Source organism: Marinobacter sp. 1-3A (genome assembly GCF_016597775.1).
Taxonomy (GTDB): domain Bacteria; phylum Pseudomonadota; class Gammaproteobacteria; order Pseudomonadales; family Oleiphilaceae; genus Marinobacter; species Marinobacter xiaoshiensis.
Map to the genome: position 1 here is coordinate 1 of NZ_VCGZ01000005.1, position 230,686 is coordinate 230,686.

Here is a 230,686-nt window from a genome sequence, read left to right on the forward strand (position 1 = left end):
CTTGGCCAGCTCGGCGGCCATAGCTTTGAGTTTTTCTTGGTCCAATTGCGTACCCACGATGGTATCCTTTTGAAAAGGTTACTCAGTCGTGGGCAGTTACACAATTTGGTTTACAGCCTCGCCGATATTTCAGATGGGGCAGGTTGTGGGTTAATTGGCCCCTCTCCCCCGGCCCCTCTCCCGCGAGGGGAGAGGGGAGTTAAAACAACACACTAGAGTTTTGAATGGCTACACTTGATATATTTCTCTCAACGCCCTGGTTTCTGTACCTCTCCGTTACACTCGTTTCCCTCTGCATCGGCAGCTTCCTGAATGTAGTAATCCTTCGCCTGCCAAAAATGATGCATCAGGAATGGCGCTGTCAGTGCGAGGCATTTCTTGAGGTTCCAGAAGGCGAGCGCAAGCAGGAAGAGCCGGTAACGCTCTCCCGCCCTGCCTCCACCTGCCCTTCCTGCGGGCACAGGATTCGTGCCTGGGAGAACATCCCCGTTATCAGCTACCTGCTTCTTGGCGGCAAGTGCAGTGGGTGTAAGACGCACATTTCGGCCCGTTACCCGATCATAGAAGCGGTCACTGCCTTGTTTTCGGTGATCACTGTAGTGATCGGTGGCCCTTCGGAATCAACCTTGTTGGCGCTCCTGCTGGTTTGGGCGCTGATTGCGCTTACCGTAATCGATTTCGACACTCAGCTATTGCCAGACAGCATTACCCTGCCCTTGATGTGGCTCGGGTTGATGTTGAGTTATTTCGGGTATCTGGGGGATTTTAACAGTGCGTTTCTTGGGGCGGTTGTTGGTTATCTTTCTTTGTGGTCTGTGTATTGGTTGTTCAAGCTGGCTACGGGCAAGGAAGGCATGGGCCACGGGGATTTCAAGCTGCTAGCAGCTCTAGGTGCTTGGCTGGGGTGGGAGCTGCTACCGGCAGTCATTCTGCTATCGTCAGCTGTTGGTGCTGTAGTAGGCATCAGTTTGATGGTCTTTAAAAAACACGGGCGCGAAGTACCGATTCCGTTTGGCCCATACCTTGCCGCGGCAGGCCTGTTGTGTTTGTGGTTTGGCACTGAGATTCAGCAATTCTGGTATCAATTGCTGGGGGTTTAACGAGCTTGACTGATCGCATGGTTATTTTAGGGTTAACAGGTGGTATTGGCTCCGGCAAATCCACAGTTGCGCGGCAGTTTGGAAACCTGGGCGTACACTGGGTGGATGCAGATGATGTGGCACGGGAAGTGGTTGAACCGGGAACCCCCGCGCTGGCGGCAATCGCCGATCACTTCGGGGAAGATATTCTCACCGATGATGGGGCTTTGGACCGGGCACGCCTTCGGCACATTGTGTTCGAGCAGCCCGAGCAGCGCATCTGGCTGGAAAACCTGCTACACCCGATTATTCGTGAAGAGCTGATTCACCAACTCAACAACCCGCAGAACTACAGTCTGCCCTATGTTCTGCTGGTGTCGCCCTTACTGCTGGAAACCGACCAACATCAACTGGTGGAGCAGGTACTGGTAGTGGATGTACCGGTAGAGGTTCAGATAGAGCGCACCATGGGGCGGGACACCAACTCCCGACAGCAGGTGGAGCGCATTATTGCCGCTCAGATGCCACGTGAACAGCGGCTTGCCCGCGCAGATGCAGTAATTGATAATAACCAGCCTTTAAACAGCATTGCAGCCGAGGTTCGGGCATTACATGAGTCGTTCATGGTGGACTTTGGTTGAATGCCGCGGCTTGGTATTTACTTGGTTATTCGCCACGCATACCGTCCTGTACAGCACAAGCGCGAGTGGTATCGAAGATACGCTTGAAGCGCACGAGCACGCCATTACAGATATCCTGTCGTCGGAAAAGCTACCTCTGTCTTTTTACACATTTAACTCGGATGAGCGTTGGGCTGAACCGCTGGATTCCTACTGGCTGGATTTCAGCAACTTTATTTTACGCCAGGAGCGCCTTCAGAGCCCCAAAGTTCAGGCTTTTGGGCAGTGGGCAGACCGAACCCTTTCCGGTGAACCCAGCAGGTTGCCTTTAAACGACAGCTACTTGCGCATTGGCATTGCCACCGAATCTGAATATGGCAATGTGTTTCAGTTTGAGCCAGAAGTTAGGTTCCGGTTGGATGTTCCGACCACCAAGCGCAAACTGCGCCTTGTCATCGAAAGCGAAAGCGATGAACTGATTCCACTCGAAGAGCGCCAGCGCGACCGCCAGCTCACAGCAACAGAACGCACCTCAGGCACCAGCACAGGGGCCCTTCGGTATTTGTCCCAGATTGGGGAATCCATCAACCTGTCAAACGATGTGGGTGTGCGGCTACGCTTCCCGCCTGATGCTTTCTGGCGAGCAACGGCAGAGAAATATTGGCAGGCGGGTGACGATTGGGGGCTAAGGGCCCAGCAGCGGTTTTACTATTACCACCAGGATGGCTGGGGCGCTCGCTCCTGGCTTGGTGCAAGTCGGAATTTAGGCATGGGGTGGCGGTTCTGGTCATCCTCTGAGCTGGAGTGGGTTCACAGCGACCGTAAATTTGTAGCCGGCCAAACATTCAGTACCAGCAAACGGATCAACAGCCGCTCAATACTCACTCCGCGGGTAGGCGTACTTGGCGAGAGCCAGCCAAACTGGCGCACGACCTCCGCCTTTGCCGATCTCACCTGGCGCTACCGACTCCACAGCGACTGGCTGTTTGCAGATCTCATCCCCGCGCTAACCTTTCCGCGGGAGAAGAACTTTAAAGATCAAGGCTCCATTCTTTTCCGGGTGGAAATGTACTTTACCGGCAGCATCAATCCAGACTTCATGAACTAGGCCCTATGCCCAGACACCACGCCATACCCGCCCAAGATGCACTGGCACTCACCCCTGTTGCCATCACTCGCTCCTGCTTCAAAGACAAATTCGGTGTCCCCCGTCAGCCGGGGCTGACGCGATACGCCAGAGCTGACCTGATTATCCAGGCGCCCTATGACCGAGAAGATGCCTTCCGGGGCCTGGAGACCGCCAGCCATCTTTGGCTTATCTTTCAGTTTCACGAAGCCGTGCGTGCAGAGTGGCGACCCGTAGTTCGACCCCCTCGCCTGGGTGGTAACCGAAAGGTGGGGGTATTTGCCAGTCGCTCGCCTTTCCGGCCAAACAGTCTGGGGCTCTCGGTAGTGCGTAACGAGGGGTTAGTGCACAAGGATGGCCGATTGGCGCTGCAGATAAGTGACCACGACCTGATTGAAGGCACGCCAATTCTGGATATAAAGCCATACCTGCCCTTTGCCGACTCGGTTCCGGAAGCCGGCCTCGGCTGGGCTGAAACAGCACCCACTGAGCAACTGGACGTTATATTCCTGCCAGAAGCTGAAAAACAGTTGGCGAACCTGTCGGCAGAGCAGTATCCGGATCTGAAACTGCTGATTAACGATGTGGTTAGCTACGACCCTCGTCCCTCTTTTCGCAGAGGCCGCGATGAGGAGCGTATTTACGGTGCGCACCTCTATGATCTGAACGTTCGATTCCGGTTTGTGAATGCCAATTCATGGAAGCGTGTTGAAGTGCTGACTGTCTGTTAAACTTCTGCACATAATTTTGTAGTCGACACAGGGAATTTGTGCCTTGCCTTCAAAACGGTTTTTCACGCGCGTGGGTATTCGGCCGCTCGCAATGCGGCTGCTCGTGTATGTGTTGCTGTTCAGCTTTGTTATTTCTCTGGTTGCTACCGGCGCACAAATGATTGGTGAGTTTGAGCGCCGAAAATCAGACCTGCAAGAAACGCAAAAGCGGGCCGCAGGTCTGGTCTCCGGGGGCATGAGCAACAATATCTGGCTGATGAATTTCAGCGAGGTTGCCAACAGCCTGGACGATATGCGGGCGGTGGAAGCAATTCACTACGCCAGGGTTGTGACCTCTACCGGAGAGCAGTTCACCACCGGCAGCTATCCTGAGGGCCGGGTAATTTCACAAACTTTCCCTCTGGTCTTTAACCGCTCTACCTACCGGGGTTCGGAAGACATGGGCACCCTGACCATCACTTCGTCCGTCGAACAGGTCTATTCAGAGCTTCGAAACAGCGCCCTGATAAATCTGCTGTTTCAATCGATCGTGGTGATGCTGGGCACCCTTGGACTGATGGTGATCGTTCGTTTTACGCTTTCCCGCCATTTGGAAACCATGGCGGACTACGCAGCGCGGCTTAATCTGGATGCATTAGTAGACCCCCTGCACCTCAAACGCAAAGCACGCAGGAACCCGGATGAACTGTCGGAGCTCGAATTCGCATTGAACAAGATGCGTCTGCAAATTCTGGAAGATACCCGCTCACTCCGGCAATCCACCATCCAGTCTCAGAGTGAGCGAGATGAAGCAATTCGGGCCAACCGGGCAAAAAACCAGTTTCTGGCCAATGTAAGCCATGAACTGCGAACGCCTCTGCAGTCGGTGCTTGGCTACGCCAACCTGCTTACCGACACACCATTGGATCAGGAGCAGCGGGAATACGTGCAAACGCTGCTCAGCGCTTCAGAAGGCCTCTCATCCATCATCAATGACCTTCTGGATATCTCCAGCATGGAGGCTCAGAAGCTGGAGCTTGAAGACATTCCCTTTGATCTGCGGGAAACTCTGAACGACCTGGTGCACATGCTTGGCGAACGCGCCCGGGAGAAAGGGCTGGCCCTGGAATTGCGCATTGATGAAGAGCTGCCCTGGGCTCTGCGCGGCGACCCGGCGCGCATTCGGCAAGTGCTGTTAAATCTGGTATCCAACGCCATCAAGTTTACAGATTCAGGCCATGTGCTGATCAGCATTGAGGTTCTTGGTCGTCGAGAAGACAAGGTTCGCTTGCGTCTGGCAGTGGAAGATACCGGCATTGGCATCAACCCGGAAGATCTTCCACTGGTCTACGAACCCTATGTTCAGCTTGGCCAGCGATTCCAGCGCCAACTGCCAGGTGCCGGGTTGGGACTGACAATTTGCCGCCAACTTGTCACTTTAATGGAAGGCTCTCTGGATGTGGAAAGCCGGCCTGGTGAAGGCTCTACTTTCTGGGTTGAACTGTCCCTTCCTGCCGCTCCCGAAAGCACGTCCAGGGTGCGCCCGGATGCACGCATGGTTAAGGGAAAGCGGGTGCTGGTGGCGGACTCCTATGAGCTGTCCCGCAAGATCACGCTTGAGATGCTATCGCGCCACGAGGTCCACATCGAGGCTGTAAAATCTGCTGGGGAAGCCCTGACTTCATTGCGTTTGGCATTCGATAGCCAGGAGCCTTTTGATGCCATTATTCTGGATGGCTTTTTGCCAGACATGGACAGCGATTTGTTATGCCGGCAAATTCGAGGCAATGCGCTCTGGTCTGACATGCGTCTTCTCATTCTGTCCTCAAACCCTCAACGGGGCGATGCCGAACACTTCCGGCAGGCCGGGGCAGATGCTTTTCTCAGTAAATCCTTAAGAGAGTCCTGCCTCACACCAATTCTTAACCAGATTTTTGAGGATTCTGCCAAGGATGAGCGGCCCTTCCTCACCCGTTTTTCCCTGCAGGCTAGCGGCGACACTGAAAAACGCCGTGAGCTTTGGTCCCGCAGCATGAAGGTTCTGCTCGTAGAGGATAACCCGGTCAACCGCACGCTGACCCGCAGGCTTCTGGAGAAATTAGGCTGCGATGTAATGACAGCCAACGACGGCGAAGCAGCATCCAGCCTTTGGCAGTGGCATCCATTCGATCTCATTTTCATGGATTGCATAATGCCTAATGTCGACGGTTTTGAAGCCACCCGGCGCCTGCGAGTATGGGAGACGACCCATAAACGCAGTCGTGTACCAGTAGTGGCACTCACTGCCAGCGCAATGGAAGAAGATGAAGAGCGTTGCCGCCGTGCAGGCATGGATTCTTTTGTTGCAAAGCCTGTCAACATTGAAATGTTGCGGGCAGTACTGGAACAATATGCCCATGGAGGTCCAAAAACATGAACGTAAACTGCCCCACCTGTAAAAAATCCGTTGAATGGACAGAAGCCAGCCCCTGGCGCCCATTCTGCTCAGAGCGCTGCAAGTTGATCGATTTTGGTGCTTGGGCCAATGAGGAATACCGGGTGCCGGCAGAAACGGCGTCACCCGACGATCTTGACCAGGGCGGCGAAACAACACGCCACTGATTCGCTCAGATAAGCTATCGCGTTTCTATCTACCCTCTTACATGCTTGTAAGTTGTGGTACGGCAGGTAGCCCGTTACCATTCGCACCTATTACTCGCACCGCAATCCAGAAGGTAAAAGAATGAAAGTATCCCGTATTTCCATGTTGGCTCTGTCTCTGTTCGCTGCTCCAGTGCTGGCAGCCGATATGGATCTGAGCCTGACTAACGATTCCGTGAAAGGGCAGGTTAACTTTTTCGGAAATAATAACGATATTCAGCTGGGTGCCGGTTATACCTACCACGAAGGCAGCCGCCATATTGGCAACGTGGATTTTCACGCCCAGGGCCGCACTGCACTGGGTAACCTGCCTACAACCGCGGGTATCGGATTACGCGCAATCGGCTGGGATGACGACCGCCTTGACGGTGGCGCAGTAGGCCTGGGTGGTTTTGCCACCGTGAACATTCCTGATGCTCCTGGCCTGTCGTTCACCGGTGGTTTGCACTACGCTCCGCGAATTCTTTCATTTGGTGACTCGGAAGAGATGACCAGTCTGGAGCTGCGTGCCAACTATCGTGTTATCCGCAACGCGGAGCTGTTTGCTGGTTACCGCTACCTCAACACCGAGCTGGACGCGCCATACCGAGGCGACATCAACCTGGACGAAGGCGTTCTGGTTGGCATGAAGATCTTCTTCTAAAACTATCCCGCTATCTGCAACAGGCGCCTGTCTCCGGGCGCCTGTTTCGTGCCCCCCCTCACGCTTTCCCTTCCACTGCACTGCTACACTGATTATCGGCGTTTTCGATGTCACAGATATCGCCAACAACTCCAATACAGCTATAGCATGGGCAGCCAGATATGCGACTGACACTGGGAATTCTTCTTGTTTCTGCGGTGACGCTAATAGCCGCCTGCGGCGGTGAGTCTGCAATAGATGGAGCCCGTAACAAGCCAAATTCCTTTGCTGCTGTGAAAAACCCGGCAAATGATTTCAGCCCGGGCAGTACCGGTGACTCCAATAACAGCAGCGGGCTCGGTTACGGGGAAGTTCGTATCACCATGGAGCTTCCCGGAAGCCTCGCGCCAGACGGCGAGCCAACACGGCGCAACCTGCGGATTGTTCAGCCGGATAGCGTTCGCGCGTACCAGATCGACAGAAACCTCACGGATATTCGCTCCGCAGCGTATAGTACCCGTAAGGATGATGAAGGCTATACCATTATCAAGTTCGAGAACGGGCAGCCTCTCTCGCCAGACGTCGTTATTGAAGCGCAGTATGGCAACACCAGACTGCGATCACTGGCCGCTGATGACGATCGTGATATCAAGATTAATCCCTTCTCCGAGTACCTGTTGCTCAACACGCTTCCAAATTATTCTTCCGGGGAATTTCAGCACCTTCTGGACTGTGCCGATGACGCCAGCAACACTCTGTGCCTCAACAAACTCGTTTGGCCAGCTCTGGCCGACCAGGTTCACGACTTCGAAATAGATATTCCCACCGGGGCCAACATCGCAAGCGCGTTGGATCTTCTCTCCCAACGGGCAGACTTCGTAAGTTATATTGCCTCAGCGGCGAAGTACCCGCTTCTGGATGATCAATCCGTAGGTGAGATTTCAGCAAGCTCAGCGGATTACAACTCGGTTTTCATGGGTCTGGAGCTGGGGCAAACATTCCTGGAAAGCAGCTTGGCTGGCTCTGGCCAGTGGGGCATTCGCATGGGAAGGGAAGAGCCTACCAGTCCTGCAACCTATAGTTACCCGGGGTCAACGCTCGCAAGCCTCGATTTCATTGGCATCAAGATCACCTCTCTTGCAGCGCAAATTCCCTATGACAGGAAAACGCTGATCCATCAGCAAGGCAATTCTTTCTTTGAGCGGGGCTCTGAAACCTGGGACTTGAACACTCATTCGTCCTCCCCCGGTGGCGCCACATTGGACAGTGATACTCGATTGCTGGCCATTCGCGCGCTTTATCAGAGCATAACCGGCCGCAACAGCTCCAGAATCATTGGCTGGACTCGCAACCCCTACTATATGGACGCCTATGTCGGCGCCGCTAGCGGCACGAACACAGGCCCTGACCGCGCGCTGGCTGGTTACTTCAGCGCTGGCAAAGCCATTAAGCTTGAGTCTGAGCAAGGCAAGCTTGCGCGAAAGGATGAGTTGGAGGCCCATTATGTTTCAGCGCTTGAGCTGAACCTCCTGAGGAAAGAAGGCTTTGATGTAAGTGTTCTGAACAATCGTGGTTATAACATGCTCTATCTGGCAACCCGATTTTCGGCAGGCTCTGCATCACCGTTGCAGATTGAATCGGGAACTGGCACTTGGCAAATGAGTGGGGGCTCGAATGCCAGCACCATTACCCAGTCTCAGAACTATACCACCCTGAACCGTGACAGCTCCGGCGCGGTAGTGGCGGGCAGCACCGGCACCCGCTCTGACAACTGGGTACTCAGCTCCCGCACCGCGCGATTAAGCACCGGTGACAAGAACATTGGCCGGCTTAATCTTGATGTTAACAATCCCGCGGGCGCCTTTGGCGAACCAGATCTGGGTGTCGGTGCTAGCGTGCCCGATGGTTCTTTACTGGCGTTTAACCTGGCTAACGCCGCTTCGTCCGGTGGCGCGGTCATTGGCGATGGCCTGCTCATTGCGGCAGAGAAGGCCTCTTCTGCTGCCCCAACCTCAGGACGCTATAGGGTTCAAGGCTTTATGATGGGCATGGAGGATGGCTTCAACAGGCTGATTCATCTGGATAATGGCACCCTGGAGCTTTCTGGCAGCACTGCAAGCCTGAGCAGCAATACCTTTGAAGTGCTGCACTCCGTGGACAGCGAAACTATCTCAACACCGGCAGCTGTCCACCTGACTACGCCCCTGCTGACCTATGCCGATGGTGGTAACGGGCAAGTGAGTTTCAGCGCAGGAGGCCTGTCTCTCAAAGGCTTTGTAACGGCCGATCAGAACCAGTTTTTCTTGCTGTATCAAAGCAATCTCAACGGAGAAGAGCGTCGCGGCCTCCTGCTCGCAACCAAGCTGCCATGAACCGACGGATAACCCTGCTCGTACAACCTGTTATAATTGTGCACACATAGCTCGCTGCGTATACGCTTAACGGGCATAAAAACAGATTGTGACGAGAGGTTTTATGTTTCCCGCAATGCGCTCTCTAATGCTGGCTATTCCCATGGTGGCTTTTGCCATCGCGGGAGGTATGCACTCCCCCCCGGACACTTCAGTCAGTAGTGACAATTCTGGCTCCGAACCTGCACTCAGTTCGCTCCCCCCCCTGCCTGAGTGGGCACGCGCAGATCTACCGGACTTTTCCGGCTATAGTGATACCACTGAAAAGAAAGTCGCTTTCTTTTCATTTCTCTATCCTCGTATAGTACTTGCCAATTCCCGCATCCTCATTGAACGGGATTATCTCGATAGCCTCTCCCAGAAAAATGTCTTGTCCGAGAAGGAACATGCCTGGCTCGCAGCCCAGGCTATGCGGTTACGCGTGGACGAAGAGCCCGGCAGCCCTGAGCAATTTGCCCTGCTCAGAAAACGTCTGGATGTTATCCCGCCTTCCCTGATTCTCGCACAGGCTGCCAATGAATCTGCTTGGGGCACTTCACGCTTCGCTTTGCGCGGTAATAATCTGTTTGGCCAGTGGTGCTTTTCCAAAGGCTGCGGCCTTGTGCCACTGAGTCGCGCTGAGGGCGCCAACCATGAGGTGGCAACCTTCGCCTCGCCCTACCATTCGGTTCGGGCTTATATCCAGAACCTGAACCGACATGGGAGCTACAAAGGGCTTCGTGACACCCGCCTTGATGACCGGGAAGCGGGCGATCCTCTCTCAGGGCTTGCCCTTGCCCGAGGGCTCATCAGTTATTCCGAACGTGGCGAGGAATATGTTGATGAAATACGCTCGATGATCCGTTATAACAATCTAGAGTTTTACGATAGCGAATTCCGTAAAATTCTGAGCGACCGCAGCCCATCGCACCTGAAGGTTCTTGCCTCAGCAAGCACCGAGAAAACATTACTGCCCGGCCAAGGCACTGGCTTGTCGGCCGAGGGCTAAACACCACGAACCTTCTGACAAACAGAGACGTTTCCGAATGTTTTATTTTCTACCTGCGCCGCTAAAGGGAACCTTGGCGGCTCTTCTTGTAGTGCTGAGCACTCTTATACTTTTCCCCTTCCTGATGCTGTTTGCACTACTGAAACTGGTGCTTCCCATAACCCCCATTCGTAAGGGCTGCACGGTCGTTCTCAACACCATTGCCCGGGTTTGGATTGGCTTCAACAATCTGGTGATGGATAGTCTGCACAAGATTGAGTGGGATATACGGGGCGCGCAGCATCTCAGCCAGAAACACTGGTACTTTGTTACCTGCAACCACCAGAGTTGGGCCGATATACCGGCCATTCAGTACGTGCTCAATAGCAGGATTCCACTTCTCAAGTTCTTTTTGAAAAAAGAGCTTATTTGGGTGCCGCTGCTGGGCATTGCCTGGTGGGCATTGGACTTCCCGTTCATGCACAGGCACACGAAAGAGCAAATTGCCAAGAATCCTGAGCTGAAGGGGAAAGATATTGCGGCTACTGAGGCAGCGTGCGAGAAGTTCCGTTATACACCGGTAACCATTTTCAATTTTATGGAAGGCACCCGTTTTACGCCTGCCAAGCATGAACGCCAGAATTCTCCCTACAAGCACCTTCTCAAACCCCGTGCTGGCGGCACAGCCTTTGTTCTGGGCGCCATGGGTGAAATGCTGCATACCATGCTGGATGTAACAATCGTGTACCCGGGCACCGGTGAGCTGCGCATCGGTATTTGGGATTACCTGTCCGGGCGCATCGAACGAATCATCATTGATATCAGGATTCGGGAGATTCCACCGCAGTTTCTCGGAATGGATTATGAGGGCAATCGGGAAACCCGGGTGGAGTTTCAGCGCTGGGTAAGTGAACTATGGGCCGAAAAAGATGCCCTTATCGAAACCCTGAAAAATGAAAAGCATAGCGGCATCTGAGCCGCTATGCAGCAAGCACATTACAGCAAACCCAACTCCCGGGCGCGAACTGTTGCCTGGGTGCGGGAGCGAACTTCCAGCTTGGCGTTTATGCGGCGGGCGTGAGTTTTCACGGTGTGCAGAGAGATATGCAGCTTGTCTGCAATCTCCTGATTCGATAACCCCTTGGCAATCAGCTCCAGCACCACCTGCTCTCGATCACTGATAGGCTCGGCAAGCGAAGCAGGCAGCTCAATGCCGGATATACCAAACAGACGTCCTAACGCATCCCGAAAGGGAGAGCTTGGCAACTGCCCATATGCCTTTGCCATCAACTCACTCAGCTCCAGCTTTAGCTCTGCAAACGGGCTTATAAAGTGCTCTTTTTCGGCTTCGGACACCACATTCGCTATTATTTTTTGTGCGGCAGCCGGGCCCTTGTCTTCACTGATCAAAATGGCTTCCAGCAACCGCATATGGAGATCAACCCCCCAAGGAATGGCCTCTTCATAACGCTTGCGGGTGCTTGCAAGCGTTTCACGAGCCCTTACCGTTTCGCCCCGGGCAAGATCCAGGCGCACCTGCAAACAATCGAGTAGCCCTGGCATCATGGGGAAGAGTTCCGGCACGCAGCCGGCATCCCGGTATGGCTGCAATCTCGCGAGAGCCTGAGCGACGCTATCCAGTTGATTCTGAGCCAGCCAGCAACTGGCTTTGAGGGCTTCGAGCACTGGCACGTAGAGAGACTCATCCACATGCCACGCATGCATAGTTCGCTCAGCACGCCCTATCCATACGAAAGCATCTTCCAATCGATCTTGAGACCGGCACATCAAAACTCGTATGGCCATTGCCAATAGCAAGCCAAGATCCCGTGACTGCTCAGCATGGCGACCACAAGTTACCAACAGGCGATCCGCTTCCGCATCACGTCCTTGGTGCCAGAGCACCAGTACCAGGTTCAACTGCAGCCTTGTTTCACCGATCCGCGCAGGGCGAGCCTGCTCCTGAATAACCGTGTCCAGGCCGGTTCGAAGCAACTGCTCAGCATGTTTGAGCGCGCCCTTTCCAAGCTCAATTCGGGCGTGGGCATATACTGAGAGAGCCTCTGACCCCGGGTCGCCGGCCTCCCTCGCCAGGCGAGATGCTGCCCGGTTCGCCTCCCTCGCTTCCGGGAATCGTCCAGATGCGCAAAGCGCACTGGCCCGAACCATTTGTGTGACCAACTGTCCCTGAGGTGACAACTCTCCACCAGACAAGGCCCTGTCGGCCATCTCCAGAGCTGGAGCAACCTGCCCTTCCCCACGCAGAATAAACGCCCTGAGCGCACAGATCCGTGCCTCATATTCCTGGCTACTCTGCGCCTCCATACCGTCGAGCAGCGACCTCGCCTGCCTGAACTGACCACCAATGGCATGCACCCAGCTATACACTATCCTTAGCCGCGCGCTGCGCTCAAGAAGGGGCGCTGGAAGGCTCTTACGTAAACGTAGCAATGAGGCGGTATCCTGCCCAAGTAGAAGAGCTTCAGAACCTTCAGAGGCGATCCGGATAATCTCTTCTACATCTCCGGCCAACAATGAGTATTTCAACGCCTCGGGAAACTGATTACGAGAGCTAAACCACTGGCTGGCGGCCAGCATTCTGTCGGTATAGCCCGCCATCACCGGGGCTTTCAGCCATTCCATCAATAATGGGTTGATTCGATACCAGCGCCCCCAACCCGACATGATCTTTACCGGGAGGCCGCGTTCACACGCCTCGGATGGAAGCAGCAGTCCGCCCGGAATAAGTGGCTCCAAGGCCAAAAGCAATTCGTCTGAGCACAGCCCCAGTTCTGAAATCGCCCTTAACGATCTCAACTGGCCATGCGACAAACTGCCCAGCACGGACTCCTTCAAAAAACGTTCTACACCCGGCGTCTCAGAAACCGAGTGTCTCTCTGAACTATGCAGGATATCCCGGCGATAGAGGGCAAGAGGTGTGGGCCAACCTTCCGTCAAGTCATATAGATGATCAATGGCCACACTGGTCAGCTGTTGATCGCTCAATATTTCCTTGAAAAACTCAAAGGTTTCACTTCGGCTGAATTCGAGCTTTTCCGCTCCGATACGAGTGAAACGGTTTTCAAGTTCCAGCGGGTGCGTTTCATAAGGCAAGGCCTGCCGTGAAAGCATAACCACCGAATAATTTGACGGGATATCAGCCACCAACTGCTGAAGCAGGGCAATAACGGCAGGGTTCGTAATCTGGTGCAAACCATCAAGAACGAGCACAAAGCGCTTCTGTTCTGGTGCTTTTTTGAGCGCTAAAAGCATTAAGGCGAGAACGTCAGGAAAGGTAGTGCTCCCCTGCAGGCCACTTTCGCAAGATTCGGGTATATCCAGCGCCACAGACAACAAGCCCAGAAAACGGGTCGGCGCGTTGTCCTGACTATTCAGCTGCAACCAACGAACGTTTTCCTCTGGAATGCCCGCAGCTTGAATGCCCATCGCAACCGTATGGGATTTGCCATAGCCACATGGGGCGTCAACAAAAAGCACGCCACGGGATGTTAATGCATCGGAAACCAGTGCCGCGAGATTCGGACGTGCCAAAGAGTGCGCCGGCACAACCGGTGCCTGCAGTCTCTGCCTGAGCAAATCCCGTACAAGCTCACCTCGCTGAAGCCCGCTGTTTGCAGACTGGAACTCGTCATTGGCTGCATAGCCGTCATTAAATGATTTCAAACGCTGCCCCGGATACGCCTTTAGTGTTATACGGAGGTTAAACCAATTGAGGGGCTGGCTGCAAAGTTTTGACGTTAAAGACATCTATCTGGCGGCAGTTTTTGAACGCAGAAACAAAAACGGCGGGCCAAGGGGCCCGCCGTTTCTGAAAGATACACTCTACCCTTATCGGGTACCTGCACGGCGAAGAGCCGCAGGTGTGTAATCTCTGGACTGGCGATCCACACCGAACTGATATGGGTTAGTCTCCTCGTTTGTCAGGCCGAGAACCAGGTAACGACCAGACAGAAGATCATACAAGGTTTCAACGGCATACCAAGGAAGGTTCACGTCGTAAAATTGCATGGAGTGAGCCTCTGCCACTCGCCACAACTCACCACGACCATCGTAGTGATCTATCACTGTGGCTTGCCAGCTATCTTCATCAAAGTAGAAGTCGCGTTGCGCATAGATGTGTCGCTCACCTTCTTTGAGCGTAGCACGCACATGCCAGACACGGTGCAGCTCATACCGGGTCAATTCCTGATTGATGTGACCGGGCTTGATAATATCATCATAGCTCAGGCTACGATCAACCAGTTTGTAGGAGTTGTACGGAATGTACATTTCCTTTTTACCCACCAGCTCCCAGTTATAACGATCCGGCGCCCCGTTAAACATGTCGAGGTTGTCTGAGGTGCGCATGCCATCAGACGCTGTACCCGGTCCATCGTAGGCAACTTGAGGCGCGCGGCGAACACGTCGCTGCCCAGCGTTATATACCCAGGCACGACGCGGCTCGGCTACCTGATCGAGTGTCTCGTGAACCAGCAAGACGTTGCCCGCCAGACGTGCCGGTGCCGTAATAGCCTGCTTGAAGTAGAACAGCACGTTGGGGTCTTTGCTTGGCTCGTAATCTGTCAGATATTTTCGATAAGTGATCTCATCCTGAAATTTCACGATGGAATACATACCGTTAGCCGTTGGCGTCGCTTGCCCGATATTACGCTGCACTGAGCCTCCGCGATAACGGGTGATGTGATTCCAAATCACTTCCAGCCCGGTTTGCGGGATGGGAAACGGAGTAGCATCCTGATAATTCGCAAGCCCGTTACCGTTTTTGATCAGCTCAGCCTGGGTCGCGTTTTTAACTGTTTCATCCATGATATTCTGCGGATAAGCAGCTGTGCGATGAGTTTCGTAAACCGGCATTTTATAATCCGGATACTGTTTGATCATTGCAACCTGCCCCGGAGACAGCTTATCGGCATACTCGGAAACGTTGCTCTGATCAATGACGAACTTAGGTTTTTCATCGGGGAACGGGTTTACATAAATACCGTCACCCTTGTAGTTCGCCGGAGGGGTTGCTAATCCACCATCCCAAGCCGGGATCGCGCCACCATTACCCGCCTTCTCTGCCCCTATAGGTGTCAGTGAATCACCCAACTTGGCCGCTTCACCTTCCGAAACCGCACCCCAAGCCTGCCCTGCAACGAGACTCGCAGCCAATATGCCTGAGGCCAGTAATTTCTTGTTTAGTTTCATTTAAACTACCTCGTTAAACGAATTTTTGACGGTTTAGAATGAGTAGGAAACGCTGGCACTCACGAAATCCCGATCAGTCAACTCGTTATACGGTTTGCCACCGAAAAAGTTTGTGTAACCGATTTCACCAGTAATCTTGTTCTGGTACACAGCCTCAACAGACAGACCAATCGCCTTGTTGCCTTCGTTGAAGTTGCCGCCAGGCGAGGGGGCGTAGCCCTTCACGTCGTGACTCCATGCCAACTGTGGCGACAGGTTGATACCAGCAAAGACGTTCGGGTAGCTCCACACCAAACGGGAGCGGTAGCCCCAGGAGAAGTCGGTAGTGAATCCGTCATTATTACAGTAGTTGGTGTTGATGTTTTCTGCAGGATTACCACCGGCGCCGGAACAGGCATCCCCGGAGGCTACAGGGAGAGTACCAATACCAAAGGTGCCTGACCGGCCGTACCGTGCCTCATCCAAGCTAGGTAAATCGTGTACATACGTAGCACCGAACTCTGCAATCAACGACATACGGCTGGCACCCATAATCTGATCAAAGAACTTGATCAGCGTGAACTGTGCCTGAGATACGCCAAAGCGATCGTTACCGGACACTTTCATTCCTGGAGTCAGCGTTCCCAGCTCCTCGCGGCGCTGATCTTCCAGCTTGCCCAGAACCTCTCCGTTCGGCCCACGCTTCTGCAAACCAGTGTAAATCAGCTCAAAGGCGTTCCACTGCAGCGGCATATTATCGCGGTAGGAATATTCAGCACCAAGCGACCAGCCACCCGGGGTGTTGGTGTTGATACTGATACCATAGAGGTCGATGTTTTCCGGGTACTCAATAAAGTACGACGGGAACGGGCTGTTACCATCATTTACAGTTCCGCTTATATATGGGAGGCGGCTGTTGTACTTGATGTAATAAAAGCCGAGCTCGGAGTCGTTCAGCGCCGGGACATACCAGCGCATGGCAATACCGAACTGATCTTTTGAGTCCGCTTCTTCGTCACCCAGGCGTGGCGCAATAAAACCCTGAGCATAGGCTTGGGAATCAGGCAGCTGACCTGCAAGTAGCACCGGGCCACAACCATCAGATGTAAAGTCGTTGGTAGAGAAGAAAGTGCCGCAGTCATCCGGGCGAACAGGCGCCCAATCTGTCTGTATGAAAGTCTCCAGAGTGATGTTCTCTGTGATACCGGCAGACATGTAGAACATTTCAACAGGCAGGAGAGCATCTTTCAGCTCAGAGCCGGGCGCACGAAATGCGGGCACGTCAATGGGGTTAATGGTGTTGATACCGCCCTGGATAAAGGTACTCTCACCCCAGCTCACTACCTGCTTACCGTAACGCACACTCAGGGGAACATCGCCAAGGTACCAGTTGGTAAACACGTACGCATCGAGAAGCTCACCGCCCGATGCGTTGCCTTTTGCTGCACTGTTGAGTTCGCGTCGCTGCCCCACGTAGTCGGTCGCACGCCCCTCATCCTTCAACTCGAAATCATACCAGTAACGAGCACGCACCAAGCCACCGACACGGGTCAGATACTGGCTATCAACGGCGTAATCAAGGAACAGCTCACTGTTTCCTTTTACGATCTTGGAGTAGGTGTCGCCCTTCTCAAAGTTCAGGTTGCCATCATCATAGTTGTTCGTTGATGCACCAATATTTTCATTCACGCCACCCGGCGCGTAACTGGGCCCAAGGTTACCTTGGCCAATCAGGCGCACGTCCCGATCCTGGGTACGCCAACCGACACCAGCTGATAGCGTGGTGTTAATCTGGGCTTCCACATCCCCAATATAGAACGAGTAAGCAGATGCCTGGCCCGAAAAGCCGGCTGCAACTGCCACGGCAAGCGGTAATTTTGTCCAACGCTGCCATTGGTGTGTTTTTCTTGTCATTGGAAGGCTACTCCATTGTTGTTCTGAGTCGCTGCTCTGATTATTGGTATTCACGATGTATTGGAGGCTTCATGCACAGTGCTCGTGATGTAAGCACTATAGCTAACGCTGTCCACTGCTTTGATCAGTCAAAAGTATGATTTTGCTCTCACTACCTGCTCACCGCCCCGATCGGCGCCGGGTTTACTCGCACGCCTTCACTATAGACAACATTTGTAGATGCAACCACTTTGCTTTTGATGGATTTTTGCTGGTTTAGGGCTTATGGGGTGCTTCGAGATATTCCTGGGACTGCATTTCCAGAAGACGGGATTCCGTTCGCTCAAACTCGAAGCTCAACCGGCCGCCGGAATAAAGCTCGGTAATGGGAGCCGCCGCAGAAATGATGACCTTCACGTTGCGGTCGTAAAACTCGTCGATCATGTTCACGAAGCGTCGGGATTGGTCGTCTTTTTCACCCCCAAGCACAGGCACATTGCTGACGATGATAGCGTGAAACTGGCGCGCCATTTCAATGTAATCATTCTGGCTGCGTGGGCCGTCGCACACATCCTTGAAATCAAACCAGACCACATCGTCAGCATGAGCCTGCGCGGGGATTTTACGGCCGTTGATCTCCATGGATTTACTGTGTTTGCCCGCCTCTACCGCCAGGGCATCAAAGCTCTTACGCAAGCTGGCATCCGCCTCTTCACCCAGGGGTGAGTGGTAGAGCTCCGCCTGCTCCAGAGTCCGCAAACGATAATCCACACCGCCGTCGACGTTCACCACATCAGTATATTTATTCACAAGCGCAATAGCGGGAAGAAAGCGGGCTCTCTGCAAGCCGTCTTTGTAGAGGCCATCGGGCACTATGTTGGACGTGCACACCAAAGTAACGCCCCGCTTGAACAGGCCGTCCATTAGCGTCGCCAGGATCATTGCATCGCCGATATCAGAAACAAAAAACTCATCAAAACAGATTACGCGGGTTTCATTGGCGAACTTTTTTGCAACCAGATCCAGTGGATTTTTCTCGCCTTTGAAGTTTTTCAGCTCTTGGTGAACTCGCTGCATAAAGCGGTGAAAATGCACTCGCATCTTACGCTCGAATGGCAACGACTCAAAAAAGGTGTCCATCAGGTAGGTTTTACCGCGGCCAACGCCACCCCAAAAATATAGCCCCTTAACGGGCTCCTCCCGGCCTTTTTTCAACTTGCGCCGCAATTTTGTTACCGCTTTGCCACGTTCGCTTTCCGCTTCCACCAGTTTATCGTAGAGTAACTGAAGACGCTGAACCGCATCCGCCTGCGCCGCGTCCTTTAAAAACTCCGGGCGCTCAAGATCCGCTTGGTAACGCTGCCATGGTGTCTGGTTTGCGGTGACTAAAGAAGGCGTAGAGGCTGTCATCAGGAAATCCCGGAGTCAGATCGTTGATTTTGGGCGGCGTATTATCGCGCATCTGCGTTTTTTTCGCCACGCGGAAGACCCGCCGGGCAATACGACGATTGGCGCAGTATTCAGGCATGGGCTGATGAAGCTGCGGGCGCTATACTGCCCTCTATGGATTTGCTCATTTTTAAGGCAACAGGACGAGATATCATATGACAAACCTGATTCTGGCAGCGATTGCCGCATTGATTGTTGGCATTGTCATCGGAGCGATTTTTGGCCGCTCGGGGCAAGGTTCCACGCTTCGGCAGCGCCGTGCTGAGCAGCAGGCCGAAGAAGTGCGTAACGAGTACACTCGCTACCAGGCACAGGTGAACGAGCATTTTATGGAGTCAGCTCACTTGCTACGCCGCTTTAACGATGCCTACCGTGATGTAAACCAGCACATGGCCCGCGGAGCCAACCGCCTGTGTAACGATGAAGAGTGGATGGCTGAACTGGCTGAGGAAACCTCTCGCAAGCGCCTCGAGGAAGTCAGCGAAGATGGTGCCGAGCCTCCCAGGGATTACGCGCCAAAGACATCCGGAACCTTGTCTGAAGACTTCGGGCTCAAGAAGGGTGGCAAGTCGGCAGAGGCTTGATTTCGCCTGCTGCCGCTAATAGTTTGCTCCGCTTTGTTATACCGGATTATCGCAATCAATGAAGCGGTGCTTGATCCCGAATTCTTTTTCTAGTGCCGCCCCCAGTGCTTTCACACCATATCTCTCTGTTGCGTGGTGGCCGGCGGCGTAATAGTGAATACCACACTCCCGGGCCGTATGCGTAGTCGGCTCGGAGATTTCACCACTGATGTAGGCATCGAGGCCTGCATCAATTGCTGTGTTGATGAATCCTTGCGCAGCACCTGTACACCACCCTACCCGTTTGATTTCTGCTTTGCCGTTACCGACTCGCAGGGGTTCCCGGTGTAGCGCTCTTGCGATGTGCTGGCTGAATTTTTCCGGGCTCATTGGCTCATTGAGCTCACCTTCCCAAACCAGACCGTTTAACGGCCTTGGGTTTTCAATACCGAGGATATCCGCTAACTGTCGGTTGTTGCCGTATTCAGGATGGTCGTCCAATGGGAGGTGGTAGGCCAGCAGGTTGATGTCGTTATCCAGCAGGCGTTTGAGGCGTTCACGCTTCATGCCCCGGATGGCTTGATCTTCACCTTTCCAGAAGTAGCCGTGGTGAACGATCAGCATGTCTGCGTTTGCGGCGATGGCGGCTTCGATGAGATCACGGGAGGCGGTTACGCCGGTGACGATGGTGTTGATCTCACTTTTTCCTTCGACTTGCAGGCCGTTTGGGCAGTAGTCCTGGAATTCGCTTGGGTTTAGCCATTCGCTGAGTTTGGCGAGAATTTTGTCACGGGGGGCCATGGTTTATCCTCTTTTCGTTAGACTCCGCCCTGCCAGCCTCGATCAGCCTTTGGTCGTTTACAGGGTTTTAAGGCCGGTAATTAGTGCGTCATTTTGTACTGGAGTACCGATGGTGATCCGCAAAAACTCGCTGATTCTTGGCTTATTGAAGTGACGAACTATAATTCCTTGCTCCCTTAGAGCCTTAGACAAGCTATCACCTGATTTCTCTTTGTGGCGGGCAAAAACGAAGTTGGCCATAGACGGCAAGACTTCAAAGTTCAAACCTTCCAGAGCCTCAGTAACACGCTCCCGCTCAGAAATCACACCATTGCAAGACTTCTGAAACCAGGCCTCATCTTCGTAGGCGGCTTTTGCGCCCGCCTGTGCAAGTCTGTCCAGCGGGTAGCTATTGAAGCTGTCTTTAACGCGGTTAAGTGCGTCGATCAAATCCGGGTGACCGATGGCGAAGCCAACCCGCAAGCCAGCCAATGATCGGGCTTTGGAGAGAGTCTGGCACACCAACAAATTGGGATATTGGTCCACAAGCTTGATGGAGGATTCGCCGCCGAAGTCGATATAGGCTTCGTCGACTACGACAACACGCTCGGAGTTGGCCTGAAGGATGGCCTCTACGTGTTCCAGCCCAAGGTAACGACCGGTAGGCGCGTTGGGGTTGGGGAAGATGATTCCACCGTTCGGCTGTTTGTAATCTTCCGGGTTGATTTCAAAGCTGTCTGTGAGGGGTACTGTTTTGCCTTCGATGTTGTAAAGGCCGCAGTACACCGGGTAGAAGCTGTAGGTTACATCCGGGAAGAGCACGGGCTGGCCGTGCTGGAACAGTGCGTAGAATATGTGGGCCAGGACTTCATCGGAGCCATTGCCTAAAAAGACTTGCTCGGGCTTTACGTTGTGATAGCCGGCGATGGTCTGGCGCAGGCTTTCGCCTTCGGGATCCGGGTAGAGACGCAGGCTGTCACTGAGTTCAGATTGGATGGCCTCAATTACCTTTGGCGATGGGCCAAATGGGTTTTCGTTGGTATTCAGTTTTACCAGGTTGGCCATTTTTGGTTGTTCGCCTGGTACATAAGGAACCAGGCTCTTGACCAGGGGGCTCCAGAATTTACTCATTTTTTTGCTCCAATGGAGACGGCAGCTGGGACAGTATTTGCTCCGGGAACCGCTACGAGCACATCCATGTGCGCTTGTCTCCGGCCGTCCATGGCCTCCGACATTCCCGGAGCAAATACTGTCCCAACTGCCTGCAGATTAAGGTGATATATTCATGCATTTCGGGTCATTTTGAAACTGACCAAAACTAATCGTTCTTAATCCGATACTCAGCTGAGCGTGCATGGGCAGTAAGCCCCTCGCCTCTAGCCAACACCGACGCGACTCGCCCCATCCGGTCGGCGCCCTTGGCGCTGAAACCGATGATGGATGAACGCTTCTGGAAGTCGTAAACACCCAGCGGCGAGGAGAACCTGGCGGTGCCACTTGTCGGTAATACGTGGTTCGGCCCAGCGCAGTAATCGCCCAGAGCTTCGGCGGTGTATCGGCCCATGAAGATAGCGCCGGCGTGGCGGATTTCTTCCAGCAGGGCTTCCGGGTTTTCTACGGATAGCTCCAGGTGTTCAGGCGCTATGCGGTTGGAGACTTTTGCGGCTTCGCTCAGGTCTGCAACGTGAATCAGCGCTGCGCGGTCAGTCATGGAGGTGCGGATGATGTCGGCGCGCTCCATGGTGGGGAGCAACTTGTTGATGCTGGCTTCTACAGCATTGAGGAAGTCTGCGTCCGGGCTGATCAGTATGGACTGGGCTTGTTCGTCGTGTTCGGCTTGGGAGAACAAATCCATGGCGATCCAGTCGGGATCGGTTTTGCCGTCGCAAATCACGAGGATTTCCGAGGGGCCCGCGATCATGTCGATGCCGACGGTGCCGAAGACTTCGCGTTTAGCCGTGGCTACGTATATGTTGCCGGGGCCAACGATTTTGTCGACCGCCGGGATGGTTTCCGTGCCGTAGGCCAGCGCGCCAACGGCTTGAGCGCCACCCACCGTAAATACACGGTCAACGCCTGCTATCGCCGCAGCAGCCAGTACCAGATCATTCACCACGCCATCCGGGGTAGGCACTACCATGATAACTTCTGCTACGCCCGCTACTTTCGCGGGAATGGCGTTCATCAGCACGGAAGACGGATAGGCAGCCTTGCCACCAGGCACATATAACCCGGCGCGATCCAATGGCGTAACCTTCTGGCCCAGCACCGTGCCGTCTTCGTCCTGATACTGCCAGGACTTCTGATCCTGACGCTCGTGGTAATCCCGAACACGTTCAGCTGCTTGCTGCAGTGCCACGCGTTGATCTTCTGGAATTGTTTTCAAGGCTTGCCGTAAACGAGCCTGACTCATTTCCAGCTCTGCAACGCTAGCAACATTCAGCCGATCAAACTTCTCCGTAAACTCAAGAACAGCCTTGTCACCACGGGTTTTAACCTCATGCAGGATATGACGTACCGACTCGTTCACCTGATGATCAACACTGTCGTCCCATGCCAAAAGCGTGGCCAACTGACTGTCAAAGTCTGCCTGGGAAGCGTTCAATCGTTTGATGTTAACGGTCATTTCTCAAATCCTGCTTTGGATTATGAACTTTATCTGCGTTTTTCGACGGCGGCGGCCATCTTTTCAATAATGGGGTTAATTTGCTGGTGCTTCATTTTCATGGAAGCTCGGTTAACCACGAGCCTTGTGCTGATGTGATCAATCAGTTCGCGGGCTTCCAGACCATTGGCCTTCAAGGTATTACCCGTGTCCACAATATCGACGATCTCATCTGCCAGCCCGAGAATCGGCGCCAACTCCATCGCACCGTAAAGCTTGATGATATCGGCTTGTCGACCTTGCGTAGCGTAATACCGACGGGCCATGTTGACGAACTTGGTCGCTACACGGATACGCCCTACCGGCGGCTTTTCGCCTTTGGGCCCTGCGGTCATCAGCCGGCAGCGGGCAATATTCAAATCCAGAGGCTCGTAGAGCCCTCCGCCGCCATGCTCCATCAGCACATCTTTCCCTGTCACTCCCAAATCAGCACCACCGTACTGCACATAGGTAGGCACATCGGTGGCGCGGAGAATGAGCACACGCACATCCGGATCTGTGGTGGGGAACACCAGTTTCCGGGATTTCTTGATATCGTCAATCAGCTCAATCCCGGCTTCTGCCAGCAGTGGCAGGGTTTCTTCCAGGATTCGCCCCTTCGACAGGGCGATGGTGATGGAATCTGTCATGCGTCCTTCCGGTTTCCCGTTTATGTCTGTCACGCTGGCAAGCGGCGGATGCTGGCGCCGAGCAGTTGCAGCTTCTCTTCAATGCACTCGTACCCGCGATCAATATGGTAGATACGATCAATAATCGTATCTCCCTCTGCCATCAAGCCTGCGATAACAAGGCTGGCAGAGGCTCGCAAGTCCGTTGCCATAACCGGAGCACCCGTCAGGTGGTCAACGCCTTTTATAATCGCGGCATTGCCTTCCAGCGTGATGTCAGCACCCATACGGGTCAGTTCCTGCAGGTGCATGAAGCGGTTCTCGAACACCGTCTCGATGATGGTACCCGTGCCTTCTGACACTGCGTTCATAGCGGCAAACTGAGCCTGCATATCGGTCGGAAAAGCCGGGTAAGGCGCTGTGCGAATATTAACCGCCTTCGGGCGCTTGCCTTTCATGTCCAGCTCGATCCAATCGGGGCCGGAGGTGATGTGAGCGCCAGCTTCTTCCAGCTTGAGCATTACTGCGTCCAACAAATCTGCACGAGTATCTTTCAGCTTCACCCGGCCGCCGGTGGCTGCCGCCGCTACCAGATAGGTTCCGGTTTCGATACGGTCTGGCAGTACGTTGTAGTGGCAACCATGCAGGCGCTCAACGCCTTCAATTTCGATGGTTGAAGTGCCGTGCCCGGTGATTTTCGCACCCATGGCAATAAGACACTCCGCCAGGTCCACCACTTCCGGTTCGCGAGCCGCATTTTCGAGGATGGTTTTGCCATCTGCGAGAGTTGCCGCCATCAACAGGTTTTCGGTGCCGGTTACCGTCACCACGTCCATGAAGATGTGCGCACCTTTCAGGCGGCCATTCGTTTTCGCTCGAATGTAACCATTCTCTACCTTGATATCCGCGCCCATTTGCTCAAGGCCCTGAATATGCAGATTTACCGGGCGGCTACCAATGGCACAGCCGCCTGGCAGAGACACTTCCGCTTCACCAAAGTGCGCGACCAATGGCCCCAGCACCAAAATGGAGGCGCGCATGGTTTTAACAAGCTCATAAGGCGCATGAAAATGCTTGATGGTATTGGCGTGAATCTCCACGCTCATCTTCTCATCAATCATCAAATCCACACCCATGCGGCCCAGCAGCTCGATCATGGTAGTCACGTCATGCAGATGCGGCAGGTTACCAACGGTAACCGGCTCATCTGCCAGCAGGGTTGCGGCAAGAATAGGAAGCGCAGCGTTTTTGGCGCCGGAGATCCGGATCTCGCCGTCCAGAGGCTTACGGCCCCGGATTAGAAGTTTGTCCACAATAGTAATCCTGTTGTGTGCGAGAGGCTCAGCCTTTGCGCGCAGCCCATTCAGCCGGGGTAAAGGGTTTCGGGTGAAGAGCGTGAATAGTGCCATCCATAATTTGTTGGAATAGCGCTTTATTGATCAGCTGCTGCCGCTTGATGCTCGACAGGCCTTCAAAAACGTCACCTATAACGACCACCATATAATGGTTACCGTCGATCTGTACCTGCACCTCACAACCGGGCAGTGCTTCTTCGACCAACTTGGTGACTTCGGTGGCGTCCATAGTAATTCCTCAGGTATTTATGAAATCAGGGGCGCGATTGTAACCAATCTGCGAGGCTGCTCAAAGCGGCAAGAGAAACGAGGCGATCAGGGGCACCGACAAAAGACAATACAACCCCCTGCTTTTCCGCCAGCCGACTCCAACATAGCAGCATGGAGAGAATAACGCTGTGAGTAGTGGATAAGCCCGAAAGATCTACTACCACGCTATTTCCGGCAGCAGTGATAAGCCGCTCACCTTCAGCCCGCAAGGGAGCAACATTGTGGGCATCAATCGCGCCGGAGACAAACAGCGCGCCTGCCTCCAGCCGAACTGCCGGTGTTTCCGGGCTCATGATTTATTCACTTCGTCTTCCAGGTTGAGGGATTTCACCGCATCGCTCCACCCATCAATAACCACCTCAACCTGTCCGCGATTGGCTTCCATCTCCTGGGTAAAGCGGTCCCGGAAGGAAAGACCAATATTAACCCCTTCAACAATGACGTTTTCCATCATCCAGTTGCTGCTTTCGTCCTTGCGGTACATGGAATAGGTCACTGAATGACGGTTTCCAGATGCCGTAATGACTTCCATGGCTACCGACGCCCGGTTGTCGTCACCGGGATTAATCGTAGCGCCCCGCACCTTGATCTCGAAGTTGTCTGCGCTCATCAACGCCTGCGCGTAGCTATCAAACAGGCTACGTTTGAACTTGACCACGAACTCGTTCCGTTGTTCAGGCGTTGCCTGTCGTGCATAGCGCCCCATTACCCGGGCTGCGATCCGACGGAAGTCCACGAAGTCTTCCAGCGCATCGTCCATATTCTGATAAAAAGCTTCAGGATCACGCTCATAGAGACCACGCTCAGAGGTCAGCTTTCTCACTAACTTCTGCGTGTTTTCATCGACATATTGCTGCAAGTCGTCTTCCGGGCCCGCCTGAACCGATGCCACACAAAGCGCCATCAGTGTAAAGGCGAGAAAAAATCGCTGTGTTAACGCAATCATCGGGCTTCTCCTGCTCTGTCTCTCATCTGGATTATTTGCCAGATGCAAAATTGCTGATCAGCCGTTCAATATTCATGGCCGACTGGGTGGAATAGAAGGTATCACCCGGCTGAAGTGACTCCATATCACCGCCGATGGATATATCAATATACTGCTCACCCAGCAGTCCGGATGTGCGTATTACTGCTGCGCTATCGGCCGGGATATTGTTCACGTCGCCATGGATGGACATGGCCACCCGCGCCTGGAAGGTTTCCTTGTTCAGGGTGATCGAATCAATGCTTCCAACGGTTACACCCGCCATGGAAACCCTACCGCGGGGCGTAATACCGCCGGTGTCGTTAAAATCTGCGTATATGGTGTAGGTGCTTTTGGCAGATTTGGGGGACAGCCCACTTACCTGAAGTGCCAGAAACAGCAGCGCTGCCAATCCAGCCAGCATAAACAGGCCAACTGTGATGTCCGTTGTTCTTTGTGTCATTACCGGCTCCCGGTGTTATCTCGTCAATCGTTGATCAGAAGTTGCCGAACATTACGGCAGTCAGCACAAAATCCAGCCCCAGAACAGCCAGCGAAGAGTAGACCACGGTTTTGGTGGTAGCTGAGCTGATTCCTGCAGATGTGGGCACACAATCATAACCTTGGTAAACCGCAATCCAGGCGCAGACAAAACCGAAAACAACGCTTTTGATGATGCCATTCACTACGTCGTCCCGGAAATCGACAGACGCCTGCATGTTGCCCCAGTAGGAGCCTTCAAAAACACCAAGCCACTCAACGCCTACCAGCATGCCACCCCAGATACCCACCATGGAAAAGATGATGGCCAGTACCGGCATAGCGATAAAACCAGCCCAGAGCCGGGGGGCAATTACCCGTCGCAAGGGGTCTACGCCCATCATTTCCATGCTGGAAAGCTGCTCTGTTGCCTTCATCAGGCCAATTTCAGCGGTCAGCGCCGAACCGGCACGCCCGGCAAACAGCAACGCAGTTACTACAGGCCCGAGTTCACGTACCAAGGTAAGCGCAATCATCTGGCCGATGGCGGCTTCGGAGCCAAAATCACTGAGTATGGTATAGCCCTGCAGGCCCAGCACCATACCGATAAACAAACCAGAAACCACTATGATCGCAAGCGACAGCACACCTACAGAGTACAGCTGCTTCATCAATAGAGGAAAGCCGGTTATCGGGCGCGGAACGCCTGACAGCACCCCCGCCAGAAAACGACCAGCGCGACCTATGGAAACAACAAGGTCTGTCCCACTGCGCCCGAAGGAAGCAATTCTGTCGATCAAGAGACACCTCCTGCAAGCCCGAAATCTTCAGTTGCCGCTGAAGATGGGTAATGGAATGGCACAGGGCCATCCGGATGCCCATTCAAAAACTGTTGTACCTGCTCAGACGGGTGATCCTGCAATTCGGAGGGCGTGCCAGCCCCAATCACTTTACCGTCTGCAATAATGCATGCGTAATGACAAATGCTCAGGGACTCCTGAACATCATGGGACACAAGGACACTGGTGAGCCCCATGGAGCTGTTCAGATCACGAATCAGTTTCACCAGAACGCCCATGCCGATAGGGTCTTGCCCGGCGAAGGGCTCGTCATACATGATAAGCTCCGGGTCCAGAGCAATACTGCGAGCAAGAGCCACGCGCCTATTCATACCGCCGGAAAGCTCAGAGGGCATGAGCTTGCGGGCGCCGCGCAGGCCAACTGCCTCCAGTTTCATCAACACTATGTCGTTAATCATGTCTTCCGGCAGTTTGGTGTGCACTCGCATAGGGAACGCCACGTTCTCGTAGACACTCAAATCAGTAAACAGCGCACCACTCTGGAACAGCATGCCCATTTTTTCCCGGAACTTGTAAAGCTCCTTCCGGCGAAGCTCACCGATCGGTTGGCCATCTACAATAATGCTGCCTGAATCCGGCCGGAGCTGGCCACCTACCAAGCGAAGCAATGTGGTTTTACCACTGCCACTAGGCCCCATAACAGCGGTGATTTTCCCCCGGGGAATCTCCACGGACACACCATTAAAAATGCGGCGATCAGAACGCGAAAACACAACGTCCTTCAATGTAATGTACGAGTCCAACCCCATATTCCTTACCTTTCAGCCCATAGCTTTTAGCCTTCACCCCGCAGCCTAAGCTCTCAACGCCTGACCGTTATGCCTTCAGGGAGCGGCTACATTATGTCAAGGAGCCCTCAAGCTCAATCAATGGTTCCCAAAATGAATTGATAGCAATGATCAGTTTTACTGACCAGTCGGTTTAACTTACGGTAACCAGACTGATCAGCTCGCGGGAAATGTTATACTCCGCTAATCTAATCGCACCCTTCTATTTTCACATAGATAGCACCAAGTCTTTTCATACAAACAGTGCCAACGAAAAAGCAGGTTTTTAGCCCGATGACTGAAAAGAGAACATACGATTTCCGTACTCCCGCACTTCAGGCTATCCGAATAGAAAGAGATGCCATCAGCGCTCTTGAACACCGCATTGATGATCACTTTATACGTGCCTGCGAAGTCATCATGGCCTGCAAAGGCCGGGTAGTCGTAACCGGCATGGGCAAATCGGGCCACATAGGCCACAAGATCGCAGCCACCCTGGCAAGCACCGGAACACCCTCGTTTTTTGTTCACCCGGGCGAAGCCAGCCACGGCGATATGGGCATGATTACCAGCCAGGACGTGGTTATTGCCATTTCAAACAGCGGCAATACCAGCGAAGTGGTTACCATTTTGCCTTTGATCAAACGCATGGGCGCCCCCCTGATCAGCATGACGGGAAACCCCACATCTACCCTCGCAAAAGAAGCCGTCGCAAATCTGGATGTCAGCGTTGAGACAGAAGCTTGCCCACTCGGTTTGGCACCCACTTCCAGCACAACCGCAACTCTGGTCATGGGCGATGCACTAGCCGTTGCCTTGCTGGAGGCGCGGGGCTTCAGCGCAGAAGATTTTGCATTCTCCCACCCCGGCGGCAGCCTTGGCCGCAAGCTGCTGCTCAGGGTGTCTGACATAATGCACACCGGCGATCGTATACCCATCGTCGATGAAGACACGACATTGAGCGGAGCCTTGCTTGAAATTTCCCGCAAGGGACTTGGCATGACCACAGTGGTGAATCCCAATGGCACCATGACGGGCATTTTCACCGATGGGGACCTGCGCCGCACTTTGGATAAATCTATAGATGTACACGTCACCCCTATTCGAGACGTGATGACACGCAACGGCAGAACCATCCAGCCAGACCAACTGGCGGCAGAAGCGCTTAACGTGATGGAAGGCCTTAAAATCAGTGCCCTGCCGGTAACCGATGCAGACGGCGCCCTGGTTGGTGCAATCAATATGCACGACCTTCTTCGCGCTGGCGTGATCTAAAGAACAAATTAAAGGCATCATGATGGACGAACTGAAAAGCCCACTGCAAAAACTCTGGCCGGAATCCCTGCTGGGGAAAGCTGCGGGCATCAAGCTCGTTGCCCTGGATGTTGATGGCATCATGAGTGATGGCAAAATCTACTTCAGCGCAAACGGTGATGAACTCAAAGGGTTCAATATTCTCGATGGGCTGGGGCTGAAGCAACTGATGGCCGCGGGAATCACCGTAGCCGTCATTACCGGTCGCAGTTCGCCACTGACCGAAAAACGCATGAACGACCTGAAAATCACGCACCTGATGCAGGGCCGGGAAGACAAGAAAATCGCGCTGCAGGAGCTGGTCAGCACTCTGGGCATCGCGCCGGAAAACATTGCCTATATGGGCGACGACTTACCAGATTTGCCCGCCATTCGCTACGCAGGCCTCGGCGTTACGGTGCCCAATGGGTACTGGCTGGTTAAGGAGCACGCGGATTACTGCACACACGCGACAGGAGGCAGTGGCGCTGTGCGGGAATTGTGTGACCTCCTGCTGACAGCCGGGGGGCACCTGAACGCTACACTGACGCCTTACCTGGAGTCATAAAAATGGAAGAGAGCGCAAAAAGCAGCTTGCTCTCAAGACTGGCCTTGGCAAACAGGCCTCGGCTGCGCATGCTCGGGCTCGCCATAACCATAGTAGCGACCGCATTTCTGCTGTGGCAAAGCGATGAGCCCCCGCTCAGCAGCTACAGTGATGCCAGGCAGCTCCGTGGCGAAACAGAGCCTGACGGATTCGTGATTAACGGCAACTACACTTCTTACGATGAGAGCGGCCAGCGCAAGATTGTATTTACAAGCCCGCGGATAGAGCAATTCGAAGAAGGCAACCTGGCTGCAATGGAGTCGCCCAGCGCTGAACTGTTTGGCGCTACCGGAGAAGGCCCGTGGATTTTGAATGCCGAGAATGGCACCCTGCGCCAGAACGATGACCTGCTCAACCTTGCGGGAAACGTTCGGGTGGTGCGAACAATAGGCGACCGGGAGGCAACACTGAACACCGAAAGCCTTACGCTGGATAACAAGCAGGGCATGGTTTATACCGATGACCCGGTAACAATCACCGACACCCTTGGCACAACTCGGGCAAAGGGCATGAAAGCGTGGATCAACGAACGCATTCTGGAACTGAATTCCCAGGTGGAAGGACGCTATGAAACCGTTAAATAATTCTGTGCGCAGGCTTCTTGCCACCGTTCTCGCGGCAGGCCTTATGAATTCAGCGACAGCCTTTGACCTTGACTCCGACCAGCCCATTACCGTGAGCGCCGACAGCGCTCGCCTGGACGATGGCAAAGGCATTGCCATCTACACAGGTGCGGTTGAACTGGCCCAAGGTAAAACCCGCTTGTCCGCTGAACGTGTGGTTCTCTATCGCAGCGCCGACGGCCTTAACCGCATCGAGGCCAGCGGCTCTCCTGCCCGCTATCAGCAGCCCGTTACCAGCGGTGAGGGCGAAACCGATGCCAAAGCAAAAAACATTACCTGGTCTGCCACTGACAAACAGCTCACCTTTGAACGTGAAGCGGTGATTGAGCAGAATGGCAACGTATTTCGCGGCGATATCATTCATTACGACACTGAACAACGAGTGGTTACGGCGGAAGGCGGCGAGGATACCGGAGCCGGCCCCGGACGGGTAGAGATGGTTATCCAGCCCCGAGGCAACAGCACAGACTCCACCCAATAACAGCTGACTACAGTAAACAGGAATCCGATGGCAGTCCTCAGAGCGAGTAACCTGGCAAAAAGCTATAAGCAAAAGAAAGTCGTCATCGATGTGTCGCTTGAAATTCGCAGCGGTGAAATCGTTGGCCTTCTGGGGCCAAACGGAGCTGGCAAAACCACCTGTTTTTACATGATAGTCGGGCTGGTGAACGCAGATAATGGCCGTATCACCATCGATAGCCAGGACATCACCTCCCTACCCATGCATGGTCGGGCGCGCAAAGGCATTGGTTACCTGCCTCAGGAGGCTTCCGTGTTCCGCAAACTATCAGTGCGCGACAATATCATGGCAATTCTGGAAACCCGCAAGAACCTGAGCCGAGCCGAGCGTCTGGATAAAGTTGAGCAACTGCTGGAAGAGTTCCATATCACCCACATCCGTGACAGCGTGGGCATGGCTCTTTCTGGAGGGGAAAGGCGCCGGGTGGAGATTGCCCGCGCCCTGGCCATGGAGCCCGCCTTCATTCTTCTGGACGAGCCCTTTGCCGGAGTAGACCCCATTTCTGTCAGCGATATCAAACAGATTATCCGCCATCTCCGGGACAAGGGCATTGGTGTGCTGATCACCGACCACAACGTGCGGGAAACTCTGGATATCTGCGAGAACGCTTACATCGTATCTGGCGGGCACATTATTGCTTCTGGAAATGCCGAAACCATCCTGGCCAACCAGCAAGTAAAAGAGGTTTATCTTGGCAACGAATTCCGACTCTAAGCCATGTTTTCGGTATGACGGCATGCCCGCTCGATTGTTTTGCTGACCCGGAGCAAGTAAACTCGGCAGAGAACTTGCTAGGATAACTTTTAATGGCGGCAAGTGGCCGACACATAAAGAATTTTTAGCCGTAGCAAGAAATTCAGAGCGGGTATAAGTGACGGATCCTGAGCGATGGTTATGAAAGCCTCATTACAATTAAAGCTGGGTCAAAGCCTGACCATGACGCCCCAGCTGCAACAGGCGATCAGGCTTCTACAGCTATCAACCCTCGACCTCCAGCAGGAAATCCAGCAAGCGCTGGAATCCAATCCACTGCTGGAATCCCAGGATGATGACGATCAGATCGACACATCCACTGCGGATAACGAGCAGGACAAGGACAACACCTCAAACGACACCAGTTCAGAGACAGCCCCCGATTCATCCAGTTCTGACTGGGATGAAAGCGAGAACGGCCCCGACTGGCAAACCGAAAATGAAATACCCGACACGATTCCTGACGACCTGCCCGTAGATACCGCGTGGGACGACATCTATCAGTCCGCCCCTGCTCCGGCAGCGCGCAACGAAGACGAAAGCGACCACGATTTCGAGACCCGCAATTCCCCTAGTGAAACCCTTCGGGACCATCTTGAGTGGCAATTGAACCTCACTCCCTTTGGCGAGCGGGATCAGGCCATTGCTCACGCTCTTATGGACGCCGTAGACGAGCAGGGCTACCTCACAAGCCCTTTGGAAGAGATCTACAGCGGCCTGACGAACGATACGGATGACGACCCCCTGGAGATGGACGAAGTCGAAGCAGTGCTGCGCCGGCTGCAGTTCTTCGATCCTCCCGGGGTGTTTGCGCGAGATCTCCAGGATTGCCTGCTGATTCAACTCAACCAATTGCCACCAGAGACACCCTGGCTTGCCCAGGCAAAGCTGGTAATCACACATTATATAAACCTGCTGGGCAACCGTGATTACGCCCAGCTGCTTCGCCGCAGCCGCCTTAAGGAAGACCAGTTGCGCGATGTGCTGGCACTTATTACCAGCCTCAACCCGCGCCCCGGTGACATCATTGATCGCACAGAGCCGGACTACGTGATTCCCGATGTTATCGTGCGCAAACACAATGACCGCTGGCGTGTTGAGCTAAATCCGGAAATTGCGCCGCGCATACGCGTGAATGCCAGCTATGCTTCATTAATAAAACGTGCGGATAGCAGCGCAGACAACACCTATCTGCGCGACCAGCTTCAGGAGGCAAAATGGTTCATCAAGAGCCTCCAAAGCCGCAACGAAACACTGCTGAAGGTAGCAACCCGGATTGTTGAATATCAGCAGGGTTTTCTGGATCACGGTGAAGAAGCGATGAAACCGCTGATCCTGTCGGATATTGCCCAGCTTGTGGAAATGCACGAATCGACCATTTCCCGTGTGACTACGCAGAAATACATGCATACACCGAGGGGCGTTTTCGAGCTGAAATATTTTTTCTCCAGCCACGTCAGTACCGATGAGGGCGGAGAATGCTCATCAACAGCCATTCGGGCAATGATCAAAAAGCTCATTGCTGCAGAAACACCGAAAAAGCCGTTGAGTGATAACAAAATTGCAGCCATGCTGGGAGAAGAAGGAATCAAAGTGGCGCGACGCACTGTTGCAAAATACCGCGAAGCCATGAACATTCCGCCCTCAAATGAACGCAAGCGACTGGTTTAAATCCGGCGCAGCAAATGGTTTTCGCTGGTGCAGCCATGCGCCAGCACTCAGACCGGCTCCCTGAGCCGGAAAGGATGACAACAGGAGACGTCTATGCAACTCAACATTTCAGGCCGTCACGTAGAGCTGACACCCGCTCTGAAAGACTATGTAGCCGAGAAGTTTGAACGACTCGAGCGGCACTTCGACCACATCAGTAACTGCCAGGTAACATTGGAAGTAGATAAGGTTCGGCAGATTGCAGATGCGACGCTCCACGTGGTTGGTGGTGAGATTCACGCAAAGGCGGAAAATGAGGATATGTACGCAGCCATCGACGGACTCGTCGACAAGCTTGATCGTCAGATCCTCAAGCATAAAGAAAAGACTGTAGACAGGATGCAGGGACACACCGCCCGCTAGGCGAGTGTTTTCAGGCATGTCATCTAATCAAGCTGCGACGCGAACTACGCGTCGCAGCTTTTTTCACGGAAGCGCGGTCGATTCATGAGCGACACAACTCTGACAATAGACAACATCCTTGTGCCGGAGCTGACTCTGTGCAATGTTCCCGCATCAAGTAAAAAGCGGGTTCTGGAGACCATTGCCGAGCAGATTCGGGAACACAACGATTCGGTCAACGAAAGTCAGATCTTCAATAATCTGATTGCCCGGGAGCGGCTTGGCAGCACTGGAATTGGCCAGGGGATAGCCATTCCCCATTGTCGCCTCGAAGGCCTTGAGCAGGTTATCGGCGTGCTGATGACTCTGGAAGAAGCTGTCGAATTCGACGCTATAGACAACCAGCCAGTGGACCTTCTGTTCGCACTTATTGTGCCCAAAGAAGCCACCAGCGAGCATCTTGAGCTGCTTAGCCAGCTCGCTGAAAAATTTAACGAGCGCTCATTCTGCGACGCTCTCCGACAGTGTGAAGATGCACAAACACTGTTCCAACGCATGACCGCCACAAGCGGCTGACATCCATTCGGGCAACAGGTTATTTCACTATGAAACTGATCATTGTCAGTGGCCGGTCAGGTTCCGGCAAGAGTACCGCTCTGCACGTACTGGAAGACCTGGGATACTACTGCATTGATAACCTGCCAATCGGGTTGCTGTTCCCCCTGACACGGGAAGCCGCAAACCAGCCAGCACCGGGGCGGCTGGATAAAATGGCCGTCAGCATTGATGCCCGAAACCTCTCTAGCGAGCTGGCCAATTTCGAAGAGATTCATCGCAAGCTCCGGCGAGATGATATTCAGGTTGAGGTTATCTACCTGGATGCCGATGAGCAGTCTCTCCTGCAACGGTTTCACGCCACCCGGCGCAAGCACCCCCTGAGCGACGACAAAACCTCCCTTAGAGAGGCTATCAGCAACGAAAAAGAGCTGCTTGAGCCACTTTCAAAACTCGCGGATTTGCACATCAACACCAAAGGGCTGTCGATGTATGAGCTACGGGACATGGTGAAGCAACGGGTTGCCGGCCGCAAAGACCAGGAACTCGCGCTACTTTTCCAGTCTTTCGGATTCAAGCACGGTGTGCCGCTGGACTCTGATTATGTATTCGATGTGCGCTGCCTGCCCAATCCCTACTGGGACCATAGTTTGCGCAAGTTTACCGGACTTGATCAGCCTGTTATCGAATTTCTCGAGGCTGAGCCTGACAGCAGCAAGATGGTAAACGATTTGATCGGGTTTCTGGAAAGCTGGATTCCATCTTTTGCGGACAGTAACCGCAGCTACATGACCATTTCTATTGGTTGCACCGGCGGCCAGCACCGCTCAGTGTATATCTGCGAACAGCTGGGGAGGCACTTCCGCAAATCCTGCAGCAATGTGCAGGTACGCCATGCCGAACTGCCTCACCTGCAGGCCCGGAAAGAGATCTGACCTGCTGTGATACGCCACCCCATTGTCATCATCAACAAGCTTGGACTTCATGCCCGCGCCACTGCCAAGCTGGTGGCCACGGCTTCGCAGTTCGACAGCTCCGTGAGAATCTGCGGCAAAGGGCGCGAAGTGGATGCCAAAAACATCATGCATGTAATGATGCTCGCTGCCAGCAAAGGCACAGAGGTTGAACTGGTGGCCGACGGCCCGGATGAAGAAAAAGCTATAGAAGCCCTCTCAGAATTGATCAATGACTATTTTGGCGAAGGCGAGTAAGCCACTCTTAATTGCCTCAACTGCCCATTTTTCCTGGCGTATCCCTGTAACTCTTTCTCACGTGCTGCGGCTAACTCCGTTATAATGCAGGCGTTTTCTGACTGCAGGTGATTCATGTCCGATATTCTGGAAAAAAGCCAAGCCCGCCAACGCCTCCGCTCACTGAGCGAAGCGCTGGACAGTGGTGCGCTGAAACAGGTTGCCCGTATTCTCAATGGTGGCCTTAGCCCCAGTGATATCGCGCACTTGCTTGAATCATCACCACCACGCCAGCGTGCCTTGCTCTGGAACCTGGTAGACAAACAGCTCGAAGGCGATGTTCTCCAGTACCTTAACGAGGACATACGCGCAGAGTATCTGAGCCGACTGAACGCCCAGGAACTGGCCGATATTATTGAGGACTTCGAGTCCGACGATCTCGCCGACCTTCTGCAACAACTGCCAGACAAGGTGATCCAGGAAGTTCTGGACACCATGGACGAGCAGGATCGCCAACGGGTTGAGGAAGTCCTGTCCTACCCGGAAGACACCGCCGGCGGCCTGATGAACACGGACACCATTACCGTGCGTCCTGATATCAGCATTGATGTGGTATTGCGTTATCTGCGTCGGCACCGGGCGCTGCCCCCGATGACCGACAGCCTGATTGTAGTGAGCCGGCGCGATGAATTTATCGGGATGCTGCCAATAACCAAGATGCTTGTTTCAAACCAGGCGGCAACTGTTCGGGAGGTTATGGATACAGATATAGAGCCGATTCCCGTCGCGCTCTCAGATACCAAGGTGGCCACCCTGTTTGAACGTTACGACCTTATTTCTGCGCCGGTTGTAAACCAGGAAGGCCATCTACTGGGCCGGATCACCATCGATGACGTGGTAGATGTTATCCGTGAGGATGCAGATCATTCACTGATGAGTATGGCCGGTCTGGATGATGATGAAGACACCTTTGCTCCGGTCTGGAAAACCACACGGCGCAGGGCGATCTGGCTGGGCGTTAACCTGATCACGGCTTTCATCGCTTCTGGCGTTATTGGCCTGTTCGAAGACACCATCGAGAAGGTGGTTGCCCTGGCTGTGCTCATGCCCATAGTAGCCAGCATGGGCGGAATCGCTGGTAGCCAGACCCTCACCCTGGTTATCCGGGGCATGGCAGTCGGGCAGATCAGCGGGACCAATGTGGGCTGGTTGCTGAACCGGGAGTTTCTTTCCGGTATTCTCAACGGCATACTTTGGGCCGGCGTGGTAGCCGCCGCAGCAACCGCCTGGTTTCAGGATTTGTTAATAGGCGCCATTATTGCTGCTGCTCTGATTATTAACCTGGTTGCCGCCGCGCTGGTGGGTACCGTATTACCGCTGTTCCTGAAATCCCGTGACATCGACCCGGCACTGGCAGGCAGCGTTATACTGACAACCGTCACAGATGTGGTCGGTTTCATGTCATTTCTTGGCCTGGCGACTATTTTTTACGCGTGAACCGAAAAACCTGGATGAAAACATGATCGACGACCACGAAGACGAGGCTCCGCAATACTCGGGCCCAAGCAAGTCCCAACTCAAGCGGGAAATGCATGCGCTTCAGGGCATTGGCAAGCGCATGCTGGACCTGAGCAACGAACAGCTTGATACGCTAACCATTAGCGACACTCTGAGACGTGCCATTGAAGAGTCTCGCAGAATCAAGCAAAACGAAGCCAAGCGCCGCCACCTGCAGTATATTGGCAAGATTATCCGGCAGGAAGATGACCCGGAAGCAGTTGAGCGAGCTATTGATGCGTTCGATTCGGGAAGTGAAGAGCATACTCGTCGCCACCACCTGGCTGAGCGCTGGCGCGACCGGATGATTGCCGAGGGCGACTCGGTTGCCGGAGAATTCTTCAACTACTGTCCTGGTGCCGACATACAGCATTTGCGCAATCTTGTTCGCAATGCCCGCAAAGACCTGGAAAAGCAGAAAAACACCGGGCAAGCCCGCAAGCTGTTCCGCTACTTGCGGGAGTGCGTTGACGAAGCTGAAGCCTGATGGTGGCATCGGCCCAGGCTACTTGCCTGTGTCAAACACACTGCGCAAATCGACTTTAGGCTCATCCCAGGGGCCGGTCACATTGTAGGTGGCGCTGGTGAGCCTGCTGAGCGGGTCTCCCAGCACCTTATCCAAAACGAATAGCGCTCCACCAATGGGTGCACCGGCACCCATCAGTAATGCAGCCAGAGGCAGGTTCTGGGTGAGTGGCAGAACCACAACCAGGCGCATATCGAACACCTCGTCCGCCAGATTAGTGCTTCCGCTGAGCTTGAACGCTCCTGAAGGGCCAACCACCTGCAGCTCCGGATCCATTGTCAGCAGGCCATCCTCCAGGCGCGCCTTGCCCGAGATTGCATCAAAGGCTACGCCACGTTTATACAGATCCGAAAAATCCAGCTTGAGCCTGCGCCATAGCGTATCGGAGTTGAGCAGGTTGAATATCCTGAACACCTGCGCACTATTGTTGCTCTCCAGAATTACGCCATCATCCAGGCGAAAGCTGACGTTTCCGCTGAGACTTGCCAGGTCAAATTCATCAGGCCGCCCTGGCCATTCCAGATCGAGCTCAATGTTGGTTTGCTTGTTCGATAAAGGTATTTCGGTATCGAAAAGCCCATCCAGGTCCGCCAACGCTCCCCCCGTGACAGAACCCGAAAACTGACTGGTTTCCCGATTATTTACAACACTCCAGGTCATATCGCCCTGCAGTGTAATGGACTTCAGGTGGCCTTCAATGCCATGGACGTTGAGCTTCTGACGCTCAGGTCGAAGCTGAAAAGACCAACGCCCCAAGCTGTCATCGTTAAGGCGCAAATTGGATATGGCAACATCTACATCTGGCCAGCTCTCCATATCCATTGCGCGGAAGGCTTCAAGTTGCTGCTCTATGGTCAAGAGTTCTGGCGCATCCCTGGCTGCAGTCTCGTCCCGAACCAGCTGCACCACTGCAAAATCAGCAGTTACAAGACTATTATCATTCGGGATATCAATCCGGCCAACCGCCCGCTCTGACTGCGTGCTCAAAACCCAGCGGTCGCCAAGATCAAAAGCCTCCAGCTCTATGTTTCTGAGGATCTGTTCCCCAAGATAGAGTTCACCAAAGGTCAGCTCAACACCGGAGTTCTTCAACAAAAGATCGAAGGTAGCGCGATTCTCCCAGGTTCCTGAAATACCCAAACCTTGCTCGTTTCCGGTATCTATCTCCGCCAGGAGCGGCGCGGCCTCACCTGCCTTTTTTGAAAAGGGGTCTGGCCAGTCGACAGAAAGCCCTTCAAGACTGGAACGAAGCGTTATTCTTGGGGGGCTTGCCGCTATAACATCCAGCCGGGCAGAGTAGTCAAACTCGCCTTTAAGGCCATACTGGCTGCCACCAGAGCCGCTACTACTCACTTTCCGGGAATCTACAAGCCCTGCCTGACTAAACGCTTTGGCTACAGATAACGTTCCCGTTTGCTCAATCCGCAGTGCCTGCGGCGTGTCGGGCTGACTAAACGCCACCTTGACTGGCTCGTCCAGAAAGTGGGCACTCAAGGGCGCTCCGGAAAAACCCTTTGTTGAATGGTACGTCAACGCTCCTGTAATCCTGTCCCAAAGCAGGTCCGTGCCAGGATAGGCTATCGAGCCATTACCGGTGCGGACATTAGCTTCAACCAAGGGTGATGCATCGTCCTTGAGAGGCAAATCTATCGACAGATCGAGTTTGTAATCGCCGCCGTACTGCAGCTTTGCAGCCTCAGACCCAACCATGGCGCCAAAAGGACTGTTGGCCAGCCAATAGCTGATGGAATCTGCCGCCACAGGCGCAGAAACATTCACCTGCACAAGCGCGCCTTCCTCCTCCGGAATCACGGCGACAGTGCTCGGATCTATCGCCAAGCCGCCAGTGGTTCCCGCCTCCAGATGAACCAGCGTATCGCCGTTTTGTATATCAACACGCCCGCGCGCGCCGGTCACCTCTGGCCACTGGCTATCATAGCGAACACTGGCGTTATCAAATTCATACCACATGGAGGAAACAAACGAGCCCGAGGGCGCATCTTTACCGATTTGGCCATGGCCGTAGTAGACACCAGACGTTATGTCTGCCTTTGTTATGGACGTAGTCAACCACTCATAGAGCCCAGCATCCACGATCTTCTCAGGAACAAAAGCGGCCAGCATGGAGGCTTCGCCATTCTCGACGCCAACACGGAGACCGAGATTGTCCTCACCCTCCTGATCCAGTTTCAAATCGAAAGCGCCGTTCAACTGGGTGCCACTGCCATAACTCATGCGAATATCGTCTGCATAAACACGGGTGACTGGCCCATCCATACGCCAGGCTACTGTCGCGAAGAATTCTGGCAGGGACCACTCACTGCTGAACAGTTCCGGGAAAGAAAGAGTCACCGGGCGGGCGCCCGCGCGAGCCCGAACGTAGCCAGTACTCTGGTCAACATATATAAAACCGTTCACTCCGCGCACGGCTGGCGCACCACCATAGGCAGCCGCGCCAACATCCCGGAGCCGCCCGGAGAATTCAAAGCTATTGTCGTCACTCCCCGGAACACGGATTGTCACACCATCCAGAAACCCTGAAGGACGATAGTTCTCCAAAGCGTCACTGGCCACTGGCGGCAATAATGGCAGAGTGCCTGTCAGGCGTCGAAGCGGGCGCAAAGGCATGGCATCGGCGGTGATGGTAATACCCTGTGGCTCTGGAACCAGCCTCAAGCTGAAGGGCGGTACCTGGTCCCCGTTCCAGGTCCAGGCGAGCTGTTTCAGATGCCACTCGCCAATAGTCTCTGGCCGATCACCGCTCTCCTCCGGGTTCACCATCACAGCATGGTGCCGGCGCCAGCCAAAACGGGCACGAATGTCTTCCAGTGGTGCCAGCGACTCCCCGGCAACGCCCAGTTGCAAGTAGGGTGTTCTTACGGTGCCGCTGACCTGTTGCAAAACTCCTTTGCGGAAGGTTAGCCATGCCTCACCACCCAGATCAAAGCCTTCCACACGAATATCTCGCCACTGGTATTCATCTATCAGTCCATCAAACAAGCGCCCGGAATCTACGCTGAGATAGAGCTGACCACTGAAATCACCACGGAAGAACTGTTTTCCTACAAGGGTAAAACTGGCCAGCTGTTGAGTAGTCGCGGACCGCATAGCTCTGCCAGATGCCCGGAACAAACCTTGCTGATACATCAGATCAAGCTGGGGAATATCGAGAAAGCGGAGTTGGCCCTGGTTGTCGCGAATACCCAGGTTCACACGGGTAACTTTTATGTAAGGGTCCGACAACCATTTCCCGGAAATTCTGAGCCAGTCCCGGAAACGATTGTTCAGGGGCTCCGGAATATCAGCCCCCCGCACACCCACTTCACCACTGCCCTGCTGGTTCAGTGTTAACTCAAGCCCGTCAGCTTCAAAATCCTCGAATACAATTCTGAAACGCATCAACGATGCAACCGCATCAAAGCGAATGGTCAAATGCTGCAGGCTTACAACCCGGTCACCGGAGTCCGGATTGGTGACTTCTATGTCTTGTGCGGTAAAGGAGGGATCGAGCCAGAACCAGCGCGAAGACAGACTACCAATACTCACGTCGTGGCCCAGACGGGCAGAAAGCTCTTGAGAAAGCTCGTCCCGGAAAGAATCCACGTTTTGGGTAAGTTGCCTACCTATGCCGGCATAGAGAGCCAGCAGCACCAGCACAACCAGTATCAGCCACCATACCGCATTGGCAAGCAGCGCCATCAAGCGGCCAGGCTGACTCTCGGAGGACGTCTTCAGGGAATTCATCCCCTGCTATCCTCGGCGCCGGTGTATCGCCCCGGAGTCAGAGCAAAACAACATCGTACTGTTCCTGGCTGTAAAACGGCTCTACCTGGAAGCGAACGGTCTTGGCGATAAAGGTTTCGAGATCCGCTACGTTGTCTGACTCCTCATCAACAAGGCGATCGACTACGCTTTGGGACGCCATCACCAGATAGCTTTCTGCATCGTAGGCACGGTTTATCCGCAGGATCTCCCGGAAAATTTCGAAGCAAACTGTCTCGCTGGTTTTCAGAAAACCTCTGCCATCGCAGATAGGGCATGGTTCGCACAGAACCTGGCCGAGGCTTTCTGTGGTTCGCTTTCGGGTCATTTCCACCAGGCCCAGCTCAGACACGCCAGTGATTTTGGTTTTGGCATGATCCCGCTCGAGCATTTTTTCCAGCATCCGGTGTACCTGGCGCTGATGCTCAACATCTTCCATGTCGATAAAATCGATGATGATGATGCCACCCAGATTGCGCAGGCGTAGTTGGCGACTGATTGCCCGTGCAGCTTCAAGGTTGGTCTTGAAAATGGTCTCTTCAAGATTACGATGCCCCACGAAGGCACCGGTGTTGATATCTATGGTGGTCATTGCTTCAGTCTGGTCAATGATCACATAGCCACCAGACTTCAGCTGTACTTTGCGGCTCAGTGCTTTTTGAATCTCGTCTTCTACCGAGTAAAGATCAAAAATAGGCCGCTCTCCGGGGTAATACTCCACCTTATCGGCAAACTCAGTCACAAACTCGTCAACAAACTCCATAACTCGCTGGTGGCTCTCGCGGCTGTCGATGCGCACTTTTTCTGTCTGTGGCCGAATAAGATCACGGATGGTGCGGATAAACAGGGGCAGGTCCTTATAAACGGCGGCCGGCGCCTGAACCTTCTCAATCCGCTCATGTATCGACTGGCTAAGGTGGTGCAGATAGTTCATATCTGCAAGCAACTCTTCTTCTGACGCGGCTTCCGCTGCCGTTCGAATGATGTACCCGCCCTGCACATCCGGGTGCGCTTCGGCGCCCTGCTCAACAATGGCTTTCAAGCGGTTACGCTCGGTTTCATCTTCGATTCGCTGGGAAATACCCACATGGCTGACGTCGGGCATGAACACCAGATAACGCGAGGGTATGGAAAGTTGAGTGGTAAGCCGGGCACCTTTTGTGCCGATGGGGTCCTTGGTGACCTGAACAACCAGCGACTGACCTTCCCGCAGCAAAGTGCGGATATCTGGAACGGGTTTAGGTCCATCGCCGGGAACTACTGCACTGGCCTGGCTGGAGACCACATCGGAAGCATGGATAAAGGCCGCCCGCTCCAATCCTATATCTACAAATGCCGCCTCCATGCCGGGGAGCACGCGCACAACCTTGCCTTTGTATATGTTACCGACAATGCCTTTGCGGCTGGCACGCTCAATGTAGGCTTCCTGCAGCATTCCGTTCTCAACCAGCGCGACCCGGGTTTCAACCGGTGTTACGTTGATCAGGATTTCTTCGCTCATGATTGGCTCTCCTGACTACTCATCCAGTGCTTCCAGACAGGGCCACCGGCATCCGCCAGCAAGGCGGCTGTTTCCTGCAATGGCAGGCCAACAACCGCACTGTAACTCCCTTTGAGTTCCTTCACAAAAATACCACCCAGGCCCTGAATTCCATAACCTCCAGCCTTGTCCATGGGCTCGCCTGAAGCTGCATAGGCTGCAATCTCAGTCCTCGAGAGCACCCGAAAGGTAACTTCCGTAATAACCAGCGTGGAGTCACAGCCATCATCCTTGGCCAGCGCAACGCCTGTCATTACCTGATGAGTTTTACCAGACAACATCCCCAGCATGGCTTGGGCATCGGCTTCATTTGATGGTTTGCCCAGAATAGCGCCATCCAGAACGACAGACGTGTCCGAGCCAATAACCCACTTCCCGGGAAAATGGGCAGAAACCGCAAGTGCTTTCTCCCGGGCTAGCCGCTCCACATAATCACCGGGGGCTTCAGATATTCTCGGTGTTTCGTCGATGTTGGCCGGCTGCACCGAAAAGGGGATGCCTATCTGCGTGAGCAACTCCGAACGACGTGGCGATGCAGAGGCGAGAATAATGGATGTCATGGCTAGCCCAGTTTCCGGTTAATGTTGTCCAGCAGTATGCAGAACACCGGCCATATCAAAGCGCTGGTTATCGCTGGCCAAAGATAACTGAAGCCTGCATCCTCGCCCCCGAACATCTGCTTGAGAAAGTGCACCAGCATCTGGTTAATACCCAACAAAAGAAAAACCATCAGACACTGCTGTGGCATGGGGTACATCCGCAGCCGCTGGTGGATGGTCAGCACCAGAAACGCAATCAATCCCATGCCAAGGGCATTAACACCCAGCGGGGTTGCCTCCAGAATGTCCAGTAACAGGCCCAGACACCACGCGAGCAATACGCCGAACTGCGCAGGTGCGCGGAAGGTCCAGTAAAACACCACCAGACCTAACCATTCCGGACGAAACTCAAACCAGCCCGAGGGAAAGAGAGAAATGCTCAATACCAGTGACGCGACCACAGACAGCACAAATACCGGATAACTGATGACAGATAACATCAGTCTTGCCCCCCTTGAACCGCGTCCATTGCCGGGATATCGGAAGGCACCTCATCACCTGTTTCTGGCTCGCGTTCGCTTTTAGGCGGGAAGACAACCAACACCAGGCGGCTCTGATTAAGCTGTGCCTTGGGTCGGGCCCGAATGGTAACAAAAGGCTCCCCAGGCTCCTTTTTGATCAGACTTACCTCGGCAACCGGGTACCCTCTGGGGAAACGCCCACCGAGGCCGGAGCTCACCAGAAGATCGCCCTCACGGATATCTGCCGTATCTGGCACGTGCACCAGATCCAGAGTGCCTGAATCGCCGGTACCCAAAAGGATTGCGCGCAGCCCGTTGCGCACAACCTCAACGGGTACCGCATGACTACTGTCCGAAACGAGAAGCACACGAGAGGCAATTTGACTGGTCTGAACCACCTGCCCCATCAGGCCATGGGCATCCAGAATGGCCTGCCCCACTTGCAGGTCATCACTACGGCCTTTATTGATAATAATTTCATGGGAATAGGGATCTGGCGATACGCCCACAACTTCGCTGACTATTACCCTGTCATCCAGAAGTTCGGAGGAGTTCATCAAGCGGCGAAGTTCATTGTTTTCAGATGCCAGTGCGGCGTATTTGAGGGCCCTACGCTCGAGGATAAGGAGCCGGGCTTTGAGATCTTCGTTTTCCTGTTTAACATCTTCCCGGGTGGTAAACAGGCCGGCAACCCAGTCGCTGAATTGATAGGGCGCGTTGCCAAGCCAGTAAACCGGCGTCAGGCCGGTTGCCAGCGTACTGCGAACAGGAGTAACACGGTCAAACTGCTGGTCGGCCACGATTAACGCCGCCGATACCAATACAACAAGCAGAAGCCGGAGGCCTGGTGCTGGCCCCTGAACAAAAATGGTTTTAATGGCGATCCCTCCCCAAAGGATTATCCCTCCTGGGAGAACATTCCAATGCCACCCCGGTCAATAACCTCCAGCGCCTTGCCACCACCACGGGCAACACAGGTTAGCGGATCTTCTGCGATGATTACCGGCAACCCGGTTTCTTCACTGATCAGCTTGTCCAGCCCACGTAACAGAGCACCACCACCAGTAAGCACGATGCCACGCTCAGCAATATCTGACGCCAGCTCTGGCGGAGACTGCTCCAATGCACTTTTAACTGTCTGTACTATTTGTGCCAGGGATTCCTGAAGAGCGTCCAGAATTTCCTCACTGTTAAGTGTGAAAGCACGGGGCACACCTTCGGCCAGGTTACGGCCACGCACGTCAATTTCGAGAATTTCAAGGCCTTCGTATGCACAGCCAATTTCGTGTTTGATACGCTCGGCAGTCGTGTCACCAATCAGACTGCCGTAATTGCGGCGCACGTAGGTAACAATGGCTTCATCAAACTTGTCACCGCCAACCCTGACTGAATCGGCATATACAATGCCATTCAGGGAGATAATGGCGATTTCTGAAGTACCCCCACCGATATCTACAATCATTGAGCCACTGGCTTCTTCAACCGGAAGCCCTGCGCCTATTGCAGCGGCCATGGGCTCTTCAATCAGAAACACCTCCCGTGCACCGGCACCCAGAGCCGACTCGCGAATGGCTTTGCGCTCTACCTGGGTCGATTTGCTGGGCACACACACCAGAACCCGCGGGCTTGGGGTGATAAAGCTGTTCTCATGCACTTTGTGGATGAAGTGCTGGAGCATTTTTTCAGTCACCACGAAATCGGCGATAACGCCGTCTTTCATCGGGCGAATGGCAGTGATGTTGCCAGGTGTACGACCCAGCATGCGTTTCGCCTCGGCACCGACGGCGGCAACCGTTTTCTGGGAGTTGGTGGTACGAATGGCTACTACGGACGGCTCGTTCAGCACAATCCCGCGGTCACGCACGAAAATAAGGGTGTTGGCGGTGCCCAGATCAATGGACAGGTCGCTGGAGAATAAGCCTCGGAGTCTTTTAATCAACATTCGTGTAGTTTCAACCTGAGAGTTGCGGTTGCAGAAAGATGCGGCAACTTTATCAGTGAGCCCCCCAGCAGGCAAGGCGGCATCGGGCTTCAGACCCTGTTATTCTCGCATTTTAGCCATACTTTGGCCTCTGCCGCATGTGTTGGAATCTGTTAACATGTGCCCTCGAATTTTTGGTCTGGGTGCAAGGCCATTCGGGGAACGCTTTTCAAAACACGCTACAAGCACATCCATGTGCGCTTGTTTCGGGCCGTCCATGGCCCTCTACAGTTTTGAAAAGCGCTCCCCGAATGACCCCATAACTCGGTGCAACACTCTTTTTAGAGAGAGTGTCCTTTATTACCGACATTTCATTTATCTGGGAGGCAATTCGTGTCCATTTCCCGTGAAGACATAGAAAAAGTCGCCGTTCTTGCCCGTATCCGCGTAGACGAAGCGCAGATTTCGGCGCTGGAGAGCGATCTGGGCAACATCCTGAATCTTGTCGACGAGCTCAGCGCAGCCGACACCGCAAATATTGAGCCCTTGTCTCACCCTCTGGATGCTGTGCAGCGTTTGCGTGCAGACGAGGTAACCGAGACCAATCAAAGGGAAGCCTTTCAGGCAATCGCGCCAGCCACTGAAGACGGCCTCTATCTCGTACCTCGCGTTATTGAGTGATCTGACGAAGCCCACCATCAGCCCTCTATCAGGATTGAACATGCATAATAAATCCGTAGCAGAGCTTTCCCGCGAGCTGGAAAGCGGCAAGATTTCAAGCGTGGAACTGACCCGTGAGTTCCTCGATCGCATTAAAGCCGAAGACAAGCAGTACAACAGTTTTATTACCGTAACCGAAGACCAGGCCCTAGCCGATGCCAAAACCGCTGACGAGCAGCGTGCAGCAGGCAAGGCCAGCGTTTGGACGGGGGTGCCCTTTGCCCACAAAGACATCTTCTGTACCAATGGTGTGGCAACGACAGCTGGCTCAAAAATGCTGGCCAACTTTGTGCCACCCTACGATGCAACAGTAACCGCAAACTTCCGCGCCGCCGGTGCTGTGTGCCTGGGCAAAACCAATATGGATGAGTTCGCCATGGGCTCCTCCAACGAATCCAGTTTTTTCGGCCCGGTAACCAACCCCTGGGGATTGAGCAGCGGCGACAAGCGCGTACCCGGTGGTTCTTCCGGTGGTTCCGCAGCAGCTATCGCCGCTCGTTTGGTGCCAGCAGCAACGGCTACAGATACCGGTGGATCTATTCGCCAACCGGCAGCCCTATGCGGTATTACAGGCTTGAAGCCCACCTACGGACGCGTGTCTCGCTACGGCATGATTGCCTTTGCCTCCAGCCTGGACCAGGGCGGCACCATGGCTCGCACGGCAGAAGACAACGCTTTGATGCTGAATGTGATGGCCGGGTTTGACCCGAAGGATTCAACATCGGTTGATCGTGCTGTGCCGGATTACACAGCCACTCTGAACGAGCCGCTGAAAGGCCTTCGCGTCGGTCTTCCCAAAGAGTACTTCTCCGACCAGTTGAGCCCCGCGATGGAGCAGCAGGTTCGCAATGCGGTGAAGGAATACGAAAAGCTGGGGGCCACCGTAAAAGAGGTGTCGCTGCCCCACGCCAAGCTGGCAATTGCTGCCTACTACGTTATTGCACCGGCAGAGGCCTCAGCCAACCTGTCCCGCTTTGATGGGGTGCGTTACGGCTATCGCTGCGAGAACCCGCAGGATCTGAACGATCTCTACACCCGCACCCGGGCTGAAGGTTTCGGGGACGAGGTGAAGCGCCGGATTCTGGTGGGTACCTATGCGCTTTCAGCCGGCTATTTTGATGCCTACTATCTCAAAGCCCAGAAGGTTCGCCGCCTGATTCAGCAGGATTTCATCAATGCCTTCAAAGAAGTGGATGTGCTGATGAGCCCGGTATCGCCCTCTCCTGCTTTTGTGCAGGGCGCGAACACAAACGATCCGGTGACCATGTACCTGGAAGATATCTTCACCATTGCCGTAAACCTTGCGGGTGTTCCAGCCATGTCGGTACCTGCGGGTTTCGTTGATGGCCTGCCTGTTGGCTTGCAGATTATCGGGAACTACTTTGAAGAGGCTCGCCTGCTGAATGCGGCCCATCAGTTCCAGCAAGTTACCGATTGGCACCAGAAGCTTCCCCAGTAAGCCCGAATCAGGAGAACGACTATGCAGTGGGATATTGTGATCGGGCTGGAAATTCATGTTCAGCTTGCCACCAAAACCAAGATTTTTTCCGGCTCCAGCACTGCGTTCGGTGCCGAGCCCAACACTCAGGCCAGCGCCGTTGATCTGGCTATGCCGGGCACCCTGCCCGTACCAAATGAGCAGGCGTTCCGTTATGCCGTGATGTTCGGTTTGGCGGTAAACGCAGAAATCGGCCGACGCTCTGTGTTCGATCGTAAAAACTATTTTTACCCGGATCTGCCCAAGGGGTATCAGACTACACAGCTGGACCACCCCATTGTCGGCCCCGGCTATGTGGATATTGATCTGGCAGATGGCAGCACCAAGCGTGTACGGATTCACCATGCGCATCTGGAAGAAGATGCTGGCAAATCTCTGCACGAAGACTTTCATGGCATGACGGGCATCGACCTGAACCGTGCCGGCACGCCTTTAATTGAGGTGGTGACCGAGCCGGATATGAACAGTGCGGAAGAAGCTGTGGCCTTCGCCAAGAAGCTGCACGGCCTGGTGTCTTCTCTGGGCATTTGTGACGGTGACATGAGCCAGGGTTCTCTGCGCTTTGATGTGAACATTTCACTCAAGCCAAAAGGCTCGAATGAACTGGGCACCCGCACGGAAACCAAGAACCTGAACTCTTTCCGTTTTATGGAGCAGGCCATTGCCCATGAAGTGGAGCGGCAGATGGATATTCTGGAAGACGGCGGCCGTATCATCCAGGAAACCCGACTGTACAACGGCGAACGTGGCGAATCCCGCTCCATGCGCAGCAAGGAAGAGGCCAATGACTACCGCTACTTCCCTTGCCCAGACCTGCTGCCTGTGGTTATCGACGATGATTTCATTGAGGGCGCCCGTAAGTTGTTGCCCGAGCTGCCAGACGAGCGCAAAGCGCGCTTCAAGGAGCAATACGGCCTCAACGATTACGATGCTCGCTTGCTTAGCGACGATGCGCGCATGGCGGCATTTTTTGAAGAAACCGCCAGCCATGGCAAAGATGCAAAGCTGGCCGCGAACTGGGTACTGGGTGAGTTTTCTGCGCGTTTGAATGCGGAAGACAAGACGGTTGTTCAGGCACCTATTACTGGTGCGCAGTTGGGCCAATTGGTGGCGCGGATTGCTGATAATACTGTGTCGTCGTCTGGTGCCAAGAAGGTGTTTGAGGCTCTGTGGAGTGGCAGTGGAGACAATGCCGATGCGGTTATTGAGGCTCAGGGGCTGAAGCAGGTTTCGGATACTGGCGCGCTGGAGGCGATGGTGGATGAGGTTCTGGCGGGGATGCCGGATCAGGTTGCTCAGTATCAGGAGGAAGGCGATCCGAAGAAGCAGAAGAAGATGCTGGGTGGCTTTATGGGGCCTTTAATGAAGGCTTCCAAAGGTCAGGGTAATCCTAAGCTGTTCAATGAGATTCTTGCTCGGAAGCTTGGCGGCTAATCCATTCGGGCCGGGACTTCTGCCCTGGCCCGAAACAACCGCTCGAACTGCGCAATATTCTGCTGAACGTAGTCAACAAACGCCTTCATAACGGGTGTTGGGTAACGTGCTTGCGGATAGACAAGACACCAGCTTCTGCGCAGCGGGAAATCGGTAATATCAAGCGCTGTCAAAGTGCCCAAGGCGAGTTCTGATAACACACTCAGTTTGGGTACAACCGCGACACCCAAGCCTGCCAGCACAGCGTGTTTAACCGCATCGTTGGAGCCTAGCTCCATCGCGGGCGCTATTTTCAGGTGGTGTTGTTGGCAATAGACTTCCAGTGCCAGTCGGCTGCCCGAGCCGGGTTCTCTGGTGAGGAGGTTGCTGTTCAGGAATGTCTCTGCGCTGACTGATTTTTGGTCGAGCAACGGGTGGCCGGCCGGGACTATGGGGATGAGTTCGTTGTCCAGAAATGGCAGTGAAGTTAGTGGGCGATCCTGGGGCACCATGCCCATGATTACCAGGTCGTCGTTATTTTGGTTTAACCGCTCTAAAGCTGTTGCGCGGTTGACTACGGCAACGGATATGTTCACCTGAGGGTTCAACTGCAAGAACGAACCTAACAGATAGGGCACCACGTACTGTGCGGTGCTCACCGCAACTAATCGCAAATCCCCTGCTACACGCCCTTCCAGAGCCGCCAGGCGGTTCTGCATGTCGGCAAGCTCGCCGAATACTAAACGCACGCAGGCGGCCATTTCTTCTCCAGCAGCTGTGCAATAGAGTTTGCGGCCTATGTATTCGAACATGGGCATGTTTAGTGCCTGCTCCAGGTGACGCACCTGACTGCTGACGGCTGGCTGGGTTAAACCCAGCAGGTCTCCTGCCTTGCTGTAGCTTTTCAAATCGTAGACGGCCTTGAACACCTGCAACTGCCTAAACGTCAGCCGGTTCGCCAGTTTCTGGATACTGAGCGGCATAAACCCTCCTTCATCGACTCTATCCATAAGTTATCTATTATACTTAAGCGAAATAATATCAATTTTTACTGATCAGTCATCCTCGTTATTCTTCCCCAACCTTCATTCGGGACGAAGCAATGAGGAACTTCCCATGCTGAAGAAAGTGTTAATCGCCAATCGTGGCGAGATTGCTGTCCGCATCGTGCGGGCCTGTGCAGAGATGGGGATACGGTCGGTGGCTATCTATACCGAACCGGATCGTTACGGCTTACATGTTAAGCGAGCCGATGAATCTTATTCTCTTGGTGACGATCCGCTGGCAGGCTATCTCGACCCGGCTCGCATCGTGAACCTGGCGATAGAAACCGGCTGTGACGCCATTCATCCGGGCTACGGCTTTTTGTCAGAAAATGCCAACTTTGCACGCCTGTGCGAGCAGAAAGGCGTGGCCTTTATTGGTCCGAAATCCAGCGTTATCCACGGCATGGGCGACAAAACCCAGGCCCGCGACAGCATGCGGGCCGCAGGGATACCAATTACTCCGGGCTCGGAAGGCAATCTTGACAGCCTTGAGGAAGCTCTGGAATTGGCCAACAACATCGGTTATCCGGTGATGCTGAAAGCCACATCGGGTGGCGGTGGCCGTGGCATTCGCCGGTGCGATTCATCGCAAGAGCTGAAAACCCAGTACCCGCGAGTCATTTCCGAGGCGACCAAGGCCTTCGGCTCGGCCGAAGTGTTTATGGAAAAGTGCATCGTGAATCCCCGCCACATTGAGGTGCAGATACTGGCAGACAGCCAGGGCGATGCCATCCATCTGTTTGAGCGGGACTGCTCGATACAACGTCGCAATCAGAAACTGATTGAGATCGCCCCCAGCCCACAGCTGACTCCGGAACAGCGCCAGTACATAGGCGATCTGGCGGTGCGCGCGGCGAAAGCCGTGAACTATGAGAACGCCGGCACGGTGGAGTTCCTGCTTACGGGCAACGAAGTCTACTTCATGGAAATGAATACCCGCGTGCAGGTGGAACACACCATTACTGAAGCCATTACCGGTGTGGACATTGTGCGGGAGCAACTGCGGATCGCTTCGGGCTTGCCTTTAAGCTATCGGCAGGAGGACATTCAGTTTCGGGGTTATGCGCTGCAGTTTCGCATTAATGCTGAAGACCCGAAGAACGACTTCTTGCCCAGCTTTGGCCGCATCACCCATTACTACGCCCCCGGCGGCCCGGGTGTGCGGGTGGATACCGCCATCTACACCGGCTACGAAATCCCGCCCTACTACGACTCCATGTGCCTGAAGCTGGTTGTGTGGGCACTGACCTGGGACGAGGTAATCGCACGGGGGAAACGCGCACTCGACGATATGCGCCTGCATGGCATCAAAACCACCGCCAATTACTACCAGCAGATTCTGGATCACCCGGATTTCCGCGCGGGCAAGTTCGACACCAGTTTCGTACCCAGCCATCCGGAACTGTTGAACTACTCCAAGAAACGCCACCCCAGTGCCGTGGCACTGGCGATTGCCGCCACCATCGCAGCCCATGCTGGCTGGTAATCCACAGGAGACTGAACATGAGCAACGCAAAAAAGATTGAAGTTACCGACGTAATCCTTCGTGATGCGCACCAATCCCTTATCGCCACCCGCATGCGCACTGCAGACATGCTGCCAATCTGCGACAAGCTGGATCAAGTAGGCTACTGGTCTTTGGAAGTCTGGGGCGGCGCCACCTTTGATGCCTGCGTGCGGTTCCTGAAAGAAGACCCATGGGAGCGCCTGCGCCAGCTGCGCAAGGCTTTACCAAATACCCGCCTGCAAATGCTCTTACGAGGCCAGAATCTTTTGGGATACCGGCATTATGCCGACGATGTGGTTGAGGCCTTTGTACAGAAAGCAGCAGACAATGGCATTGATGTGTTCCGGGTGTTTGATGCGCTGAATGATCTTCGCAACCTTGAAACCGCCATGAAAGCCGTGAAGAAAGCCGGCAAGCACGCCCAGGGAACCATTTGTTACACCACCAGCCCGGTACACACGCCTGCGCTGTTCGTGAAACAGGCGGAAGAACTCAAAGCCATGGGTGCTGACTCAATTGCCATTAAAGACATGGCGGGATTGCTGACCCCCTACGCGACGTTTGAACTGGTTAAGGCAATCAAATCTGCCGTTGACCTGCCATTAGTGGTTCACAGCCACTCTACTGCGGGGCTTGCCCCAATGTGTCAGCTCAAAGCGATCGAAGCCGGCGCCGACCGGATTGATACCGCCATTTCGGCGTTCGCCAGCGGCACCAGCCACCCGGCGACAGAGTCCCAAGTCGCAGCCCTGAAAGGCACAGAGTACGACACCGGCCTGGATCTGGAGAAGCTCAGCGAGATTGCCGATTACTTTCACGAAATCCGAAAGAAATATCACCAGTTCGAAAGCGAGTTCACCCGGGAAGATGTCTCGGTGCAGATCAACCAGGTTCCGGGCGGCATGATGTCTAACCTGGCCAATCAACTGAAGGAACAGAATGCTCTCGATAAGATCAACGAGGTATTCGATGAAATACCCAGGGTGCGCAAGGATCTCGGCTATCCGCCGTTGGTGACACCCACGTCCCAGATTGTTGGCACCCAGGCGGTTTATAACGTTCTGGCCGGGCAACGCTACAAAACCATCACCAACGAAGTAAAACGTTACCTGCAAGGTGGCTACGGCCAACCGCCCGCAGAGGTAAGTGCGGAGGTTCGCAACAAGGCCATTGGCAATGAAGCAGTCAATGATGGCCGGCCTGCTGACCTGATCGATCCTGAGCTGGATAAATTACGAGAGGACATTGGTAGTCTGGCCAGCTGCGAAGAAGATGTGCTCACATACGCCATGTTCCCGGACCTGGGCCGGGAGTTTTTGCAGCAGCGCAAGGACGGCACTCTCAAGCCGGAGGAGTTGCTGCCTGTTGAACAAACCGGACAAAGCCGGTTGGGCACAGGTGTTGCCACTGAGTTCCGCATCGACGTACATGGCGAAACCTACGAGGTTGCAGTCACCGGCGTTGGCACAACGGGGCCCGGCAAGCGCAAGCTATACTTGTCGCTGGATGGCATGCCAGAGGAAGTGGTGTTCGAACCCTTGAATGAATACGTGGCAGAGGCTGGTGGCAAAGGCCGCAAACGAGCTACCGATCCCGGCCACGTCAGTACAGCCATGCCTGGAAATGTTGTGGATGTGCTGGTGAAGGAAGGGGAATCTGTGACCGCTGGCCAGGCAGTTCTGATTACCGAAGCCATGAAAATGGAAACTGAAATTCATTCGAGTGTAGATGGCACCGTGCAGGCGGTTCACGTTAGCAAGGGCGACCGGGTCACTCCGGGTGAAGTACTCATCGAAATTGCCTGATCGGCATAAGGAGGCAACATGGATCACATTGTTCGCGGCGTACTGAACTTTCACAAAAACGTTTATCCGGAGCACAAAGACCTGTTTGGCGCTCTGGCCAACCACCAGAACCCAGACGTGCTGTTTGTAACCTGTTCGGACTCACGCATAGACCCGAATATGCTTACGGGCTCCCATCCGGGCGATCTGTTTATTTGTCGAAACGCCGGCAACGTTATCCCTCCGCACAGCAATGAAACCGGAAGTATGACGGCGTCCATCGAATACGCTGTTGCGGTTCTGGGTGTTCGCCACATTATTGTATGTGGCCACACAGACTGCGGCGCCATTAAAGGCGCCTTGGACATACCGGCCCTGAAAGGCTTGCCCCACGTCAAGGAGTGGCTGGGGCATTGCCGCTCAGCCATGGAGATCGTCCGTGAGCGGCACAACATTGGCACCGAGGAGTGTCTGGACAGCAAGTACCTTAACGAAGCCATTGAGGAAAACGTTCAGCAACAGGTACAGCACCTGCGCACACACCCGGTAGTGGCGGCAAAGCTGGCCACGGGTAAAATCGAAGTGCACGGCTGGGTATATGACATAAAATCAGGGAGCATTCGCTGCTGCGGTCGAGACAGCTTGGAATTCATGAGCTTCGATCAGTATTATGCGGATTATATCGCCAAGATCAGCGATTAATCGCCAACCACCATCAAAAAGGCCCCGAACATGTCGGGGCCTTTTTGATTTCGCTTAGTTCACACCAGAACTGCCCATAGATCATGCTCATCGGCATGTTCAACAAGTGCTTTCACTATCTGACCGGGTTTCAGGTCGGTTGCGTCGTTCAGATACACCATGCCATCAATCTCTGGGGCATCAGCCTTGGAGCGGCCAATAGCCCCCTCCTCATCTACCTCATCAATCAACACATCAATGGTGGTGCCAATCTTCGCCTGCAAACGTGCGGCTGATATTTCTGCCTGCTTTGTCATAAAACGGGCCAAACGCTCTTCTTTCACTTCCTCAGGCACCGCACCCTCAATCTCGTTGGCCTTGGCACCCTCTACCGCACTGTAAGTAAAGGCACCCACTCGATCCAGCTGCGCCTCATCCAGCCAATCCAGCAGGTACTGGAAGTCTTCTTCCGTCTCACCCGGGAAGCCCACAATAAAGGTGGAGCGGATGGTGAGTTCCGGGCAGATTTCCCGCCATTTGCGGATACGATCCAGGGTTTTGCTGTCGTGGGCCGGGCGCTTCATGGCCTTCAGCACTTTCGGGCTGGCGTGCTGGAAGGGAATATCCAGATACGGCAGAATCTTGCCTTCAGCCATCAGTGGGATGATGTCATCTACGTGCGGATATGGGTAAACATAATGCAGGCGCACCCAAACACCCATCTCCCCCAACGCTTCGCACAATGACTGCATTTTCGTTTTCAGCGGACGCCCCTGCCAGAAGCCGGTACGGTACTTGGTGTCTACACCATAGGCCGAAGTATCCTGGGATATCACCAGCAATTCTTTAACCCCAGCATCAACCAGTCGTTGAGCTTCATCCATCACATCGCCGATAGGCCGGCTCACCAGGTCGCCCCGCATGGATGGAATAATGCAGAAGGTGCAACGATGGTTGCAGCCTTCAGAAATCTTGAGATATGCATAGTGCCGTGGCGTCAGCTTGATGCCCTGGGGTGGAACCAGATCAGTAAACGGATCGTGCGCACGGGTCGGTGGTACATACTGATGCACTGCACCCACCACTTCCTCGTAGGCGTGAGGGCCAGAAACCGCCAGCACCCCCGGATGGGTTTCACGGATTTTTTCAGCTTCCACGCCCATGCAGCCGGTGACAATCACTTTGCCGTTTTCCTTGATGGCCTCACCTATGGCATCCAGGGATTCCTGTTTGGCCGCATCAATAAAGCCGCAGGTGTTAACCACAACAATATCCGCATCATTGTACGTGGGCACCACGTCGTAGCCATCCAGCCGAAGCTGGGTGAGTATGCGCTCGGAATCCACCAGGGCCTTGGGGCAACCCAGACTGATGAATCCAACTTTGCCGTTTCCGGCTACTGTGTTTTCGGCTTTTTCTGTCATAAATCGTTTCAGGAATCCTGGCACTCGGCGGCCGCACAGGAATGAGCGCCGGGAGTATGCAAGTGAATAGAGCCAGGAATTTTACACCAGTAAGGGGCTCTTCTGCAGCAAAAGCCGAGCGATCTGATAAGCGAAACAATTCTGATCTTATTCAAATTTGTGAACCCTTGTTCAGAAATAAATTAAAAATCTGCCACAATGTGCGACACTCAAGTTGCTGATCAGAAAATAAACAACTACAATTTTTGTAGGTTACACGTTGTTCTGAAACATTATTTGAACCCAAGCATACCCAGCAGTGCCACCACGAGCGGCTAATACGAGTGCCCATGAAAGCAGCCACAGTCAAACCAAACCTGCGCAACCAGCAACGTGTAGATGTTGAAAGTGACATCGTTATCGAGAAGCCGGATGGTTGCCAGCTCACCTGCAAAATCTCCAATCTGTCTCGCACAGGCGTTATGGTTTTTTGCAATCAGGAAGCTGCTGGCCAGCTGATACCACGCCTGAGAGCCCCCACCCCGGGAAACTGGATTGACGTGAAGGCCCGCTTTTCTGTGCCTGTTGTTGCAACCCAACCGGTATCGATTTTAGCCAAAGGGCATATTGTTCACCTGCGCAGAATGGCCCGAGATGAATTTCAGTTGGGCATTCAGTTTGCCGATTTCGAGGGGAACGGGTTTGACTACGTTGACAGGTATGTTCGGAAACTTCTGGCCGATACGCTAAAACCCGCCTGATCCAGAACAACTTTCCTGCCCTGGGCCGGAATCCAAACGATTGATCACAGCAGGACTCTTTGAAGCGCTATATTTCTATAACTTAAAACTCTAAGCGCAACACTTCTTATAGCCATATCGCCTCTGATATAGTTGCCATTCTATTAGCACGCCCTCAAGGCCCGCTGCGGCAACGGATTATCATGACCACATACAACCTTACGCATCTGAAACAACTGGAAGCGGAAAGCATCCACATCATCCGCGAAGTGGCTGCCGAGTTTGATAACCCGGTGATGCTCTACTCCATCGGCAAGGACTCCGCGGTAATGCTGCACCTCGCCCGCAAAGCCTTTTACCCCGGGAAAATGCCTTTCCCTTTGATGCATGTGGATACCACCTGGAAATTCCGGGACATGATTGATTTCCGGGAGCGCAAGGTAAAGGAATACGGCCTGGACCTGATCGTACATACCAATCAGGATGGCGTTGAACAGGGTATAGGGCCGTTTACCCACGGCAGTGCAAAGCATACCGATGTGATGAAAACCCAGGCCCTGAAGCAGGCTCTGAACAAATACGGATTTGATGCTGCCTTCGGTGGCGCTCGCCGGGATGAAGAGAAATCCCGCGCCAAAGAGCGGGTTTATTCCTTCCGGGACGAATACCACCGCTGGGACCCTAAAAACCAGCGCCCGGAACTCTGGAACACCTATAACGGCAAGGTGAACAAGGGCGAAAGCATCCGCGTATTCCCGCTGTCCAACTGGACTGAACTGGATATCTGGCAATACATCTATCTGGAAAACATTGAAATCGTCCCCCTCTACTACTCAGCCGTGCGCCCGGTTGTAGAGCGCGACGGCTCCCTGATCATGGTGGACGACGAACGCATGCCACTGAAAGAGGGCGAAAAGCCGATGATGAAGTCCATCCGCTTCCGCACTCTCGGGTGCTACCCGCTCACCGGCGCGATTGAATCTGAAGCAGATACATTGCCCGAAATTATTCAGGAGATGCTGTTGGCCACCAGCTCAGAACGTCAGGGCCGCGTGATTGATCACGATTCGGCAGGCTCCATGGAACAGAAAAAGCGCGAAGGGTACTTCTGACATGTCACATCAATCTGATCTTATTGCCGACGATATCCAGGCTTACCTGAAGCAGCACGAGAACAAGGAACTGTTGCGCCTGCTCACCTGCGGCAGCGTAGACGACGGCAAGAGCACCCTCATAGGCCGCTTGCTCCACGACACCAAAATGATCTACGAAGATCACATGGCCAGCCTGAAAACCGACAGTGCCAAAATGGGCACCACAGGCGAAAAGCTGGATCTTGCCCTGCTGGTGGATGGTTTGCAGGCCGAGCGCGAGCAAGGCATTACTATTGATGTTGCCTATCGCTATTTTTCTACCGATAAGCGCAAGTTCATCATTGCCGACACACCGGGGCACGAGCAGTACACCCGCAACATGGCCACCGGTGCATCTACCGCTCAAGTTGCCATTCTGATGATCGACGCCCGCCGTGGCGTGCTGACCCAGACACGCAGGCACTCTTTTATCGCCTCCCTGCTCGGCATCCGGCACATCGTTGTGGCAGTGAACAAGATGGATCTGGTGGATTTCAGTGAAGATCGTTTCAACGAAATCAGAGAGGACTATCTCTCGTTCGCCGCAAAGTTGGGACTGAAAGACATCCGATTTGTACCGATCTCGGCGCTGGAAGGCGATAACGTCGTCAACCGCAGCGAGAACACGCCCTGGTTCAACGGCCAGCCACTAATGGATATTCTGGAAACGGTAGAAGTAAACCGCGACAAGAACCTGGAGCACTTCCGGTTCCCCGTGCAATACGTCACCCGACCCAACCTCAACTTCCGTGGCTTCTGTGGCACCATCGCCTCAGGCGTGATTCGCCCGGGTGACAAAGTGATGGCCCTGCCCTCGCGGCGCACCAGTACCGTCAAGGAAGTTGTGACGTTTGATGGCAATCTGGAAGAAGCTTATATTGATCAGGCGGTTACGCTGACACTGACCGATGAAATTGATGTTAGCCGTGGCGACATGCTGGTAAAACCGGAAGACGAGCCGGAAGTGGGCAACCGTTTTAAGGCCAACATCGTGTGGATGGCGGATGCGCCTTTGCATACCGGTCGCCTGTACGACATCAAGTTGGGCCCAACCTTCACCTCCGGCACGGTTCGGAAGATTCACTATCAGACCGACGTGAACACGCTGGAACAGCACGCCAATCCTGCCCTGTTGCAGGTGAATGAAATTGGCCTGTGTGATCTCACCCTGAGTCAGCCCATCGCCTTTGACGCATACCAGCGTAATCACGCCACCGGCAGCTTTATTGTGATCGATCGGCTTACCAACGTGACAGTTGGTGCCGGCATGATTGATGGCTTGGCAGATACTGCAGGCACTCTTGAGCCCGTGAGCCCAGAGGAACGTGAACGCAGGCTTGCGCAAAAGCCGATGATTATCGGTTGCTCCGGTAAACAGGCCCATGCCCTTGCCTTGGCTGTTGAACGAGCGCTGTTCGACCAGGGAAAAACTTCGGTAATTTTGAGCGAAGACAATGCTGGTGATGCCGACGACCGTCGCCGCACAGCACAACTGCTAACTGCCTATGGACTGGTAGCGATTGCTGTGAATCTTGGCACTGACATCGCCAATGTTTCCATAGCAGCTGATAGCACTGACGAAGTTTCTGATGTCGCTGCATCACTAGTGCAGGAGTTGGTGCGCAACAAGCGGGTTTAAGGACAGGACTGGTTAAAAGGTGTTTGCCGTGGGGCGGGGTGTCTTTTCTTCTGGAAAAACAACTCGCTTCGCTCAGACATCTTTTTCCTGCCAGAAAAGACACCCCGCCCCACGGCTATCACGTTTTGTTACCAGTCTCCTTTTTTAGTCGTGAATGTATTTGTTGTCCGTGGCAGAATCTTTGGCCCTGAAGGTTTCCTTCGGGGCTTTTTTGTTTCTTTATTCGGGATTATCTGTTTATGGCTATTAAGCATCTGCGCACCGCGTTTTCCAGTCAGTATCAGCCGGGGCAGCCTGCCCGCCTGCAAAGTGGTGAGGCGCTGCAGGAGCCGGGTGGCGACTACGAGGGCCTGCACAAGCAGATGAAGCGGTTGTTTAACAGCAAGCCTGGCAAGAAGTACGGGCGGTTTTCAGAAGATATTGGTGAGAGCCCGTTCAGCAGTTGGCTGAAGGATTATCTGGAGGACAAGCAGAGTTTTGCCTCGTTCACAGATCGGGTATTTGGCCAGTGGCAGGAGTTGCTTACGAGCTGCCAGGAGGAGTTTGTGGGGCAACTTGTGGTTGTTCACGAGGCCTTGGCAGATTCCGATGTGGTTTACGTGATGATTCTGGAAAGCGACGGCGCTCTGCGCTTCGATGGTAATCAGGCTCTGGATACAACGGATGTGCTGAGCACGTCCCGCCTGAATCTTGCCATGCGGGTTGAGCTGGATGACTGGCTGGGTGATAACGCGGCTGAGAACTATCTTACGTTGGTGCATGCCCGGGGCACGGGTGAACCGGGGGAGCTGTTTATCCGGCTGTGTGGTTTCACTAACCAGATCGATGTTGAAAAGGAAACACTGACGTTTCTGGATGCGGTGGAGGCGTTTGCAAAGTCTTCAGAGCCTGAGAAGGCTGGCGAAGTTCGCACGCGGGCTTATGAGTTCTGCAAAGAGCAGCATGCGTTGGGTGAGCCGGTGGCTATTGAAGCGTTGTCTGGCTATCTGGATGAGGATGAGCCCGGGCGTTTCAAGGAGTTTGCCAGTAAGTCTGCGGAGATGCCCGAGAGCGGCGTGCTGCACCCGGATCATCGGAAGGTGAAGAAGCTGGTGCGGATTGCGGGCTCTGGCGGTGGTATGAGTGTTTCGTTTTCTTCCGATTTGGTGAATCAGGCGATTTACTATGATCGCGACAAGGATGCGCTGACGATTACTCGCCTGCCTAAGGCTTTGCGGGAGCAGTTGGAGCGGTATTTGGAGAATCGCGAGGACTGATCCATTTGCGGCCTGCCGCTTTGGGGGCTGGCTCCGCGGCGCGGTGAAGCTTTTCTTCTGGAAAAATAACTCGCTGCGCTCAGACATCTTTTTCCGGCAGAAAAGCTTCACCACGCCACGGGCCGATCTGGGCAAAAGGAGTTTACGTTAGCTGGCTTCTACTGGGTTTTCTTCATTCCAGCGGGGGCGGTTTGCTCTCTGCACCCTTACTTCCTGCATCCAGCCTACTCCGTCGATTAGTTCACCGGTTTCGTGATCAATGGGCGGGTATGACAGGTTTCGGTCGTCGCAGTAGCGCTTGACGACGGGCTGGCACCAACTGAAGAGTAGGCGGTTGTATTCTTCATCCGGTATGCGCCGATTATCGAACAAGCCGGCCTCTTTGCGCTGCCTTTGGGCTTCGGAGAGGATGATGGCACAGGCTGCGGATACGTTGAGGGATTCCACCATGCCCATCATGGGAATAACGATGTGCTCATCCGCCTGCTCCGCCGCTTCTGCACTGACACCGTCCACTTCGTTGCCCATAATCACTGTGCAGGGCACGGTGAAGTTTGCAGATCGGTAATCGATCGCCCGGTCCGAAAGCTGCGCGGCGTAAATCTTTTGGCCCTGCCCTTTCAGATGGGCTATAGCCTCGTCCATGGTGCGGTGGGTGTGAGGTGTTACCCATTTGAAACTGCCGCCGGCGGTTTTCCGGAAGGCCCGGAAGCCCTCTTTTGGCCACACCACGTGCATGTTGGCTAGCCCGAAGGCGTCGCAGGTTCTCAGTATGGCGGAGAGGTTTCTTGGTTTGTGAACCTGGTCGGTCAGGACTGTCAGGTCCGGCTGCCGGGTGTTCAAAACCTGTTTGATGCGGGCAAGGCGCTCTGGAGTCATAGTCTTGTGAAGTTTGTAGTAAGAGATTAATCCACCGAAGCTCGACGAAGCGATTGGTGCAGGGCTCTCCAAAAACGTGGAGGGCCAAGGATGGCCCGACCGAGCCCTACATGGACGTATTCACGGGCGCTTTTTGGAGAGCCCTGCACCAATCGCTTCTGACTCCGAAACTTAAACGCCGGAATAATACCACAGCAAAACTGGCAGATTACCGAGACAACGCTGGTTGCAGATTGATCACCCAGTTATAATGCCCAGTTCTCCTTTATCAGCGCGCAATCTGGACAGTTTCTGCTCCGGGCGCCAAATACATCCAGTTGTGTTGAGACCCATGGCCAAAAAGCTGTACATCAAAACCCACGGTTGCCAGATGAACGAATACGATTCATCCCGCATGGCCGACCTGCTTAAAACCGGCGAAGCGGTAGAAATGACCGAAACGCCTGAAGACGCAGATATCCTGCTGCTGAACACCTGCTCCATCCGTGAAAAAGCCCAGGAAAAAGTGTTCCACCAGCTGGGTCGCTGGAAAAAACTAAAGGCCAACAAACCGGAACTGATCATCGGCGTGGGCGGCTGCGTTGCCAGCCAGGAAGGCCAGGCCATTCTTGACCGGGCGCCTTATGTCGACATGGTCTTCGGCCCGCAAACCCTGCACCGCCTGCCGGATATGATTACCGAAGTACGCATGAAAGGTAACGGCGTAGGCGTGGTGGATGTGAGCTTCCCGGAAATCGAAAAGTTCGACAACCTGCCGGACCCCGGTGCCGATGGCCCGTCCGCCTTTGTTTCCATCATGGAAGGTTGCAGCAAATACTGCACCTTCTGCGTAGTTCCCTACACCCGAGGCGAAGAAGTCAGCCGTCCGGCAGACGACGTGATTGCCGAAGTTGCGCACCTGGCCAGCCAAGGCGTGCGGGAAGTGAATCTTCTAGGCCAGAACGTAAACGCCTATCGTGGTGACACTCACGATGGCGACGTGATGGATCTGGCGGAACTGATCACGCTGATCGCGACCATCGATGGCATTGATCGCATTCGCTACACCACCTCGCACCCGGTTGAATTTACCGATGCGATGATCGAAGTGTACGAACAGGTACCCGAACTGGTCAGCCACCTGCACCTGCCGGTACAAAGCGGCTCGGATCGCATCCTTGCCGCCATGAAGCGTGGCCATACGGCGCTGGAGTACAAATCCAAGCTGCGCCGTCTGCGCAAGATTCGTCCGGATATCAGTTTTTCTTCAGACTTTATCATTGGCTTCCCGGGTGAAACCGAGAAGGACTTTGAAGACACCATGAAGCTGATCAACGATATCGGTTTCGACATGTCCTTCAGTTTTGTTTACAGCGCACGCCCGGGCACGCCCGCGTCGGATCTGCCTGATGAAACGCCGATGGAAGTGAAAAAGCAGCGCCTCAAAATCCTGCAAGATCGCATCAACCAGACGGTGATGGATATCAGCCGCAAGATGGTGGGTTCCACTCAGCGCATTCTGGTCACCGGTTTATCCAAAAAGGATCCGGGGGAGTATTCCGGGCGCACGGAGAACAACCGGATTGTGAATTTCCGGCACGATAATCCCGAGGTTGTTGGGCACTTCATCGACGTAGAGATAGTTGAGGCTTACGCCAACTCCCTGAGGGGGGTGCCCGTGGATTCGGAGCTGTATTGAGCTTGGGCTCCCATGTTTTCAAGGTTTGGTGTTAGAGAGCGGTGGAGCCACCCTCCCAAAAACCGCTACGAGCACATCCATGTGCGCTTGGCTTCGGCCTTCCTTGGCCGAAGACATTTTTGGGAGGGTGGCTCCACCGCTCTCGGCAAACATGTGTGCAGCATGCAAATAGACAACTTCTGCCGCCTTTTACCTTACTGATTCAGCGGGTTCCACTTTAAAGCAAACAACACGCTGCACTTGTTTTTTATGTTGGCGGCCTGCACATAGATCGAAAAGGGATGGAGCGGGGCCTGCTTCCCAAAAACGTTGAGCGCCAGGGATGGCGCGATCGAGCCCTACAGGGACGTATTTACGGGCGTTTTTTGGGAAGCAGGCCCCGCTCCATACCGGAAGCATCCAAAGCAAAAAGACATACTCCCAAAGACAACACGGGAGTAAAACGGAGAAAATTTGAACACCAACGATTCCAGACAATTCGATCTACACCCGGCAGACCAGCGCAGGCTAACCACCCTTTGCGGACAGTTTGATGAGAATTTGAAACACATCGAACGGCGCCTGCAAGTATCCGTCACCCGCCGAGGCCATCACTTCCGGGTTGAAGGTGCTACTGAAAACGTCGCCGCTGCGGTGGAAGTGATCAGACACCTGTACCGGGAAACCGAGGCCACCGAAGACATTTCTCCGGATACCGTGCACCTGTACATTCGCGAAACCGGGCTTGAGAGACTGCCAGAAGAAATTCCTTTCGACGGCTCAGTCACCATCATCAAAACCCCCAAGCTCACAGCCAAACCCCGCGGTGCGAATCAGCAGAAGTATGTGCACAGCATACGCTCCCACGACATCAACTTTGGCATCGGGCCCGCGGGCACAGGCAAGACCTGGCTCGCTGTAGCATGTGCAGTAGAAGCCCTGAAAGACGAGCAAGTGAAGCGGATTCTTCTGGTTCGCCCGGCAGTTGAAGCTGGCGAAAAGCTTGGCTTTCTGCCGGGAGATCTGGCTCAGAAGGTGGATCCCTACCTACGCCCTCTGTACGACGCACTCTATGAAATGCTCGGGTTTGAGAATGTCACCCGGTTGATTGAGAAAAGTGTGATCGAGATTGCGCCGCTGGCCTTCATGCGTGGCCGTACTCTGAATAACTCGTTTATTATTCTGGATGAAAGCCAGAACACCACCCGCGAGCAGATGAAAATGTTCCTGACGCGAATCGGCTTTGGCTCCACTGCTGTGATTACTGGTGATACCACCCAAGTGGATTTGCCCAAGGGCCAGAATTCAGGGCTGATTCATGCCGCAGGCGTTTTGAGAAACGTTACTGGCATCAGCTTCACGCGCTTTGAAGCCAAGGATGTTGTCCGTCACCCTCTGGTTCAGCGAATTGTGGAAGCCTACGATTCACTTGATGAAGGCAACAGCAAAGGGAGCGGCCGCGCACAGTGAGCGAGCTGACGGTTGATTTTCAAAACGTGTTCGAAGGGCCGGGTGTACCTGCAGAATCCCTGTTTCAAGCGTGGGCCCAGGCTGCCTGGCTGGGGGAGGAGCCATCCGAGGTCACGATTCGTATTGTCGATATTGAGGAAAGCCTGGCACTGAACCACCAGTACCGGGGCAAGGACAAACCCACGAATGTGTTGTCCTTTCCATTTGAAGCGCCAGCCGGTATAACGGTGCCATTGGCAGGAGATCTCGTTATTTGCGCTCCGGTCGTTGAAAATGAGGCCAGAGACCAGCATAAAGAGCCCTCAACCCATTGGGCACACATGGTAGTTCATGGCATGCTGCACCTTCAAGGCTATGACCATATTGACGACGAAGAGGCAGAGGCCATGGAGGCCATGGAAATTCGATTGCTGGCCGAGTTTGGGTTCGGCAATCCCTACGAAGCAGAGGAAACGGTAAAAGACTCATGAGCGACGACCAGTCGAGTCGCAGTCAAGGCTCCAACAAGTCTTGGCTGGAGCGTATATCACACGCCTTCTCCAGCGGACCAGAGACCATCGAAGATGTTCTGGAAGTCCTTAGAAGCGCTGAATCCCAGGAAATAATCGATGCAGATGCCATGAGCATCATCGAAGGTGCCATGCAAGTGGTGGACATGCGGGTGGATGAAATAATGATCCCGCGTTCCCAGATGGTTACCGTTCGCGCCTCTCAAGACCCGAAAGAATATCTTGGCGAGGTTATCCGGTCTGCCCACAGCCGCTTCCCGGTTATTGGCGACAGCCAGGATGATGTCATCGGTGTCCTTCTCGCCAAAGATCTTCTGCCACTGGCCCTTGATGATGATATGGACTGGTCTCATGTTCGCGAGCTACTGCGCCCGCCTACGTTTGTTCCAGAGAGCAAACGGCTGAACCAGTTACTTAAACAGTTCAAGGAAAACCGTAATCACATGGCCATCGTCGTGGATGAATACGGCGGCACGGCCGGTTTGGTAACCATTGAAGACGTACTCGAACAAATCGTCGGGGAAATTGAAGACGAACACGATTTTGACGAAGAAACCCACATCAAGGCTCGAGGTGATGGCTCCCATGCCGTGAAGGCAGTGACGCCAGTCGACGACTTCAATGAATTTTTTAACACCGGTTTTGATGAAGAAGAGTTCGATACCATTGGTGGCGTCGTACTAAAGGAATTCGGTCACCTGCCCAGACGAGGCGAAACGGTTGAATTTGGCGGCTTGCGCTTTACCATAGCCAACGCCGATAACCGTGTCATCCGTCTGTTACAGGTAACCCGTAGTGAGCCATGAGCATTTAACACCCTCTACTGCCCCAGCCCTTTCATTGCTTTCCAACCGCTGGTTTAGCGCGGCAACCCTTTTGGTTGCCGGCGCTTTGCAAACCCTAACCTTCTCGCCTTTCCATTTGTGGTGGCTTGGGCCAATTTCTGCACTAATGATTCTGCTGGTCTGCATTCCACTGCCGGCGAGGAAGCTTTTCTTTGCGGGCTTGCTGGCGGGCCTTGGTCTGTTTGGCTCTGGGGCCACATGGGTTTATATCAGCATTAGTGAATTCGGAAATACGTCCATACCGGTTTCAGTTTTGCTCACTGCTGCCTTTGTGGCGGTGCTGGCGTTGTTTCCGGCTCTCGCATTCTGGTTCTGGGGCAAGCTGGCTAAGGCCAGTGCCGTACGGCGCCTCATCCTGTTCCCTGCCATCTGGATTCTCGGGGACTGGCTTCGTGGCTGGCTGTTAACCGGTTTCCCATGGCTGTACCTTGGTACAGCCCATACTGATGGGCCTCTGGCAGGGATGGCGCCGATAATTGGCGTTCACGGCCTTACCTTTTTGATCACTGCCAGCGGCGCCGCTATTTTTGGTGCGGGCTGGCTATTAACCAGGCAGCGCTATACCAGCGCTGGCATTGTTGCTGTTATAACGCTGATCCCGTGGTTGGCGGCCCCGGCACTGAACCGGGTCGAATGGACAGACATCAGTTCGGAGCCCACATCTGTGGCTGCCATGCAGGGCAACATTCCGCAGCTGATCAAGTGGGACCCGGAGTTTCTGAAAGACCAGATCGTAGCCTATCTGGGCATGACGAAGCCTTACTGGGATGTTGATCTGATTCTGTGGCCGGAGACGGCAATCCCCATTCCCCAGGATCAGGCGGGGAAAATCATTGATCACATTGAAGAGAATCTCGGGGAAAGCAGTACGCTGATAACAGGCATTCCCTGGTACGGTTTCAGCGAGCGCGCTGGTGGCTTCACCTATCACAACAGCATTATGGCCATGGGCAACGGCGAAGGTATTTATCACAAGCAGAAGCTTGTGCCCTTTGGCGAATATGTCCCTCTTGAGGGGGTCCTTCGGGGGTTGATCGGCTTTTTTGATTTACCCATGTCGAGCTTTACCCGTGGTCCGAAAAACCAGTCGCCTTTAAACGCCAATGGTACGAAGGTGATGCCGTTTATTTGCTATGAAGTAGCTTATCCGGACTTTTTGGCTCGCAATGCGGTGAATTCGGATTTGTTGCTGACGATCAGTAACGATGGTTGGTTCGGGGATTCTGTGGGGCCGTTGCAGCATTTGCAGATTGCGCGCATGCGGGCTCTGGAAACCGGGCGTTATATGATTCGCGGTACCAACAATGGGGTTACTGCGATCATTGATAACAAGGGGCAGATTACGGCGCGTATTCCGCAGTTTGAGCGGGCTGTTCTGACTGGTGAGGTGTTCAAGGCCAGTGGTAGCACGCCTTATATGGTTGCGGCTTCCTGGCCGGTTCTGACGCTGGCGCTGATTCTGATTGTGTTTGTTCGTGAGCGGGTTATTCCCAAGAACTGACCGCACTTCGGCGAAAGCGGTCATGGCAGGGACGGTCTTCAAAACACGCTGTGAATACCTCCCTGTACGCTCGGCTCCGCCATCCATGGCTCCGCACGGTTTTGAAGACCGCCCCTGCCACGACCGCCCAAACTTCGGAGGAGCCTTCCCGAACTACCCCTTCAAGAGTCTCGAGTCAGCTTTCTTTCCGCGGCCAGTGACTGGTAACCCGCTTGTAGTACTGAGAACCACAGGCTTCACAAGGTTCCAGATGACTGGTCGATGTGAGGCACAGCATATGCTCACAATTCAGGCACTGGAACATGCCAGCGGTTGCGACTTCACCAGCGATGTACTGCCCCGCATCACGGCTTTCGAGTTTCTGTCGCAGCGCAACGGTATCGACCAACGTTTGGTCGGCAACCGACAACAAGCGCTCGGTCAATTGCTGTTCCAGCAATGACAAATCGAGCTGCAACCATTCCGCAAGCCCCTCCCCGGTTTCATCTACAAAGTTCAGGAGATGCTCCAGATCTCTCTGAAGGTAGGTGCCAAGGAGGCTGATTTCGTCCTTGGTCATTTCCTCCAGTTCTTGCTCAACTTCTATTGCCTTCTCCACCTCTTCTTCCAAGGTGTCCAGCGAGGTTTCCTGTATAGCTTTCAAACGAGTCTGCACCCGCTCAAGCATGCGGTCGTATACCTCGAGAGCTTTTCCGGATAAATGGCTTCTTTCAGGCTCAGTCATTGAGAACTCCTCATAATTTGCGGGGCGTCAGCCGGTGGGTCTCCCTGGAACTGTCTGCAGCATGGATGCTGCAGTCAAGCCTACATGGACGTATTTACGGCGTGTTCCGGGGAGACCCACCGGCTGGCGACCTTCGCCATATTAAACATCATGGCACAGTATTCGGTTTTTGGCAGACTACCTGTTACGCCTTGTGTGCGTTAGAATGTCCGGCCGCTCCGCACATCATTTTTATACAGGGTAACTTTGGTAATGGCAGGTATGGACGAGCACTACAATCCCCGTGACGTTGAACACAATGCGCGCACCTTCTGGGACGAGAACAAAACCTTTGAAGTCAGGGAAGACCCGGACAAACCCAAATACTACTGCCTGTCCATGTTCCCCTACCCCAGCGGCAAGCTGCACATGGGGCACGTACGCAACTACACCATCGGCGACGTGATCTCCCGCTACCAGCGCATGCAAGGCAAGAACGTTATGCAGCCCATGGGCTGGGACGCGTTTGGTCTCCCTGCAGAGAACGCAGCCATTGCCAACAAAACGGCACCGGCCAAGTGGACTTACGCCAACATCGAATACATGAAAAACCAGCTCAAACAGCTGGGCTTCGGTTACGACTGGAGCCGCGAGCTGGCTACCTGCAAGCCGGATTACTATCGCTGGGAACAGTGGTTCTTCGCTCGCCTTTACGAAAAAGGCCTGGTGTACAAGAAAATGTCCACCGTGAACTGGGACCCAGTGGACCAGACCGTTCTTGCGAATGAGCAGGTGGTTGATGGCCGCGGCTGGCGTTCAGGCGCTCTCGTTGAGCAGAAAAAAATTCCCCAGTGGTTTATCCGCATTACCGATTATGCCGAAGAACTGCTGAACGACATGGACGATCTCGATGGCTGGCCTGAGCAGGTCAAGACCATGCAACGCAACTGGATCGGTAAATCCGTGGGCACCGAGCTGACCTTCCCGCTGAAAGACAGCGAAGACGGTCTCACGGTTTACACTACCCGCCCCGATACCCTGATGGGCGTGAGCTACATGGCCGTAGCCGCAGAGCATCCGCTGGCCAAAGCAGCCGCAGAGCGGCATACAGACGTAGCCACATTTGTGGATGAGTGCCGCAACAGCAAGATTGCTGAGGCCGAAATGGCCACCATGGAAAAGAAAGGTGTTGATACCGGATTCAAAGCTATCCATCCGCTGACCCAAGAAGAAATTCCGGTTTGGATCGCCAACTTTGTGCTCACCGATTACGGCACTGGCGCACTGATGGCAGTACCCGGCCATGATGAGCGAGACCACGAGTTTGCCCTCAAGTATCGCCTACCCGTCAAACAGGTAATTGCTGCCACTGATGGCCGCGAAATTGACGTTCAGGAAAAGGCTTTCACAGAAAAGGGCGTACTGGTTTCGTCCGGGAAATACAGCGGCCTCACCAGTGACGAAGCCTTTGATGCCATTGCTGAGCACCTGGAAGACAAGGGGATTGGCAAGCGCACGGTCAACTACCGCCTCCGTGACTGGGGTGTTTCACGCCAGCGATACTGGGGTGCTCCCATCCCTATGATGACTATGGAAGACGGCACCCAGCGCCCGGTACCCGATGACCAGTTGCCGGTTCGGCTACCGGAAAATGTCGAGATGGATGGTGTTCTGTCTCCTCTCAAGGCCGATCCCGAGTGGGCAAAAACCTCTTTCAACGGGCAGCCTGCAACGCTTGAAACCGATACCTTCGACACCTTCATGGAGTCGTCCTGGTATTACGCCCGTTTCTGCAGCCCGAATTACGACAAAGGCATGCTCGATCCGGCGGCGGCAAACTACTGGCTGCCAGTAGATCAGTATATCGGCGGTATAGAGCACGCCATCCTGCACCTGCTGTACGCTCGCTTCTTCCACAAACTCCTGCGGGATGTTGGCCTGGTAAACAGTTCAGAGCCTTTCAAGCAACTGCTGACCCAAGGCATGGTCCTGGCAGACACCTACTACCGTGAAGACGACAAGGGCGGCAAGGTCTGGATTTCGCCCGCAGATGTCGTTGTGGAGCGGGATGAAAAAGGCCACGCCATTGGCGCGGTGCATAAGGAAGATGGGCAACCTGTTATCGCCGGTGGCGTAACCAAGATGTCCAAATCGAAAAACAACGGCATAGACCCTCAGTCTATTATTGATGCCCATGGTGCTGACACAGTCCGCCTGTTCATGATGTTTGCAGCCCCGCCAGAACAGTCCCTTGAATGGTCTGATAGTGCTGTAGACGGCGCCCATCGCTTCCTCAAGCGTCTGTGGCGCCTGGTAAACGAGCAGGTTGCAGGTGGAGCAGCACCGGCCATCGATCCTGGCGCCCTGAATGACGCCCAGAAGGACTTGCGCCGCAAAACCCATGAAACCATTGCCAAGGTGAGTGACGACATCAGCCGCCGCCTGACGTTCAACACCGCCATTGCTGCAGTAATGGAATTGCTGAACGATGTCAGCCGCTTGAACAACGACGAGCCCCAAACCCGTGCTGTTCGCCAGGAAGCGCTGGAAACAGCAGTGGTAATGCTCGCACCGATCGTGCCTCACATTTGCCATACCCTTTGGCATGCCTTGGGCCATAGCAACCCGGTTGTTGATGCAACCTGGCCGGTAGCCGATGAATCTGCCATGGTTAGAAGCCAGATTCAGGTGGTTCTTCAGGTTAACGGCAAAGTGCGCGCAAAAGTTGACGTGCCCGCCGACATCAATTCGGCCGACCTGGAAGCCGAAGCACTGAAAAATGAAAATGTTATTCGCTTTATCGAGGGTGCGACAGTTCGCAAAGTTATTGTTGTTCCTGGCAAACTGGTCAACGTGGTCGCTAATTGATATGTGGCTCCGCACCCTGAAGACAGACACTGCAAGGCTGATTGCCGCAAGCGCTATGGCTATCAGCCTGAGTGCCTGTGGCTTTCATCTGCGGGGTGCGCCGCCAGTTTCATCAGCACTCGAGCCTCTTGAACTGGTGTGCCAATCGCCAGTGCCTGCCTCCCTTTGCCAGTCCACCCGGGAACAGCTTGAACTGGGTGGCATTGAGTTGGCGACAGGGCAGAGCGCAAATTACCGGCTCAAAATCAGTGACTTTGCACAGGATCGCCGCGCTTCCGCCATTACCGTTCAGGCAGCTGCTGCTGAATATACACTCAGGCAGTCCGTCGACCTCGAACTTGTCAGCAGCGATGGCATTCCAGTCATCGCCAGCACGCGCCTCACAACGACTGAGAGCTACAGGTACGATGAGACCAACGTGCTCGCCAAACAGCGAGAGGAAGAGAACCTGCAGCAACAGCTGAGCGATCGCCTGGCGCAACAGATTATCTTCCGCCTTGCACCGATTACCGAAAAACGGTTGCAGGAAATCCGGAATAATCACCAAAGCTCCCCTACTCCGCCCGGCTCGCAATCTGGCAAACCATGAAAACCAATCCAGGCCAACTAACACAGCTGCTCCTGAAAGGCCTGGCACCGGTTTATCTGGTCTCCGGAGACGAACCCCTGTTGGTTCAGGAATGCTGTGATCAGATCCGAGGTGCAGCCAAAGAAGCCGGGTTCATCGATCGCCTGACTTTCCATGCTGATCAACAGCTTGACTGGAACATGGTAGCCGATGAATTCAGTGCCATGTCCCTGTTCTCTGATCGGCGCCGAATCGAAATCCGCCTGCCCACGGGAAAGCTGGGAGATGGTCGAACGGTTCTCGAGCAGGTCCTTGCAAATCCGCCTGAAGACATTATCGTTCTGCTGATCAGCACTCGCCTGGACGCCGCAGAAACCCGGCGCAAGTGGTATAAGGAGCTTCAAACCAAGGGTGTCCATGTGCCGGTGTGGCCAGTAGACGCGGACAAATTCCCTGGATGGCTTCAGCAGCGAGCCAAAAAGCAGGGGCTAAACCTGACACGGGGAGCCCTTACGATGCTGGCAGAGAGGCTGGAGGGGAACCTGCTGGCAGCCAGCCAGGAACTGGACCGGCTAGCCCTCCTGACCAATGGCGACACTATTGATGAACAAACCATAGAGCGGGCCGTTCAGGACAGCTCCCGCTTTAACGGATTTGAACTGGTGACCGAACTGCTCAGTGGTCGTGCATCCCATGCCGGAAAAGTAATTGGCGTGCTGCAGCAGGAGGGTGAAAACCCCCTTGGCCTATTGGCGGTATTAACCCGTGATATCAACCTGCTTCTCGAACTTAAAACAGGCGAGAACAGAGCTGAGACCCCCTCCGCGTTCTTTAAAAAGCGCGGTGTTTTCCAGCCACAACGAGCGCGAGCGTTAGAGCAAGCAGCCAGGCGATTAAACGCCATGCAATTACACGAAGCTCTGAAGCTCTGCAGCCAGATTGACCGCGCTGCGAAAGGCTTTGACGAGCTTTCCCCTTGGCACTACCTGCGCGATATGTCGGCACTTTTGAACGCCAGATTCTGACATGGGTCAAGTCCAATCGTTAAATTGAGCCTTCCCGCACCTCCCCCACTTGAAGGTTCCTGCCACCGGGCGCATGGTAGGTTTACCAACCATTCAAAAAGGTACCTGCCATGGGCTTTCAAGAAGATCTTAAAACCCTTTCAGACAAGATTAAACAGTACCGTGACGAAGCGCGCGTTCAACTACACCTTGCTCGCCAGGAAGTAAAAGATGAGTTCGACGAACTGGAAGAGGAATGGGATAAATTCAAATCGCGCTTTGACCAAGTAATGGATGAAGCCAGCGACGCATCTCAGGAAGCGCGGCAAACTGTCAAAAAGCTGGGCGACGATCTGAGATCAAGCTACCAGAACATTCGCGATAAAATTATGTGAAAATGTTAAACCGTTAACACATAGCTACAATTGTTTACGGTAAGGCCCCTTGTGCTAGGGGAACTTATGTCATATTCCTATATAAGTGAGCTGAGCGTCATTATTTTAAAAGGCGCTTACCGACACTGAGAGGTATTAATGACATATGAAAAAGATTTTTCTTCTTCTTAGCACATCGGTGCTCCTGCTGACTGCAACCTTCGTCATTGGTCAAAACACCCGTTTCAGCGACCCGAAGACCGTCATCGAGGAACAGTTCTGGGGAAATCTGTATGCAGATGGCGGCAAGTCGTTTTTCTGCGATGAGCAGTTTTCCACCAAAGGTTTCATGCTGACTCAAGGCTATATTTACCCACTCGCGGACATCCGCAACGCCCTTTCCTGCGGCACAACTCGCCAATGCGAGCAAGACAACCGTTACCGTCAGATTGCCTCCGACCTTCATAACATGGTTCCAGTACGGAACCGCACAGAACTTCGGCGCCGCAATGCCCGCTACGAAGAGCTTGGGGCCCTGATCAAGGAAGACGATTGTGGCATACGGGAGAGCAGCGTTTTCTTTGAGCCGCCTCCAAAAGTGAAAGGCGATGTCGCCCGGAGCATGGGCTACATGGTTGGCACCTACGGCCTTCCCTGGTTAGGGTCTGCCCAGGTATTCCAGGGCTGGAACCGGGCAGATCCACCAGACGACAAGGAGCTCTCCCGGCATAAGCGGATAGCGGAGATTCAGGGCAATGAGAACCCCTACATCACTGATCCAAGCCGAATGGAACGTCTTTAAATAAAAAAAGCAGGCACTGAGGCCTGCTTTTTTTATTTACTCAGAGGCGTCATCTGAAGAGCCGCCTCACCTTCCTGCTTTCAGTAATCAAAACTCATCGGCGGTATGCGCCATCATAGAGTCACTTCCGCTGCGAATACTTTCCGCAAGAGAAACGGTTTTCGGCAACAGGCGATCATAATAGAAACGCGCTGTTTTCAGCTTGCCACTATAGAAACCAGATGTGTCATCGCCAGCCTTCGGTGCTGCAGCCTTCACAATACGTGCCCACATATAACCCACAGCAGTCATCCCGAACAGATCGAGATAGTCCACTGAGGCTGCGCCAACGGCATCAGGATTATCCGAAGCCTGCTTGATAACGTGCTCAGTCACGTCAGACAAACGCTCGAACGCAGCCGCAAGTGGCTCAAGGTAAGGGCGTAGACTTTCTTCACTGCTGTTCTCTTCGATGAAGGCAGCGACATCTTCCGCAAAAAGCTCATACAGTTTGCCCTGGCTACCAACCACCTTACGGCCCATCAGGTCCAGCGCCTGGATACCGTTAGTGCCTTCGTAGATCTGGGTAATCCGGCAGTCACGAACCAATTGCTCCTGACCCCATTCACGAATGAAGCCGTGACCACCAAACACCTGCTGACCCAGAATACAGGCTTCCAGGCCACGGTCGGTCAGGAACGCTTTTGCAACCGGTGTAAGCAGTGCAACCATGCCTTCAGCATGCTTACGGCGATCCACTTCTGCAGCGTCGGCATACTTGGAAATGTCCAGCCACTGCGCCACATAGGTAGAAAAAGCACGGCCGCCTTCGACATAGCTCTTCATGGTGAGCAACATGCGCCGAACGTCCGGGTGCACCAGAATAGGGTCTGCTGCTTTTTCCGGCTGCTGTGCTCCAGTAGGCGCACGGCTCTGGATACGATCCTTGGCATATTCCACTGCATTCTGCAGGGAAGCCTCTGCTGCACCGATGCCCTGGATACCCACGCCCAAACGCTCGTAATTCATCATGGTGAACATGGCGTTCAGCCCTTTGTTCTCCTCACCTACAAGCCAGCCTTTAGCACCGTCAAAGTTCATGACGCAGGTAGCGGAGCCTTTGATGCCCATCTTTTTCTCGATGGAACCACAGCTGAAGCTGTTACGCTCACCCAAGGACCCGTCGTCGTTCACCATGAACTTGGGAACAAGGAACAGCGAAATGCCTTTTGGCCCTTTCGGAGCATCTGGCAGCTTGGCAAGCACCAAGTGAATAATGTTTTCAGCCATGTCGTGCTCGCCCCAAGTAATAAAAATCTTGGTGCCAGTCACGTTAAAGGAGCCGTCGCCATTGGGTTCAGCCTTGCTGCGGATAATGCCCAGGTCTGTTCCTGCATGAGGCTCTGTCAGATCCATGGCGCCTGCCCAAACACCCGAGTACATATTGGGCAAATACTTTTCTTTCAGCTCCTGGCTACCGTGCGCATCCAGTGCCAAGCAAGCACCGGCGGTCAGCATTGGCGCCAAGCCGAACGACATGTTTGCGCCCTGCATCATCTCTTCAAATTGTGCCACCAGAGTTTTAGGCATACCCATGCCGCCAAACTCAGTGTTGCCACCAAGGCCATTCCAGCCACCCTCAACAATAGTCTGGTAGGCTTCTTTAAAGCCATCCGGTGAGGTTACTTCGCCGTTGTTCCACTGGCTGCCCTGCTCGTCCGCTTCGCGGTTTAGTGGCGCAAGCACACCACTGGTAATTTTGCCGGCCTCTTCAAGAATCGCATCGGCAGTTTCCGGATCAACGTTCTCTGCTACTTTTGGCAGGGATGCCCATAGCGCAGGGGCATCAAATACTTCGTTCAATACAAAACGCATGTCGCGCAAAGGCGCCTGATAATCGGCCATTTAAACTCTCCAGGTTCCACAATCAATCTGTCGGTGCAAGCGGCTAAATCAGAAAAGCCAAGTCGCCTGCCAGGGCCGGGTGTCCGACCTTCTCACGTTTTAGGGGCAGGTATTCTACCCCAAAATCAACCGCAACTCATGAAAAAAGCCCGGCTCCTGAGAGCACGGGCTTTTTGTTACCGGTTAACCTTAAACGCCCTGGTAAATCAGAACGCGAAAGCTTCTTCCGGCATATCCAGCAGAGTGTCAGCTCCGGCCAGCATGGTTACAGCGTGCGTCTTGGTACGCGGCAGCATACGAGTGAAGTAGAAGCGTGCAGTCTGCAGCTTGGCCTTGTAGAAGGCTTCTTCGCTTGTACCTGCATCCAGCTTGTCCTGGGCAATCTTGGCCATGCGGGCCCACAGGTATGCAAAGACTGCGTAGCCGGAGTACATCAGATAATCAACCGATGCAGCACCAACTTCTTCACGGTTCTTCATGGCAGCCATGCCCACTTTCATGGTCAGATCGCCCCACTCCTTGTTGATCGCCGCAAGCGGCTCGACAAACTGTTTCAGCTGCTCGTTGTCGGCATTTTCCTTGCAGAAGGTGTGAACCTGCTTGGTAAAGCCCTTCAGAGACTCGCCCTGGGTCATCAGAACCTTACGGCCCAGCAGGTCAAGCGCCTGAATACCAGTGGTGCCTTCGTAGATCATGCCAATACGGGCATCACGCACGTTCTGCTCCATGCCCCACTCGGAGATAAAACCGTGACCACCAAATACCTGCATACCCAGGTTCGCTGCTTCGTAACCGATTTCGGTCAGGAAAGCCTTGGCGATCGGGGTCAGGAAGCCCAGCGCTTCGTCTGCTTCTTTACGCTCTTCGTCTGTTTTGCCACGTCCAACGAGGTCCGCCTTCTGTGCAGTCAGGTAGATCAGTGCACGGGCGCCTTCTGCAACGGCTTTCTGAGTCAGTAGCATACGACGCACATCCGGGTGCACAATAATCGGGTCGGCATAGCCTTCCGGATTTTTGGGGCCACTCAGTGAGCGCATGGCCAGACGATCTTTGGCGTATGCCAGGGATCCCTGGAAGCCCATTTCTGCAGCACCCAAGCCCTGAATAGCAGTACCGATACGGGCTACGTTCATGAAGGTAAACATGCAGTTCAGGCCGCGGTTCTCAGGCCCGATCAGCCAACCTTTGGCGCCGTCAAAGTTCATGACACAGGTAGCATTACCGTGGATACCCATTTTGTGCTCAATAGAGCCACAGGATACTGCGTTACGCTCACCAGCAGATCCGTCTTCTGCAGGCAGGCACTTGGGTACGATGAACAATGAGATGCCCTTGGTACCTTCAGGTGCGCCCGGCAGACGAGCCAGAACGATGTGAATGATATTGTCGGTCATGTCATGTTCGCCGGCAGAGATGAAAATCTTGGTGCCGGTAATGCTGTAAGAGCCGTCTGCATTAGGCTCTGCCTTGGTACGCAGAGTACCCAGATCCGAGCCGCAGTGGGCTTCTGTCAGGCACATAGTGCCCGTCCACTCACCGCTGATCATTTTGGTGAGATAGGTTTGCTTCTGCTCTTCGGTACCGTGCGCTTCAACGGTGTTGATAGCGCCATGGCTCAGACCAGGGTACATGCCCCATGACCAGTTAGCGGTACCGTTCAACTCGCTCATCACGATGCCCAGAGAATCGGGCAGGCCCTGACCGCCGTAATTGGGATCAGCCGCCAGTGAAGGCCAGCCGCCTTCAACATACTTGTCATAAGCTTCTTTGAAGCCAGTCGGTGTTTTAACACCATCTTCGCTCCATATGCAGCCTTCTCTGTCGCCTACCGGGTTCAGCGGTGACAGTACCTGTTCAGCAAACTTTGCACCTTCCTGGATAATGGCATCAACCATATCCGGAGTTGCGTCTTCAGCCCCTTCCAGATTGGCGTAGTGGGTCTCGCTGTCGAGCAGCTCGTTCATTACGAATTTGATATCACGCAGGGGCGCTTTGTACTCAGGCATTTAAACCACCTCGGTTTTCGGTCTTGGCTGAAAAAGTAATAACAGCTCGCGGCCTTGGGTTTGCTCAGACACTGCAACAAGATGCGCTGCAGCATTAATTAAACACTTGTTTGAAACATACGTTTAGAGGCACAGAATTGTCAATAGCCGGGTGAATAATTTGTGTAGAGTTTGGTCACCAAAGTAGACGGGAACGGCTCAAACCCTACCCAAAAACTCAACACGCACCGGCGTTTACAGGGCCCCGTATTGATTCTGGCATTCCAGGAAGAGTAGTGGTGGGCGCCCACGTTAATAGCAGGCTAACAGATGATAAATTCAGACCGAAATGGGTAGAAACCCATCCCCTGGGGAGGCTCGCTCTGGCCCGAACCCTGCAATATCCTGATAGGCATTTCTGGCCAGTTGAGCGGCCCTGGGCAATGACTCGGAGGTATCACCCCGGGAACCTTCAACCTGCCCGGAATCAGATGATGCATCCTCACTTTCCTTCACAGGCTTTTCTGCGCCGGACTCCGAGGATTCCTGCTCCAGGGCAAGCTCTGACTGAGCCTGCAGCATAACCTGCATCGCCTGAGCGGCTACAGCACGATCCTGGCCAGAGGGCTCTGCCGGAGCCATCGCCGCTGAACGCACGACCCGCATTTTCTCGATGGTTGCCTGAGGATCGCCGTTGACGGGAGACATATCAATCGATACTTCACCACCCACCGCGTACTGGGCCCCATCCGGCCCCCGCTGATAGGAAAGCGACATGGCTCCCGCATACTGACCGCCAACTGCCTGATGTGCAGCTTCATGAGCGCGCACTTCACGGTCCCGGGCTTTGAGCTCGGTTAGCTCTTTCAGTTCCGCCTCATCCAGACCACCGACTTTTTTATCAGAGGCATCAGCTTCTGCTGGCTTGCGGTTTGCGCCCACAGCCTGGTTTTCATCGGCCGCACGAACAGATTGACTGCCGGTTTCTGCAGGCGCCTCACCATTTGCTTTGCCAGTATTGCGTGATTCACGGACGGCCGAGGCGCTGCCAGAGCCACTCCTGCTAGAGTAGCTTGATATCGGAGGGAGCGAAGAGAGTGGGCTCACGGAAACAGGGCTCAGACCATTATGTCGAGCAGAGTACCAAGGGTTTCATCAGCAACTTTTACCACCTGTGCTGACGCCTCAACGCTGCGTTCGTATAGCTTGAGGTCGATGATCGGTTCAATCAGGCTGCTTCCGGTTTCGGCGCTACCTTGAGGGCCATCAACACCGGCACGGGCGATTTTTCGGGCGGCGTTTTCCATGCCGTACATGCCGTCCTGAATGCCTTGCATACCAATTGCGAGTGTATTATTGATCATGACTGCGGTTTCCCGTGACCATTAATTGACACCATTAGGCCATATTATTGATCAATTTTCAAACAATGAATCAATGTTGAGATACTCACTCAAGGTTTTGGGATTGGCAGTCACAATCCAGGGCATTACTCCAAGACAAGGGACCGGGAGTTGCTCTGTCAAATAGCTCAGGGTTTCCTGCTCACAGCTCATTGCAACGGGTTCAGCTCGGTTCGCGACCCATCCAGCCAACACCAACCCATCATTAAGAATTGCTTCTGCTGTTAACAATGCATGATTAATACATCCCAGCTTTAGCGAAACCACTAAAATCACAGGCACCCCCAACTCCCGAGGCACCGCCGAGTAGGTTTCCCGGTCATTCAGCGGCACTCGCCAGCCACCGGCACCTTCAATGAGCAAAAGATCCGCTGGCCGCATCTGCATGCCACGGCAGAAGCCAACCAACCGTTCAGCCGTTACAACTCGTCCGGCTTGCACGGCTGCCACATGGGGCGCTATGGCCGGCTCCAGAGCGATGGGGTTCACAAGATCGTAAGTGAGAGCTTCCGTGGCCGCGCGCTGGAGCATCAGCGCATCGTCATTCCGCAACCCCTCAGGTGTGTTATCACAGCCCGAGGCAATAGGCTTCATACCCAAGGTGCGCTTGCCGGCCGCTTTGGCGGCTTCCAGAATTGCAGCAGACACCAGGGTCTTGCCAACGCCGGTATCTGTTCCTGTCACAAAAAATGTTTTTTTAGCCATAAAAGCCAGTCAACCTACCCTTTAATCAATCAGTGTTTTGCTATTGGAATCAGGGCATGACCAGTAAACCCAGGCTGCCTCATAGCTTGCCACAACTCCGCCCTCCGGGGCTGTGGGGTAATGCTGGCACATGGCACGAAAGCGGCCGGGTGCTGTTGCTGTTTGGCGTCTGCCGGCATGCTTGTAGCCCGCACCCAATTGCTTCAGCTCCGCTGCGAGCGTGAGGGGCGAAGCATAGGGTAGAAGCAAAGTCCGCGCTTCAACATGCGCCCCAGGCAACTCATCGAACACTGAGCGTTTGAACGCCGCAGCCGTTTCAAACCGGTTGATATGACTCTGACCGGGGTCCGCTTTCTGCCAGGCTTGATCCAATTCCTTCAAGGTTCCTTCCAGGAGGGTTGAGATCATCAATTTACCTCCAGGCCTGAGCACCCGCCGACACTCTTGAAGAACCTTGGCTGGTGTTGCACACCACTGGATCATGAGATTACTGAAGATCAGATCACAACTTTGGTCGGGCAACGGAATAGCCTCAGCATCTGCTACCAGCCATGTAACTTCAGCTGGGCTGTGTGCAATCGAGTGCTCGATCATGCCGGGCGAAAGATCCATACCTGTCACGCTCCCTGGGGGCGTGAGATTGGCCAACTTGAGGGTAAACCAGCCGGTGCCACAGCCAAGGTCCAGAACGCGAACGCAATTTGGATCAGCTTGGCCTTCCAGCCTCTCGAGCATCACGTTGCCCATAAGCCGTTGCAACCGGGACGCGCTCTCATAGGTGGCCCGGGCCTTACCGAACTCCCGAGCTATATCACCCTTACTTGCCGGGCACGAAGCATTCACCGCAAGAGAACTCATGACGCCATACCAGTGGAAGACCCAAGAAACTGCTCAATTACCGCTATACACTCGTCTGCAAACACACCGCCTGGCCAATGAGCCATACCGGGAATGCTGATCTCGATGGACGATGGCTGAGTTTCCAAAGCGCCAACCCAGGTCGCCACTACCTGATCACATGGCCCGGTTATATGAAGAACGGGAACATTTACACGGGACCACAACAGGCGTTGATCACTTCGCTCCAGCCACTTAAGACTCTTAATCAAATTAGAGGGTGATACCGGCGCACCCTGACCAAGCCAGGGTTTGAGGCGTTGACGCTCAGCAGGAGCGCCAGCTGAGCCACTTATCATAAGCATCAGAAAGTGCATCCAGTAGCGCTCAGGTTCGCGGCTCAACCCTCGACTGAACACTCCAAACTCTTCCTCAGACATGCCATTAAGCCAGCGCTCATCTGCGATGAACTTCGGAAAACCCGCCAGCGTAATCGCTGCAGACACCGCCCCAGCATTCCGGCTCGCGGCAGCCATAACAACCTGCGCACCGAGAGACCACCCCATCCAGACGGAGGGCTCGGGATAACGAGCCAGAAGCTCGTTGGCCACATCCGCCACCGAACCGCAGCGTGCTATGAGGTCGTTATTCAGAGACACCACCTCAACCGTGCCCGTGCCCGGCCAGGACCGGTATACAGCCTCCAACATCTCTGCACGCACACCCCAGCCTCCCACGACAACAAGGCGCCCGCCCTCTCGCGGAAAACTCATACCGCAACACCCTCGCCAACCAGCAAGTGCCGACAATCCGCCAGCCCCTGTATCAGGCTATCCAGATCCTCATGGGAATGAGCCGCGCTAAAAGTAACCCGCAACCGCGCCTCACCGGCTGGCACCGTTGGCGGACGAATGGCCGTCACCAGCAACCCCAGCTCTTCAAGGGCCTGACTCAGCGCCAGAGCAGCCCAGTTATCACCCACCATAATGGGCTGAATAGGCGTGCGTGAGGGCATAAGCGAGTAACCCAGAGCAATGGCGTCCTGCCGAAAGCGATCGATCAGACTCTGCAGATGGCTTCGCCGTTCACTGCCCCGCTCTATCAAATCAATACTGTTTAAAGTGGCAAAAGCTAATGCCGGAGGCATGGCCGTGGTGTAGATATAAGTACGAGCCTTCTGCACCAAATAATCCATCAACACCTCCGGCCCCGCCACAAACGCCCCACTGGTGCCCGCGGCCTTGCCCAAGGTACCTATAAGAACCGGCACATCCTCCTCAGACAAACCAAGCTCCGCCACACTCCCCTGCCCATGCGGCCCTAGCACCCCAAAACCGTGGGCGTCATCGACCACCAACAAAGCATCGTGCTCGCGACACACCGCCGCCAGTTCCCGCAGCGGCGCCACATCGCCATCCATACTGAACACACCGTCTGTAACCACCACCTTATGGCCGGAAGTCTCAGCCAGCATGGCGACAAGCGACCCTACATCCCCATGGCCATACCGACGCACCTTCGCCCGGCTCAGAATACAGCCATCAATAATGGAGGCATGATTCAGACGATCCGAAAAAACCGTATCCCCACGCCCCACCAGCGCAGAAATCACGCCCAGATTGGCCATATAACCGGTAGAGAAAAACAACGCAGAACTTCGGTCGGTAAACGCCGCAAGACGCTCTTCCAAAAAGTGATGCGCCTCATGGTGCCCGCAAACCAGATGAGAAGCCGCACCACCTAGCCCCATTTTAGGCAAGGCATCTCTGAGGGCTTCAATATTGGAAGGATGATTGGCGAGACCAAGGTAGTCGTTGCTACAAAACGAAAGTAACCGCTTACCATCGGCGGTCAAAACCGGCTGCTGAGGCCCGGAGATATGCCGGCGCGTTCTGTATAGCCCAGCCTGTTTTCGTTGTTCCAGTTCAGCTGTGAAGTCACGCACGAGTATGCATCCAGAAAAACGACAAGTGTTTATACTTGCTGGCATTGAAGTATTTTCGAGGGCATCTGAAAGCTACGGGCGACGTGCGGGCGGTTTGCTCCGGGATTGTAGAGGGCCAAGGACGGCCCGAAACAAGCGCACATGGATGTGCTCGTAGCGTATCCCGGAGCAAACCGCCCGCACGTCGCTGCCGCCCAATAATGCTAAGCGGACTCCAAAGAAGCGTCATAAAACAAATGCCGGCTGGCCTCATACTCCAGAGCCCCGACAATCGCCTCCTCATCCTGCGTCTCAGAAGCACACTGCTCCCGCTTCTCCGGCCGAATACCCAAGCGCCGGAACAACGCCATATCTGCATCCGCCTCCGGATTCGAAGTCGTCAACAACTTCTCGCCATAGAAAATCGAATTCGCCCCAGCCAGAAAACACAACGCCTGCATCTGCTCATTCATCGTCTCCCGGCCCGCAGACAAACGCACATGGGAGGCCGGCATCATGATACGAGCCACCGCAAGAACACGAATAAACTCAAACGGATCCAGATCCTCCACATTCTCCATGGGGGTTCCCTTCACCTTCACCAGCATATTCACTGGCACACTTTCAGGGTGCTGCGGAAGGTTCGCCAGTTGAACCAGCATGCCAACCCGATCATCCTCATCTTCACCCATACCCATAATGCCGCCACAGCATACTTTCATACCGGCGTTACGCACGTTTTCCAGCGTATCCAGGCGGTCCTGATAGGTGCGGGTAGTAATAATATGGCTGTAGTACTTCTCGGAGGTATCCAGATTATGGTTGTAATAATCCAGACCGGCTTCCGCCAGCTCTGCCGCCTGCTCAGGCTTCAACATGCCCAGCGTCATGCAGGTTTCCAGGCCCAGAGATTTCACCTCACGAACCATATCCAGAACATACGGCATATCCTTAACCGTCGGGCTACGCCATGCAGCGCCCATGCAAAAGCGTGATGCGCCTTTGTCTCGCGCGGCGCGGGCTTCTGCTACAACCTTTTCCAGCTCCAGCAGCTTTTCTTTTTCCAGCCCAGTATTGTAATGACCGCTCTGAGGGCAGTATTTACAGTCTTCAGGGCAAGCGCCTGTCTTGATAGACAAAAGGGTGCTTACCTGCACTTCATTGGGATCAAAATTCTGTCGATGCACCGTCTGGGCGCGGAACAACAAATCGTTAAATGGAAGCTCGAAAAGTGAGCGTGCTTCCTGAAGCGTCCAATCGTGGCGTAATGCGGTGGCAGTCATGCAGAAGTCCTGTTAACCTTTTTCGGTCTCTGGGTTTACGGATGAATCAGATGATAAAGGGACTGAGCTGGCTGTCAACCTTAAACTTGGCGAAGGTTAACAGCGACAAAACCAAAGGCCGCTGTGTTGGTTGCCTTTCTTCTAATGCCTACAATGGTTTATGCGTTTTTTGCCAAGCCGATCTTCCGGTTAACCAGTGGCATTGTCGTTACTGCGCCCTACCAATGTCGCACGCGGGGAACGAACTGGTTTGCAGCGACTGCCTGATATCACCACCTGCCTTTGCTCACTCATACATACCCTGGCGCTACCAGTATCCGGTTGATGGCATGATCAGCCGATACAAATACAACCGGCAGCATAAATTTGCCCGACCTCTGATTGCGGGCTTTACGAGCTATGTTGAGTCTGTATTTCGGGATCAGAACCATATAAAGCCGCACTTGCTAATCCCCTCACCTATGCTTCCTTCGCGCCGCCGTGAGCGCGGATTCAATCAGGCCCGGGATATAGCTGAACAACTGGGGGCCGCCCTCGATATACCGGTTAGTGCAGGGATCGTCCGCCGGGTTCGAAAAGTGCAGGCTCAGCGTGGACTGAGCAGAGAGGCCAGGCTGAAAAACCTGCATAGCGTATTTGAAGTCTGTGCGAAGGTACCAGAACGGATCGCCATCGTGGATGACGTGGTCACTACAGGAGCAACTGCAAGGGTGCTCGCGTCTGCGCTACGGGATGCGGGCGCAACAGAGATTCAGGTTTGGGCCCTGGCCAGAACGCCGGGATAGAACCTCCTGGCTGTTACGCCAATTTGTCCTTCACCAGACCTGCAATGGCCAAACAGGATGTCAGCCCCGGCGACTCAATACCAAACAGGTTTACCAGCCCCGGGATGCCGTGCTCCTGGGGGCCATCAATCCTGAAATCAAAAAAACCGCCCTCTGCGTTTTTCAACTTGGGTCGTATGCCCGCATACGCAGGCTGAAGTCGCTCAGGCTCGATACCAGGCCACCACTGCCGTATGCCCGCCACAAAGGAATGCACCCGCTCAGGATCAACACCGTAATCCTCCCTTTCTATCCATTCTACATCCGGTCCAAAGCGTGCCTGGCCGGCAAGATCGAGGGTGAGATGAACACCCAGCCCACCCGGCTCGGGAACCGGATAAATCAGGTTGCTGAAAGGATGACGACCGCCGTAACTGAAATAGACTCCCCGGGCGAACCATTGCACCGGTTTCCGGGAATCGGGAAGCCCCTTCCAACTCCCGGTGAGCGGCACCGCACCCAAGCCTGCAGCATTAACAAGGGTTCGCGCCTTCACCCTTAATGGCTCAGCCCCCCCGACCCATAAAACATGCGCACCTCCCTCTGACTCTATGCGCTCAACCGGGGAACGCAGCACCAGCGAACCACCCGCATCCTCCAATTCGCCCAAGAGCGCTAGCATCAGGCCATGAGTATCCACTATGCCGGTTTCCGGCGACCATAGCCCGGCACTGCTGCGAACATATGGCAACTGTCGGGCAAGGGTTGGACCATCCCACAACTCCAAAGGAGCACCGTTGGCGATGCCTTGGGTCTGAATACCTTCAAGACCTTTATTTTGTGCCTCGCTGGTAGAAATAATCCACTTTCCGCACTTTCGATACCCGACTTTATGACTCTCGCAGTATTCGTAGAGTTGCTTTCGTCCTTCAACACACAGCCGAGCTTTAAGGGAGCTTTCCGGATAGTAGATTCCCGCATGAATCACCTCGCTATTACGGGAAGATATGCCCTCGCCGAAATGATCCCCTGCCTCCAGCACAATCACCTCGCACCCGGCTTGCGCCAGCGCCCTGGCCACGGCGAGGCCAACCACTCCAGCCCCGATTACCAGGGTATCCACTTCCAGAACACCGTTTTCCACCGACCGCCCCCGCTGCCTGTAAACTAACCTTTCCCGAAAATGGGAACCAAGACCGTTTACGTTAACCCAATCCCCGGCATGCCGGAACCCATAGGAACATCCCGCACTCGCATTACGGGAGCGCGTCCAAGCAGGTATACTTGGGCCCAACATTTACCAGCCTGGCCTCGCCTTATGATGAACGTTTCAGCCCATCCATACGAAGCCCTGACCCCGGATGCGATTCTGGATGCAATGGAAGATGCCGGTTTTGCGGTAAGTGGTCGACTGTTTGCCCTGAACAGCTATGAAAACCGGGTGTACCAGGTGGGGTTGGACGAAGGCGCCCCGGTAATCGCCAAGTTCTATCGCCCCGGACGCTGGACAGAAGAGCAAGTGCGGGAAGAACATGAGTACACCCGTGAGCTGCTGGCCGCCGATATTCCCGTTGTGGCGCCACTGGTGATGCCTTCCGGTGACACTCTCGGCAAACATGGTGACTTCATGTTCGCCGCATTTAACCAGCGGGGAGGGCAAGCACCAGACACCAGCGTTACTGACACTCTCTACAGGTTGGGCCAGTGGCTGGGACAGATCCACAACATTGGTGCCCTCAAGCCCTTTCGTCATCGTGTAGCCTTATCGCCCATGGAAGGCATTGAGACAAGCAACCAACTTTTGCTGGAAGGAGACTGGATCCCGAAAGACCTCAGGCCCGCATGGGACAGCCTGATTCCAGACCTGTTGACATACTGCCGCGCCCGTATTGAAGATGCCGGTGAGGTTGAAAGTGTTCGCCTGCACGGCGATTGCCACGCCGGAAACATATTGTGCAGGGACGAGCAGATGCTGTTTGTGGATCTGGACGACTGTCGCTCCGGGCCCGCCATGCAGGATATGTGGCTGCTCCTGAACGGCGACGATCACGAGCGCGGTGCCCAGTTGGGCGAATTACTGGAAGGCTATGAAACCTTCCGCGATTTCAATCGGCGGGAACGACACCTTGTTGAGCCTTTGCGGTGCTATCGCCAGATCAGCCACTGCGCCTGGCTTGCGAAACGCTGGGATGACCCTGCATTTCCACGCTTTTTCCCCTGGTTTGGCCAACCCAGGTTCTGGTCAGATCAGATCTTGTCCTTGAGAGAACAGTTGGGAGCACTGCAGGCGCCCTCCATTACACTCCCCGGTCAATATTGACCGCTCACTCACATTAAAAATGAGGTAGGCATGAGCCAGAACGAGGCCAACTACAGTATCCGCAGTCTTTTCGTGACCGCCCTGATCGCCATTGTCGGCACCGTATTGGTACTGGAACTGACCGGAAAAATTACCCATTCCGACAACAAGGATCATGTGCCGCTGGGGGAATTCCAGGCGATTCATATCAAACCAGGCGAAACTTTCCGCATGTCTCCGAAATCCTCGGAACTCCACGCAGTTTGCGAGAATGGCTACATGGCTATCGCGGCCGACACTGATCCTGCTTTCCGGGGCATCCTTGTGGATTACAAGAAACGCGGCGTGCGCTGCTCCCGCCCAGCCCTGGAGGCGGGCAATGAGTAAGTCTGACCGACCAACAGAAACCCTCACGGACCGCCTGTTCGCAACAGAACGGCAGCCGGAGGATTTTCGTTTCGATGCGGCGGTAGCCCGTGTTTTCCCGGATATGATTCGGCGCTCTGTACCTGGCTACACCACCATTATCCCCATGATCGAAGTCATTACCGAGCAGTACGCCCAAGCAGGCTCCAACTGTTATGACCTGGGCTGCTCCCTTGGCGCCTCAACACTGGCCATGCGCCACGGCATCCCTTTTGGCGACTGCACTCTGGTGGGTATTGATAATTCCGCGGCCATGATCGAGCGCTGCGAGCACTACATCGCGCTCGACGATCACTCACTGCCTGTTAGCCTGCGCTGCGAAAACATTCAGGACACCGAGCTGTCAGATGCCTCTGTCACAACGCTGAACTTCACGCTGCAATTCGTCCCCCCCGAAGAGCGCAGCGCCCTGCTAAGCCGCATCGCAAAGGCCACGAGGCCCGGCGGCGTACTGATTCTCTCGGAAAAAATCCGCTTTGAATCAGAAGACGAACAAGACACGCAAACCCGCCTGCACCACGAGTTCAAGCGCGCCAACGGCTACTCCGACCTGGAAATCAGTCAAAAGCGCAGCGCTATTGAACAGGTTTTGATCCCGGAAACACTGAGCGCCCACACGCAGCGCCTGAAGGAGTCCGGTTTTGATCGCGTGCTGGTCTGGTACCAGTGCTTTAACTTCGTATCCATGCTGGCCATCAAGGCCGACTGAACAAACTCGCAGGGCAGACAGATCATGGCGCATTTTGACTGGCGCAGCTATTTCGGGCCGCTACTTTCAGAGCTCGAAAACACAGGTGAAGGCAACTGGGCAGAGATCATCAAATCTCAGCTGGCACAACGTTTTGACGATTCCCCCCACGGTGATCTGGGACGCTGGCAGTCAGCGATGAACAGCCTTCCTGATGTTCCCGGCACAACCTCGGAGCTCAACGCTTCTGCGATAAAGATCGCGTCCCCGGCGAGCCTGGATTCAGGCCAGCAGCAGGCACTGGAAAACGGGCTGCGGGGCCTTATGCCCTGGCGCAAAGGGCCGTTCGACTTCTTCGGCACTCATATCGACACCGAATGGCGCTCTGACTGGAAGTGGGACAGGGTTTCACCCTATATTTCAGACCTTTCCGGGCGGCGCATTCTCGATGTTGGCTGCGGCTCAGGCTATCACTGCTGGCGCATGCTGGGTGAAGGTGCAAAGCGGGTAATCGGTATCGATCCCGGCCTTCTGTTCATGTTCCAGTTCCTCAGCGTGAAGCGCTATGTGGGCGAAGCGCCTATAGATCTGCTTCCCATACGCATGGAAGATCTACCAGAAGGGCTTGAAAGCTTCGACACCACCTTCTCCATGGGTGTTCTCTACCACCGTCGATCGCCTCTCGACCATCTTCTGGAGCTCAAAGGCACGCTGCGCCAGGGTGGTGAACTGGTACTGGAAACCCTGGTTGTGGATGGGCCAGAAGGCTATAGCCTGATGCCGGAAGACCGCTATGGGCAGATGCGCAACGTGTGGTTTTTGCCCAGCTGCGACACCCTGCTCAGGTGGCTGGACCGGGCCGGCTTTCGCAACGCCCGGGTTGTGGACGTATCTGAAACCACCACGGATGAACAAAGAAGCACAGACTGGATGCGTTTCAATTCCCTTCAGGATTTTCTCGATCCGGAAGACCCCACGAAAACCATTGAAGGCTACCCCGGCCCCAAGCGAGCCACCATTGTTGCCGAGAAACCCTGATAATAAAAAACCGCCGTACCAATCAAGGCAGGGCGGTTTTTCTCAGTCTCTTACCACTTACTCATCAAACGGATGACGCAGGGTAATGGTTTCAATCCGATCGGGGCCGGTAGAAATGATATCGATCGGCGCATCAATCTGCTCCTCCAGGAACTTGATGTACGCTCTGGCGTTTTCCGGCAACTGCTCCAGCTTGGTTAGCCCGAAGGTGCTTTCGCTCCAACCTGGCAACTCAACGTAGACTGGCTCAATATCCTTGTAACTGTCACACCCGATAGGTGGGCGACTCATTTCACCTTCTGGTGTTTTATAGCCTACACAGACTTTAACGGTTTCCAGACCATCCAGAACGTCCAGCTTGGTCAGGCAGATACCCGACACGCTATTGATCTCGATTGCGTGATGCACAGCGACTGCATCAAACCATCCGCAACGGCGGGAGCGGCCGGTTGTGGTGCCGACCTCATTGCCTTTAACCGCCAGGTGCTGACCCGTTTCGTCAAACAGTTCCGTGGGGAAGGGACCTGCACCAACACGCGTGGTGTAGGCCTTGGTAATACCCAGAACATAGTCCAGATACAGCGGGCCAAAACCGGAACCCGTTGCCGTGCCACCTGCGGTGGTATTGGAGGATGTCACAAATGGATAGGTGCCCAGATCTATGTCCAGCAAGGAGCCCTGGGCGCCTTCGAACATGATGTCCTGACCACGCTTGCGATAGCCGTGAAGCAAGTCTGTTACGTCAGCGGCCATAGGCAGGATTTCCTTGCCCATTTCCAGCAACTCTTTCAGAGCCGCATCTATATCCTCGGCTTCTTCCTTGAAATACTCTGTCAGCACAAAGTTGTGATAGGTCATGAGTTCCCGCAGCTTCTCTTCGAAGTCTTCCGGGTTGTGCAGATCACCCAGGCGAACACCACGACGAGAAACCTTGTCTTCGTACGCAGGCCCGATACCCCGGCCAGTGGTGCCAATCTTGTCATTACCTTTGGCACGCTCACGGGCTTGATCAATGCGCACGTGGGTGCGCAGAATAATCGGGCAAGCAAGGCTGATACGAAGGCGGTCACGAACATCTACGCCAGATGCTTCCAGCCCCCGAACTTCTTTCAGCAAGGCTTCCGGCGATACCACAACACCATTACCAATCAGGCACTGAACGTTCTGCCGGAGAATGCCGGAGGGAATCAGGTGTAAAGCCGTTTTCTTGCCGTCGATAACCAGGGTGTGGCCGGCGTTGTGGCCTCCCTGAAAACGAACCACCGCTGCAACTTTTTCAGTCAACAAATCGACGATCTTACCCTTGCCTTCATCACCCCACTGGGTGCCCAGCACAACAACGTTTTTACCCATGATTCTCTCTCAATGCGCACACGATAAGGCGTGCGTCTTGCAAATTTGGCAAATGTACCTTCATGTGTTCGTAGCAGCCTGCCGGGATCAACCCAGCCCCTGTACGACCCAACGATCACCCTGTTTTACCAGCTTCCGGTCACATCCCCGGGTAGAGGGATCTGCCTTTGTGTCTTCCGGCAGTGCCCGGATGACGGTATCTGTTTTGCGCAGTTCCGATATCGCCTGCTCCAACTCTGAGTCTTCTTCTGCAGGCGCCCATACGGCTTTCCGGTGATTGATCGGGCGCGTACCCAATGACACCAGAGCCCTTATATCAAGGCTGAAGCCAGTGGCGGGACGAGCGCGCCCAAAATCACTGCCAATGGCATCGTATCGGCCACCCTTGCCAATAGAGTCACCGTGACCCGGCACGTAGGCTGCGAACACCAAACCCGTGTGATAGTTATAGCCACGCAACTCACAGAAATCGAACCCGAAGCTGACTTCCGGAAAGTCTCTCTGGAGCATCTCAGCTACGCGCCCCAATTGTTCCAGCGCAGCGTTCAGGTTATCAGAAGCACCGCTGAGGATTCTGTGTGCTTCCGTTAATGCTTCTGCACCACCACTGACACGAGCAAGCTCCCGAAGGCGGGCGCCGGCAGAGCCCTCCGGGCAGTCACCCAGAAGTCGGTCTAACTCCGGTACCGACTTACGGCCCATGGCGTCGAAAACCGCTGCACTTGTGGTGCGATCGAACTCGGCTTCACCTATCAGGCTTTCGTAGATCGCAACATGAGCCAAATCCAGGTGAACTCGGGACAATCCGGCAACCCGAAGCGCTTCGAGCATCAGGCTGATGACTTCCAGATCCGCAGATTCAGAGGCGCTACCGAATAACTCGCAGCCAGCTTGAATAGGCGTGCGGCTGGCGAGCATATGTTTGGGACGGGTATGCAGCACATGCCCGGCATAACACAGGCGTGTGATCCCTTCCTGCCCCAGAGTATGGGCGTCGATGCGCGCCGCCTGGGGAGTCATATCGGCCCGAACCCCCATCATGCGTCCTGTCAGCTGATCAGTCAGCTTGAAGGTTTGCAGCTCCAGATCGTGTCCGGTTCCGGTAAGCAGGGATTCGACGTATTCAATAAGCGGTGGGATTACCAGTTGGTAGCCCCAACGCTGGCAGGTATCCATTACATCCCGGCGCAGGGATTCTATCTGTCCGGCCAGTGGCGGCAAGATATCCTCCACTCCGTCCGGCAGTAACCAGCGATCAGATACTGTCATGAGATTCCGTTGTCCATCCCGCACACCCCTGTATTTAATACAGAATAAGCGCGCAGGTTTTTAAGGTGACATTCAGGCCAGAAAAACCCGAACCAAAACCTGAGGGATTTTACACTGTTGGCAGACACAAAAAAACCGGAATACCTGGGCATTCCGGTTTTTCGGTCTGAAGGCGGGGCTTAGCTTCCGCCCTTTGAGTCCTTCAGGAATCTCATGAAGTCGCTTTTCGCATCAATAACCATCAGGTCGTCTTTACCGGAGAAGGTATTCCGGTAGGCCTGAAGACTACGATAGAAGCTGTAGAACTCAGGGTTAGAGCCGTATGCATCTGCGTAGATTCGTGCAGCCTCACCATCTCCTTCACCTCGGGTTTCTTCAGCAGATGCAAATGCCTCTGCCAGAGTAACTGTTTTCTGACGGTCTGCGTCTGCGCGAATACCTTCAGCCAACTCACGTCCCCGTGAACGGAATTCCTGGGCCAGCTTCTCACGCTCTGTCGCCATCCGGCGATAAACGTTTTCACTGACCTGCCCCGGGAACTCGATCGCCTTGACACGAATGTCTTTCACATCAATGCCGAATTCCTTAACGGATGTTTCGTTAACCCGGTCACGCAGGTTATGCATTAGCTGGTCACGCTGACCTGAAACCACCTCATGCATGGTGCGAACACCAAACTCATCTCGCAGGCCATTATCCACCCGGGACAACAACAGCGATTGAGCACGGAACTCATCCCCACCGGTGGCCCGGTAGAACTGATCCACGTCGCGGATTTTCCAGGCGATGTAGGAGGTAACATCCAGCGGCTTCTTTTCAACCGTCAGATACTGCCGTGATGGCAGATCCATGGTCAGCACGCGGATATCAAACTCCCGGACCTGATCGATAACCGGCACCTTGAAGTGAATGCCAGCTTTGATGTCGGTCTCAACCAACTCACCAAACCTCAGCATAACCCCACGGTGAGTTTCCGGAATGATAAAAACACTCGACAGTACCAGCAGGACAACGATAAGAGCGCCTGCAAGACCCACTACACTTTTAGGTCCCATGATTATCTGCTCCTCCGCGTATTAGTGTCTTGCCTGGTTCGCAGTTCTTGAATCACTTGGTCAGTGACTGCCTGAATATCTGCCTGCCCGCCGTTTCCAGAGGTTTGGCTGCCACTTCTTGAAGACGCGCCCTGGGTAAGGCGGTCCAGCGGTAAATACATCATATTGCCGCTACTTTCGGTGTCCACAAGGATCTTGCTGCTATTGGACAACACCGTTTCCAGGGTTTGCAGATACATACGCTCACGAGTAACTTCTGGAGCCATCTGGTACACAGCCAACAACTCGAGGAAACGTGCAGTCTCACCACGAGCGCGCTCAATAACTTCCTGCTTGTAAGCACTCGCCTCTTCAATCATACGCTGAGCCTGACCGCGGGCTTCAGGAACAACCTTGTTGCGGTATGTTTCTGCTTCTTCCTTAACACGCTGTTCATCTTCACGGGCGCGCTGAACTTCACGGAAGGCGTCCTGCACTGCTGCAGGCGGCTGTGTACTTTCAACGTTAACCCGAACTATCTCAAGACCGGTGCCATATTCCTGCAAAAAGCCCTGCAGCCGCTGCTCAACACGTACGGCCAATTCGGCACGACCTTCTGTCAGCACGTCATCCAAAGAGGAACTGCCCACCTCGTGGCGAAGCGCACTGTCTGTCGCAAATGCCAAAGCCTGGTTGGAATCACGGACGTTCAATACATAATCGCGGGCGTCGCCGACACGATACTGCACCTGCAAATCAACAGTAACCAGGTTTTCATCCTGAGTCAGCATCTGGCCACTGGACTGGGCGGTTCTAACGCTTGTAACCAGAACCTTGGTTACATCATCAATCAACGGCACCTTGAACCTCAGACCAGGGTTTTCGGTTTTGGAGAATTCTCCAAACCTCAACACCACCGCGCGCTCCTGTTCGTTTACCGTATAGAACGACTGAAACACGACATAACCCACAACAAGAATGGCTGCCAGCGCAAGAACGGCTCCAAAGCCGCCCCCGTTGCCTGAACCACCGCTGCCGCTGTCGCCACCAGACTTTTTGCCCTTGCCGCCCAGCATTTTATTCAGCTTGTCGAGACCCTTCTTCAGCGCCTCATCGAGGTCTGGTGGCCCCTGATCATTGCCGCGACGACCACCAGTTCCCCAGGGGTCTTTATCGTTGCGGTTTCCACCCGGTTCATTCCAGGCCATAGTGCTCTCCAAGTTCCTAAGATATCGAATGGCTGCAAATACTAGGGATTTATCTTCGTCCCGGCAATAGCTGCAATGGTTTCAGGCGCGCCCTTCATCCAGGCGCACCGTTTCTTCACTCATTCCTGCGCGGCTCAGCAGCTGCTTCCAATCCCGGTGTTGCAGCCGGATTTCAAGTACTGTCTCCCCGGTTTCGCGGTGATCTTCACTCAGCACCGATCCAGCTTCGTGCAAGAGTGCCCTGAGCTTGCCATCGGCAGGCCCGAGCAAAACAAAATGGTGAACAACATCTTCAGCCAGGCGCTCTACAATGGCATCATACAGACCATCCAGGCCCTCACCCGTAACCGCTGATACCCATGCACGCACGGGCACACCGTCCTCATTGCGCTCAACCCTCGGCACAAAATCGTCCAGCAAGTCGATTTTATTGAATACCTGCAGAACAGGTATCTCATCGGCACCAATTTCCGCCAGCACCGTTTCTACCTGCTCAATATTTTCATCGCGGCGACTGTCGTGGCTATCAACAATATGCAGCAAAATAGTGGCTTCGGTGGTTTCTTCCAGAGTCGCACGGAATGCTTCAACCAGCTTATGGGGCAAATGCCGGATAAAGCCTACAGTATCCGCCATTACGACCGGCCCGATATCAGGAAGTTCCAATCGCCGTATAGTGGGATCGAGGGTTGCGAACAACTTATCCGCAGCGTAAACGGTCGATGTGGTAATCCGGTTAAAAAGGGTAGATTTGCCGGCGTTGGTGTAGCCGACCAACGACACCGTTGGAATATCAGCACGCTTGCGAGCGCGCCGACCCTGGTTACGCTGTTTGCGAACCTTTTCGAGTCGTTTGTGGATGGACTTCATTCGTTCACGCAATAGTCTGCGGTCGGTTTCGAGCTGGGTTTCCCCCGGACCCCGAAGACCAATTCCGCCACCCTGGCGCTCAAGGTGCGTCCAGCCTCGGATCAGTCGCGTTGACATGTGGTCGAGCTGGGCCAACTCTACCTGCAGCTTACCCTCGTGGGTACGGGCGCGCTGGGCAAAAATATCAAGAATGACACCTGTGCGATCCAGCACCCGGCATTTGAGTTCTCGCTCAACATTTCGCTCCTGGCTGGGGCTGAGCGCGTGGTTGAACAGCACAACGTCGGCCTCATGCAGAGTTACTGCATCCCGAATTTCTTCAAGCTTGCCTTCTCCCACAAAAAACCTGGGGCTTGGCTGCTTACGGGTGCCGGTTACAATTCCAACCGCTTCAACTCCGGCAGAACTCACAAGCTCCCGGAATTCTTCGGGGTCTTCACTACCGTCATGAGAAGAAAATTCGATGTGGACGAGTATCGCTCGCTCACCTACATCCGGGCGATCAAACAATGGGCATCAACTCCGCTAGTATCGGTTTATCAGAATTATAAAAACAAACACCCGCGGCCCTCGGAACCCATAGGCTCGTCAGGAACGCGGGTGGCAACACCGGAAACCCGGACAAATCAGTCTTCAGCTTCATCCTCTCCCGCTGGGTTTTGCTGGGGAAGGCGAACGTTCCGGGCAGGTACAACGGTAGAAATCGCGTGCTTGTAGACCATCTGGCTGACAGTATTTTTCAGCAAAATCACAAATTGGTCAAAAGACTCTACCTGCCCTTGCAGTTTGATACCGTTAACCAAAAAGATGGAAACCGGAATGCGTTCCTTGCGTAAGGCATTGAGGTAAGGGTCTTGTAACGAGTGCCCTTTTGACATGTGTGTTCTCCTGTTTTTAGTAAATGCAGATCGTCATTATTGAGTGTTAAATGTGGTGTGGTCTCGCACCGTTTTCAAGGCTGCTTCAACGATAAATCCGTCTTCGCTGTCCAGCCAATTCAAATCAGACCACTTTCGAAGCCATGTAAGCTGCCGTTTGGCCAACTGCCGGGTGGCCGCAACGCCTTTGCTTACAAATGCGTCATAATCATCGCTACCGCTCAGATAATTCAGTGCCTGGCGGTATCCGACACAGCGCATGGAAGGAAGTTCCGGGTGCAAATCACCTCTGGCCATCAAGGCCCGAACTTCATCCAGAAACCCCAACTCAAGCATCTTGAGGAAGCGCTTCTGTATCCTGTCGTGAAGCACACCCCTCTCAGGGGGCGCCATGGCAAGCTGCGTAACAGTATACGGAAGCGATGAAGTTTCGTCTGCCTGCCATTGAGTATAGTAGGTGTAATCCTCAATGCCTTCCCGACTTGCATCCTGTTGTGACTGCTGGCGGGTGTCGGCCTCCCAAAAAGCTGAAATTGGCTTGCCAGTCAGGCGTATAACTTCCAGGGCGCGCAAAAGGCGCTGCCGGTTATTCGGATGAATCAGTTTGGCGGCTACCGGATCGCGGGCTTCCAGCTCTTCATGCAGCGCAGACCATCCAAGCCGCTCTGCCTCAGCCTCAAGGGCTTTGCGAAGTTGCGGACTGGCAGAAGGCAGCCCTGACATACCATGCAATAACGCCTTGAAATACATCATGGTACCGCCTACCAGCAGGGGTATACGACCCGCGCGGGAAATTCGATCCATTTCAACCAGCGCATCCCTGCGAAAATCAGCAGCAGAGTAGGTGTCGGCCGGATCACAGATATCTATCAACCGATGAGGGGCACGGGCCAACTCCTCCGCTGAGGGCTTGGCTGTACCTATATCCATCCCCCTGTAGATCATAGCGGAGTCAACACTGATAATGTCGCAAGGCAACTGATCACAAAGCGCCATAGCCAAGTCGGTCTTACCCGAGGCTGTCGGGCCCATCAGAAAAATAGCGGGCGGCTTTGAAACCTCAGGCGTATTGGATGAGTCCAGTAAAGACAATCTAGCACCCTCGCAGAAACAGCTTGTCCAACTCCCCAAGCGTAACCAGCGTCCAGGTGGGTCGCCCGTGGTTACACTGACCACTGCGCTCTGTCGCTTCCATATCCCGTAGCAGAGAGTTCATTTCCGGAACCGTCAGCTGCCGATTGGCTCGCACCGAACCGTGACAGGCCATGGTGCCAAGCAACTCATGAGTAACTGCCTCAACACGGTCACTCTGACCGTGCTCGATCAGATCAGACAGCACATCTCTCACAAGTTGTTCTGTATCAGCGCCTCGCAGAAGCGCCGGCACCTGCCTGATGGCCAGTGTTTCTGGCCCGATACGCTCAATCTGCAAGCCCAACTGCTGCAAATTATCGCCGTGGGTTTCGGCCAGGGCGGCTTCTTTCTGGCTCACCGCAATAGATAAGGGCACCAGTAATGGCTGGCTCTTCAGATCCTGCTCAGCCAGCGCTCGCTTCATTCGTTCGTAGGTAATGCGCTCATGGGCTGCATGCATATCCACAACAATCATTCCGGCACTGCTCTGAGCCAGAATATAAATACCGTGCAACTGGGCAATAGCATATCCCAGGGGCGGCTCTTCGTTACTGTCCAGACTGCCGGGCTGATCCAAGGGGGCAACTGCCGTGCCACCAAACGACACTGACTCTTGCGGGCCACTGACACCGCCGCCACCAAGAGACTTATAGAAGGCCATCTGGTCACTGGCTCGCCATTCCTGTTGAGGCGCTGACTGGCCTCCAAACCCGGACGCTGGCGCATGCTCGCCTACTGACGGAACCGCAGGCTGTCCATTCCAGGGTTGTTGCGATCCATACCCTGAGCCAGCACTGGCTGCCTCACCTTGCCCAGCCGTTTCACGACCAAATGACTGCGCCACTGCGCCCCGAAAATGGTCATCGGGCCGCACGTCAGCCAAGGCTTTGTGCAGTGTACGAAAGATAAAATCGTGCACCAGGCGACCATCTCGGAAGCGCACTTCATGCTTGGTCGGGTGCACGTTTACATCAACAGTAGCGGGGTCGACTTCAAGATAAAGAACAAACGCAGGATGGCGGTTGTTGTAAAGCACATCCCGGTATGCCTGACGCACCGCATGGGCAACTAGGCGATCACGAATTACACGGCCATTTACAAAGAAATACTGCAAATCAGCCTGACTGCGGGAAAACGTAGGTAAAGCGACCCAACCCCAAAGGCGTAAACCAGTGGCTTCGGCATCAATTACTACCGCACTATCGATAAACTTCTGCCCACAAAGGGCCGCAATGCGACGCTCTTTGTCGAGCACAGAATCCGCTGGGCGAAGGTTGTGAACAACCCGCTGGTTATGGCGCAGGGTAAAACCCGCATCAAACCGGCTAAGGGCCTGGCGGCGCACACACTCTTCCACGTGATTGAATTCTGTTTTTTCTGTACGCAGGAATTTTCGCCGGGCCGGCGTATTGAAAAACAGATCCCGTACTTCAACCGTGGTACCAACAGGATGGGCCGCTGGTGAAATCCGGGCGTCCATATCTCGCCCTTCAACTTCCACCCTGGACGCAGCTTCACGCTCTTGTGTACGCGAAGTCAGTGCAAGTCGTGAAACGGAACTGATACTGGCCAAAGCCTCTCCTCGAAACCCGAGAGATGCGACAGATTCCAGATCATCAAGGCTGGCTATTTTACTGGTGGCATGGCGGCTCAATGCCAAAGGAAGGTCGCTTTCAGCAATGCCACATCCGTCATCACGGACCCGGATCAGTTTTACACCACCCTGCTCAACCTCAACCTCAACGCGGTCTGCACCAGCGTCGAGTGCGTTTTCAACCAGTTCTTTGACAACAGATGCAGGGCGCTCAACCACCTCGCCGGCAGCAATCTGGTTTGCCAGCCGCGGCGAGAGTAATCGGATGGAGGGCATGTTTCGGGACAACCTCTTGTTCAGGATGAAGGGATACGAATGGTTTGGCCCACCATAACACGGTCATCCCTCAGGCCGTTAAACTGCATCAACTCACTAACCGTTGTCTGGTTGTCACGTGCCACCCCCGACAAGGTGTCGCCACTTCGAACCCGGTATTGGCTTATGCGCCCACTGCCCTGGCCATTCTGCTTCTGCCAGGCCAGCAAGGTGCCTGGCGGAGGCGTTTTCTGGAAATACTGATTAATGCCTTTAACTATGGCCCCAGCGAGCTTCTTGCGGTACCAGTCTGTAGACAGGTTTTTCTCTTCCTGGGGGTTGGAGATGAAGCCCGCCTCTACAAGAATGGAAGGAATGTCCGGGGATTTGAGAACCGCAAACGCCGCCTGCTCCACACCGGGCTTATGCAGGTGCGTTACACCATTGAGCTCGCCCAGTATGGAGCTTCCCACACCCAGGCTCGCATTGATGCTGGCGGTCATGGAAAGATCTAGCAGAACACCCGCCAGCATGTCATCCCGGCCGTCGAGCGACACACCACCGGTACCTCCAATCAAATCAGAACGATTTTCACTCTGAGCCAACCAGCGTGCTGTCTCACTGGTGGCACCGCGCTGAGACAAGGCAAACACAGAAGCACCTTTGGGCTGCGGCGTGCGGAAGGCATCAGCATGTACGGATACAAATAGATCAGCACTATACTTGCGAGCCAGAATAGTGCGATTCCTCAAGCCGATATAATAATCACCAGTACGGGTCAGCTTGGCGCTGTAGCCTGGCTGTTTATCGATCATATCCTTGAGAATAAGGGCCATTTTCAGCACCACATCTTTTTCCCTGGTACCTCTGGGGCCAATAGCACCCGGGTCTTCCCCGCCGTGGCCTGCATCAATAACCACAATCACATCGCGCTTGCCCGCTGAGTCGTGAGTGACCGTTGGCTGGGTCGCTTTATCCAGGCGACTGCCACTCTCGTCGATCAAATCCAGCACCAGACGATGGCCATACTGCTGGTTGGGCTCAAGCTGGAAGCTTCTGGGTTTGATGTCGTTAGCCAAATCAAGAACCACTCTCAGGTCGGTACCGTTGCGTGGTGCACTTCGAATGCGGCGGATTGGGCTACCGGCCAGGTCGAGCTTGTCAAAATCTGTTTTCAGCCGGGTGTTTTTGAGATCAATAACCAGCCGCGAAGGGTTGCTCAGCGCAAACATGTTGTGTTCAACCTTGCCTTCGGTATCCAGCACCAAACGCGTGTGATCCGGAGCTGGCCAGATACGAATACCTTCTACCTGGGCACCGGCCTGTACATGCAGGGATGCCACCAGCAGGCAAATGGACGCCAGGGCCACCATTGCGTTTATCGTAAGCGTATGTCTTTTCATGCAGCGAGCCTGTTTATTCTGCTGTCCAGTTTCGGCCGTTAATGGTCCGGCCCAATCAGTTCCAGTTCATTCAATAGTGACGCACCCAGCTCGGAGCGTGCCCGAATCACTGCCGACCGCCCTTCGCCCTGGTACTCAAGTTGGATTTCGAGATCGGGCTCTGGAAGCATGCCTTCGCCACGCTCAGGCCATTCAATAAGGCAAACACTCTGACCTGTAAAATAATCCCGGATGCCCATGTATTCCAGCTCTTCCGGATCGCCCAACCGGTAAAAATCGAAATGATAAGCAGGAGGGGTCAAATCTTCGTATGGCTCAACCAACGTATAGGTGGGGCTTTTCACCGCACCCTCGTGCCCAAGCGCCTGAATAACTCCGCGACTGAGCGTGGTTTTACCCATGCCCAGATCACCCTCCAGGAATATAATCACCCCCTGGCCCGACTCTTTCGCCAAGCGGGCGAGTTCGCGACCCAAGCCCTCGGTTTCGGCCTCACCGTCCAGAAAAAAACGGCGCTCGTTCCCAAAAACAGTCATTCATCCCCCTTGTCGCAGCCAGCGCCCGGCTCTGCTTCCCGGAAAACCTGCGGCAAGACATCGATTACGTCCGTGGGTATCAATCCCATATACCCCTTTTTCACTGATGCTCTGGTTGCGGCCTCAAGGTGGACGACAGCACCCATTGCGGCAGCTTGCGCCGGCAACTCAGGCGTTTGGGCATACAGCGCACCAATAACTCCCGATAGCACATCGCCCATGCCTCCCGTGGCCATGCCAGGGTTGCTCCCAATGGCCACATCTGCCGCCCCCTCGCCAGAGGCGATAACCGTACCCGCACCCTTGAGCAAAACCACTCCGCCATAAATGGACTGCAGCCTGTGGGTCGCAGCCAGGCGATCCGCTTCTATCTCCGGCACCAGACAATTCAGCAGCCTGGCGGCCTCACCCGGGTGCGGCGTCAGAATCTGATTATTAGCCGGCACAGCCACTCGCTTTGAGAGCAGGTTTAGTGCATCTGCATCCAGAACTCGTGGCTTTCCGCTTTCTACAACCTGCTGCAGCATCTGTTGGCCCCAGGCGCTTTGTCCCATTCCCGGCCCACAAACCACAACGGTTGCTGCTGCCAGCAACGAAGGCAACTCCGAGCCATGTATCACGCCGTGGACCATAACCGACGGGCAGCGCGCCAGCGCTGCAGTTACATGCTCAGGACGCGTCGCCAATGAAACCAACCCTGCTCCGGAGCGAGCAGCAGCTTCGGCTGCCAATATACCTGCACCGCCAAAGCCTCGATCGCCTGCCACTATCAGAACATGCCCAAACTGCCCTTTGTGGGCATTCGCCCGGCGCCCGGGCAACCAATTCTGCACAGAGCCCCAGTTCTGAAGCCTCGCCACCGGTGTTTCTCCGGCGTTCGTGTCTGTACCCAATGGCTCAAACACCACACCACCACAAACTGAAGGGCCCTGCCCAGTGTATAGCCCCAACTTGCGGGCGATAAACGTAACAGTCATCGCAGCTTGAACCACTTCGCCTTTGGCGGCGCCGGTTGTGGCATTCAGGCCAGAAGGTACATCCACTGCCAAAACCGGGAGCCCGGACGCGTTGGTGCGAGCAATAATGCCGGAAATGGGCTCTCTGGGGGCGCCGGAAGCACCAGTACCTAACATGGCATCAACAACAAGCCCGGAGCGCTCAAACAGAGCTCCCAGCTCGGCGTCGCCAATATCTGCCAACTCCCGAACTTCCACGCCATCCGCTACCGCTTTTTGCCAGGCCTTGCGAGCATCCCCACTCAGTTTCCCGGTAGGAGCAACCGCAACACAATGCACAGCCATACCGTCCCGCAGGGCGTTTGCCGCTATCAGGTAGCCATCACCGCCGTTATTTCCTGCACCGCACAAAACCAGTAAGGGCTCCACCCCGGGCCAGCGCAAAGCCAGCCTGTGGAAGGCTGCATGGGCGGCCGACTGCATCAAGTCAAACCCATCAACACCCAACTGTTCAATAACATACTGATCAATACGGCGCACAGAATCGGCGGAAAACAGCGCATCTGATAAACTGCCTCCAGCGTGCTGTGGCATGAGCCTTTGCTCCCGTTACAGAAACCGGTTTAAGAAAATTGGCCAGCTATCTGTAAAGCATAGCAAAACCGCGGAAAAGGTCATAACTTAATCAAATTAAATATCTGTACCCCCGGCTTCGGCATGGCGGACACATCAGTGGTACTTATGAGCACAACAGGCAAGGACATTTCCCCAGTGCCGGAACTGGCTGATTTACCACCACTTATCCGGCAATGGGCAAAAGAACTCGGGTTCTCCGATGCTGGCATTACAACAGCAGATACCGGTGAGCATGCCCAACGCCTGCAGGATTGGCTCGAAAAAGGCTATCAGGGAGAGATGGAATACATGGGCCACCACGGGGACAAGCGCTATACCCCGAAGTCATTGGTGCCAGGAACTACCCGCGTTATCTCTGTACGCATGGATTACATGCCCATGCCAGACAGCCCGAAAGAAGCACTTACTAACCGGGAAGGGGCCTATATAACTCGCTATGCGCTTGGCCGTGACTACCACAAGCTGATCCGGAAGCGGCTGGCAACTCTGGCGAAGAAGATTGACGATGCGGTAAGCGGCTATGACCACAGAGCCTTTGTAGATAGCGCTCCCGTACTGGAGCGAGCACTCGCGCAAAGAGCGGGGCTTGGCTGGATCGGTAAGAACAACATGCTAATTCATCCGAAGGCGGGCTCTTTCTTTTTTCTGGGAGAAATATTCACCAGTGCGCCACTGCCGGTAGACCCAGCCTTTGAAACCGATCACTGTGGCAGCTGCTCTGCCTGCCTCGAAATGTGCCCTACCGATGCGTTCGTGGGCGCTCGTGTACTGGATGCCCGGCGCTGCATTAGCTATCTCACCATTGAGCTCAAGGGCAGTATTCCGGAAGAATTGCGCGCGCCCATGGGCAATCGGGTGTTTGGTTGTGATGACTGCCAGTTGGTGTGTCCTTGGCAGAAGTTCAAGAAGCCGACCCAGGAAGATGATTTTCAGCCCAGGCATGGTTTGAATAACAGTTCGTTAGCGGAGCTGTTTTTGTGGACTGAAGAGGAGTTTTTGAAGCGTACCGAGGGGTCGGCTATTCGCCGCACGGGATATGAGGGCTGGCTGCGCAATCTGGCAGTTGGGCTGGGTAATGCGCCTTCGACGATTCCGGTGATTGAGGCGCTTAAACAGCGCGCAGACCACTCTTCCGAGATGGTCCGCGAGCATGTTCGGTGGGCGTTGGCCCGGCACGGTTTATAGCTTGAAGAAGTGCTCGCGGTAGTGGCGCAGCTCTTCGATGGAGTCGCGGATGTCGTCGAGTGCCAGGTGGCTGCCTTTCTTTTTCACACCTTCGAGTACGTCTGGGCGCCAGCGGCGGGCCAGCTCTTTTACGGTGGAGACGTCGAGGTTGCGGTAATGGAAGAAGTCTTCCAGCTCTGGCATGTATTTCACGAGGAAGCGGCGGTCCTGGCCTATGCTGTTGCCGCACAGGGGGGACTGGCCTTTTTCCATGTATTCTTTCAGGAAGGCGATGGTTTGTTGCTCGGCTTCGGCTTCTGAGATTTTGCTTTCCTGAACGCGCTTGGTGAGGCCGCTTTCGCCGTGGGTGCGGGTGCACCATTCGTCCATGGCATCGAGCAGGCTGTCGGGCTGGTGTATTGCGATGACTGGGCCTTCAGCCACCAGGTTCAGTTCGGAATCGGTGATGATGGTGGCCATTTCGATGATGCGTTCTTTTTCCGGATCAAGGCCGGTCATTTCCAGATCGATCCAAACCAGGTGGTTGCCTGCTGACATTCTTTTTTCCTCATTATTCATCAAACATCGGTGGTAGGTGGAGCTGCCTTCTACCTACCGGGAACCGCTACGAGCACATCCATGTGCGCTTGTCGTCGGCCATCCATGGCCGCCGGCATTCCCGGTAGGTAGAAGGCAGCCCCACCCCATAATCTGGCGTTATATCGCAAGTGAAACAGCCATATTAAAGCCGCACAAAATTTATTCCCGTATGATGGCACAGCAACGTCACTACTTACATCCGTGTTAACAGAGACCTTATGGCAAAACGGCAACTGAACAAGCAACAGCAATTCCGGATCAAGAAGATTCAGGAGGAGCGTGCAGCCCGCGCAGCTCGTAAAGAAAAATCCGTGCAGGCGCAAGCCGATGCAGGTGAGCTGGGGCCTGAGCAGGAAGGGCTGATTATTGCTCACTATGGGCAACAGCTGGATGTTGAGGCGTTGGAAGGTGAGCGCAAAGGTGATGTTGTGCGCTGCTTCGTTCGGGCGAATATCGATAGCCTGGTGACGGGTGATCGGGTGGTTTGGCGGCCAGGCAAGAATGAAACCGGGGTGATTGTTGCCCGCTGCGAGCGTGATAATTTGCTGCAGCGGCCGGATAACTTTGGTGCGGTGAAGCCGGTCGCGGCGAATATTGATCATATTATTCTGGTGATTGCACCAGAGCCGGAGCCCCACGACAATTTGATTGACCGGTATCTGGTTGCCTCTGAGATTACGGATATTCCAGCGGTGATTCTGCTGAACAAGACGGATTTGATCACCGATCAAAACCGGGAGCAGATTGATGCTCTGCTGGCGCGTTATGCGGCTTTGGGTTATGAAATTGTGCGCACGTCTGCCATGCAGTTCGATGGCGCGCCTTCGCCGGAGGTTGAAGCGCTGGTTAAGGGTAAAACCAGTGCATTCGTGGGTCAGTCAGGTGTTGGTAAGTCGTCGATTATTCAAACACTGATGCCCGACGAGGCGATTCGTGTGGGAGCGGTTTCTGAGAGCACCGGCAAGGGCGTTCACACCACCACTACAGCGAAGCTGTTCCATCTGCCAATGGGTGGTGATCTGATCGATTCTCCGGGTATTCGGGAGTTCGGCCTCTGGCACATGACGCCGCAGGAAATTGAATACGGGTTTCGGGAGATTCGTGAGGTGATCGGTTACTGCAAGTTCCGCAATTGCAGGCACATGGGTGATCCGGGGTGTGCCATCGATGGGGCTGCAGAATCCGGAAAACTCAGCCCTGAACGCCGCCGTAGCTTTCATCGTATTCTGCAGGATATGGCTGAGCAGCAATCGCGGGGATTAAAAGTCGACTGACTCTCTGATACAGGGCGATCTACCAGTTTAGTTCGCCCGGAGCAGGCTCTTCTCTTTCCTTCTGCCAGTCGCCACTTTCCAATTTTTCCATGGCTTTTTTCTGCTCGTCTTCCGAAGGAACCGTGAGGTCAATCAGAGGTGCCCCTTTGGCGCTGGCACTGCTGTGAATGCTACTCACGGTTTTCTTGTTAAGTACGATGATGGAAATCCGGCGATTTACCGGCGCGGTGGGCTCGTCTTGGTCAAACAGTACGGAATCACTCAGCCCCACTACCCGGGCAATCTGTTGGGCTCGAACGCCACCGGCAACCAAGGCCCGGCGAGCTGTGTTAGCTCGGTCCGCCGAGAGTTCCCAGTTGGTGTAGCCAGGGCGCCCACCGAAGGGGGTGGCATCGGTATGGCCAGTGATACTGAGCTTGTTGTCTACGGCTCCGAGGGTTTTGGCCAACTCGAACAGAATTTCCTGTGAGTAGTACTTCAGTTCGGCCCTGCCGATGTCGAACATGGGGCGTCCAGAGCGATCCACAATCTGGATCCGCAGCCCTTCATCCGTGATATCAATCAGCAGCTGGTCCTTGAACTCCCTCAGGGTTTCGTTCTCTTCAATTCGCTGTTTCAACTCCTGAAACAACTCCTCCATGCGACGCTGCTCAAGGGTTTCTGACAAGGTATCAACCACCTCATCTGCAATCTCCATGGCGTCTGGCGCAATATCCTGACTGGTTTCATTGACAACAGACGCACTGCCTCCGAGGTCTACAGGGTTGGGCGTACCACCTTCCGTAAAACCGACGGGGTCGCGAAAATAGCCTTCCACTGCTTTTATCTGCTCTGGCGATGCAGTTGCGGTGAGCCAGAGCACAAGAAAGAAAGCCATCATCGCCGTTGCGAAGTCGGCAAATGCCACTTTCCAGGAGCCACCATGGTGGCCCGCGGCGATGACTTTTTTGCGTTTGATGATTATCGGCTGCTGTTCCACAAATATACTCCGGGCTCAGCCTGCGTTATTTTGCACGCACATGGTCGTTCAGTTCCTGAAACCCAGGTCGCTTATCCGTAGGTAATGCTTTTCGACCAAACTCGATGGCCATTTGAGGGGCCTGTCCGGAGACCGTCGCAACGATGGCAGATTTGACGCACTCGTAAGCTTTGAGTTCGTATTTTGCAGCATGCTCCATAGCGATAGAGGTTGGCCCGACAAAGCCATAGCCCATCCAGATACCAAGGAAGGTGCCCACCAATGCCGCTGCCACACTCAAACCTATGCGCTCGGGGCCTTCACTCAGAAAATTCATGGTGATCACAATACCAAGCACTGCCGCCACAATACCCAGACCGGGCAAGGCGTCCGCAATTTTATTTACGGCATGGGCCGGCTCTTCAAGCTCGTGCTGGCGACTGTCAATCTCGTTCTCCATCATGCCCTCCAGCTCATGGGTAGCCATGTTTCCGGCGCTGATGATGCGGAGATAGTCTGTGATAAAGTCGAGCAAGGCTTTTGATTTCATAATGGCCGGGTAACGGCTGAATATCGCGCTGGATTCAGGGTTATCAATATCTTCTTCGATAGACATAACCCCCTGCTTGCGGGATTTATCAAAAACCTCGTAGAGCAAACTCAGTAAATCCATGTAGTAGGATTTGTTGAATGGGGAACCTGTCAGCAAGCGCATAATGCCAGCAAACACTTCCTTCACGGTGTGCAGCGGATTGGCAATGATAAATGAGCCGAGGGCTGCACCGAAGATAATGAGCAGCTCAGTGGGCTGCCAAAGCACCATCAGGTTGCCGCCATGAAGAACGTAGCCACCAAGAACGCTGGCGATAACGATGATTGAGCCGATAATAAGTAGCATAGGTAAGACGTACGCCTTTATATTGTGGTTACAGGCTAGCGCCGATGTCGATCGCGGCTTTTATGGTCTGATGATAGCAAGCCTCTGCAGTATCCGCGAAGCCATGAAACAATTTCTATACATGCAACCTCCTGCTCAACACTCTTGCAGCAGTATTTGTTAAACTTCGCGCCTTTGAGCACAGAGGATCTCAATTAAATGTTCGACAAGCTGTTTATTCTGAGTCAATACGTCACTCCGCAGCTTGCGCTTTCCCGCGCTGCAGGCCGCCTGGCGGATAATGATCGCAATCCTGCGCTCAAAAACCGGGTAATCAAGTGGTTTGTGAAGCGCTATGGTGTGGATATGAGCGAAGCCGTGGAGCAGGACCCAACCGCTTACCCGAGCTTTAATGCATTTTTTACCCGCGCACTCAAACCTGGCCTGCGTCCGGTTGCCGGAGGCGAGAACACTTTTGTAAGCCCGGTAGATGGCGCCATCAGCCAGATTGGCCAAATAGCCGGCGATCGGGTTTTCCAGGCGAAGGGGCAATCTTTCAGCCTGCTGGAACTGCTGGGAGGCGATACCCAGCGGGCAGAGCCTTTCCACGGCGGCGAATTTTCTACTATCTATCTTTCGCCCAAGGACTATCACCGCATTCACATGCCTATGGCAGGTACGCTCCGGGAGATGGTTTATGTTCCCGGTAAGCTTTTTTCGGTAAATCCGGTGACTGCGGAGAATGTGCCTAATCTGTTTGCGCGAAATGAGAGGGTTGTGTGTATGTTTGATACGGCAGCCGGCCCCATGGCGCTGGTGCTTGTGGGCGCAATGATTGTGGGAAGTGTGGAGACGCCTTGGGCAGGGATTGTGGCACCAAATAGCAGTGGCGTTACAACGATTGCCTATGAGGGTGAGAGTGCGATTTCGTTTGCCAAAGGCGAGGAAATGGGGCGTTTCCGTTTGGGCTCTACGGTGGTAATGGTTATGCCTAAGGGCAGTATTCACTGGAATGCGGATCAGGCAGCGGAGAAAGTGGTTCGCATGGGCGAGGCATTTGGGGAGCTCTCAAGCCCTCTCTAGTGGGAATGCCAAGACGTCTGCTATGTTGCGGGCTCCCACTTTTAACATCAGCAGACGATCAAGCCCTAGAGCCACGCCAGCGCAGTCTGGCAAGCCGTGTTCTATTGCCGCCAGAAAGGCTTCATCAATCTCCATTTCAGGCTTCCCATTAGCGATTCGCAAACGGTTGTCTGCCTCAAAGCGGGCGCGTTGTTCGTCTGAGTGGGTGAGCTCCCAGTAGCCGTTGCATAACTCGATACCGTCGATGTAAAGCTCGAAGCGGTGAGCTACGTCGAAGCCGTCTACGCTGGAGAGTCTGGCCAGGGAGGCTTGTGAGGACGGGTATTGGTTTATGAATACGGGTGCTTCAGTGCCCAAGTTGGGCTCGACGGCGAAGCTCATTAGCAGGTCGAGGCAGCCGTCACGGCTGAGGTCTTCCAGTTGTTCGGGCTCTAGCCACTCACGGCAACGCTGGTGCAGGTCGTTTTTTGATACCACAAAGGGGTCGATTCCGGCCCAGGTGATCATTGCTTTGCGGTAGCTTAGCACCTGTGGTCTGGGGCATTGCAGCCAACCGCATACAAGGTCGGCGACTTCTTCCATAAGGGCCTTGTCATCAAAGCCTGTGCGGTACCATTCCAGCATGGAGAATTCAGGGTTATGGCGGCTGCCGCGTTCGCCGTTTCGAAAGACTTTTGAGATCTGGTAGATAGCACCCGAATCTGCGGCGAGCAGGCGCTTCATGTGGTACTCGGGGGAGGTCTGTAGCCAGCCGCCCTTTATACCCTGTGCATCTATCTGCGCAAATACGCCATCAAGGTTGGGCTCGGTTACGCCGCAGCGGCCCAGTATGGGGGTTTCAACTTCCAATACATCGCGCTGGGCAAAAAAGCCGCGCACAAAGGCTGATTGTTGTGCGCGGCTTTTCAAGGCTGCCCGGGAGGCAGTGGGCTGCCAATCAGGCTGATTTTTCATGTAGGAATCAGCTTTTCACCCGGTTCATGTACTCACCGGAACGGGTGTCCACTTTCAGCACTTCGCCGATGGTGATGAACAGGGGAACGCTCACAACTGCGCCAGTAGACAAGGTTGCAGGCTTGGAGCCGCCCTGCGCTGTATCACCTTTCATGCCCGGGTCAGTCTCAACCACTTCCAGCTCAACAAAGTTTGGCGGAGTGACAGTCAGCGGCGCGCCGTTATAGAGAGTAACCGTGTAGACGTCTTGCTCTTTGAGCCACTTGATAGTGTCGCCCACAGCTTTTGCATCTGCAGCGTATTGCTCGAAGGAGCCATCGGTGAGCATGAAGTGCCAGAATTCTCCATCGGTGTAGAGATATTCCATATCCTGATCCATAACGTCGGCCGCTTCGAGGCTTTCGCCAGACTTGAAGGTGCGATCCCACACGCGGTTGGTCATCAGGTTGCGTAGCTTGACCCGGTTAAACGCCTGTCCCTTACCGGGCTTTACAATTTCGTTCTCGACGATAATGCAGGGGTCGCCATCCAGCAATACTTTAAGACCGCCGCGAAATTCGTTGGTAGAATATGAAGCCATGAAATGTCCACCTGCCAAAATGCTGTTTAATTTTCAAAGGCCTCTATGATACAGCGAACCCCTACCTCTATAGAAGCCCGGCTTTCAGGAGATGATAATCGGAGCTGGCAACAGCTGCTTTCCGACTCGATCACTTCACCGCAGGAATTACTGTCGCGCCTGCGCCTGCCCGCTGATAAATGGCTGGCAGGTGCTGAGGCTGGGCACCAACTATTTCAGCTAAGGGTGCCTGAGCCGTTTCTGGATCGAATGGAAAAAGGCAACCCGGCAGATCCGCTACTGCGGCAAGTTCTGCCACTCCACGCTGAGACAAGTGCAGCGCAGGGTTTCGTTACCGACCCACTGCAGGAAGACGGGGCCATCCAGACAACAGGCCTCATCCGCAAGTACCGCAGCCGTGCCCTACTGATGGTAACGGGGCAGTGTGCTATCAACTGTCGCTACTGTTTCCGTCGGCACTTCCCTTATGGCGAACAGCGCCTGAGCCCTGCTGATCGGCAACAGGTCCTGGATACGCTTGCGGCAAGCCCGGAAATCAATGAAATAATTTTCAGCGGCGGAGATCCTCTCGCGGTTAACGATCAACTGCTGTCCCAGTGGGCTTCCGCGATCAGCAGCATCCCTCACATTCGCCGCATCCGCATTCACACCCGTCTTCCTGTCGTCATACCGCAGCGTGTGTGTGATGCACTGCTTAAGTGGATCAGCAATACGCCGGTGCAAGTTGTGATGGTCTTGCACATTAACCACCCGGCAGAAATCGATCAGCCAACCCGGCGCGCCATGGGTTATCTTCGCGCAGCCGGCGTAACTCTGCTAAACCAGAGCGTTATTCTCAGGGGAGTCAACGATGATGCGGAAGTGTTGGAGAACCTGAGCGAAACACTATTTGACGCGGGCATTATGCCCTACTACCTTCATGCGTTTGATCCGGTCGCTGGCGCACAGCATTTTGATGTTACGGATGAAGAAGCCAGATTACTGGTTAAGGACCTACTCTCCAGGCTACCCGGCTTTCTGGTACCAAGACTGGTTCGTGAAGTCCCGGGAAAGCCTGCAAAAACACCCATTGATCTGTTTGTCGATGGTCGTTGAGGCCACAAGACTGAACCTGTCAAAATTAAGATGTCAAATATTGTCAACATGTGATTTTCTAGCTTTCTTGCACTAGTTTGCTATTTTAAAGTCCAGTACTGTCTGAATTGTAGAAATATGTATTTACGGCGTTTTTCTGATCAATCGACGCATTACAGCAGTTATCGCTGCAAAGGTTGAGCGGAGCCGTATTACCAAACCTTGTCCTGATATTGGCGCATATTCATGGAAGGCACGATCCTCAAACCCGATCTCCGTGTTCCCGAGCAGAAAACGGCAAGTCTGTCGTTCTGCGATACTACGCCCAAGGCCTTCAAAGCCTGGATTAACCAGCTCCCTATGGCCAATATTGGCGAAGTGTCACGCCAGCTCTATCACGCGATCATCGAGCTGAACCACCTGTTTCTTGCGCCCCAGCAACGCCTTCAGTTTCTTGAGCTGGTTCGTGACAAGATTCATTTCGTGTGCAATGAGCTATCACGCCATTATTTGGGGCTCGCAATCGCCCTGCCTGAGAAGCAGCGCAAAATTGCCAATCTGTGTCAGGCACTTCAACTGCACCTCGCCGGCGGCTACAAACTCTGCCTTCTCGAAGCTCTGGACGAGGGCGGGCTTGATAAAAACCGTAAGTTGATTGCAACAGCCATTCATCGGGCGACGTCTGAACTTGCCTCGACCATTTTGCGCTCACACCAGCTCTACTGCCCCAGCCCGGCTCAAAGCTGGCTTGAGTGCCATCGCATGTTCCGGTTTGCTCATCGCAACAAGCTCACCGAAATGGCAGTAGAAGACAGCACCCTGAAACTAAGACCAGCCAGCACAGTCGCAGACAGCTACAAGCGCTTGCTTCTTCTCGGTTGCGCCAGGCCAAACCAGCTCAGGCAAACCGAGCTACTTCAAGCCTACGTCCTGTTTGAGGGCTGGACAGCGCACTCTCAGTGTGGAACCAACATTGGCGAAGACAGCCTTTTTGTTGTGAACCTGGAGCGGGATAACTCCCCGGTTTACAGAAGCCTGCTTGAGCACAAACCTGGCGACGAAAGCTTCGGTTTCGACACCAGAGAACTGGCGACCATGATTTCCGCGAGCCTGGATGCGAGGCTCCGCCAGCAGCCTGCCCCGGACACGCTGAAGATTCCGGGCAACGTGAACGAAACACTCCTCACGCACCTGAGCCAGGCTCTGGGTATTTTGGCAAAGAGAAACTTCAATCGGATTGCCAGCCAGGGAACACTCGAGGTATGTGTAGGGCTGACCGCGGCTCACTATTTCATTGCAGGCGAAAAGTCGTTTACAGAGTTCGTAACCGGCAATGACAACGGCCCTGAGGATGAAGAGAACGTTTTCATCCGCAAATCCCGCAAGCGTGAAGATGCCTGGGGTAGCGCTCATGATGTGGCGCCTAGCGATGAGCACCTGCACGCAGCCGACACGCCAATCAACTTTCGGGGCAGTTTTGGAAATACTCCTACGCCCACCACCGATAAAAACCGACCAAAGTCCCACTCTACATTATTGGTAAATACCAGTCCTGGTGGCTATTGCGTTTCATGGGAGGCAAGCGTTCCGCCCTCCATGCAAGCCGGAGAGATACTTGGTGTTCGGGAACAGCGCTCACACCCCTGGAGCATAGCGGTGGTTCGCTGGATTCGGCAGGTCAAGAACCACGGAACCCAGATCGGCATTGAACTGTTGGCACCCAGTGGCTCACCCTGTGGTGTTCGCTTGATCCAGAAGGTTGGAAACAGCAGCGAGTATCTTCGCGGACTTCTCTTACCTGAGATCAGCGTGGTCAACCAGGCCGCTACCCTGATTACTCCCAGATTGCCTTTTCAGCCCGGCAGCCGGGTATCCATGCTGCACGATGGCCGGGAAGATCAGGGGCAGTTAATTAAAAAAGTATCTTCAACTGGCAGCATCAGCCAGTTTGAACTTAAACTGCAGAAAAATAGCATAACACCCACGCCTACCAGCACCTCGTCGCCGGCAGGCGCCAGTGAAGATGATTTTGATTCTTTGTGGCCTTCGCTATGATCTTCTCCGGTGGGATACCCGGCATTCCGCCGGAGACTTGTTATTAAGCCGCAACCCCTGCATCATTCAGCGATAGTGACAGTCCGGTCTCGCAGCACCAGCTCACAGTTTCCAATCAGATACTGTATCTAGGGTAGAGCACTCCTCTGCCGTGGCCGGCCCCGCCAACTTGTATGACGAGACGCCTAAGGAATGCAGAAACAGAACCCGACCGTACACCTCCTGATTCTCGACCCTTCACAGAACGATGCAGAGTCCCTGATCAGTCTGCTGAGAAACGCAGGTAAAGCCACAAGAGCACACCGCGTTACATCTGAAGAGGATCTGGAAGAAGCCCTCAAAAGTGGCAACTGGGATCTGCTATTGGCCCGTGATCTGGAGCAGGAGTTCACGGCAGACGCCGCTCTGGCCATGATAAAGCGCATGGACAAAGACATCCCTTGCCTGTTTCTGACAGAAGAGGAAAGCCGGGAAAGAACAGTTACTGTAATGAAGGCCGGCGCCCAGGGAACGGTAAAGTTCGAGCACAGCGACCTTCTGGTGCTCACGGTCAAACGCGAACTGAAAGCACTTGAAGACCGCCGCCGCCGCCGAGCGTTGGAGTCACATCTGCGCGAAGCAGAGCAACGTTGCCAACTTCTTCTGGAAAGCTCTAAAGACGCCATCGCCTACATCAACGATGGCATGCATATTTATGCCAACCAGTCTTATCTGGAATTTCTCGGCTACGACGACATTGATGACCTGATGTGCGTCCCTGTTCTGGATACCCTGACACCCGAGAGCCAGGCAGACTACCGATCCTTCATGAAGTCTTTTGCAGAGAATGGCGAGGATGGCTTGGCGCTAAACTGCACAACCAGGCGCAGTGACGACCACGAACTGAATGTCACCATGTCAGTGTCTGCTGCAACCTACGACGGCGAAGCCTGCACTCAGATCGTTTTGCAGCCTGAACATAGCGACGCCGAGCTTGAAGAGAAGCTGCGGGAGATCAGCAGCCAGGACCTTCTTACAGGGCTGTATAATCGCCAATACCTCATGAAAGAGCTCGAACAGGCGATTGCCAAAGCCGGCAAAGACAATGAAACCGGCGCACTGGCCTATATTGCTCTCGACAATTTCATGTCCATGAAAAGCGATGTGGGCATTTCCGGTGCAGATCTACTGCTTGGAGATCTGGCAGGCCTCCTGAGGCAACAGGCAGGGGATGACCTCATGCTGGCACGCCTGAGCGATGACGCGTTCGGACTACTGTGCCTGCCCTGCGATGAAAAATCGATGATCGCTCGGTGTGAGCAGATTCGCAAAGCTATAGATGAGCACCTCTTCGATATTAACGGCCGCACGGTTCCCCTGACTGTCAGCATTGGCATTGCATCCATCACTGAAAACTCACCCAAAACCGAAGAGCTTCTGGCCCGGGCACACATTGCCTCTTCCGATGTACGTAAGCAGGAAGGTCACTCTCAGGGCAACGGCATCGGGGTTTACAACCCGGTGGATCATGAAGCGCTGGATGACAGCAACTCGATTGATGCGATCCTGAAGGCATTGGATGAAGACAGGTTCCGTCTCATGTTCCAGCCAATTATCAACCTTCGCGGTGAAGGCGAAGAACATTACGAAGCTTTCGTTCGAATGCTCGACAAAGATGAGAAAGAAGTCTCGCCCTACGATTTCTTGCCTCCCATGGGGCCAAGCGACACTGCCATCAAAATTGACCGATGGGTTATCTTGCAGTCTGTAAAGCAGCTGGCCACCCACCGAGCAAAAGGCAAGGATACCCGCATGTTCCTAAACGTGACGGCGGAAACCCTGCAAGACAAGACCTTTACACCCTGGCTGAGTGTGGCACTGAAGGCAGCCCGTTTGCCGGGCGATTCGCTTGTTTTCCAGATCCGCGAAGGCGACGCAAACAACCACACGAAGCACGCCAAGGAGCTAACTAAAGCTCTGCACGAACTCCACTGCAAGGTTTCCATTGCCCAGTTCGGTTGCGCACTGGATCCGTTCCTTACGCTGAAACACATAAATGCGGATTACGTAAAAATAGATGGGTCTTTTACGGAAGAACTGCAGAAGAGCGACAAAGCCAAGGAGCAGATGAAGGAATTGGTACAGAGCCTGCAAAGCGCTGGCAAACTCACCATTATCCCTCTGGTAGAGAATGCCAGCGTTCTTGCTACTCTATGGCAGGCAGGAGTGAACTACATTCAGGGCTACTACCTGCAAGCTCCCGCCGCCGAGATGAATTACGACTTCGGGGATCACTGAGCCTGAAGAATGCCGGCTCACAGGCCGGCGTTCTTCAACCCCTGGTTGGTTTCACTTTCACGGAAGCCTATCAGATAGAGAATAGCGTCCAGACCAAGCGTTGAAATAGCATGCCGGGCAGACTCCTTAACCAGGGGTTTAGCCCGAAAGGCAACGCCCAAGCCAGCCTGGCTCAACATGGGCAGGTCGTTGGCGCCATCTCCCACTGCAATCACCTGCTCCCGGGAAATGTGTTCTTTACCCGCAATTTCCAGTAAAAGCTCTGCCTTGCGCTTGCCATCGACAATCTGGCCGGAAACCTCACCGGTTACCTTGCCATCCCGGATCTCCAGCTCATTGGCGTAGATATAATCAATGCCCAGCTTGTTCTGCAGGTGCCTGGCGAAATAGGTAAAGCCACCGGAGAGAATTGCAGTACGGTAGCCCAAGGCTTTCAGGCTCCGGATCAGATGCTCCGCACCTTCCGTCATCTTCAACCTGCTGGCAACCCGCTCCAACACAGATTCATCCAGGCCCTTCAGTAACGCAAGACGTTCAGCAAAGCTCTGGCTAAAATCCAGCTCACCCTGCATGGCACGCTCGGTGATCTCTGCAACCTGCTCACCAACACCCGCCTCCACTGCCAACTCGTCGATCACTTCAGCTTCAATAAGCGTGGAGTCCATATCAAACACCACCAGGCGGCGATTGCGGCGGAAGATAGAATCTTCCTGGAATGCGATATCCACATTCATCTCGCCTGCTATATGCAGAAAATCTGCTCTGAGCTGCTCAAGATCTGACGGCGTGCCTCGAACCGAGAACTCTACGCAGGCGATCCCGTCGCTGGAGGTGTTAAGTGACGGCCTGGCCGACAGCCTGGAAATATTATCAATGTTCAATCCATGCCGGGCAGTAATGGCAGACACTCTGGCGATCTGCTCAGCCTTGATGTCCCGTGAAAGCAAAGTAACGATATAACAGGCTCGATTACGGCCCTCCGCCCAGTTCTGATATTCCTCAATAGTGATCGGAGCAAACCTCACCTGAAGGTCCAGCGCGTGAAAGCGGAATAACAAATCACGGATTACAGGGGAGGATTTGGACTCGTCGGGAATCTCTATGAGAATGCCCCAGGTCAGGTGATCGTGAATCACCGCCTGCCCTATGTCGAGAATCCGAACGTCGTAGCGGCCCATGATGCCGGTAATCTCCGACGTAAGGCCGGGCTTGTCGCGCCCGGATACGTTTATCAGAACGAGTTCACTCACGGTTGGAAATCTCCATTTTCAGAACTCTCCAACTTGGAGCTTTCTTCTTCCTTTGCCCGGGCGGCCGAAGGGATAACCTCAATCGCATCAACACGCTGCAAGCCACGGGGCAACTTGTGCCCGCGCCGGCCGCGCTCCCCAATATAGTGCTCAAGATCGGCAAACTGCAGCCCCATCTTGCGCTTGCCCGCCCGAATTTCCAGCTGATCATCCTCGGCGAACACAGCTACAGCTACGACATATTCCTCGCGGTTCTGCACCCGTGCGGAGGGGATGCTGATAATCTTGTTGCCCTTACCTTTACTCAGTTCCGGTAGCTCACTGAGAGGGAACACAAGCATTCTGCCCTCATTGGAGATTGCCCCCAGATAGAGCTTTTTGTCGGTCGCCGGTATGACCACCGGCGGCATAATTTTCGCGCCCTTTGGCACACTGACTACTGCCTTGCCGTTCCGGTTTTTACTGATCATATCGTTCAATGACGTCACAAAGCCGTAACCACCGTCGGTCACCAGCAACGCCTTGCGAGCCGGGTCACCCATCAAGAGACCTGAGAAACTGGCCCCCGACGGTGGATTGATTCTCCCCGTAAGCGGTTCGCCCTGCCCTCGCGCCGACGGCAGGCTATGGGCCATCAATGAATAAGCCCGGCCTGTAGAGTCGATGAAAATAGTCTGCTGGTTATTGCGCCCTCGGGCAGCCAGAGCAAAACCGTCTCCGGATTTGTAGCTCAGCCCATCAGGATCTATATCATGGCCTTTGGCCGCCCGCACCCAGCCTTTATCAGACAGCACAACGGTAACCGGATCATTGGAAACCAGATCATTCTCACTGAACGCCTTGGCCTCTTCACGCTGAACAATGGGTGAACGACGATCGTCGCCATATTCTTCAGCATCCGCCAGCAGCTCGCTTTTGATCAGATCACTCAAGCGGGTTTCGGAGCCCAGAATGGACTGGAGCTCATCTCGCTCCGCGGCCAACTCGTCCTGCTCGCCGCGGATTTTCATTTCCTCAAGTTTCGCCAGGTGCCGCAACTTCAGCTCAAGGATAGATTCGGCCTGCTCCGAAGAAAGCCCGAACCGCTCCATAAACACTAATTTGGGCTTATCTTCCGTGCGGATAATGTGAATGACTTCATCAATATTCAGGTAGGCAATCAACAGGCCTTCAAGAATGTGCAAACGCGCCAGAACCTTATCGAGGCGGTGCTGCAATCGACGGGTCACAGTGGTACGCCGAAACGCCAGCCACTCCGTAAGCATCTGGTGCAGACCCTTCACACCCGGGCGGCCATCATTACCGATCACATTGATATTCACGCGATAGGTTTTTTCAAGATCTGTGCTGGCAAACAGGTGCGCCATGAGCCCGTCGAGATCCACACGGTTCGATCGCGGCACAATTACCAGCCGGGTCGGGTTTTCATGGTCCGATTCATCACGGAGATCCGCCACCATGGGCAACTTTTTGGTTTGCATCTGGTGGGCAATCTGCTCGAGAACACGATTTCCCGAAACCTGGTGTGGCAGATCCGTTACCACAATCTCTCCAGTCTCCCGCACCCAACGGGCACGCATGCGCAAGGAGCCACGGCCGGTCTCGTACATCTGAAGCAGATCTTTGCGAGGTGTGATGATCTCCGCATTAGTCGGGAAATCCGGCCCTTTAACATGCTCGCACAGTTGGTCAACTGTCGCGTCGGGCTCATCCAGTAGCCGGATACAGGCCGCGGTGACTTCCCTTACGTTATGGGGCGGTATGTCTGTCGCCATGCCCACTGCGATGCCGGTAGTGCCGTTAAGCAGCACGTGGGGCAGCCTTGCAGGCAACACTGAGGGCTCGTCCATGGTGCCGTCAAAGTTTGGCACCCAGTCTACGGTTCCGTGGCCTAGCTCTGTCAGCAACAGATCAGAGAAGCGCGCCAACCGGGATTCTGTATAGCGCATGGCAGCAAAGGATTTGGGATCATCTGGCGCACCCCAGTTCCCCTGGCCATCCACGAGGGGGTAACGATAAGAGAAGGGCTGGGCCATGAGCACCATGGCTTCATAACAGGCGATATCTCCATGGGGGTGAAACTTACCAAGAACATCACCCACGGTGCGGGCCGACTTCTTGTATTTGGACGTGGACTTGAGGCCCAGCTCTGACATGGCGTAAATAATGCGCCGCTGAACCGGCTTCAGCCCATCCCCGACATTGGGAAGCGCGCGGTCAAGAATGACGTACATGGAGTAGTCGAGATAGGCTTTTTCCGTGTAGTCCCTGAGTGATACCCGCTCAAAGCCTTCATCCGTGGTCTGAAACTCTGGCATGGATGCCTCTTTTTTTGCCTGTAATGCCTGATTTAAAATAGGTTTGTGATGCTACCCTGTGTCCCCGGAATAATCACGGGGCGAGTGCAATAGAACATTATATGGAGCACTGGGCCGATACACCAACAACCTGCAGGTTTATTGGCCAGAACAGCGCACTCACGCCTGGACACGCTTATTCCAATAGCGGAATTCCCGCATGGAGAGTCTGTAAGGTGCACCGTATGCTCCTTACCAATGATGAATAGAAGACTGCTTTCCCTTCAAACAAGCGGAACACTATGAAACCTAATCTTAAAGCCTGCGGGCAAGCGCTGACTACGGCGATAGTAAATGCGGCATTAGCCGTTGTACTGATGCTCCTTGTTGAGTTTGCAATCAGTGGCAGCTTTCAGGTTCCTGCACCCTACCTTTGGGCTGGCCTGCTTATAGGACTTGTTATTTTTGCTGCTCAGTTCTGGCGTCAACGCCACCTTTGCCGTTCTTGCAGCACCGACCAGGAAGCACCAGCAAACCCACACCAAAGCCTGCATTCCGACGCCTGACCCCCTGAAAGCTCGATCTATCCCAATCTGCATCTCAATTAAACCCTGACACCCGGCTCAGCGCTGCTATGATTTGAATAAATCATCAGCAGACACAAGAGCTCACTCTGACCACCGGCAATCGCTTCGGGCTACGCTCAAAAATCGCCCTCCCTTTCGCCACCACCGCTATTGCCCTTATTTTTATAGGGTTATTTAGCGTTAGTACCACTCGCAACCTCGTCTCGGGTACGGAACGAATAGCCGATACCTACCTGACATCCGTTAGCCGCATCCTGAATGGAGATCGCGACCTCTATCAGGCTCTGGTGGCTCAAATGTCGTATGTGGACGCCAGAATCAACAACGAAGATGGTTCCCGATTTCTTACGGCGTTTAACGAAAATGCTGGCCAGGCCAGAGAGCGTTTTGAGAAAACCGTGGAGCAACTTGAAGGCACGGGCGTATCCGCCATTGAGCAGGGCTTTGACACTGCATTCAAGAAGTGGGAGCAATCGGCACGCAGCGTCATCAAACTGGCCGCAGAAGACCAGCCGGAAAAAGCCAGAAGCCTTGCAGCAACGGAAACCACCAGGCACTTCGAAGCCCTCCGCAACTATTTTGACCAAGTCGGCGCTCATGCAGATGATCAAGCTCAGGCAAGCGCACTGGCTGTATCGAATGAGGGCCAGAATAGCTCCGTGGCAATTCTCACAATTACCGTTATCGCAATTGCAGGCAGCATCGCGCTGTTCATTGTCGTCCTGAGGATGATCATCCGCTCTATATCAACGCTCAGGGAGCATCTGGACAACATCGCGCAAGGCGAAGGCGATCTGACCCACCGCATTCCTGTCGAAACGGACGACGATCTCGGCGCCTTGGCGAGGAGCTTCAATCAGGTTCTGGAAAACCTCCAGTCCATGGTGGCATCGATACAACAACTGACCATAGAACTGAGTCAGGGCGCAGACAGTCTGCGTCAGGCCTCAAACGACAACAATGAAGGTGTAAGCCAGCAAACCGGTGCCATTTCGATGGTTGCGACGGCCATAAACGAAATGCAAAGTGCTATAGAAGAGGTGGCCGGCAATGCATCTTTGGCTGCCGATGTCACAAGAGAGGCAGAGAACAAAGGCAATACCAGCGCAGACATTATCCGAAAGTCTTCAGATCAGGTTCGTCGCCTGTCAGCGCAAATCACCAAAGCGGTAGATGTTATTCGCAAACTCTCCGATGACTCCGACAATATTGCCTCGGTACTCGACGTAATCCGGGGCATTGCGGAACAGACAAACTTGCTGGCTTTGAACGCAGCCATTGAGGCTGCCCGAGCGGGCGATCAGGGGCGTGGATTTGCAGTGGTTGCAGATGAAGTTCGCACCCTGGCAAAGCGCACGCAACAATCCACAGAGGACATTCAGGCTATGATTGAGGCACTGCAAACCGGCGTTGCCGATATCGTGTCAGTGATGGAAACCGGAAGCCGGGAAGCAACAGAAACCGTAAAACTGGCATCGGAAGCCGAGCATCAGTTAAATGCTATCCTCGAAGCAATGACCAGAATCACCGACATGAACACCAGCGTTGCCTCAGCAACCGAAGAGCAAACTCAGGTGGTTGACGAGATTAACCGCAGCATCACAGAAATTAACGACTTGGCATCCGAAAGCGCGACGCGATCAAAAGACATTGACAACATCAGCCAGTCACTTGACGGTTACGCACGAGAACTGGAGAAACAAACAGGCAGGTTCCGGGTTTAACCCCGAAACCTGCCCTGGCAGGGGCAAGCCCGCAATTTACTGGCGAACGCCTTCAATCGAGATAGTAATTTCTACAGTCTCGGAGGCTTCGCCAAGGCTTGCAGGGATACCAAAATCTTCAAGCCGCAGCTCGGTTTCTGCCTCAAATCCCATGCGGTAGCCACCCCAGGGGTCCTTGCCGTGACCCAGCATTTCCACATCCAGGGTTACTTCGCGGGTTACACCGTGAAGTGTAAAATCACCCACAACATCCGCCTCACCGTCTTCATCAACGATCACTCGCTTACTTTTGAAGGTCGCTTGCGGAAACTTGCTCACGTTCAGGAAATCCTTGCCCCGCAAATGCTTGTCGCGTTCGGCATGGTTGGAGTCCAGACTGGCTGTATCAATGGTTACGTTTACGGTGCTGTTTTCAGGATTTTCTGCATCGTAAACAAACTGGCCATCAAAATCGTTGAAGCGCCCATAGAGCCAGCTGTAGCCTAAATGGGAGATTTTGAACGTGATGAACTGATGGGCACCTTCTACGTCAAACGCATAGGTTCCGCTGGCTTCATTAGCCTGAACACTTCCCACCAGCGCCATGGAAACAGCAGATGCGAGCAATAATTTCCTCATAATATTCTCCTCTTAAGTAAACAGAAATGTTCAATCATCCCCACGCGCCGGAACCAACATCCGACGCAAGGTTTCGTCCCGGTCTATGAAATGGTGCTTCAACGCACCAGCGGCGTGCAAAGCAGCCAGGCCAACCAATGCCCAGGTACTCCAGTAGTGCACCAACCCGGCGGTATCCTCCAGCCCTTTAATTTGGCCGGTGACGGATGGCACTTCAAACCAGCCAAATACGCTGATGGATGAACCATCAGCGGTTGAAATCAGATAGCCGCTCACCATGGCGACAAATATCAGGACATACAATAGACCGTGAGCGGCACGAGCACTCAGAACCTCCCAACGCTTGTGCGCAGGAATTGATTCCGGTGATGGGGTGAATAACCGCCAAAGCAACCGAAATATCACCAGAGCAAACAGTAAAATACCCACACTTCTGTGAATGTCCGGACCGCGTCGATACCACTCGTCATAGTAGGACAAGTCAACCATCCAGAAACCAAGAGCAAACAAACCCAGCACTGCCACAGCAACAAGCCAGTGAGCAACTATGGCTAGCCAACCATAACCGGCGGGTGTATTTCTTATTTGCATAGCAACCAGGGCCTCCTTATCCACACTGAACGTTTGAGAGCTAAAGTATAGGAAGCAGCACCCTCAAATGAAATCGGAATGTTTTGCGCCCCATCATCAGAAATTTTGATCAAGCCAAATCCACTTTAAAAAAGTCTTGACTTTGGTCGCGTTCGGATTGTACGCATTGTCGAATTCCTTGTATCAACTACACTTACTCCACATTTGAAACACCCCTTCGGGGGCTACATTGATCATGGAGAACACGACATGGAACTTGAATTCGACGAATCTGTTGTAATCCCGAGCAACAACTGATTATTTGGCGGCTCTTGTCTTAAAGAGCCGCCAAAACCACCGCTAAACAGTGCAGACTCCACAAAGCTTACAACCTGTTTCAAATTTATTCATGAAACAGTGGTAATGCCATTCTTTTTTTGGCAACCTCCCTCCAACTATCAGTTTACTCTGGCTTTTCCAGTTCATAGCCAACACTGGTCAGTGATCGTTCAAGTGCGATTTTACAGTAGCACCTGATGTATTCGTTCAATGATTCAAAATACACTATGCAGCCTGAAGCAATCCCGGAAACGCTGGCGGATCCCGAGGTTGATCTGATATCACCGATGCTCCGCAGAGATGGCGATTCCTGGACAGCGGGCTTTCGTGGACTTACCTTGAGAACGGCCCTCCAGCCGATCTACAGCATTTCTCACAAGCGAACCATTGGCTACGAAGCGCTGATACGGGCGCAGGACCCGGACCTCTCGAACGTTCTGCCCATACACCTCTTTGAACTTCCATCGTCTGATGCAGAAAACCTTCTGCTTGACCGGCTTTGCCGATACCTGCATATGCAGAATTACAGCGGCATCGAAGACCAGCTTAACTGGCTGTTCCTGAACGTTTCTCCCCGGGCTGTAACCAGCGGCAGCCAAGCAGATTCTTTTTTTGGCAACCTGCTGGCAAAAACGAAGCTCCCACCCCACCGGATCGTCATCGAGATTGTTGAACAGCCAACAGACGACGCAGATCGTCTACGCGACACCGTTGCCTACTATCGTGAGCTTGGCTGTCTTACAGCCATTGACGACTTTGGCGCTGGACACTCGAATTTTGAACGAATCTGGAACTTGTCACCCGACATAGTAAAGCTGGATCGTAAATTACTGACGCGAGCCACTGAAGACCATAAGGCACGACAGATTCTGAACGGCATTGTTTCGCTGCTGCATCAATCCGGGTGCCTGGTATTATTGGAAGGTGTTGAGACCAGCGATCAGGCGATGATTGCTATCGATGCTGGCGTGGACTTTGTTCAGGGATTCTACTTCTGCCGGCCTAGTACAGATCTGGCCAGCCTTTCTAATGCACCGACGGATTTCGATCAACTGCTGCAGGACTACAAAGCAAGACATCAAATCACCCAGGACCCGACCCGTTATTTGGCAGACTTCTTCTGGAACGATTTTCAAAACGCCACCAAATTGCTGCAGGCTGACACCTGTATGGCACAAGCGTGCAGGGATTTGCTGAATCACCGCCCGGTATCACGCTGTTACCTGGCAGATAGTCAAGGGGTTCAGATAGAAGATACACTGATATCGGATACAGGAAGCCGGGGGCTGGATCCGCGCTTCAAGCCGCTGGAAAGCACCAGCAAGGCAGACTGGTACAGGCAACAGTATCTTCGCCAGGCGCTGGCTCAGCCTGGCAAACTCCACGTTACCGCTCCCTATCTTTGTGTAACCGGCGCTTATATGTGCGTCACCCTGTCATTGTGCTTCACTCATCACGACAAGCAGAGGGTGCTTTGCTGCGATATTCTGGCCAACGCCCCGCAGTAACGACCATTAACCCGGGCTGACTCCGTACACCATCGCAATCACCGCCACAGACACCAGCCCAATAAACACATTCATCGGCAAACCAACACGCACAAAGTCCCCGAACCGATACCCCCCGGGGCCGAACACCATCATATTGGTTTGATACCCCAAAGGCGTGGCGAAGCTGGCCGAAGCTGCCATCATTACCGCAATCACAAAAGGCTCAGCCGCAACTCCCATCGTATTGGTCATTGATAGCACCACCGGAATGACCAATACAGCTGCTGCGTTATTAGTGATCACCTCTGTAAGCACCGATACAGAACAATAAACCAGAAACAGAGCCAGTAAAACATGCCCTTTGCTCAGGCCGAGAATCGCTCCAGCGAGGAATGTGGCTGCCCCGGTCTCCTGCAATGCAGCACCCAGTGCAAAGGAAGCCGCAATAGTAAGCACCACCGGAACGTCCACGGACTTCTGTGCCTGCCCTACAGAGCAACAGCCAGTCATAATCATCAGCGCTGCGCCCAGTAACGCGGCATTCAGCATGCTGAGAACACCGCAAGCTGCCAGCCCCACCAGCACAACCAGGATCCCCCAGGACAGCCAGGCACGATTGTGTCTGGGCGCCTCGGTTTCCAGGTCGTTAATAAGCAGAAAATCCTTGTTGTAACGCTGGCGACTTACAAACGCGGGCCGGGCCTCCAGTAACAACACGTCGCCGGGCTTGAGCTGAATATTACCCAGATTCCCTGATACTCGGGCACCACCCCGGGCAACAGCCAAAACAACGGCCCCGTAGCGCTCCCGGAACCGCGCATCACGAATGGTTAATCCCAGCACTTCTGATTGCGGAGACAGGGCCGCCTCCATCAGACAGCGTTCAGCGCGATGCTGACTCAAGCTGGGCTCATCTGCGTGCTCTGAAGGCACAATACCGTTAATCCGAAGCAGATCGGAGATTGCCTGGGTATCCCCCGCAAACACAAGGCGATCGCCACCACACAGGCGCTCTTCGGATGGCACCGCAGTCACTACGCTGCCATCACGCTCTATCTCAACCAAATAGAGCCGGTCCAGCTCCCTCAGGCCCGCCTCACCTACCGTTTTACCAACCAGTGGCCCATCAATGGCAACCGCCACCTCGAGAGTGAACTCCCTCATGGAGCCAAATTTGTGCCGATCTTCACGATTTGGAAGAGCGCGAGGCATGAACAGAAGGATTGCGGCAATACCCAGAATTGCCACAGGCAAACCAACCGCGGTGATCGAAAAAATGGACAGCCCGGGGCCACCAGTGAGCTGTTCGTACTGGCCGTTAACGACCAGGTTGGTGCTGGTGCCAATCATGGTGAGCGTGCCACCAAGGATGGCGGAATAGCTAAGGGGGATCATCAGTTTGGAGGGCGCGATGCCGATCTTTCTGGACCAGGCATGAACCGCCGGAATCATGGTTGCCACAACGGGGGTGTTGTTGAGGAAGCCGCTCAGCAGTGCAACCGGCAGAGTGATGCGCGCTTGCGCTGAGCGAACAGTTTTGGGGTTTCGGAGCAGGTGCCGGACCAGTAAATCGACCCCACCAGAATGATGAATACCTGCTGCCACCACAAATAGAGCTACAACAGTGATCAGGCCTGTATTACTAAACCCCGAAAGGGCCTGACCAGCCGAAATAATGCCACTGGCACTGAGCGCAATAAGCACAACCATCAGAACCAGGTGGGGCGCATAGCGTCCTGAGCTCATAAGTATAAGCGCGGCGCCGGCCATGCCGAGCGCAAACCATCCCTGCCAGTCCATTACGGTATTTCCCGATCATAAAACCGGCAGGATAACGAGCCTCAAGACAAATTAAAAAGAATAACGATGTCTTTTTATAGGTCCAAATAGAATATCGATCGACTAACCCCCAACATCCGCCATGTTGCCGTAGGCCTCCAGCCAGGCTCTCCGATCTGACGCCCGCTTCTTGCCCAGAAGCATGTCCATTCGGCTGTCTGTGTCGTCACCCTCTTCAATGGTCAGCATAACCAGACGACGAGTATCGGGTGCCATGGTGGTTTCGCGGAGTTGCAACGGGTTCATTTCACCCAGCCCTTTAAAGCGGGTTACCGAAATCTTGCCTTTGCGCTTCTCGGCTTCAATACGATCCAGTATTCCTTGTTTCTCATGCTCGTCGAGGGCATAAAAAGTTTCCTTACCAAGATCCACACGGTAAAGCGGTGGCATGGCGACAAACACATGGCCTGCAGCAACAACGGGCCTGAAATGCTTGAGGAACAGAGCGCACAACAAGGTTGCGATGTGCAGGCCATCAGAGTCAGCATCCGCAAGAATGCAGATTTTGTTATAACGCAGGCCCCCAAGCTGATCCGAGTTGGGGTCTACGCCTATGGCGACAGCAATGTCGTGGATCTCCTGGGAAGCCAGTATTTCGCTGGAATCTACTTCCCAAGTATTCAGGATTTTACCGCGCAATGGCATCACCGCCTGAAACTCACGATCGCGGGCCTGTTTTGCAGAGCCTCCAGCAGAATCCCCTTCAACCAGAAACAGTTCAGAGCGAGCGGTATCACCACCAGAGCAGTCCGCCAGCTTTCCCGGTAAAGCCGGGCCGGATGTTACTCTTTTACGGGCCACCTTCTTGCTGGCCTTGAGCCTGCGCTGGGCATTGCTGATAAACAACTCCGCCAGCACTTCAGCCACATCAGTATGTTGGTTCAGCCATAAGCTGAAGGCATCCTTGACTACACCGGAAATGAAACCTGCAGCCTCCCGCGACGACAAACGCTCTTTGGTCTGCCCTGAAAACTGCGGTTCTTGCATCTTGAAGGAAAGCACGTAAGCCGCTTTTTCCCAGATATCCTCGGGAGAGAGCTTGACGCCCCTTGGCAGCAAACTGCGGAACTCGCAAAATTCCCGCATGGCTTCGAGCAGCCCGGTACGCAGGCCGTTTACATGGGTGCCTCCCTGAATGGTTGGAATCAGGTTTACATAACTTTCCATGACCGCTTCGCCGCCTTCCGGAAGCCACTGAATAGCCCAGTCAACCGCTTCATTCTTACTGGAAAAACTCCCGATAAAGGGTTCCAGAGGAACCACCTCTACATCTACCAAGGCAGAGCGTAGATAATCACGAAGCCCCTCCTCGTAGAACCACTCATCTTTTTCGCCAGTTTTTTCCTGCGTAAAGGTTACTGTCAGGCTAGGGCAAAGCACCGCTTTGGCACGCAGGTTATGGCGCAGGCGGCTCACAGAAAAATTCGGGCTGTCGAAATACTTTGTATCCGGCGTGAATTTTATGCGTGTGCCTGTATTTCGCTTACCAACTGTGTCGATAACTTCCAGCTCAGTGGCCTTCTCGCCATTGGCAAAGGTCATGTGGTGGAGTTGGCCATCGCGTTTTACGCTGATTTCAAGATGTTTTGACAGTGCGTTAACTACCGACACCCCAACACCGTGCAAGCCACCTGAAAAGTTGTAGTTACCCTGGGAGAACTTACCGCCTGCATGTAACCGTGTCAGGATCAACTCAACGCCGGACAGCCCTTCTTCCTTGTGAAGGTCAACCGGCATACCCCGGCCATCGTCTTCAACACTCAAGGATCCGTCGGTATAAAGCACCACATCGATGCGGCGAGCGTGGCCAGCCAGAGCTTCATCCACACTGTTATCGATGACTTCCTGGGCCAGGTGATTCGGGCGACTGGTGTCTGTATACATACCAGGGCGCTTACGCACTGGATCCAGGCCACTCAGTACTTCAATGGCATCGGCGTTGTATTGTTGCTCACTCATAGGCTGGACGTGACTCCGCAGGAAGAAAAATTCGTTCCCATAGCTTATGGATTCGCGGCCAAAGATCAACGGCTGATTGCGGTTCCTGCACCAAGGCCATACTTTGGTGAAACAGTCACGACTCAACAATCACGGCGAATAAATGACAAATATCAACTACACTCCCCTGTTATAAGCGCAGAGTTGAAAGAGCATATAAATAATATAGAGGGAGTATGGTCATGGGCGATCAGCCTGTTACTTCGGCAACGACCGATGAAGATGGTGCACCAATAACCAAAGCCCGGGAGTGGCGGGCTCTATTAATGGTGACTTTTGTAATCCTGCCAGCAACCTCCGTTGCCGTTGTGGGTGGCTATGGTTTTGCTGTTTGGATTGGACAAATGTTCTTCGGTCCCCCTGGCCACCCATGAATCCAACCACCAACCACTTCGGTTACAAACTACAAAAATCTGACTCGGGCAGAACCTCATGTTAAAGCGCATAAAATCCTTTTGGCGAATTCTCAACCGCCCGCCAGTCCACATCAGCTTGGGGCTGGTCATCATTACTGGTTTCGTTGCCGGTATTATCTTTTGGGGCGGCTTCAACACAGCTCTGGAGGTAACCAACACCGAAGCCTTTTGCATCAGTTGTCATGAAATGAAAGACAACGTTTATGAAGAGCTGAAGGACACTGTGCACTATGAAAACCGAACGGGGGTTCGCGCTACCTGCCCTGATTGCCATGTTCCGCACAACTGGACAGATAAGATTGCGCGGAAAATGCAAGCCAGTAAAGAGGTGTGGGGCGCCATCTTTGGCACCATCAACACCCCCGAAAAGTTCGAAGCCAAACGCCTGGAGCTTGCCCAGCATGAGTGGGCCAGGTTTTCGGCCAACAATTCGCTGGAATGCCGCAACTGTCACGATTACGACAGCATGGACTGGGACAAGATGGGCGACGAAGCCCGCCGTTTCATGAAGCCCGCTGCTGAACGCAACCAAAGCTGCCTCGATTGCCACAAAGGTATTGCGCACAATTTGCCCAAAGAGATGAACACCGGAGTTGACCCGGCACTTGCACGCTTGATGGAGCAGGCAGCTGGCGCGCGCCTGTCAACCGGAGAAACCTATTACACGGTCACATCAGTTGATCTTTACACAGACCCCGAACTACAGAACCTGGCTGGCTACCTAGATCCTGCCTCGTCTGTAAACCTGATTAGCACCAAAGGTGATGCTCTGGAAGTTCAGGTGTCTGGATGGCGCAAACAGAAAGGTTTCGGCCGCATCATGTACGAAGGCTTCGGCCTTAACGTAGCCAGTGCGGTTCTCGAAAAAGATGTTGCCACTGACGACGCCCGTTTCGATGTGGGCGAAAACAAAGTGGACGATTTAACAGGCCTCTCCTGGGAGCAGGCAGACATTACCTTGTGGGCGAAAAAGGGCGGTCTTCTCCCAGATCGTGATGCGCTCTGGGGCTATGCTGACCAGACATATTCCGATGGCTGCAGCGTTTGCCATGGCGAGCCCGCACCTGCACATTTTGACGCCAACACCTGGCCAGCAATGTTCTCTGGCATGGTCGGTTTCACCAATATGAACGCAGAGACCCAAGCGCTGGTACTGAAGTACCTGCAGCTGCACTCTTCCGATTTTGCTGAGAACGCACACTGACTTTTGAGGCATACCATGGCGATTACACGCAGACAATTTATGCAAGGACTGGCCTCCGTATCAGCAGGGGCCATGCTCGGCCCGGGCCTGTTAATGCGGGCAGCCGAAGCTGCCGTATCTGCTGAGGGGTCCTGGAAAACCACCGGCTCACACTGGGGCGCTATCAAGGCACTGGTGAAAGGCGGCAAGGTTGCTGAAATCAAGCCGTTTGAGCAGGACAAGTACCCGACTGAGATGATCAAAGGCGTGATGGGTGTTATCTACAACCCTTCCCGCATTCGATACCCCATGGCCCGGATCGATTGGCTGAAGAATCGCGAGAACAGCGACCGCACTCAGCGTGGCGACAACCGCTTTGTGCGACTGACCTGGGACGAAGCCCTTGATCTGTTTTATGAAGAGCTGGAGCGGGTGCAAACCACCCACGGCCCGGCTGCCCTGCACCACTCCACCGGATGGCGTCAGACCGGACAGGTGCACAGCTGCGGTAACCACATGGCTCGAGCCCTCGGCATGCATGGCAACTCAGTCGCAACAATTGGCGACTACTCCACCGGCGCTGCCCAGGGCATTCTGCCCTATGTTTTAGGCTCTACTGAAGTTTACAGCCAGGGCACATCCTGGCCGCTGATTCTGGATAACAGTAAAACCATCATTCTGTGGGCCAATGACCCGGTCAAAAACCTGCAGGTTGGCTGGAACTGCGAAACCCACGAATCCTACGAGTATCTGGAACAACTGAAAGGCAAGGTTGCCGACGGTAGTATCCGTGTAATCAGCGTCGACCCGGTTCGCTCCAAGACCCAAAACTATCTGGGCTGCGAGCAGCTATACGTCAATCCGATGACCGACGTACCCTTCATGCTGGGCATCGCCCACACTTTGTATAGTGAAAACCTCTACGACAAGAAGTTCATCGAAACCTACGCGCTGGGCTTCAAAGACTTCATTGACTATGTGATGGGCGAAACCGACGACAAGGTTGAGAAAACCCCGGCCTGGGCGTCAGCCATTTGCGGGATAGATGAAGACAAAATTCGTGAGTTTGCCCGCCTGCTGGCTTCGGATCGCACACAGCTTCTCTTTGGCTGGGCGGTTCAGCGTCAACAGCATGGCGAGCAGCCTTACTGGATGGGTGCTGTTATCGCCACCATGCTCGGCCAGATTGGCTTGCCAGGCGGCGGCATCAGCTACGCCCACCACTACAGCTCAATCGGAGTATCTGCCTCGGGTGCCAGTGCGCCAGGAGCCTTCCCGCGCAACATTGATGCGGGTAAAGAGCCCAAACACCCAAGCATGGATTACAAAGGTGCAAGCAGCACCATTCCGATTGCGCGTTGGGTTGACAGCATTCTGTCTCCGGGAGAGAAAATCGAATACAACGGCAGCGAAGTCACCTACCCCGAAATTCGTATGGTGGTCTTCAGTGGTTGTAACCCATGGCATCGCCATCAGGATCGAAACCGCATGAAGAAGGCTTATCGCAAGCTGGAGACTGCGGTTACCATCGATTTTGCGTGGAACGCCACCTGCCGCTTCTCGGATTTGGTGTTGCCCGCATGTACACAGTTTGAACGCAACGATATCGATATTTACGGCTCCTACAGCAACCGCGGCCTGCTGGCCATGCATAAGCTGGTGGACCCTTTGTTCCATTCGCGCACGGATTTCGACATATTCACAGAACTCTGCCGCCGCTTTGGTCGCCATGAAGAATACCGTCGCAGCATGGACGAAGGTCAGTGGCTGCGCCATCTATACAATGCCTGCCGGGATGAAAACCAGAAAGCCGGCTTCAAAATGCCGGAATTCGAAGAGTTCTGGGAAGCTGGCTATGTCGACTTTGGGGCTGGCAAGCCTTGGGTGCGGCACGCAGATTTCCGGGAAGACCCGGAACTGAACGCGCTGGGTACTCCTTCCGGTTTTATTGAAATCAGTAGCCGAAAAATCGGCCGCTACGGCTATGACGACTGCAAGGCCTATCCCAGCTGGATGGAGAAAGCCGAGAGATCACACGGTGGCCCGGGCTCTGACAAGTTCCCCTTGTGGCTGCAATCAGTGCATCCGGACAACCGCCTGCACTCACAAATGTGCGAATCGGAAGAGTTCCGTGCCACTTATACTGTTCAGGGGCGTGAACCCGTATTTATGGGCCCGGAAGATGCAAAAGCCCGAGGCATAGCAGACGGCGATCTGGTGCGCGTGTTCAACGACCGTGGCCAATTGCTGGCTGGCGCAGTAGTCTCCGACAACTTCCCGCCCGGCGTAATCCGTATTCAGGAAGGCGCGTGGTACGGCCCGGAAGATGCCAGTATCGGTTCACTGGACACATACGGCGACCCCAACACCCTGACCATGGACATAGGCACCTCACGGTTGTCCCAGGCTACCAGTGCCAATACTTGCCTGGTTGATATGGAGAAGTTCAAGGGAGCTGCACCGGCAGTCACCTCGTTTGGCGGCCCTATTGAGGTCGAAGTATGAATGCAGACTGGCGCCATCCTGCGCTCTGCAACTGGTTTGCTGGCCTGTTTGCGGTCGAGCTGACCCAGGAGCAGTTACTGGCGTACCAACGGGGGGAAGGCGATGCCGTCCTCTCCTCGCTGGCAGAGCTGCCGGGGCTTGCCAGTGCTGTTCAACGGCTACGCAACGCATTTACCGGCCTGACTCTGCTATCACACTCGCGATTGGAACTGGCGGCAGATTTCGCCGCCATGTTCCTGATGGATGGGCAAAACAGCGCCCCTCCTTATGCGTCTTTTTACAGCTCTGAGGGCAATCGGTTTTTTGCTGAGCCGCAGGAACGCATGCAGGAACGGCTGGCCGCAAGCCAGCAAGAAGTTTCGGCAGACTTCCGGGAGCCATCCGACCACCTATCAGTGATGCTTGAATATCTGGGTGAAGGATTCGACGCCTTTCTGAACAAAGCAGAAAAGCCCGAATCCGGGCCTACTCTGGATCAGATAAAAGCCTTTATTGAAGAAGAGCTGCTGAACTGGCTGCCTGCATTTGCGGCGCGCTGCGAGAAGGTTAGTACCGTTAGCGATCTATACCCTGCTTTAGCGGTTCTACTTCTTGAGTTCTTGAAGGGTTTACCGGCGCTGGACGAAACGCCGATAAATATTGCAGAAAAAGCCGTCTCAGGGCGCTAAAACCAAATCCTTGTCCCGAATGCCTGACACCCGGATTTCCGGCCAGTCATGCGCTGGAACCGCCACCACCACACAGGCCGACGTAATAACCTGAGTGGTCATGGTTCCCGGCGCCGGAGAGCGAACGGCAACAGCAAGCCGTAGCGGGCTTCCGGTGCCCTCAGCTTTCGCCGAAACCAGGCTGACACTGTAGCCGCCCGTTGGCTTTTCGCCCAAGGTAATAAACAGCAGATGTTCCTTTTCAAGGTCCACCTGTCGCAGCTGCTGGACGGCTATATTCTGAGCCGGCAGATCGAGTAACTGCTGTAATCGTTCGGGGGTCTGAACATAGGCCAGTCCGGGGCCACTCAGGCCGCAATGGGCGGACTGGATAACCTGCCGAGCCAAAAGCTCATCGGGCCCCGTTTCAATAACGTCTGAAGATGCACATCCCGCAGCCAACAAATACCCTGTCAGCAAAGTAACCAACGGCGCTCCTGCCAGCACCTTTCTGAATACTGCTATCAACGTTCAACTCCGATTTTTTTGGGTGCAGCCACGCCATGCGAATGTGGCATTTTCAGTTTGTAACCGGTAAATCCGGGACGAGGCAGTACATCAGGTGTTGCTGTGGAAATAGTTGGGCGAAAATAGCCTGTCGCCATACGGATATCCTTCAGATCGGTATTCTCATCGACAGTAATCACCTCTCGCATGCCGGTGACCGGGTACTCTGCACATGCCTCTCCCGACTGGCAAATAATACCGTCATTATCCAGATCTGAGCCTGCGACCAGATAGTAATCGCCTGGGGGCACATCCGCAAAGCTTGCGCCCTGCGTTCCGTCATTCAGACGAAAACCAAACTGATAGGTTCCATTTACGGCAGTCATGGAAACCTGAGCAGCGGCTTCAAGCTGACCTTGTTCATTGGGCTCAGTGTATACCAGCAATACAAAGTGCCTTCCCGCATTGCGTGCATTTTCATCCGTTACCAGCTCAGCCACCACAGGAATGTGAAGAACTCTGGTGCTATCGGTTGTGTAGTTCACCTCCAGACTGGTGCGTACCGGAACATCCTCTTCGAGTGCCTGCTCATTAAGCGTCACTGTAATTGAAAATGGCCGCACCGCCGAAAGGGTCACATCAAGCCATGCCGGGCTCGCTATGGCCGGATTAATCACCAGATTATTGGTTTGGTCACCCAGCACCAGCAACTCAACAGTCTGAGATAGCCTTGTTTCCGACGACAGGCTGATTGCCGCAGGCGACGCGGACAGTATGGTAATAGAGGGATTATCGATGGCAGCCAATACCGCCTTGGCCGAATCGATAGTGCCGTACCCGAGGGCACCTGACCTGCCGCCGGGAACAGGCGTGGTGAGCTGACCTCCTGCAAGCCAGGAAACCAATGTTCCAGTATTGAGATCTGGCTTGAGGCTCTTCATGAGGGCAAAAACACCCGCAACATGCGGAGCCGCCATAGAAGTACCCTGCAGCCCTGTATAATCCGGCTCAAACCCGTCGGGGCCAAGACTAGCACTGGAGCTGATAACCAGATCAGCCAAGCCATCTAGGTTTGCATCCCTGCGCACATCGCCTCCGGGAGCTGCAAGATCAATCCAGGGGCCAAAATTGGAGTAACCGGCGAGGCTGCCACCAGCATCCACTGCGCTTACAGAAAACACACCCTCCGCAGCAGCTGGATAGGCTGGGGAAGAGCTTGCCTGGTTGCCAGCCGCAGCCACCACAATCACGCCATTAGCGACAACTTCATCAATAGCGTTCTGCAACGCGGGTATTTCGGGCAAACCGCCAAGACTTAAATTAATGATGTCTGCCTTCACCGGTGTGCCAGCACCAACCCAGCGGATCGCATTAATCAGGTCCGTGGATGATCCTATACCACCTTCCCCCAAAACCCTGACTGGAAGCAGTTCGGCGCCAAAGGCTACGCCCGTTCCACCGAGCTGGTTCGTGGCATTGGCAACGACCGTGCCTGCGACGTGAGTCCCATGAAACACGTTGTTACCCGCAGCATTGCCTGGATCCCTCGGGTCACCATCCCGGCCGGGCGGGACATCATTGTCGAATTCTGCTGATACGAAGTCTGCTCCGGCAGGTATCTGGATAACAACATTGGCTGCTATATCCGGGTGCCAGCCCCGCCCGTCTCTGAACAGCCCAGTATCAAGCACCGCCACTTTAACGCCGGCGCCTCCACCGGGAACAAGCTGCCATGCAGCAGGCAAATTGATCAGGTCATAATGCCACTGTTTGGGATATAGGGGCTCATTCATGGGGCTTTGAGCCGACACTATATAGTCAGGTGTCGCACTCACAACTCCGGGCTGTTGTCTCAGCGTATCAATCCAGTCAAGAGTATTCTGTTCGTTTGCTGATTGCCTGGACATACGACTGGCGGGCATAGTTACCAGCCAATGCTGATGATCCAGTGCCCGGATTACATTGCCCGCAACCTGGTTAGATGCAGACATGGGTGTGCCTGCATAATCAGCCATGGCAACAACAGCTCTTCCTGGAACAAAGGCGTGCCCGGGCCAGTCAAGGTTCAATGCCAAAGACTGCGCACCGGCTGTTTTCGAAAGTACATAACGGACTGGCGGAGGGTCAAAATCATCTGCAGAAACCACCACAAGATAGTCGCCCGCCTCCTCCGTGGCTGGCAGACTGACGCTGGCAGAAAACATCTTGTTAATCGGGTCCGTTGTCTGCGATTCCAGCTCTGTCCCATCCAGACGGCGTAGCGCCAGTGTTACCAGAGGCCCGCCAGCCATCTCACTGAAGGTGCGCAGTGACAAACGCTCTCCCGGCTCAAATGGCACCCGAAACTGATCCTCCGGGTCCTTCGGGAAATCATCAAAAGGACTATTGGTGCCGCGGGACTCGTCCCTAAAGCTTACATACCCAGCGAGAATAAAGGAGGCAGGCAGCAACTGGGGCTCCGTCAACGGGAGTTCGCCAAGAACGAGGCCATCTGCAGTGTCAGCGTCAACCCGTGTGTTGGCCTCAACACCTATGGTGCCAGCTAAAACAATCCTCGCCGGCGGAAGCAATACATCGCTGCCTCCATCTCCACTTTCACCAGAGGGAGATGATCCTCCACAGGCGCCAAGGATTAGCGAGAACGCCAAAGCGGTAGCAATCCTATTAGCTCTATAAACCATAACGCCCGCTCCGAATCGCAATTCAATGAGACATGCTTCCTCTCATTGTAGTTCGAATTCAGAGCGGGGTTTCCCAACTTGATCTACAGGGCGTAAAACAACATCGGAACAAACGCTACCAACAGCAGCGTCGGCCCCATTACGGCTATAGGCAACAGTAATCGCTCGTAGCGATGCCAGAAAGAACCAACACGCTCCGCTGCCAACACTTCGCTCTCCCCCACAACCTGTCGGGTAAGCAAGTGGTTCAGAGCCACTGGCGGGCTGAGATACCCCAGCTCAAATGCTACCAGGCAAACAATCCAGAAGTGCAATGGGTCAATACCCAACTGTATCGCCGGTTGTGCAACGGTTGCCGACACCAGTATGACGGCACCAAATGGGTCCATCACCATGCCGATGACCGTCAACAGAAGCACAATCACGAGCATCGCAAGCCATGGACTGGTCAGATGCTCCGGGAACAGAGTATGAACAATGTCAGACCGCTCAAGAATGCCTCCAAGGCAAATAGAGAAGCCGATCAAGGCCAGCAGAGCACCAATGTGCACGGCCGAATCACTGGCTGCCGCGCAGCTTCGTCCCCAGAATGCCTGTATGCGGGACTCGTTGTCTTCACGACTGCTGCTATCGGCATCCAGGAATACCAGCGCAAGCATCACCAACGGCAGGATCATTGGTGCACTGTACTCGTTGAACGACAACCCCAGAACCACATAAATGGTGAATATGACAGCCACAGCCAGGGCCACATAGGGCATCAGGGGTTTGAGCTGTTGCAACGAGGCCCTGAAAGCACCCGGAGCCGGGCGAGGCCGCCAGTTGCCTTCCGTTTTACATACGATGATTGAGAACAAAGAGGCAGACATAATAAACACCCAGAAGCCCCAATCGTACATTTCGGTGGTGGTAACCTCCTTGTTCAGGGCCGCAACCACAACAATCAGCAAGCAGGGATTCAGTACAACGCCCAGGCTTCCCGACATGGCCGTGGTCGCGAGTGCCAGTTGCCGCCCTGCACCTGCCCGGCGCAACTCATCGTAAACCACGCCACCAACGGCAAGAATGAAAATACCGGATGCGCCGGTAAAAGCGGTCGGAAAGGCCGTCGCAAAGATAATGACTGAAGCCAGCATGGGTGCCGGCAAGTTGTACGGCTTGATTACGTTCAACAGCAACTCTGGCAAGCGAGTCTGTTTCAGAACCATACCCACCAGAACATAGAGACCGATGTTGATAAACATCGAAGACAGGTTGGACATCATGCCGAAGTAGATAGCGAGCCCAGACGCATAGCCATCTACAAAGAAAAAGTAGCCCATCGCAATCAGGCCCATGGTGCAATACAGCGGCACGACCAACCCCGAAGACAGCGTCAGCCCACCCGCTCTTATGTGCTCGGGCACTTTCAGAAAGCGCAGAGCATTGATCACCATGAACAGGCCAAACACGCCCGTCCAGGCATGCTGCAACATGGCTGTAGACTCAGCCCCGGGCGAGCTGGCGAGGCGGCCCAGATACGCATCCATGGAGAACACCATCATACCGTTCACCAGGAACTGCACGCCCTGACTCAGGCGCCACTCTGAGCGGTTTCTGGGAAGTCGCAGTGCAATATGATCGGCATCCAGAGCTGCCACGGCTGCTGCCATCGCAAAAATTGCGATGAACAGATATTTGGTCAGCTCAATATTATCCAGCAGGAAAGACGCCAAGCCCTGCTCAACCGTTTTGAACACGCCCAACGCGGGCGTAGCGTGCTCAAGATTGTTCTGGTACGCAGCATGGCTCTCCGCGCAAAGCGCCAAATTTCGCTCCAGCGATGTGCGGATAGCCTGGGGGTTAGGTGGGGAATCAAACAGATCGTCCGGATCTGGCTTATAAGCATCTACCCTCTTGCGGACTTCTGCCTCGACATCCATTTCCATACGACAGGAGGGCTCTACTGCATCCGGATTCAGCAGATAATAATTCGGCCATGTCTGCTCACCAACCCACAGCAGGCGGGAATGGAGGGAATTGCCCATTCCCAGAAGCAGGGTCACAAATAGCAGCAAGAGCAGTATGGCCCCGTGCACTTTATGCACGGGATACAGGGCTCTTGCGGCAGGGGCAGTTAATGCTTGCCAGTTCATGCCAATCCCGCCCTGTTATTCCCGGTTTTCCGAGGTGCATTCCGAAGCAGATGGATTGCTGGAACAGCGAATCTTGCTCAGCAGACTCAGCATTTTCGGGTGGTATACATCCGGTGCACCGTTCAAACCATCGCGCATTTCGATGCGGTTCTGGCGAAACATTTCCTGGTAACCTTCAACATCTTTTTCAGAAATGCGAACCCACTTATCTTCAGGAATGGCAGCTTCCTGCCGGCTAATCAGATTCATGGCTTGCGGGTACATATCCCAGGCTACCTGGCGGGATGCCTGCGCCGTTGCATCATCAAGAACACCCTCGCGAGCAATCACCTGAATAGTGAGCTGCGCCAATGGGTAATCCACAATGCCACCCTTTTCGCCAATGCCTTTGTAGAGTTCAAGCGCCTCATAGGCAAATGCAGGTGCGTAAGCTGTGTCAACCGAACCATTGTTGAACTTACCGGCAAAATTGGTGATATCTGAAGGCACAACCGTGGCTTTAATAAAGTTCACCATGTGTATTGCGTCTTTCTGATAGTCCAAAGTCGCCATACGCTTGCCCGCCAGATCGCCTGCAGTATCCATGCTGCGGTCGTTAACAAACAAATACCCTGCACCGGCGGGCACAATGCCCAAAACTTCATAACCATCCTGCTTCATAAGCGGTGCCGCTTTAGCTTGCGCCAATGTCGCTAGAAGGGTTTTAAGATCATCATAGCTGGGGATTGCACCAACAGCGCTAACGGTTCCCGTAAAGCGGTTAAATGGTCGGGTGCGTATGTCTGTGGCAGCAACTGCATCACACTGGCCGGCGTTGAAGTCGCCTACAGCAACACCCTCATCGGTATAGGGCTTCAGGTCGAAATCCACACCGTGAGACTTCATCTCCAGCGCATAGTCCTTAACCATATTGAACATATCACCGTTCGCACCAATCACATCGAAAACACACATTTTTACGGTTTGGGCCGAGGCGATGGGTGTGATGGCAGCGAGTGTCAGGGCTGTAAGGGATTTGCGGATCATAACAATCTCCGATTCATTCTTATGTTTATAGTGAGTTCAATAAGCGATCGAGCACATGCGCTGGAGCTGCCCGTTCAGAGCAAGCCCTCCAGGCTCATAATCTCAATGTTTTCGTTATTTTGTTCAGAGCTCATTTTTCCGAAGAACGCCTGCGGTGTACGGTAGCCATATTCAGCCGTCCAGTATTTGTCTGACGAAAACTGGATAATGTATTCAGCCACAAAATCAGCCAGGCGATACTTTTCCCACACCTCAATGGTGTCGTCAGCTTCCGCAAAACGGTGAATCACGTCAGCCAGAACATCTGTGCGTCCGAAGGTTTCTGCAGCAACAGCCTCAAGTGCCATCGACGCACGCATACCTGCTTTCACGCCCATAGCAGAACTGTTTTCGAGCACTTTCCAGGGGTCGGGGGAGAGTTCTGGACGGGTGTCTGGCAGCAACAGCCAAACCATGGCGCGAACGGCGTTGGGCAACCCACCTGTTTTTTCGTTATCAATACAGGTTGCCGCGCGCTCTGCCTGAGGGGCTATATTGCGCGGTATTCCCGCACGCGCACCTGAGTTGGCATCATTTACAACCGCTTGCAACCCGGTCAGCAATCCAAGCAGAAAGGTAATCTCGTCTTGCTCACTGAACAGAAACGGACATTCAAGGGGTTCTTTGGCAGGATCAAAATCGTAGGCCGCCATGGCTCTTTGGAAGGCGATCAACCGACGCTCTGCGGTGAGGGCGTACAAGCGCTTGGCTCGTTCACGGGCGTCTTTGGCTTGAGGCACATTACCTTCATAATCTGCCCGCAGGTAATCAAGCTCGGCTTCCCAGGCACGGTATTCCATGCAGTTGGCCGCCAACAGCATCAGCAACGATCCACTGGTATCCGGCGCATCATTGATCCGCGAAAAGGAGTAGATCAGGGGGTCAACACCCTCCCCAAGAGCACACGCCATTTTCGGGTCGGACATTTGCATAACGTAAGGAGTGGCTTCACTCTCAGCGTAATTCGCCAGCACAGTCCCAGTGACTTTGTGTATGGGGTTTGCCGAACACCCTGCAAACAATACTACCGTTGCCAGTAAAGCCAGTTTGTTGCGCGCCGCCACAAGACGACCTGCATACGTTGCCAATATGGACATGATTAAGTCACTCTGCTCTGCTTTGTTTTTATCTATGAGGAAGACAGTTGGTTCTGTCATTCCGGGAGCAAGAGTGCGTTGAAAGCTGTCCTACAAAAATGGCTCGTTTGCCGGCCTGCCCATGCTGATCAGGCCAATGGCCTGATCCGGACCGCTGTTTGATGAGATTTTTTGACTTAAAACAATAACTTCGAAAACGAACCTTCGCATGCATCCTGAAATTAATTTACTGACAAAATGCATGCTCTCACTAGAATCTGCCGATCCAGCCGCTAGCTCAAGCCAAGCATTGCCACCACTTGATCGGTTAAACCATCCTGGGTCAAGCCGCCACGATCCGGTCGATACCAGGTTACGGTCCAGCTCAGTGCGCCGGTTAGCATACGGCGCACCACAAAAGGATCCGCTTTAAGCGCACCCTCTTCTTTAACCCCACGTAGCACGTCCAGCCACAAAGCTTCGTATATGTCGCGAAGCTTCAGCACCTCTGCCCGGGAAGCTTCAGACAAACTGCGCCACTCGAATACCAGAACGGCCATCGCCTCCCCGGTCTGGCCATTAATAGATTCCAGCTCTGCGCTTATGAGCGCCCTCAGCTTCTCCCGATTGGATGTCGCCTTACTCATGGCTGCTTGCATCACGGCGGTGTTCAGCCTGATCGTTTCAACCATCACTGCTTTAAGAATTTCTTCTTTGGTACGGAAGTGATGAAAAAGGCTTCCCGACTGAATACCCACCGCAGCGGCAAGGTCTCTCACAGTGGTGCGTTCATAACCTTTTTCGCGGAACAAACGCGCGGCTTCCCGAAGCAGCCGTCCGCGGGCACTGTCTGATGCTGACACCAGGTTATCGGCGATGAGTGACTGAAGTATTTTTTCTTGATTCACGGGCGTATCCAGCGGCTTTACAAAGAATCTGCATTCTACCTTAGATTTGCCTGTTTACAAACCAAGCGCTTGCTTGGTATCGTCTTGTCAACGGTTCAACAGTTGCCGGCACATATTCTTGGTATTCACGGCAACACAGCTACAGGATGCACAGACATGACGAATTCACCGAAGACTATCCGGATCGGCTGTTCCTCCGCCTTCTGGGGCGACACTGAAACGGCCGCAGCGCAACTGGTTCACAAAGGTAATATTGATTACCTGGTCTCCGACTATTTGGCCGAGGTCACCATGTCGATCATGGCGGGCCAGAAGATGAAAGACCCAAGTCAGGGCTATGCGCGGGATTTTGTTGAAACTGTTATGGGGCCGCTTTTGGCCGACATCAAAGAGAAAGGAATTCGCGTACTGAGCAATGCTGGTGGCGTGAACCCGGTAGCCTGTCGTGATGCCTTGCAAGCCCTTTGCGAGAAAGCCGGTGTAGACATGAAAATTGCCCTGGTACTCGGGGATGACCTGCTTCCCCAGAAACAGGCCCTGAGCAAAGCTGGCATCACCGAAATGGCTACCGGTGCACCTATGCCCGCAATGATGGTTAGCCTGAACGCTTACCTTGGCGCATCTGGTTTGGCAGCTGCCCTGGACCAGGGTGCAGACATTGTTCTTACTGGCCGTGTGGTCGACAGTGCTTTGGTGCTTGCGCCTCTGGTTCACGAGTTCGGCTGGGACTGGAAAGACTACGACAAACTGGCGCAAGCCAGTCTCGCCGGTCACTTATTGGAGTGCGGAGCGCAATCTACCGGCGGCAATTTTACCGACTGGGAAGACGTTGCTGATGGATTCGCCGATATGGGCTTCCCCATTGCTGAAGTTAGCGCAAACGGCGAGTTCGTTGTTACCAAGCCGGAAGGCACTGGAGGCCTGGTAAGTCGTGGCACCGTTGCTGAGCAACTGGTTTACGAAATTGGCGATCCTCGCGCCTATTTACTACCCGATGTAACCTGCGACTTTACGGATGTTGAACTCATAGAAAGCGGGCCTGACCGTGTAACCGTTCGAGGCGCCCGCGGCTTGCCACCCACCGACAGCTACAAGGTATCTGGCACCTGGCCCGATGGCTTCAAATGCACAGCAACCTTCCTGCTTGCTGGCATTGACGCTCCTGAAAAAGCCCAAGCGGTAGCCGACGCCATCCTCACCAAAACCTCTCGCCTGTTCCAGGAGCGCGGCCTGGGTGACTACACCGAAACCAGTGTCGAACTGCTGGGCACGGAAACCACATACGGTAAGCAAGGTCGCGGCCATGGCAGCCGGGAAATCATCGTTAAAATCAGCGCTGCCCACCCAAAGAAAGGCGCGCTGGTGCTGTTCTCCCGAGAAATCGCGCAAGCCGCCACCGGCATGGCCCCGGGCCTGACCGGCATTGTGGGTGGGCGCCCATCCGTTTGGCCCAAAATCCGGCTCTATTCCTGCCTGGTTCCCAAGAGCGACGTTGCCGTCTCTGTTGACCTGAACGGCGAGGTAACCCCCGTTTCCATAGATACCGCAGGCGGCTTCCAGCCCGGCATGATCAAGGATCAAGCCCCGATTCAAGCCGCGTCGGCAACCGATACCACTGTGCCCCTGATTGACTTGGCTTGGGCACGCAGCGGCGATAAAGGTGACCACAGCAACATTGGCGTTATTGCTCGCAAGCCCGAGTTCGTTCCTTTTATTGCAGCCGCGCTGAGCGAAGAAGCCGTGGCCGAATGGATGGAGCACACGCTGAACCCGGAAAGCGGCAAGGTTACTCGCTGGACCCTACCCGGGCTCCACGCATTCAACTTCCTGCTGGAGCACAGTTTGGGTGGTGGTGGCGTTGCCAGCCTGCGCATTGATCCGCAGGGCAAAGCGTTTGCTCAGCAGTTGCTGGAATTTCCGGTGCCCGTTCCTGCCGGTCTAGCGGCCTCCTGAACAGTTAAGAAGGATTTGGAGTTATGAGCTATCAATCGGTTTTCCGCCCAGACCTATTCAAGGGCCAGACTTTTATCGTAACAGGTGGCGGTTCCGGCATCGGCCGCTGCACGGCCCACGAACTCGCATCTCTGGGCGCCAAAGTGGCGCTTGTCGGGCGCAAAGTCGAAAAAGTTGAAGCTGTAAAAGCAGAGATACTTGAAGACGGTGGCATTGCCTCAGCTCACGTGTGCGACATCCGTGAAGAAGAATCCGTTAAAGCCACGGTAAAAGCGATTATTGAAGAGCATGGCGGCCTAAACGGCGTAGTCAATAACGCTGGCGGCCAGTTCCCCTCTCCTCTGGCAGGAATCAACCAGAAAGGCTGGGAAACAGTTGTTCGCACTAACCTTACTGGCGGCTTTTTGATGGCGCGAGAGGCCTACACCCAGGCGCTATCAAAGACCGGCGGTTCCATCGTAAACATTGTGGCAGATATGTGGGGCGGCATGCCCGGCATGGGGCACTCAGGTGCAGCACGGGCTGGCATGGTTAACTTCACCCAGACAGCCGCCGTGGAATGGGGCACCTCTGGCGTTCGGGTGAATGCGGTAGCACCAGGCTGGATCGCTTCCAGCGGCATGGATAACTATCCCGAACACATGAAGCAATGGATTCGCAGCCTTGGCGATAATGTCCCCATCAAGCGGATGGGTACTGAATCTGAAATCAGTGCGGCAATCTGCTTCCTGCTGAGCCCCGGCGCCTCCTTCATCAGCGGCGACTGCCTGCGTATAGACGGTGCGGCATCCCAAGGTTCCCGGATATGGCCCCTGCCCAAAGCAAAAAACAATGAGCCCTTCAATGGCTTCCACCGGGCTGTAACGCCCAAAGTGCTCAGCGAGGATTGAGGATACGTTTATGCAAACACTGGAAACCAGCGTTAACCCGCAATCGGATGAATTCCGTGGTAACACCGAGGCTATGGAAGAACACATCCGGACCTTCCGTGATGTAGAACAAAAAGTTCTCGACCTGGCAGAAGCAGCACGGGAAAAGTTTACCAAGCGCGGAAAACTCCTGCCCCGGGATCGCATCAACCGTTTGCTGGATCGTGGCACGCCGTTCCTGGAGCTGTGTTCTCTGGCCGGCTACAAAATGCACGATGACAAGGACGGCAGCATGGCTGGCGGCGGCATCATTGCAGGCATAGGGACCGTTAGCGGTATCCGCTGCCTGATTCTGGCCAGCAACAGCGCCATCAAAGGTGGCACCATCACGCCTGCAGGCCTGGATAAAACCCTGCGCCTGCAGCAGATCGCGAAAGAGAACAAACTGCCGGTTGTCTCACTTTCCGAGAGCGGTGGCGCCAACCTGAACTACGCTACGGATATCTTTGTGCAGGGCGCACGGGGCTTCGCCAACCAAGCCCGCATGTCCGCTGCTGGCATTCCTCAGGTCACCGTAGTACACGGCAACGCCACTGCCGGCGGCGCCTACCAGCCCGGCTTATCTGATTATGTAATTGCTATCCGCGGTAAGGCCAAAATGTTCCTGGCCGGCCCTCCGTTGCTAAAAGCTGCAACCGGTGAAATAGCAGATGACGAAGAGCTTGGTGGTGCAGAAATGCACGCACAGGTCGCAGGAACAGCTGAATACCTGGCTGAAGACGACGCAGACGGCATCCGTCAGGCCCGGAATATCCTGGAAGCCCTGCCCTGGAACGAACATCTTCCGCCAAAGCGCGAGCTGACATGGGATGAACCTCTTTATCCTGCAGAAGAGCTGCTAGGCGTTATCCCCTCAGACTCCAAAAAGCCCTACGACGTGCGTGAGATTCTGGCGCGCATTGGTGACGGCTCCAGGTTTATGGACTTCAAAAATGAATTCGACAGCCAGACAGTATGCGGCACCATCCGCATAGAAGGACACGCTGTCGGAATCATTGGCAACAACGGCCCGATCACTCCAGCCGGCAGTGCCAAGGCGGCACAGTTCATTCAGTTGTGCGATCAGGCAGGCACACCGCTGCTGTTTTTGCATAACACCACTGGCTTCATGGTGGGCACACACTCCGAACAAAACGGCATCATCAAGCATGGGTCGAAAATGATTCAGGCTGTTGCCAACTGCCGCGTGCCTAAAGTCGCCGTGGTGATCGGCGGCTCCTACGGTGCCGGCAACTACGCCATGTGTGGTCGCGGCCTTGATCCCCGCTTCATCTTCGCCTGGCCCAACAGCCGAACCGCCGTTATGGGTCCAGCCCAGGCTGGCAAGGTGATGCGCATTGTTGCGGAAGACAAACAACGCCGCAGCGGCATAGAGCCCGATCCCAAAACCCTCGATTTCCTGGAGCAAGCCACTGCCAAAAAACTGGAAGATGGTTCAACAGCCCTGTTCGGTACAGCCCGCTTATGGGATGACGGCCTGATTGATCCACGGGATACCCGCAGAGTTGTGGCACTGGTACTCGACATGTTCCGGGAAGCCGATGCGCGCCAGCTCCGGCCCAACACCTTTGGCGTAGCGCGGCTCTGATCGGGCGCTAATCCAGACTGACGACATACTGGTAATCAAAAGATAGAAAACGTGCTTCAAACGAACGAAAGCACGAACCAAAAAACAGCAGGAGAATAACACCGTGAAATTTACAGCCGAACACGAAGCTCTGAGAAAAACCGTCCGCGATTTCGTGCAAAAGGAAATCAACCCACATTGCGACGAGTGGGAAGAGGCAGGCCACTTTCCCATTCGGGAAATATTCAAGAAGCTTGGCGACCTGGGCCTACTGGGCATCCAGAAGCCTGAAGAGTACGGTGGCATGGGGCTGGATTACAGCTACAACCTGGTTGCCGCTGAAGAACTGGGCATGGCCAACTGTGGCGGTGTGCCCCTGGCAATTGGTGTTCAGACAGACATGTGTACCCCCGCCATCGCGCGCTTTGGCTCGGATGAACTGAAGCGCAGTTTCCTGGCCCCGGCCATTGCAGGCGACATGGTTGGCTGCATTGGCGTAAGTGAAGTCGGTGCTGGCTCCGACGTGGCAGGCCTGAAAACCACAGCCAAGAAAGACGGCGATGATTACATCATCAACGGCTCCAAAATGTGGATCACCAACAGCCCTCAGGCAGACTTCATTTGCTTGCTGGCCAACACCAGCGACGACAAGCCCCACAAGAACAAGTCACTGATCATCGTACCCATGAACTCCCCGGGCATTACCATGAGCCCGCACCTGAACAAGCTAGGTATGCGCTCCTCGGAAACTGCCCAGATCTTCTTCGACGACGTTCGTGTTCCCCAGCGCAACCGCATTGGCGCCGAGGGCACTGGCTTCATGATGCAGATGTTGCAGTTCCAGGAAGAACGTATGTGGGGTGCGGCCAACGTTATCAAAGCGCTGGAAAACTGCATCGACCAGACTATCGAGTACTGCCGTGAGCGAAAGACCTTCGGTACACCGCTGATCGACAACCAGGTCATTCACTTCCGCATGGCCGAGTTGCAAACAGAAGTAGAGGCTCTGCGCGCCCTGACCTACAAAGCTTGCGAGCTTCATGTTGAAGGCAAAGACGTTACCAAACTCGCCTCCATGGCCAAACTGAAAGCTGGCCGCCTGGGCCGTGAAGTTACCGATAGCTGCCTGCAATACTGGGGCGGCAACGGCTTCATGTGGGACAACCCGGCATCCCGTGCATTCCGCGATGTTCGCTTGGTATCTATCGGCGGCGGCGCTGATGAAATCATGCTGGGCATCATCAGCAAGATGATGGGCATCTTGCCTGGAAAGCGCAAAGACTGAAGCTTGGTGCCAGACCGGCAGCCCGGTTGAACTCTTCAGGACACGCCCGCGAGTACGTCCTTGTAGGGCTCGATCGGGCCATCCCTGGCCCTCAACGGTCCTGAAGAGTTCAACCGGGCTACCGGCCCCAAAATAATGTTCGTGGAGTCTATCAATGGAAACCTTGCCTCATTGCGAAACACTGCTTATGGAAAAACAGGGGCCAGCCCTGCACGTCACCATCAACCGGCCAGACTGCCGCAACGCCATGAGCCTGCAAATGGTGGCAGAGTTGTCCACAATCTTTACTGAAGTAGAATCTGACACCAGCATCCGCGCCGTGGTCATCCGCGGTTCCGGCGGCCACTTCTGTGCCGGCGGCGATATCAAAGATATGGCAGGCGCTCGTAACCAGAAAGCCGGCGAAGGTGAAGCTGATCCCTTCTACCGTCTCAATCGTGCCTTTGGGCAGATGATTCAACAGGTCAACGAATCATCCAAAGTCGTCATCGCCATTACCGAAGGTGCGGTAATGGGCGGCGGTTTTGGTTTGGCCTGCGTCTCCGACGTTGCTATCGCGGGGCCCACCGCGAAATTCGGCATGCCGGAAACCTCCCTCGGCATCATCCCGGCGCAGATCGCACCGTTTGTAGTAGAGCGAATCGGCCTGACCCAGGCCCGCAGGCTTGCGCTGCTCGGTTTGAGAATCGGAGCGGAAGAGGCCTGTGCACTGGGCATTGTTCACCAGGCGGCCAAATCAGATGTGGAGCTTGACGACATGCTGGCCCACGCCATTGAGCGCGTCCGCAACTGCGCACCAAACGCCACGGCAGAAACCAAAGCCCTGCTTCACCGGGTTGGTCATGAATCCATGAGCGGATTACTCGACAGCGCGGCGGAAATGTTCGCTGCGGCGGTACAGGGTAGTGAAGGCAACGAGGGCACTATGGCATTCATGCAGAAGCGTCCACCAGCCTGGGCAGACACAAAATAATTCAGAAGGAGTGAGGGTCGGTGGAGGCGGGTTCAGGAAATGTCGACGGCCAAGGATGGCCGGCGTCAAGCGCACATGGATGTGCTCGTAGCGGTTTCCTGAACCCGCCTCCACCGGCCCTCACGGACAGGCACAAATTTACGAGACAAGCGCTATGCTGAAAAAGTTACTAATAGCAAACCGGGGCGAAATCGCAGTCCGCGTTATTCGCACCGCCAAAGCCCTCGGATACCGCACCGTTGCCGTCTACTCCGAGGCAGACGCCAACGCCATGCACACCGAACTGGCAGACGAAGCCGTTTGCATAGGCCCCGCACAAGTATCCGCGTCTTACCTGAATGCCGACGCCATACTCGAAGCCGCCCGCAAAACCGGCGCCGACTGCATCCATCCGGGTTACGGCTTCCTCTCCGAGAACTCAGCCTTTTCAGAAGCCTGCAAAGAAGCCGGAATAGTATTTGTAGGCCCGCCAGCGGCCGCCATAGAACTCATGGGCAGCAAGCGGCGCTCCAAAATTGCCATGCAAAAAGCCGGAGTGCCCGTAGTTCCCGGATACGAGGGCGACAACGCCAGCGACGACGAACTCATTGCTGCTGCGGCTGACATCGGCTACCCGCTGATGATCAAAGCCTCTGCCGGCGGCGGTGGCCGGGGCATGCGCCTGGTACACAGCGAATCCGAACTGGCCGACAACATCAAACGGGCACGCTCCGAATCCAGGCAGGCCTTCGGCGACGACGAACTGATACTCGAAAAAGCGGTAATTGAACCCCGCCATGTGGAAATCCAGGTGTTCGCCGATCAACACGGCAACGCCGTATACCTGGGTGAGCGGGACTGCTCCGTGCAACGCCGTCACCAGAAAGTCGTTGAAGAAGCACCCTCCCCCTTCGTGACCCCGGAACTCCGGGCCGCCATGGGCGAAGCTGCCGTTAAAGCGGCGCTGGCCTGTAATTACGAAGGCGCAGGCACCGTCGAATTCCTCGTCGATAAAGACCGTAACTTCTACTTCCTGGAAATGAACACCCGCCTGCAGGTAGAGCACCCGGTTACAGAACTGATCACCGGGCAGGATCTGGTCGCCTGGCAGCTTACCGTTGCCGAAGGCCTGCCCTTGCCGCTGGCTCAGAATGACATCAAATTGAACGGCCACGCCATCGAAGTCCGGCTGTACGCGGAAGACCCATCCAACGGTTTCACGCCGCAGACCGGCCCCCTGCATGTTTTTCAGCCTGCAGAAGGCGAAGGCCTGCGGTATGACACAGGCGTGCGCTCCGGCGATGAAGTTACGCCGCACTACGACCCCATGCTGGCAAAAGTCATCGCCTGGGGTGAAAACCGCGACGAAGCACGCCGCCGCCTGATTCGCGCCCTGGAAGATACAACCGTATTTGGCGTCACCACCAACCGGTATTTCCTCGGCCGCATCATTGCTGACAGCACCTTTGGTGCTGGTGAAGCAACTACGGCATTCCTGCAGCGGGCATTCAGTAACGATCCCTCGCTGCAGCCAGTGAAGCTGAACATCCGCCAGCTTGCCATTGCAGCTTGCGTATTGGCGCACGATGTATCCGGAGCCAAAGCCTGGAGCAACGCACCCGCCACTAACACACCAATGAAGTTGGCCGTCGGTGACGAAGCGCTAGAACTGCTGGTGCAGAGTAGCGGTAACAACCTGTCCTGCCGCCTGGGCGACCAAAGACATGAGCTAGTCGTTACCAGCATGAAAAATGGCATCTTATGCATTATCGACAACGGCATTCGTCAGCGTTGCCAATATCACCGCGACGGGGATTCCCTATATTTGCAGGCGTTCGGAGAGTCGTGGTCGGTCACTGATCTCACTCACCAGCCTGCGGCAGGTGCGAATGGTGCCGGTAGTGGGCGCATTCAGGCCTCAATGGACGGTGCCATTATCGACGTCCTGGTAGAGCCTGGCCAAGCCGTTAGTCAGGGCGACACCCTGGTTATATTGGAAGCCATGAAGATGGAACACCCGGTCAAAGCCGATTGTGACGGTGTCGTTGCTCAGGTGCTGACCACCAAAGGTGATCAGGTTAAGCGTAATCAATTGTTGGTGGAAGTGACCACCGGCGAAGCATCCGAACAGGAGAACAAACAGTGAACACATTGAAAAACCAAACCGTATTTATTACCGGCGCCAGCCGGGGCATCGGCCGTGCCATCGCCCTTGCCTGTGCACGCCAGGGCGCGAACGTTGTTATTGCTGCAAAGTCAGACACACCTCATCCCAAGCTACCAGGCACCATCCACACCGTAGCCGAAGAAGTTCGTGCAGCCGGTGGCCAGGCACTGCCGTTGGTACTCGACGTACGCGATGAAGATCAGATCAAGCAGCGTATAGATGAAGCTGCTGAACACTTTGGCGGCATTGACGCCCTGATCAACAACGCCGGCGCCATTCGCCTGACTGGTGTAGAAAACCTGAAGGTAAGCCGCTTCGATCTCTTGCACCAAGTGAATGCCCGTGCTGTGCTTGCATGCAGTCAGGCCGCTCTACCCTGGCTAAAAAAATCCAGGCGTGCCCACATTCTTAGCATGTCACCGCCGCTGAACCTTGACCCAAAGTGGTTTGCTCAGTTTGGGCCATACACCTCTACAAAATATGCCATGACCATGATCAGCATCGGTATGGCTCAGGAATTCAAACGCTACGGTATAGCCGTTAACACGCTTTGGCCGAAAACGCTTATCTCGACCGCGGCCATTGAGCATGAAGCGGGCGGAGCGCAAATGATGGCCCAAGGCCGGACTCCCGAGATCATGGCAGATGCTGCGGTTAGCATCCTGAATCACTCTATTGAAGAGATGACAGGGCAAAACCTGATCGACGAAGACGTGCTGCGCCAGGACGGCGTAACCGATTTTGAAGGCTACCGTTATGAGGCCAACGACAAGCCGTTGTTGCCAGACCTCTACCTGGACTAGCCCAAACTTATAATAACACCTGACGGAAAGACCATGAGCCAAGATAAAATTACTGGGATGGATCTAATGCGCAGCCTGCCGGGAGTCTTCAAACGACTCCCGGCAATTGCCAAAGGCTATTACTACTACTCAGTGAAGGATGCGAGCAAACCTCTCACCCTCGGAACTCTCGTTGAAAAAAATGCCGAAAAGCATCGCGATAGGCCGGCAGTGTTGTTTGAGGACCGCAGCATCACCTGGGGCGAGTTCAACGTCTGGTCCAACCGCATCGCGGCTTACTTTCTGGCTCAGGGGTTGAGCAAGGGCGATTCAATTGCAGTTTTCCTGGAGAATCGCCCGGAAATTCTGGCAGTAGTCACAGGCGCAGCCAAGATTGGCGTTGCCTGTGCCATGCTGAACTCCTCCCAAAGAGGAAAGGTGCTGGAACACAGCATCAATCTGATCAAACCGAAAATGATTGTGGTTGGTGAAGAGTTGGTGCCTGCATTTGATGACATCAAAGCAGGCGTTCAGTTTGATCACCCCACGCCCCATCTGTTCCTTGCTGACACCAATACCCTCAATGCCTTCGGTGATGCGCCCACTGGCTACGCCAACATGGCACAGCAGGTGAGCACCTTTAACAGCAACAACCCGGAGCTGAGCGACCCACCCAGAACCGGAGATACAGCCATTTACCTGTTTACCTCCGGTACAACCGGCCTGCCCAAGGCCGCACCCGGATCGCACACCAAGTTCGTGAAAGCGTACGGCGGCTTTGGAATGATGGCGCTTTCAATGACGCCGGACGACGTCTTCTACTGCACCCTGCCCTTGTACCATGGTACTGGTCTGGTGGTGTGCTGGAGTGCCGCCCTGGCAGGCGGCTCCGCCTTCGCCCTGCGCCGCAAGTTTTCAGCCAGCGCCTTCTGGGACGACGTGCGCCGCTATGATGCTACAGCCTTCGGCTACATTGGCGAACTCTGCCGCTACTTGCTGAATCACCCGCCAAGTGATCAGGATCGCAACCACCGCCTGACCAAAATGCTGGGCAATGGTTTACGGCCTTCCATATGGAATGAGTTCAAAGACCGTTTTGGCATTGAAACCGTGTCGGAACTCTACGCCTCCAGTGAAGGCAACATCGGCTTCAGTAACTTCTTCAATCTGGATAACACCGTCGGCCTGTCTACTGCGCCGTACAAACTGGTGAAATTCCACGATGGCACCCGCGACCCGATTCGCAACGAGAAGGGAACACTGGAAGAAGCCGAAAAAGGCCAACCAGGCCTGCTTATCGGTGAGAATACAAAGAAATGGACGTTTGAAGGCTACACCCAGAAAGAAGCCACCGAAAAATCCCTTATTCGGGATGCATTCAAAAAAGGTGATGCCTGGTTCAACACGGGTGATGTTCTTAAGTCGATTGGTTGTGGGCATCTACAATTTGTGGATCGAATGGGAGACACCTTCCGCTGGAAAGGCGAGAACGTTTCGACCAACGAGGTGGAAAACATCATCGATGGCTCTGGCATGGTAGAAGAGGCCATTGTCTATGGTGTGGAAATCCCGAAAACCAACGGCAAGGCCGGCATGGTGACTTTGGTTCCGGATAAATCCAACTTCGATATCAACAAGCTGTTGGACTATATGCGAGCGAACCTGCCTGCCTATGCAGTGCCTGTGTTTGTGCGAGTGACTGACGCTATTGAGAAAACAGGCACCTTCAAGTACCGCAAAGTGGATATTCAAAAGGCGGGCTACTCGTTGAACCGCTCAGATGAGGCGATTTATGCGTGGCTCCCTAAAACAAAGGGTTACACGCTGCTGACTCCGGAGCTGATTTCGGATATTGATGGTGGGCAGTTTAGTTTTTGACGTTGGTGGTGCCGGCTAGTTATTACTGCCCGCGCCTTTAGAACTGGAGGGGCTGCGTTGGTGGGCACCCCCTCCCAAAAACCGCTACGAGCACGTCCGTGTGCGCTTGACTGCGGCCGTCCTTGGCCGCAGACATTTTTGGGAGGGGGTGCCCACCAACGCGACCAGAGTTATTCGCTCGCCTGAAAGAAAAAGACACTAGATTTCAATCCCACGAAAACCTCAAATCAAACACCGTCTGAGCTTCATCAGCCAAATTCATTTGAGCTTTGATATATCTGAGAAGTCGGATAGCCGTGGCTGACAGGCCTCCCCAAAAATGCCGGTGGCCAAGGATGGCCACCGACAAGCGCACATGGATGTGCTCGTAGCGGTTTTTGGGGAGGCCTGTCAGCCACGGCTCTGCACTCAAAAAATCAGGCTACGATACTCAGGATCCGACTTTAAGCACCACCTTCCCGGTAGCACGCCGCTCAGACAGAGCACCCAGGGCTTTCGCATAATCCTCAAACTCGAAGACTTCGCTGACTTTTGGATCAATCTTGCCTTCAGCATAGAGCTTCATCAGCTCCATCATATTCTGGGCACTCGCTTCCGGCTCACGCTGGGTGAAGCTGCCCCAGAACACCCCAACAACCGAACAGCCCTTCAACAATGTCAGATTCGCAGGAATCTTGGGGATATCGCCAGCAGCGAAGCCGATAATCAAGTGGCGACCGTTCCAGGCCATGGCTCGCAGAGCCTGTTCGGTGAAATCACCCCCTACAGGATCGTAGATTACATCGACGCCTTTGCTGCTGGTCAGGCGCTTTACGGCGTCTTTCAGGGGCTCTTCCGTGTAGTTGATCAACTCATCCGCGCCGGCGGCCTTGGCAACCTCCAGCTTCTCCGCTGAGCTGGCAGCGGCAATAACACGCGCACCCATGGCCTTGCCCAGCTCTACCGTTGCCAGACCCACGCCACCACTGGCACCCAGAACCAAAAGAGTTTCGCCCGGCTGGATGTTGGCGCGCTGTTTGAGGGCGTAATACGACGTGCCATAAACCATAGTAAAGCCAGCGGCTTTCTCGTCGCTCATACCCTCGGGTATGGGCAGCAGGTTATGCTCAGGCACGATCACTTCTTCAGCAAACGCACCATAGCCCGTGAGGCCAGCAACCCTGTCACCAACCTTGAAGCGGGTTACCTTATCTCCCACCGCAATCACTTCACCCGACAACTCTCCGCCCGGGGAAAACGGCATGGTGGGCTTGAGCTGGTATTTGCCCTCGATAATAAGCGTGTCAGGAAAATTGAGCCCCGCCGCTTGCACTCGAACCTTAACACCACGGCCTTTGGCTTCCGGGCTGGGAACATCTTCAATAACCAAGGTATCCGCTGGGCCATATTCTTTACAGAGAATTGCTTTCATGGGGGGACTCCTTTTGATGAAACTTGTTTTTATTGAATGACGCCAAGCTAAACAGACTCTCGCCATGAAGCAAATAAAGAACCTTTATCCATCACAATAAACACAGCTTATACCCTGCATACCAAAGACGCCGGCCTGAAGATGAATCACTTATGGTTTTCCGCTATCCTTCGCGTTCCTGACTCTAACTATTTTAAAACCACCCGGCCTCCTCTCAGGGCTCACCATGCCAGATATAATCTACCTGCTTGAAATGATTGGAATTATCGCCTTTGCCATCTCAGGCATGGTCGTTGCCAGGTCCAAAAACATGGATCCAGTCGGGGTGTTTACCATCGGATTTATCACTGCCCTGGGCGGCGGCACCCTGCGCGATCTCATCATGGATAACCATCCGGTTTACTGGATCAAGCACGAAGAGCAGCCCATCCTGATTCTTGCCATGGCAATTGTATTCAGCTACTGGAAGCGTTCAGAACGTATTCGCGAGTCCTGGATCGTGTTTCCAGACGCCATCGGGCTTGGCACTTTCTCGATACTGGGAGCGCAGCTGGCTCTCGATCTGGGGCACTCATGGTTTATCGCTTCATTGCTCGGGGTAATGACTGGCACCTTTGGGGGTGCACTGCGCGACACTCTCTGTAATGAGGTGCCCTTTATTTTCCGTAAAGATCAAATCTACGCGTCTATTTCGTTTGCCGGCTGCTGGCTTTATTTCCTGTGCCAGTGGGCTCTTGCAAGCGAAACGCTGTCACTGACCATTGGCTTGCTGTTTATCGTTATTGTCCGGATGGCGGCAGTGCGTTTCGATATCCGCTTGCAGCGAGATCCTGTACAAAGTTGATAGCCAGAGCCTGTAATCACGGGCCCTCTAATCATCACTTGGCGTGGCAACCCTCAACCGGTAAGATTACCGTTTTTTCACGCATGTTTTTTCGATTATTGACTGTTTTTCGCTCTTAACAGACTCCCACACCCTACTCACTGGCATCCTGAGAGGCAGACACCCGTCATGCTCGAACGACTGTTCCAACTTCAGGCCCACGGCACCAACGTTCGTAAAGAACTGGTAGCGGGCATCACCACCTTCCTGACCATGGCGTACATTATCGTGGTCAACCCGGACATGCTGTCCACCACCGGAATGGATTATGGTGCGGTATTTGTAGCAACCTGTCTCGCAGCTGCTATCGGCACCCTGATCATGGGCCTGTGGGCAAACTACCCGATTGCCCTGGCTCCGGGCATGGGGCTGAACGCCTTTTTCGCCTTCACTGTTGTAGGCAGTCTCGGGTATAGCTGGGAAGTCGCACTGGGTGCGGTGTTCCTCTCCGGCCTGATCTTCTTCCTGTTGAGTATTTTCAAGATCCGCGAATGGATCATCAACAGCATTCCCCTGTCCTTGCGCTTCGGGATTTCAGCCGGTATCGGTTTCTTCCTGGCACTGATCGCTCTCAAGAATGCTGGCATCGTGGTAGACCACCCCGCCACTCTGGTTGGTTTGGGCGAACTGAAGTCTGCCGAGAGCCTTCTGTTTTTTGGCGGTTTTGTCCTGATCTGTGCACTTTCATTCCGCCGCATAACCGGTTCGGTGATGATTGGCATTATTGCGGTCACTGCCATTGCGATGATGCTCGGTATGGTGGAATACAATGGCTTTGTCTCCGCCCCACCAAGCCTTGCACCCACGTTCATGAAAATGGACATCGCAGGCGCGTTGAACGTTGGCATGATCAGCATTGTGTTCGCTTTCCTGTTTGTCGATCTGTTCGATACGTCGGGCACGCTGATCGGTGCAGCACAGCGCGGCGGCCTGTTGGATAAAGATGGCAAGCTACCGCGCCTGGGCCGGGCTCTTATGTCTGACTCTGTTGCGACCATGTCTGGCGCCGCCCTCGGCACCTCAACCACCACCAGTTACATTGAGTCCACTGCAGGTATTTCTGCGGGTGGGCGCACCGGCCTGACTGCTGTGGTTGTGGCGCTGCTGTTTCTGGCGTGTCTGCTGCTGGCACCCATCGCGAGCATTATTCCGGCCTATGCCACAGCACCCGCACTGCTTTACGTTGCTGTGCTGATGACCGGCGGCCTCAAGCTGATAGACTGGGACGACATCACTGATGCAGCGCCAGCTGTGGTTACCGCTCTGGTAATGCCGCTGACATTCTCAATCGCTAACGGCATTGCGCTAGGCTTTATTACTTACGCAGTGATCAAGGCTCTGAGTGGACGCTGGTCTGACCTGAATGTGAGCGTTATTGTGATCTCTTTTGTTTTCATCCTGAAATTCATGTTTCTGGACGCAGGTTAAACTGCGCCCAGTATGAGAGCCTGACTTTTTATGGATTACTTTGCCCAAAGCATCAAGCAAGCCATCCGCACAGTGCCAAACTGGCCAAAGCCCGGTGTCGATTTCCGGGATATAACCACGGTTCTGCAGGATAAAACCGCTTTCCGGAAGCTGATTGATGCATTCGTACACCGCTACCACGGCCACGACATTGATGCTGTGGCTGCGGTGGATGCCCGCGGATTCATCATTGGTTCGGCGTTAGCGTATGAGCTCAACGCCTCACTGGTACTGGTACGCAAGAAAGGCAAGCTGCCGTTCGACACTCTGGTGGAGGACTACGAGCTGGAATATGGAACCGCATCAGTAGAGCTACACCAGGATGCGTTCAAACCCGGCGACAAAGTGATACTGGTGGACGATCTGATCGCCACCGGTGGCACCATGCTCGCCGCCAGCAGGTTGATTCGCCGTATTGGTGCTGAAATTATCGAAGTGGCTGCCATGATCGACTTACCCGATCTTGGCGGATCTGCCAAGCTGCAGGAAGAGGGCCTCAAGGTCTATACTGTATGCTCGTTTGAGGGCGAATAGAGACTTAGCCCCTATTTTTGCAAGAGTACCGGGAGGTCGTCATGGATTCTTATCAGCACCACTGGAAAGACGGCACTCCGGTGCACCTGCCACTGGGCAAGATCGTATGCGTTGGGCGGAACTACGCGGAGCACGCGAAAGAACTCAATAACCCGGTGCCTTCTGAACCTCTGTTGTTCATCAAACCCGCCACCTCGGCAACCCATGTCACACGCCCTCTTGAATTCCCGGCCAGTCATGGCGAGGTGCACTTCGAAACTGAATTGGCGGTGCTGATCGGCAAACCCTTGACCAATGCATCTGCCAGCGAAGCCCAGGCGGCCATTCTCGGTTATGGTCTGGCACTGGATTTGACCCTTCGGGATCTGCAAAACCAGCTTAAAGAAAAAGGACACCCTTGGGAACGAGCCAAAGCTTTTGATGGCGCCTGCCCTCTGTCTCCTTTTGTAGCGGCAGACCTCTTCCGCAACGACCACATCACCTTCAGTCTGAATATTGACGATCAGCGCCAGCAAAGCGGTGACTCCCGGGACATGCTGTTCCCGATCATTCCGCTGATTGCCCATATAAGCCGTCACTTCACGCTACTGCCCGGCGACGTAGTGCTGACGGGAACACCCAAGGGCGTTGGTCCTTTGCGCTCAGGGCAAACACTGGCGCTACAACTGGAAGATCAGTTGTCCGTTTCCACCAAAGTGGTTAACGTTGGCTGACACAATCTTTCTTTATAAAGAGTACGTATAGTCAGGCATGGCAAAAAAACCGGTTACCTCACGCAGTGGTCGTTTCTTCAAACTTGCTGGCATGACTGCCTCGGTGGCGGGTCAGTATGCCGGCCAGAAAGCACGCAGTCTGTTCAGCGGCGAAAACGACGAAGGTGCCCGCAGTGAAAGCTACACCCGCATGGCCAACCGCATTACCGACACGCTCGGTGAAATGAAAGGTGCCGCCATGAAGGTGGGGCAAATTGCCTCCCAGACCCAGGATTTCCTGCCCCGTGAGTTCTCTGATGCGCTTCAGAAACTGCAGAAAGAAGCGCCCCCCATGCCGTTTGAGATTATCCTTGAACAGATAGAGACCGAACTGGGCAAGCCGGTTGGCGAGTTGTTTGAGTACCTTCAGGAAAAGCCCTACGCTGCAGCGTCCATCGGCCAGGTGCATCGAGCCCGCCTGCATGACGGCACGGATGTGATCGTGAAGGTACAGTACCCGGGCGTGGATGAATCCTGCGATTCAGACCTGAAACAACTTCGGCTGGCGCTGAAGCTTGGTGGTCTGCTGAAAATGCCGAAAGAGTCGGTCGATCAGTTGTTCAAAGAGATTCGCGAGCGTCTGCGGGAAGAGCTGGATTATGAGAATGAGGCCCGCAATATTGCGCTGTTCCGCGAGTTTCACAAAAGCGATCCGTGGGTGGTTATTCCTTCCGTAATTCCCAGTCACTCAACCCGCCATGTACTTACTCTGATTCTGGAGGAAGGCGATCATGTGAGTGAGGTGACCCCGGAGCGCTATGATCAGGCTACGATCAATCTGATCGGCCATCGTATGTTTAAGACCATGGCGGATCAGTTATTCCGCTTTCAGTGCATTCATGGCGATCCACACGCGGGGAATTTTGCCTATCGGCCGGATGGCAGCGTTGTGATGTACGATTTTGGCTGTGTTAAGAAGCTGAAGCCGGAGATTGTTGAAGCTTACCGTAATGCGGTTACGGCGGCGCTGGCTGAGGACTATAAGGCGCTGGATTCTTATCTGATTGATTTGGGTGCGCGGGTTGGGAGCCAGCCGGCTATTGATGAAGCCTACTACGCGATGTGGCGAGATATTCTTGTGGTGCCGTTTGATTCCGAGCAGCCTTATGATTTTGGTGAGTCGAGCATTCACAAGAGTGTGGCGGCGAAGACGAGTACGGTGTTCAAGTATCTGGATTCGTTCAAGCCACCGGTTGAGAGTATTTTTATTGATCGGATGATTGCGGGGCATTATTGGATGCTGAAGCGCCTGGGGGTTCAGGCGGCTTTTGGTGAGGAGCTTCGTAAGTATCTTGCCGAATCATCAACTATCTAGATAGAAAGTTCGCTGCCCATTCTGCAACGCCCTCTCCTGCACCTTTTCTGATAACCCTTGCACGGGAAACTCCTGCGGTTTCGCCGGGATCTACCACCGTAATCGGCACGTCTCGTTCCACTTCGTGAATCAGTCCTGCAGCCGGGTATACCTGTAGTGATGTACCGACGATCAGCAGGTCGTCTGCGGTGCGAACTATGTCAGCCGCTGCTTGTAGCATGGGGACGTCTTCCCCGAACCAGACGATGTGCGGGCGTAGTTGCTCCCCATATTCACAGGTCTCGCCAAGTTCTATGTCACGGTAGCCTATGTCGTAAACCAGGTCCGGATTAACCGAGCTGCGGGCTTTGGTGAGTTCGCCATGGAGGTGAATTACGTTGCTGGAGCCACCGCGTTCGTGCAGGTCATCTACGTTTTGGGTGACGATGGTTACCCGGTGACGCTGTTCCAGCTCACCCAGCAATTTGTGGGCGCGGTTTGGCTGAACCTTGGCGAGTTGGCGGCGGCGTTCGTTGTAGAAGCGCAGTACCAATTCCTTGTTTCGGGCGAAGGCTTCGGGGGTGGCAACATCGTATACGCTGTGCTGCTCCCATAGCCCGCCGTTATCGCGGAAGGTGGAGAGACCACTTTCGGCGCTGATGCCAGCGCCGGTGAGTACTACGATATGCCGTTGCATTAGTCGAATATCTTGCCGGGGTTAATGATGCCGTTAGGGTCGAACACCTGCTTGATCCCTCTCAGGTACGCAATCTCCGCCTCGCTGCGGGTGTATTGCAGGTAGGGCTTTTTGGTCATGCCTACGCCGTGTTCGGCGGAGACGCTGCCCTGGTATTTTTCGACGATTTCAAATACCCACTTGTTCACCTGCTGGCATTTTTCAAAGAAGTCTTCTTTTGCCATGTCTTCAGGCTTCAGGATGTTGAGGTGCAGGTTGCCATCGCCAATATGGCCGAACCAGATGATTTCAAAGTCCGGATACTGCTCCGCCACTAATGCGTCAATTTCCTGCAGGAATTCCGGCACTTTTGAAACCACTACCGAAATGTCGTTCTTGTATGGGGTGCGTGGTGCTATGGATTCAGAAATGCGCTCACGTAGCTGCCATAGGTTCTGAGCCTGGGTTTCGCTCTGGCTGATGACGCCGTCCAGTACCCAGCCGTTTTCCATGCACTGCTCAAACAGGCTCATGGCGTCGTCCATTACCTGATCCGAAGTGGCTTCAAATTCCAGCAATGCATAATAAGGTGCTTCGGTTTCAAACGGCGCCTGCACTTGGCCGTGGGCCAAAACGTGCCCCATGGCTTCGTGGGAGAAAAACTCGTAAGCCGTCAGATCCAGCCCACCCTGGAAAGCTTTGAGCACGTCCATGGTGTTACCCAGGTCGTTAAGCCCAAGCACCAGCACAGTGAGGTTGTCGGGCTGGCGCGTGAGCTTCATGGTGGCTTCAGTAATAAAGCCCAACGTGCCTTCGGCGCCGATGAACAAATGGCGCAGGTCGTAGCCTGTGTTGTTCTTCTCCAGATCCTTGTTCAGTTCGAGGATATCACCCTTGCCTGTGACCACTTTCAGCCCAGCAACCCAGTCGCGGCTCATGCCATAGCGGATAACCTTTATGCCGCCTGCGTTGGTAGAGATGTTACCGCCAAGCTGGCTGGAGCCCGCTGACGCAAAATCCACCGGGTAGTAAAGGCTGTTCTCTTCTGCAAAATTCTGCAGTTGCTCCGTTATAACACCCGCCTGGCAACGAACCAGTCGATCGCTGGCACTGAAGTCCAGGATCTGATTCATGTTATCGAAGGCAACAACCACTTCCCCATTGGCAGCTACCGCACCAGCACTCAAGCCAGTCCGCCCACCAGAAGGAACCAGCGCAATGCGGTTTTCGTTGGCAAACTTCACCAACGCTTGAACCTGCTCTGTGGTTTTCGGGAGAGCAATAGCTATGGGATTCGGCGCGTATATGCGCGTCCAATCCTTGCCGTAACTCTCCAGATCAGCCGGGTCAGTCAAAATCTTACCGGGTGCGTCACCGGTGGCTAACAGCTCTTTCAGGGAGGCAATGATCTGTTCAGAGTTCATGAATGCTTCAGTCTCGTCAGGGTTGGGCCGGTCATGCAGAATAAATAGTTTTCAGTTCAGTTGATCCAGACGAACCGGCGCGCTGTGAAAAGTTGCTTTTATGGTATCATACCGCTCCTGTTCTGTGAGCCAGCCCCGACGATCACTGGCTGCAGGTGATTTCATGCCACGAAAGGTTCGGAAGCAAAGCCCATGTCAACGACGTCTCTCGAAAAGAGCAAAATCCGAATTCTGCTGCTGGAAGGCGTGCACCAGTCCGCACTGGATACCCTGAATGCTGCAGGTTACACCAACATTGAGTACCTCAGTCACTCTCTGGCCGAGGAAGACCTGATTGAGAAGATTGCCGATGCGCACTTTGTAGGCCTTCGCTCGCGCACCCAGTTGACTGCCAAGGTTTTTGAAGCAGCCAAGAAACTGGTTGCTGTGGGTTGTTTCTGTATTGGTACCAACCAGGTAGACCTGCAAGCGGCTACCCGTCGTGGCATTGCGGTTTTCAACGCACCTTTTTCCAACACTCGCAGTGTTGCTGAACTGGTTCTGGCGCAGGCTATTCTCCTGCTCCGCGGCGTACCCGAAAAGAGCGCCAAGGCGCATCGCGGTGAGTGGCAGAAGTCAGCAAAGGACAGCTACGAAATTCGCGGCAAAAAGCTGGGCATCATCGGTTACGGCAACATAGGTACCCAGTTCAGCGTTCTGGCTGAAGGCTTGGGTATGGATGTTTACTTCTATGATGTGGTTTCCAAGCTGCCTATTGGTAACGCCACTCAAGTAGGCAGTTTGCAAGAACTGCTCAACATTTCCGATGTTGTAAGCCTGCACGTTCCTGAAACGCCGGCCACCAAGTATATGTTCAAGGCCGAGCAACTGGCGCAAATGAAGCTTGGCTCTATCCTGATGAACGCCTCAAGGGGTACGGTTGTTGATATTGATGCGCTTGCCGACTCCCTGAGAAGCGGCAAGTTGCTGGGTGCAGCAGTTGACGTTTTCCCGGTTGAGCCCAAATCGAACGACGAGGAATTTGTTTCCCCGCTGCGCGAGTTCGACAACGTAATTCTTACTCCGCACGTAGGTGGCTCCACCATCGAGGCTCAGGAAAACATTGGTCGTGAAGTGGCTGAGAAGCTGGCAATGTACAGCGATAACGGCACCTCAGTGTCGTCTGTTAACTTCCCGGAAGTTGCGCTGCCGTCACACCCGAACCAGCATCGTTTGCTGCACATTCACGAGAACGTGCCAGGCGTTATGTCTGAAATCAACCAGGTATTCTCCGACAACGACATTAACGTTTGCGGGCAGTATCTGCAGACCAAAGAAGACATAGGTTACGTGGTTATTGACGTAGACAAGGCCTACGGAGAACTAGCCCTGGAGAAACTGCTCCAGGTTAAAGGCACCATTCGTGCCCGCGTGCTGTTCTAACAGGCACCAGCATAAAAAAACCGGAGCAAGTGCTCCGGTTTTTTTATGCCCGGATAAACCGGAACTCTTGCCACTAGCTGATTACTGCCGCGGAACCAGAGTCAGCTCTACACGACGGTTTTGCTCTCGACCAGCTGCCGTGTCATTGGATGCAATAGGGTAACGCTCACCATAGCCCACTGCGCGGGTACGATTGGGCTGAATACCCTGATTCAGCAAGAAATCCCGTACAGAACCGGCGCGGCGCTCACTGAGCAGCTGGTTGTAGCTATCTGCGCCAGTGCTGTCCGTGTGACCCTCTATCTGAATAGTGGTTTTATCGAACTCTTTTAAAACCAGAGCCACAGACTCAAGAGTGTTGGTAAAGCCAGGGCGGATAGAGGTCTGGTTCAGCTCAAAGGTAATGTTACCGGGCATCACCAATTCAATCTGATCGCCGTTGCGAACAACCCGAACGCCGGTGCCTTTCAGCTTGTGCCTCAGCTCTGCTTCCTGTCGATCCATATAATAGCCAATACCACCACCAACCGCGGCTCCGCCTGCTGCACCAATCAACGCACCCTTGCCGCGGTCGCTTTTGCTTGAGGTTGCAGCGCCTATTGCAGCTCCGCCGATGGCCCCAACAATGCTACCTTTGGTGGCATTCGAGGTTTTTTCTTCATCGGTGTAAGGGTCATATGTCATGCAGCCGGCAAGGCCCATGGTAGTCACTGCTAGTGCAAGCATCGTTTTTTTCATACATATCTCCTGTCGCGATTTTTTTACAGACGCTTCTCAGCGAGAATTTTTCATACTCCAGAGCCCTTTCCTTATGGTCTCAGAAGCTATCAGGAGCGCCTGCTGCTGAATGCTCAAACGTATCAATAATTGTATTGAACACGGTTGCCTGAAGATCTTTGGCTTCGTTCACCAAATGATGACGCCCGTCGGCTATTCTCACTTCCTCAACCGCTGCAAACTTGTTGCGGATGATTCTCAGATTGTGTTGCCAGTCTACGGTCTGATCTTTTTCGCCCTGAACAACCGTAACCGGAAAGTTCACCGGGCGAGCCGATTCAATGTGCGGTATCCATGTTCGTAGCGCGCTCACCCAATCAACGTGAACGGCCCTTGCCTGCAGCGGGTCATGCTCACGCAGAAAGCGTAAAAAGCGGGTATTACCGCTATTCGCTGCAAATACACGCTGCCACCGGGTCATAAATGGCTTAACCAGCGTGTGCAGCACTTTGGCGCCAAGCCATCCGGCAGGACGCACCAGGGGCGCCAACAAAACCACCTTTCGGAACTCCGATGTCTCTGTGGAGTGGTGGTTAGACAGAAGGTAGTCAATCAATATGGCCCCTCCCGTACTCTGCCCGACCGCAAACCAGGGCCCGCGGATTTTATCCCTGACATGGGCCAGAACTTCTGACAAAACCCCCTGATATTCCAGAAAACTGCCGATAGCTGCAGGTGTGCCACTGGAAAGCCCATGCCCCGGCTGATCATAGGTCAGCACATCAAATCCGGCCCCAAGGCAGCGATCAATCAACTGGCCATATAAACCAACGTGATCAAAATAGCCGTGCAGAATGAATACTGTACCCCGTTTTGCCTGAGACTCCGGCAGCCGGAAATAGTGCACCATAACTTCATGCTCGCCGGCCGTCACATAGCCTTGATGGTAGGCAACTTCGGGGTGCTCCACCCAGAGATCAAGGCCGTAAAAGCGACAGTAGGCAATCATTTCATCGCTGAGTTCTTCACGCCCACCCGGATCAAAAGGCTCCAACCTCTTTAAAAGAGAGCTGCGATCCCAGTCTGGTATTTCTATGGTATCTGTTTTCCAGTACACGTAGAGTTAAACGCCTGTCATGAATAGATAATACGAATTATGATGCACAATCCTAACCCATAGCGGGGGTATAACACAGATGTTGCAACACCTAATTGAGACCGCGCTCCGCCAAACCGTGACTCGTTTGGTCAGGCCAGCCCTTCACCCGGCAATTCCGGTTTCAGTTCAGCGTACTTTGATTAGCCAAGCCTACCGGACCTCTGTTCCACCTCGTGACTGTCGCTTTCAGACAGGCACTCTGGCAGGGCTCTCAACAATCAGAAGCTCTTTCGGAAAAGTCTCTCGTGGCGCGGTGCTGTACCTGCACGGCGGCGGTTATATTATCGGCTCTGCAACCACTCACAAGGGCCTTACCGGACACCTGGCCAAAGCCACTGGCTGTATGGTGGTTGCACCAGAATACCGGCTTGCTCCTGAGAACCCATACCCTGCAGCGTTGGACGATGCAGAAGCGGCCTTGCAGGCGTTGATTACCGAAGGGTATTCACCTGGGCAGATTGCCATAGCAGGCGATTCAGCCGGCGGCGGACTCGCTATCGCCTTGGCCATGCGTCTGCGTGAAAGCAATCAACCGCTCCCCTCTTCAATTACGGTTTTTTCACCCTGGACAGATTTGACCCAAAAAAACCTGTATTCCCCTGAATGCGAACCTGTACTTCAGGCACGCTGGACAGAAAAAGCAGCCAGGCTATACGCCGGACAAGAGCCCTTGACCAACCCTCTTATATCCCCGGTTTTTGGTAACTTTGAGGGTTTACCCCCTCTGCTGATACAGGTTGGTAGTCAGGAAATTCTGCTCAACGATGCGGAACGCTTGGCTGATGCTGCAAGGAATGCGGGAGTAGTTACCCAGTTTGAGGTGTTCAACAGCCTCTGGCACGTATTCCAGGTGCATAGCGGCCAGCTAAAACGAGCCTCCGCTGCCGTGCAGGCCGCTGGCAAGCATATCAAAGCGCATCTGGCAGACTGACCTTACCCTGGACGAGCGCCTCCTTACGCTGCCTTGGCCACTGTTTAATGTGCCACTCCAGCTTGGATGCCCGGCTGCGATCACCCGCTGGCAAGCTGAGCACCAACTCCAGCGGACCTTTGCCTCTCAGGCTCCTCGCGCCTTTTGGCGCACCAGCCTGGTGTTCGGCAAAGCGACGAGGCACATCTGTGGTTATGCCCGTATAGAGCGCGCCGCGGGCCGTGCGCACCATATAGACAAACCAGTCATTGGCCATCTGCCAGCCCCTGCTCTCGCTCTTTCACTTTTTTTGCTGTAGCCAAAGACCCGCCATAATCAACACCAGGCCAATATATGTGGACGGCAGAATCTGTTCGCCCAGAATAAAATAGATGAATACCAGTGACAGAAACGGCGAAATAAAGATCAGGTTACTCACTCTGGAGGTGTTTTCTGCCTTTTTCATGGCGTAAGACCAAAGCACGAAGGCGATGCCCATCTCGAAGATGCCCACGTACAAAGCCGCAACCAGAGAACCGGTAACCGGCAGGGACAGGCCTTCTGTCCACCAACAGATTACCGCTATCACCGGGAGGCCGAACAAAAAGTTCAGGAACAGACCAACCACCGGATCCCGGGTATCACGGGTAGCAATAATCCAATAGGACGCCCACACAAGAGTGCTGCCTATGGCCAGAGCAACCCCGATTGGGTCTGAGAAACTCAAAGTGGTAACAGCCCCACGGGTGGCAATCACCACAACGCCCGCATAGCACACCAGGCCCGCGACTATATCCAGCCTGCGCAGGCGATGGCCCAGAAACGGCACTGACAAATATGCCAAAACCAGCGCCCAAGTGTAATTTAACGGCTGAGCTTCTTGCGCGGGCAGCCGGTCAAATGCGCCAAAAAGAAAGAAATAATACAAACAAGGGTTTATCAGCCCCATGCCAAACGATTGTATGTATTGTTTTTTCTGTAACGAAAACACCAGATGCCAGCGCTTTTGCAACATCAGGATGATCGCCATAACCACCACAGACGCCGAACAAGCAACCAGCAACATTTGCACGGGTGCCAAGTCTGCCAAGGCCAGTTTGAATGCTGTGGCAACGGTAGACCAGAGCAACACAGTGCCCAGCCCGTACATCATGGCTGTTTTCTGATCTTTCACTGCACATCTCCTTTCGGTATTTTTGCGCCACTTCTCACCGCGCCGCTCTCATCGCTTGCTTCAAGGCCCGGTTCACCTGCCGCCAGCCATCTGTACAAGGTGCGCCGGTTTATACCCAGAATTTGAGCAGCTCGGCGTTTGTTGCCTCCCACCGCCTTCATCACCTCAGTTACATAATCTTGCTGGAGGGCGTCGAGTGTTGGCCATTGCGAAATGCTGTCGACGCTAAGCGCGGCCTGTGAGGTGGTGGCAATCCCCTGGCGTTTGCGGACTCGTTCTGGCAGATGATCGGGCTGGATGGTGTCGCCTTCACAGAAGGTCACCGCCCTCTCGATCGCACTGGCCAGTTCACGGACATTGCCCGGAAACGGGTAATCCATAAGAGTGCGGGAGCTTACCTGGCTGAGCTTCAGAAATCCGCGCTGATGTCGGCGGGCAGCTTCACGGAGAAAGTGCATTGCAAGCAGGTCAACATCATCACCTCGCTCACGCAACGCCGGAATGCGCAGGCTCAGAGTCTCCAACCGATAATAGAGGTCTTCCCGGAAGCTTCCCTCACTCACAGCTTTCAACAGATCCACGTGGGTGGCGGCCAGAATTCGTACATCCACGGGCTCTTCCTGATCCGAGCCCACCGGTTTTACCATGCCTTCCTGCAACACACGCAATAGCTTTGCCTGCAAGGCCAGAGGCATCTCGCCAATCTCATCCAGCAACAAAGTGCCACCGTGAGCCTCTGTAAACAGACCTTTCCGAGCCTGGCGCGCCCCGGTAAAGGCACCGGCCTCGTGGCCGAAAAACTCACTTTCCATGAGCTCTGCCGGTATACCCGCACAATTCACCGCCACAAAAGGCTTGGCGTTCCGCTCGCTGACACGGTGAATGGCCCTCGCCACCAGTTCCTTGCCGGTTCCGCTTTCGCCGCATATCAAAACCGCAGCATCACTGCGGGCAATCTGGCGAATTTCAGACCTAAGCCGCACCATGCTTTCATGCTCACCAATCAGGCCGAGGGATTCATCGGTGTTACTGTGTGCAAGAAACTGCTTCAGCTGTTTTGTGAGATCGGCCTGCGTGAGTAATCGCCGTATTTTCAGGCGCAGATGATCAGTAGATAAAGGCTTGGTGAGAAAATCGTCTGCGCCTGCTTGCAATGCCTCAACGGCCTGATCAACTGTCCCGAAAGCTGTAATGATAATAAAGGGCAAGCTGAGACCTTCAGCCTGAGCTGCCTTGAGTAGCTCCAGCCCATCGCCATCTGGCAGGCGCAGATCTGATACCACCAGGTCGGGTGTTTCTGCACTGAGCATTCCGCAAGCTTCACTTACTGTTCCGGCGCGGCTCACGCTATAGCCATCCAGCGCAAGCTCCTCACTCAATAACAGCCCCAGGCTGGCGTCGTCTTCCAGGAGCAAAATCCTTGCTTTGAATTGGCTCATACCCCCGTCTCCACTGGCCAGTACAGGCTCATTCTGCATCCTCCCGATTCACTGTTTCCGATTTCAATCCGGCCACTGTGCTCTTTAAGAATACTGCTGACCATCGCCAGCCCAAGTCCCGTGCCTTCCCCGGCCGCCCGGGTACTGTAAAACGGTTCAAACACTGCGTCTCTTTTCTCAGTGGCTATGCCTGGTCCATCATCCTCAACCCGCACCTCCCACTCGCTATCATAACGGTGCAGCGACAAAGCCACCTCAGCGCGAGCAGCCTGGCAGGCGTTGCGCACTACATTCAAACAGGCCAACTCCAACCTCACAGGTTCTGCCCTGATCCAGGCACCCACTTCAAGCCCTCGGCTTAGCAGGCGCTTCCCATGGCACTTCTCATCTTCACCGGCGCGGTCCAGTACATCTTTGAGGACAGCATTGAGGCTGATCGGCCGCCTTGAATCCGGCACATGGCGGAAGCAATCCAAAAGCTGCTGAATGATGGTGGTCATTCGCCCCACCTGGTAACCGATATCATCCAGTTGCCGTCGCTGTTCATCCGTGAGGTCATGGCGAGCCAGAATGTTTGCGCGCCCCTGAATCACGTTCAAGGGTGCGCCAAGCTCGTGGGCAACCCCGCCCGCCACTCGCCCGATCATGGCAATCTTTTCCTGATATTCCAGGCGCTCGGCAAGTTGACGCTCTGTGATCACACGCTGCTGTATTTCCTCTTCTGCCCGAGCCATGCGCTGGCCCATGTCCCGAACACCACCATATATCTGCCGCAGCTCGCGGGGGCCAGATGGCTCCGCGTCAAACTGCCAGTTGCCGGGTGCCAGCTCACTCATAGCGCTTAACAGGCGACTGACATGGCGGCCGACGGTTCCATAGTGCCCAAGCACAACCACCAGGATGATTGTTATCGCAAGCGCAGACCAGATAGACACAGCCCAAAGGCGGCTTGAGGCCAGCAACTCATGAAAATCACTACGCTTGCGGGTGATTTGCAGCAACCCCTGTATTCGGCCATCGTCGGCCACCAGAGGCGTAAAGTGCGAGAATACAGATTGCCCATCTACCCGCCGAAAGGCCCCGCCAAGCTCGCCACTGTTAATGACCTGCTCAGCGCTGGCGCTGTTCCCTACATCTGTATCTGCCAGGCCGAGACTGGCAATCCGGGCTCCGCCTTTATCGAAAACCGATGCACCGGACACGCGACCAATCCGGAATATTGATCTCAGAGAGTCGCCTATAACCAACTCATCGTTTTCCTGCATGGCTCGGGAAAGGGGGCCGCTGGCAGCTCGGGCCACCAGCTCCAGATCTTCCTGCAAGCGGTCGTTCAGAGCTTTTTCTACAGCCCCAAACCCTAGATATATGGCAAGGCCACTGATGACCAGCAAGGGGACGACAATGCTCAACACCAGGGTGAGTTGTATTGACCCAAATACTTGGCCGGCGCTTCTGAGAGACGGTTTCATTCAAGCTCCAACTACATAAATGCCACACTCTTCTGCCACATGTGACATTTCGTCTCAACCTTCATTACGCAGGATTAACCACAGAAAACTATAAGCCTATGATTTATAAACAATAAATAAAATATACAGAAACTGGCACGAGGCTTGATATGTCTTTGGTGAACGCAAATCAAACAGGAGAAGTCGATTATGAATATGAACAAGCTACTCGTATCCATTACCGCATCCATTGCCCTGCTGGCAGCAGCGCCCACAATGGCTGAGCAGAACCCTGTAGCCACCGGAGGCTCAGAAGGTTACTCAAACCCTGCAGCTGCAGGTACGCAGAACACCCATTACAACGACGCCGAGCTGAAAAAGTTTATTGAAGCGCAGGAAGGCATTTCAGAAGTGCGTGAAGAGTACATAGACAAAATTGAATCAGCGGACTCCCAGCAGGAAGCTCAGAAACTGCAGATGGAAGCTAACGATCAAATGGTATCGGTCATTGAGGATTCAGGAATGGATATCCCAACCTATAATGCCATTGCAACCGCCTACAGCAGCGAGCCAAAGATCCGTAACCGTGTTGACGCGCTGATGTAAGCGCGGGTCAAATCCAGACAAACTGTTCGTCAGTTTAGCCCCGCCAAGCGGGGCTTTTTGATTTGCCTAGCCACCATGCCTCAACTCAATCTGCCACAACCGGCACAGAGACAAATTTCACATTTTGCCGTGCCAGCTCTGCAGAACCTCGAGCTGTAAGCTCGGATACAAACTGGAACTGCTCTTTAGGATCAAACGGGTAGGCCTTCACCCGGTAGTGCATGCCCCAAGGCTTATTAAACACAATCACCAGCACTGGCTGCCAGGTTTTGGTTCGCGGGCTGGTAAACGCTACATCCCGAAGCAAATCACGAACCTGGCTGACATCATGATTAGCCTCCAGATAAAAGTCTGCCGTGCACATCAGGTTATCTGTGCCGTCGTTTCCGTTGGCAATCAGGGAGTTCCACAGCTTATTGTGAGGAATGATCACTACCGTATCGTCAGGTGTAACAATCTCGGCAGCCCGCGTATTGATGGCTCGTACTACGCCGTATTGGCCATCGACCTCAATCCAGTCACCTGGCCGGTAAGGCATTTCGTACAAAGTAACAATACCGGCGATCAGGCTGTTGGCGTAATCCTTGAAAGCAAAGCCAAGCGCCAGGGCAAGCGCCCCGAAAATAGCCACCATATTTTCGAACGACGGTTCTACCAAAATCGGAACTACAACCGTGATCGTGGCGAAAATAATCAGCAATCTGAGTAAAGGAACAGAAGCCAAAAGGTATAGGCGCGGTTTACCACCCAGCTTCTCTGCAACCCGGGGAAGCACCTTCTGCACCGCCACTATGACAAGAGACGCAATAATGATAACGAGTAACGCCTTTAACAGCGCCTGACTGGTTATAGAGGCAAAAGCAGACTTGATTCCAAGATCATCGATCATAACAACTCCTAGAATTGATCAAGCGGAAAACCCCAACCCTGCAAATGCCGCCTGACGGTGGGATACCCGATAGCTGTGACTTGCCAGCGCCCATCAGTCTCATCACAGGCCGCCAACTCTGCACGCTTTAACCGTGATAACACCAAACTCAATTCGTAGGTAGACACACCGGTAACCAACTCCAGGGAGGACATATCAAGACCGTTGTGCAACAACAATCCATGCAGAATAAACCCGGTCACACTCTCCTTGCTTTGGGGCATGCTTGGCAGGCTTAGCTTACCTAGCGGAACAACCCAGCAATCCGCAGCCCGGCTCTGTTTTTCAGTTTTTTCATCAGCCTCATCCAGCTTCGCCTCGTCATCCGGCTTGGCCCGCAGGGATCTCTGCCAGATTGCCAAAGCCACACCGGGATTACCGCGTGATGTAGCGGCCAGGTCGCGCAAGAAAGAACTGTATTTGCGTTTTTTATTGCTTTTAGTTTTGTCTTTTTCAGCCAAAGGCAGCACGTAGAGGCCATCGCCGGTCATTCTTGCAACTATCTCAGACCTGCCTTTTCCCGAAGCCAGATAAGTAAACCAGACGCCAAGGCGCTCGGCGTCCATGGGCGCGGGAGTCCAGGGCGACATCTGGGCGTTCTCAAGATATTGTCCCCAGTATCGCCAACACCAGCTTGAGCAACCCAAAATGCCTGCGCCTGTTTCACCAATGGCAATTCTGCGAAACAACTCCTTCACCAGAACCAGCCCTGACAAACTCCGCAGCCAGAAATCCGCAAGCTCCGTAATTACCCATGGGGTCGACAGATCCTGTTCATCCCACCAATCACAGGCTTCCTTGGCACTAAATGACAGGGTATCCGGCGGCCCAATGATGCGCCATTTTTCACCACTTCCATCAAGTAACCCAGGCTCTGCGAGTTCTTCAAACCGGGCGAGCGACTGCTGCAAACCAGAAAAAGGGGGTGCCACCAGGCACACAACTTCCCGACTCAGAGAGCCCTCGGAACGCGCTTGTTGCACGCCGCTGGCTATAGCTTCTGCCTGACGGCCATAATCCGGCTCCGGAGCCAATCGCTTTTTTTGAATACCGGACAGCTCTGGCAGATCGTCCATGCTTTCAAACGGATCTTCAGCTTGTGAAACCCCGGCCTGCAGTTGAGAGAGGGCATACTGAATAGCGTCTTTTAGTGAACGCCGCACCGATGTTTGAGGCAATGTCCATTGATCAGCGGAAATTAATCCTCCAGGAAGACAAGTGTCCGCCGATTTATCGTTGATTGTATCCTTCAAAAAAACAGCTCCTGCATGACCAGCGGCTAACCTGCTTATTCAGGCACCAACCAGCCGTGTTCGTGGGAAAGGCCCAGCGCAGACTCGCCTGCAATATCCTCAATCATGGCAGAAAAACGGTCTTCAAACCCCCATGGTGGATTAACAACCAGCATGCCGGAACCTGTCATGCCTCGCTCCGGGGGTGTTTTCAGGTGTACTTCACTACACCAGACTTTGCGCAGTGGGCTGTCTTTCACAGCTTGCTTCAAAGTAGCTTGCAGACCACTGGTAAGCACGGGATACCACACAAGATAAACACCGTGTCGGCACTTCTGCCATGCTTTCTGCAGCGTCGCAGCAACATCGGAATATTCGGATTTGATTTCATAGGAGGGATCAATCAAAGCCATCAGCCTGGGTCGTGCCGGCGGCAATTGCCTCAACAGCCCATTCAGACCATCTTCATGCATCACCCGAACATTTTGGTCAGCGGCCCAACCGGCGAGTTGGCTACTTTCCGTGGGGTGTAGCTCAAATGCTGTCAGCGAATCGCCAGGGCGCAAAAACTGGCGAAACCAGGCTGGGGAGCCGGGATAAACCGTTAACGCCCCCTCTCCCGCATTGAACCGGGACAACACTTTCAAAACCGACTGCCAATCTCCGGAAGATAAGCTGTTCCGGCTTGCCCACAATTTTTGTACGCCCAGGTCCGCTTCCGCAGTTTTCCGTGCGCGGTCGCTCTTGAGGTCATAAATGGCGCTACCAGCGTGGGTATCAAAACAAGCAATAGCGGAAGGCTTCGCCTGCATCATAGACAGGGCAAGTGTTAACGCCCCGTGCTTCTGAACATCAGCAAAGTTCCCGGCATGAAAGGCGTGAAGATAACTCAACATAAATCAGCTCCCGATAAACAGAAGCTATTAAGCCCGAGCGCGCACTCCCAGTGCAAGAGAGCGCTGGAAAAAGCGCTCTCGAGCCAGGCAAGACAGTAGAAGCGGCGCGGTGCAGCCGGATGTCAGCCAGAACGGCTAGTGTTGGGAGGTGGCTGGCCAGAACCGCAGCTCTCAGGTTGCCCAGCGACAACGCTGGTTTTATCAACCGACTTACGAAGCGACTGCCACGCTGAGAAAACACTCTTTGAAGAGCCTGCTAGCCTAACCACTGATCCGCTCATACTTTTCCCCTGATATAAGAGCACGTTCAAATCAGAATCTAGCATCACAAATCGTATTTGCAAATGATTATCATTAAAATTTGATATCACGCTTTTTTTTGACCAAGCCACGCTAAAAAACGCCAGAACACTCTTGCGCTGAAAAGCCTCAACAAACATAATTGCGAACGATAATAACTCCTATTACCATGCTCATTTCTGAAATCCCGGAGTCCTCAATGAAGACACTTTTTCGACCGGCCACTCTTGCGCTCGCTGTTGCCGCCACAATAGGTGCTGGCTGCGCCAACACCACCTCACCAGAGGCAGCAGACTCCCAACCAGCCACCAAAATGTCGGTTGTAGAGCACTATGCCGACGTAGCGCATGCCGGATATGAAGACGCCCTGATTACTGCCAAGGCACTGAACAAGGCTACCGACCGATTAATTTCCGACCCTACTGAAGCCAACATGAAAGCGGCCAAGGAAGCCTGGCTCGCAGCACGTGTGCCCTACCAGCAAACAGAAGTGTTCCGCTTCGGCAACGCGATTGTGGATGACTGGGAAGGCCAACTGAACGCCTGGCCACTGGATGAAGGGCTGATCGACTACGTTCAGGCCGACGATTACCAATATGAGCTCGGCAATGCTGGCGCAACAGCCAATATTATTGGCAGCAAAAGCATCAATGTTGGCGGCGAAACCCTCGATGTAACAAACCTCACGCCAGAGCTGCTTGCCAACCTGAATGAGATTGGTGGTTCGGAAGCAAACGTGGCCACCGGCTATCACGCCATTGAATTTTTGTTGTGGGGACAAGATCTGCACGGATTTGATCCTGGCAGTGGCGAGCGGCCAGTAACTGATTATGCAGCCGGTGCCGACTGCACCAACGGCAACTGCGACCGCCGGGGTGAATACCTCGACGCGGTAACCGACCTTCTGGTGTCTGATCTGGAGTGGATGGTTGCACAGTGGGCACCAGGTGCCTCTGACAATTATCGCAGCCAGCTTATGGCCGCGGATGCCGACGAAGGCGTGCAAAAAATGCTGTTCGGCATGGGCTCTCTGTCCCTGGGTGAGCTGGCTGGTGAGCGCATGAAGGTGGCCCTTGAAGCTAACTCATACGAAGACGAGCACGACTGCTTCAGTGATAACACCCACAACTCCCACTACTATAATGGCCAGGGCATTCAGAACGTCTATACCGGCAACTACCGTCGTGTAGACGGCAGTCTGGTATCTGGCCCTTCGTTGTCTGATCTGGTAGCGCAAACCAACCCTGACCTGGACGCCCGCCTGAATGCCCAGCTTGAGGCATCCATGAGCGCACTGGGAATGATGAAGGCCAAGGCCGAATCAAGCCAGAACCCCATGCCCTTTGATATGATGATTGCACCAGGAAATGCAGAAGGAGCAAGCATTGTGAATGGCGCGATTATGGCATTGGTAGAGCAAACCGGCTCCATTGAGCAAGCAGCTCGGCAGCTTGGCCTTGAAGCTCTTTCGCCAGACGACGCAGGCCACTCTTTCTGAAAGTAAACAGGAAAGAAAACGATACCCGGGGGCGAGCGCGGCCCCGGGTAACAAGGAACACGATATAGCCATGGAAAGCCCGCTTTGAGAAGAGCGGATTTTCCATGGCTTATTCAATTATGTGGAACAAATTAATGACCAGGACACAACTCATCACGGGGCTGCTGATTTTCGGTATCGGCCTGCCCATTCACGCCGCCTCCCATGCGGGCTTTCCGTTGCAGGACTCCCCCAATACCGGCGGCGATGGCACGGTTGAGCAGTTCGACACCAACGCCTACTCCCTACCCCAAGGCAATCTTTCCATGACCAAGCGGCTGGACTTCAGCGTTGGTAACAGCTTTTTCCGTAACCCCTGGGTTGAAGCGCCGGCCAGCACCACCGCGCGGGATGGACTAGGCCCTTTATTCAACACCAACTCCTGCCAAGGCTGCCATATCAAAGATGGTCGCGGCCACCCGCCCGCTGCTGATGAAACAGCTGTGTCCCTGTTCTTGCGCCTGGCGGTTCCAGCCGACCCGGGAGTAGACGCAGATATTCTGCTTACCCAGGGTTTTAAGCCGGCGCCGGTGTACGGCAGCCAACTGCAAACCGCTGCCCTGCCCGGTGCAAAGCCTGAAGCCGATATGGTGCTTACATGGAACCCGGTAACAAAGACCTTGGCTGACGGCACCATAGTGGATCTGAGAGAGCCGGTTTACCGGATAGAGAACCCCAACTACGGTCCTCTGCCCGAAGATCTTCTGATTTCCCCTCGGGTCGCGCCGCCTATGATTGGCATGGGGCTGCTCGAAGCGATTCCGATCGCCGACCTGGAAGCCCTGGCCGACCCGCAGGATGAGAATGGCGATGGCATTTCCGGCAAGCTTAATCTGGTGTGGGATCTGGAAACCAAACAGACAGTGCCCGGCCGTTTTGGCTGGAAAGCAGCCGAGCCCAATGTACACCAGCAAAGCATGGGCGCCTTTGCCGGCGATATGGGGCTAACTTCCAGCCTGAAGCCATCTACTGACTGCACGCCTGAACAGGAATGTGACCGCTTTCCCGACGGTGGCCAGCCGGAAGTGAGCGACAAGATCGCAAACTTTGTCACCTTCTATGCAAAGAGCCTGGCCGTACCCGCTCGACGCAACATGGAAGATCCCGCAGTCCAGAAGGGTGCGCAGCTATTTAACGAAACCGGATGCGCCGGGTGTCACACCCCCCGACATGTCACAGGAACAGACCCGGAACGCCCTGATTTGAGCAAGCAGACTATCTGGCCCTATACCGACATGCTGCTGCACGATATGGGACCTGCCCTTGCCGATGGTCGCGATGAGTTTTTGGCCAACGGCAACGAATGGCGCACACAGCCACTCTGGGGCATTGGTCTGGCGCAAATCGTTAATCCGCAAGCCGGCTTTTTACATGATGGCCGAGCGCGCACTCTGGAAGAGGCCATCCTGTGGCACGGCGGAGAAGCCGCTCCGGCGGTGGCGCTTTACACCGGGTTCAGCGCCGAAGACCGACAGGCACTGATCGATTTTCTGACTTCTCTATAATGGAGCCCGACATGACGCGACTGGCACTGACCTTCTTACTCGCCTCATCGGTGGCCGTTTCTCCGCTGGCGGCGGCAACGGCCAATAATGCAGATAGCCAAACTATTGAATACCGAAAGCAATGGCACAGCGACGTTCTCACGGGCTATCAGAACCTGGCGACACAAGGCCAAGCTCTGTCCAGCCAGGCGGCGAGCTATTGTCAGGCCCCCTCGCCGGAAGGGCTTGAGCAGACAAAGCAGGCCTGGCTGGAGGCATTTCTGGCCTGGCAACAGGTTCGTTTTGTGGATTTTGGCCCGGTAGAGCAGGGAAATCGCGCCTGGCAATTCCAGTTCTGGCCGGATCCGAAAAACCTCGTGGCCCGCAAGGCTTCCTACCTGCTTAAAGACGAAGCGCCGATCACACCTGAAAAAGTCAGTGAATCCGGCGTCGCCGTGCAGGGCTTCCCAATGGCGGAGTATTTGCTGTACGACCAGGCCTTCGCTAACGGCGAAGAAGCACTGCCAGCCGGGCGCAGCTGTAAACTATTGCTTGCAGTAACCCGACATATCGCCGACAACGGCCAATCCTTGGCAAATGACTGGCAGGGTTTTCAGAGCAACTACCTTGGCAGTGATCAGTACACAGATACAACTATACGCTCTGCCATGGCCGGGCTGGAGATTCTTGAGGAGCGGCGCCTGGCTACGCCAATGGGCCTGCGCGGTAACGGTAAACGCTCAGTTTACAGCGCCGATGCCTGGCGAAGCGAAGCCAGCCTTGCTGCCATGGGCGCCAGTGTTCAGGGACTCAAACAGAGTTTCCTGCCAGCCTTCTCTAAACTCCTCACAGATCGGAAACAGCCCGATCTCGCCGAGCAGATCGCACAGCAGTTCGACGAAGTGCTGGCTAACTTTCCGGAACTCGACCGCCCGATGGCACCCTTACTGGCTGACGATAACGGATACAAATTGCTGCAAAGCCTATATATCGACATCACTCAGCTGACGTCACTGGTAAATGACCGTGCAGCCGTTGAGCTTGGCGTGGTGCGTGGCTTTAATTCCAGCGACGGAGACTGAGGAGAGGTCCATGCCTGAACTGACTCGCCGAAGCTTCATTAAATCCGCCCTCACTGGTAGCGCTGCCATCAGCCTTTCCGGCTGCACCCTGCTGCCCCGCAAAGCGGGTAACCAGAGCCCTCAGCAATACACCGGCGCTATAGGTCTGCAAGACAACCGTTTTGCGGTAAGCGCCATAGCGCCAGATGGCAGGATGCTATGGCAATCCCCGGTAGGCTCTCGCTGCCACAGTGGCTGTATCCGACCGAATACCGCACAAGTGGTGTTCTTTGAGCGTCGGCCAGGCTGGGCTTTCTATGTTTTCAATAGCGAATCAGGCGATCGGCTGCACCGCATTGAAGCCGCTGAAGGCGAACACTTTGTGGGCCATGGTGTGTTCTCACCTGACGGCCGTTTCCTGTACGCTCCAGCCAATCGTTATGAACCCGGGGAAGGTATTATTGCGGTGTACGATAGCCAACGCGGCTATCAACGAGCCAACACTTTTGAGCTGAACGGCATAGGTCCACACCAGGTCACTATGCACCCGGACGGCCAAACACTGGTCGTTGGGTTGGGCGGCATTCTTACCCACCCGGATTACGACCGCATCAAGCTCAACCTGCCCACTATGAAGCCAGCGCTGTTGATGATGGACAGGCTCTCCGGCGACATTCTCGCCCGGTTCCAGCCGTCACACCATCAACTCAGTACCCGGCATGTGGATGTTGCTCAAGACGGCACTGTTTATGCCGCCTACCAATATCAGGGGCCAGCTCATGAGCTGCCGCCACTGGTTGCGCGTTACCGCAACGGACGCTACGAAGAGATCGACTTTGGTGCGGCCACTCACCGGGAGCTGGGTAATTACATCGCCAGCATAGTGGCTCACCCTGAAAACGACCTGGTTGCCATCGCCTCCCCGATAGGTGGGACAGCGTTAATCTTCAACAGTCGCTCCGGGAAAGTAATTGAAAAGGCTGCCATCCCGGACTGTGCCGGTGTTGAAGCTTTGGCCGGGGGAGACTTTTTAGTATCTTCAGGCCGCGGCAAGCTGGTTCGCATGGGCAAGGGAAAACCGGCGGAAGAAATTGCCAGCATGCCGGTTCAGTGGGATCATCATCTGGTATGAACCATCGCTAATCTGCATTCCGGGGTACTGGGGTGCCGGCCCGGCTGGTATCCTTGGCTATCCATTTTACGGAGGGCAGCGGCTTGTCCCAGCAACAAACACCAATTCAGAAAAACTCCTCTTCCAACGCGGGCGACCAGACAGGTAACGGGCTCTTCGAACGACCTGTCGACCGGCTATACAGCCTGATCGCCAACGAAGAAGACGCCCGGGTATGCAAAGACATCCCAGCCGAAGCCTGCAATGTGGTGCCACGCAACTTCTTCCTGATTCTGGCAGCCAACGTACTGACCAAGCTGGGCGACTTGTTAATCAGCCCGAAAACCGTGCTTGCCTGGCTAATGAGCGCCATTGGCGCGCCGGCTCTGGTGGCCTGGCTCGTTCCCATTCGGGAATCAGGCTCTATGGTTCCCCAAATGATGATTGCAGCTTGGGTTCGCCGCAAACCGGTGCGCAAATGGTTCTGGACACTTGGCAGCTTTGGACAGGCCATCAGCGTGACTGCCATGGCTGCTTGCGTCTGGTTTCTTGAGGGCTATACAGCCGGCGGCGGCATTGTCGCTGCGCTGATTGTATTCTCCCTGTCTCGGGGGTTCTGCTCCGTGGCCATGAAAGATGTTCAGGGAAAGTGCATTCCGAAAACCCGCAGAGGCAGGCTCTCCGGCCTTGCAGCCACTATCGGTGGCACAGCGACGGTTCTGTTGACGGTGATTTTGTTCAGGGATCAGGGCGACCCGACCATCGCATTTTATAGTCTGCTACTTTTGCTGGCAGCTGCGCTCTGGGTGATTGCGGGAATTCTGTTTGCAGGCGTTGAAGAGCACGAAGGTGAAACCGACGGTGGTGGTAACGCCCTTACCGAAGCGTTCAAAAGCTTGTCATTACTGAGGGATGACGCGCCCTTCCGTAACTTTGTGATTACCCGCGCTCTCTTGCTGTGCTCGGCTCTGGCATCGCCCTATTTTGTGGTGCTGGCTCAAAAAGAATCGGATACAGGTTTAATGCTTGGCGTGTTCCTTCTGGCAAGCAGCCTGGCCAGCTCCGTATCCGCCAGTTTCTGGGGGTGGATGGCAGACACCTCCAGCCGACGGGTGATGATTCGTGGTGCGGCAATCGCCAGTGCTGTGTGCTTGTCCGTAGGGCTAACTGCCATGTTTGCAGGCACTGGTGTAGGCAACGGCTGGTTTTACCCGGTGGCATTTTTCGCACTCAGCATTGCCCACGCAGGCGTGAGACTGGGCCGGAAAACCTATTTGGTGGATATGGCAGGAGGCAACAAACGCACAGACTACACGGCTGTGAGCAATACCGTGATCGGGTTTTTGCTGCTTGCTACCGGAGGACTAACCGCACTCTTGTCGCTGATTTCCAACGCTGCAGTGATCGTGGTGCTTGGGTTGATGGGGCTGGCCGGAACCCTGAGTGCAATTCGTCTGAAAGAGGTAACCAGCGGCTGATACACCAGCCGCTTGGTCATTCACAAAAAATTGCTAGATAGGTGCCTTGCCGTCATTCAGTGCCAGGGCACCTTTCACAATGCGAAATATCACCCAAATGGCGGTACCCATAAGAATAAACCAGCCGACAATAATAAAGCTGGTCACCACTCCAATAACTGTCCACAACAAGCCCAGCCAGAAGGTTCTGATCTGCCAGCGGAAATGAGGTTCCACCCAGGTGTTACGAACATCATCGAGCTTCACGTAATTGATAATGACGCCCACCAAACCGGTGATACCCCCCAGAAAAAACGACAACCCCTGAAGGATGTAAACAACCACCGCCAGGTTGCGTGCGGGATCAGATCGGCGCGCCAACTCATTCGCTTCTGCATCCGCAGGTATGTATTCCGGGTCAGCCAAAGCACATCTCCTTTTTCAATATGAGCTGAAAGCTTAACATAGGCGCCAGAACCGATTAGACGCTCATTGGATCAGTGATTATCCGGACGATACCCAAGCCGGAACCCACCCCAGTGTCGCCCGTTCACATATACGGGTACAGAAAGATCGTGCATGATTTCCCCAGTATCCCGCCGGTAGGTTTGCAGCAGCATGTCTTCGGTATGGCTGCCACAGCGTATGCCTGTGCGGTCGTTAAATAGTCGCTTGCTGCGGCTGCGCATCAAATCCGTAGCTGCATCTCCGGTAGGTGCATGAGCAAACTCACGATTATGGGTAGGCACATAGCCATCCGGGGCCGCAGCAATCGCAAACACCAATGCGGGATGGGAACTCTTCACCGCTTCCTGCACCTGTGGCAAAAACTGATCGGTAAAGGCATCGAAGCTGCTTGAATACTTTGCAGGTTGAGTGCCAGGGATCGGCTTTCTCGCCGAATCAAACAGAGCATTTTCTGTCAGCTTGCCATCACGTACCGCTTGCTCAAAAATCTGGCCGATCTGACTGGCACCAGCGCGGGCCTGGTCGTAGAAGAACCTGTGGTAGCTGGAATCACTATTCATCGCAAACGCTGCATTGGCGACTTCCGCAAGCTCCATCAGTGTTGCAGCCTGCTCTGCAAGCGAAGCAACGCTGGTGTCACTTTCAGAGATCTGATCACGAACGGTTTCAATAGCCGTGAATACATGACCCAGGCTGAGTTCGTTGTTCTGATCTATCTCTGCAATACGGGCAATCTGCTGTTGAACCCGATCGGACTGATCGCGTATCTGATCCAGCCGCTCGCCAACACTTTCCACAGACACCAATCCCTCTTCAACGCTGCGGGCAAGATTTTCTATACGGGTGACAATTAAAGCTGTATCGGAACGGATTTCCTGCAGCGTTTCCGCTACTTCGCCCGTCGCCTGAGCTGTGCGACCAGCTAATTGACGGACTTCATCCGCAACCACCGCAAAGCCACGTCCCTGATCGCCCGCACGAGCCGCTTCAATGGCTGCGTTGAGTGCCAGCAAGTTAGTCTGTTCCGCGATGCCTTGAATAGTGCTGGTTACGCCCTGAATTTTGTTGGACTTGTCGTTCAGCTCCTGAATCAGACGCAGGTTTTCACCGGACTGCTGATGCACCAGGCGTATGCTATCAATAGCACTGGTGAGCGCTTGACGCCCTTCCGTGCTGGCTTCACGATTTTGCAGCGCCATAGTGGCCGCTTCTGTAGCCTGCTGCGAAGACTCTCTTACCGTTTCAGTAATCTGACCGGCATACTCTGCCATCTGTGCGGTTTCCTGCACCTGCAAATCCAGTCGCAATTTGAGCTGGTCGGCCGCGTAAGATACTTGCGCGGCAGAGATCGCGTTTTTATCAGCATTACCAGAAAGGGCTTGCGCCAAAGTCCTGCCTGTTTGAGCATTAGCAAGCAGTTGCTCACACCGGGCTCTTACCGGGTGATTCTCTTCAAGAGCTCCCTTGTTCAGGCCTTCCAAACCGCGATCCACTGGAGCCAAAACCCGCACAACCAGATAGGCAGTGGCGGCAACAAGGCCGACAACCAGCCCTATAGAGAGAGATGCAGGATCCAGACCTAACAAGGGCGCCACCAAAACACTGACAACCGCAAGAATAATGGCGATTGCGACTCCCCAAAATACCGCTGCACGATCAAGCAACCCCATAAAAACCTCGACGTTGTTATTATTTCTGATAGGTACACAGTTATCCGGCCAATTTAGAGTCTAAGGAATTGAAACGGTTTGATAACTCATAGTTCGGTCTAGTTTAGTTGATTAAGGCATCGGCCACATTGAGCATTTCTTAAACGAAAAAACCGAAAACCCGATGCGCCTTTTTGCTCAGGCGATCAGGTTTTCGGTTTTACCTGACTCTATACAGCTCAGGCGCCAATCACGCCCTTATCATCACGGACCACTATTACGGTCGCATCCCGTGGGTGATCGCCTTCGTTACCGAAGGGCCAGTCCCTGGCTGGATGCTGAATGTTCACGAACATGGTTTTAACATCCGGCGTAGTTACAACCCCGGTCACCTCGCAACCTTGCGGGCCCACGAAGAAACGACGGATATCACGGGTTTCAGGGTTAGCCGCCAGCATCATGTTGTTCTGATACGGCGGGGCGTCGGAACCATCGGTTTGAATCCAGAGGCGGCCATTGTAGTCAAACCACAAGCCATCCGGGCTGTTGAAGATATTGTCATCGGTCAGTGACACAGCGACATCTCCATCGACAACCGTTTCTGTCCCCTGCTCTCCGGCAAACACGAAAATATCCCACTGGAACTCTGTTGCAGCAAAATCATCACCGCCTTCACGCCAGCGAATGATATGACCGGTGCGGTTTTCTGCCCTGGGGTTCGCAGCGTTTACCTGCTCCTCAGTGCGCCGGGAGTTATTGGTCAGGGTGAAATAGACCTCACCTGTATTTGGATCTACCGCTCCCCACTCCGGGCGATCCATTGGCGTCGCACCGGCAATATCGGCTGCGAGCCGGGTATTCAGGAGCACATCTGCCTGGTTCTCGAATCCGTCAAACTGGACATTTCCAACCAACGAGCCTTGCGCTGCCTCAACACTGGCCGCGAAGCCTGCATCGTCAAGTGACAAAGGCAGCCAATCGCCAGAGCCGTCTTCGTTATAACGCGCAACGTACAGAGTTCCCTCATCCAGCAAGTAGCCACTGGCGGTTGCTGCATAGTAGGGCCGCGAAGATACAAACTTGTAGATGTACTCGAAGCGGGAATCATCACCGGAATAGCACACAACCGGCTTACCTTCCTCTACCGGCGCAAAGATCACACCTTCATGGCCGAAACGGCCAAGGGCAGTGCGCTTCTGGGGCTTGCTCTCCGGCGTGAATGGGTCAATTTCTACCATGTAGCCATAGGTGTTGGCTTCGTTGCGATAATCGTCTTCAGCACTTTGGGCCGTGGGGGTAATGTTGAAGCGCACGTATTGATCATCCCCGCCCTCCGCAAGCTCCCAATCGTAGCGGCTTGCACCACCAACGCCATGGCGGGTCTGTTCCCGAGGCTTGGTTTGGGAGCTATTGGCGAAATAGCCGTGCCAGTTTTCCTCTGCTGCCAGATAGGTTCCCCAAGGTGTCGGGCCCATAGAGCAGTTGTTCAGCGTGCCCCGGGTTTGGGTGCCGTTCTTGCTGAAACGGGTCGAGAGCTTCTGGTAGCCCCGAAGAGGGCCACGAATATCCATCTCGGTGTTGCCCGTAACCCGGCGGTTGAAGGGGCTTCCGAAGACTATGTCCCAGTCACCTGTGCTGTCTTTTTTGATATGAACCACCGAGACACCGTGAGCAGCCACTTCCTTGCGTACCTCATCGGCAGGTCGCATTCCATTTGCGTTATAGGTGGGGCCATCGGGGTGAAGGGCAGCCTGATTTATGTACTCATGGTTCATCACCAGCAGCCCTTCATCGGAAGAGTTACCGCCAGTCTTAAAATCAATCGGGAAAAAGTGCAGGCCATCGTGATGCATGCCTACTTGTTGTTCCTGATCCGCTCCGGAGTTGGACGCGTCTGCCCGAAATGCAGGGTAAGAGCCGGTGATTGGTGTGCCCCAGGGCAAAAAGGCTTTGGTGGAGTAGCCGACTGGCACTACAACCTTGTTTGCTGAGGACACGGGTATCGCTGCGAAGCCCAATTCCGTTGCACTGCCTTCACCCGGGCCTGCACTTCCATTGCCCCCATTGCTGCGGTCATCGCTATCGCTGTCACTTCCACAACCCGCAATCCCGAAACCCATAATGCTGGCCAGTGCCGCGCCAACACCGCCTTTCATCAATGTGCGTCTCTGCATACGTGCAGCCAGTACGTCCTGGAATGCGCTGTTGCCCGAGTGGTTTACAACGGGTTCGTAGTCGGGATCCAGGTAATTGGAATCAAGGTCGTGCTTGGCCATATTTTGTCTCTCTCAGTCTCTCGCTGTGTACAACAAACGGGGGTTATCGAGAGGACAGTGTCGGTGGGACAGATGACAATGCGGAGACAGTAAAACGACAGAACCGTTAATCTTTTCTGACAAAGACTAACGGTTCTGATGAGCTTTGGCTGAAACACTCCGGCGCAGATGTTACGCGCCAGAATTGAGACATGATTATTTAGTCATGTCATCGTAGCCTTCTTCCATGGCATCGCCAGCTTCTTCTGCGGCTTCACCCATTTCATCACCGACATTCTCGGCACCTTCCTTCATTTCGCCGATTACGCCTTCATCCTGACCCGTAGCTTCTTCATAGGTCTCTTCCACAGAATTGCCTGCGTCTTCCACAATTTCTCCAGCGTTGTCCGCGGCCTTCTCAAAATCAGCTCCTTCGTTGTCATCGGAACTGCAGGCAGCCAGACCTAAAGTCAAAAACATAAGAAGAGCGCTGAGAGTAAATTTATTCATAACATATCCCTCTGTTGGTAAACATTTGTAACCCTGCACAGAGTACGGCCATGACCGGCGCCACACAATTACCTGCTGATTACTCTTTGTTTAAGCAACCACTCCCAAACGGTGTGAGGAATCCGTCCTTGGCCTGGCGACTTGCCTGCAGCGCACATTGTCATTCTGGGCCAACCTCCCATTCATCACGCCACTTTGTTGCACTGCAACATTGTCCGACATAAATTTAAGGCATATGCACCGCAACGGAGAAACACCATGAATGTCAAAACCCCTGACGCTGGAAAGTGGAAAGACCCAAAGCGCTATCTCTGGCTACTGGGCCCTGCTCTGCCCGGCATAGGCCTGGCCGCCCTAACCGGCTATGCGATAGCACCTAAAAAGCTCAAGTTTCTGGCTTGGACAGGGCCGGCGTTGGTACATGGAGTTATTCCCGCGCTGGATCGCGCCATAGGTGAGGACCAGAGTAACCCACCCGAATCAGCGGTCAGTTCGCTGGAGCAAGACAAGTATTACAACCGCATTGTTAAGGCATTCATTCCTACCCAATACGCAATGACTGTGATGGGCGCCTGGCTTGCCAGCCGTAAGAAGACGCCTATTGAGGACAAAATCGGCCTGACTCTGACGGTTGGTGCCATTAATGGCGTTGGCATTAACACGGCTCATGAGCTGGGTCACAAATCCAATAAGCTCAACAAGTTAATGGCCATGGTGGCACTAGCACCGACGGGCTACACCCATTTTGTGGTTGAGCATAATTTTGGCCACCACAAGCGTGTTGCGACGCCGGAAGACCCAGCGAGCAGTCGCATGGGTGAGAGTTTCTGGAAGTTTTTACCGCGCACTGTGTTGGGCGGCATGAAGTCTGCGGTGAAGATTGAGAAAGAGCGCCTGGCTCGCAAGAATAAGAGCTTCTGGTCTCTGGACAACGAGTTACTGCAGGGCTGGACCATGAGCGCGGGTTTCTTTGGTGCAACAACTTTGCTGTGTGGCCCTCGTGCGGTTCCGTTCCTTGCGGCTCAGGCAGTTTATGGTGCGAGCTTGTTGGAGAGTGTGAACTACATAGAGCACTACGGGTTGCTGCGTCAGAAAGACAAGAATGGGAAGTATGTGCGCACTCAGCCGGAGCACAGCTGGAACAGTAATCACATTGTGACCAATCTGTTCTTATATCAGTTGCAGCGTCACTCTGATCACCACGCTCACCCACAGCGCAGTTATCAGGCTTTGCGTCACTTCGAGAATGCTCCGCAGTTACCTGGTGGCTATGCATCGATGCTAATGCCGGCTTATGTGCCGCAGTGGTGGTACGAGACCATGGATAAGCGGGTGATCGATCACTACGAGGGTGATCTGGGCAAGATCAACTGGGACCCGGATCGTAAGGCGGAGTTGATGACCAAGTATGCGGATTATGCTGCTGAGGTGGCTGCCAAGGCTGCGGCTCGTCGAGAGGAAGCTTCTGGTTCGGCTTCGGAGAAGGCTGCCTAGTTTTCAGACTCTGGAGTGGGCCGCCGGTGGGCTCTGTCTCCCAAGACACGCTGTGAATCCCCCTGCGGGGTCCGGCCAGCAATCGCAGATTGCTATCGTTCAACTGCGCATGAAGCTGCGCTTCATAAACGCTTGCTTCACCCCTGTACGCTTGACGGCAGCATCCATGCTGCCGACAGTCTTGGGAGACAGAGCCCACCGGCAGCTTCAAGCCCTTGCTATCTGCCTTATTTTCCTTTGAATACTGCGTTTCGACGTTCGAGGAAAGACTGAATACCTTCTTTCACATCCTCGCTGGCCATGACTGGTTGCAGATCCGGGAACAAGCGCTGTTTTGCTGCTTCCTGGCCTTCGCTTACGGCGATTTTGGAGGAGTTCAGGCTGCCGCGCACACCCAGAGGCGCAGCACTGGCGATCTTCTCGGCGATTGCCAGTGCAGCGTTGAACTGCTCGCCCGGCTCGACCAACTCCTGTATCAAGCCCCACTCGTAAGCTTGTTCGGCAGTCCATTCATCACCGGTGAGCAAATAACGCTGAGCGTTGCCCCACCCGATTTCCCGTTGCAGGCGGATAGTCGCGCCGCCGCAGGCGAAGATGCCGCGTTTGACTTCCAACTGAGCAAAGCGGGTTCCTTTCGCTGCTACGCGAACGTCTGTGTTCAGCATCATTTCCACACCGCAGGTAAAACAAATGCCCTGGGCAGCGAACACCACGGGTTTGCTGAGGCCGTCGCCGGTTATATGGAACGGATCCAGCTCAACATCAGCCGGTTCTATTCCCTCACCGTTTGAAAACACACCTGCCCAATCATCCAGCTGCAGGCCGCTGGTGAAGTGATCGCCTTCGGCATACATCAGCCCCACTCTCAAATCGTCGTCGTGCTCCAACTGGTAATAAGCCGCGGCGATTTCGTGGTACATAGCGCGGTTCATGGCATTCATTTTCTCGGGGCGGTTCAGCCCTATGAGCAGGATATGATCTTGCTTGATTACCTTGACCAATGACATAAGTATCACCATTTATAAGTAGTTCAAGAGCTCTTGGCAGCGTACTTCAATAGCTTGGCGCTTAGATGGGTGGTGCGGACTCCCGGGAATGTCGGTGGCCAAGGATGGCCACCGTCAAGCCCTACATGGATGTACTCGCGGGCGTTTCCCGGGAGTCCGCACCACCCAGCTGAGCAGGCACCGAAACCTAGAACCACTCCGCTTTCATATTGAGGCAAGTGTCATCCATATTCCGCAACAACACCAAATCCTGAGCCACCGTCGGCAGTTCCCAGTGGAAGAAGTACTGAGCGGCCTGCAATTTGCCCTGGTAGAAATTACGCTCGTCGTCGCTGTTAGCAGAAGCCAGCGCTTGTGCCGCAGCGTTCGCCTGCCGCAACCACATCCAGGCTACGATGATGTGGCCAAATAAATGCAAATAGCAGGAGGCATTGGCCAGGGTTTTATCCACTTCGCCACTCATCAGAGATTTACCCAGGCTTTGGGTAACCTTTACCGCCTGCTGCAAAGTCTCGCTCAAAGACAGCGCCCACTGCTGGCAACGGTCGGTAGTGGCAGCTTCCAAGTCGACCTGCATTTCCTGCATCAACAGCTGCAAACCATGGCTTTGATCTTGCCAGATCTTACGGCCCAATAAGTCCAGCCCTTGAATGCCAGTGGTGCCTTCGTGGATCGGGTTCAGGCGATTGTCGCGCCAGCACTGTTCCACCGGGTACTCGCGGGTGTAACCGGCACCGCCGTAAACCTGAATCGCCAGGTCGTTAGCCTTCGGGCCATGTTCGGAGGGCCAGGTTTTGATGACCGGCGTGAGTAAGTCGAGCAACTTGCCAGCTTCAATACGCTTCTGCTCATCCGGATGGGTGTGTTGATCGTCCATCAGACGCGCGCCATACAGGCAAAGTGCGACTGCACCTTCGCTATAGGCTTTCTGGGCCAGCAGCATACGGCGCACATCCGCATGATCAATAATCGGTATTTGAGGGCTTTCCGGGTTCTTTTCCGACGCCTTACGGCCCTGCAGTCGATCTTTGGCGTATTCAAGACTGTGCATGTAACCGCGATACCCAATCACCGCCGCGCCAAAACCAACGCCTACTCTGGCTTCATTCATCATCTGGAACATGTACTTCAGGCCCTGATGGGGCTCACCAACCAGATAGCCGTGGCAAGGCGCATCGTCACCAAAACTGAGCGCTGTGGAGGTGGTGCCGCGATATCCGAGCTTATGGATCAGGCCAGCAAGGCTCACGCCGTTACGATCCGCCGAATTTCCATCGCTATCCACCCGGAACTTCGGAACGATAAACAGGGAAATGCCTTTTACACCGGCTGGCGCGCCTTTGATTTTGGCGAGTACCATGTGAACGATGTTCTCAGTGATACTTTGCTCGCCACCTGAGATATAGATTTTCGCGCCTTTGATCAGGTAGTGACCATCATCTGTTGGTGTAGCGGAGGTGCGTATGTCTGCAAGCGACGACCCGGCATGGGGCTCTGTCAACGCCATGGTTCCGCTGTAGCGGCCGCTGAGCATGTTGGGCAGGAAGCTGGCTTTTTGTTCTTCATTACCGAACACGCGAATAAGGTTTGCAGCGGCTGTCGTCAAGAATGGATAGCCCGCAGTGCCGGGGTTTGCGGCGGTGAAAAAGCCGTTACAAGCTGCCATAACAGATTCGGGCAACTGCATACCGCCCAGCTCGTAATCATAACGCCCGGCAATAAAACCAGCCTCGGCGTAGGCATCAAAGGCCTCTTTCACCTCTGGTAGCATTTCCACCTCGCCGTTGACGAATTTTGGCTCGTCCTTATCGGCTGCGCTGTTGTGGTTGGCGAACTTCTCCCTAGCCATTTTGTCGGCGGTTTCGATAACCGCATCAAAGGTATCGCGGTTGTGTTCGTTGAAGCGGTCGCGGCTGAGTAGGCTTTCGGTATCGAGAACTTCGTAGAGCTGGAATGCCAGATCGCGGCGATCTATCAGGGTATCGGTCATTTGTGCAGCTTCCTGTGATTAGCTGGAGCATCTTCTTTGTTGTGTACAGGCTCTCACAACCGGGTTTTTCTGGGAACCGGCATTTATGACATAATCATGGTTAATGTCGCCACTTAGCTTCGGAGCTTCGGGCCCGGCCGACGGTGGTACCGCTGCTCAGGACACGCTGTGAATACGTCCCTGTACGCTTGACGGCAGCTTCCCTGCTGCCGACAGTCCTGAGCAGCGGTATCACCATCGTCCTAACAGAGTTGCTAGACCGGGAGAACTTGTGCAAAAAGTTTCAATTGTTGGTTTTGATGGTGCTTTAGCCAGCGCCATAACAGGCGTTATCGACCTATTTCGATTGGCCGGTGTTACTTGGGCACGAATTCATGGTGAACAACCAGTGCCACACTTCACTACTCGACTGCTGACACGCAACGGGGATCCCTGCCGGTGTATTAATGGCATAACTCTGGTTTCGGACGGGAGCTGGGAGGATCTGGATGCAGACAGTGCGGATCTGGTGATTGTGCCGACCATCGGAGCGCCAATTGACCGGGTGTTGGCTTCCAATCCAGATCTTGTTACCTGGCTTAGCCAGTTCAGCACCCCGAACAAGAGCGCCACAGGGCAAGTTCAATTGGCCAGCAACTGCACTGGCGCTTTTCTGCTGGCCGAGGCTGGTCTTTTGAATGATAAAGAGGCAACCACGCACTGGGGTTTCAGCGACCGCTTTCGTCATAGCTACCCGCAAGTAAAGCTGGCTCCCGAAAAGCTCGTAACGGTAGATGGCCATATTGCTTGTGCAGGGGGTGGTATGGCTTGGTGGGATTTGGGTGTGCACCTCATCGAGCGTCGTGCAGGGGCTCAGGTTGCCCGGGAGTTAACGAAGGCCTTTGTGATCGATGCCGGGCGCAATAGCCAGGCACCCTATAGTGCGCTTCAAGCCAAGCGATATCACTCAGACTCGGCAATTCTAAAACTGCAAAACTGGTTGGAGGAAAACTACAGAGAGGAGATTAACCTGCATTCTCTTGCCGCTTTGAGTGGCCTGACTACCCGCTCACTGATGCGCCGTTTCAAAGCGGCAACCGGCGAAACCCCGAAAAGCTACCTGCAATCCATACGAATAGAAGCCGCGCGAAGCCATTTGGAAAAATCACGACTGCCTGTAGAGGATATAACCCGGCTTGTGGGCTATGAAGATGTCAGCTCGTTCAGCCGTCTGTTTCGCAAGCAGACCGGGCTTGCACCAGGCGCTTACAGGTCGCGGTTCAGCCGCTAATGCACTGAAAGCTTGGCCTGGGTTATGCATCCTATTGCTTTAACGAGCCCTTTCAGGGCGCCTATGTAAACTATATTGACAGGTGTCACGTTGGAGAAAAGCCATGAACGCACCCGTTCAACAAGCCCAAGTTGATATTCTTAACCGGCTGTACTCAATGAAACTAGAGCAAATTGAGCAGGCCAACCGGGAAGGAAACAGCCTGCGCTACCAAGTATTGCTGGCAGAAGCTGAAGCCATTCTTTCCGCGCTCAACTCAACCAAATAGCGGCCAGATCACAAACAGGAAGGCGGTGCAAAGCCGCCAGTATGTGCCCTTTTTTGTCACTATTCAGCCTTCCACTTCCTTTGATCAATAACAAGTTGGCTTGACCTGCGAGCCCGGGCACGTATTATCAGTTTCCAGCTTTTATTAACGGAGCAACCATGACCGCAAGGTCCGTCGGCTGCATGCAGAACAATCGCCCCTTACTTATCGCAGATATTGCGCGGCACCGCGGGCGCTTGCCGTACTTTCCTGATCCGCCGGTTTCCCGCTGACTGATTCCTGGTTGCCAATCATAAACGCCCCGGTGCGACTTATGCAGAATGGCAAATCGAATACTAGACTCAGGCTCATAAGCCTACCTCATTCATAAGAAACGAAAACCGCTAACGAGGCTGCGATGTCGCTACCGCTGGTTGTACTTCTGCCATTTTTGGGGGCCATAGCTGCACCCCTGTTTGCCCAGGGCGGGCGAACGGCTATCGCAATAGCATCATCCGTACCTGCATTGATTGCGCTGGCAGCGCTTTTTCCGCACTGGTCTGTTCTCTCTGCAGGCGGCACGGTATTGCATGCATACGAGTGGCTGCCTGCTCTTGGAATTTCTTTCAGTTTTCGCCTTGATGGCTTGGCACTTCTGTTTGCCCTGCTGATACTGGTCATTGGGCTACTGGTCATTGTTTACTCCCACTACTACCTGAGTGCCAAGGAAAACGTAGCCAAGTTCTACTCCCTGCTTCTGTGCTTCAAAGGCTCTATGCTGGGCATTGTGCTCTCTGGCAACCTGCTGCTGATGCTGATTTTCTGGGAGCTCACCAGCCTGACCTCTTTCCTGCTGATTAGCTTCTGGACTCATAAACAGGATGCTCGGCGTGGTGCCCGGATGGCTCTGGCCATAACCGGTGGTGGTGGTTTAGCCCTACTGGCCGGTATTCTGCTCATTGGCAATATTGTTGGCAGTTTTGAGCTAGATGATGTGCTTGCCGCAGGCGATCTCATCAAAGCCCATTCTTTGTACCCCGTAGCTCTGACTCTGGTTTTGCTTGGCGCTTTTACCAAGTCGGCTCAGTTCCCGTTCCATTTCTGGCTTCCCCATGCCATGCAGGCGCCCACACCTATCTCGGCTTACCTGCACTCTGCCACCATGGTAAAAGCGGGCATCTTCCTGATGGCGCGCCTGTATCCGGCTTTGGCGGGAACCGAGCAATGGTTCTATATGGTCAGTTTCACCGGCATGGCCACATTGCTTCTTGGCGCTTATATCGCCATGTTCAAACACGATTTGAAAGGCTTGCTTGCCTATTCAACAGTTAGTCATCTGGGCCTGATTACGCTGCTGTTGGGCATGGGCACTCAACTGGCTGCGGTTGCCGCTATATTCCATGTAATCAACCATGCCACCTTCAAGGCTTCGCTGTTCATGGCCGCAGGTATCATCGACCATGAAACAGGCACCCGCGATATGCGGCGAATCAACGGGCTTTGGCGTTATATGCCCCATACCGCCACCCTCGCCATGGTGGCAGCCTCTTCCATGGCGGGTGTTCCTTTGCTGAACGGTTTCCTCAGTAAGGAAATGTTCTTTGCCGAGTCCCTGCAGCTCAACCTGCCTGGCCTCTGGGCCTGGGTGCCACCGATTGTTGCAACCCTGGCGGGTATTTTTGCCGTTGCCTATTCGGCCCGCTTTGTCCACGACGTATTCTTCAACGGTAAGCCGGTAGATCTACCCAAATTCCCGCCCCACGAGCCTCCCCGCTACATGAAGTTCCCAGTGGAGATTCTTGTGTTTGCCTGCATCATGGTTGGTGTGTTCCCGACTATCTCCGTTGGGCCTCTGCTGTATTCCGCAGCTTCAGCAACCCTTGGCGGTGAAGTACCAGACTATCAACTGGCGATCCTTCATGGCTTTAACCTGCCACTGCTGATGAGTTTCCTCGCTTTCTTTGGTGGCCTGCTGATGTACACCCAGCGCCAGCGCTTTTTCGACTTCCATGCTCAGCTTCGGGAAGTCGATGGCAAGGCGGTATTCGAGTTTGTGGTCTCGAAGATTGAAGACATGGCTCATAGCTTTACCGGGTGGCTCGAAAACGGCTCATTGCAACGCTATGCCCTGCTTCTGGTGGTCAGCGTTATTGCGGTAGCCATAATGCCGCTTGCGGAGAATGGCTTTTATATTGGCGAGAATGGGCTTAGCCCTGTGGATTGGCCCACGGGCACTGCCGCCGGCGTGCTGATCGTATCCGCCCTGGCAACAGCAACCTGGCACCGGGAACGCTTTTACGCACTCGTACTCCTGAGCGTGGTAGGCCTGGTTGTGGCCTTGGGGTTTGCACGCTTCTCCGCACCAGATCTAGCCATGACGCAACTCTCTGTGGAGGTTGTGACCATTGTCCTGCTGATGCTGGCGCTATACTACATGCCCTCCTGGACCCCCATTGAAAGCTCTAAAGGCCAGCGCATCCGCGATATTCTGATTGCACTGGCTGCAGGTACCGGCATGACCCTGATCACCCTGACCATGCTGACTCAGCCCTTCAGCTCCATTTCAGAGTTCTTCCTGGAGAACAGCAAACCCGGCGGTGGTGGAACCAACGTCGTTAACGTAATCCTGGTCGACTTCCGTGGCTTCGATACCTTGGGCGAGATTACGGTGCTGGCTATTGCGGCGCTCGGCATCTACGCCATGTTGAAAAACACAGCACTGACTCCCCCTCCGGGAGACGGGTTGGGGCATGCCTGGACACGGGATCACTACCCGCTGATGTTGCGGCAAGTGGCCCGTCCCATGCTGCCGCTGGCGCTGATGGTGTCTGCCTATATCTTCCTGCGTGGGCACAACCTGCCTGGGGGCGGCTTTATTGCTGGTCTTATTACCTCCGTAGCGCTAATTCTCCAGTATATAGCCAGCGGCATGGTGTGGACCGAGGATCGCATTCCATTCAGGTACCACAACGTAATTGGCCTCGGTTTACTGTTTGCCACCATAGCGGGTGCCGGCAGCCTGGCGTTTGGCTATCCGTTCCTGACCACTACATTTGGCTATATCAACTGGCCTGTGGTGGGCAAATTCGAAGTTGCCTCAGCCTTGGTGTTTGATCTGGGTGTTTATCTGGCAGTGATTGGCGCAACCTTGCTGGCCCTGGTCAGCATCGGTCGGCTGTCGCCTCACTCAGCCATTAAAAGCAAAATGGAGAGCGCGTAATGGAACTGTTATTTGCACTGGCCATCGGTGCCTTAACGACTTCGGGCGTCTACCTGCTGCTTCGCGCTCGCACCTTCCCTGTGATCATGGGGCTGACACTGCTCTCCTATGGTGTAAACCTGTTCCTGTTCGCCTCCGGGCGGCTCGCCACAGGCCAGCAACCCGTCATCGGAACAGCCGCGAGCTATTCAGACCCTTTACCACAGGCACTGGTGCTCACGGCCATCGTCATTGGCTTTGCCATGACTGCGTTTCTGGTTGTTTTGTCACTGCGCAATCTGGCAGACAACGAAAACGACCATGTAGATGGTCGGCGCGAGACTGCCCCACCACCTTCAAAACTTGAGCAAGAGGTAAGCGGTAAATGACTCACTGGCTTATCGCTCCTATTCTGATTCCTCTGCTCGGCGGTATTCTGCAAGTATTTATGGGCTATGCCCCTATCAGCTTGCGCCGCACCTTGGCCATTGCCACGACAGTGTTAATGCTTGTTTCCGCAGTTGTTTTGTTGGCGCTTGCCAGCGATGGCAGCTACCGCGTTTATGCATTCGGCAACTGGCAGCCACCCTTCGGCATAGTTCTGGTGCTCGACAGGTTGGCAGCCTTGATGCTGGTGCTAACCGCGGTTCTCGGCCTGTTCTGCCACATTTACGCGAGCGGCGGCGCAGATGAAGGCAACCGCCAGTTCCATGGATTGTTTCTGTTCCAGTTGATGGGCCTGAACATTGCCTTTCTCACCGGCGATCTATTCAACCTGTTTGTTGCCTTTGAGGTTCTGCTGATTGCCTCCTACGGATTGCTCATGCACGGCGGAGGCTCCTCGCGCACAGTGGCCGGGCTTCATTACGTTGTTCTGAACCTGGCCGGTTCTGCCCTGTTCCTGATCAGCGTAGGTATGATTTACAGTGTAACCGGCACTTTGAACATGGCGGATCTGGCGGTAAAAATCCCACAGGTGACGGGCAACAACCTGAACCTTGTGAAGGCCGGTGGCATGATGTTGCTGGTTGTTTTCGGCCTGAAAGCAGCCATCCTTCCATTGTGTTTCTGGTTGCCAAAAGCTTACGCCAGAGCAACGGCCCCCGTCGCAGCCCTTTTTGCTGTCATGACCAAGGTGGGCATTTACGCCATTGTAAGAATTTACCCGCTGATGTTCGGGGATGATGCCGGCGAACTTGCCAACCTTGGCATGGACTGGCTCTTCCCTCTGGCACTGGTTACCTTGAGCATGGGTGTCATTGGTGCTTTAGGCGCTGACAATCTGAAAACACTGGTCGCCTGGCAGGTGATTATTTCCGTAGGGACTTTGCTTGCCCCCATCGCCCTGGGCTCTGAAGCTGGGCTCTCAGCCGCTCTATTCTATCTGGTGAGCACAACCTGGACGGTTGCCGCCCTGTTTCTTGTGTCCGAACTGGTCGCAAGCCAAAGAGGCGCGGCAGGTGACAGCATAGTGACTGCACCCAAAATGCACCACAGAACCTTCCTGAGTGTGCTGTTCCTTATCGGTGCTGTAGCCGCTGCCGGCCTACCGCCTTTGAGTGGCTTTTTCGGCAAGCTGCTGATCCTTCAATCTGTAGAGCCCGGTGCAGAAATGGCTTGGCTATGGGGTGTGTTGCTGATTGGTAGTTTCCTAACGCTTATTGCCTACAGCCGTGCGGGCAGTATCGTTTTCTGGTGGAATATAGATGGCCATCTGGAAACCCCGGAACCCATGAACAACAGAGTTGCTATCTCTACCGGCATCCTGACCTGCCTTACAATGCTGATCGTGGTTTTAGCGGGTCCCCTGAGCGACTTCACTCGCGCGACTGCAGAGCAGGTGTACGATAATCAGGGCTATATCAACATCCTGCAGACGCCTGTGCATATTCCTCAGAACCCATTGGTGGGGGAGATAAACTGATGTTTGATCGCCTAAGCTTTCCTCAACCCTGGCTGAGCCTGATTCTGTTCATCACCTGGCAGATACTCAGCGATGGCGTATCCGGCGGCAGTGTTGTGCTGGGCCTTATTCTGGCCTGGATAATTCCCCAGATAACTCACGGATTCTGGCCGGAACGCCCGGCGTTTGTGAAAACCTGGCGCATGCCGGGTTACATTCTGCGTGTTCTGAAGGATATTGTGGTGGCGAGTTTTTCTGTGGCCTGGCTGATTCTCAGCCCCCGCACGCCAAGACCGGCTTTTATCAGCTATCCCCTGACGCTTGATCACCCACTGGCCATATCCATTCTTGCCAGTACGATTTCACTCACTCCCGGAACAGTCAGCGCAGACGTCAGCGATGACAACCAGACGCTGCTGATCCATGCGCTGGACGCAGGTAGTGATCAGGAGGTTATTGACGCCATTTACAACAGCTACGAAAAGCCGCTGATGGAGATGTTCAAATGATCACTACTGCCCTGTACCTGACCATCGCCATGGTGACCCTGGCCGCGCTGCTTAACGTGTACCGTTTGGTCATAGGGCCAGATGAGCCGGATCGCGTGCTGGCGATTGATACGCTCTATATCAACGCCATTGCCTTGATTATCCTGCTGGGCATCACTCTGAGCACCCGCATGTACCTTGAGTCTGCTTTGCTGATCGCGGTTATGGGGTTTGTCAGCACCGTAGCCATGGCCAAATACCTCAAGCGTGGCAGCGTAATTGAGTAAAACCGGAGATAATTTATGAGCCCTTTTGCAGAATATGCTATCTCGGCCTTGCTGCTTTTCGGTGGTGTTTTCACTCTGATCGGCGCAATTGGCCTGGCACGGCTACCAGACTTTTACACCCGGCTACACGGACCAACCAAGGCCACCACGGTGGGCGTTGGCGCTATCATGCTCAGCTCGGTTATCTACTTCACAGCCATTGGCGAGGGCATTGGCATTTCAGAAGTTCTGATTACTGTGTTTTTGTTTATGACGGCCCCGGTTAGCGCCAACATGCTGGCTAAAGCTGCGATGCACATAGGCGTTAAGACAATGGAGGGCACAGAGGGCAAACCCTGGGAGCAATAAGCACAGAGCTTGAAAACCCTTGTAAGCTTCCGATTTTTAATAATTTATGTCAGATTGGCCCAACTTCTCAGACAACACTAAAAACAGGGAAAAAGGATTCGACATATGGCAAAGACACGAGTTTTACCTGCTGCTGAAAATGCCTATCAATACCCGCTTCTGATTAAGCAGTTACTGCTTTCAGGACCAAGGTACTCGCCTGACCAGGAAATTGTGTACGCCAACCATAGCAAGTACACCTACACAGACCTTGTCGAACGCATTAATCGCTTGGCCAATGTCCTCACCGATGCGGGCGTAAAACCAGGTGATACCGTAGCGGTTATGGACTGGGACACGCCTCGCTATCTTGAATGTTTTTTTGCCATTCCCATGATCGGCGCCATCCTGCACACCATCAACGTGCGTTTGTCCCCCGATCAGATTGTTTACACAATGAACCACGCAGAGGACGATGTGGTTTTGGTGCATGATGACTTCCTGCCAATTCTGGAAGGGTTACAAAGCGAAATCACGACCGTTAAGACCTACATCCAGCTTAGCGATGAAAAAACGGCCAAATCCACAAAACTCGACACCGCTGGCGAATATGAAGCACTGTTAGCCAGCGCGGCCACAGAGTTCGACTTCCCGGATTTCGATGAGAACAGCGTAGCAACCACCTTTTACACCTCTGGCACTACCGGTAACCCCAAGGGTGTGTTCTTTAGCCACCGGCAACTGGTGCTCCATACTCTGGCAATGACCGGAACGCTTGCCGCCTACGACGAAGCGCCACTGATGCGCTCCTCGTCTGTTTATATGCCGGTAACCCCCATGTTCCATGTTCACGCCTGGGGCGTTCCTTACGCTGCCACCATGATGGGCATCAAGCAGGTATACCCTGGCCGCTATGAGCCAGAACTGTTGGTTGATCTGATCAAAGAGCACAAGGTGTCTTTCTCCCATTGTGTTCCAACTATTATGCAAATGCTGATGGCCACAGAATCCATCAAAACAGCAGACCTGAGTAACTGGCAGGTATTGATTGGTGGCAGCGCAATGACCAAGGGTTTGTGCGATGCAGCGGCCAAGCTGGGTATTCGCATGTACACGGGCTATGGCATGTCCGAAACCTGCCCTCTTCTCAGCGCAACCCACCTGAAGCCAGAAGACCTTGAACTGCCACTGGAGCAGCAAACAGCCAAGCGGATTAAAACAGGTATTGCCGTTCCCATGGTGGAACTGGAAATTGTTGACCCTAAGGGCAACCCGGTGGCCCACGATGGCATCGCCCAAGGTGAGATAGTTGCCCGGGCTCCCTGGCTTACCCAGAGCTACTTTAAAGAGCCTGTCAAAGGCGAAGAACTGTGGAAAGGCGGCTGGCTGCATACGGGAGACGTTGCTTCCATGGAGCCGAACAACACGCTCACCATCAAGGATCGCATCAAGGATGTGATTAAAACAGGCGGTGAATGGTTGTCTTCCCTCGATCTGGAAAGCCTCATCAGCCAACACCCGGCTGTAGCTGGGGCTGCCGTTGTTGGCATTCCGGATGAGAAGTGGGGGGAGCGGCCCTACGCACTCATCACCTTGAAGCCAGGAGTACAGGCAACCCTGAAAGATATTCAGAGTCACCTGCAGAAACATGTTGAGAGCGGTGAAATCAACAAGTGGGCAATACCCGAGCAGATGGATTTTGTTGAAGACATACCAAAAACCAGTGTTGGCAAGATCAACAAAAAACTGATTCGCGATCAACTGCAGTAATCTGATTCAAGATCCAAATGGCCCGCCAGGTTTTCCTGCGGGCCATTTTTGTTTTTCTCCGTATAATCCCCTGCCTTAACTCTTTCTCAACTTACCGCTTAAAACAGAGTTCTAGCATCATGATGTCGAAGCTCCGCAACTGGATTTCCAGCCCAAATGGCGTGCGTAAAATAATGAACGTATACGGCCCCTATGCGGGCGCCGGGGTCAAAGTAACTCACATTGCGGATGACTACCGCACAGCATCAGTAGAGATGAATCTGCATTGGTACAACACCAACTACGTGGGCACGCACTTTGGTGGTTCGCTCTACAGCATGGTCGATCCCATGTATATGTTGCTGTTGATGAACAACCTGGGGAAAGACTACATAGTTTGGGATAAATCAGCCTGCATCGATTTTATTCGCCCCGGTAAAGGCAAGGTAACAGCGCACTTTGAGCTGACAGACGAGCGCCTGGAGGAAATTCGCACTGCCACTTCAGGTGGCGACAAATTTCTCCCCCAGTGGGATGTAGATATTATTGATGAGAAGGGCGAACTGGTCGCCCGGGTTAACAAGGTTCTATACGTCAGAAAGAAACGCTAAAGCCCTGAAAAGCTGAAGTCCACTTCTGGCTTCCGGCCATCAACAATATCTGCCAGTGCGGCCGCCGAGCCACAGGAATGAGTCCAGCCCAAGGTGCCGTGGCCGGTATTCAAATACAAATTGGCGAAGTGGCTTTTGCCCACATAGGGCACATTGGAGGGTGTTGCTGGCCGCAGACCTGTCCAGAACTCAGCCTGATCCCAGTAACCGGCTTCGGGCATTATCTCTGCGGTTCTTCGCACAATTGCACGGCAGCGTGTGTAATTAAGGGTGCGGGTATAACCGCTCAGTTCGGCAGTTCCCGCAACGCGAATGCGGTCACCGAGGCGTGAATATACCAGCTTGTACTCGTCATCAGTGAGGCTCACACTGAAGGCAGCCTCTTCGTTTTTCACCGGTACAGTTATGGAATAGCCTTTCGCGGGATAAATGTTCAAGCTCAACCCAAGCTGGCGAGCAAGCACTGCACTGAAACTTCCCAAGCTCAGAACATAGGCATCTGCCCTCATGGTCTGGTGGTGACCGTCTTTCAGCACATGAACTCCGAGAATACGCTCTCCCATTCGTTCAAATCCAAGAATGTCGGTGTGATAGCAGAATTCAACGCCCACTTCCCGGCATCGCTCGGCCAGTCCTTGAGTAAACTTGCGCGCGTCACCAGATTCATCTTCCAGCGTGTAGGTTGCGCCCGCTATTTGGTCCTGTATGTGCTTGAGCCCCGGTTCAATCTCTACGGCTTTCTTTGCATCGATAACCTGCCGATCACACCCCAGTTCTCGCATGATACGCGTTGGTTCGAGGGCCCCATCAAATTCCGCCTGATTGGTATAAAAGTGCAGTATGCCTTTCGTGACCTGATCATACTCAAGCCCCTGCTCCTGGCGCAAAGCCTGAAGCTGGCTCCGGCTGTAGGTACCAAGATTCACCATCTGGCGAATATTATGGGCCGCTTTTGCAGAAGTGCACTCAGTCAGAAAAGACAGCGCCCAGCGCCATTGTGCTGGATCCATCCTTGGCCGAAACAAGAGAGGCGCATCGGCTTTAAAAAGCCATCTCAGTACCTTCAAAGGCGCGGAGGGATTCGCCCAAGGCTCAGCGTGGGAAACGGAGATTTGCCCACCGTTTGCATAACTGGTTTCAAGCCCTGCCTGGCTCTGCCGGTCTATCACCGTTACCTGATGCCCCTGCTTCTGCAGAAACCAGGCAGTAGTTATACCAACAACACCTGCGCCTAAAACCAATATGTGCATGCCATTCTCCGGTTAGCCACCTGAACGTTTAACAACCCAGCCTTTCTGTTCCAGAAGGGGCACAAGCAAATCGCGATGATCACCCTGAATCTCTACTACGCCGTCTTTAACGGTGCCGCCAGTGCCACACTTGGCTTTAAGCACCTTTGCGTAGGCTTTAAGGTCTTTGTCATCCATGGGGATACCGGTAACCAGAGTAACACCTTTGCCTTTGCGCCCTTTGGTTTCACGACTCACCCTTACAACGCCATCACCTTCAGGGCGCTGAGCCTGACGGCAAGTACAGTCCGAAACCGGGTTACGGCATTCAGGGCACATCCGCCCCTGCTCGGTTGAAAATACCAGCCCGCCTGTTGATTGCTTTGCCATTTGTCCTCCCTATGCCCGGGCCCTTGAAGCTTTTGCCTCCATAGGCGCCCTGTATATTTTAGTCCAGATCAGGAGGATACTTGGTGAACATCTCGGCAACCACTTCATCAATGAGTTTTCCACGCTTTTCAGGGGACTGCTGTTCATTGAGGTAACGACGGCTGGATGCACGCCAGACAACCTCCTTCGAACTTGTATCTACCAACTCAACCACCAGCTTGCCTTCTTTTACTTCACGCACCGGTGGTGGTGACGAAATTCCCCAGCCAAAGTTACCAGTACCAAAGCCTAAACCCACACCAACGCCAGATTGCTCAAGGCGGTCCTCTTCCACAATCCGCCAGCTAACCAGAAGATCTGCTTCCGGCTCCGCCACCTTGCGCATGGATTTAATATTCAACTCTCGCTCAACTGCATTCTGCACACGGCTTCCATCAAGTGAAATAAATGACGTTTCACCGGTATCGGGCATGAAAGCCCAGGTTGAATAATTGCCAAATACCGCGGCTGAGTTGTAATCAGTCACCACATTACTGGCACACCCGGTTATTAACAGTGTCACCAGTGCTGCCACCAGAATACGAGCCATTGTTTACCCCCTAGTTTCTTGGAATCCTGGTGTCAGTATACGCGCAAGACACTTGTCCGATGCATTTTTTGCCGATTCATGTTTCGAAACTGTAATCCAGTTTATGCGCATCACAAAAGGCGCTGAAGGCATCAGCCTGATCTTCCGGAACAAGGACCCGCGCGGTCACAGATGCACCATAGGTAACCGCGCCCAGTTCCACAGAATTGACATCACACCAGTGCCGAAGCGGCTGTTCATCCGCAAAGCCCATGACAACGTTAACCGGCCTGACCGGCTTGTGAAAGACCCTGCCCACTTCGGAGAGCACACTCTCAGCGGCTCCCGCATAGGCCCTAACAAGGCCTCCTGCGCCGAGTTTTATGCCACCAAAATACCGTATCACCATAACCAGCACGTCACCCATATCCTTGTGCTGTATCACGCTCAGGATCGGCTTGCCTGCGGTACCGGAAGGCTCGCCGTCATCATTCATGGCGGCTTCTGCTGCAGAACCCGGACGGCCTATCTGATAAGCCCAGCAGATGTGACGGGCATCGGGGTGATCCTGGTGCGCTTTCTCCAGCCAGGTCTTCACTTCATCCCGGGAAGCCACAGGCGCAATCCGGGCAATAAAGCGGCTTTTTTTGATTTCCGTTTCGCGCTCTAGGTAGCCAGCAGGAACGGGATAATCTTTTTTCATGGAACTGCCTGTGTTTTGATTAATCCGCCGCAAATACGGGCAAGCGAGCAACAACCTGCAAACCGCCACGCTCACTATTATGTGCGGTAATTTCGCCGTCATGGGCAAGAATTATGTCTTTGGCAATTGCCAGCCCCAACCCCCATCCCTGGCCTCCCCTGGATTTGTCCGCGCGAAAAAACGGCTCAAACAGGTGCTCGAGAATGTCTTCTGCAACACCCGGCCCCTCATCCTCAATCGTCAGGCTTATCCAGCCTGCCGACAAGCCCAAAGCCACATGAACATTCTTGCCCGGAGGGGTGTAATCCAGAGCGTTCTGCAGAATGTTGTCAAATGCCCGCTGTAACAGACCGGCATCACCCAGCACAGTCACCCCGGTGCTTTCTGGCATTGAATCCAGCTTGCACGCCACGCGATGATGCTCGGCATAATCGGCCGAATCCCGCAAAACCTGATTCAGAAGGTCCACCGGACGCAACGGCTCCCGCGCGATGCTACCCCCCTGTTCTGTAACCCGGTACAGCGTCAGTATTTGACCGGTCATAGTATCCAGGCGCTCGTTTTGGCGCAGGATACTGGCCATCAGCTCTTCCTCGACACCGCCTTCGCTTGCCAACTCAATAGCTATCCGCTGGCGCGCCAGTGGCGTTCGCAAGTCATGGGAAATATCCCTTAAAAGATGCTTCTGCCGATCCAGCAGGGTGCAAAGCTGATCCGTCATGGCATTAAACGCCGTCGCCAACTGGCCCACTTCGTCCCGCCGGGCTGCGATGTGTTCATCCACCCTTAATTCAGTGTTGCCACCGGCAATGGCCTGAGCTGTAGATTCCATATGCCGCATTGGCCGCGACACAAAACGGGCAATTAACCAGCAAGCGAGGGTAATCAGAATGAACGCGAGGCCCATTTCCAAAAACCGGAAAACCCGCGGCTCCAGCCACCCCTCTTCATGCATTTTCGGCCAGGCAATCAGCCTGTCCCCGTTGCCAACGTCTACGATTGCGGGTTTCTGTCGATACCAACCTGATTCCATGCGTGAGCGAATGGCCGAGGGCAAACGGTTGTCGTCGCCCGCGCTGATCATCATAAGGTGCAGGCCAAGCTCATCGCCCTGTGCGCGCAGAAACCGGTGGGCTTCCCGGCGCCCGCGGGCTTCCTGTATGGCAGACACCTCAAGCCCAAGGTCCCGCAACTCAAGTTGCCGCTCAATGGCTGCCCTCTCACGATCCAGCAACACGCGAGAAGCCAGGTTGCTCACAACCACTGTTACCGCCATGGCCAGCCAGATCAGCAAAAAGATCCGCCAGAACAAAGGCACCATAAGCCGACGTTTCATTCGACCACCCGATAGCTGTAGCCGAGACCACGCACCGTCTCTATCCGGGGAGGATCATCACTGCCCAGCTTCTTGCGTAGATTGCTGATGTGCATATCCAGTGTCCGGTCGAAAGCTTCGAGGCGACGCCCCAGCGCCCACTGCATAAGGTCTGTCTTGCGCACTACACTGCCAGCATGAGCCAGCAACACCTGCAGAATTTCGTACTCGGTGGCCGTTAGATCAAGGGGCTCATCGTTCTGGTAAATGCGTCGGTGATCCGATTCAAGGCGCAAATCACCATAATTCTGTTCTGTCTTAACGCCGGCCTTCTGATCCCAGGCAACCCGGCGCAGAATGGCATGAAGCCGGGCCACAAGCTCACGGGGGTTACAGGGTTTGGGAATGTAATCATCGGCACCCACCTCAAACCCGACAATCCGGTCTGTCTCATCACCGCGGGCCGTCAGCAACACCACTGGCAGGTGCGTTTGAGAGCGCAGCTCTCGCAGCACCTCCAGCCCACTGATATCCGGTAGCATAATATCCAGCACAACAATATCGCAGTGCTGCCCAAGTGCCAGCGTCAAGCCGTCCTTACCATTGGCGGCCTCACGCACAGTGAACCCCTGACCGCTCAAATAGCGGGCAAGCAGCTCACGAAGTTCGTCGTCATCTTCTACCAACAGCACTCTGTTCTGCATCGCTCTTCTCTACCCGGTTCAGCCCATTCAATCAGGACAAGATATATTAGCTGAAGTCTAACACGCCCCCCGAGGCCTGCCGTCTCAGGCTCAGGTTCCTTTGCAGAACCTTTACATAGCATTGACGCTCGTTTACCAAGCCATGCCGTACCATAGCGGTTAATGAATCAACCTTCTGCCGCAACGCGGCCAACCATGTGAGGAATCATCATGAGCAAACGTAAATCATCTATCATCGCCGCCAGCATTCTGGCCTCCGCTCTTTTTGCCGCCAGCCCGGCTTTGATGGCGAGCAACTCATCCGGAAACTACGGTGATGGCCAACGCGGTAATCAGCGGGACATGACTGAAATGTGCGAAAACATGCGCGAAGGCAAAGGGCGCTTCAACCATGCAGAACGGCTGGCTGAGATGGCCGAGCGGCGCGAAGCCATGGCTGAACGCCTGAAGCTAACCGACGAGCAGCGCGTAATCTGGAACGAAATTCACGAGGAAAATCGCCAGAAGAACGAAAAACGCATGAAGAAAATGCAGGACAAGATGAAAAAGCGCTGCGATAACCCTAAGAAGTGATCACAAGCCGGGTTTTGACGTAAGGTATCGGGAGCGATCAAGGAGTACGCCCCAACCATGTCAGAACCTGCAGTTTCTTCTATAACACTTGAGGCCTGTCACGCCCTGTCCGACATCCCCAGAGAAACCTGGGCGCGGCTGGCAGGCACCAATAACCCGTTCCTCCGGTATGAGTTTTTTGAGGCACTGGAAGCCTCCCAGTGCACCAGCGAAAAAACTGGCTGGAAGCCTTGCCACCTCATATTCCGGATGAATGGTGACATTGCCGGAGTCGCGCCCGCATACCTGAAAACCCACTCCATGGGCGAGTACGTGTTTGACTGGGCCTGGGCCGATGCGTACCGACGCTACGGCATGAGCTATTATCCGAAACTCCTGATCGCTGTTCCATTTACACCGTCCCAAGGGCCACGGTTACTCCTTGACCCACATCTGCGCAGTGCTCTCTATGCCCAAGGTATTCACGACCTTCTTGACACACTCATAGCCAAACTTGGCGCTCACTCCTGGCACCTGTTGTTTCCGAACGCACAAGACCAGCAACTACTCCAGCACGAAACTCAGCTGCACCGCATAGGCTGCCAGTTCCATTGGCACAACAACGGCTATGCATGCTTTGACGACTTTCTGGGCAAACTCACCTCCCGAAAACGTAAATCCATCCGTAAGGAACGCCGCCAGGTGGCCGAGCAGAGCATCACCTTCGCAAGATTTCATAGCCAGGACATATCTGACCAGGTTCTTGCTGCCTTTTATGTTTTCTATCAGGCCACCTACCTGAAACGTGGGCAGCAGCCTTACCTTACCCGGCAGTTCTTTGAGCAGATGCGTGAAACCGTGCCTGAGCACCTGCATGTGATCATGGCGATAAAAGACGGAGAGATGATTGCGGGTGCCTTGTTTCTAACCGGCCAGGATACGCTCTACGGCCGTTACTGGGGCTGCCTGGAGGAATACAACCATCTGCATTTTGAGACCTGTTATTACCAGGGCATTGAACTGGCCATCAAGCTGGGCCTGAAAACCTTTGATGCAGGTGCGCAAGGGGAGCACAAACTGGTACGGGGGTTCGAGCCAGTGATCACCCACTCATGGCACGGAATCGCACATCCGGGCTTTCGTGACGCCATTGATGCATTTACCCGAGAGGAAGCAGAGCAGGTTATGGGGTATTTCGAGGAGGCTAAAACGGCGCTACCGTACCGGCAATACGACAGCGGTTGTCAGTAACAAATACCTGCGAAGCAGAAAGCAGAAAGCAGAACGACTCCGCAACAACTACAATAAAGGCTGGTCTATACGAGGTAATCAGTGTGTCCCGGATACTGTTTCTATTGGTTTCAATGCCGTTGTGGGTAGTGCTACCCGGTTGCGCATCCACAAAGGCTGATCGGGTGGTCATGGAAGTGCAACAGCCCGATGACGGAGCCCCCCGGTTTTCAATCTGGAACACGCGCCGTGTTGCATGGCTTGAGCGCGGAGACCCGCAGGGCTTTCCCGTATTTTATGCCCACGGAAACCCGGGCTCACGCCTGGAATTGCTGTTTTTGGATGCCAAAGCCAAAGATTACGGGATCCGCTTGATTGTTATGGACCGACCTGGAATCGGGGCATCCAGCTTTGTCCCGGATTATGGCCTGCTGGACTTTGCTGCGGATATCGAAAAACTTGCAGATGAAAAGGGGCTGGATGGGTTTGGCTTAATGGGCTGGTCCAGCGGCGGCCCGCCTGTGTTGGCGACCGCCTACTATTTACCCCGGCGTGTTCGATTTGCTATCTCGATATCCGGGTATACCAACTTCGGCGAGTACAATAAAGCCCGACAGGCAATGAGCGAATACGGATTGCATGGCCCTAAGCTGTCAGAAGAGCATCCCGTATTGTTCAAACAGGCACTCAAAGTAGCCCGTTGGGCGGACCTGACTTTACCTGGCGTTTATATGGCTGTGGCAGAAGCCGAGATGGCCCCTGCAGATCAGGCCTTACTTAATGACAAGACGCGCTCTGAACTCTTTGTCCGCAACCAGCAGGAAGCGCTGGTACAGGGCGTGAAAGGTGTGATTCAGGATCTCGAAGTGCAGTGGGCTGCCTGGCCTTTCAGCCTGACAAACATTCAGGTGCCGGTGCACATCTACCAGGGAGGGAAAGATACCTTTGTCCCTGTGGAGTTCGCGCAGCACATGGCTCAGCAAATACCCGATGCCTCACTGAGCATACTGCCTGAAAGCGGGCACCTGTTACCCCTCGATCAACAGTTTATGGACCGTGTATTCAAGGAGATTCAGCACTATATGAAAAACTGAAACCCGATATTGAAGGCGCCAATGCCGCCTGATAGAACATCATTTCAAGCGACACGGCTTAGCCAACAGAAGTCTAATGGAAGGGGAACAAGTAGTTAACCCAGGACGACATTCGCAACAATATTTTCCGCATGATTGCCACATGGTGAAAATGATCGGTATAAACCGCGCTTTGCCCAAAGGCGCCACCTGGCACAGTGCCCACATATTGCTGAAAATCCGGATCTGTAATTTCAATCAATACGGGTATGCGCCCCGGAAAAATAGCCGCCAGCGGGTTGATCAAGTTACCGCTTGCCTGAATCTGGCCCTCTGCCAGTGCGGGCAAAACGCTTTTCACTCTCCCCGTAAACACCTGACCGGGCAGACCGTTCAGGGCCACTTCTGCCTCATTGCCCGCCTGCAGGCGCAACAAGCTGTTCTGGCGATACCAGCCAACAAAGTACAGATCTTCAGCATGCACAAATACCATTACAGGCCGCAATGGCAGAGAGACTGCCATCATTCCGGGCCTCAGGGCCAACTGCGCTACGTAGCCGTCAGTTGGTGCCCGCACAACGGTCTCGCTTAGATTAAACTCTGCCTCGGCGAGCTGGGCTTGCAGTGTATCTGCTTGCGCAGTGGCCAGATCAGCTGCCCGCTGACTGCCGGCGCCACGCTTCACCAACTCCAACGCACGTTTCTGATCAATCCTTGCAGATTTCAATTGTGCGCGTATCGAATCAACCTTGAACTGAAAGGGCTCCGGATCGATCACGAAAAGCACGTCGTCTTTGTTTACCTTCACCCCACCCTGAACTTTGACTTCGATTACCCGGCCACTAACCGTTGGTACGATTGGCGTAGTGACAAAGTAGTCGCGGCTTGTTTCAGAAAACGGGTGGTTGTAATTCATGCTGAATATCAGCCCGCCAATCAAAACAACACCACCCAGAACCGCAGTAGGCACCGTCCACTTATTCAACGGGATTTTGAATATCTTGAAAATGGCAATGCACAGCGCGGTATAGGTAAGAATTAATAAAAGATCCATTAGCCTTCATCTCCCGCCAACTGGTTAACAGTTTGCTGTAACTGCGCAACTTGAACGCTCAATTTGGACATTTGAGCTTTGATCTCGGCAATGGATGCATCCGTTGTGCTGTCTTTATCGGTTTCCGGTTCGGGCTGCACTACCCCCGCATGCTTGTTAAAGCCCCAGCCCCTGTCCTCTCTGTAGAGAGTTGCCCATATCCACAAAAAGGGCCAAATAATATGCAGTGTTAACAAGCTGATCCACCCGGCTACATGAATGGCATCGGCGTGGGGGTGGCGTCGCTTTTCAGCTATGTCATAGGGGATATCGTGAATTACGATGATGCCGTAAAAAACGGTAATGGCGGCAAAAATCAGGATGCCGAGTGCAATGTAATCAAGCATGTCCGGGCAGGCTCCGCAGCGTAAACATTTGTTAATAATTCAGGCGTGACAATAGCGGGAAACGCTAAATGCCACAATCTGAAACTATCGCCCGTTCAGAAAAATGATTGCCAGATCAACAATTCAGCTGCTGCTATTCCACATTAAAGCGATACACATCTGACAACCCTCGTCTGAGTGATACGCCGCAGTGACTCAGGTGCCAACAACGGCGACGTTGAGTCACTGACTTTCTCGCTGGGTCTTTCTAAATGCCGTGCAGCAGGTGGGCCACTCAGCAAGTCTGGACGCGAGGGGGGGGGGCAAGGGATCTACTGCGACGAGAGGCAAAACGATGGTACAGTTCAAAAAACTCACTGACCCAACCTGTGCCCAAAGCAGATTACGGATTCGCCCCACGCATGATGGATGCCTCCCCTTGCACGCCTTATTATGAAGCACGATGGTCGTTCTACGCGGCAACACTGGGTAACGCAGCATCTGCAGATGAATGCTTACATGACTTCCTGGATGGTAAGCCTGCAGGCAAATATTCCAGGCGCGAGCGGGCTACAGGGCTTTTATGCTTGGATTTCTGGTGGCACCCCTCAGTATTGAAAGACGCAAAACTCCCAAGTGTTGGGCTGTCTCAAGTACTGTGGGTGCTGGATGAGATCGACAACTCTCTGCTTGACCACCTTGCACAAAGCAATCCTGAAATATTGCGCTGGGCAATCCGGCACTCAAAGCTGTTCACCCGGACTGACTCCAAGGTTCTAAATCACTTGAAGAGTTCCACATCTGGGCCTGACTGGAGCGACTTCTTCAGCGTGTGCGACCTATTGCTGAAGCAGTTCGAACCTTTCGACCAACTGATAGAGGAAGCTGAAAAGCGCTTGAAGCCTCTCTCCCTGCTCGATTTGCTTTCCTATCTCAGCATTCTGGCTTACTCATCACTGGATAAAGGTGACCACGATACACAGCAGGAGTGGGCTGTTTACGAGCGCATTATTCATCGCAAATTGCTGCACTGCAGTGAGCGCGACTTTCAGTTGACGGAGAAAACGCTTGGCAAGTCCCTCAAACACCACCTCTCTCCTTTGCTTTTTCCTGGGGCTGCATCAAAAGAGAAATGCATTACTAATCTGGAATCCGTAGCTGTCCTTGTCTCAGCAATGAAAGAACGGCTCGATTATGAGGCCACTGTTGACGCCTTCAGTTTCGATAACGAAGTGCAGTATCAATGGAAGCCTGGTCATCCTGTGACATTCAGAGCCTATCCTGATAACGCTTGTCGTTGGCAACAAACAGAAGAAAAAACACTGCTGCTATGGCATTACTGGTTACGCAGGGCTGTTGATGAGTTTGTCGCCAGTGGAATGGCTGGATCAGCCATTGGCAATCCTGAAAACCATGAAGCCAACCAACTGGCCTGGATCAAGGCTATTCGCGGAAGGCTTATCATGCAGACTGTCTTTGGTTTTAGCGACAAGATAGCGCTTGAAGATGGAGCTGAGGTGGACTTGCACCAGGTTTTGCTGGCCAGTGAATTATCTTCCGCCTTTTTTTCAGCATCGTTTTTAGAACCTTACCGCCGCTTTCGCAGTCACACAGATTCTACTATTTCCGCACTAGGGGCTCTGGCTTTTGAAGGGATGCTCGCAGGTGAAAACCGTTTCCCCATGACCTGGTCAGAACTCCCTGAGAAAATCAGGCGGATACGTAGCTGGACAGTTAGTCGTGCGCTTCCAAAAGGTAGCCCAGCGGCGGCTAAAGCGATTCTCGCGTTCTGGACTGTAGATCTACGCCAACTTTCGGCTCAGATGAAAAGTAACCCCCATGCCCCCGCTCCGAAGCTACATGAACAGCCGTTTCACAAAATAGGTCGTTACAGCTTTCAGTTTCCCTGGGTTGTAGGTCAGCAAAACAATCTGGTTGCCGCCATCAACACACTGCGCCGGGTTGGTGTCCGCAGGCCGGAACTGCGCAACGAAACTGCACGTGTTGAAAATCGTTTGGCAGAGGCACTACGCAGCCAAGGTTTTAGCGTGGTGGTGGGATACCAGCCACCCGTTAGAAACGGTGATGATGCAGGTGAAATAGATCTGATTTGCCACCTTGACGGCGTGATCCTGTTGCTCGAAGTAAAGTCCGGATTCATCCGCTCTTCAAAACATGAAGTATGGATGCACCGGACCAACACCCTACGTAAGGCCGCCAGACAGCTGAGGCGCAAGCGACATGTACTGGAGACGATACTGCTGCGGCATCCTGATGCATCACTAAAAGAGGCACTGAAATTGCCTTCAACTGATCGTGAGCTTACGCTTCATTCCTGGATCGTTGATACCTCGATCGAATGCGATGGTGAGTCGATAGATAATTTCCGGATCGTATCCCGTGAAGTCCTGGAGTTCGCACTGAAAGACCAGAAGCATTACCTCCAGCCACTGGATACGGAAACCGAACCAGAGCCGCGAACCCTTTATCCGGCGGGGTTCAGCGCACAGGCTTTTGTCGATGTCATTACTGGCGAAGTAACCTGGGAAGGCTTGTTGACTGATTGACAGCCATTTGCATGTGACACTCATCGATAACGGAAAATCTCCGTGAATTAGTGGCCCATAACTTTTGACTTGAAGGTTAATGTTCGATCCGGTCAGGAAAACTGCTTTTAAACGGTAACAACGAGACTCGCCCATGCTATTTCACTACAAAAAAAGCCAAACCCGACAAGCCATAAGCGTTGCGCTCAATATACTGGCGATACCCGTCATTCTTTATCTGTTTCAACAATTTTTCAGAGACCAGCCAGACTTCGAAAAAATATACGATGTGGTTGAGAAAGGAGCTGTTGCTGTGGCAATCGTGTTGGCCGTAATTCTGGCCTGGCTGCTGAAAAGAAGGGACAAATTCGAAATCTACGTAACGGAAAAGGAGTTCTACAGCCACCACCCTGCTTTCAGGGAGTGGTGTTTCAGAATCAGTCCTCGAGATATTGTAGCTATCGAGCACAAGCTGAATATCGGATCAGGTTATATGACCAACATAAACGTGCGCATGGAAAACGGGGAGGTCCACCAACTGTGCATGAACTACCCCTTTTCCCGAAAAAACTTATACAACGCTCTTAAACAGGTTAATCCGAAAATCCAGCTACCAAGCAATCCCAACACGTTTAACCACAAACGCAAGAAGTAACACCCGCGCCAGATCAGGGCTTGGCAAACTCCAGGTACCGGCTTGCCGCCTGCTGCTTCTCATTCTGGCTGTTCAGCAACTCCATGCGCAGCCGATCAATGATGCTCATGTACTCGTCCAGAGGTGAGTCGGATTTCCCTAAATTTCTGGTCTCTTCGATAAAGCTTCTTTGCTTTTCCCGGATCTCATTGAGCTTTTCCAGAGCGCCACGAATGGCTTCAATCCGGGCACCCGCGAGCCCGCCAATTTCGCCAACCCCTTCGCCACCTGCTACAGCGTCGCCGCTACTGTTAATGCGCTGAACTGCAGAAGGTATCTCTGCAGTATTCTGCTCAGCCAGGGTAAGTTCTTCGAGTGTGCGCACTTCCCCATCCGTTGTCAGGTAAATGCCTGAAGCCTGTATCTGCCCCAAGGGAATCCCCTGCCGGTTCGTAAGGGTAAAACTGTCTTCCGCACTGCCCACGTACAACGCTTGCACGCCCACTTCCGCAAGAGACTTCAAGGCCTGGGAGCCATCGGCGGCTTGTACCCATACAGACAGAGACGAAAACACTTCGTCGTTGGCATCAATCCACTGGTTGCCGTCGTCATCAAACTTGGCAAGTTCGCTGAAGCCGGAACCACTTTGTGGTCCAAACAACTCCTTACCATCATCCACTTCGCCGTTACCATTCCGGTCGAACACAAGATAACCACTGCCACTGCCGAGGGTAGCGAACTGCGCAGTTTTCCCGTTTCCTTCCATATCGAACTCGAACAAAGTATCGGTGAGCTGTGCGGTGGTACTGCCGAAATTGATCACCAGCGGGTCAGTCATTGGCCGCTCTTCGATCCGCAAGCTTTCAGAATATTCATAGGTTCGGGATTGCGACTGGCGGAGTGACAGCGTGAAATCGATAGTTTCGCCGTTCTCCAGCGAAATGCTTCCGCTAGAAGCAAACGACCGGGTTTCACTTTGCGAATAGAACATGTAGCGGTTCGCCTCAACAGTCACGCTGCCGCTTGTCTGTGCCGCAGAATCACCACTCAGGGCAGCACGGCCAACACTGATGGCCTGCTGACCACGGAGGAATAAGTCTGTGGTTTTCTCCACCAATTCGGCACTGGAGTAAACCGCATTACGATCACCACCGGTAACGGCGCTGGAACTCGTAAACCCGAGACGCTCCTGGCTGTTGTAGCGGTAAGCCGCATCGCGCGTGATGTTGAGCTGCCTGCCCCCTCCCTGCCCTTCTGCAGAATTGCTGGATAGGGGTTGCTGGTTAATCCGTAGCTGGCTCTGGCTAAACGCCGTTTCCTGACGGGAGTTTCCCTGAAGAAAGGAAATTTGGCTGGTTACGATCATGGCGCCGGTTTACCTCTGAGTTCCTTGTTTATCTACCCGCCTATCGGCTGAGACAAACTGAACTTGAGTAATTTTTGCGCAAACTACTATTTTGCAGGCTACCTTATTAAAACCTAAAACATATACCGCACTATAGCTGCCGCAAGAATACCCGCAGCAATTGCTGGCAGCGGCTTTTTGAGAAGAAGCACGGTAATGGCAGTAACCGACAGCGCCGCAATTGCGCCCGCATCACCACCAAACGCCATGGGAACAATAATGGCGATGAGTACCGAACTGGCCATGGTATTGATGAAGCTTTCAATACGGGGGCTTATCCGCACAAAGGACATGATAAACACGCCCCCGAAGCGGGTTGCCAGGGTAACCACCGTCATCATCAGGATCAGTACAAGAACACCGCCTGTGGTGGTTTCGATGGTCATGCTGGCTCCTCCCCATCAGGCTCATCTCCCGGCTTTTTTTCAAGCCAAAAGTACCCTACGACACCACCAGCGAGAGCACCAGCGACCACATGGGTGTTGGCCGGCAGCCATTTCCAAGCTACAAGTGAAGCAACGGCTGCCAGCGTCCAGGCCACCAGCACGCGGGGGTTCTTTTTACCTCCCAGCGCCATTGCCAACAGAAAACAGCCCAACACCATGTCCATACCCAGGCTTTTCGGATCCTGCAAAAGCCCTCCAAAATAAACACCTAGCCAAGTGCCAACAATCCAGGCGAGCCAAAGCACAAGGCCGCCTCCAAGAATCACCTCAAGGTTACGCCTGCCGCTTTGGTATTCCTGAGCAGATACAGCCCAGTTGGCATCGGTGAGGAGCAGCAAAATCCCATAGCGCTTTGCCGGGGAAACATCTTTCAACATGGGGTAGAGCGAGGCGCCCATCAACAAATGGCGGGAGTTGATGGCGAACACTACGATCATGACGGGAATAACGGAAACTTCAGCACCCCACATATCGATCGCAGCGAACTGCGAGGCACCGGCGAAAACCATAGTGCTCATCAGCAATGATTCAATGGGGCCCAATCCCTTTTGCACTGCAGCAAGGCCAAATGCCGCACCGAATGCCACCACAAACAGCGAAATAGGGAACATCCGAATAAGTTCGGAGCGAACCTTCGCGGGCTGGAACTGGTAGGAATATTGCTCTGTTTTCATCTAAGCAAGCTAAGGAAATTTCCTTCTCACGCGTATCAGTAGTTTCCGCAGACGTGAGTTATTGATCTGCCAACAAGTTTTGCAAATGCAACTAACACCCAAATGCCAATATCTGCACGCAATGCTATTTTTACAATTGACCTCCTCGTTTACACCGATTAGGTTACATCTAGCTCGACCCCACAAGGGCTATCCCCAATGGGAATTTCGAGCAACTGAAATCAAAACGCCGGCCACAAGCCGGACGACAAAAACAACACTGCCACTGCCGCCGAGATCCGGCCAGGTGGAGAGGATTTCAACATGCTAATATCAGCACGTCTTCGAGACGTCTTGTGCAGTGCACATTTGTTCCTACCTGTTAAGATAATCGCCTTTTATTTCCGCAGCATAACGCCCACTCGGGCCAAGGAAGAGAGGTGATCCAATGACTGTATTCAGCCATCCCGAATTTGATAACCACGAACATCTGTCTTTTTTCTGCGATCCCGAAACCGGGCTCAAAGCCATTGTTGCCATACACAACACCTCCCGCGGCCCAGCTCTTGGCGGTTGCAGGATGTTTCCCTATGCCAGTGATGAAGAAGCACTGCGTGATGTGCTGCGCCTTTCGCGGGGCATGACTTACAAGTCTGCGCTTGCCAATCTTGATCTCGGCGGCGGCAAATCCGTCATTATTGGCGACCCGCGCAAGCAAAAAAGTGAAGCCTTACTGGAAGCCATGGGCAAACATCTGGAAGGGCTTGGTGGCCAATACATTGCCGCCGAAGATTCTGGCACCAGCGTGCCCGATCTCAAGGTCATGGCACGGCATACCAAACATGTTGCCGGCATTGTTGAGCACATGGGATTTGATGGCCAGCCCAGCAACGGTGACCCTTCTCCAACTACAGCCTATGGGGTATTTGTTGGCCTGAAGGCTGCGGTAAAACATAAGCTCGGCCGTGAGGACCTGGCAGGCTTGAAGGTTGCCATTCAAGGTGTGGGCAACGTGGGTTTCCGCCTGGCTCAACATTTGAAAGAGGCCGGTGCAGAGCTTTGGGTGTATGACATTCACCAAGAAAACATGCAGCGTGCCGTAGGTGAACTCGGTGCCCATGCTGCAAGCGCCGAGGACATTCTATTCCTGCCGGTCGATGTAATCGCGCCCTGCGCCATGGGTGCCGTGTTGAACGACGACAGTATCCCCCGCCTGAAAGCAACGGTGATTGCAGGAGCCGCCAACAATCTGCTGCAGCGCCCGGATCACGACCAGGCTGTGAAAGACCGAAACATCCTCTACGCACCGGATTTCGTGATCAATGCGGGCGGCATTATCGATGTGTTTTATGAGCGTACCGGGGGCACCTCAGAAGAAGTGCGCGCACATGTTGAAGGCATCGGCCGAACTCTTTCAGAGATATTCAAACGCTCTGATAGCAGCGGTATTCCAACCGGAACAGTTGCCAACACTCTGGCAGAGGAACGCTTCCGGAAACGCGCAGGCGCAGCTCAAGCACAGAGCGAACAGCTAGCCGGCGCTGAATAATCATAGGCATATTTTCACGGGGCCTTGAGCTACTCCAGGCCCCGGATCTTCCAAACAAAAACAAGTATCTGGCAGGAGACAATCATGTCTGTATCAAACGCACCCAGCTCTGCGGCAACGGAAGGATCGAACGCCGGCCGTGGGCTCTGGTCTTCACGGTTTGCTTTTATTCTCGCGGCCACGGGCTCTGCCGTAGGCCTGGGTAACATCTGGAAATTCCCGTATGTCACCGGCGAAAACGGCGGTGGCGCGTTCGTATTGGTTTATCTGCTGTGCATCGCAGCCATAGGCCTTCCAATTATGATGGCTGAGGTGCTAATTGGCCGGCGTGGTGGCCGAAGCCCGGTGAACAGCCTCAAACAGATCGCCAAACAGCAAGGGATTAACCCTTCCTGGCGAGCCGTTGGTGCAATCGGTGTTATTGCCGGTTTCCTGATTCTTTCGTTTTATTCTGTGATTGGAGGCTGGGCAGTATCCTATGTAGGCTCTGCGGCCAGCGGGCAATTCACCGGCCAATCGGCAGAGGCCATTGGCGAGCTTTTTTCCAGCCTTCTGGCAGACCCAATGACACTGCTAATGTGGCACTCACTGTTTATGGCTTTGGTGGTGCTAGTAGTGGCCAAGGGCGTTCGCGCAGGGCTTGAACGGGCTGTCAGCATTCTGATGCCTGCCCTCTTCCTTCTGCTGCTTGCCGTTGTTGGCTTTGCCATGACCACAGGCGAGTTTGGGCGGGCGGTAAGCTTCCTGTTTCAACCAGACTTTTCCAAACTCACTACCGCCGGTGTACTGGTAGCACTGGGGCACGCTTTCTTTACTCTAAGCCTGGGTATGGCAGTAATGATGGCTTACGGCTCTTACCTGCCAAAAGACATTTCCATCGCCAAAACATCCATTGCCGTGTGTATTATCGATACCGGCGTGGCATTGCTGGCTGGACTGGCTATTTTCCCGATTGTTTTCGCCAACGGCCTCGAGCCGGGCGCTGGCCCAGGCCTGATCTTCCAGACCCTGCCGCTGGCCTTTGGTCAAATGCCTATGGGCAGCCTGTTCGGAACCCTGTTCTTTATACTGCTGATCTTTGCCGCTTGGACTTCAGGCATTTCGCTACTGGAGCCCATTGTGGAGTGGCTGGAAGAACAAAAAGGCATGAACCGCACCACCAGTGCGCTGGGTGCAGGCTTTGTGTGCTGGGCTCTGGGCATTGCATCGATCCTTTCCCTTAACCTGTGGTCAGGCTTTGCGCCTTTGGGATGGATCACCATGTTGGAGGGCAAAACGATCTTTGACCTGCTGGACTTCTTCACAGCCAACATTATGTTGCCTTTGGGTGGCTTGCTGGTTGCGGTATTTGCTGGCTGGATCATGTCTCGCAAGGCCATGGAAGAGGAGCTGGCGCTCTCCAAGCCCATGTTCAATCTGTGGTTCATTACTGTGCGTTTCATTACGCCGGTGGCTGTGGGAACAGTGTTTGTTTACAACCTGGTGGGTGCGTAAGCAACGTCTGATCTTATAGGTGATCAAGGGAGGCCCTGAGGGTCTCCCCGATTCTTGCATTCAGTTTCAGTTCCGCCAATGCTTCTGCTCGTGTCCTGCCGAGATTCAGGGTGGCTATCGGTTTGCCCAACTCTTTGGCGTAGCGGCAAAAGCGAAACCCGGAATAGACCATCAACGAAGATCCAATCACCAGCAATCCATCACTCGCCTTGAGCGTATCCTTCGCCAAATCCACTCTTTGCTTCGGTACAAAGTCACCAAAAAACACGACATCTGGTTTGAGTATACCGCTGCACCTTGGACAATCTGCGAGGCGAAAACCGGAGAAATCCACGTTCAAATCGGCATCGCCATCTGGAGCAGCTTCCGCTTTGTAGTCTTGAAAGGTCGGATTAAGCTCAGCGCAGCGTTCGTGTACTTCTTCCCGGGAGCACCGGTAGCCACAGCTCATACAAAGCACTTCATCGGCACGGCCATGCAAATCGCTTACGCCCTGTGTACCGGCTTTTTGATGCAGGCGGTCTACATTCTGGGTGACCACGAGGCTGGAATGATTGCGCATTTCCAGCTCTGCGATATGGAAGTGGGAGGGGTTAGGCTTTGCATTGCGGATCACCGGCCAGCCAATCAAGCTACGCCCCCAATAACGCTGGCGAGTTTCATAGCTTTCCATGAACTCACGGTGCTGAACTGGTTGCTTGCGCTTCCAGGCTCCGTCGCCATCGCGGTAATCGGGAATGCCGGAATCTGTGCTTACGCCAGCCCCAGTCAAAATCATCAGCCTGGGGTGGTAATGAATAAACTCTGCCAACAACTCACCGGCCTGTTCCGGCTCATGTAAAACCGGCGGCGTTTCAAGATCCGGGAGGCGTTGATTCGAGCTGAAGGGTCGGGTTCGGTAGGTCCTCATTGGCAGACGCTCTCCTTTACACTCGCCGGCTGATTCAGCCCGGTTTGCGGGCCACGTATACGGTGTTGAACGACTCTCTGTTCTGGAACGGGTTGTAGAAGCTCACCACATGGCAGGCAACGTCGGTGAATACGTCTCGCAACACGTCCATGAATACGGCGTCTTCGCCTTCATTGGACCACATGGCAAAGATACCACGAGGTTTGAGTTGCCTGGCCATCAGGCTGATATTTTCGGTGGTGTAGAAGCTGGCGTTGGAGGCATTCAGCAGCGCGCGGGGTGAGTGGTCGATATCCAGAAGTATCGCATCAAATTCTTTGCCGGGCGCTTGGGGATCGAAGCCACCGCTTTCAGGTTCGGCAATGGCGAGGTCAAAGAAGCTGCCGTGGATGTATCGACTGCGAGCATCGGCGTTGATGTCTTTACCAAGGGGTACGTATTCTTGCTGATGCCAACGGATGACTGGCTCGAGGTATTCAACAATCAGCAGTTCCCCTACTCGCTCATGTTTGAGTGCAGCTACGGCGGTATATCCAAGCCCTAAGCCGCCTACGACGACGCTGAGGTTATCCCCTTCGGTTTCGTTCAGCCCGAGGTCTGAGAGTGCGACTTCGGCATCTACGAACATGCTGGACATGAGAAATTCTTCGCCGAGTTTTACTTCGTAGATATCTCGATCACCCAGAGCGGGGATGCGGCGGCGGCGGAGTGTGATTTCGCCGATTTCGGAGGGTTGGCTATCTATTTGTGCGAACAGTCGTCCCACTGTGGTGCCTCTTTTTTCTTTGCTTTGACTTTTGTCGGGCCTGTATTAGACCGGCACTTTGCAAGCGCCTATGGGGGACCTTCTCCCAAAAACCGCTGTGGATACGTCCGTGTACGCTTGGCTCCGCCATCCATGGCTCCGCACATTTTTGGGAGAAGGTCCCCCATAGGCGCTACTATCTACTCCCTTGGGTTCTCTGCCACCTTCGAGCACTCGGCTAAAAGCGCCCGCATTTTCTCTGCACCAAGGTTATTCATAAGCTCAATGTTCCGCGGCGGTATGCCATCCACATCCGGATGGTTATCAATCGCAGATTCCAGGCTAGCTTCGCGCAACAGGTGAAGCATGGGGTACGGAGATCTGTTGGTGTAGTTCTCCGCATCATTCGATTCAGTGCCTGCAAACTGATATTCCGGGTGGAAGCTGGCGATCTGGTAGATGCCTTCCATATCCAGATAGGTCAGTAACCCGTCTGCAGCACCCAAAAATTCGTTGTAGTCTGCAAAGTCCTGCAGTACGTGAGGATGAATAAGAAGAGTGGTTTCAATTTCCGGCTCATCGTCCAAACGCAGGAGTTCTGTTTGCAGGGCCTGGAGGAGTGAGTCCTCGTTATCAGCCTCGGATACCACAAACCGAACCCGATCCCTGACCAGCTCGCGCTTGGCAAACGGGCATAGGTTGTAACCAACAACAACATCTTCGACCCATTTCCGGGTCGCCTGAACTACGGTTCCTTCGCTCACACAAAATTCCTCTTGTTGTTGATCCAACCTGTAAAGTTCAGATCGGGTAGACGGGCAGGGCGGGCCAAAAATGTGCGGAGCCATGGGTGGAGTGCGAAGCACTTCACGGGCAAGCCATGGACGGCTTGCCCAGGACCTTTAGCGCGACGCAGGAGCAATAAGCGCTAAAGGGCGGAGCCAAGCGTACACGGACGTATCCACAGCGTTTTTTGGCCCGCCCTGCCCGTCTGCCCAGCCCCCGCAGTATCAGTAGTTTTTAAAGATGACCTTGGCTACGAAGATAATCATCATAAGTCCCACTAAAGTCCGTAATCCCCTCAGGCGTCAACTCAATAATCCGAGTGGCCAAGGAAGACACAAATTCACGGTCGTGGCTCACGAAAATCAGTGTACCGGGATAGTTCTCCAGCGCGAGGTTTAGCGCCTCGATAGACTCCATATCCAAGTGGTTAGTAGGCTCATCCAGCAGCATTACGTTCGGCTTTTGCAGAATCAGCTTGCCGAACAGCATGCGCCCCTGCTCACCACCGGAAATCACCCGTACCGACTTACCAATGTCGTCTCCAGAGAACAGCATGCGCCCGAGAGTGCCACGAACCAGCTGCTCGCCACCGGTAGTCCACTGCGCCATCCATTCCGACAGGGTGTCGTCGTCAGCAAAATCATCCGTATGGTCTTGGGCGTAATAACCCACTTCGGCGCTGTCCGTCCATTTCACTTCGCCGCTGTCCGGCTCGTAAGCACCTGCAAGGCACTGCAACAAAGTGGTTTTACCAATACCATTAGGGCCAATGATGGCCACGCGCTCGCCGGCTTCTACTTGCAGGTTCAGCTTGTTGAATAGCGTATTGCCATCAAAACCTTTGGTCAGATCCCGGATGGTGACTGCCTGGCGATGCAGCTTTTTGCCCTGTTCAAAACGGATAAACGGACTAACGCGGCTTGAAGGCTTTACTTCATCCAACTGGATCTTGTCGATCTGACGGGCGCGGGAAGTGGCCTGCTTTGCTTTGGATGCGTTGGCAGAGAAGCGGCTAACGAACTGCTGCAGTTCCGCAATCTGTGCTTTCTTCTTCGCGTTATCCGATAGCATGCGCTCGCGAGCCTGAGTGGCCGCGGTCATGTATTCATCGTAATTGCCCGGGAACAGCCTCAACTCGCCATAGTCCAGGTCAGCCATGTGGGTGCACACGCTGTTCAGGAAGTGACGGTCGTGAGAAATGATGATCATGGTGCTGCTGCGAGCCACCAGAATGTTTTCCAGCCAGCGGATGGTGTTAATGTCCAGGTGGTTGGTGGGCTCGTCCAGCAACAGCACGTCTGGGTCAGAAAACAGAGCCTGGGCCAGCAATACTCGTAGCTTCCAGCCAGGGGCCAGGCTGCTCATCGGCCCTTCGTGCTGTTCCAGTGGAATATCCAGTCCCAAAAGCAGTTCACCGGCGCGGGATTCGGCGGTGTAGCCGTCCATTTCCGCGAACTGAACTTCCAGATCCGCCACCGCCATACCGTCTTCTTCGCTCATCTCGGCCAGCGAATAGATGCGGTCACGCTCTTTTTTGACGTTCCACAGTTCTTCATGGCCCATGATGACTGTGTCCATGACGGAGCAGGTCTCGTAGGCAAACTGATCCTGCCTCAGCTTACCCAGACGAACATTCGGCTCCAGCATAACCTGGCCGGCAGACGGTTCCAGGTCACCACCGAGAATCTTCATCAGGGTGGATTTACCGCAGCCGTTGGCCCCGATCAAGCCATAGCGGTTGCCGTTACCGAACTTTGCGGAAACATTTTCAAATAGGGGCTTAGCCCCGAATTGCATGGTGATATTGGCAGTAGAGATCAAGAAACAAACCTATAGAAGTAAGGGCCAGCGCAGCACCGGCTAAATAAAGCCGGCATTGTACAGGTTTGCGATGGTAACCGTGAGGCCGCAGAAACACGCATAAAAAGGGCTTGCCTAGAGCGCGGGGGAAAGGCAGCATTCCTTTTCAGAGTTACCCATTCATTTTATTTAAGGAACGTTTTCATGACACAGGCAACTGCACGCCACATTCTGGTAGACAGCGAAGCGAAATGCGAAGAGCTGAAGAAAGAAATTGAAGGTGGCAAGGATTTCGCGGAAGTAGCGAAACAGCACTCTTCTTGCCCGTCTGGCCGTAACGGCGGCGACTTGGGTTCATTTGGCCCAGGCCAGATGGTTCCGGAGTTCGACAAGGTTGTGTTCAGCGGTGAAATCAACAAGGTTCTTGGGCCGGTCAAGACCCAGTTTGGCTACCACCTGCTGGAAGTAACCAGCCGCAGCTAAGCAACCCGGAATGCCTGCAAGCTGGCTCCTGAATACTTTCGGAGCCAGCCTCTCCCATGCGGTCTTTACTTTTGCGGAGCGAGAAATCTCGCCATCTGGTTGCCGATAGACTCAATCGGATCGGTAATAGCCTGCTGGATACTCTGGGTGACGGTTTTTGAAAATGCAGAACCCGGCCCGCTTTCCAGAAAGTCGATATACAGCCCCATCTCCTGCATGCTTATTTTTTCATAAGTGTGCAAATAGCTGTCGTATACCTGCTGTTCAACCACACCCCTTATAGCATTGCGCTGGTTCTCTATCTTCCGTTTAAGCTCATCGTAGTTTGCTGAGTCAGGGCTGAACGCAGCCATGGCCGTTGCCAATCCAAGCTGCACGGCAATGGTGGTGTCTACAGCACTTTCCGTTGCGCGGGCTGCCCGATCAAAGCGCTCGAACATCCGGGCACGATCCGTGCCTTTGTACTTTTTACCAAGCTCCGCAGCCTTGGCCTGCATCTGTTGCCAGGCAGCCGGGTCTGAAGCTGCAATTTCCACAGCCGAGATTTTCCGGGCCACCGGTGTCTTGTACCAGCCTTCCACTGCTTCAAGCTGCTTCCCGGAGAGGTCGCGCTCCAGGTTTTTCACTATTTGCTGTTCTATATCCGCCGCACGAAAGCTGTTGCTGACAACGTATCCAATGGTGTCAGCAACCATGGGAGGCAGCTGCGGGCTGCGCTTCAAGCCTTCGCGAATGCCTTCGCTCATCATGGCCGGGTAGCGTTCAACAATGTCATCGACAGGCGATGCTGCCAGCACCTGCTGCGCACTGGGCGCGGCCATGGCAGGGCCAGCGATAATCAGGCCGGTGATTAAAAGAGGTTTAACTAGGGTACCAAGCTTCATTTAACTATCATCCTGTTTGGTGGATGCTGCGTTTATGACACGCACACCCTCCCCTGAGCAAGCAATCCATGGGTTCCGGAGATGACAGTTTGGTAGGAAAGCTCTGGACGCGGTCACGCACACGCAAAAGAAAGCGCCAGACACGTCGTGATCGGTGGCGATCTCGCGTGAAATGGTACGGGCTTCCGGTTCTGGGCTTGATCATCGGCACCTGGGCAACACTGCGTTTCAGCTTGCTCGCCCCGGAACCTCCCGTGAACCCGAACGATCTGTGCGAGATCTTTCGTGAACATACGGTTTGGTACGACTACGCAAAGGACTCCCAGGAACGCTGGGGAACACCCATCGCCACCCAGATGGCTTTCGTGTACTACGAGTCATCGTTCCGCAGCCACGCCCGGCCACCCAGAACCCGCTTATGGGGCTTCATTCCCTGGACCCGGCCAACCACCGCCTATGGTTACGCGCAGGCCCTGGACCCGGCCTGGGGTGAATACCTTGCCGCCAATGGCGATGGTTTGTTTACCGTACGGACTGATATGGAGTACGCGCTGGATTTTGTGGGATGGTACAACCACCTCTCCCATCGGCAGCTCGGCATCCCCTTCCATAGTCCACGCCTGCTCTACCTGGCATACCACGAAGGCCGCGGCGGCTACGCCCGCAAAACGTTTGCCCGCAAGCCGTCTATTACAGCCTTGGCATCTCGGGTGCAGTCAAGGGCTTTCCGGTACGACAACCAACTCAAATCCTGCGAAAAGGAGTTCCAGTGCTGGCGCTGGTACCAGTTCTGGCCATTCTGTGGCTGAGCGCCTGCACCCTGTATGCTCAGGGTGTCGGGCTGAACTCGATTGCTGAGGCCTGAGCTCGAAGCCTGTCCACCAGAAACTCTTTCACAATTCGAATTCTCGCCATTTGCTGAGTGTCCTGGCTTACGTGCACCCACAGGTCGACACTTTCGCCTTCCAGCGGATCTGACAAACGGCGAAGCTCTTTGGTGCCTTCCCCCAAATAACAGGGCAAAACTGCAAGACCAGCGCCTGACCGCGCCAGCGCATGCATGGCGTGCAAGCTGTTGCAGCGGATGACCGACGTGGCATGTTTAAGATGTTTGCGGTACCACCGACCCGTTGCCAGGTGGCTGAAGGTGTCATCCGGAATAATCCAGAGGCAATCTTCTGGCTGATTTTCAATATCCATATTGCGATGACGCCGGCAATAACTGGCAGAGCCGTATACCGCCGATTCGATGGCCGCTATGCGCTCACCCTCCAGCGTTGCCTGAGGCTTGTTCTCGGGGCGCAAAGTGAGGTCGGCTTCCCTGTGGGTAAGATTGGTAACATCATTATCGGTGAGCACTTCCAGCTCAATATCAGGAAATTCCCGCACCAGTTCAGCAAGAACCGACCCGAGCAACTCGCTCATCATCGTATCTTCCGCCGCCAGGCGTACCTTGCCTACGGGCGCTGCATCCTGCCCAACCAGCTTGCGCTCAAGGTTTTCCATTTCTACTGACAATTTTTCGGCATTACGGAAAGCGGTTTCTCCCACTGGTGTCAGTTGAAGTCCATCCCGGTTGCGTTCAAAAAACTGCACGCCCAAGGTCTCTTCCATCTGGTCGAGCCGGCGCAAAACAGTGGTTTGATGCACGCCCAGCAATTCTCCAGCTTTCGCCAGGGTTCCACCTATTGCCAGAGCATGTATATATCGAAGATAATCCCAGTCCATAGCTACTGCATATTTGCAACATGAGTACGGATTTTAACGTATTTACGCTGCAAAAAAATACCCTTATAATTCAATGTAAATTCAGGTAAATAGATTTTAACCAATCACAAATAGCAACTCACCAGAAAGGAGGAAGTCGCTATGGCACAAAGACATATGGCAACCGTTAAACCGCTACCATCCAGCATCCTCCACAATGGTGCTGAGGTTAGAAGTCAGCACACACGTGCGGCAGCAAAGATGGCGGTCCGGTTCATGAGCCGCAAGCTGCGGTCATTCAACCGTAAGGCTGCAGAAGCAACGCCCGATATCGTTCAGATGCAAGGCGGTCACTAATTCCAGTCAGGCCAACGTAAAGAGCTGCACCATATAGCGCAGCTCTGAAGCAAGTAGCCAAACTGAAAACGCCGGTGGTGCTGATTCCAGAGCCACCGGCGTTTTGCATTACCCGATCATAATTCCCAAACCACTTTCCTTTTCTGCTCAAACCAACTGTCCATTTTGCGGTTGTAAGTGTCCTCGATTACGTTCCGCTTGATCTTCATGGTTGGCGTGAGCATTCCGTTCTCCATGGTCCAAGGCTCCTTCACAACCACAACGAAGGATATTTTTTCGTGGGCTTCGCATTCTTCGTTTACTGCGCCCAGTTCTTTCAGCAACTCCTGCTCAAGCTCTGCCCGGTCCATTCCATTTGAAAGCGCCTCCCGAACGTCCTCTGACAGAAGTATCATCAGGCAAGGTTGAGGCTGGTTGGCACCGGCTACACAGACTACTTCCACCGAAGGATGGTTAAACCGGTTTTCGATAGGAACCGGCACAACGTATTTACCTTTTGAGGTTTTGAACAGGTCTTTTACCCGGCCGGTAATTTTCAGATAGCCGCTTGCATCAATCTCACCCATATCACCGGTTTTGAGAAAACCATCAGCGGTAACATCCTCGCGGGTTTTCTCTTCGTTTTGGTAGTAGCCCATCATCATTCCCGGGCTTTTCACCTCCAGTTCACCCCCTTCGCCAATGCGGTGCTCAACACCCGGATTGGCCTCGCCTACCCAACCTATCCTGGCTCGTCCGGGCCGACTGGCATGGGAGTACCCGAAATTTTCTGTCATACCATAAACTTCAAGCAACTCCAGACCAAGGTTGCGATACCACAAAATAATCTCTTCCGACAAAGGTGCTGCCCCCGTCAGTGCAGCCCGGCAATGATCCAGCCCCAACTGTTTAAGCACCTTCTTTTTCACAACGGAACGCACAAACGGGATGCTGAATAACAGCTTTTGCTTTTTGGGAGGCAGTTTGGCATTCACCCCAAGATAAAACTTCATCCACAGCCGCGGCACAGAGAAGAACAGTGTTGGCCGGGCACGCTGAAGATCCTGCTGAAAGGTGTCCAGGTTATCGGCGAAATAGGTATGAAAGCCAAAATACAGGGATTGCGTTTCAACCGCCGCTCGCTCCGCCACGTGAGCCAACGGAAGGTATGACAGCATTCGATCCTCAGAGGTCACCGTGAACATCTGCTGCAAACCGTCGGCCACAGACATCATGGATCCAAAATTATGCATTACTCCTTTAGGGCGGCCAGTACTGCCCGAGGTGTAAACAATCGTAGCAAGTGCATCCTGGCTCGGTAACTTTGGTGCCGCTGGCTCGTGCCTGGCAATGACGTCAATCCACTTGGGCGTATCATCCCGCGGCGACATAGGCAGGGAGATGATTGGGAGATCAGAAGGAATGTGCCCTTTTATATCGTTCCAGCCATCTGCGGTGCCATCCAGCTTCCCCAGGAACAGCAATTTTGCCTTTGAGTGTTCAAGAACATAGGCAGCAGCGTCCCCATTAAGCGTGGGATACAACGGCACTGAAACATGCCCGGCGGCCCAAATAGCGAGATCCGACAATATCCAGTGCGCACTGTTTTTGCCGAGGACGGCAATATTACTGCGCTCAGGGAGTTCAAGGCTGTTGAGATGGGCGGCCATGCGTGAAACCTGGTCCGCAGCCTGTTTCCAGTTAATATCCTCAACAGTCCCATCGGGATAGGGCTGAGTGAGGTATGTCCGTTCCGGGCTTTTCTCGGCCCAATAGTACAAACAGTGCAAAGAAGTCAGCTTGCGGGGATCCACTGCCATGAAAAACTCCTGATTATTGTTATCGGTGACGAATTCCGCCCAACATGTGAATTAGGATTCACTCTAATGCACTTCCACTGGAATTCACAAATATTAGCGGTATTTGGCGAGAGCTCAATGGCATTAAATACCCGCCTTATTGACTAAATCCACCCCATACTCTGTTTCGCGCCAACGAAGCTGGTTATTTTTTGTGTGACATTCGTCAAGATTGGTCTAAAGTGAAAATCGAAGCTTATCGAACTCTACCCCTCAGAGGAGACCGCCATGAGGCAGTCAACGAATCGCTCTATCCTGATCTTTCCTGCTTGGGGACTTATCCTTGTTGGCTCAGCCGCTTTCCTCTACAGTGCTTTCGCAGGGATGCTGGGCGCCTGAAAACCCACTATCCCAAAGGTTGTGAAATGCGCCTAACGCCGGAAGCGGGTTTCCAGCACCACGGCTGAGTTAGTGCGCTCAACCCCATCGAGATTGCCAATCTCGTCCAACACTGCGCTCAGCTCCTCAAGAGACTGAGCCTGAACGATTGCTATGAGATCGTATTCTCCGCTAACCGAAAACAACTGCGACACCTGGCTAATGCCCTCAAGAGCCTTGTTCGTTCGCGCCGTTAATTTTTGAGCCACCTTGATAGACACATGGGCTTCCACTTGGCTGGAAGAAAACGCGCCCCCCAGTTGCACCGCATACCCAGCTATCACGCCACTGGCTTCTAACCGGGAGATCCGGCTTTGCACCGTTGAGCGGGACAACTGTAAAGCCTTCGCCAGGTCTGTGATGCTGACTCGGGCATTCTGGCGAAGCAGCATAAGCAGTTTTTGGTCTTTGCTATTGATCATTTTGATAACCGATCGCGTTATTTTGACAAGAGCATAGCTCATTCCGGACAAAATGCACCTACAAACCGGCAAAGTCCAAATGCATACTGTTTCGAAACAACGCCAGGTTTCAGCCCATGATTATTCGCCCAATTGCAGACAAGGATCTGGATACGCTCTACCAGATAGCCGAAGAGTCTGGCCCGGGGTTTACATCCCTAATGCCAAACATGGACGCTTTGTCACAAAAAATTGCCCACTCCATAGCAAGCTTCGAGCGTGACGTGCATAACCCTGGTGATGAGCACTACCTGTTTGTACTGGAAGATGAGGCCACTGGCGACATCCTCGGCACCAGTGGTATTGAGGCAAACACCGGGCATACCCAGCCGCTTTACCACTTCCGGCGCAACACAGTAACCCATCACTCACGGGACCTTGATGTTCGCAAGAGTGTGGAAACCCTCACCCGCTGCAACCACTACACAGGCTATTCCGAGATTTGCTCTCTTTATTTGCGCCCTGAGTTTCGCCGGGCCAATGCGGGCAAACTGCTCTCCCGGGTGCGCTTTCTGTTTATGGCTCTTCACCCGGAGCGCTTCTCGCACAAGGTCATTGCCGAAATGCGCGGGGTTTCTGATGCTGCCGGTCGCTCCCCCTTCTGGGACTGGCTAAAAGCGCACTTTGTGGACATGGAGTTTAGCCAGGCAACCCAGCTTATTGGTGCGGGCTACACAGATTTTATTGATGAACTGATGCCCTCTCACCCTCTCTATACCTGCCTTATGAGCCCGGAGGCCCGAGCTGTACTTAGCCAGGTACACAACAACACCCGGCCAGCCTTACAGATACTGGAGGCAGAGGGTTTCAAGCACAAAGGGTTGATAGACCTGTTTGATGCGGGTCCAACCGTGGAATGTGCCCTGGCAGAGATACGAAGCGTCAGGTCTTCCTCTGCGCACAGCGTCAGGGTGGATGATTATCTGGCAGGGACAAATACGCCATTTGGCCGCACCAACCACCGCCACAACGAACCAACGCTGATTGCAAATACAGAAACAGCAAATTTTCGGGCAACCGTCACATCCGAGGTGTCCGAGTATTCAGATACACTGATTATTTCCCGCTCTCTGGCGACCAAACTTTGCCTTGAGAACGGCGACCTCTCGCGCATTTTGCCTTTAAACCATGCGACGTCGACGGCACGAAACAGAATTACGGCTACGGAGTTAAGCTATGCATACTGATCGCAACGCCTTGTTCGAAAATCTCTGGCAGGACTATAGAGCTGTCACACCATCGGCCGCGAAGATCCACCGCATTCTGGGTGCCGAAGAAGGCCAAGCAATCATCAATGATCATATCGCCCTGAGAACCTTCAACCTGAAGCCAGTTGGGCTGGATACTCTCGCAGCGCATTTCCTGGCCTTAGGGTACCGGGAAGGCGGCGAATACCACTTCGAAGGCAAGAAGCTTTATGCCCGGCATTACGAGCACGCAGACCCTGAAGCTCCGAAGGTGTTTATTTCAGAGTTGCTGACAGAGCAGTGCTCACCAGAACTTCAGGCTATTGCCTCACAGCTGGTGGACGGGATAACAGACGATAAGGTTACGGCAGACAACTTTCTATACTCAGGGCGGCATTGGGATCTGGATTCCAGCACTTACCGCCAACTGCTCGAAGAGAGCGAATATGCAGCCTGGCTCGGGGCCTGGGGTTACCGGGCAAATCACTTCACGGTAAGTGTTAACCACCTGACTAACTTTGAAACAGTTACTGATATTAACCAGCTCCTGAAGGACAAGGGTTTTGCAGTGAATGCGGCCGGTGGTGAAGTGAAGGGTTCTCCTGAAGAGTTGCTTGAACAGTCATCCACAATGGCCGACCGGGTTCCTGTTCAGTTCAGCGACCGTGAAATGACGATTCCCAGCTGCTTCTATGAGTTCGCACTTCGTTACAAGAAGCCCAACGGCACCCTTTACAGCGGATTTGTTGCGGCGTCTGCCGACAAGATCTTCGAAAGCACCAATGCCGGGATTTAAAAGCTGAAATATCCACCCGTGTACCAGCGGGATAGCTAAGCTAAACTAAGCCCTTGTTCCCGAACAATTCCATTTGTTCAATGCAACAAGGAGTATCAATGAAGCCTGTCGTCACGCTTTTGCTGGCCTGTTTTTTTGTGTTGGCTGGATGCCAGTCATTGCCAGATGCAAGCCCGGCTGCCGGTCAAAAAAGTAAGAGCATGCCCGAAAGCACGGGAGCAGTAAGCCATAGTAGGGTTTTACTGAGTGCCCAGCACTGCCTGAGCGAATACCTGAAGGAGCACGGCAGGGTTCACTACGGCCCTTGCCTTAAAATCATCAGCGTGGACGGCAATACGCCAAAGATTCGGGATGATGGCTTCATAGAATTACCAACGGCTGAACCCGCCACCCTCAGCGTGAGCTGTGTATATCGTCACGCCGATGGCTCGCCAATACCCGCCACCATGGAAACAACCGATTTTCAGATAACCCGGAATACCTTTACCAAACCCGGGCAACGCTGGTATCTCCATGCACACAGGCAGGCGAGGCAAATTGTTGGCTGTGAACCCACACTGTCGCGGTCGAAAAACCCCACTTACGAAACGGACTGATGATTTGACTAATTTCAAACGAGGTTCACAAGGCATAGCACTGGCCCGGAGCATCCGGTTTTCATGACTGCCGATATCAACATCGTTTGGCTTGGTGCACTGGCCAGCTTATTAGCGGGGCTGGCAACCGGCATCGGAGCGCTGGCTGTATTCTTCGTTAAAGATCTCTCTACCCGCCTGCAGGACTGCATGCTGGCGGGTGCTGCAGGCGTAATGCTCGCGGCCTCCGTTTTTTCATTGTTGATCCCCGGGCTGGAATACGGAGAAGTGCTGCTGGGCTCAACATGGGCGGCTGCACTGCTTGTAATATTCGGCGTTCTTTCGGGTGCTGAAGCTCTGTACTACCTCCACCAGAACTTGCCCCATGAGCATTTTAATCTCGGGCCAGAGGGGCCTGATGCAGCCCATATTCGCCGAATATGGTTGTTCATTATCGCTATTACGTTGCACAACTTTCCCGAAGGCATGGCGGTAGGTGTTGGTTTTGC

206 protein-coding genes and 1 pseudogene (1 of these 207 cut by a window edge) are annotated in these 230,686 nt (G+C 54.1%); 107 read left to right on the forward strand and 100 right to left on the reverse strand.

The genetic code is table 11. The features are described 5' to 3' along the window. Window positions 1-224 precede the first annotated feature (224 nt). The 10 genes from FE848_RS09070 (at window position 225) to FE848_RS09115 (ending at window position 11,151) form a co-directional block, all read left to right on the forward strand. A complete protein-coding gene (locus FE848_RS09070; RefSeq protein WP_200202486.1) occupies window positions 225-1,100 on the forward strand; it encodes a prepilin peptidase in 876 nt (291 codons plus the stop codon). Window positions 1,101-1,117: 17 nt separating this feature from the next. After that, entirely contained in the window at window positions 1,118-1,720 is a 603-nt protein-coding gene (coaE, locus tag FE848_RS09075) for a dephospho-CoA kinase (RefSeq protein ID WP_200202772.1), read from the forward strand. Next, on the forward strand, window positions 1,692-2,807 hold the full coding sequence (locus FE848_RS09080) for a hypothetical protein (protein WP_227715270.1): 1,116 nt from the start codon (window positions 1,692-1,694) through the stop codon (window positions 2,805-2,807). The genes coaE and FE848_RS09080 overlap by 29 nt, the downstream gene beginning before the upstream one ends. Window positions 2,808-2,812: 5 nt before the next feature. After that, window positions 2,813-3,556: a tRNA (N6-threonylcarbamoyladenosine(37)-N6)-methyltransferase TrmO gene (tsaA, locus tag FE848_RS09085; RefSeq protein WP_200202487.1), complete on the forward strand. Its 744-nt coding sequence runs from the start codon at window positions 2,813-2,815 to the stop codon at window positions 3,554-3,556. A gap of 43 nt (window positions 3,557-3,599) precedes the next feature. Then, the gene (locus FE848_RS09090; RefSeq protein ID WP_200202488.1) at window positions 3,600-5,951 is read left to right on the forward strand and encodes a response regulator; all 2,352 of its coding nucleotides are present in this window, start codon (window positions 3,600-3,602) and stop codon (window positions 5,949-5,951) included. Beyond that, complete coding sequence (gene yacG / locus FE848_RS09095) at window positions 5,948-6,136, forward strand: DNA gyrase inhibitor YacG (RefSeq protein WP_200202489.1); 189 nt, start codon at window positions 5,948-5,950, stop codon at window positions 6,134-6,136. Before FE848_RS09090 ends, yacG begins: the two co-directional genes overlap by 4 nt. A 121-nt stretch (window positions 6,137-6,257) precedes the next feature. Beyond that, the gene (locus tag FE848_RS09100; protein ID WP_200202490.1) at window positions 6,258-6,818 is read left to right on the forward strand and encodes a YfaZ family outer membrane protein; all 561 of its coding nucleotides are present in this window, start codon (window positions 6,258-6,260) and stop codon (window positions 6,816-6,818) included. A gap of 161 nt (window positions 6,819-6,979) precedes the next feature. After that, window positions 6,980-9,169, forward strand: a complete 2,190-nt coding sequence (locus tag FE848_RS09105; RefSeq protein WP_200202491.1) for a hypothetical protein — start codon at window positions 6,980-6,982, stop codon at window positions 9,167-9,169. A 103-nt stretch (window positions 9,170-9,272) separates the two neighbouring features. Further along, on the forward strand, window positions 9,273-10,196 hold the full coding sequence (locus tag FE848_RS09110; RefSeq protein ID WP_200202492.1) for a glucosaminidase domain-containing protein: 924 nt from the start codon (window positions 9,273-9,275) through the stop codon (window positions 10,194-10,196). 37 nt (window positions 10,197-10,233) lie between these two features. Then, the gene (locus FE848_RS09115; protein ID WP_200202493.1) at window positions 10,234-11,151 is read left to right on the forward strand and encodes an acyltransferase; all 918 of its coding nucleotides are present in this window, start codon (window positions 10,234-10,236) and stop codon (window positions 11,149-11,151) included. A gap of 20 nt (window positions 11,152-11,171) precedes the next feature. Here FE848_RS09115 and FE848_RS09120 read toward each other — a convergent pair whose 3' ends face one another. The 4 genes from FE848_RS09120 to zapE form a co-directional block, all read right to left on the reverse strand. Then, the gene (locus FE848_RS09120; protein ID WP_200202494.1) at window positions 11,172-13,859 is read right to left on the reverse strand and encodes a LuxR C-terminal-related transcriptional regulator; all 2,688 of its coding nucleotides are present in this window, start codon (window positions 13,857-13,859) and stop codon (window positions 11,172-11,174) included. Between the two features lie 165 nt (window positions 13,860-14,024). After that, window positions 14,025-15,386: a DUF1329 domain-containing protein gene (locus FE848_RS09125; RefSeq protein WP_200202495.1), complete on the reverse strand. Its 1,362-nt coding sequence runs from the start codon at window positions 15,384-15,386 to the stop codon at window positions 14,025-14,027. A gap of 33 nt (window positions 15,387-15,419) precedes the next feature. After that, a complete protein-coding gene (locus tag FE848_RS09130; protein ID WP_200202496.1) occupies window positions 15,420-17,279 on the reverse strand; it encodes a DUF1302 domain-containing protein in 1,860 nt (619 codons plus the stop codon). A gap of 255 nt (window positions 17,280-17,534) precedes the next feature. Further along, window positions 17,535-18,668, reverse strand: coding sequence for a cell division protein ZapE (zapE, locus tag FE848_RS09135; RefSeq protein WP_200202497.1), 1,134 nt, complete (start codon window positions 18,666-18,668; stop codon window positions 17,535-17,537). Window positions 18,669-18,862: 194 nt separating this feature from the next. Between zapE and FE848_RS09140 the strand changes: the two genes are divergently transcribed. After that, complete coding sequence (locus FE848_RS09140; protein WP_200202498.1) at window positions 18,863-19,291, forward strand: YhcB family protein; 429 nt, start codon at window positions 18,863-18,865, stop codon at window positions 19,289-19,291. A gap of 36 nt (window positions 19,292-19,327) precedes the next feature. On the opposite strand, the gene FE848_RS09145 is transcribed toward FE848_RS09140, so the two are convergent. From FE848_RS09145 to FE848_RS09195, 11 genes are all read right to left on the reverse strand, one after another. Continuing rightward, window positions 19,328-20,071, reverse strand: a complete 744-nt coding sequence (locus FE848_RS09145) for a Nif3-like dinuclear metal center hexameric protein (protein ID WP_200202499.1) — start codon at window positions 20,069-20,071, stop codon at window positions 19,328-19,330. A 57-nt stretch (window positions 20,072-20,128) separates the two neighbouring features. Continuing rightward, a complete protein-coding gene (gene hisC / locus FE848_RS09150) occupies window positions 20,129-21,181 on the reverse strand; it encodes a histidinol-phosphate transaminase (protein WP_200202500.1) in 1,053 nt (350 codons plus the stop codon). 187 nt (window positions 21,182-21,368) lie between these two features. Continuing rightward, complete coding sequence (gene hisD, locus FE848_RS09155; RefSeq protein ID WP_200202501.1) at window positions 21,369-22,676, reverse strand: histidinol dehydrogenase; 1,308 nt, start codon at window positions 22,674-22,676, stop codon at window positions 21,369-21,371. 29 nt (window positions 22,677-22,705) lie between these two features. Further along, window positions 22,706-23,344: an ATP phosphoribosyltransferase gene (gene hisG, locus FE848_RS09160; RefSeq protein ID WP_200202502.1), complete on the reverse strand. Its 639-nt coding sequence runs from the start codon at window positions 23,342-23,344 to the stop codon at window positions 22,706-22,708. Window positions 23,345-23,373: 29 nt separating this feature from the next. Continuing rightward, window positions 23,374-24,636, reverse strand: coding sequence for a UDP-N-acetylglucosamine 1-carboxyvinyltransferase (gene murA / locus FE848_RS09165; RefSeq protein WP_200202503.1), 1,263 nt, complete (start codon window positions 24,634-24,636; stop codon window positions 23,374-23,376). Window positions 24,637-24,664: 28 nt separating this feature from the next. Beyond that, window positions 24,665-24,907, reverse strand: coding sequence for a BolA family protein (locus FE848_RS09170; protein ID WP_200202504.1), 243 nt, complete (start codon window positions 24,905-24,907; stop codon window positions 24,665-24,667). A gap of 25 nt (window positions 24,908-24,932) precedes the next feature. After that, window positions 24,933-25,241, reverse strand: coding sequence for a lipid asymmetry maintenance protein MlaB (locus tag FE848_RS09175; RefSeq protein WP_200202505.1), 309 nt, complete (start codon window positions 25,239-25,241; stop codon window positions 24,933-24,935). Further along, the gene (locus FE848_RS09180) at window positions 25,238-25,894 is read right to left on the reverse strand and encodes a phospholipid-binding protein MlaC (RefSeq protein ID WP_200202506.1); all 657 of its coding nucleotides are present in this window, start codon (window positions 25,892-25,894) and stop codon (window positions 25,238-25,240) included. The genes FE848_RS09175 and FE848_RS09180 overlap by 4 nt, the downstream gene beginning before the upstream one ends. 31 nt (window positions 25,895-25,925) lie before the next feature. Next, entirely contained in the window at window positions 25,926-26,375 is a 450-nt protein-coding gene (gene mlaD, locus FE848_RS09185) for an outer membrane lipid asymmetry maintenance protein MlaD (protein ID WP_200202507.1), read from the reverse strand. Between the two features lie 34 nt (window positions 26,376-26,409). Next, window positions 26,410-27,192, reverse strand: a complete 783-nt coding sequence (mlaE, locus tag FE848_RS09190) for a lipid asymmetry maintenance ABC transporter permease subunit MlaE (RefSeq protein ID WP_200202508.1) — start codon at window positions 27,190-27,192, stop codon at window positions 26,410-26,412. After that, window positions 27,189-28,001, reverse strand: coding sequence for an ABC transporter ATP-binding protein (locus FE848_RS09195; RefSeq protein ID WP_200202509.1), 813 nt, complete (start codon window positions 27,999-28,001; stop codon window positions 27,189-27,191). Before FE848_RS09195 ends, mlaE begins: the two co-directional genes overlap by 4 nt. 312 nt (window positions 28,002-28,313) lie before the next feature. On the opposite strand from FE848_RS09195, the gene FE848_RS09200 reads away from it, so the two are divergent. The 12 genes from FE848_RS09200 to yjgA all read left to right on the forward strand — a co-directional run bounded on the left by FE848_RS09200 (window position 28,314) and on the right by yjgA (window position 37,656). After that, window positions 28,314-29,294 (forward strand): KpsF/GutQ family sugar-phosphate isomerase, encoded by a 981-nt coding sequence (locus FE848_RS09200; protein ID WP_200202510.1) that lies wholly within the window; start codon window positions 28,314-28,316, stop codon window positions 29,292-29,294. Window positions 29,295-29,316: 22 nt separating this feature from the next. Continuing rightward, a complete protein-coding gene (locus FE848_RS09205; RefSeq protein WP_200202511.1) occupies window positions 29,317-29,880 on the forward strand; it encodes a KdsC family phosphatase in 564 nt (187 codons plus the stop codon). A 2-nt stretch (window positions 29,881-29,882) separates the two neighbouring features. Beyond that, a complete protein-coding gene (gene lptC, locus FE848_RS09210) occupies window positions 29,883-30,503 on the forward strand; it encodes an LPS export ABC transporter periplasmic protein LptC (RefSeq protein ID WP_200202512.1) in 621 nt (206 codons plus the stop codon). Next, the gene (gene lptA / locus FE848_RS09215) at window positions 30,487-31,023 is read left to right on the forward strand and encodes a lipopolysaccharide transport periplasmic protein LptA (RefSeq protein ID WP_200202513.1); all 537 of its coding nucleotides are present in this window, start codon (window positions 30,487-30,489) and stop codon (window positions 31,021-31,023) included. The genes lptC and lptA overlap by 17 nt, the downstream gene beginning before the upstream one ends. Window positions 31,024-31,050: 27 nt before the next feature. Next, entirely contained in the window at window positions 31,051-31,776 is a 726-nt protein-coding gene (lptB, locus tag FE848_RS09220) for an LPS export ABC transporter ATP-binding protein (RefSeq protein ID WP_200202514.1), read from the forward strand. Window positions 31,777-31,950: 174 nt separating this feature from the next. Further along, window positions 31,951-33,486, forward strand: coding sequence for an RNA polymerase factor sigma-54 (locus tag FE848_RS09225; protein WP_265091908.1), 1,536 nt, complete (start codon window positions 31,951-31,953; stop codon window positions 33,484-33,486). A gap of 93 nt (window positions 33,487-33,579) precedes the next feature. Continuing rightward, a complete protein-coding gene (gene hpf, locus FE848_RS09230) occupies window positions 33,580-33,888 on the forward strand; it encodes a ribosome hibernation promoting factor (protein WP_200202516.1) in 309 nt (102 codons plus the stop codon). Window positions 33,889-33,972: 84 nt separating this feature from the next. Next, window positions 33,973-34,443 carry a PTS IIA-like nitrogen regulatory protein PtsN gene (ptsN, locus tag FE848_RS09235; protein ID WP_200202517.1) on the forward strand — a complete coding sequence of 157 codons (471 nt, stop codon included), beginning with the start codon at window positions 33,973-33,975 and terminating at the stop codon, window positions 34,441-34,443. A 29-nt stretch (window positions 34,444-34,472) separates the two neighbouring features. Then, window positions 34,473-35,357, forward strand: coding sequence for an RNase adapter RapZ (rapZ, locus tag FE848_RS09240; RefSeq protein WP_200202518.1), 885 nt, complete (start codon window positions 34,473-34,475; stop codon window positions 35,355-35,357). 6 nt (window positions 35,358-35,363) lie between these two features. Continuing rightward, a complete protein-coding gene (locus tag FE848_RS09245) occupies window positions 35,364-35,633 on the forward strand; it encodes an HPr family phosphocarrier protein (RefSeq protein ID WP_200202519.1) in 270 nt (89 codons plus the stop codon). Between the two features lie 114 nt (window positions 35,634-35,747). Beyond that, window positions 35,748-37,109 carry a magnesium transporter gene (gene mgtE / locus FE848_RS09250; protein WP_200202520.1) on the forward strand — a complete coding sequence of 454 codons (1,362 nt, stop codon included), beginning with the start codon at window positions 35,748-35,750 and terminating at the stop codon, window positions 37,107-37,109. A 25-nt stretch (window positions 37,110-37,134) separates the two neighbouring features. Next, window positions 37,135-37,656, forward strand: a complete 522-nt coding sequence (yjgA, locus tag FE848_RS09255) for a ribosome biogenesis factor YjgA (protein ID WP_200202774.1) — start codon at window positions 37,135-37,137, stop codon at window positions 37,654-37,656. An 18-nt stretch (window positions 37,657-37,674) separates the two neighbouring features. On the opposite strand, the gene FE848_RS09260 is transcribed toward yjgA, so the two are convergent. Genes FE848_RS09260 through FE848_RS09285 form a run of 6 tightly spaced genes read right to left on the reverse strand, consistent with a single transcriptional unit; the run spans window position 37,675 to window position 45,996 of the window. Beyond that, window positions 37,675-41,439, reverse strand: coding sequence for a YhdP family protein (locus FE848_RS09260; protein ID WP_200202521.1), 3,765 nt, complete (start codon window positions 41,437-41,439; stop codon window positions 37,675-37,677). A 37-nt stretch (window positions 41,440-41,476) separates the two neighbouring features. Beyond that, window positions 41,477-42,958: a ribonuclease G gene (gene rng, locus FE848_RS09265; protein WP_200202522.1), complete on the reverse strand. Its 1,482-nt coding sequence runs from the start codon at window positions 42,956-42,958 to the stop codon at window positions 41,477-41,479. Next, window positions 42,955-43,557, reverse strand: coding sequence for a Maf family protein (locus tag FE848_RS09270; protein WP_200202523.1), 603 nt, complete (start codon window positions 43,555-43,557; stop codon window positions 42,955-42,957). Before FE848_RS09270 ends, rng begins: the two co-directional genes overlap by 4 nt. Before the next feature lie 2 nt (window positions 43,558-43,559). Further along, the gene (gene mreD, locus FE848_RS09275) at window positions 43,560-44,036 is read right to left on the reverse strand and encodes a rod shape-determining protein MreD (RefSeq protein ID WP_200202524.1); all 477 of its coding nucleotides are present in this window, start codon (window positions 44,034-44,036) and stop codon (window positions 43,560-43,562) included. Beyond that, window positions 44,036-44,926, reverse strand: a complete 891-nt coding sequence (gene mreC, locus FE848_RS09280) for a rod shape-determining protein MreC (protein ID WP_200202775.1) — start codon at window positions 44,924-44,926, stop codon at window positions 44,036-44,038. Before mreC ends, mreD begins: the two co-directional genes overlap by 1 nt. A gap of 29 nt (window positions 44,927-44,955) precedes the next feature. Then, window positions 44,956-45,996 carry a rod shape-determining protein gene (locus FE848_RS09285; RefSeq protein WP_200202776.1) on the reverse strand — a complete coding sequence of 347 codons (1,041 nt, stop codon included), beginning with the start codon at window positions 45,994-45,996 and terminating at the stop codon, window positions 44,956-44,958. A gap of 375 nt (window positions 45,997-46,371) precedes the next feature. Between FE848_RS09285 and gatC the strand changes: the two genes are divergently transcribed. From gatC to gatB, 3 genes are read left to right on the forward strand one after another with little or no spacing between them, the layout of a single operon-like run. After that, complete coding sequence (gatC, locus tag FE848_RS09290; RefSeq protein WP_200202525.1) at window positions 46,372-46,659, forward strand: Asp-tRNA(Asn)/Glu-tRNA(Gln) amidotransferase subunit GatC; 288 nt, start codon at window positions 46,372-46,374, stop codon at window positions 46,657-46,659. Between the two features lie 40 nt (window positions 46,660-46,699). Continuing rightward, window positions 46,700-48,157, forward strand: coding sequence for an Asp-tRNA(Asn)/Glu-tRNA(Gln) amidotransferase subunit GatA (gene gatA / locus FE848_RS09295; RefSeq protein ID WP_200202526.1), 1,458 nt, complete (start codon window positions 46,700-46,702; stop codon window positions 48,155-48,157). Window positions 48,158-48,163: 6 nt separating this feature from the next. Continuing rightward, entirely contained in the window at window positions 48,164-49,630 is a 1,467-nt protein-coding gene (gatB, locus tag FE848_RS09300) for an Asp-tRNA(Asn)/Glu-tRNA(Gln) amidotransferase subunit GatB (RefSeq protein ID WP_320159513.1), read from the forward strand. Here gatB and FE848_RS09305 read toward each other — a convergent pair. Further along, entirely contained in the window at window positions 49,627-50,592 is a 966-nt protein-coding gene (locus FE848_RS09305; RefSeq protein ID WP_200202528.1) for a LysR family transcriptional regulator, read from the reverse strand. The genes gatB and FE848_RS09305 overlap by 4 nt on opposite strands. Window positions 50,593-50,725: 133 nt before the next feature. Between FE848_RS09305 and FE848_RS09310 the strand changes: the two genes are divergently transcribed. Genes FE848_RS09310 through FE848_RS09320 form a run of 3 tightly spaced genes read left to right on the forward strand, consistent with a single transcriptional unit; the run spans window position 50,726 to window position 54,648 of the window. Further along, entirely contained in the window at window positions 50,726-52,141 is a 1,416-nt protein-coding gene (locus FE848_RS09310; protein ID WP_200202529.1) for an acetyl-CoA carboxylase biotin carboxylase subunit, read from the forward strand. A gap of 17 nt (window positions 52,142-52,158) precedes the next feature. Continuing rightward, window positions 52,159-53,967 (forward strand): sodium-extruding oxaloacetate decarboxylase subunit alpha, encoded by a 1,809-nt coding sequence (oadA, locus tag FE848_RS09315; protein ID WP_200202530.1) that lies wholly within the window; start codon window positions 52,159-52,161, stop codon window positions 53,965-53,967. Between the two features lie 18 nt (window positions 53,968-53,985). Beyond that, window positions 53,986-54,648: a carbonic anhydrase gene (locus FE848_RS09320; protein ID WP_200202531.1), complete on the forward strand. Its 663-nt coding sequence runs from the start codon at window positions 53,986-53,988 to the stop codon at window positions 54,646-54,648. Between the two features lie 59 nt (window positions 54,649-54,707). Here the strand turns inward: FE848_RS09320 and rimO are convergent, their stop codons facing one another. Further along, window positions 54,708-56,051 (reverse strand): 30S ribosomal protein S12 methylthiotransferase RimO, encoded by a 1,344-nt coding sequence (rimO, locus tag FE848_RS09325; RefSeq protein WP_200202532.1) that lies wholly within the window; start codon window positions 56,049-56,051, stop codon window positions 54,708-54,710. Between the two features lie 329 nt (window positions 56,052-56,380). On the opposite strand from rimO, the gene FE848_RS09330 reads away from it, so the two are divergent. The 4 genes from FE848_RS09330 to FE848_RS09345 all read left to right on the forward strand — a co-directional run bounded on the left by FE848_RS09330 (window position 56,381) and on the right by FE848_RS09345 (window position 60,798). Continuing rightward, window positions 56,381-56,791 carry a PilZ domain-containing protein gene (locus FE848_RS09330; protein ID WP_200202533.1) on the forward strand — a complete coding sequence of 137 codons (411 nt, stop codon included), beginning with the start codon at window positions 56,381-56,383 and terminating at the stop codon, window positions 56,789-56,791. A 182-nt stretch (window positions 56,792-56,973) separates the two neighbouring features. Next, complete coding sequence (cysD, locus tag FE848_RS09335; RefSeq protein WP_200202534.1) at window positions 56,974-57,882, forward strand: sulfate adenylyltransferase subunit CysD; 909 nt, start codon at window positions 56,974-56,976, stop codon at window positions 57,880-57,882. Window position 57,883: 1 nt separating this feature from the next. Next, complete coding sequence (gene cysN / locus FE848_RS09340) at window positions 57,884-59,542, forward strand: sulfate adenylyltransferase subunit CysN (protein ID WP_200202535.1); 1,659 nt, start codon at window positions 57,884-57,886, stop codon at window positions 59,540-59,542. A gap of 239 nt (window positions 59,543-59,781) precedes the next feature. Then, entirely contained in the window at window positions 59,782-60,798 is a 1,017-nt protein-coding gene (locus tag FE848_RS09345) for a nucleoid-associated protein (RefSeq protein ID WP_200202536.1), read from the forward strand. Window positions 60,799-60,945: 147 nt separating this feature from the next. On the opposite strand, the gene trmH is transcribed toward FE848_RS09345, so the two are convergent. Next, entirely contained in the window at window positions 60,946-61,677 is a 732-nt protein-coding gene (gene trmH / locus FE848_RS09350) for a tRNA (guanosine(18)-2'-O)-methyltransferase TrmH (RefSeq protein ID WP_200202537.1), read from the reverse strand. 331 nt (window positions 61,678-62,008) lie between these two features. On the opposite strand from trmH, the gene miaB reads away from it, so the two are divergent. The 5 genes from miaB to lnt all read left to right on the forward strand — a co-directional run bounded on the left by miaB (window position 62,009) and on the right by lnt (window position 67,659). Then, a complete protein-coding gene (miaB, locus tag FE848_RS09355; RefSeq protein WP_200202538.1) occupies window positions 62,009-63,355 on the forward strand; it encodes a tRNA (N6-isopentenyl adenosine(37)-C2)-methylthiotransferase MiaB in 1,347 nt (448 codons plus the stop codon). 453 nt (window positions 63,356-63,808) lie between these two features. Continuing rightward, entirely contained in the window at window positions 63,809-64,804 is a 996-nt protein-coding gene (locus tag FE848_RS09360) for a PhoH family protein (protein ID WP_200202539.1), read from the forward strand. Then, on the forward strand, window positions 64,801-65,274 hold the full coding sequence (ybeY, locus tag FE848_RS09365) for an rRNA maturation RNase YbeY (protein WP_200202540.1): 474 nt from the start codon (window positions 64,801-64,803) through the stop codon (window positions 65,272-65,274). The genes FE848_RS09360 and ybeY overlap by 4 nt, the downstream gene beginning before the upstream one ends. Continuing rightward, window positions 65,271-66,119, forward strand: coding sequence for an HlyC/CorC family transporter (locus FE848_RS09370; protein ID WP_200202541.1), 849 nt, complete (start codon window positions 65,271-65,273; stop codon window positions 66,117-66,119). Before ybeY ends, FE848_RS09370 begins: the two co-directional genes overlap by 4 nt. After that, window positions 66,109-67,659: an apolipoprotein N-acyltransferase gene (gene lnt, locus FE848_RS09375; RefSeq protein WP_200202542.1), complete on the forward strand. Its 1,551-nt coding sequence runs from the start codon at window positions 66,109-66,111 to the stop codon at window positions 67,657-67,659. The genes FE848_RS09370 and lnt overlap by 11 nt, the downstream gene beginning before the upstream one ends. 175 nt (window positions 67,660-67,834) lie before the next feature. Here lnt and FE848_RS09380 read toward each other — a convergent pair whose 3' ends face one another. Then, complete coding sequence (locus FE848_RS09380; protein ID WP_200202543.1) at window positions 67,835-68,383, reverse strand: zinc ribbon-containing protein; 549 nt, start codon at window positions 68,381-68,383, stop codon at window positions 67,835-67,837. A 261-nt stretch (window positions 68,384-68,644) separates the two neighbouring features. Here FE848_RS09380 and leuS point away from each other — a divergent pair, with 261 nt between their 5' ends. The 5 genes from leuS to FE848_RS09405 all read left to right on the forward strand — a co-directional run bounded on the left by leuS (window position 68,645) and on the right by FE848_RS09405 (window position 73,978). Next, a complete protein-coding gene (gene leuS, locus FE848_RS09385) occupies window positions 68,645-71,230 on the forward strand; it encodes a leucine--tRNA ligase (protein WP_200202777.1) in 2,586 nt (861 codons plus the stop codon). 1 nt (window position 71,231) lies between these two features. Continuing rightward, the gene (gene lptE / locus FE848_RS09390) at window positions 71,232-71,819 is read left to right on the forward strand and encodes an LPS assembly lipoprotein LptE (RefSeq protein WP_200202544.1); all 588 of its coding nucleotides are present in this window, start codon (window positions 71,232-71,234) and stop codon (window positions 71,817-71,819) included. Then, window positions 71,816-72,823 (forward strand): DNA polymerase III subunit delta, encoded by a 1,008-nt coding sequence (gene holA / locus FE848_RS09395; RefSeq protein ID WP_200202545.1) that lies wholly within the window; start codon window positions 71,816-71,818, stop codon window positions 72,821-72,823. Before lptE ends, holA begins: the two co-directional genes overlap by 4 nt. A gap of 110 nt (window positions 72,824-72,933) precedes the next feature. Continuing rightward, on the forward strand, window positions 72,934-73,197 hold the full coding sequence (locus FE848_RS09400; protein WP_200202546.1) for a hypothetical protein: 264 nt from the start codon (window positions 72,934-72,936) through the stop codon (window positions 73,195-73,197). Between the two features lie 145 nt (window positions 73,198-73,342). Next, complete coding sequence (locus tag FE848_RS09405) at window positions 73,343-73,978, forward strand: endonuclease (protein WP_200202547.1); 636 nt, start codon at window positions 73,343-73,345, stop codon at window positions 73,976-73,978. 87 nt (window positions 73,979-74,065) lie between these two features. Here FE848_RS09405 and FE848_RS09410 read toward each other — a convergent pair whose 3' ends face one another. From FE848_RS09410 to bioB, 9 genes are all read right to left on the reverse strand, one after another. Next, entirely contained in the window at window positions 74,066-75,862 is a 1,797-nt protein-coding gene (locus tag FE848_RS09410; protein WP_200202548.1) for an acyl-CoA dehydrogenase C-terminal domain-containing protein, read from the reverse strand. 206 nt (window positions 75,863-76,068) lie between these two features. Further along, window positions 76,069-77,868, reverse strand: coding sequence for an acyl-CoA dehydrogenase C-terminal domain-containing protein (locus tag FE848_RS09415; RefSeq protein WP_200202549.1), 1,800 nt, complete (start codon window positions 77,866-77,868; stop codon window positions 76,069-76,071). Between the two features lie 318 nt (window positions 77,869-78,186). Further along, complete coding sequence (locus FE848_RS09420) at window positions 78,187-78,954, reverse strand: putative metalloprotease CJM1_0395 family protein (protein ID WP_310965673.1); 768 nt, start codon at window positions 78,952-78,954, stop codon at window positions 78,187-78,189. 11 nt (window positions 78,955-78,965) lie between these two features. Next, window positions 78,966-79,211, reverse strand: a complete 246-nt coding sequence (locus FE848_RS09425; protein ID WP_200202550.1) for a flagellar biosynthesis protein FlgE — start codon at window positions 79,209-79,211, stop codon at window positions 78,966-78,968. A 51-nt stretch (window positions 79,212-79,262) separates the two neighbouring features. Then, on the reverse strand, window positions 79,263-79,955 hold the full coding sequence (gene bioD, locus FE848_RS09430) for a dethiobiotin synthase (protein WP_200202551.1): 693 nt from the start codon (window positions 79,953-79,955) through the stop codon (window positions 79,263-79,265). A 21-nt stretch (window positions 79,956-79,976) separates the two neighbouring features. Then, on the reverse strand, window positions 79,977-80,813 hold the full coding sequence (gene bioC / locus FE848_RS09435; RefSeq protein ID WP_200202552.1) for a malonyl-ACP O-methyltransferase BioC: 837 nt from the start codon (window positions 80,811-80,813) through the stop codon (window positions 79,977-79,979). After that, on the reverse strand, window positions 80,810-81,565 hold the full coding sequence (locus FE848_RS09440; RefSeq protein WP_200202553.1) for an alpha/beta fold hydrolase: 756 nt from the start codon (window positions 81,563-81,565) through the stop codon (window positions 80,810-80,812). The genes bioC and FE848_RS09440 overlap by 4 nt, the downstream gene beginning before the upstream one ends. Then, window positions 81,562-82,737 (reverse strand): 8-amino-7-oxononanoate synthase, encoded by a 1,176-nt coding sequence (bioF, locus tag FE848_RS09445; protein WP_200202554.1) that lies wholly within the window; start codon window positions 82,735-82,737, stop codon window positions 81,562-81,564. Before bioF ends, FE848_RS09440 begins: the two co-directional genes overlap by 4 nt. 203 nt (window positions 82,738-82,940) lie before the next feature. Beyond that, complete coding sequence (gene bioB, locus FE848_RS09450) at window positions 82,941-83,999, reverse strand: biotin synthase BioB (protein ID WP_200202555.1); 1,059 nt, start codon at window positions 83,997-83,999, stop codon at window positions 82,941-82,943. 224 nt (window positions 84,000-84,223) lie between these two features. On the opposite strand from bioB, the gene FE848_RS09455 reads away from it, so the two are divergent. Then, window positions 84,224-84,784: a ComF family protein gene (locus tag FE848_RS09455; protein ID WP_227715271.1), complete on the forward strand. Its 561-nt coding sequence runs from the start codon at window positions 84,224-84,226 to the stop codon at window positions 84,782-84,784. A gap of 13 nt (window positions 84,785-84,797) precedes the next feature. On the opposite strand, the gene FE848_RS09460 is transcribed toward FE848_RS09455, so the two are convergent. Continuing rightward, window positions 84,798-85,907, reverse strand: coding sequence for an NAD(P)/FAD-dependent oxidoreductase (locus tag FE848_RS09460; RefSeq protein ID WP_310965668.1), 1,110 nt, complete (start codon window positions 85,905-85,907; stop codon window positions 84,798-84,800). 174 nt (window positions 85,908-86,081) lie between these two features. Here FE848_RS09460 and FE848_RS09465 point away from each other — a divergent pair, with 174 nt between their 5' ends. The 4 genes from FE848_RS09465 to cmoB are packed head-to-tail and all read left to right on the forward strand — an operon-like array spanning window position 86,082 to window position 89,214. Continuing rightward, on the forward strand, window positions 86,082-87,083 hold the full coding sequence (locus FE848_RS09465; protein WP_200202558.1) for a serine/threonine protein kinase: 1,002 nt from the start codon (window positions 86,082-86,084) through the stop codon (window positions 87,081-87,083). Window positions 87,084-87,113: 30 nt separating this feature from the next. After that, on the forward strand, window positions 87,114-87,449 hold the full coding sequence (locus tag FE848_RS09470; protein ID WP_200202559.1) for a kinase: 336 nt from the start codon (window positions 87,114-87,116) through the stop codon (window positions 87,447-87,449). Then, window positions 87,442-88,197 carry a carboxy-S-adenosyl-L-methionine synthase CmoA gene (gene cmoA / locus FE848_RS09475; RefSeq protein ID WP_200202560.1) on the forward strand — a complete coding sequence of 252 codons (756 nt, stop codon included), beginning with the start codon at window positions 87,442-87,444 and terminating at the stop codon, window positions 88,195-88,197. Before FE848_RS09470 ends, cmoA begins: the two co-directional genes overlap by 8 nt. A gap of 24 nt (window positions 88,198-88,221) precedes the next feature. Continuing rightward, on the forward strand, window positions 88,222-89,214 hold the full coding sequence (cmoB, locus tag FE848_RS09480) for a tRNA 5-methoxyuridine(34)/uridine 5-oxyacetic acid(34) synthase CmoB (RefSeq protein WP_200202561.1): 993 nt from the start codon (window positions 88,222-88,224) through the stop codon (window positions 89,212-89,214). 57 nt (window positions 89,215-89,271) lie between these two features. On the opposite strand, the gene FE848_RS09485 is transcribed toward cmoB, so the two are convergent. The 11 genes from FE848_RS09485 to FE848_RS09535 form a co-directional block, all read right to left on the reverse strand. Next, entirely contained in the window at window positions 89,272-90,567 is a 1,296-nt protein-coding gene (locus FE848_RS09485) for an adenylosuccinate synthase (RefSeq protein WP_200202562.1), read from the reverse strand. An 87-nt stretch (window positions 90,568-90,654) separates the two neighbouring features. Beyond that, on the reverse strand, window positions 90,655-91,836 hold the full coding sequence (locus FE848_RS09490) for an ATP phosphoribosyltransferase regulatory subunit (RefSeq protein ID WP_200202563.1): 1,182 nt from the start codon (window positions 91,834-91,836) through the stop codon (window positions 90,655-90,657). Window positions 91,837-92,015: 179 nt separating this feature from the next. Then, entirely contained in the window at window positions 92,016-92,891 is an 876-nt protein-coding gene (hflC, locus tag FE848_RS09495) for a protease modulator HflC (RefSeq protein ID WP_200202564.1), read from the reverse strand. 2 nt (window positions 92,892-92,893) lie between these two features. Next, window positions 92,894-94,078, reverse strand: coding sequence for an FtsH protease activity modulator HflK (gene hflK / locus FE848_RS09500; protein ID WP_200202565.1), 1,185 nt, complete (start codon window positions 94,076-94,078; stop codon window positions 92,894-92,896). Window positions 94,079-94,159: 81 nt separating this feature from the next. After that, window positions 94,160-95,458, reverse strand: coding sequence for a ribosome rescue GTPase HflX (gene hflX, locus FE848_RS09505; protein WP_200202566.1), 1,299 nt, complete (start codon window positions 95,456-95,458; stop codon window positions 94,160-94,162). Window positions 95,459-95,574: 116 nt separating this feature from the next. Beyond that, the gene (hfq, locus tag FE848_RS09510; protein WP_200202567.1) at window positions 95,575-95,826 is read right to left on the reverse strand and encodes an RNA chaperone Hfq; all 252 of its coding nucleotides are present in this window, start codon (window positions 95,824-95,826) and stop codon (window positions 95,575-95,577) included. Between the two features lie 36 nt (window positions 95,827-95,862). Then, on the reverse strand, window positions 95,863-96,858 hold the full coding sequence (miaA, locus tag FE848_RS09515; RefSeq protein ID WP_227714639.1) for a tRNA (adenosine(37)-N6)-dimethylallyltransferase MiaA: 996 nt from the start codon (window positions 96,856-96,858) through the stop codon (window positions 95,863-95,865). A gap of 61 nt (window positions 96,859-96,919) precedes the next feature. Further along, the gene (gene mutL, locus FE848_RS09520; protein WP_200202569.1) at window positions 96,920-98,830 is read right to left on the reverse strand and encodes a DNA mismatch repair endonuclease MutL; all 1,911 of its coding nucleotides are present in this window, start codon (window positions 98,828-98,830) and stop codon (window positions 96,920-96,922) included. Window positions 98,831-98,850: 20 nt separating this feature from the next. Next, window positions 98,851-100,182, reverse strand: a complete 1,332-nt coding sequence (locus FE848_RS09525) for an N-acetylmuramoyl-L-alanine amidase (RefSeq protein WP_200202778.1) — start codon at window positions 100,180-100,182, stop codon at window positions 98,851-98,853. A 68-nt stretch (window positions 100,183-100,250) separates the two neighbouring features. Beyond that, window positions 100,251-100,748, reverse strand: coding sequence for a tRNA (adenosine(37)-N6)-threonylcarbamoyltransferase complex ATPase subunit type 1 TsaE (gene tsaE / locus FE848_RS09530; protein ID WP_200202570.1), 498 nt, complete (start codon window positions 100,746-100,748; stop codon window positions 100,251-100,253). Continuing rightward, window positions 100,745-102,298, reverse strand: a complete 1,554-nt coding sequence (locus FE848_RS09535; RefSeq protein WP_200202571.1) for an NAD(P)H-hydrate dehydratase — start codon at window positions 102,296-102,298, stop codon at window positions 100,745-100,747. Before FE848_RS09535 ends, tsaE begins: the two co-directional genes overlap by 4 nt. Before the next feature lie 147 nt (window positions 102,299-102,445). Here FE848_RS09535 and queG point away from each other — a divergent pair, with 147 nt between their 5' ends. After that, the gene (gene queG, locus FE848_RS09540) at window positions 102,446-103,525 is read left to right on the forward strand and encodes a tRNA epoxyqueuosine(34) reductase QueG (protein ID WP_200202779.1); all 1,080 of its coding nucleotides are present in this window, start codon (window positions 102,446-102,448) and stop codon (window positions 103,523-103,525) included. On the opposite strand, the gene orn is transcribed toward queG, so the two are convergent. Beyond that, a complete protein-coding gene (orn, locus tag FE848_RS09545) occupies window positions 103,520-104,062 on the reverse strand; it encodes an oligoribonuclease (RefSeq protein WP_200202572.1) in 543 nt (180 codons plus the stop codon). The two genes, queG and orn, sit on opposite strands and share 6 nt — an antisense overlap. Window positions 104,063-104,322: 260 nt before the next feature. Between orn and rsgA the strand changes: the two genes are divergently transcribed. Continuing rightward, window positions 104,323-105,378: a small ribosomal subunit biogenesis GTPase RsgA gene (gene rsgA, locus FE848_RS09550; RefSeq protein ID WP_200202573.1), complete on the forward strand. Its 1,056-nt coding sequence runs from the start codon at window positions 104,323-104,325 to the stop codon at window positions 105,376-105,378. Between the two features lie 19 nt (window positions 105,379-105,397). On the opposite strand, the gene motB is transcribed toward rsgA, so the two are convergent. Further along, window positions 105,398-106,357: a flagellar motor protein MotB gene (gene motB / locus FE848_RS09555; protein WP_200202574.1), complete on the reverse strand. Its 960-nt coding sequence runs from the start codon at window positions 106,355-106,357 to the stop codon at window positions 105,398-105,400. A 25-nt stretch (window positions 106,358-106,382) separates the two neighbouring features. Beyond that, on the reverse strand, window positions 106,383-107,234 hold the full coding sequence (gene motA / locus FE848_RS09560; protein WP_200202575.1) for a flagellar motor stator protein MotA: 852 nt from the start codon (window positions 107,232-107,234) through the stop codon (window positions 106,383-106,385). A gap of 198 nt (window positions 107,235-107,432) precedes the next feature. Here motA and asd point away from each other — a divergent pair, with 198 nt between their 5' ends. After that, the gene (gene asd, locus FE848_RS09565) at window positions 107,433-108,296 is read left to right on the forward strand and encodes an archaetidylserine decarboxylase (RefSeq protein WP_200202576.1); all 864 of its coding nucleotides are present in this window, start codon (window positions 107,433-107,435) and stop codon (window positions 108,294-108,296) included. On the opposite strand, the gene epmA is transcribed toward asd, so the two are convergent. Together epmA and efp are read right to left on the reverse strand one after the other, a co-directional pair. After that, on the reverse strand, window positions 108,282-109,250 hold the full coding sequence (epmA, locus tag FE848_RS09570) for an EF-P lysine aminoacylase EpmA (RefSeq protein ID WP_200202577.1): 969 nt from the start codon (window positions 109,248-109,250) through the stop codon (window positions 108,282-108,284). The two genes, asd and epmA, sit on opposite strands and share 15 nt — an antisense overlap. Before the next feature lie 7 nt (window positions 109,251-109,257). Next, window positions 109,258-109,830 carry an elongation factor P gene (efp, locus tag FE848_RS09575; RefSeq protein ID WP_200202578.1) on the reverse strand — a complete coding sequence of 191 codons (573 nt, stop codon included), beginning with the start codon at window positions 109,828-109,830 and terminating at the stop codon, window positions 109,258-109,260. 45 nt (window positions 109,831-109,875) lie between these two features. Between efp and epmB the strand changes: the two genes are divergently transcribed. The 3 genes from epmB to FE848_RS09590 all read left to right on the forward strand — a co-directional run bounded on the left by epmB (window position 109,876) and on the right by FE848_RS09590 (window position 115,236). Then, a complete protein-coding gene (gene epmB / locus FE848_RS09580) occupies window positions 109,876-110,925 on the forward strand; it encodes an EF-P beta-lysylation protein EpmB (RefSeq protein WP_200202579.1) in 1,050 nt (349 codons plus the stop codon). A 225-nt stretch (window positions 110,926-111,150) separates the two neighbouring features. Continuing rightward, complete coding sequence (locus FE848_RS09585; protein ID WP_200202580.1) at window positions 111,151-112,959, forward strand: GTPase; 1,809 nt, start codon at window positions 111,151-111,153, stop codon at window positions 112,957-112,959. Window positions 112,960-113,151: 192 nt separating this feature from the next. Then, on the forward strand, window positions 113,152-115,236 hold the full coding sequence (locus FE848_RS09590; RefSeq protein WP_200202581.1) for an EAL domain-containing protein: 2,085 nt from the start codon (window positions 113,152-113,154) through the stop codon (window positions 115,234-115,236). Window positions 115,237-115,253: 17 nt separating this feature from the next. Here FE848_RS09590 and serB read toward each other — a convergent pair whose 3' ends face one another. Continuing rightward, on the reverse strand, window positions 115,254-116,486 hold the full coding sequence (gene serB / locus FE848_RS09595; RefSeq protein ID WP_200202582.1) for a phosphoserine phosphatase SerB: 1,233 nt from the start codon (window positions 116,484-116,486) through the stop codon (window positions 115,254-115,256). After that, the gene (gene parC, locus FE848_RS09600; protein ID WP_200202583.1) at window positions 116,483-118,804 is read right to left on the reverse strand and encodes a DNA topoisomerase IV subunit A; all 2,322 of its coding nucleotides are present in this window, start codon (window positions 118,802-118,804) and stop codon (window positions 116,483-116,485) included. Before parC ends, serB begins: the two co-directional genes overlap by 4 nt. A 281-nt stretch (window positions 118,805-119,085) precedes the next feature. Between parC and FE848_RS09605 the strand changes: the two genes are divergently transcribed. Together FE848_RS09605 and FE848_RS09610 are read left to right on the forward strand one after the other, a co-directional pair. Then, window positions 119,086-119,349 (forward strand): hypothetical protein, encoded by a 264-nt coding sequence (locus tag FE848_RS09605; protein WP_200202584.1) that lies wholly within the window; start codon window positions 119,086-119,088, stop codon window positions 119,347-119,349. Window positions 119,350-119,492: 143 nt separating this feature from the next. Further along, window positions 119,493-121,094: a methyl-accepting chemotaxis protein gene (locus FE848_RS09610; protein ID WP_320159514.1), complete on the forward strand. Its 1,602-nt coding sequence runs from the start codon at window positions 119,493-119,495 to the stop codon at window positions 121,092-121,094. Window positions 121,095-121,130: 36 nt separating this feature from the next. Here the strand turns inward: FE848_RS09610 and FE848_RS09615 are convergent, their stop codons facing one another. Continuing rightward, on the reverse strand, window positions 121,131-121,712 hold the full coding sequence (locus FE848_RS09615) for a YceI family protein (protein WP_200202585.1): 582 nt from the start codon (window positions 121,710-121,712) through the stop codon (window positions 121,131-121,133). Window positions 121,713-121,742: 30 nt separating this feature from the next. Continuing rightward, window positions 121,743-122,303, reverse strand: a complete 561-nt coding sequence (locus FE848_RS09620) for a cytochrome b (RefSeq protein WP_200202586.1) — start codon at window positions 122,301-122,303, stop codon at window positions 121,743-121,745. Window positions 122,304-122,848: 545 nt separating this feature from the next. On the opposite strand from FE848_RS09620, the gene FE848_RS09625 reads away from it, so the two are divergent. Beyond that, a complete protein-coding gene (locus FE848_RS09625) occupies window positions 122,849-124,129 on the forward strand; it encodes an EAL domain-containing protein (RefSeq protein ID WP_227715272.1) in 1,281 nt (426 codons plus the stop codon). 6 nt (window positions 124,130-124,135) lie between these two features. On the opposite strand, the gene FE848_RS09630 is transcribed toward FE848_RS09625, so the two are convergent. Both FE848_RS09630 and parE read right to left on the reverse strand, forming a co-directional pair. Continuing rightward, window positions 124,136-125,911: an SLC13 family permease gene (locus FE848_RS09630; protein ID WP_200202587.1), complete on the reverse strand. Its 1,776-nt coding sequence runs from the start codon at window positions 125,909-125,911 to the stop codon at window positions 124,136-124,138. Window positions 125,912-126,013: 102 nt separating this feature from the next. Next, window positions 126,014-127,909 (reverse strand): DNA topoisomerase IV subunit B, encoded by a 1,896-nt coding sequence (gene parE, locus FE848_RS09635; RefSeq protein WP_200202588.1) that lies wholly within the window; start codon window positions 127,907-127,909, stop codon window positions 126,014-126,016. A 221-nt stretch (window positions 127,910-128,130) separates the two neighbouring features. Here parE and FE848_RS09640 point away from each other — a divergent pair, with 221 nt between their 5' ends. Genes FE848_RS09640 through torD form a run of 4 tightly spaced genes read left to right on the forward strand, consistent with a single transcriptional unit; the run spans window position 128,131 to window position 132,720 of the window. Continuing rightward, window positions 128,131-128,322 carry a periplasmic nitrate reductase, NapE protein gene (locus FE848_RS09640; protein ID WP_200202589.1) on the forward strand — a complete coding sequence of 64 codons (192 nt, stop codon included), beginning with the start codon at window positions 128,131-128,133 and terminating at the stop codon, window positions 128,320-128,322. A gap of 58 nt (window positions 128,323-128,380) precedes the next feature. Then, window positions 128,381-129,568 carry a pentaheme c-type cytochrome TorC gene (torC, locus tag FE848_RS09645; protein WP_200202590.1) on the forward strand — a complete coding sequence of 396 codons (1,188 nt, stop codon included), beginning with the start codon at window positions 128,381-128,383 and terminating at the stop codon, window positions 129,566-129,568. 15 nt (window positions 129,569-129,583) lie between these two features. Then, the gene (gene torA / locus FE848_RS09650; protein ID WP_200202591.1) at window positions 129,584-132,052 is read left to right on the forward strand and encodes a trimethylamine-N-oxide reductase TorA; all 2,469 of its coding nucleotides are present in this window, start codon (window positions 129,584-129,586) and stop codon (window positions 132,050-132,052) included. Further along, complete coding sequence (torD, locus tag FE848_RS09655; protein ID WP_200202592.1) at window positions 132,049-132,720, forward strand: molecular chaperone TorD; 672 nt, start codon at window positions 132,049-132,051, stop codon at window positions 132,718-132,720. The genes torA and torD overlap by 4 nt, the downstream gene beginning before the upstream one ends. On the opposite strand, the gene FE848_RS09660 is transcribed toward torD, so the two are convergent. The 6 genes from FE848_RS09660 to FE848_RS09685 form a co-directional block, all read right to left on the reverse strand. Beyond that, on the reverse strand, window positions 132,709-133,227 hold the full coding sequence (locus FE848_RS09660; protein ID WP_200202593.1) for a protease complex subunit PrcB family protein: 519 nt from the start codon (window positions 133,225-133,227) through the stop codon (window positions 132,709-132,711). The two genes, torD and FE848_RS09660, sit on opposite strands and share 12 nt — an antisense overlap. Further along, entirely contained in the window at window positions 133,224-135,854 is a 2,631-nt protein-coding gene (locus tag FE848_RS09665; protein WP_200202594.1) for a S8 family serine peptidase, read from the reverse strand. Before FE848_RS09665 ends, FE848_RS09660 begins: the two co-directional genes overlap by 4 nt. A gap of 116 nt (window positions 135,855-135,970) precedes the next feature. After that, window positions 135,971-138,022 carry a TRAP transporter large permease subunit gene (locus FE848_RS09670; protein ID WP_200202595.1) on the reverse strand — a complete coding sequence of 684 codons (2,052 nt, stop codon included), beginning with the start codon at window positions 138,020-138,022 and terminating at the stop codon, window positions 135,971-135,973. A gap of 15 nt (window positions 138,023-138,037) precedes the next feature. Continuing rightward, window positions 138,038-139,048, reverse strand: a complete 1,011-nt coding sequence (locus FE848_RS09675) for a putative solute-binding protein (protein ID WP_200202596.1) — start codon at window positions 139,046-139,048, stop codon at window positions 138,038-138,040. A 74-nt stretch (window positions 139,049-139,122) separates the two neighbouring features. Further along, complete coding sequence (locus FE848_RS09680; RefSeq protein ID WP_200202597.1) at window positions 139,123-140,184, reverse strand: hypothetical protein; 1,062 nt, start codon at window positions 140,182-140,184, stop codon at window positions 139,123-139,125. A gap of 272 nt (window positions 140,185-140,456) precedes the next feature. After that, window positions 140,457-141,071 carry a TetR/AcrR family transcriptional regulator gene (locus FE848_RS09685; RefSeq protein WP_200202598.1) on the reverse strand — a complete coding sequence of 205 codons (615 nt, stop codon included), beginning with the start codon at window positions 141,069-141,071 and terminating at the stop codon, window positions 140,457-140,459. A gap of 156 nt (window positions 141,072-141,227) precedes the next feature. Between FE848_RS09685 and FE848_RS09690 the strand changes: the two genes are divergently transcribed. The 8 genes from FE848_RS09690 to FE848_RS09725 all read left to right on the forward strand — a co-directional run bounded on the left by FE848_RS09690 (window position 141,228) and on the right by FE848_RS09725 (window position 152,584). Next, window positions 141,228-143,024 carry an acyclic terpene utilization AtuA family protein gene (locus FE848_RS09690; RefSeq protein WP_200202599.1) on the forward strand — a complete coding sequence of 599 codons (1,797 nt, stop codon included), beginning with the start codon at window positions 141,228-141,230 and terminating at the stop codon, window positions 143,022-143,024. A gap of 23 nt (window positions 143,025-143,047) precedes the next feature. Further along, window positions 143,048-143,914, forward strand: a complete 867-nt coding sequence (locus FE848_RS09695) for an SDR family oxidoreductase (RefSeq protein WP_200202600.1) — start codon at window positions 143,048-143,050, stop codon at window positions 143,912-143,914. Between the two features lie 10 nt (window positions 143,915-143,924). Continuing rightward, window positions 143,925-145,541: an acyl-CoA carboxylase subunit beta gene (locus FE848_RS09700; protein ID WP_200202601.1), complete on the forward strand. Its 1,617-nt coding sequence runs from the start codon at window positions 143,925-143,927 to the stop codon at window positions 145,539-145,541. Window positions 145,542-145,644: 103 nt separating this feature from the next. After that, window positions 145,645-146,805, forward strand: coding sequence for a citronellyl-CoA dehydrogenase (atuD, locus tag FE848_RS09705; protein WP_200202602.1), 1,161 nt, complete (start codon window positions 145,645-145,647; stop codon window positions 146,803-146,805). 154 nt (window positions 146,806-146,959) lie between these two features. Further along, complete coding sequence (locus tag FE848_RS09710) at window positions 146,960-147,778, forward strand: enoyl-CoA hydratase/isomerase family protein (protein ID WP_200202603.1); 819 nt, start codon at window positions 146,960-146,962, stop codon at window positions 147,776-147,778. Window positions 147,779-147,932: 154 nt separating this feature from the next. After that, the gene (locus FE848_RS09715) at window positions 147,933-149,903 is read left to right on the forward strand and encodes an acetyl/propionyl/methylcrotonyl-CoA carboxylase subunit alpha (RefSeq protein ID WP_200202604.1); all 1,971 of its coding nucleotides are present in this window, start codon (window positions 147,933-147,935) and stop codon (window positions 149,901-149,903) included. Further along, window positions 149,900-150,727, forward strand: coding sequence for an SDR family oxidoreductase (locus FE848_RS09720; protein ID WP_200202605.1), 828 nt, complete (start codon window positions 149,900-149,902; stop codon window positions 150,725-150,727). Before FE848_RS09715 ends, FE848_RS09720 begins: the two co-directional genes overlap by 4 nt. A 33-nt stretch (window positions 150,728-150,760) precedes the next feature. Continuing rightward, complete coding sequence (locus tag FE848_RS09725) at window positions 150,761-152,584, forward strand: long-chain-acyl-CoA synthetase (protein WP_200202606.1); 1,824 nt, start codon at window positions 150,761-150,763, stop codon at window positions 152,582-152,584. 430 nt (window positions 152,585-153,014) lie between these two features. Here FE848_RS09725 and FE848_RS09730 read toward each other — a convergent pair whose 3' ends face one another. Continuing rightward, window positions 153,015-153,995 (reverse strand): NADPH:quinone oxidoreductase family protein, encoded by a 981-nt coding sequence (locus tag FE848_RS09730; protein ID WP_200202607.1) that lies wholly within the window; start codon window positions 153,993-153,995, stop codon window positions 153,015-153,017. A 226-nt stretch (window positions 153,996-154,221) separates the two neighbouring features. Between FE848_RS09730 and FE848_RS09735 the strand changes: the two genes are divergently transcribed. From FE848_RS09735 to FE848_RS09755, 5 genes are all read left to right on the forward strand, one after another. After that, window positions 154,222-154,839 carry a trimeric intracellular cation channel family protein gene (locus tag FE848_RS09735; RefSeq protein ID WP_200202608.1) on the forward strand — a complete coding sequence of 206 codons (618 nt, stop codon included), beginning with the start codon at window positions 154,222-154,224 and terminating at the stop codon, window positions 154,837-154,839. Between the two features lie 168 nt (window positions 154,840-155,007). After that, window positions 155,008-156,306 carry an NCS2 family permease gene (locus FE848_RS09740; protein ID WP_200202609.1) on the forward strand — a complete coding sequence of 433 codons (1,299 nt, stop codon included), beginning with the start codon at window positions 155,008-155,010 and terminating at the stop codon, window positions 156,304-156,306. 30 nt (window positions 156,307-156,336) lie between these two features. Then, window positions 156,337-156,879 (forward strand): adenine phosphoribosyltransferase, encoded by a 543-nt coding sequence (locus FE848_RS09745; protein WP_200202610.1) that lies wholly within the window; start codon window positions 156,337-156,339, stop codon window positions 156,877-156,879. Between the two features lie 41 nt (window positions 156,880-156,920). Next, window positions 156,921-157,592, forward strand: a complete 672-nt coding sequence (locus FE848_RS09750; RefSeq protein WP_200202611.1) for a fumarylacetoacetate hydrolase family protein — start codon at window positions 156,921-156,923, stop codon at window positions 157,590-157,592. A 37-nt stretch (window positions 157,593-157,629) separates the two neighbouring features. Further along, window positions 157,630-158,946 carry an ABC1 kinase family protein gene (locus FE848_RS09755; protein WP_200202612.1) on the forward strand — a complete coding sequence of 439 codons (1,317 nt, stop codon included), beginning with the start codon at window positions 157,630-157,632 and terminating at the stop codon, window positions 158,944-158,946. Here the strand turns inward: FE848_RS09755 and FE848_RS09760 are convergent. Then, window positions 158,939-159,622: an SIR2 family NAD-dependent protein deacylase gene (locus tag FE848_RS09760; RefSeq protein WP_200202613.1), complete on the reverse strand. Its 684-nt coding sequence runs from the start codon at window positions 159,620-159,622 to the stop codon at window positions 158,939-158,941. The genes FE848_RS09755 and FE848_RS09760 overlap by 8 nt on opposite strands. Continuing rightward, complete coding sequence (locus FE848_RS09765) at window positions 159,622-161,025, reverse strand: FAD-binding oxidoreductase (RefSeq protein WP_200202614.1); 1,404 nt, start codon at window positions 161,023-161,025, stop codon at window positions 159,622-159,624. The genes FE848_RS09760 and FE848_RS09765 overlap by 1 nt, the downstream gene beginning before the upstream one ends. A 192-nt stretch (window positions 161,026-161,217) precedes the next feature. Here FE848_RS09765 and serA point away from each other — a divergent pair, with 192 nt between their 5' ends. Next, window positions 161,218-162,447, forward strand: coding sequence for a phosphoglycerate dehydrogenase (gene serA / locus FE848_RS09770; protein WP_200202615.1), 1,230 nt, complete (start codon window positions 161,218-161,220; stop codon window positions 162,445-162,447). An 81-nt stretch (window positions 162,448-162,528) separates the two neighbouring features. Here the strand turns inward: serA and FE848_RS09775 are convergent, their stop codons facing one another. Together FE848_RS09775 and FE848_RS09780 are read right to left on the reverse strand one after the other, a co-directional pair. Continuing rightward, window positions 162,529-163,185 (reverse strand): OmpA family protein, encoded by a 657-nt coding sequence (locus FE848_RS09775; RefSeq protein WP_200202616.1) that lies wholly within the window; start codon window positions 163,183-163,185, stop codon window positions 162,529-162,531. 79 nt (window positions 163,186-163,264) lie between these two features. Further along, the gene (locus tag FE848_RS09780; protein WP_200202617.1) at window positions 163,265-164,281 is read right to left on the reverse strand and encodes an alpha/beta hydrolase; all 1,017 of its coding nucleotides are present in this window, start codon (window positions 164,279-164,281) and stop codon (window positions 163,265-163,267) included. Window positions 164,282-164,360: 79 nt separating this feature from the next. Between FE848_RS09780 and FE848_RS09785 the strand changes: the two genes are divergently transcribed. Further along, window positions 164,361-165,254, forward strand: a complete 894-nt coding sequence (locus FE848_RS09785) for an alpha/beta hydrolase (protein ID WP_200202618.1) — start codon at window positions 164,361-164,363, stop codon at window positions 165,252-165,254. Here FE848_RS09785 and FE848_RS09790 read toward each other — a convergent pair. The 4 genes and pseudogenes from FE848_RS09790 to FE848_RS09805 form a co-directional block, all read right to left on the reverse strand. Then, window positions 165,232-165,510, reverse strand: a complete 279-nt coding sequence (locus FE848_RS09790) for a GIY-YIG nuclease family protein (RefSeq protein ID WP_200202619.1) — start codon at window positions 165,508-165,510, stop codon at window positions 165,232-165,234. The genes FE848_RS09785 and FE848_RS09790 overlap by 23 nt on opposite strands. Then, window positions 165,500-166,407: pseudogene (locus FE848_RS09795) on the reverse strand (DMT family transporter). Before FE848_RS09795 ends, FE848_RS09790 begins: the two are co-directional and overlap by 11 nt. After that, on the reverse strand, window positions 166,404-167,846 hold the full coding sequence (locus FE848_RS09800; protein ID WP_200202621.1) for a sigma 54-interacting transcriptional regulator: 1,443 nt from the start codon (window positions 167,844-167,846) through the stop codon (window positions 166,404-166,406). Before FE848_RS09800 ends, FE848_RS09795 begins: the two are co-directional and overlap by 4 nt. Further along, a complete protein-coding gene (locus FE848_RS09805) occupies window positions 167,843-169,315 on the reverse strand; it encodes an ATP-binding protein (RefSeq protein ID WP_200202622.1) in 1,473 nt (490 codons plus the stop codon). Before FE848_RS09805 ends, FE848_RS09800 begins: the two co-directional genes overlap by 4 nt. 189 nt (window positions 169,316-169,504) lie before the next feature. On the opposite strand from FE848_RS09805, the gene FE848_RS09810 reads away from it, so the two are divergent. After that, complete coding sequence (locus FE848_RS09810) at window positions 169,505-169,900, forward strand: DUF4168 domain-containing protein (protein WP_227714548.1); 396 nt, start codon at window positions 169,505-169,507, stop codon at window positions 169,898-169,900. An 85-nt stretch (window positions 169,901-169,985) separates the two neighbouring features. Here FE848_RS09810 and FE848_RS09815 read toward each other — a convergent pair whose 3' ends face one another. From FE848_RS09815 to FE848_RS09825, 3 genes are read right to left on the reverse strand one after another with little or no spacing between them, the layout of a single operon-like run. Beyond that, window positions 169,986-170,789 (reverse strand): mechanosensitive ion channel family protein, encoded by an 804-nt coding sequence (locus FE848_RS09815; protein WP_227714547.1) that lies wholly within the window; start codon window positions 170,787-170,789, stop codon window positions 169,986-169,988. Window positions 170,790-170,797: 8 nt separating this feature from the next. Then, a complete protein-coding gene (locus FE848_RS09820) occupies window positions 170,798-172,081 on the reverse strand; it encodes a hypothetical protein (RefSeq protein WP_227714546.1) in 1,284 nt (427 codons plus the stop codon). A gap of 35 nt (window positions 172,082-172,116) precedes the next feature. Beyond that, window positions 172,117-172,956: a 23S rRNA (adenine(2030)-N(6))-methyltransferase RlmJ gene (locus FE848_RS09825; RefSeq protein ID WP_200202623.1), complete on the reverse strand. Its 840-nt coding sequence runs from the start codon at window positions 172,954-172,956 to the stop codon at window positions 172,117-172,119. Window positions 172,957-173,455: 499 nt separating this feature from the next. On the opposite strand from FE848_RS09825, the gene FE848_RS09830 reads away from it, so the two are divergent. From FE848_RS09830 to FE848_RS09850, 5 genes are all read left to right on the forward strand, one after another. Further along, window positions 173,456-174,754 (forward strand): imelysin family protein, encoded by a 1,299-nt coding sequence (locus FE848_RS09830; RefSeq protein WP_200202624.1) that lies wholly within the window; start codon window positions 173,456-173,458, stop codon window positions 174,752-174,754. Between the two features lie 134 nt (window positions 174,755-174,888). Beyond that, window positions 174,889-176,298, forward strand: a complete 1,410-nt coding sequence (locus FE848_RS09835) for a di-heme oxidoredictase family protein (protein ID WP_200202625.1) — start codon at window positions 174,889-174,891, stop codon at window positions 176,296-176,298. 11 nt (window positions 176,299-176,309) lie between these two features. Beyond that, window positions 176,310-177,359: an imelysin family protein gene (locus tag FE848_RS09840; protein WP_227714545.1), complete on the forward strand. Its 1,050-nt coding sequence runs from the start codon at window positions 176,310-176,312 to the stop codon at window positions 177,357-177,359. A gap of 10 nt (window positions 177,360-177,369) precedes the next feature. Beyond that, window positions 177,370-178,470: a DUF1513 domain-containing protein gene (locus FE848_RS09845; RefSeq protein ID WP_200202627.1), complete on the forward strand. Its 1,101-nt coding sequence runs from the start codon at window positions 177,370-177,372 to the stop codon at window positions 178,468-178,470. A 185-nt stretch (window positions 178,471-178,655) separates the two neighbouring features. Beyond that, the gene (locus tag FE848_RS09850; protein WP_265091916.1) at window positions 178,656-179,927 is read left to right on the forward strand and encodes an MFS transporter; all 1,272 of its coding nucleotides are present in this window, start codon (window positions 178,656-178,658) and stop codon (window positions 179,925-179,927) included. Between the two features lie 33 nt (window positions 179,928-179,960). Here the strand turns inward: FE848_RS09850 and FE848_RS09855 are convergent, their stop codons facing one another. The 4 genes from FE848_RS09855 to FE848_RS09870 all read right to left on the reverse strand — a co-directional run bounded on the left by FE848_RS09855 (window position 179,961) and on the right by FE848_RS09870 (window position 184,788). Beyond that, window positions 179,961-180,332, reverse strand: a complete 372-nt coding sequence (locus tag FE848_RS09855; protein WP_200202628.1) for a DUF4870 family protein — start codon at window positions 180,330-180,332, stop codon at window positions 179,961-179,963. Between the two features lie 71 nt (window positions 180,333-180,403). Further along, the gene (locus tag FE848_RS09860; RefSeq protein WP_200202629.1) at window positions 180,404-182,044 is read right to left on the reverse strand and encodes a methyl-accepting chemotaxis protein; all 1,641 of its coding nucleotides are present in this window, start codon (window positions 182,042-182,044) and stop codon (window positions 180,404-180,406) included. A gap of 218 nt (window positions 182,045-182,262) precedes the next feature. Further along, window positions 182,263-184,299 (reverse strand): PhoX family protein, encoded by a 2,037-nt coding sequence (locus tag FE848_RS09865; protein ID WP_200202630.1) that lies wholly within the window; start codon window positions 184,297-184,299, stop codon window positions 182,263-182,265. A 195-nt stretch (window positions 184,300-184,494) separates the two neighbouring features. Further along, window positions 184,495-184,788 carry a hypothetical protein gene (locus tag FE848_RS09870; RefSeq protein ID WP_200202631.1) on the reverse strand — a complete coding sequence of 98 codons (294 nt, stop codon included), beginning with the start codon at window positions 184,786-184,788 and terminating at the stop codon, window positions 184,495-184,497. A gap of 258 nt (window positions 184,789-185,046) precedes the next feature. On the opposite strand from FE848_RS09870, the gene FE848_RS09875 reads away from it, so the two are divergent. Beyond that, window positions 185,047-186,282 (forward strand): alkane 1-monooxygenase, encoded by a 1,236-nt coding sequence (locus FE848_RS09875; protein WP_227715273.1) that lies wholly within the window; start codon window positions 185,047-185,049, stop codon window positions 186,280-186,282. 227 nt (window positions 186,283-186,509) lie between these two features. Here FE848_RS09875 and FE848_RS09880 read toward each other — a convergent pair whose 3' ends face one another. Continuing rightward, the gene (locus FE848_RS09880; RefSeq protein WP_200202632.1) at window positions 186,510-187,289 is read right to left on the reverse strand and encodes a crotonase/enoyl-CoA hydratase family protein; all 780 of its coding nucleotides are present in this window, start codon (window positions 187,287-187,289) and stop codon (window positions 186,510-186,512) included. Window positions 187,290-187,476: 187 nt separating this feature from the next. Then, window positions 187,477-189,279, reverse strand: a complete 1,803-nt coding sequence (locus FE848_RS09885) for an acyl-CoA dehydrogenase (RefSeq protein ID WP_200202633.1) — start codon at window positions 189,277-189,279, stop codon at window positions 187,477-187,479. A 271-nt stretch (window positions 189,280-189,550) separates the two neighbouring features. Between FE848_RS09885 and FE848_RS09890 the strand changes: the two genes are divergently transcribed. The 10 genes from FE848_RS09890 (at window position 189,551) to FE848_RS09935 (ending at window position 199,360) form a co-directional block, all read left to right on the forward strand. Further along, window positions 189,551-190,549, forward strand: a complete 999-nt coding sequence (locus FE848_RS09890; RefSeq protein WP_200202634.1) for a GlxA family transcriptional regulator — start codon at window positions 189,551-189,553, stop codon at window positions 190,547-190,549. Window positions 190,550-190,652: 103 nt separating this feature from the next. Next, window positions 190,653-190,817 (forward strand): hypothetical protein, encoded by a 165-nt coding sequence (locus FE848_RS09895; RefSeq protein WP_200202635.1) that lies wholly within the window; start codon window positions 190,653-190,655, stop codon window positions 190,815-190,817. A gap of 397 nt (window positions 190,818-191,214) precedes the next feature. Then, window positions 191,215-194,016 carry a monovalent cation/H+ antiporter subunit A gene (locus FE848_RS09900; protein WP_200202636.1) on the forward strand — a complete coding sequence of 934 codons (2,802 nt, stop codon included), beginning with the start codon at window positions 191,215-191,217 and terminating at the stop codon, window positions 194,014-194,016. After that, on the forward strand, window positions 194,016-194,384 hold the full coding sequence (locus FE848_RS09905; protein WP_200202637.1) for a Na+/H+ antiporter subunit C: 369 nt from the start codon (window positions 194,016-194,018) through the stop codon (window positions 194,382-194,384). The genes FE848_RS09900 and FE848_RS09905 overlap by 1 nt, the downstream gene beginning before the upstream one ends. Continuing rightward, the gene (locus FE848_RS09910) at window positions 194,381-195,919 is read left to right on the forward strand and encodes a monovalent cation/H+ antiporter subunit D (protein ID WP_200202638.1); all 1,539 of its coding nucleotides are present in this window, start codon (window positions 194,381-194,383) and stop codon (window positions 195,917-195,919) included. Before FE848_RS09905 ends, FE848_RS09910 begins: the two co-directional genes overlap by 4 nt. Continuing rightward, window positions 195,919-196,407 carry a Na+/H+ antiporter subunit E gene (locus tag FE848_RS09915; protein ID WP_200202639.1) on the forward strand — a complete coding sequence of 163 codons (489 nt, stop codon included), beginning with the start codon at window positions 195,919-195,921 and terminating at the stop codon, window positions 196,405-196,407. Before FE848_RS09910 ends, FE848_RS09915 begins: the two co-directional genes overlap by 1 nt. Further along, the gene (locus FE848_RS09920; RefSeq protein ID WP_200202640.1) at window positions 196,404-196,673 is read left to right on the forward strand and encodes a K+/H+ antiporter subunit F; all 270 of its coding nucleotides are present in this window, start codon (window positions 196,404-196,406) and stop codon (window positions 196,671-196,673) included. The genes FE848_RS09915 and FE848_RS09920 overlap by 4 nt, the downstream gene beginning before the upstream one ends. Before the next feature lie 15 nt (window positions 196,674-196,688). Next, window positions 196,689-197,021 carry a Na+/H+ antiporter subunit G gene (locus FE848_RS09925; protein ID WP_200202641.1) on the forward strand — a complete coding sequence of 111 codons (333 nt, stop codon included), beginning with the start codon at window positions 196,689-196,691 and terminating at the stop codon, window positions 197,019-197,021. 105 nt (window positions 197,022-197,126) lie between these two features. Then, on the forward strand, window positions 197,127-198,770 hold the full coding sequence (locus tag FE848_RS09930; protein WP_200202642.1) for a fatty acid--CoA ligase: 1,644 nt from the start codon (window positions 197,127-197,129) through the stop codon (window positions 198,768-198,770). Between the two features lie 119 nt (window positions 198,771-198,889). Next, a complete protein-coding gene (locus FE848_RS09935) occupies window positions 198,890-199,360 on the forward strand; it encodes a DUF4442 domain-containing protein (RefSeq protein ID WP_200202643.1) in 471 nt (156 codons plus the stop codon). Here FE848_RS09935 and FE848_RS09940 read toward each other — a convergent pair. The 6 genes from FE848_RS09940 to FE848_RS09965 all read right to left on the reverse strand — a co-directional run bounded on the left by FE848_RS09940 (window position 199,357) and on the right by FE848_RS09965 (window position 204,269). Then, window positions 199,357-200,610 (reverse strand): D-amino acid dehydrogenase, encoded by a 1,254-nt coding sequence (locus FE848_RS09940; RefSeq protein WP_200202644.1) that lies wholly within the window; start codon window positions 200,608-200,610, stop codon window positions 199,357-199,359. The two genes, FE848_RS09935 and FE848_RS09940, sit on opposite strands and share 4 nt — an antisense overlap. 12 nt (window positions 200,611-200,622) lie before the next feature. Next, entirely contained in the window at window positions 200,623-200,979 is a 357-nt protein-coding gene (locus FE848_RS09945; RefSeq protein WP_200202645.1) for a translation initiation factor Sui1, read from the reverse strand. Between the two features lie 58 nt (window positions 200,980-201,037). Further along, complete coding sequence (locus tag FE848_RS09950) at window positions 201,038-201,568, reverse strand: DUF4136 domain-containing protein (RefSeq protein WP_200202646.1); 531 nt, start codon at window positions 201,566-201,568, stop codon at window positions 201,038-201,040. A gap of 76 nt (window positions 201,569-201,644) precedes the next feature. Beyond that, on the reverse strand, window positions 201,645-202,250 hold the full coding sequence (locus FE848_RS09955) for a YigZ family protein (RefSeq protein WP_200202647.1): 606 nt from the start codon (window positions 202,248-202,250) through the stop codon (window positions 201,645-201,647). A 19-nt stretch (window positions 202,251-202,269) separates the two neighbouring features. Beyond that, entirely contained in the window at window positions 202,270-203,586 is a 1,317-nt protein-coding gene (locus FE848_RS09960) for a sensor histidine kinase (protein WP_200202648.1), read from the reverse strand. Beyond that, window positions 203,583-204,269: a response regulator transcription factor gene (locus tag FE848_RS09965; RefSeq protein WP_200202649.1), complete on the reverse strand. Its 687-nt coding sequence runs from the start codon at window positions 204,267-204,269 to the stop codon at window positions 203,583-203,585. The genes FE848_RS09960 and FE848_RS09965 overlap by 4 nt, the downstream gene beginning before the upstream one ends. A 210-nt stretch (window positions 204,270-204,479) precedes the next feature. On the opposite strand from FE848_RS09965, the gene FE848_RS09970 reads away from it, so the two are divergent. The 3 genes from FE848_RS09970 to FE848_RS09980 all read left to right on the forward strand — a co-directional run bounded on the left by FE848_RS09970 (window position 204,480) and on the right by FE848_RS09980 (window position 207,145). Continuing rightward, on the forward strand, window positions 204,480-204,842 hold the full coding sequence (locus FE848_RS09970) for a Spy/CpxP family protein refolding chaperone (RefSeq protein ID WP_200202650.1): 363 nt from the start codon (window positions 204,480-204,482) through the stop codon (window positions 204,840-204,842). Window positions 204,843-204,899: 57 nt separating this feature from the next. After that, window positions 204,900-206,072, forward strand: a complete 1,173-nt coding sequence (locus tag FE848_RS09975; RefSeq protein ID WP_200202651.1) for a GNAT family N-acetyltransferase — start codon at window positions 204,900-204,902, stop codon at window positions 206,070-206,072. Window positions 206,073-206,155: 83 nt separating this feature from the next. Further along, window positions 206,156-207,145, forward strand: a complete 990-nt coding sequence (locus FE848_RS09980; RefSeq protein WP_200202652.1) for an alpha/beta fold hydrolase — start codon at window positions 206,156-206,158, stop codon at window positions 207,143-207,145. A gap of 73 nt (window positions 207,146-207,218) precedes the next feature. On the opposite strand, the gene FE848_RS09985 is transcribed toward FE848_RS09980, so the two are convergent. Further along, window positions 207,219-208,178, reverse strand: a complete 960-nt coding sequence (locus FE848_RS09985) for an HlyD family secretion protein (RefSeq protein WP_200202653.1) — start codon at window positions 208,176-208,178, stop codon at window positions 207,219-207,221. Continuing rightward, window positions 208,178-208,564, reverse strand: coding sequence for a DUF3302 domain-containing protein (locus tag FE848_RS09990; protein WP_200202654.1), 387 nt, complete (start codon window positions 208,562-208,564; stop codon window positions 208,178-208,180). Before FE848_RS09990 ends, FE848_RS09985 begins: the two co-directional genes overlap by 1 nt. Before the next feature lie 368 nt (window positions 208,565-208,932). Here FE848_RS09990 and FE848_RS09995 point away from each other — a divergent pair, with 368 nt between their 5' ends. Continuing rightward, window positions 208,933-211,110, forward strand: coding sequence for a nuclease-related domain-containing protein (locus tag FE848_RS09995; protein ID WP_200202655.1), 2,178 nt, complete (start codon window positions 208,933-208,935; stop codon window positions 211,108-211,110). A 133-nt stretch (window positions 211,111-211,243) separates the two neighbouring features. Next, complete coding sequence (locus tag FE848_RS10000) at window positions 211,244-211,744, forward strand: hypothetical protein (protein ID WP_200202656.1); 501 nt, start codon at window positions 211,244-211,246, stop codon at window positions 211,742-211,744. 13 nt (window positions 211,745-211,757) lie between these two features. Here FE848_RS10000 and FE848_RS10005 read toward each other — a convergent pair whose 3' ends face one another. The 3 genes from FE848_RS10005 to FE848_RS10015 all read right to left on the reverse strand — a co-directional run bounded on the left by FE848_RS10005 (window position 211,758) and on the right by FE848_RS10015 (window position 214,248). Next, window positions 211,758-213,089, reverse strand: coding sequence for a hypothetical protein (locus FE848_RS10005; RefSeq protein WP_200202657.1), 1,332 nt, complete (start codon window positions 213,087-213,089; stop codon window positions 211,758-211,760). Between the two features lie 113 nt (window positions 213,090-213,202). Beyond that, window positions 213,203-213,514 carry an AzlD family protein gene (locus FE848_RS10010; RefSeq protein ID WP_200202658.1) on the reverse strand — a complete coding sequence of 104 codons (312 nt, stop codon included), beginning with the start codon at window positions 213,512-213,514 and terminating at the stop codon, window positions 213,203-213,205. Then, window positions 213,511-214,248, reverse strand: a complete 738-nt coding sequence (locus tag FE848_RS10015) for an AzlC family ABC transporter permease (RefSeq protein ID WP_200202659.1) — start codon at window positions 214,246-214,248, stop codon at window positions 213,511-213,513. Before FE848_RS10015 ends, FE848_RS10010 begins: the two co-directional genes overlap by 4 nt. Before the next feature lie 427 nt (window positions 214,249-214,675). Here FE848_RS10015 and FE848_RS10020 point away from each other — a divergent pair, with 427 nt between their 5' ends. Then, window positions 214,676-215,776: a Leu/Phe/Val dehydrogenase gene (locus FE848_RS10020; RefSeq protein ID WP_200202660.1), complete on the forward strand. Its 1,101-nt coding sequence runs from the start codon at window positions 214,676-214,678 to the stop codon at window positions 215,774-215,776. 84 nt (window positions 215,777-215,860) lie between these two features. Then, the gene (locus FE848_RS10025; RefSeq protein ID WP_200202661.1) at window positions 215,861-217,270 is read left to right on the forward strand and encodes a sodium-dependent transporter; all 1,410 of its coding nucleotides are present in this window, start codon (window positions 215,861-215,863) and stop codon (window positions 217,268-217,270) included. 13 nt (window positions 217,271-217,283) lie between these two features. Here FE848_RS10025 and FE848_RS10030 read toward each other — a convergent pair whose 3' ends face one another. The 4 genes from FE848_RS10030 to FE848_RS10045 all read right to left on the reverse strand — a co-directional run bounded on the left by FE848_RS10030 (window position 217,284) and on the right by FE848_RS10045 (window position 221,532). Next, complete coding sequence (locus FE848_RS10030; protein ID WP_200202662.1) at window positions 217,284-218,180, reverse strand: NAD-dependent protein deacetylase; 897 nt, start codon at window positions 218,178-218,180, stop codon at window positions 217,284-217,286. Between the two features lie 34 nt (window positions 218,181-218,214). Next, window positions 218,215-218,946, reverse strand: a complete 732-nt coding sequence (locus FE848_RS10035) for a spermidine synthase (protein ID WP_200202663.1) — start codon at window positions 218,944-218,946, stop codon at window positions 218,215-218,217. Between the two features lie 179 nt (window positions 218,947-219,125). Then, complete coding sequence (locus tag FE848_RS10040; protein ID WP_200202664.1) at window positions 219,126-219,689, reverse strand: DUF1415 domain-containing protein; 564 nt, start codon at window positions 219,687-219,689, stop codon at window positions 219,126-219,128. A 256-nt stretch (window positions 219,690-219,945) separates the two neighbouring features. Then, window positions 219,946-221,532 (reverse strand): ABC-F family ATPase, encoded by a 1,587-nt coding sequence (locus FE848_RS10045; RefSeq protein ID WP_200202665.1) that lies wholly within the window; start codon window positions 221,530-221,532, stop codon window positions 219,946-219,948. 183 nt (window positions 221,533-221,715) lie between these two features. Here FE848_RS10045 and FE848_RS10050 point away from each other — a divergent pair, with 183 nt between their 5' ends. Beyond that, complete coding sequence (locus FE848_RS10050; protein ID WP_200202666.1) at window positions 221,716-221,994, forward strand: peptidylprolyl isomerase; 279 nt, start codon at window positions 221,716-221,718, stop codon at window positions 221,992-221,994. Between the two features lie 65 nt (window positions 221,995-222,059). Here the strand turns inward: FE848_RS10050 and FE848_RS10055 are convergent, their stop codons facing one another. Continuing rightward, entirely contained in the window at window positions 222,060-222,878 is an 819-nt protein-coding gene (locus tag FE848_RS10055; protein ID WP_200202667.1) for a DUF2059 domain-containing protein, read from the reverse strand. A 167-nt stretch (window positions 222,879-223,045) separates the two neighbouring features. Between FE848_RS10055 and FE848_RS10060 the strand changes: the two genes are divergently transcribed. After that, window positions 223,046-223,687 carry a lysozyme-like domain containing protein gene (locus tag FE848_RS10060; protein WP_200202668.1) on the forward strand — a complete coding sequence of 214 codons (642 nt, stop codon included), beginning with the start codon at window positions 223,046-223,048 and terminating at the stop codon, window positions 223,685-223,687. 19 nt (window positions 223,688-223,706) lie between these two features. Here the strand turns inward: FE848_RS10060 and FE848_RS10065 are convergent, their stop codons facing one another. Next, window positions 223,707-224,606: a LysR family transcriptional regulator gene (locus FE848_RS10065; protein ID WP_200202669.1), complete on the reverse strand. Its 900-nt coding sequence runs from the start codon at window positions 224,604-224,606 to the stop codon at window positions 223,707-223,709. Between the two features lie 141 nt (window positions 224,607-224,747). Between FE848_RS10065 and FE848_RS10070 the strand changes: the two genes are divergently transcribed. After that, window positions 224,748-224,942, forward strand: coding sequence for a hypothetical protein (locus tag FE848_RS10070; protein ID WP_200202670.1), 195 nt, complete (start codon window positions 224,748-224,750; stop codon window positions 224,940-224,942). A gap of 116 nt (window positions 224,943-225,058) precedes the next feature. Here the strand turns inward: FE848_RS10070 and FE848_RS10075 are convergent, their stop codons facing one another. Together FE848_RS10075 and FE848_RS10080 are read right to left on the reverse strand one after the other, a co-directional pair. Next, window positions 225,059-226,741 (reverse strand): AMP-binding protein, encoded by a 1,683-nt coding sequence (locus FE848_RS10075; RefSeq protein WP_200202671.1) that lies wholly within the window; start codon window positions 226,739-226,741, stop codon window positions 225,059-225,061. A gap of 410 nt (window positions 226,742-227,151) precedes the next feature. Further along, window positions 227,152-227,580, reverse strand: a complete 429-nt coding sequence (locus FE848_RS10080) for an Lrp/AsnC family transcriptional regulator (protein WP_200202672.1) — start codon at window positions 227,578-227,580, stop codon at window positions 227,152-227,154. Window positions 227,581-227,696: 116 nt separating this feature from the next. Here FE848_RS10080 and astA point away from each other — a divergent pair, with 116 nt between their 5' ends. The 4 genes from astA to FE848_RS10100 form a co-directional block, all read left to right on the forward strand. Continuing rightward, entirely contained in the window at window positions 227,697-228,806 is a 1,110-nt protein-coding gene (gene astA / locus FE848_RS10085) for an arginine N-succinyltransferase (protein ID WP_200202673.1), read from the forward strand. Further along, window positions 228,796-229,602, forward strand: a complete 807-nt coding sequence (locus FE848_RS10090) for a DUF1338 domain-containing protein (protein WP_200202674.1) — start codon at window positions 228,796-228,798, stop codon at window positions 229,600-229,602. Before astA ends, FE848_RS10090 begins: the two co-directional genes overlap by 11 nt. 98 nt (window positions 229,603-229,700) lie before the next feature. Beyond that, window positions 229,701-230,198, forward strand: coding sequence for a hypothetical protein (locus tag FE848_RS10095; protein ID WP_200202675.1), 498 nt, complete (start codon window positions 229,701-229,703; stop codon window positions 230,196-230,198). A 63-nt stretch (window positions 230,199-230,261) separates the two neighbouring features. Further along, window positions 230,262-230,686: the 5' portion of a ZIP family metal transporter gene (locus FE848_RS10100; RefSeq protein WP_200202676.1), read on the forward strand. The gene runs 361 nt beyond the window's last position; the window shows 425 of its 786 coding nt (coding positions 1-425); it begins with the start codon at window positions 230,262-230,264; its stop codon lies beyond the right edge, outside the window.

What these genes read in the sequence shown, in the direction of transcription:
- FE848_RS09070 (WP_200202486.1), top strand. Translation starts at nt 225, where the DNA reads ATGGCTACACTTGATATATTTCTCTCAACGCCCTGGTTTCTGTACCTC.
- coaE (WP_200202772.1), top strand. Translation starts at nt 1,118, where the DNA reads ATGGTTATTTTAGGGTTAACAGGTGGTATTGGCTCCGGCAAATCCACA.
- FE848_RS09080 (WP_227715270.1), top strand. Translation starts at nt 1,692, where the DNA reads ATGAGTCGTTCATGGTGGACTTTGGTTGAATGCCGCGGCTTGGTATTT.
- tsaA (WP_200202487.1), top strand. Translation starts at nt 2,813, where the DNA reads ATGCCCAGACACCACGCCATACCCGCCCAAGATGCACTGGCACTCACC.
- yacG (WP_200202489.1), top strand. Translation starts at nt 5,948, where the DNA reads ATGAACGTAAACTGCCCCACCTGTAAAAAATCCGTTGAATGGACAGAA.
- FE848_RS09100 (WP_200202490.1), top strand. Translation starts at nt 6,258, where the DNA reads ATGAAAGTATCCCGTATTTCCATGTTGGCTCTGTCTCTGTTCGCTGCT.
- FE848_RS09105 (WP_200202491.1), top strand. Translation starts at nt 6,980, where the DNA reads ATGCGACTGACACTGGGAATTCTTCTTGTTTCTGCGGTGACGCTAATA.
- FE848_RS09110 (WP_200202492.1), top strand. Translation starts at nt 9,273, where the DNA reads ATGTTTCCCGCAATGCGCTCTCTAATGCTGGCTATTCCCATGGTGGCT.
- FE848_RS09115 (WP_200202493.1), top strand. Translation starts at nt 10,234, where the DNA reads ATGTTTTATTTTCTACCTGCGCCGCTAAAGGGAACCTTGGCGGCTCTT.
- FE848_RS09125 (WP_200202495.1), bottom strand. Translation starts at nt 15,386, where the DNA reads ATGAAACTAAACAAGAAATTACTGGCCTCAGGCATATTGGCTGCGAGT.
- FE848_RS09130 (WP_200202496.1), bottom strand. Translation starts at nt 17,279, where the DNA reads ATGACAAGAAAAACACACCAATGGCAGCGTTGGACAAAATTACCGCTT.
- zapE (WP_200202497.1), bottom strand. Translation starts at nt 18,668, where the DNA reads ATGACAGCCTCTACGCCTTCTTTAGTCACCGCAAACCAGACACCATGG.
- FE848_RS09140 (WP_200202498.1), top strand. Translation starts at nt 18,863, where the DNA reads ATGACAAACCTGATTCTGGCAGCGATTGCCGCATTGATTGTTGGCATT.
- FE848_RS09145 (WP_200202499.1), bottom strand. Translation starts at nt 20,071, where the DNA reads ATGGCCCCCCGTGACAAAATTCTCGCCAAACTCAGCGAATGGCTAAAC.
- hisC (WP_200202500.1), bottom strand. Translation starts at nt 21,181, where the DNA reads ATGAGTAAATTCTGGAGCCCCCTGGTCAAGAGCCTGGTTCCTTATGTA.
- hisD (WP_200202501.1), bottom strand. Translation starts at nt 22,676, where the DNA reads ATGACCGTTAACATCAAACGATTGAACGCTTCCCAGGCAGACTTTGAC.
- hisG (WP_200202502.1), bottom strand. Translation starts at nt 23,344, where the DNA reads ATGACAGATTCCATCACCATCGCCCTGTCGAAGGGGCGAATCCTGGAA.
- FE848_RS09170 (WP_200202504.1), bottom strand. Translation starts at nt 24,907, where the DNA reads ATGGACGCCACCGAAGTCACCAAGTTGGTCGAAGAAGCACTGCCCGGT.
- FE848_RS09175 (WP_200202505.1), bottom strand. Translation starts at nt 25,241, where the DNA reads ATGAGCCCGGAAACACCGGCAGTTCGGCTGGAGGCAGGCGCGCTGTTT.
- FE848_RS09180 (WP_200202506.1), bottom strand. Translation starts at nt 25,894, where the DNA reads ATGATTGCGTTAACACAGCGATTTTTTCTCGCCTTTACACTGATGGCG.
- mlaD (WP_200202507.1), bottom strand. Translation starts at nt 26,375, where the DNA reads ATGACACAAAGAACAACGGACATCACAGTTGGCCTGTTTATGCTGGCT.
- FE848_RS09195 (WP_200202509.1), bottom strand. Translation starts at nt 28,001, where the DNA reads ATGGGGTTGGACTCGTACATTACATTGAAGGACGTTGTGTTTTCGCGT.
- FE848_RS09200 (WP_200202510.1), top strand. Translation starts at nt 28,314, where the DNA reads ATGACTGAAAAGAGAACATACGATTTCCGTACTCCCGCACTTCAGGCT.
- FE848_RS09205 (WP_200202511.1), top strand. Translation starts at nt 29,317, where the DNA reads ATGGACGAACTGAAAAGCCCACTGCAAAAACTCTGGCCGGAATCCCTG.
- lptC (WP_200202512.1), top strand. Translation starts at nt 29,883, where the DNA reads ATGGAAGAGAGCGCAAAAAGCAGCTTGCTCTCAAGACTGGCCTTGGCA.
- lptA (WP_200202513.1), top strand. Translation starts at nt 30,487, where the DNA reads ATGAAACCGTTAAATAATTCTGTGCGCAGGCTTCTTGCCACCGTTCTC.
- lptB (WP_200202514.1), top strand. Translation starts at nt 31,051, where the DNA reads ATGGCAGTCCTCAGAGCGAGTAACCTGGCAAAAAGCTATAAGCAAAAG.
- FE848_RS09225 (WP_265091908.1), top strand. Translation starts at nt 31,951, where the DNA reads ATGGTTATGAAAGCCTCATTACAATTAAAGCTGGGTCAAAGCCTGACC.
- hpf (WP_200202516.1), top strand. Translation starts at nt 33,580, where the DNA reads ATGCAACTCAACATTTCAGGCCGTCACGTAGAGCTGACACCCGCTCTG.
- ptsN (WP_200202517.1), top strand. Translation starts at nt 33,973, where the DNA reads ATGAGCGACACAACTCTGACAATAGACAACATCCTTGTGCCGGAGCTG.
- rapZ (WP_200202518.1), top strand. Translation starts at nt 34,473, where the DNA reads ATGAAACTGATCATTGTCAGTGGCCGGTCAGGTTCCGGCAAGAGTACC.
- mgtE (WP_200202520.1), top strand. Translation starts at nt 35,748, where the DNA reads ATGTCCGATATTCTGGAAAAAAGCCAAGCCCGCCAACGCCTCCGCTCA.
- FE848_RS09260 (WP_200202521.1), bottom strand. Translation starts at nt 41,439, where the DNA reads ATGAATTCCCTGAAGACGTCCTCCGAGAGTCAGCCTGGCCGCTTGATG.
- rng (WP_200202522.1), bottom strand. Translation starts at nt 42,958, where the DNA reads ATGAGCGAAGAAATCCTGATCAACGTAACACCGGTTGAAACCCGGGTC.
- FE848_RS09270 (WP_200202523.1), bottom strand. Translation starts at nt 43,557, where the DNA reads ATGACATCCATTATTCTCGCCTCTGCATCGCCACGTCGTTCGGAGTTG.
- mreD (WP_200202524.1), bottom strand. Translation starts at nt 44,036, where the DNA reads ATGTTATCTGTCATCAGTTATCCGGTATTTGTGCTGTCTGTGGTCGCG.
- gatA (WP_200202526.1), top strand. Translation starts at nt 46,700, where the DNA reads ATGCATAATAAATCCGTAGCAGAGCTTTCCCGCGAGCTGGAAAGCGGC.
- FE848_RS09305 (WP_200202528.1), bottom strand. Translation starts at nt 50,592, where the DNA reads ATGCCGCTCAGTATCCAGAAACTGGCGAACCGGCTGACGTTTAGGCAG.
- FE848_RS09310 (WP_200202529.1), top strand. Translation starts at nt 50,726, where the DNA reads ATGCTGAAGAAAGTGTTAATCGCCAATCGTGGCGAGATTGCTGTCCGC.
- oadA (WP_200202530.1), top strand. Translation starts at nt 52,159, where the DNA reads ATGAGCAACGCAAAAAAGATTGAAGTTACCGACGTAATCCTTCGTGAT.
- FE848_RS09320 (WP_200202531.1), top strand. Translation starts at nt 53,986, where the DNA reads ATGGATCACATTGTTCGCGGCGTACTGAACTTTCACAAAAACGTTTAT.
- rimO (WP_200202532.1), bottom strand. Translation starts at nt 56,051, where the DNA reads ATGACAGAAAAAGCCGAAAACACAGTAGCCGGAAACGGCAAAGTTGGA.
- FE848_RS09330 (WP_200202533.1), top strand. Translation starts at nt 56,381, where the DNA reads ATGAAAGCAGCCACAGTCAAACCAAACCTGCGCAACCAGCAACGTGTA.
- cysD (WP_200202534.1), top strand. Translation starts at nt 56,974, where the DNA reads ATGACCACATACAACCTTACGCATCTGAAACAACTGGAAGCGGAAAGC.
- cysN (WP_200202535.1), top strand. Translation starts at nt 57,884, where the DNA reads ATGTCACATCAATCTGATCTTATTGCCGACGATATCCAGGCTTACCTG.
- FE848_RS09345 (WP_200202536.1), top strand. Translation starts at nt 59,782, where the DNA reads ATGGCTATTAAGCATCTGCGCACCGCGTTTTCCAGTCAGTATCAGCCG.
- trmH (WP_200202537.1), bottom strand. Translation starts at nt 61,677, where the DNA reads ATGACTCCAGAGCGCCTTGCCCGCATCAAACAGGTTTTGAACACCCGG.
- miaB (WP_200202538.1), top strand. Translation starts at nt 62,009, where the DNA reads ATGGCCAAAAAGCTGTACATCAAAACCCACGGTTGCCAGATGAACGAA.
- FE848_RS09370 (WP_200202541.1), top strand. Translation starts at nt 65,271, where the DNA reads ATGAGCGACGACCAGTCGAGTCGCAGTCAAGGCTCCAACAAGTCTTGG.
- FE848_RS09380 (WP_200202543.1), bottom strand. Translation starts at nt 68,383, where the DNA reads ATGACTGAGCCTGAAAGAAGCCATTTATCCGGAAAAGCTCTCGAGGTA.
- leuS (WP_200202777.1), top strand. Translation starts at nt 68,645, where the DNA reads ATGGACGAGCACTACAATCCCCGTGACGTTGAACACAATGCGCGCACC.
- lptE (WP_200202544.1), top strand. Translation starts at nt 71,232, where the DNA reads ATGTGGCTCCGCACCCTGAAGACAGACACTGCAAGGCTGATTGCCGCA.
- holA (WP_200202545.1), top strand. Translation starts at nt 71,816, where the DNA reads ATGAAAACCAATCCAGGCCAACTAACACAGCTGCTCCTGAAAGGCCTG.
- FE848_RS09400 (WP_200202546.1), top strand. Translation starts at nt 72,934, where the DNA reads ATGGGCTTTCAAGAAGATCTTAAAACCCTTTCAGACAAGATTAAACAG.
- FE848_RS09405 (WP_200202547.1), top strand. Translation starts at nt 73,343, where the DNA reads ATGAAAAAGATTTTTCTTCTTCTTAGCACATCGGTGCTCCTGCTGACT.
- FE848_RS09410 (WP_200202548.1), bottom strand. Translation starts at nt 75,862, where the DNA reads ATGGCCGATTATCAGGCGCCTTTGCGCGACATGCGTTTTGTATTGAAC.
- FE848_RS09415 (WP_200202549.1), bottom strand. Translation starts at nt 77,868, where the DNA reads ATGCCTGAGTACAAAGCGCCCCTGCGTGATATCAAATTCGTAATGAAC.
- FE848_RS09425 (WP_200202550.1), bottom strand. Translation starts at nt 79,211, where the DNA reads ATGATCAATAATACACTCGCAATTGGTATGCAAGGCATTCAGGACGGC.
- bioD (WP_200202551.1), bottom strand. Translation starts at nt 79,955, where the DNA reads ATGGCTAAAAAAACATTTTTTGTGACAGGAACAGATACCGGCGTTGGC.
- bioC (WP_200202552.1), bottom strand. Translation starts at nt 80,813, where the DNA reads ATGAGTTCTCTTGCGGTGAATGCTTCGTGCCCGGCAAGTAAGGGTGAT.
- FE848_RS09440 (WP_200202553.1), bottom strand. Translation starts at nt 81,565, where the DNA reads ATGAGTTTTCCGCGAGAGGGCGGGCGCCTTGTTGTCGTGGGAGGCTGG.
- bioB (WP_200202555.1), bottom strand. Translation starts at nt 83,999, where the DNA reads ATGACTGCCACCGCATTACGCCACGATTGGACGCTTCAGGAAGCACGC.
- FE848_RS09455 (WP_227715271.1), top strand. Translation starts at nt 84,224, where the DNA reads ATGTCGCACGCGGGGAACGAACTGGTTTGCAGCGACTGCCTGATATCA.
- FE848_RS09465 (WP_200202558.1), top strand. Translation starts at nt 86,082, where the DNA reads ATGATGAACGTTTCAGCCCATCCATACGAAGCCCTGACCCCGGATGCG.
- FE848_RS09470 (WP_200202559.1), top strand. Translation starts at nt 87,114, where the DNA reads ATGAGCCAGAACGAGGCCAACTACAGTATCCGCAGTCTTTTCGTGACC.
- cmoA (WP_200202560.1), top strand. Translation starts at nt 87,442, where the DNA reads ATGAGTAAGTCTGACCGACCAACAGAAACCCTCACGGACCGCCTGTTC.
- cmoB (WP_200202561.1), top strand. Translation starts at nt 88,222, where the DNA reads ATGGCGCATTTTGACTGGCGCAGCTATTTCGGGCCGCTACTTTCAGAG.
- FE848_RS09485 (WP_200202562.1), bottom strand. Translation starts at nt 90,567, where the DNA reads ATGGGTAAAAACGTTGTTGTGCTGGGCACCCAGTGGGGTGATGAAGGC.
- FE848_RS09490 (WP_200202563.1), bottom strand. Translation starts at nt 91,836, where the DNA reads ATGACAGTATCTGATCGCTGGTTACTGCCGGACGGAGTGGAGGATATC.
- hflC (WP_200202564.1), bottom strand. Translation starts at nt 92,891, where the DNA reads ATGGGACCTAAAAGTGTAGTGGGTCTTGCAGGCGCTCTTATCGTTGTC.
- hflK (WP_200202565.1), bottom strand. Translation starts at nt 94,078, where the DNA reads ATGGCCTGGAATGAACCGGGTGGAAACCGCAACGATAAAGACCCCTGG.
- hfq (WP_200202567.1), bottom strand. Translation starts at nt 95,826, where the DNA reads ATGTCAAAAGGGCACTCGTTACAAGACCCTTACCTCAATGCCTTACGC.
- miaA (WP_227714639.1), bottom strand. Translation starts at nt 96,858, where the DNA reads ATGGGCCCGACAGCCTCGGGTAAGACCGACTTGGCTATGGCGCTTTGT.
- mutL (WP_200202569.1), bottom strand. Translation starts at nt 98,830, where the DNA reads ATGCCCTCCATCCGATTACTCTCGCCGCGGCTGGCAAACCAGATTGCT.
- FE848_RS09525 (WP_200202778.1), bottom strand. Translation starts at nt 100,182, where the DNA reads ATGGTGGCCCTGGCGTCCATTTGCCTGCTGGTGGCATCCCTGCATGTA.
- tsaE (WP_200202570.1), bottom strand. Translation starts at nt 100,748, where the DNA reads ATGACTGTTTTTGGGAACGAGCGCCGTTTTTTTCTGGACGGTGAGGCC.
- FE848_RS09535 (WP_200202571.1), bottom strand. Translation starts at nt 102,298, where the DNA reads ATGCCACAGCACGCTGGAGGCAGTTTATCAGATGCGCTGTTTTCCGCC.
- queG (WP_200202779.1), top strand. Translation starts at nt 102,446, where the DNA reads ATGAGCACAACAGGCAAGGACATTTCCCCAGTGCCGGAACTGGCTGAT.
- orn (WP_200202572.1), bottom strand. Translation starts at nt 104,062, where the DNA reads ATGTCAGCAGGCAACCACCTGGTTTGGATCGATCTGGAAATGACCGGC.
- rsgA (WP_200202573.1), top strand. Translation starts at nt 104,323, where the DNA reads ATGGCAAAACGGCAACTGAACAAGCAACAGCAATTCCGGATCAAGAAG.
- motA (WP_200202575.1), bottom strand. Translation starts at nt 107,234, where the DNA reads ATGCTACTTATTATCGGCTCAATCATCGTTATCGCCAGCGTTCTTGGT.
- asd (WP_200202576.1), top strand. Translation starts at nt 107,433, where the DNA reads ATGTTCGACAAGCTGTTTATTCTGAGTCAATACGTCACTCCGCAGCTT.
- epmA (WP_200202577.1), bottom strand. Translation starts at nt 109,250, where the DNA reads ATGAAAAATCAGCCTGATTGGCAGCCCACTGCCTCCCGGGCAGCCTTG.
- efp (WP_200202578.1), bottom strand. Translation starts at nt 109,830, where the DNA reads ATGGCTTCATATTCTACCAACGAATTTCGCGGCGGTCTTAAAGTATTG.
- epmB (WP_200202579.1), top strand. Translation starts at nt 109,876, where the DNA reads ATGATACAGCGAACCCCTACCTCTATAGAAGCCCGGCTTTCAGGAGAT.
- FE848_RS09585 (WP_200202580.1), top strand. Translation starts at nt 111,151, where the DNA reads ATGGAAGGCACGATCCTCAAACCCGATCTCCGTGTTCCCGAGCAGAAA.
- FE848_RS09590 (WP_200202581.1), top strand. Translation starts at nt 113,152, where the DNA reads ATGCAGAAACAGAACCCGACCGTACACCTCCTGATTCTCGACCCTTCA.
- parC (WP_200202583.1), bottom strand. Translation starts at nt 118,804, where the DNA reads ATGCCAGAGTTTCAGACCACGGATGAAGGCTTTGAGCGGGTATCACTC.
- FE848_RS09605 (WP_200202584.1), top strand. Translation starts at nt 119,086, where the DNA reads ATGAAACCTAATCTTAAAGCCTGCGGGCAAGCGCTGACTACGGCGATA.
- FE848_RS09615 (WP_200202585.1), bottom strand. Translation starts at nt 121,712, where the DNA reads ATGAGGAAATTATTGCTCGCATCTGCTGTTTCCATGGCGCTGGTGGGA.
- FE848_RS09620 (WP_200202586.1), bottom strand. Translation starts at nt 122,303, where the DNA reads ATGCAAATAAGAAATACACCCGCCGGTTATGGTTGGCTAGCCATAGTT.
- FE848_RS09625 (WP_227715272.1), top strand. Translation starts at nt 122,849, where the DNA reads ATGCAGCCTGAAGCAATCCCGGAAACGCTGGCGGATCCCGAGGTTGAT.
- FE848_RS09630 (WP_200202587.1), bottom strand. Translation starts at nt 125,911, where the DNA reads ATGGACTGGCAGGGATGGTTTGCGCTCGGCATGGCCGGCGCCGCGCTT.
- parE (WP_200202588.1), bottom strand. Translation starts at nt 127,909, where the DNA reads ATGAGTGAGCAACAATACAACGCCGATGCCATTGAAGTACTGAGTGGC.
- FE848_RS09640 (WP_200202589.1), top strand. Translation starts at nt 128,131, where the DNA reads ATGGGCGATCAGCCTGTTACTTCGGCAACGACCGATGAAGATGGTGCA.
- torC (WP_200202590.1), top strand. Translation starts at nt 128,381, where the DNA reads ATGTTAAAGCGCATAAAATCCTTTTGGCGAATTCTCAACCGCCCGCCA.
- torA (WP_200202591.1), top strand. Translation starts at nt 129,584, where the DNA reads ATGGCGATTACACGCAGACAATTTATGCAAGGACTGGCCTCCGTATCA.
- torD (WP_200202592.1), top strand. Translation starts at nt 132,049, where the DNA reads ATGAATGCAGACTGGCGCCATCCTGCGCTCTGCAACTGGTTTGCTGGC.
- FE848_RS09670 (WP_200202595.1), bottom strand. Translation starts at nt 138,022, where the DNA reads ATGAACTGGCAAGCATTAACTGCCCCTGCCGCAAGAGCCCTGTATCCC.
- FE848_RS09675 (WP_200202596.1), bottom strand. Translation starts at nt 139,048, where the DNA reads ATGATCCGCAAATCCCTTACAGCCCTGACACTCGCTGCCATCACACCC.
- FE848_RS09680 (WP_200202597.1), bottom strand. Translation starts at nt 140,184, where the DNA reads ATGTCCATATTGGCAACGTATGCAGGTCGTCTTGTGGCGGCGCGCAAC.
- FE848_RS09690 (WP_200202599.1), top strand. Translation starts at nt 141,228, where the DNA reads ATGACGAATTCACCGAAGACTATCCGGATCGGCTGTTCCTCCGCCTTC.
- FE848_RS09695 (WP_200202600.1), top strand. Translation starts at nt 143,048, where the DNA reads ATGAGCTATCAATCGGTTTTCCGCCCAGACCTATTCAAGGGCCAGACT.
- FE848_RS09700 (WP_200202601.1), top strand. Translation starts at nt 143,925, where the DNA reads ATGCAAACACTGGAAACCAGCGTTAACCCGCAATCGGATGAATTCCGT.
- FE848_RS09710 (WP_200202603.1), top strand. Translation starts at nt 146,960, where the DNA reads ATGGAAACCTTGCCTCATTGCGAAACACTGCTTATGGAAAAACAGGGG.
- FE848_RS09715 (WP_200202604.1), top strand. Translation starts at nt 147,933, where the DNA reads ATGCTGAAAAAGTTACTAATAGCAAACCGGGGCGAAATCGCAGTCCGC.
- FE848_RS09725 (WP_200202606.1), top strand. Translation starts at nt 150,761, where the DNA reads ATGAGCCAAGATAAAATTACTGGGATGGATCTAATGCGCAGCCTGCCG.
- FE848_RS09730 (WP_200202607.1), bottom strand. Translation starts at nt 153,995, where the DNA reads ATGAAAGCAATTCTCTGTAAAGAATATGGCCCAGCGGATACCTTGGTT.
- FE848_RS09735 (WP_200202608.1), top strand. Translation starts at nt 154,222, where the DNA reads ATGCCAGATATAATCTACCTGCTTGAAATGATTGGAATTATCGCCTTT.
- FE848_RS09740 (WP_200202609.1), top strand. Translation starts at nt 155,008, where the DNA reads ATGCTCGAACGACTGTTCCAACTTCAGGCCCACGGCACCAACGTTCGT.
- FE848_RS09745 (WP_200202610.1), top strand. Translation starts at nt 156,337, where the DNA reads ATGGATTACTTTGCCCAAAGCATCAAGCAAGCCATCCGCACAGTGCCA.
- FE848_RS09750 (WP_200202611.1), top strand. Translation starts at nt 156,921, where the DNA reads ATGGATTCTTATCAGCACCACTGGAAAGACGGCACTCCGGTGCACCTG.
- FE848_RS09755 (WP_200202612.1), top strand. Translation starts at nt 157,630, where the DNA reads ATGGCAAAAAAACCGGTTACCTCACGCAGTGGTCGTTTCTTCAAACTT.
- FE848_RS09760 (WP_200202613.1), bottom strand. Translation starts at nt 159,622, where the DNA reads ATGCAACGGCATATCGTAGTACTCACCGGCGCTGGCATCAGCGCCGAA.
- FE848_RS09765 (WP_200202614.1), bottom strand. Translation starts at nt 161,025, where the DNA reads ATGAACTCTGAACAGATCATTGCCTCCCTGAAAGAGCTGTTAGCCACC.
- serA (WP_200202615.1), top strand. Translation starts at nt 161,218, where the DNA reads ATGTCAACGACGTCTCTCGAAAAGAGCAAAATCCGAATTCTGCTGCTG.
- FE848_RS09775 (WP_200202616.1), bottom strand. Translation starts at nt 163,185, where the DNA reads ATGAAAAAAACGATGCTTGCACTAGCAGTGACTACCATGGGCCTTGCC.
- FE848_RS09785 (WP_200202618.1), top strand. Translation starts at nt 164,361, where the DNA reads ATGTTGCAACACCTAATTGAGACCGCGCTCCGCCAAACCGTGACTCGT.
- FE848_RS09790 (WP_200202619.1), bottom strand. Translation starts at nt 165,510, where the DNA reads ATGGCCAATGACTGGTTTGTCTATATGGTGCGCACGGCCCGCGGCGCG.
- FE848_RS09800 (WP_200202621.1), bottom strand. Translation starts at nt 167,846, where the DNA reads ATGAGCCAATTCAAAGCAAGGATTTTGCTCCTGGAAGACGACGCCAGC.
- FE848_RS09805 (WP_200202622.1), bottom strand. Translation starts at nt 169,315, where the DNA reads ATGAAACCGTCTCTCAGAAGCGCCGGCCAAGTATTTGGGTCAATACAA.
- FE848_RS09810 (WP_227714548.1), top strand. Translation starts at nt 169,505, where the DNA reads ATGAATATGAACAAGCTACTCGTATCCATTACCGCATCCATTGCCCTG.
- FE848_RS09815 (WP_227714547.1), bottom strand. Translation starts at nt 170,789, where the DNA reads ATGATCGATGATCTTGGAATCAAGTCTGCTTTTGCCTCTATAACCAGT.
- FE848_RS09825 (WP_200202623.1), bottom strand. Translation starts at nt 172,956, where the DNA reads ATGTTGAGTTATCTTCACGCCTTTCATGCCGGGAACTTTGCTGATGTT.
- FE848_RS09830 (WP_200202624.1), top strand. Translation starts at nt 173,456, where the DNA reads ATGAAGACACTTTTTCGACCGGCCACTCTTGCGCTCGCTGTTGCCGCC.
- FE848_RS09835 (WP_200202625.1), top strand. Translation starts at nt 174,889, where the DNA reads ATGACCAGGACACAACTCATCACGGGGCTGCTGATTTTCGGTATCGGC.
- FE848_RS09840 (WP_227714545.1), top strand. Translation starts at nt 176,310, where the DNA reads ATGACGCGACTGGCACTGACCTTCTTACTCGCCTCATCGGTGGCCGTT.
- FE848_RS09845 (WP_200202627.1), top strand. Translation starts at nt 177,370, where the DNA reads ATGCCTGAACTGACTCGCCGAAGCTTCATTAAATCCGCCCTCACTGGT.
- FE848_RS09860 (WP_200202629.1), bottom strand. Translation starts at nt 182,044, where the DNA reads ATGGGGTTGCTTGATCGTGCAGCGGTATTTTGGGGAGTCGCAATCGCC.
- FE848_RS09865 (WP_200202630.1), bottom strand. Translation starts at nt 184,299, where the DNA reads ATGGCCAAGCACGACCTTGATTCCAATTACCTGGATCCCGACTACGAA.
- FE848_RS09870 (WP_200202631.1), bottom strand. Translation starts at nt 184,788, where the DNA reads ATGAATAAATTTACTCTCAGCGCTCTTCTTATGTTTTTGACTTTAGGT.
- FE848_RS09875 (WP_227715273.1), top strand. Translation starts at nt 185,047, where the DNA reads ATGAATGTCAAAACCCCTGACGCTGGAAAGTGGAAAGACCCAAAGCGC.
- FE848_RS09880 (WP_200202632.1), bottom strand. Translation starts at nt 187,289, where the DNA reads ATGTCATTGGTCAAGGTAATCAAGCAAGATCATATCCTGCTCATAGGG.
- FE848_RS09885 (WP_200202633.1), bottom strand. Translation starts at nt 189,279, where the DNA reads ATGACCGATACCCTGATAGATCGCCGCGATCTGGCATTCCAGCTCTAC.
- FE848_RS09895 (WP_200202635.1), top strand. Translation starts at nt 190,653, where the DNA reads ATGAACGCACCCGTTCAACAAGCCCAAGTTGATATTCTTAACCGGCTG.
- FE848_RS09900 (WP_200202636.1), top strand. Translation starts at nt 191,215, where the DNA reads ATGTCGCTACCGCTGGTTGTACTTCTGCCATTTTTGGGGGCCATAGCT.
- FE848_RS09905 (WP_200202637.1), top strand. Translation starts at nt 194,016, where the DNA reads ATGGAACTGTTATTTGCACTGGCCATCGGTGCCTTAACGACTTCGGGC.
- FE848_RS09910 (WP_200202638.1), top strand. Translation starts at nt 194,381, where the DNA reads ATGACTCACTGGCTTATCGCTCCTATTCTGATTCCTCTGCTCGGCGGT.
- FE848_RS09915 (WP_200202639.1), top strand. Translation starts at nt 195,919, where the DNA reads ATGTTTGATCGCCTAAGCTTTCCTCAACCCTGGCTGAGCCTGATTCTG.
- FE848_RS09920 (WP_200202640.1), top strand. Translation starts at nt 196,404, where the DNA reads ATGATCACTACTGCCCTGTACCTGACCATCGCCATGGTGACCCTGGCC.
- FE848_RS09925 (WP_200202641.1), top strand. Translation starts at nt 196,689, where the DNA reads ATGAGCCCTTTTGCAGAATATGCTATCTCGGCCTTGCTGCTTTTCGGT.
- FE848_RS09930 (WP_200202642.1), top strand. Translation starts at nt 197,127, where the DNA reads ATGGCAAAGACACGAGTTTTACCTGCTGCTGAAAATGCCTATCAATAC.
- FE848_RS09935 (WP_200202643.1), top strand. Translation starts at nt 198,890, where the DNA reads ATGATGTCGAAGCTCCGCAACTGGATTTCCAGCCCAAATGGCGTGCGT.
- FE848_RS09940 (WP_200202644.1), bottom strand. Translation starts at nt 200,610, where the DNA reads ATGCACATATTGGTTTTAGGCGCAGGTGTTGTTGGTATAACTACTGCC.
- FE848_RS09945 (WP_200202645.1), bottom strand. Translation starts at nt 200,979, where the DNA reads ATGGCAAAGCAATCAACAGGCGGGCTGGTATTTTCAACCGAGCAGGGG.
- FE848_RS09950 (WP_200202646.1), bottom strand. Translation starts at nt 201,568, where the DNA reads ATGGCTCGTATTCTGGTGGCAGCACTGGTGACACTGTTAATAACCGGG.
- FE848_RS09955 (WP_200202647.1), bottom strand. Translation starts at nt 202,250, where the DNA reads ATGAAAAAAGATTATCCCGTTCCTGCTGGCTACCTAGAGCGCGAAACG.
- FE848_RS09960 (WP_200202648.1), bottom strand. Translation starts at nt 203,586, where the DNA reads ATGAAACGTCGGCTTATGGTGCCTTTGTTCTGGCGGATCTTTTTGCTG.
- FE848_RS09965 (WP_200202649.1), bottom strand. Translation starts at nt 204,269, where the DNA reads ATGCAGAACAGAGTGCTGTTGGTAGAAGATGACGACGAACTTCGTGAG.
- FE848_RS09970 (WP_200202650.1), top strand. Translation starts at nt 204,480, where the DNA reads ATGAGCAAACGTAAATCATCTATCATCGCCGCCAGCATTCTGGCCTCC.
- FE848_RS09975 (WP_200202651.1), top strand. Translation starts at nt 204,900, where the DNA reads ATGTCAGAACCTGCAGTTTCTTCTATAACACTTGAGGCCTGTCACGCC.
- FE848_RS09985 (WP_200202653.1), bottom strand. Translation starts at nt 208,178, where the DNA reads ATGGATCTTTTATTAATTCTTACCTATACCGCGCTGTGCATTGCCATT.
- FE848_RS09990 (WP_200202654.1), bottom strand. Translation starts at nt 208,564, where the DNA reads ATGCTTGATTACATTGCACTCGGCATCCTGATTTTTGCCGCCATTACC.
- FE848_RS10000 (WP_200202656.1), top strand. Translation starts at nt 211,244, where the DNA reads ATGCTATTTCACTACAAAAAAAGCCAAACCCGACAAGCCATAAGCGTT.
- FE848_RS10005 (WP_200202657.1), bottom strand. Translation starts at nt 213,089, where the DNA reads ATGATCGTAACCAGCCAAATTTCCTTTCTTCAGGGAAACTCCCGTCAG.
- FE848_RS10010 (WP_200202658.1), bottom strand. Translation starts at nt 213,514, where the DNA reads ATGACCATCGAAACCACCACAGGCGGTGTTCTTGTACTGATCCTGATG.
- FE848_RS10015 (WP_200202659.1), bottom strand. Translation starts at nt 214,248, where the DNA reads ATGAAAACAGAGCAATATTCCTACCAGTTCCAGCCCGCGAAGGTTCGC.
- FE848_RS10020 (WP_200202660.1), top strand. Translation starts at nt 214,676, where the DNA reads ATGACTGTATTCAGCCATCCCGAATTTGATAACCACGAACATCTGTCT.
- FE848_RS10025 (WP_200202661.1), top strand. Translation starts at nt 215,861, where the DNA reads ATGTCTGTATCAAACGCACCCAGCTCTGCGGCAACGGAAGGATCGAAC.
- FE848_RS10030 (WP_200202662.1), bottom strand. Translation starts at nt 218,180, where the DNA reads ATGAGGACCTACCGAACCCGACCCTTCAGCTCGAATCAACGCCTCCCG.
- FE848_RS10050 (WP_200202666.1), top strand. Translation starts at nt 221,716, where the DNA reads ATGACACAGGCAACTGCACGCCACATTCTGGTAGACAGCGAAGCGAAA.
- FE848_RS10055 (WP_200202667.1), bottom strand. Translation starts at nt 222,878, where the DNA reads ATGAAGCTTGGTACCCTAGTTAAACCTCTTTTAATCACCGGCCTGATT.
- FE848_RS10065 (WP_200202669.1), bottom strand. Translation starts at nt 224,606, where the DNA reads ATGGACTGGGATTATCTTCGATATATACATGCTCTGGCAATAGGTGGA.
- FE848_RS10070 (WP_200202670.1), top strand. Translation starts at nt 224,748, where the DNA reads ATGGCACAAAGACATATGGCAACCGTTAAACCGCTACCATCCAGCATC.
- FE848_RS10075 (WP_200202671.1), bottom strand. Translation starts at nt 226,741, where the DNA reads ATGGCAGTGGATCCCCGCAAGCTGACTTCTTTGCACTGTTTGTACTAT.
- FE848_RS10080 (WP_200202672.1), bottom strand. Translation starts at nt 227,580, where the DNA reads ATGATCAATAGCAAAGACCAAAAACTGCTTATGCTGCTTCGCCAGAAT.
- astA (WP_200202673.1), top strand. Translation starts at nt 227,697, where the DNA reads ATGATTATTCGCCCAATTGCAGACAAGGATCTGGATACGCTCTACCAG.
- FE848_RS10090 (WP_200202674.1), top strand. Translation starts at nt 228,796, where the DNA reads ATGCATACTGATCGCAACGCCTTGTTCGAAAATCTCTGGCAGGACTAT.
- FE848_RS10095 (WP_200202675.1), top strand. Translation starts at nt 229,701, where the DNA reads ATGAAGCCTGTCGTCACGCTTTTGCTGGCCTGTTTTTTTGTGTTGGCT.